Annotated in this window: 222 protein-coding genes, 2 pseudogenes and 1 riboswitch (1 of these 225 running past the window's edge); of the genes and pseudogenes, 131 read left to right on the top strand and 93 right to left on the bottom strand. The window is 63.1% G+C overall.

The features are described 5' to 3' along the window. Positions 1 to 296 carry the 5' portion of a hypothetical protein gene (locus AC1DXM_RS17975; protein WP_477234777.1) on the bottom strand. The gene continues 127 nt to the left of window position 1, outside the view, so 296 of the gene's 423 nt are visible here — the first part of the coding sequence; its start codon is at positions 294 to 296; the stop codon falls past the left edge of the window. Positions 297 to 429: 133 nt separating this feature from the next. Then, positions 430 to 981 (bottom strand): c-type cytochrome, encoded by a 552-nt coding sequence (locus tag AC1DXM_RS17970; RefSeq protein WP_477234775.1) that lies wholly within the window; start codon positions 979 to 981, stop codon positions 430 to 432. Between the two features lie 526 nt (positions 982 to 1,507). Between AC1DXM_RS17970 and AC1DXM_RS17965 the strand changes: the two genes are divergently transcribed. From AC1DXM_RS17965 to AC1DXM_RS17935, 7 genes are all read left to right on the top strand, one after another. Further along, on the top strand, positions 1,508 to 3,022 hold the full coding sequence (locus AC1DXM_RS17965; protein WP_477234773.1) for a DUF2778 domain-containing protein: 1,515 nt from the start codon (positions 1,508 to 1,510) through the stop codon (positions 3,020 to 3,022). Positions 3,023 to 3,210: 188 nt separating this feature from the next. Further along, positions 3,211 to 3,996: a ThuA domain-containing protein gene (locus AC1DXM_RS17960; RefSeq protein WP_477234771.1), complete on the top strand. Its 786-nt coding sequence runs from the start codon at positions 3,211 to 3,213 to the stop codon at positions 3,994 to 3,996. Positions 3,997 to 4,097: 101 nt separating this feature from the next. Then, entirely contained in the window at positions 4,098 to 5,156 is a 1,059-nt protein-coding gene (locus tag AC1DXM_RS17955) for a Gfo/Idh/MocA family protein (RefSeq protein WP_477235038.1), read from the top strand. Positions 5,157 to 5,182: 26 nt separating this feature from the next. Beyond that, positions 5,183 to 5,584, top strand: coding sequence for a GFA family protein (locus AC1DXM_RS17950; RefSeq protein WP_477234769.1), 402 nt, complete (start codon positions 5,183 to 5,185; stop codon positions 5,582 to 5,584). Positions 5,585 to 5,638: 54 nt separating this feature from the next. Beyond that, positions 5,639 to 6,454: an N-formylglutamate amidohydrolase gene (locus AC1DXM_RS17945; protein WP_477234767.1), complete on the top strand. Its 816-nt coding sequence runs from the start codon at positions 5,639 to 5,641 to the stop codon at positions 6,452 to 6,454. Then, positions 6,451 to 8,313 (top strand): flavohemoglobin expression-modulating QEGLA motif protein, encoded by a 1,863-nt coding sequence (locus tag AC1DXM_RS17940; RefSeq protein WP_477234765.1) that lies wholly within the window; start codon positions 6,451 to 6,453, stop codon positions 8,311 to 8,313. The genes AC1DXM_RS17945 and AC1DXM_RS17940 overlap by 4 nt, the downstream gene beginning before the upstream one ends. A gap of 11 nt (positions 8,314 to 8,324) precedes the next feature. Beyond that, a complete protein-coding gene (locus AC1DXM_RS17935; protein ID WP_477234763.1) occupies positions 8,325 to 9,371 on the top strand; it encodes a glutathione synthetase in 1,047 nt (348 codons plus the stop codon). Positions 9,372 to 9,416: 45 nt separating this feature from the next. Here AC1DXM_RS17935 and AC1DXM_RS17930 read toward each other — a convergent pair whose 3' ends face one another. Beyond that, positions 9,417 to 9,959, bottom strand: coding sequence for a class I SAM-dependent methyltransferase (locus tag AC1DXM_RS17930; RefSeq protein ID WP_477234761.1), 543 nt, complete (start codon positions 9,957 to 9,959; stop codon positions 9,417 to 9,419). A 294-nt stretch (positions 9,960 to 10,253) separates the two neighbouring features. Here AC1DXM_RS17930 and AC1DXM_RS17925 point away from each other — a divergent pair, with 294 nt between their 5' ends. From AC1DXM_RS17925 to AC1DXM_RS17910, 4 genes and pseudogenes are all read left to right on the top strand, one after another. Beyond that, positions 10,254 to 11,798 carry a bifunctional AfsR/SARP family transcriptional regulator/alpha/beta hydrolase gene (locus AC1DXM_RS17925; RefSeq protein ID WP_477234759.1) on the top strand — a complete coding sequence of 515 codons (1,545 nt, stop codon included), beginning with the start codon at positions 10,254 to 10,256 and terminating at the stop codon, positions 11,796 to 11,798. Between the two features lie 99 nt (positions 11,799 to 11,897). Next, positions 11,898 to 12,638 (top strand): alpha/beta fold hydrolase, encoded by a 741-nt coding sequence (locus AC1DXM_RS17920; RefSeq protein ID WP_477234757.1) that lies wholly within the window; start codon positions 11,898 to 11,900, stop codon positions 12,636 to 12,638. A 44-nt stretch (positions 12,639 to 12,682) separates the two neighbouring features. Continuing rightward, a pseudogene (locus AC1DXM_RS17915) lies at positions 12,683 to 12,919 on the top strand (ATP-grasp domain-containing protein); the annotation flags it as partial. A gap of 796 nt (positions 12,920 to 13,715) precedes the next feature. Continuing rightward, on the top strand, positions 13,716 to 15,596 hold the full coding sequence (locus AC1DXM_RS17910; RefSeq protein ID WP_477234754.1) for a polysaccharide biosynthesis protein: 1,881 nt from the start codon (positions 13,716 to 13,718) through the stop codon (positions 15,594 to 15,596). A 150-nt stretch (positions 15,597 to 15,746) separates the two neighbouring features. On the opposite strand, the gene AC1DXM_RS17905 is transcribed toward AC1DXM_RS17910, so the two are convergent. The 8 genes from AC1DXM_RS17905 to AC1DXM_RS17870 form a co-directional block, all read right to left on the bottom strand. Further along, on the bottom strand, positions 15,747 to 15,992 hold the full coding sequence (locus tag AC1DXM_RS17905) for a hypothetical protein (RefSeq protein WP_477234752.1): 246 nt from the start codon (positions 15,990 to 15,992) through the stop codon (positions 15,747 to 15,749). 106 nt (positions 15,993 to 16,098) lie between these two features. Further along, positions 16,099 to 16,857 (bottom strand): amino acid ABC transporter ATP-binding protein, encoded by a 759-nt coding sequence (locus AC1DXM_RS17900; RefSeq protein ID WP_477234750.1) that lies wholly within the window; start codon positions 16,855 to 16,857, stop codon positions 16,099 to 16,101. Between the two features lie 25 nt (positions 16,858 to 16,882). Further along, the gene (locus AC1DXM_RS17895) at positions 16,883 to 17,557 is read right to left on the bottom strand and encodes an amino acid ABC transporter permease (protein ID WP_477234748.1); all 675 of its coding nucleotides are present in this window, start codon (positions 17,555 to 17,557) and stop codon (positions 16,883 to 16,885) included. After that, the gene (locus AC1DXM_RS17890; RefSeq protein ID WP_477234746.1) at positions 17,554 to 18,231 is read right to left on the bottom strand and encodes an amino acid ABC transporter permease; all 678 of its coding nucleotides are present in this window, start codon (positions 18,229 to 18,231) and stop codon (positions 17,554 to 17,556) included. Before AC1DXM_RS17890 ends, AC1DXM_RS17895 begins: the two co-directional genes overlap by 4 nt. A 133-nt stretch (positions 18,232 to 18,364) precedes the next feature. Next, a complete protein-coding gene (locus AC1DXM_RS17885) occupies positions 18,365 to 19,153 on the bottom strand; it encodes an ABC transporter substrate-binding protein (RefSeq protein ID WP_477234744.1) in 789 nt (262 codons plus the stop codon). A 105-nt stretch (positions 19,154 to 19,258) separates the two neighbouring features. Further along, positions 19,259 to 20,422, bottom strand: a complete 1,164-nt coding sequence (locus AC1DXM_RS17880) for a saccharopine dehydrogenase family protein (RefSeq protein ID WP_477234742.1) — start codon at positions 20,420 to 20,422, stop codon at positions 19,259 to 19,261. Beyond that, the gene (locus AC1DXM_RS17875; protein ID WP_112560910.1) at positions 20,419 to 20,928 is read right to left on the bottom strand and encodes an Lrp/AsnC family transcriptional regulator; all 510 of its coding nucleotides are present in this window, start codon (positions 20,926 to 20,928) and stop codon (positions 20,419 to 20,421) included. Before AC1DXM_RS17875 ends, AC1DXM_RS17880 begins: the two co-directional genes overlap by 4 nt. 107 nt (positions 20,929 to 21,035) lie before the next feature. Beyond that, positions 21,036 to 21,773 carry an SDR family oxidoreductase gene (locus AC1DXM_RS17870; protein WP_477234740.1) on the bottom strand — a complete coding sequence of 246 codons (738 nt, stop codon included), beginning with the start codon at positions 21,771 to 21,773 and terminating at the stop codon, positions 21,036 to 21,038. A gap of 93 nt (positions 21,774 to 21,866) precedes the next feature. Between AC1DXM_RS17870 and AC1DXM_RS17865 the strand changes: the two genes are divergently transcribed. Next, entirely contained in the window at positions 21,867 to 22,778 is a 912-nt protein-coding gene (locus AC1DXM_RS17865) for an AraC family transcriptional regulator (RefSeq protein ID WP_477235036.1), read from the top strand. 45 nt (positions 22,779 to 22,823) lie between these two features. Here AC1DXM_RS17865 and AC1DXM_RS17860 read toward each other — a convergent pair whose 3' ends face one another. Next, the gene (locus AC1DXM_RS17860; protein WP_477234738.1) at positions 22,824 to 23,549 is read right to left on the bottom strand and encodes a 3-keto-5-aminohexanoate cleavage protein; all 726 of its coding nucleotides are present in this window, start codon (positions 23,547 to 23,549) and stop codon (positions 22,824 to 22,826) included. A 201-nt stretch (positions 23,550 to 23,750) separates the two neighbouring features. Next, positions 23,751 to 24,227, bottom strand: coding sequence for a MarR family winged helix-turn-helix transcriptional regulator (locus AC1DXM_RS17855; RefSeq protein WP_477234736.1), 477 nt, complete (start codon positions 24,225 to 24,227; stop codon positions 23,751 to 23,753). A gap of 154 nt (positions 24,228 to 24,381) precedes the next feature. Between AC1DXM_RS17855 and AC1DXM_RS17850 the strand changes: the two genes are divergently transcribed. Next, on the top strand, positions 24,382 to 25,197 hold the full coding sequence (locus tag AC1DXM_RS17850) for a p-hydroxycinnamoyl CoA hydratase/lyase (protein ID WP_436259212.1): 816 nt from the start codon (positions 24,382 to 24,384) through the stop codon (positions 25,195 to 25,197). A gap of 33 nt (positions 25,198 to 25,230) precedes the next feature. Then, the gene (locus AC1DXM_RS17845; RefSeq protein WP_477234734.1) at positions 25,231 to 26,733 is read left to right on the top strand and encodes an AMP-binding protein; all 1,503 of its coding nucleotides are present in this window, start codon (positions 25,231 to 25,233) and stop codon (positions 26,731 to 26,733) included. A 43-nt stretch (positions 26,734 to 26,776) separates the two neighbouring features. On the opposite strand, the gene AC1DXM_RS17840 is transcribed toward AC1DXM_RS17845, so the two are convergent. Beyond that, the gene (locus tag AC1DXM_RS17840) at positions 26,777 to 27,439 is read right to left on the bottom strand and encodes a phytochelatin synthase family protein (protein ID WP_477234732.1); all 663 of its coding nucleotides are present in this window, start codon (positions 27,437 to 27,439) and stop codon (positions 26,777 to 26,779) included. A 146-nt stretch (positions 27,440 to 27,585) separates the two neighbouring features. Here AC1DXM_RS17840 and AC1DXM_RS17835 point away from each other — a divergent pair, with 146 nt between their 5' ends. From AC1DXM_RS17835 to AC1DXM_RS17820, 4 genes are all read left to right on the top strand, one after another. After that, positions 27,586 to 28,011 carry an OsmC family protein gene (locus AC1DXM_RS17835; protein WP_477234730.1) on the top strand — a complete coding sequence of 142 codons (426 nt, stop codon included), beginning with the start codon at positions 27,586 to 27,588 and terminating at the stop codon, positions 28,009 to 28,011. Positions 28,012 to 28,024: 13 nt separating this feature from the next. Beyond that, entirely contained in the window at positions 28,025 to 28,549 is a 525-nt protein-coding gene (locus tag AC1DXM_RS17830; protein ID WP_477234728.1) for a carboxymuconolactone decarboxylase family protein, read from the top strand. A gap of 114 nt (positions 28,550 to 28,663) precedes the next feature. Next, complete coding sequence (locus AC1DXM_RS17825) at positions 28,664 to 29,407, top strand: 2OG-Fe(II) oxygenase (RefSeq protein WP_477234726.1); 744 nt, start codon at positions 28,664 to 28,666, stop codon at positions 29,405 to 29,407. Between the two features lie 176 nt (positions 29,408 to 29,583). Then, a complete protein-coding gene (locus tag AC1DXM_RS17820) occupies positions 29,584 to 31,206 on the top strand; it encodes an ABC-F family ATP-binding cassette domain-containing protein (protein WP_477234724.1) in 1,623 nt (540 codons plus the stop codon). Between the two features lie 54 nt (positions 31,207 to 31,260). Here AC1DXM_RS17820 and AC1DXM_RS17815 read toward each other — a convergent pair whose 3' ends face one another. Further along, on the bottom strand, positions 31,261 to 32,661 hold the full coding sequence (locus tag AC1DXM_RS17815; RefSeq protein ID WP_477234722.1) for a tetratricopeptide repeat protein: 1,401 nt from the start codon (positions 32,659 to 32,661) through the stop codon (positions 31,261 to 31,263). A gap of 8 nt (positions 32,662 to 32,669) precedes the next feature. Here AC1DXM_RS17815 and AC1DXM_RS17810 point away from each other — a divergent pair, with 8 nt between their 5' ends. After that, positions 32,670 to 33,080 carry a hypothetical protein gene (locus AC1DXM_RS17810; RefSeq protein WP_477234720.1) on the top strand — a complete coding sequence of 137 codons (411 nt, stop codon included), beginning with the start codon at positions 32,670 to 32,672 and terminating at the stop codon, positions 33,078 to 33,080. 114 nt (positions 33,081 to 33,194) lie between these two features. Here AC1DXM_RS17810 and AC1DXM_RS17805 read toward each other — a convergent pair whose 3' ends face one another. From AC1DXM_RS17805 to AC1DXM_RS17795, 3 genes are all read right to left on the bottom strand, one after another. Then, positions 33,195 to 35,798 carry a bifunctional diguanylate cyclase/phosphodiesterase gene (locus AC1DXM_RS17805; protein WP_477234718.1) on the bottom strand — a complete coding sequence of 868 codons (2,604 nt, stop codon included), beginning with the start codon at positions 35,796 to 35,798 and terminating at the stop codon, positions 33,195 to 33,197. A gap of 303 nt (positions 35,799 to 36,101) precedes the next feature. Beyond that, entirely contained in the window at positions 36,102 to 36,995 is an 894-nt protein-coding gene (locus AC1DXM_RS17800) for a hypothetical protein (protein ID WP_477234716.1), read from the bottom strand. A 247-nt stretch (positions 36,996 to 37,242) separates the two neighbouring features. Next, positions 37,243 to 38,892: an acyl-CoA synthetase gene (locus AC1DXM_RS17795; RefSeq protein ID WP_477234714.1), complete on the bottom strand. Its 1,650-nt coding sequence runs from the start codon at positions 38,890 to 38,892 to the stop codon at positions 37,243 to 37,245. Between the two features lie 273 nt (positions 38,893 to 39,165). Here AC1DXM_RS17795 and AC1DXM_RS17790 point away from each other — a divergent pair, with 273 nt between their 5' ends. The 9 genes from AC1DXM_RS17790 to AC1DXM_RS17750 all read left to right on the top strand — a co-directional run bounded on the left by AC1DXM_RS17790 (position 39,166) and on the right by AC1DXM_RS17750 (position 48,594). Further along, positions 39,166 to 40,266: a KamA family radical SAM protein gene (locus AC1DXM_RS17790; protein WP_477234712.1), complete on the top strand. Its 1,101-nt coding sequence runs from the start codon at positions 39,166 to 39,168 to the stop codon at positions 40,264 to 40,266. A gap of 135 nt (positions 40,267 to 40,401) precedes the next feature. Continuing rightward, positions 40,402 to 44,211: a methionine synthase gene (gene metH, locus AC1DXM_RS17785; RefSeq protein WP_477234710.1), complete on the top strand. Its 3,810-nt coding sequence runs from the start codon at positions 40,402 to 40,404 to the stop codon at positions 44,209 to 44,211. 91 nt (positions 44,212 to 44,302) lie between these two features. Next, positions 44,303 to 44,488, top strand: a complete 186-nt coding sequence (locus tag AC1DXM_RS17780; protein WP_477234708.1) for a transcriptional regulator — start codon at positions 44,303 to 44,305, stop codon at positions 44,486 to 44,488. 154 nt (positions 44,489 to 44,642) lie between these two features. Further along, positions 44,643 to 44,882, top strand: a complete 240-nt coding sequence (locus tag AC1DXM_RS17775) for a DUF680 domain-containing protein (RefSeq protein WP_477234706.1) — start codon at positions 44,643 to 44,645, stop codon at positions 44,880 to 44,882. Between the two features lie 118 nt (positions 44,883 to 45,000). Beyond that, positions 45,001 to 45,972 carry an MBL fold metallo-hydrolase gene (locus AC1DXM_RS17770; protein WP_477234704.1) on the top strand — a complete coding sequence of 324 codons (972 nt, stop codon included), beginning with the start codon at positions 45,001 to 45,003 and terminating at the stop codon, positions 45,970 to 45,972. A gap of 31 nt (positions 45,973 to 46,003) precedes the next feature. Further along, positions 46,004 to 46,483 (top strand): tetratricopeptide repeat protein, encoded by a 480-nt coding sequence (locus AC1DXM_RS17765; protein WP_477234702.1) that lies wholly within the window; start codon positions 46,004 to 46,006, stop codon positions 46,481 to 46,483. 417 nt (positions 46,484 to 46,900) lie between these two features. Next, positions 46,901 to 47,422: a DoxX family protein gene (locus tag AC1DXM_RS17760; protein WP_477234700.1), complete on the top strand. Its 522-nt coding sequence runs from the start codon at positions 46,901 to 46,903 to the stop codon at positions 47,420 to 47,422. A 123-nt stretch (positions 47,423 to 47,545) separates the two neighbouring features. Then, positions 47,546 to 48,160 (top strand): BA14K family protein, encoded by a 615-nt coding sequence (locus AC1DXM_RS17755; RefSeq protein WP_477234698.1) that lies wholly within the window; start codon positions 47,546 to 47,548, stop codon positions 48,158 to 48,160. Positions 48,161 to 48,270: 110 nt separating this feature from the next. Further along, positions 48,271 to 48,594 carry a DUF2934 domain-containing protein gene (locus AC1DXM_RS17750; RefSeq protein ID WP_477234696.1) on the top strand — a complete coding sequence of 108 codons (324 nt, stop codon included), beginning with the start codon at positions 48,271 to 48,273 and terminating at the stop codon, positions 48,592 to 48,594. A 69-nt stretch (positions 48,595 to 48,663) separates the two neighbouring features. On the opposite strand, the gene AC1DXM_RS17745 is transcribed toward AC1DXM_RS17750, so the two are convergent. Beyond that, positions 48,664 to 50,532, bottom strand: coding sequence for a CHASE2 domain-containing protein (locus tag AC1DXM_RS17745; RefSeq protein WP_477234694.1), 1,869 nt, complete (start codon positions 50,530 to 50,532; stop codon positions 48,664 to 48,666). Between the two features lie 20 nt (positions 50,533 to 50,552). After that, complete coding sequence (locus AC1DXM_RS17740) at positions 50,553 to 51,083, bottom strand: FecR domain-containing protein (RefSeq protein ID WP_477234692.1); 531 nt, start codon at positions 51,081 to 51,083, stop codon at positions 50,553 to 50,555. 373 nt (positions 51,084 to 51,456) lie between these two features. Between AC1DXM_RS17740 and minC the strand changes: the two genes are divergently transcribed. From minC to AC1DXM_RS17685, 11 genes are all read left to right on the top strand, one after another. Further along, positions 51,457 to 52,269, top strand: a complete 813-nt coding sequence (minC, locus tag AC1DXM_RS17735) for a septum site-determining protein MinC (protein WP_477234690.1) — start codon at positions 51,457 to 51,459, stop codon at positions 52,267 to 52,269. Between the two features lie 55 nt (positions 52,270 to 52,324). Next, positions 52,325 to 53,140 carry a septum site-determining protein MinD gene (minD, locus tag AC1DXM_RS17730; RefSeq protein ID WP_029869303.1) on the top strand — a complete coding sequence of 272 codons (816 nt, stop codon included), beginning with the start codon at positions 52,325 to 52,327 and terminating at the stop codon, positions 53,138 to 53,140. Next, positions 53,137 to 53,409 carry a cell division topological specificity factor MinE gene (gene minE, locus AC1DXM_RS17725; protein ID WP_112560940.1) on the top strand — a complete coding sequence of 91 codons (273 nt, stop codon included), beginning with the start codon at positions 53,137 to 53,139 and terminating at the stop codon, positions 53,407 to 53,409. The genes minD and minE overlap by 4 nt, the downstream gene beginning before the upstream one ends. 250 nt (positions 53,410 to 53,659) lie before the next feature. Continuing rightward, positions 53,660 to 54,109 (top strand): ArsR/SmtB family transcription factor, encoded by a 450-nt coding sequence (locus tag AC1DXM_RS17720; RefSeq protein ID WP_477235034.1) that lies wholly within the window; start codon positions 53,660 to 53,662, stop codon positions 54,107 to 54,109. Continuing rightward, positions 54,106 to 54,642 (top strand): SRPBCC family protein, encoded by a 537-nt coding sequence (locus AC1DXM_RS17715; protein ID WP_477234688.1) that lies wholly within the window; start codon positions 54,106 to 54,108, stop codon positions 54,640 to 54,642. Before AC1DXM_RS17720 ends, AC1DXM_RS17715 begins: the two co-directional genes overlap by 4 nt. A gap of 164 nt (positions 54,643 to 54,806) precedes the next feature. Then, a complete protein-coding gene (locus AC1DXM_RS17710; protein WP_477234686.1) occupies positions 54,807 to 55,388 on the top strand; it encodes a dihydrofolate reductase family protein in 582 nt (193 codons plus the stop codon). Between the two features lie 347 nt (positions 55,389 to 55,735). After that, positions 55,736 to 56,617 carry an EamA family transporter gene (locus AC1DXM_RS17705; protein ID WP_477234684.1) on the top strand — a complete coding sequence of 294 codons (882 nt, stop codon included), beginning with the start codon at positions 55,736 to 55,738 and terminating at the stop codon, positions 56,615 to 56,617. Positions 56,618 to 56,649: 32 nt separating this feature from the next. Next, a complete protein-coding gene (locus AC1DXM_RS17700) occupies positions 56,650 to 56,925 on the top strand; it encodes a hypothetical protein (RefSeq protein WP_477234682.1) in 276 nt (91 codons plus the stop codon). A gap of 653 nt (positions 56,926 to 57,578) precedes the next feature. Further along, entirely contained in the window at positions 57,579 to 58,112 is a 534-nt protein-coding gene (locus AC1DXM_RS17695; protein ID WP_477234680.1) for a YybH family protein, read from the top strand. A 53-nt stretch (positions 58,113 to 58,165) separates the two neighbouring features. Further along, entirely contained in the window at positions 58,166 to 59,110 is a 945-nt protein-coding gene (locus AC1DXM_RS17690; RefSeq protein ID WP_477234678.1) for a LysR family transcriptional regulator, read from the top strand. A 213-nt stretch (positions 59,111 to 59,323) separates the two neighbouring features. Beyond that, positions 59,324 to 59,752 carry a hypothetical protein gene (locus tag AC1DXM_RS17685; RefSeq protein WP_477234676.1) on the top strand — a complete coding sequence of 143 codons (429 nt, stop codon included), beginning with the start codon at positions 59,324 to 59,326 and terminating at the stop codon, positions 59,750 to 59,752. Positions 59,753 to 59,882: 130 nt separating this feature from the next. Here the strand turns inward: AC1DXM_RS17685 and AC1DXM_RS17680 are convergent, their stop codons facing one another. The 3 genes from AC1DXM_RS17680 to AC1DXM_RS17670 all read right to left on the bottom strand — a co-directional run bounded on the left by AC1DXM_RS17680 (position 59,883) and on the right by AC1DXM_RS17670 (position 62,819). After that, positions 59,883 to 60,530, bottom strand: coding sequence for a response regulator (locus tag AC1DXM_RS17680; protein WP_477234674.1), 648 nt, complete (start codon positions 60,528 to 60,530; stop codon positions 59,883 to 59,885). Next, positions 60,527 to 61,831: a sensor histidine kinase gene (locus tag AC1DXM_RS17675; RefSeq protein ID WP_477235032.1), complete on the bottom strand. Its 1,305-nt coding sequence runs from the start codon at positions 61,829 to 61,831 to the stop codon at positions 60,527 to 60,529. Before AC1DXM_RS17675 ends, AC1DXM_RS17680 begins: the two co-directional genes overlap by 4 nt. A gap of 292 nt (positions 61,832 to 62,123) precedes the next feature. Then, a complete protein-coding gene (locus AC1DXM_RS17670; protein ID WP_477234672.1) occupies positions 62,124 to 62,819 on the bottom strand; it encodes a response regulator in 696 nt (231 codons plus the stop codon). Positions 62,820 to 63,325: 506 nt separating this feature from the next. Between AC1DXM_RS17670 and AC1DXM_RS17665 the strand changes: the two genes are divergently transcribed. The 4 genes from AC1DXM_RS17665 (at position 63,326) to AC1DXM_RS17650 (ending at position 68,343) form a co-directional block, all read left to right on the top strand. Beyond that, complete coding sequence (locus AC1DXM_RS17665) at positions 63,326 to 64,618, top strand: Ig-like domain-containing protein (RefSeq protein WP_477234670.1); 1,293 nt, start codon at positions 63,326 to 63,328, stop codon at positions 64,616 to 64,618. A gap of 320 nt (positions 64,619 to 64,938) precedes the next feature. Next, positions 64,939 to 66,672 carry a type I secretion system permease/ATPase gene (locus AC1DXM_RS17660; RefSeq protein WP_477234668.1) on the top strand — a complete coding sequence of 578 codons (1,734 nt, stop codon included), beginning with the start codon at positions 64,939 to 64,941 and terminating at the stop codon, positions 66,670 to 66,672. Between the two features lie 11 nt (positions 66,673 to 66,683). Beyond that, positions 66,684 to 67,979 carry an HlyD family type I secretion periplasmic adaptor subunit gene (locus tag AC1DXM_RS17655; RefSeq protein ID WP_477234666.1) on the top strand — a complete coding sequence of 432 codons (1,296 nt, stop codon included), beginning with the start codon at positions 66,684 to 66,686 and terminating at the stop codon, positions 67,977 to 67,979. 94 nt (positions 67,980 to 68,073) lie between these two features. Next, positions 68,074 to 68,343, top strand: a complete 270-nt coding sequence (locus AC1DXM_RS17650) for an excalibur calcium-binding domain-containing protein (protein WP_477234664.1) — start codon at positions 68,074 to 68,076, stop codon at positions 68,341 to 68,343. 3 nt (positions 68,344 to 68,346) lie between these two features. Here the strand turns inward: AC1DXM_RS17650 and dinB are convergent, their stop codons facing one another. Then, a complete protein-coding gene (gene dinB / locus AC1DXM_RS17645) occupies positions 68,347 to 69,588 on the bottom strand; it encodes a DNA polymerase IV (RefSeq protein ID WP_477234662.1) in 1,242 nt (413 codons plus the stop codon). 228 nt (positions 69,589 to 69,816) lie between these two features. On the opposite strand from dinB, the gene AC1DXM_RS17640 reads away from it, so the two are divergent. The 4 genes from AC1DXM_RS17640 (at position 69,817) to AC1DXM_RS17625 (ending at position 72,344) form a co-directional block, all read left to right on the top strand. Next, positions 69,817 to 70,053 (top strand): hypothetical protein, encoded by a 237-nt coding sequence (locus AC1DXM_RS17640; RefSeq protein ID WP_477234660.1) that lies wholly within the window; start codon positions 69,817 to 69,819, stop codon positions 70,051 to 70,053. A 423-nt stretch (positions 70,054 to 70,476) separates the two neighbouring features. Beyond that, entirely contained in the window at positions 70,477 to 71,241 is a 765-nt protein-coding gene (locus AC1DXM_RS17635) for a hypothetical protein (protein ID WP_477234658.1), read from the top strand. 191 nt (positions 71,242 to 71,432) lie between these two features. Then, on the top strand, positions 71,433 to 71,840 hold the full coding sequence (locus AC1DXM_RS17630) for a hypothetical protein (protein WP_477235030.1): 408 nt from the start codon (positions 71,433 to 71,435) through the stop codon (positions 71,838 to 71,840). Positions 71,841 to 72,122: 282 nt separating this feature from the next. Then, positions 72,123 to 72,344 carry a hypothetical protein gene (locus tag AC1DXM_RS17625; RefSeq protein ID WP_477234656.1) on the top strand — a complete coding sequence of 74 codons (222 nt, stop codon included), beginning with the start codon at positions 72,123 to 72,125 and terminating at the stop codon, positions 72,342 to 72,344. A gap of 142 nt (positions 72,345 to 72,486) precedes the next feature. Here the strand turns inward: AC1DXM_RS17625 and AC1DXM_RS17620 are convergent, their stop codons facing one another. The 3 genes from AC1DXM_RS17620 to AC1DXM_RS17610 form a co-directional block, all read right to left on the bottom strand. After that, a complete protein-coding gene (locus AC1DXM_RS17620; protein ID WP_142870100.1) occupies positions 72,487 to 72,636 on the bottom strand; it encodes a hypothetical protein in 150 nt (49 codons plus the stop codon). Positions 72,637 to 72,696: 60 nt separating this feature from the next. Continuing rightward, on the bottom strand, positions 72,697 to 72,981 hold the full coding sequence (locus tag AC1DXM_RS17615) for a PRC-barrel domain containing protein (protein ID WP_477234654.1): 285 nt from the start codon (positions 72,979 to 72,981) through the stop codon (positions 72,697 to 72,699). A gap of 97 nt (positions 72,982 to 73,078) precedes the next feature. Beyond that, positions 73,079 to 73,348 carry a hypothetical protein gene (locus AC1DXM_RS17610; protein WP_477234652.1) on the bottom strand — a complete coding sequence of 90 codons (270 nt, stop codon included), beginning with the start codon at positions 73,346 to 73,348 and terminating at the stop codon, positions 73,079 to 73,081. Between the two features lie 183 nt (positions 73,349 to 73,531). Here AC1DXM_RS17610 and AC1DXM_RS17605 point away from each other — a divergent pair, with 183 nt between their 5' ends. Then, complete coding sequence (locus tag AC1DXM_RS17605) at positions 73,532 to 73,831, top strand: hypothetical protein (RefSeq protein WP_477234650.1); 300 nt, start codon at positions 73,532 to 73,534, stop codon at positions 73,829 to 73,831. Between the two features lie 15 nt (positions 73,832 to 73,846). Here AC1DXM_RS17605 and AC1DXM_RS17600 read toward each other — a convergent pair whose 3' ends face one another. Next, positions 73,847 to 74,155 (bottom strand): DUF982 domain-containing protein, encoded by a 309-nt coding sequence (locus AC1DXM_RS17600; RefSeq protein WP_477234648.1) that lies wholly within the window; start codon positions 74,153 to 74,155, stop codon positions 73,847 to 73,849. Positions 74,156 to 74,365: 210 nt separating this feature from the next. Between AC1DXM_RS17600 and AC1DXM_RS17595 the strand changes: the two genes are divergently transcribed. From AC1DXM_RS17595 to AC1DXM_RS17585, 3 genes are all read left to right on the top strand, one after another. Beyond that, on the top strand, positions 74,366 to 74,695 hold the full coding sequence (locus tag AC1DXM_RS17595; protein ID WP_477234646.1) for a DUF1236 domain-containing protein: 330 nt from the start codon (positions 74,366 to 74,368) through the stop codon (positions 74,693 to 74,695). Between the two features lie 91 nt (positions 74,696 to 74,786). After that, positions 74,787 to 74,990, top strand: coding sequence for a hypothetical protein (locus AC1DXM_RS17590; protein WP_477234644.1), 204 nt, complete (start codon positions 74,787 to 74,789; stop codon positions 74,988 to 74,990). 88 nt (positions 74,991 to 75,078) lie between these two features. Beyond that, complete coding sequence (locus AC1DXM_RS17585; protein WP_477234642.1) at positions 75,079 to 75,318, top strand: DUF2934 domain-containing protein; 240 nt, start codon at positions 75,079 to 75,081, stop codon at positions 75,316 to 75,318. Positions 75,319 to 75,440: 122 nt separating this feature from the next. Here AC1DXM_RS17585 and AC1DXM_RS17580 read toward each other — a convergent pair whose 3' ends face one another. Further along, positions 75,441 to 75,806, bottom strand: a complete 366-nt coding sequence (locus AC1DXM_RS17580) for a hypothetical protein (RefSeq protein ID WP_192248771.1) — start codon at positions 75,804 to 75,806, stop codon at positions 75,441 to 75,443. A gap of 193 nt (positions 75,807 to 75,999) precedes the next feature. Further along, positions 76,000 to 76,112, top strand: a riboswitch (TPP riboswitch). On the opposite strand from AC1DXM_RS17580, the gene AC1DXM_RS17575 reads away from it, so the two are divergent. The 4 genes from AC1DXM_RS17575 (at position 76,103) to AC1DXM_RS17560 (ending at position 79,601) form a co-directional block, all read left to right on the top strand. Next, a complete protein-coding gene (locus tag AC1DXM_RS17575; RefSeq protein WP_477234640.1) occupies positions 76,103 to 76,711 on the top strand; it encodes a YkoF family thiamine/hydroxymethylpyrimidine-binding protein in 609 nt (202 codons plus the stop codon). (Overlaps the previous riboswitch by 10 nt.) 255 nt (positions 76,712 to 76,966) lie before the next feature. Continuing rightward, on the top strand, positions 76,967 to 77,815 hold the full coding sequence (locus tag AC1DXM_RS17570; protein ID WP_477235028.1) for an ABC transporter permease: 849 nt from the start codon (positions 76,967 to 76,969) through the stop codon (positions 77,813 to 77,815). Continuing rightward, on the top strand, positions 77,812 to 78,600 hold the full coding sequence (locus AC1DXM_RS17565) for an ABC transporter ATP-binding protein (protein ID WP_477234638.1): 789 nt from the start codon (positions 77,812 to 77,814) through the stop codon (positions 78,598 to 78,600). Before AC1DXM_RS17570 ends, AC1DXM_RS17565 begins: the two co-directional genes overlap by 4 nt. Next, a complete protein-coding gene (locus AC1DXM_RS17560; protein ID WP_477234636.1) occupies positions 78,597 to 79,601 on the top strand; it encodes an ABC transporter substrate-binding protein in 1,005 nt (334 codons plus the stop codon). The genes AC1DXM_RS17565 and AC1DXM_RS17560 overlap by 4 nt, the downstream gene beginning before the upstream one ends. Before the next feature lie 91 nt (positions 79,602 to 79,692). On the opposite strand, the gene AC1DXM_RS17555 is transcribed toward AC1DXM_RS17560, so the two are convergent. Next, on the bottom strand, positions 79,693 to 80,742 hold the full coding sequence (locus AC1DXM_RS17555; protein ID WP_477234634.1) for a tetratricopeptide repeat protein: 1,050 nt from the start codon (positions 80,740 to 80,742) through the stop codon (positions 79,693 to 79,695). A 142-nt stretch (positions 80,743 to 80,884) separates the two neighbouring features. Next, positions 80,885 to 81,547, bottom strand: a complete 663-nt coding sequence (locus AC1DXM_RS17550) for a LexA family transcriptional regulator (protein WP_477234632.1) — start codon at positions 81,545 to 81,547, stop codon at positions 80,885 to 80,887. Positions 81,548 to 81,627: 80 nt separating this feature from the next. On the opposite strand from AC1DXM_RS17550, the gene AC1DXM_RS17545 reads away from it, so the two are divergent. The 3 genes from AC1DXM_RS17545 to AC1DXM_RS17535 all read left to right on the top strand — a co-directional run bounded on the left by AC1DXM_RS17545 (position 81,628) and on the right by AC1DXM_RS17535 (position 83,678). Beyond that, on the top strand, positions 81,628 to 81,996 hold the full coding sequence (locus AC1DXM_RS17545) for a hypothetical protein (protein WP_477234630.1): 369 nt from the start codon (positions 81,628 to 81,630) through the stop codon (positions 81,994 to 81,996). An 83-nt stretch (positions 81,997 to 82,079) separates the two neighbouring features. Then, complete coding sequence (locus tag AC1DXM_RS17540) at positions 82,080 to 82,790, top strand: GcrA cell cycle regulator (RefSeq protein WP_477234628.1); 711 nt, start codon at positions 82,080 to 82,082, stop codon at positions 82,788 to 82,790. A 288-nt stretch (positions 82,791 to 83,078) separates the two neighbouring features. After that, a complete protein-coding gene (locus AC1DXM_RS17535) occupies positions 83,079 to 83,678 on the top strand; it encodes a DUF6456 domain-containing protein (protein WP_477234626.1) in 600 nt (199 codons plus the stop codon). A gap of 72 nt (positions 83,679 to 83,750) precedes the next feature. Here AC1DXM_RS17535 and AC1DXM_RS17530 read toward each other — a convergent pair whose 3' ends face one another. Continuing rightward, complete coding sequence (locus AC1DXM_RS17530) at positions 83,751 to 84,071, bottom strand: hypothetical protein (protein ID WP_477234624.1); 321 nt, start codon at positions 84,069 to 84,071, stop codon at positions 83,751 to 83,753. A 254-nt stretch (positions 84,072 to 84,325) separates the two neighbouring features. Beyond that, on the bottom strand, positions 84,326 to 85,606 hold the full coding sequence (locus AC1DXM_RS17525) for a DUF763 domain-containing protein (protein WP_477235026.1): 1,281 nt from the start codon (positions 85,604 to 85,606) through the stop codon (positions 84,326 to 84,328). 182 nt (positions 85,607 to 85,788) lie between these two features. On the opposite strand from AC1DXM_RS17525, the gene AC1DXM_RS17520 reads away from it, so the two are divergent. The 3 genes from AC1DXM_RS17520 (at position 85,789) to AC1DXM_RS17510 (ending at position 88,558) form a co-directional block, all read left to right on the top strand. After that, positions 85,789 to 86,655 carry an ATP-grasp domain-containing protein gene (locus tag AC1DXM_RS17520; protein WP_477234622.1) on the top strand — a complete coding sequence of 289 codons (867 nt, stop codon included), beginning with the start codon at positions 85,789 to 85,791 and terminating at the stop codon, positions 86,653 to 86,655. Positions 86,656 to 86,862: 207 nt separating this feature from the next. Next, positions 86,863 to 87,504 carry a peroxiredoxin-like family protein gene (locus tag AC1DXM_RS17515; RefSeq protein ID WP_477234620.1) on the top strand — a complete coding sequence of 214 codons (642 nt, stop codon included), beginning with the start codon at positions 86,863 to 86,865 and terminating at the stop codon, positions 87,502 to 87,504. A gap of 172 nt (positions 87,505 to 87,676) precedes the next feature. Then, positions 87,677 to 88,558, top strand: coding sequence for a transglutaminase family protein (locus AC1DXM_RS17510; protein ID WP_477234618.1), 882 nt, complete (start codon positions 87,677 to 87,679; stop codon positions 88,556 to 88,558). Between the two features lie 302 nt (positions 88,559 to 88,860). Here the strand turns inward: AC1DXM_RS17510 and AC1DXM_RS17505 are convergent, their stop codons facing one another. After that, positions 88,861 to 90,801 (bottom strand): acyltransferase family protein, encoded by a 1,941-nt coding sequence (locus tag AC1DXM_RS17505; protein WP_477234616.1) that lies wholly within the window; start codon positions 90,799 to 90,801, stop codon positions 88,861 to 88,863. 331 nt (positions 90,802 to 91,132) lie between these two features. On the opposite strand from AC1DXM_RS17505, the gene AC1DXM_RS17500 reads away from it, so the two are divergent. Further along, positions 91,133 to 91,486 carry a cupin domain-containing protein gene (locus tag AC1DXM_RS17500; protein WP_477234614.1) on the top strand — a complete coding sequence of 118 codons (354 nt, stop codon included), beginning with the start codon at positions 91,133 to 91,135 and terminating at the stop codon, positions 91,484 to 91,486. Positions 91,487 to 91,594: 108 nt separating this feature from the next. Here AC1DXM_RS17500 and AC1DXM_RS17495 read toward each other — a convergent pair whose 3' ends face one another. Further along, positions 91,595 to 91,888, bottom strand: a complete 294-nt coding sequence (locus AC1DXM_RS17495) for a hypothetical protein (RefSeq protein WP_477234612.1) — start codon at positions 91,886 to 91,888, stop codon at positions 91,595 to 91,597. Positions 91,889 to 92,180: 292 nt separating this feature from the next. On the opposite strand from AC1DXM_RS17495, the gene AC1DXM_RS17490 reads away from it, so the two are divergent. Next, a complete protein-coding gene (locus AC1DXM_RS17490) occupies positions 92,181 to 92,354 on the top strand; it encodes a hypothetical protein (RefSeq protein ID WP_477234610.1) in 174 nt (57 codons plus the stop codon). Between the two features lie 42 nt (positions 92,355 to 92,396). Continuing rightward, positions 92,397 to 92,879, top strand: a complete 483-nt coding sequence (locus AC1DXM_RS17485; RefSeq protein WP_477234608.1) for a pyridoxamine 5'-phosphate oxidase family protein — start codon at positions 92,397 to 92,399, stop codon at positions 92,877 to 92,879. Positions 92,880 to 93,953: 1,074 nt separating this feature from the next. On the opposite strand, the gene AC1DXM_RS17480 is transcribed toward AC1DXM_RS17485, so the two are convergent. From AC1DXM_RS17480 to AC1DXM_RS17410, 15 genes are all read right to left on the bottom strand, one after another. Beyond that, positions 93,954 to 94,337, bottom strand: coding sequence for a response regulator (locus AC1DXM_RS17480; RefSeq protein ID WP_477234606.1), 384 nt, complete (start codon positions 94,335 to 94,337; stop codon positions 93,954 to 93,956). Then, positions 94,330 to 95,382: an HWE histidine kinase domain-containing protein gene (locus AC1DXM_RS17475; RefSeq protein WP_477234604.1), complete on the bottom strand. Its 1,053-nt coding sequence runs from the start codon at positions 95,380 to 95,382 to the stop codon at positions 94,330 to 94,332. The genes AC1DXM_RS17480 and AC1DXM_RS17475 overlap by 8 nt, the downstream gene beginning before the upstream one ends. Before the next feature lie 80 nt (positions 95,383 to 95,462). Further along, positions 95,463 to 96,533, bottom strand: a complete 1,071-nt coding sequence (locus AC1DXM_RS17470; RefSeq protein ID WP_477234602.1) for a sensor histidine kinase — start codon at positions 96,531 to 96,533, stop codon at positions 95,463 to 95,465. Positions 96,534 to 97,322: 789 nt separating this feature from the next. Next, positions 97,323 to 98,153 (bottom strand): metal ABC transporter permease, encoded by an 831-nt coding sequence (locus tag AC1DXM_RS17465; RefSeq protein WP_477234600.1) that lies wholly within the window; start codon positions 98,151 to 98,153, stop codon positions 97,323 to 97,325. After that, complete coding sequence (locus AC1DXM_RS17460; RefSeq protein WP_477234598.1) at positions 98,137 to 98,931, bottom strand: metal ABC transporter ATP-binding protein; 795 nt, start codon at positions 98,929 to 98,931, stop codon at positions 98,137 to 98,139. The genes AC1DXM_RS17465 and AC1DXM_RS17460 overlap by 17 nt, the downstream gene beginning before the upstream one ends. Before the next feature lie 21 nt (positions 98,932 to 98,952). Then, on the bottom strand, positions 98,953 to 99,834 hold the full coding sequence (locus AC1DXM_RS17455) for a metal ABC transporter solute-binding protein, Zn/Mn family (RefSeq protein ID WP_477234596.1): 882 nt from the start codon (positions 99,832 to 99,834) through the stop codon (positions 98,953 to 98,955). A gap of 423 nt (positions 99,835 to 100,257) precedes the next feature. Next, entirely contained in the window at positions 100,258 to 101,136 is an 879-nt protein-coding gene (locus AC1DXM_RS17450; RefSeq protein ID WP_477234594.1) for an intradiol ring-cleavage dioxygenase, read from the bottom strand. Positions 101,137 to 101,141: 5 nt separating this feature from the next. After that, positions 101,142 to 102,896: an FAD-dependent oxidoreductase gene (locus AC1DXM_RS17445; RefSeq protein WP_477234592.1), complete on the bottom strand. Its 1,755-nt coding sequence runs from the start codon at positions 102,894 to 102,896 to the stop codon at positions 101,142 to 101,144. Then, entirely contained in the window at positions 102,889 to 103,977 is a 1,089-nt protein-coding gene (locus AC1DXM_RS17440) for a branched-chain amino acid ABC transporter permease (RefSeq protein WP_477234590.1), read from the bottom strand. The genes AC1DXM_RS17445 and AC1DXM_RS17440 overlap by 8 nt, the downstream gene beginning before the upstream one ends. A gap of 4 nt (positions 103,978 to 103,981) precedes the next feature. Further along, positions 103,982 to 104,848 (bottom strand): branched-chain amino acid ABC transporter permease, encoded by an 867-nt coding sequence (locus tag AC1DXM_RS17435; protein WP_477234588.1) that lies wholly within the window; start codon positions 104,846 to 104,848, stop codon positions 103,982 to 103,984. Between the two features lie 238 nt (positions 104,849 to 105,086). Then, on the bottom strand, positions 105,087 to 105,788 hold the full coding sequence (locus AC1DXM_RS17430) for an ABC transporter ATP-binding protein (protein ID WP_477234586.1): 702 nt from the start codon (positions 105,786 to 105,788) through the stop codon (positions 105,087 to 105,089). Continuing rightward, a complete protein-coding gene (locus AC1DXM_RS17425; protein ID WP_477234584.1) occupies positions 105,788 to 106,507 on the bottom strand; it encodes an ABC transporter ATP-binding protein in 720 nt (239 codons plus the stop codon). The genes AC1DXM_RS17430 and AC1DXM_RS17425 overlap by 1 nt, the downstream gene beginning before the upstream one ends. Positions 106,508 to 106,510: 3 nt before the next feature. After that, the gene (locus tag AC1DXM_RS17420) at positions 106,511 to 107,785 is read right to left on the bottom strand and encodes an ABC transporter substrate-binding protein (protein ID WP_477234582.1); all 1,275 of its coding nucleotides are present in this window, start codon (positions 107,783 to 107,785) and stop codon (positions 106,511 to 106,513) included. Between the two features lie 23 nt (positions 107,786 to 107,808). Further along, on the bottom strand, positions 107,809 to 108,870 hold the full coding sequence (locus AC1DXM_RS17415; RefSeq protein WP_477234580.1) for a maleylacetate reductase: 1,062 nt from the start codon (positions 108,868 to 108,870) through the stop codon (positions 107,809 to 107,811). Further along, positions 108,867 to 109,724, bottom strand: coding sequence for a dioxygenase family protein (locus tag AC1DXM_RS17410; RefSeq protein ID WP_477234578.1), 858 nt, complete (start codon positions 109,722 to 109,724; stop codon positions 108,867 to 108,869). Before AC1DXM_RS17410 ends, AC1DXM_RS17415 begins: the two co-directional genes overlap by 4 nt. An 89-nt stretch (positions 109,725 to 109,813) precedes the next feature. Between AC1DXM_RS17410 and AC1DXM_RS17405 the strand changes: the two genes are divergently transcribed. The 3 genes from AC1DXM_RS17405 (at position 109,814) to AC1DXM_RS17395 (ending at position 113,265) form a co-directional block, all read left to right on the top strand. Continuing rightward, the gene (locus AC1DXM_RS17405; protein ID WP_477234576.1) at positions 109,814 to 110,764 is read left to right on the top strand and encodes a LysR family transcriptional regulator; all 951 of its coding nucleotides are present in this window, start codon (positions 109,814 to 109,816) and stop codon (positions 110,762 to 110,764) included. A 109-nt stretch (positions 110,765 to 110,873) separates the two neighbouring features. Further along, entirely contained in the window at positions 110,874 to 111,626 is a 753-nt protein-coding gene (locus tag AC1DXM_RS17400; protein ID WP_477234574.1) for a class I SAM-dependent methyltransferase, read from the top strand. A 100-nt stretch (positions 111,627 to 111,726) separates the two neighbouring features. Next, complete coding sequence (locus AC1DXM_RS17395; RefSeq protein ID WP_477234572.1) at positions 111,727 to 113,265, top strand: winged helix-turn-helix domain-containing tetratricopeptide repeat protein; 1,539 nt, start codon at positions 111,727 to 111,729, stop codon at positions 113,263 to 113,265. Positions 113,266 to 113,296: 31 nt separating this feature from the next. On the opposite strand, the gene AC1DXM_RS17390 is transcribed toward AC1DXM_RS17395, so the two are convergent. Then, on the bottom strand, positions 113,297 to 113,590 hold the full coding sequence (locus AC1DXM_RS17390) for a hypothetical protein (RefSeq protein ID WP_477234570.1): 294 nt from the start codon (positions 113,588 to 113,590) through the stop codon (positions 113,297 to 113,299). A 230-nt stretch (positions 113,591 to 113,820) separates the two neighbouring features. On the opposite strand from AC1DXM_RS17390, the gene AC1DXM_RS17385 reads away from it, so the two are divergent. The 7 genes from AC1DXM_RS17385 to AC1DXM_RS17355 all read left to right on the top strand — a co-directional run bounded on the left by AC1DXM_RS17385 (position 113,821) and on the right by AC1DXM_RS17355 (position 122,612). Next, on the top strand, positions 113,821 to 115,368 hold the full coding sequence (locus tag AC1DXM_RS17385; protein ID WP_477234568.1) for a winged helix-turn-helix domain-containing tetratricopeptide repeat protein: 1,548 nt from the start codon (positions 113,821 to 113,823) through the stop codon (positions 115,366 to 115,368). 286 nt (positions 115,369 to 115,654) lie between these two features. Next, positions 115,655 to 116,539, top strand: a complete 885-nt coding sequence (locus AC1DXM_RS17380; RefSeq protein WP_477234566.1) for an AraC family transcriptional regulator — start codon at positions 115,655 to 115,657, stop codon at positions 116,537 to 116,539. Between the two features lie 228 nt (positions 116,540 to 116,767). Continuing rightward, positions 116,768 to 117,826 (top strand): ABC transporter substrate-binding protein, encoded by a 1,059-nt coding sequence (locus tag AC1DXM_RS17375; RefSeq protein WP_192248849.1) that lies wholly within the window; start codon positions 116,768 to 116,770, stop codon positions 117,824 to 117,826. Between the two features lie 152 nt (positions 117,827 to 117,978). Continuing rightward, positions 117,979 to 118,803 (top strand): ATP-binding cassette domain-containing protein, encoded by an 825-nt coding sequence (locus AC1DXM_RS17370; RefSeq protein ID WP_352560714.1) that lies wholly within the window; start codon positions 117,979 to 117,981, stop codon positions 118,801 to 118,803. Beyond that, the gene (locus AC1DXM_RS17365; RefSeq protein ID WP_477234563.1) at positions 118,800 to 120,059 is read left to right on the top strand and encodes a sugar ABC transporter permease; all 1,260 of its coding nucleotides are present in this window, start codon (positions 118,800 to 118,802) and stop codon (positions 120,057 to 120,059) included. The genes AC1DXM_RS17370 and AC1DXM_RS17365 overlap by 4 nt, the downstream gene beginning before the upstream one ends. Positions 120,060 to 120,087: 28 nt before the next feature. Beyond that, positions 120,088 to 120,816 (top strand): SDR family oxidoreductase, encoded by a 729-nt coding sequence (locus tag AC1DXM_RS17360; protein WP_477234561.1) that lies wholly within the window; start codon positions 120,088 to 120,090, stop codon positions 120,814 to 120,816. A gap of 188 nt (positions 120,817 to 121,004) precedes the next feature. Beyond that, on the top strand, positions 121,005 to 122,612 hold the full coding sequence (locus AC1DXM_RS17355; protein WP_477234559.1) for an FGGY-family carbohydrate kinase: 1,608 nt from the start codon (positions 121,005 to 121,007) through the stop codon (positions 122,610 to 122,612). A gap of 16 nt (positions 122,613 to 122,628) precedes the next feature. Here the strand turns inward: AC1DXM_RS17355 and AC1DXM_RS17350 are convergent, their stop codons facing one another. The 6 genes from AC1DXM_RS17350 to AC1DXM_RS17325 form a co-directional block, all read right to left on the bottom strand. Continuing rightward, positions 122,629 to 123,561 (bottom strand): phosphatidate cytidylyltransferase, encoded by a 933-nt coding sequence (locus AC1DXM_RS17350; RefSeq protein ID WP_477235024.1) that lies wholly within the window; start codon positions 123,559 to 123,561, stop codon positions 122,629 to 122,631. 97 nt (positions 123,562 to 123,658) lie between these two features. After that, a complete protein-coding gene (locus AC1DXM_RS17345; RefSeq protein WP_477234557.1) occupies positions 123,659 to 124,327 on the bottom strand; it encodes a lysophospholipid acyltransferase family protein in 669 nt (222 codons plus the stop codon). A gap of 3 nt (positions 124,328 to 124,330) precedes the next feature. After that, the gene (locus AC1DXM_RS17340; protein WP_477234555.1) at positions 124,331 to 124,762 is read right to left on the bottom strand and encodes a hypothetical protein; all 432 of its coding nucleotides are present in this window, start codon (positions 124,760 to 124,762) and stop codon (positions 124,331 to 124,333) included. Then, positions 124,759 to 126,105: a phosphatase PAP2/dual specificity phosphatase family protein gene (locus AC1DXM_RS17335; protein WP_477234553.1), complete on the bottom strand. Its 1,347-nt coding sequence runs from the start codon at positions 126,103 to 126,105 to the stop codon at positions 124,759 to 124,761. The genes AC1DXM_RS17340 and AC1DXM_RS17335 overlap by 4 nt, the downstream gene beginning before the upstream one ends. A 4-nt stretch (positions 126,106 to 126,109) precedes the next feature. Then, positions 126,110 to 127,894, bottom strand: a complete 1,785-nt coding sequence (locus AC1DXM_RS17330; protein ID WP_477235022.1) for a bifunctional alpha/beta hydrolase/class I SAM-dependent methyltransferase — start codon at positions 127,892 to 127,894, stop codon at positions 126,110 to 126,112. Between the two features lie 38 nt (positions 127,895 to 127,932). Next, on the bottom strand, positions 127,933 to 128,535 hold the full coding sequence (locus tag AC1DXM_RS17325) for a CDP-alcohol phosphatidyltransferase family protein (RefSeq protein WP_477234551.1): 603 nt from the start codon (positions 128,533 to 128,535) through the stop codon (positions 127,933 to 127,935). Positions 128,536 to 128,662: 127 nt separating this feature from the next. On the opposite strand from AC1DXM_RS17325, the gene AC1DXM_RS17320 reads away from it, so the two are divergent. Further along, positions 128,663 to 129,265, top strand: coding sequence for an NADAR family protein (locus AC1DXM_RS17320; RefSeq protein WP_477234549.1), 603 nt, complete (start codon positions 128,663 to 128,665; stop codon positions 129,263 to 129,265). Between the two features lie 7 nt (positions 129,266 to 129,272). On the opposite strand, the gene AC1DXM_RS17315 is transcribed toward AC1DXM_RS17320, so the two are convergent. Both AC1DXM_RS17315 and AC1DXM_RS17310 read right to left on the bottom strand, forming a co-directional pair. Beyond that, complete coding sequence (locus AC1DXM_RS17315) at positions 129,273 to 129,773, bottom strand: hypothetical protein (RefSeq protein ID WP_477234547.1); 501 nt, start codon at positions 129,771 to 129,773, stop codon at positions 129,273 to 129,275. Positions 129,774 to 129,873: 100 nt separating this feature from the next. After that, positions 129,874 to 130,821: a LysR family transcriptional regulator gene (locus AC1DXM_RS17310; RefSeq protein WP_477234545.1), complete on the bottom strand. Its 948-nt coding sequence runs from the start codon at positions 130,819 to 130,821 to the stop codon at positions 129,874 to 129,876. A gap of 97 nt (positions 130,822 to 130,918) precedes the next feature. On the opposite strand from AC1DXM_RS17310, the gene AC1DXM_RS17305 reads away from it, so the two are divergent. From AC1DXM_RS17305 to AC1DXM_RS17280, 6 genes are all read left to right on the top strand, one after another. After that, positions 130,919 to 131,929, top strand: a complete 1,011-nt coding sequence (locus AC1DXM_RS17305; RefSeq protein ID WP_477234543.1) for a zinc-dependent alcohol dehydrogenase family protein — start codon at positions 130,919 to 130,921, stop codon at positions 131,927 to 131,929. A 343-nt stretch (positions 131,930 to 132,272) separates the two neighbouring features. Next, positions 132,273 to 133,232: an AraC family transcriptional regulator gene (locus AC1DXM_RS17300; RefSeq protein WP_477234541.1), complete on the top strand. Its 960-nt coding sequence runs from the start codon at positions 132,273 to 132,275 to the stop codon at positions 133,230 to 133,232. A gap of 227 nt (positions 133,233 to 133,459) precedes the next feature. Next, positions 133,460 to 134,164: an outer membrane protein gene (locus tag AC1DXM_RS17295; protein WP_477234539.1), complete on the top strand. Its 705-nt coding sequence runs from the start codon at positions 133,460 to 133,462 to the stop codon at positions 134,162 to 134,164. 73 nt (positions 134,165 to 134,237) lie between these two features. Further along, complete coding sequence (locus AC1DXM_RS17290; RefSeq protein WP_477234537.1) at positions 134,238 to 134,954, top strand: outer membrane protein; 717 nt, start codon at positions 134,238 to 134,240, stop codon at positions 134,952 to 134,954. Positions 134,955 to 135,256: 302 nt separating this feature from the next. After that, entirely contained in the window at positions 135,257 to 136,627 is a 1,371-nt protein-coding gene (locus AC1DXM_RS17285; protein WP_477234535.1) for an NfeD family protein, read from the top strand. Continuing rightward, positions 136,624 to 137,403: a slipin family protein gene (locus tag AC1DXM_RS17280; RefSeq protein WP_477234533.1), complete on the top strand. Its 780-nt coding sequence runs from the start codon at positions 136,624 to 136,626 to the stop codon at positions 137,401 to 137,403. Before AC1DXM_RS17285 ends, AC1DXM_RS17280 begins: the two co-directional genes overlap by 4 nt. A 193-nt stretch (positions 137,404 to 137,596) precedes the next feature. Here AC1DXM_RS17280 and AC1DXM_RS17275 read toward each other — a convergent pair whose 3' ends face one another. Next, positions 137,597 to 137,884, bottom strand: coding sequence for a hypothetical protein (locus AC1DXM_RS17275; RefSeq protein ID WP_477234531.1), 288 nt, complete (start codon positions 137,882 to 137,884; stop codon positions 137,597 to 137,599). Between AC1DXM_RS17275 and AC1DXM_RS17270 the strand changes: the two genes are divergently transcribed. After that, positions 137,783 to 138,283, top strand: coding sequence for a zinc-binding dehydrogenase (locus AC1DXM_RS17270; protein ID WP_477235020.1), 501 nt, complete (start codon positions 137,783 to 137,785; stop codon positions 138,281 to 138,283). The two genes, AC1DXM_RS17275 and AC1DXM_RS17270, sit on opposite strands and share 102 nt — an antisense overlap. A gap of 109 nt (positions 138,284 to 138,392) precedes the next feature. Here the strand turns inward: AC1DXM_RS17270 and AC1DXM_RS17265 are convergent, their stop codons facing one another. Continuing rightward, positions 138,393 to 139,082 carry a gamma-glutamylcyclotransferase gene (locus tag AC1DXM_RS17265; protein WP_477234529.1) on the bottom strand — a complete coding sequence of 230 codons (690 nt, stop codon included), beginning with the start codon at positions 139,080 to 139,082 and terminating at the stop codon, positions 138,393 to 138,395. Positions 139,083 to 139,375: 293 nt separating this feature from the next. Here AC1DXM_RS17265 and AC1DXM_RS17260 point away from each other — a divergent pair, with 293 nt between their 5' ends. After that, positions 139,376 to 139,756 carry a YybH family protein gene (locus tag AC1DXM_RS17260; protein ID WP_477234527.1) on the top strand — a complete coding sequence of 127 codons (381 nt, stop codon included), beginning with the start codon at positions 139,376 to 139,378 and terminating at the stop codon, positions 139,754 to 139,756. An 88-nt stretch (positions 139,757 to 139,844) separates the two neighbouring features. Here AC1DXM_RS17260 and AC1DXM_RS17255 read toward each other — a convergent pair whose 3' ends face one another. From AC1DXM_RS17255 to AC1DXM_RS17245, 3 genes are read right to left on the bottom strand one after another with little or no spacing between them, the layout of a single operon-like run. Further along, entirely contained in the window at positions 139,845 to 142,160 is a 2,316-nt protein-coding gene (locus tag AC1DXM_RS17255) for a xanthine dehydrogenase family protein molybdopterin-binding subunit (RefSeq protein ID WP_477234525.1), read from the bottom strand. Next, positions 142,157 to 143,140, bottom strand: a complete 984-nt coding sequence (locus AC1DXM_RS17250) for an FAD binding domain-containing protein (RefSeq protein WP_477234523.1) — start codon at positions 143,138 to 143,140, stop codon at positions 142,157 to 142,159. Before AC1DXM_RS17250 ends, AC1DXM_RS17255 begins: the two co-directional genes overlap by 4 nt. Continuing rightward, the gene (locus AC1DXM_RS17245) at positions 143,137 to 143,616 is read right to left on the bottom strand and encodes a (2Fe-2S)-binding protein (protein WP_477234521.1); all 480 of its coding nucleotides are present in this window, start codon (positions 143,614 to 143,616) and stop codon (positions 143,137 to 143,139) included. Before AC1DXM_RS17245 ends, AC1DXM_RS17250 begins: the two co-directional genes overlap by 4 nt. A 205-nt stretch (positions 143,617 to 143,821) precedes the next feature. Here AC1DXM_RS17245 and AC1DXM_RS17240 point away from each other — a divergent pair, with 205 nt between their 5' ends. Next, a complete protein-coding gene (locus AC1DXM_RS17240; protein WP_477234519.1) occupies positions 143,822 to 144,460 on the top strand; it encodes a TetR/AcrR family transcriptional regulator in 639 nt (212 codons plus the stop codon). A 62-nt stretch (positions 144,461 to 144,522) separates the two neighbouring features. Here AC1DXM_RS17240 and AC1DXM_RS17235 read toward each other — a convergent pair whose 3' ends face one another. From AC1DXM_RS17235 to AC1DXM_RS17210, 6 genes are all read right to left on the bottom strand, one after another. Further along, positions 144,523 to 144,795, bottom strand: a complete 273-nt coding sequence (locus AC1DXM_RS17235; protein WP_477234517.1) for a hypothetical protein — start codon at positions 144,793 to 144,795, stop codon at positions 144,523 to 144,525. Positions 144,796 to 144,954: 159 nt separating this feature from the next. Further along, on the bottom strand, positions 144,955 to 145,236 hold the full coding sequence (locus AC1DXM_RS17230) for a hypothetical protein (protein WP_477234515.1): 282 nt from the start codon (positions 145,234 to 145,236) through the stop codon (positions 144,955 to 144,957). Positions 145,237 to 145,248: 12 nt separating this feature from the next. Then, the gene (locus AC1DXM_RS17225) at positions 145,249 to 147,798 is read right to left on the bottom strand and encodes a caspase family protein (RefSeq protein ID WP_477234513.1); all 2,550 of its coding nucleotides are present in this window, start codon (positions 147,796 to 147,798) and stop codon (positions 145,249 to 145,251) included. 268 nt (positions 147,799 to 148,066) lie between these two features. Then, positions 148,067 to 149,071 carry a zinc-dependent alcohol dehydrogenase family protein gene (locus AC1DXM_RS17220; RefSeq protein WP_477234511.1) on the bottom strand — a complete coding sequence of 335 codons (1,005 nt, stop codon included), beginning with the start codon at positions 149,069 to 149,071 and terminating at the stop codon, positions 148,067 to 148,069. 37 nt (positions 149,072 to 149,108) lie between these two features. After that, positions 149,109 to 149,381, bottom strand: a complete 273-nt coding sequence (locus AC1DXM_RS17215; protein WP_477234509.1) for a hypothetical protein — start codon at positions 149,379 to 149,381, stop codon at positions 149,109 to 149,111. A 79-nt stretch (positions 149,382 to 149,460) separates the two neighbouring features. Continuing rightward, a complete protein-coding gene (locus AC1DXM_RS17210; protein WP_477234507.1) occupies positions 149,461 to 150,213 on the bottom strand; it encodes a DUF899 domain-containing protein in 753 nt (250 codons plus the stop codon). A gap of 380 nt (positions 150,214 to 150,593) precedes the next feature. Here AC1DXM_RS17210 and AC1DXM_RS17205 point away from each other — a divergent pair, with 380 nt between their 5' ends. Further along, positions 150,594 to 151,814 carry a helix-turn-helix domain-containing protein gene (locus tag AC1DXM_RS17205; protein WP_477234505.1) on the top strand — a complete coding sequence of 407 codons (1,221 nt, stop codon included), beginning with the start codon at positions 150,594 to 150,596 and terminating at the stop codon, positions 151,812 to 151,814. Positions 151,815 to 151,847: 33 nt separating this feature from the next. After that, entirely contained in the window at positions 151,848 to 152,480 is a 633-nt protein-coding gene (locus AC1DXM_RS17200) for a Vgb family protein (RefSeq protein WP_477235018.1), read from the top strand. Between the two features lie 40 nt (positions 152,481 to 152,520). Here the strand turns inward: AC1DXM_RS17200 and AC1DXM_RS17195 are convergent, their stop codons facing one another. Further along, positions 152,521 to 152,826: a hypothetical protein gene (locus AC1DXM_RS17195; RefSeq protein WP_112566614.1), complete on the bottom strand. Its 306-nt coding sequence runs from the start codon at positions 152,824 to 152,826 to the stop codon at positions 152,521 to 152,523. A 254-nt stretch (positions 152,827 to 153,080) separates the two neighbouring features. Between AC1DXM_RS17195 and AC1DXM_RS17190 the strand changes: the two genes are divergently transcribed. Then, positions 153,081 to 153,692, top strand: coding sequence for a sulfotransferase family protein (locus AC1DXM_RS17190; RefSeq protein WP_477234502.1), 612 nt, complete (start codon positions 153,081 to 153,083; stop codon positions 153,690 to 153,692). Between the two features lie 15 nt (positions 153,693 to 153,707). Here the strand turns inward: AC1DXM_RS17190 and AC1DXM_RS17185 are convergent, their stop codons facing one another. From AC1DXM_RS17185 to AC1DXM_RS17175, 3 genes are read right to left on the bottom strand one after another with little or no spacing between them, the layout of a single operon-like run. Beyond that, positions 153,708 to 154,448: an SDR family oxidoreductase gene (locus AC1DXM_RS17185; protein ID WP_477234500.1), complete on the bottom strand. Its 741-nt coding sequence runs from the start codon at positions 154,446 to 154,448 to the stop codon at positions 153,708 to 153,710. Between the two features lie 28 nt (positions 154,449 to 154,476). Continuing rightward, positions 154,477 to 155,466 carry an aldo/keto reductase gene (locus AC1DXM_RS17180; protein WP_477234498.1) on the bottom strand — a complete coding sequence of 330 codons (990 nt, stop codon included), beginning with the start codon at positions 155,464 to 155,466 and terminating at the stop codon, positions 154,477 to 154,479. Between the two features lie 2 nt (positions 155,467 to 155,468). Further along, positions 155,469 to 155,846, bottom strand: a complete 378-nt coding sequence (locus AC1DXM_RS17175; protein WP_477234496.1) for a carboxymuconolactone decarboxylase family protein — start codon at positions 155,844 to 155,846, stop codon at positions 155,469 to 155,471. A 149-nt stretch (positions 155,847 to 155,995) separates the two neighbouring features. Here AC1DXM_RS17175 and AC1DXM_RS17170 point away from each other — a divergent pair, with 149 nt between their 5' ends. Together AC1DXM_RS17170 and AC1DXM_RS17165 are read left to right on the top strand one after the other, a co-directional pair. Beyond that, positions 155,996 to 156,889 carry a LysR family transcriptional regulator gene (locus AC1DXM_RS17170; RefSeq protein ID WP_477234494.1) on the top strand — a complete coding sequence of 298 codons (894 nt, stop codon included), beginning with the start codon at positions 155,996 to 155,998 and terminating at the stop codon, positions 156,887 to 156,889. A 182-nt stretch (positions 156,890 to 157,071) separates the two neighbouring features. Then, positions 157,072 to 157,416, top strand: a complete 345-nt coding sequence (locus AC1DXM_RS17165; RefSeq protein WP_477234492.1) for a hypothetical protein — start codon at positions 157,072 to 157,074, stop codon at positions 157,414 to 157,416. A gap of 37 nt (positions 157,417 to 157,453) precedes the next feature. Here the strand turns inward: AC1DXM_RS17165 and AC1DXM_RS17160 are convergent, their stop codons facing one another. Next, entirely contained in the window at positions 157,454 to 158,185 is a 732-nt protein-coding gene (locus AC1DXM_RS17160; protein WP_477234490.1) for a DUF2270 domain-containing protein, read from the bottom strand. A 164-nt stretch (positions 158,186 to 158,349) separates the two neighbouring features. Here AC1DXM_RS17160 and AC1DXM_RS17155 point away from each other — a divergent pair, with 164 nt between their 5' ends. Beyond that, the gene (locus tag AC1DXM_RS17155; RefSeq protein ID WP_477234488.1) at positions 158,350 to 158,685 is read left to right on the top strand and encodes a hypothetical protein; all 336 of its coding nucleotides are present in this window, start codon (positions 158,350 to 158,352) and stop codon (positions 158,683 to 158,685) included. 2 nt (positions 158,686 to 158,687) lie between these two features. Here the strand turns inward: AC1DXM_RS17155 and AC1DXM_RS17150 are convergent, their stop codons facing one another. Continuing rightward, positions 158,688 to 158,990, bottom strand: a complete 303-nt coding sequence (locus AC1DXM_RS17150; RefSeq protein WP_477234486.1) for a hypothetical protein — start codon at positions 158,988 to 158,990, stop codon at positions 158,688 to 158,690. 303 nt (positions 158,991 to 159,293) lie between these two features. On the opposite strand from AC1DXM_RS17150, the gene AC1DXM_RS17145 reads away from it, so the two are divergent. The 8 genes from AC1DXM_RS17145 (at position 159,294) to AC1DXM_RS17110 (ending at position 168,713) form a co-directional block, all read left to right on the top strand. Continuing rightward, positions 159,294 to 160,436 carry a helix-turn-helix domain-containing protein gene (locus AC1DXM_RS17145; protein ID WP_477234484.1) on the top strand — a complete coding sequence of 381 codons (1,143 nt, stop codon included), beginning with the start codon at positions 159,294 to 159,296 and terminating at the stop codon, positions 160,434 to 160,436. Positions 160,437 to 160,748: 312 nt separating this feature from the next. Further along, positions 160,749 to 162,491 carry a putative bifunctional diguanylate cyclase/phosphodiesterase gene (locus AC1DXM_RS17140; RefSeq protein WP_477234482.1) on the top strand — a complete coding sequence of 581 codons (1,743 nt, stop codon included), beginning with the start codon at positions 160,749 to 160,751 and terminating at the stop codon, positions 162,489 to 162,491. A gap of 264 nt (positions 162,492 to 162,755) precedes the next feature. Continuing rightward, positions 162,756 to 163,277 (top strand): ubiquinone biosynthesis methyltransferase UbiE, encoded by a 522-nt coding sequence (locus tag AC1DXM_RS17135; protein ID WP_477234480.1) that lies wholly within the window; start codon positions 162,756 to 162,758, stop codon positions 163,275 to 163,277. After that, complete coding sequence (locus tag AC1DXM_RS17130; protein WP_477234478.1) at positions 163,274 to 164,452, top strand: methyltransferase domain-containing protein; 1,179 nt, start codon at positions 163,274 to 163,276, stop codon at positions 164,450 to 164,452. The genes AC1DXM_RS17135 and AC1DXM_RS17130 overlap by 4 nt, the downstream gene beginning before the upstream one ends. Continuing rightward, complete coding sequence (locus AC1DXM_RS17125) at positions 164,449 to 166,815, top strand: SpoIIE family protein phosphatase (protein WP_477234476.1); 2,367 nt, start codon at positions 164,449 to 164,451, stop codon at positions 166,813 to 166,815. The genes AC1DXM_RS17130 and AC1DXM_RS17125 overlap by 4 nt, the downstream gene beginning before the upstream one ends. Before the next feature lie 2 nt (positions 166,816 to 166,817). Further along, positions 166,818 to 167,378 (top strand): slr1658 superfamily regulator, encoded by a 561-nt coding sequence (locus AC1DXM_RS17120; protein ID WP_477234474.1) that lies wholly within the window; start codon positions 166,818 to 166,820, stop codon positions 167,376 to 167,378. An 18-nt stretch (positions 167,379 to 167,396) separates the two neighbouring features. After that, positions 167,397 to 167,735 carry a slr1659 superfamily regulator gene (locus AC1DXM_RS17115; RefSeq protein ID WP_477234472.1) on the top strand — a complete coding sequence of 113 codons (339 nt, stop codon included), beginning with the start codon at positions 167,397 to 167,399 and terminating at the stop codon, positions 167,733 to 167,735. Between the two features lie 309 nt (positions 167,736 to 168,044). After that, complete coding sequence (locus tag AC1DXM_RS17110; RefSeq protein ID WP_477234470.1) at positions 168,045 to 168,713, top strand: ATP-dependent DNA ligase; 669 nt, start codon at positions 168,045 to 168,047, stop codon at positions 168,711 to 168,713. Positions 168,714 to 168,763: 50 nt separating this feature from the next. On the opposite strand, the gene AC1DXM_RS17105 is transcribed toward AC1DXM_RS17110, so the two are convergent. Then, on the bottom strand, positions 168,764 to 170,986 hold the full coding sequence (locus tag AC1DXM_RS17105; protein ID WP_477234468.1) for a sensor domain-containing diguanylate cyclase: 2,223 nt from the start codon (positions 170,984 to 170,986) through the stop codon (positions 168,764 to 168,766). 198 nt (positions 170,987 to 171,184) lie between these two features. Further along, positions 171,185 to 171,373: a hypothetical protein gene (locus tag AC1DXM_RS17100; protein ID WP_477234466.1), complete on the bottom strand. Its 189-nt coding sequence runs from the start codon at positions 171,371 to 171,373 to the stop codon at positions 171,185 to 171,187. A gap of 241 nt (positions 171,374 to 171,614) precedes the next feature. On the opposite strand from AC1DXM_RS17100, the gene AC1DXM_RS17095 reads away from it, so the two are divergent. Together AC1DXM_RS17095 and AC1DXM_RS17090 are read left to right on the top strand one after the other, a co-directional pair. After that, a complete protein-coding gene (locus AC1DXM_RS17095) occupies positions 171,615 to 172,181 on the top strand; it encodes a hypothetical protein (protein WP_477234464.1) in 567 nt (188 codons plus the stop codon). Between the two features lie 168 nt (positions 172,182 to 172,349). Beyond that, positions 172,350 to 172,652, top strand: a complete 303-nt coding sequence (locus tag AC1DXM_RS17090; protein WP_454577306.1) for a DUF1330 domain-containing protein — start codon at positions 172,350 to 172,352, stop codon at positions 172,650 to 172,652. A gap of 49 nt (positions 172,653 to 172,701) precedes the next feature. Here the strand turns inward: AC1DXM_RS17090 and AC1DXM_RS17085 are convergent, their stop codons facing one another. Together AC1DXM_RS17085 and AC1DXM_RS17080 are read right to left on the bottom strand one after the other, a co-directional pair. After that, the gene (locus AC1DXM_RS17085) at positions 172,702 to 173,331 is read right to left on the bottom strand and encodes an ankyrin repeat domain-containing protein (protein WP_477234461.1); all 630 of its coding nucleotides are present in this window, start codon (positions 173,329 to 173,331) and stop codon (positions 172,702 to 172,704) included. A 139-nt stretch (positions 173,332 to 173,470) separates the two neighbouring features. Next, positions 173,471 to 174,634 carry an MFS transporter gene (locus AC1DXM_RS17080; protein WP_477234459.1) on the bottom strand — a complete coding sequence of 388 codons (1,164 nt, stop codon included), beginning with the start codon at positions 174,632 to 174,634 and terminating at the stop codon, positions 173,471 to 173,473. Between the two features lie 311 nt (positions 174,635 to 174,945). Here AC1DXM_RS17080 and AC1DXM_RS17075 point away from each other — a divergent pair, with 311 nt between their 5' ends. Continuing rightward, a complete protein-coding gene (locus AC1DXM_RS17075) occupies positions 174,946 to 175,374 on the top strand; it encodes a VOC family protein (RefSeq protein WP_477235016.1) in 429 nt (142 codons plus the stop codon). Positions 175,375 to 175,467: 93 nt separating this feature from the next. Here the strand turns inward: AC1DXM_RS17075 and AC1DXM_RS17070 are convergent, their stop codons facing one another. Next, a complete protein-coding gene (locus AC1DXM_RS17070) occupies positions 175,468 to 176,052 on the bottom strand; it encodes a dihydrofolate reductase family protein (RefSeq protein ID WP_477234457.1) in 585 nt (194 codons plus the stop codon). A gap of 120 nt (positions 176,053 to 176,172) precedes the next feature. On the opposite strand from AC1DXM_RS17070, the gene AC1DXM_RS17065 reads away from it, so the two are divergent. The 3 genes from AC1DXM_RS17065 to AC1DXM_RS17055 all read left to right on the top strand — a co-directional run bounded on the left by AC1DXM_RS17065 (position 176,173) and on the right by AC1DXM_RS17055 (position 178,840). Then, positions 176,173 to 176,589 carry a winged helix-turn-helix transcriptional regulator gene (locus AC1DXM_RS17065; protein ID WP_477234455.1) on the top strand — a complete coding sequence of 139 codons (417 nt, stop codon included), beginning with the start codon at positions 176,173 to 176,175 and terminating at the stop codon, positions 176,587 to 176,589. Between the two features lie 425 nt (positions 176,590 to 177,014). Beyond that, entirely contained in the window at positions 177,015 to 177,677 is a 663-nt protein-coding gene (locus tag AC1DXM_RS17060) for a GntR family transcriptional regulator (RefSeq protein WP_477234453.1), read from the top strand. A 59-nt stretch (positions 177,678 to 177,736) separates the two neighbouring features. After that, on the top strand, positions 177,737 to 178,840 hold the full coding sequence (locus AC1DXM_RS17055) for a flavin-containing monooxygenase (protein ID WP_477234451.1): 1,104 nt from the start codon (positions 177,737 to 177,739) through the stop codon (positions 178,838 to 178,840). 26 nt (positions 178,841 to 178,866) lie between these two features. On the opposite strand, the gene gcvA is transcribed toward AC1DXM_RS17055, so the two are convergent. After that, positions 178,867 to 179,772, bottom strand: a complete 906-nt coding sequence (gcvA, locus tag AC1DXM_RS17050) for a transcriptional regulator GcvA (protein ID WP_477234449.1) — start codon at positions 179,770 to 179,772, stop codon at positions 178,867 to 178,869. A gap of 131 nt (positions 179,773 to 179,903) precedes the next feature. Between gcvA and AC1DXM_RS17045 the strand changes: the two genes are divergently transcribed. Next, positions 179,904 to 180,608, top strand: coding sequence for an SDR family oxidoreductase (locus AC1DXM_RS17045; RefSeq protein WP_477234447.1), 705 nt, complete (start codon positions 179,904 to 179,906; stop codon positions 180,606 to 180,608). A gap of 34 nt (positions 180,609 to 180,642) precedes the next feature. Here the strand turns inward: AC1DXM_RS17045 and AC1DXM_RS17040 are convergent, their stop codons facing one another. From AC1DXM_RS17040 to AC1DXM_RS17005, 8 genes are all read right to left on the bottom strand, one after another. Beyond that, positions 180,643 to 181,545 carry a carbohydrate ABC transporter permease gene (locus AC1DXM_RS17040; protein ID WP_477234445.1) on the bottom strand — a complete coding sequence of 301 codons (903 nt, stop codon included), beginning with the start codon at positions 181,543 to 181,545 and terminating at the stop codon, positions 180,643 to 180,645. Positions 181,546 to 181,550: 5 nt separating this feature from the next. After that, a complete protein-coding gene (locus AC1DXM_RS17035) occupies positions 181,551 to 182,402 on the bottom strand; it encodes a carbohydrate ABC transporter permease (RefSeq protein ID WP_477235014.1) in 852 nt (283 codons plus the stop codon). A gap of 193 nt (positions 182,403 to 182,595) precedes the next feature. Continuing rightward, positions 182,596 to 183,921: an ABC transporter substrate-binding protein gene (locus AC1DXM_RS17030; protein WP_477234443.1), complete on the bottom strand. Its 1,326-nt coding sequence runs from the start codon at positions 183,919 to 183,921 to the stop codon at positions 182,596 to 182,598. A gap of 38 nt (positions 183,922 to 183,959) precedes the next feature. After that, positions 183,960 to 185,045: an ABC transporter ATP-binding protein gene (locus tag AC1DXM_RS17025; protein WP_477234441.1), complete on the bottom strand. Its 1,086-nt coding sequence runs from the start codon at positions 185,043 to 185,045 to the stop codon at positions 183,960 to 183,962. Positions 185,046 to 185,240: 195 nt separating this feature from the next. Next, positions 185,241 to 185,831, bottom strand: coding sequence for a DUF922 domain-containing Zn-dependent protease (locus AC1DXM_RS17020; protein ID WP_477234439.1), 591 nt, complete (start codon positions 185,829 to 185,831; stop codon positions 185,241 to 185,243). Positions 185,832 to 185,901: 70 nt separating this feature from the next. After that, a complete protein-coding gene (locus AC1DXM_RS17015; protein ID WP_477234437.1) occupies positions 185,902 to 187,179 on the bottom strand; it encodes a D-tagatose-bisphosphate aldolase, class II, non-catalytic subunit in 1,278 nt (425 codons plus the stop codon). Beyond that, positions 187,176 to 188,162 carry a tagatose kinase gene (locus tag AC1DXM_RS17010; RefSeq protein WP_477234435.1) on the bottom strand — a complete coding sequence of 329 codons (987 nt, stop codon included), beginning with the start codon at positions 188,160 to 188,162 and terminating at the stop codon, positions 187,176 to 187,178. Before AC1DXM_RS17010 ends, AC1DXM_RS17015 begins: the two co-directional genes overlap by 4 nt. Before the next feature lie 235 nt (positions 188,163 to 188,397). Continuing rightward, positions 188,398 to 188,655: a DUF1127 domain-containing protein gene (locus AC1DXM_RS17005; protein WP_477234433.1), complete on the bottom strand. Its 258-nt coding sequence runs from the start codon at positions 188,653 to 188,655 to the stop codon at positions 188,398 to 188,400. Between the two features lie 168 nt (positions 188,656 to 188,823). On the opposite strand from AC1DXM_RS17005, the gene AC1DXM_RS17000 reads away from it, so the two are divergent. The 3 genes from AC1DXM_RS17000 to AC1DXM_RS16990 all read left to right on the top strand — a co-directional run bounded on the left by AC1DXM_RS17000 (position 188,824) and on the right by AC1DXM_RS16990 (position 191,397). Next, the gene (locus AC1DXM_RS17000) at positions 188,824 to 190,245 is read left to right on the top strand and encodes a LuxR C-terminal-related transcriptional regulator (protein WP_477234431.1); all 1,422 of its coding nucleotides are present in this window, start codon (positions 188,824 to 188,826) and stop codon (positions 190,243 to 190,245) included. Between the two features lie 131 nt (positions 190,246 to 190,376). Further along, on the top strand, positions 190,377 to 191,006 hold the full coding sequence (locus AC1DXM_RS16995; protein WP_477234429.1) for a glutathione S-transferase family protein: 630 nt from the start codon (positions 190,377 to 190,379) through the stop codon (positions 191,004 to 191,006). A 148-nt stretch (positions 191,007 to 191,154) separates the two neighbouring features. After that, the gene (locus tag AC1DXM_RS16990) at positions 191,155 to 191,397 is read left to right on the top strand and encodes a hypothetical protein (RefSeq protein ID WP_477234427.1); all 243 of its coding nucleotides are present in this window, start codon (positions 191,155 to 191,157) and stop codon (positions 191,395 to 191,397) included. A gap of 10 nt (positions 191,398 to 191,407) precedes the next feature. Here the strand turns inward: AC1DXM_RS16990 and AC1DXM_RS16985 are convergent, their stop codons facing one another. Further along, the gene (locus AC1DXM_RS16985; RefSeq protein WP_477234425.1) at positions 191,408 to 191,905 is read right to left on the bottom strand and encodes an N-acetyltransferase family protein; all 498 of its coding nucleotides are present in this window, start codon (positions 191,903 to 191,905) and stop codon (positions 191,408 to 191,410) included. A 65-nt stretch (positions 191,906 to 191,970) separates the two neighbouring features. After that, positions 191,971 to 192,978: an aldo/keto reductase gene (locus AC1DXM_RS16980; protein ID WP_477234423.1), complete on the bottom strand. Its 1,008-nt coding sequence runs from the start codon at positions 192,976 to 192,978 to the stop codon at positions 191,971 to 191,973. A 94-nt stretch (positions 192,979 to 193,072) separates the two neighbouring features. Between AC1DXM_RS16980 and AC1DXM_RS16975 the strand changes: the two genes are divergently transcribed. The 21 genes and pseudogenes from AC1DXM_RS16975 to AC1DXM_RS16875 form a co-directional block, all read left to right on the top strand. Further along, positions 193,073 to 193,387: a helix-turn-helix transcriptional regulator gene (locus AC1DXM_RS16975; RefSeq protein WP_477235012.1), complete on the top strand. Its 315-nt coding sequence runs from the start codon at positions 193,073 to 193,075 to the stop codon at positions 193,385 to 193,387. A gap of 383 nt (positions 193,388 to 193,770) precedes the next feature. Then, entirely contained in the window at positions 193,771 to 193,995 is a 225-nt protein-coding gene (locus AC1DXM_RS16970) for a hypothetical protein (RefSeq protein WP_112566525.1), read from the top strand. Positions 193,996 to 194,042: 47 nt separating this feature from the next. After that, the gene (gene ligD, locus AC1DXM_RS16965) at positions 194,043 to 196,523 is read left to right on the top strand and encodes a DNA ligase D (RefSeq protein WP_477234421.1); all 2,481 of its coding nucleotides are present in this window, start codon (positions 194,043 to 194,045) and stop codon (positions 196,521 to 196,523) included. A gap of 414 nt (positions 196,524 to 196,937) precedes the next feature. Further along, positions 196,938 to 197,840 carry a non-homologous end joining protein Ku gene (ku, locus tag AC1DXM_RS16960; protein WP_477234419.1) on the top strand — a complete coding sequence of 301 codons (903 nt, stop codon included), beginning with the start codon at positions 196,938 to 196,940 and terminating at the stop codon, positions 197,838 to 197,840. Then, a complete protein-coding gene (locus AC1DXM_RS16955) occupies positions 197,837 to 198,964 on the top strand; it encodes a tetratricopeptide repeat protein (protein WP_477234417.1) in 1,128 nt (375 codons plus the stop codon). Before ku ends, AC1DXM_RS16955 begins: the two co-directional genes overlap by 4 nt. Positions 198,965 to 199,141: 177 nt before the next feature. After that, positions 199,142 to 199,786 carry an alpha/beta hydrolase family protein gene (locus AC1DXM_RS16950; RefSeq protein WP_477234415.1) on the top strand — a complete coding sequence of 215 codons (645 nt, stop codon included), beginning with the start codon at positions 199,142 to 199,144 and terminating at the stop codon, positions 199,784 to 199,786. 173 nt (positions 199,787 to 199,959) lie between these two features. Further along, a complete protein-coding gene (locus tag AC1DXM_RS16945) occupies positions 199,960 to 200,730 on the top strand; it encodes an exodeoxyribonuclease III (RefSeq protein WP_477234413.1) in 771 nt (256 codons plus the stop codon). A 106-nt stretch (positions 200,731 to 200,836) separates the two neighbouring features. Continuing rightward, the gene (locus AC1DXM_RS16940) at positions 200,837 to 202,363 is read left to right on the top strand and encodes a WD40 repeat domain-containing protein (RefSeq protein ID WP_477234411.1); all 1,527 of its coding nucleotides are present in this window, start codon (positions 200,837 to 200,839) and stop codon (positions 202,361 to 202,363) included. A gap of 187 nt (positions 202,364 to 202,550) precedes the next feature. Then, positions 202,551 to 204,293 (top strand): alkaline phosphatase, encoded by a 1,743-nt coding sequence (locus tag AC1DXM_RS16935; protein WP_477234409.1) that lies wholly within the window; start codon positions 202,551 to 202,553, stop codon positions 204,291 to 204,293. Between the two features lie 116 nt (positions 204,294 to 204,409). Further along, positions 204,410 to 204,868, top strand: a complete 459-nt coding sequence (locus AC1DXM_RS16930) for a hypothetical protein (protein WP_477234407.1) — start codon at positions 204,410 to 204,412, stop codon at positions 204,866 to 204,868. Positions 204,869 to 204,873: 5 nt separating this feature from the next. After that, positions 204,874 to 205,578, top strand: a complete 705-nt coding sequence (locus AC1DXM_RS16925; protein ID WP_477234405.1) for an ABC transporter ATP-binding protein — start codon at positions 204,874 to 204,876, stop codon at positions 205,576 to 205,578. A gap of 18 nt (positions 205,579 to 205,596) precedes the next feature. Continuing rightward, the gene (locus tag AC1DXM_RS16920) at positions 205,597 to 206,844 is read left to right on the top strand and encodes an FtsX-like permease family protein (RefSeq protein WP_477234403.1); all 1,248 of its coding nucleotides are present in this window, start codon (positions 205,597 to 205,599) and stop codon (positions 206,842 to 206,844) included. A 257-nt stretch (positions 206,845 to 207,101) separates the two neighbouring features. Then, positions 207,102 to 209,120: an amidase gene (locus AC1DXM_RS16915; protein ID WP_477234401.1), complete on the top strand. Its 2,019-nt coding sequence runs from the start codon at positions 207,102 to 207,104 to the stop codon at positions 209,118 to 209,120. Between the two features lie 259 nt (positions 209,121 to 209,379). After that, the gene (locus AC1DXM_RS16910; RefSeq protein ID WP_477234399.1) at positions 209,380 to 209,916 is read left to right on the top strand and encodes an isochorismatase family protein; all 537 of its coding nucleotides are present in this window, start codon (positions 209,380 to 209,382) and stop codon (positions 209,914 to 209,916) included. 197 nt (positions 209,917 to 210,113) lie between these two features. Then, positions 210,114 to 211,112, top strand: coding sequence for a LacI family DNA-binding transcriptional regulator (locus tag AC1DXM_RS16905; RefSeq protein ID WP_477234397.1), 999 nt, complete (start codon positions 210,114 to 210,116; stop codon positions 211,110 to 211,112). Then, positions 211,109 to 212,626 carry a sugar ABC transporter ATP-binding protein gene (locus tag AC1DXM_RS16900; RefSeq protein ID WP_477234395.1) on the top strand — a complete coding sequence of 506 codons (1,518 nt, stop codon included), beginning with the start codon at positions 211,109 to 211,111 and terminating at the stop codon, positions 212,624 to 212,626. The genes AC1DXM_RS16905 and AC1DXM_RS16900 overlap by 4 nt, the downstream gene beginning before the upstream one ends. Continuing rightward, positions 212,626 to 213,678 carry an ABC transporter permease gene (locus AC1DXM_RS16895; protein ID WP_203281102.1) on the top strand — a complete coding sequence of 351 codons (1,053 nt, stop codon included), beginning with the start codon at positions 212,626 to 212,628 and terminating at the stop codon, positions 213,676 to 213,678. Before AC1DXM_RS16900 ends, AC1DXM_RS16895 begins: the two co-directional genes overlap by 1 nt. Positions 213,679 to 213,747: 69 nt before the next feature. Beyond that, entirely contained in the window at positions 213,748 to 214,731 is a 984-nt protein-coding gene (locus tag AC1DXM_RS16890; RefSeq protein ID WP_477234393.1) for a substrate-binding domain-containing protein, read from the top strand. A gap of 621 nt (positions 214,732 to 215,352) precedes the next feature. After that, positions 215,353 to 217,266, top strand: a complete 1,914-nt coding sequence (locus AC1DXM_RS16885; RefSeq protein ID WP_477234391.1) for a DUF1036 domain-containing protein — start codon at positions 215,353 to 215,355, stop codon at positions 217,264 to 217,266. A 651-nt stretch (positions 217,267 to 217,917) separates the two neighbouring features. Further along, positions 217,918 to 219,792 (top strand): cation:dicarboxylase symporter family transporter, encoded by a 1,875-nt coding sequence (locus AC1DXM_RS16880; RefSeq protein ID WP_477234389.1) that lies wholly within the window; start codon positions 217,918 to 217,920, stop codon positions 219,790 to 219,792. Between the two features lie 90 nt (positions 219,793 to 219,882). Beyond that, positions 219,883 to 220,455, top strand: a pseudogene (locus AC1DXM_RS16875) (substrate-binding domain-containing protein); the annotation flags it as partial. A 74-nt stretch (positions 220,456 to 220,529) separates the two neighbouring features. Here AC1DXM_RS16875 and AC1DXM_RS16870 read toward each other — a convergent pair. After that, positions 220,530 to 222,278, bottom strand: a complete 1,749-nt coding sequence (locus tag AC1DXM_RS16870) for a retron Ec67 family RNA-directed DNA polymerase/endonuclease (RefSeq protein WP_477234387.1) — start codon at positions 222,276 to 222,278, stop codon at positions 220,530 to 220,532. A gap of 178 nt (positions 222,279 to 222,456) precedes the next feature. On the opposite strand from AC1DXM_RS16870, the gene AC1DXM_RS16865 reads away from it, so the two are divergent. Beyond that, the gene (locus tag AC1DXM_RS16865; RefSeq protein ID WP_477234385.1) at positions 222,457 to 222,603 is read left to right on the top strand and encodes a hypothetical protein; all 147 of its coding nucleotides are present in this window, start codon (positions 222,457 to 222,459) and stop codon (positions 222,601 to 222,603) included. A 250-nt stretch (positions 222,604 to 222,853) separates the two neighbouring features. Continuing rightward, positions 222,854 to 223,430: DUF1963 domain-containing protein (locus AC1DXM_RS16860; RefSeq protein ID WP_477234383.1), on the top strand; the 577-nt coding region annotated here is incomplete at its 3' end.

Raw genomic sequence — 223,430 nt, 5'->3', positions numbered from 1 at the left:
TTCTTGATGGTGAACGCACCGGAAGTAATCGTGCAGACCATGTCGTTGTCCATCACAGTTTGAGGCGCGTGTGCACCGGGTTGGAAGACCACGTCGACGATCGCGATGCTCTTGTAGGCGGGAATGTCGGCATTGCCGGTGCCGACCTCGACCACCCTGACACCGGGCGCAATCTCCTTGCCCTCTTTCGGGCCGTATTTCTTGATTTTTGCGGATGCCGCCAGGGTGAACAAAGGCGTTACTGCGGCGGTCGTCAGACCGAGGGCAATTGCAGACCTGCGATTCATGGTTTTCATCGCATCCTCCCGATGCTCGTCGTGCATGGATATGCACGACCGGGAATATATTAGCACAAACGAATTTACTTGTATGCAAAGCGGCTGTGGCGCGGATCCGCAAAGGGGGGTCGCTCCGCCGGGTAAGGTTGTCTCACTGCACCTTTTGCCGGAACTTCGAATGACAGTTCGAGCAATCCTGCAGGATGAGATGCAGGATATGCTCCGCCGGCAGTTTGGCCGGATCGGCTTCCGCCGGGATCGCGCGCTTGCCGAGCAGGCTGCCACCGCCCATTGCCAGACCGGTGCCCATGCGCATGTCGTCGGTGATGCTTTCAGGCGCGTGCTCGGCCTTGGCGGCGAGAGCGTCGGCCAGCGTCCCGATGTGATTTGCCAGCGCCTCGAAGTCCGCCCGCGACTGATCGATCTCCAGCCTGGCCTGCGAAGGCGGCCCCAACGAGGCGCTCGGAAACTCGGCAATCAGGGCAGGGCCGGTGCGCGCGCGAAGGGATTGCGCCGCTGCCTTGAACGTCGCGGCGTCATAGGCTTGTCTGCCGTCGAACATGCCGGCGATGGTTTTCGCGGCCACCGCCATCTCCTTCATCGATGCCTGCCGTGCCGTCACGATCGGTCCGCCGCCGGCAGAGGCGGCCACCGCAAAGGCACAGACCAGCAACAGCAGCGCCGCTCGCGCCGTCCATCTCATGGCGCAACGTCCATGCCGGCCAATCTGTCGATGACCGGGCAGCGGGACTTCGCCGGCAGGTCGAATTCTTCGGTCACGATGCCGCTGCTCATGGGCCGATGTCCATCATGGAGGGTGCTTACTTGGCGACGCATAGACCTTCCAGCTACTGGAAGGTCAACGGCATAAAGCAGCCGATTAACGGGTAATCGGCTTGGACTTGCAGCAAGCTGACGCTGCGTTTCCTTGACTTGGCAGCCAAAAACGGGCAGCAAAGGCGGGTTAGGGAGAGCATTTCTACCGTGGCGCAGACCATGGAGGGCTCTTTTTTCGTATCGACCGCCGCACAATGTGCGACCGGTGGAGGGATTGGTTAACCAACTTTGTCCATCTTTTGATTCAATCGGCAACAGACGCGAAAGGTGCAGGGGGCACCAGCGAACTGTGGATGTCACGGATGCGAGGGTCGCAAGCCTGCATGCCGATTGAGAGTGGTTGTATGGCGTTTTTGCGTTTGAAAAGCCGGGGCGACAATCCTGAACGGGGTTTGACTTCGAAGAGATCCGGCCAGCGCTGGATGGTGGTGCCGGTTGTCGGCGCGGCCCTTGCGCTGTGGTCGGTGGCGACCATGGCCGGCCTTTATTCGCTGGGCACCTCGCTCACCGCCGCTTCCAACAACCTTCCGCAAAGCCTGCTGTTGCCGCGCACCGATTCGCGCCGCAGCCTCGCCAATTCCCGGGCGCCGCAGCTATCGGCACAAAAGTTCCAGGCATCGCTGCTCAGCCAATGCGACGCCGGCTGCAGGCGCACCGCGGCCAGCTTTGCACATGACGGCAAGACCGCGCGGTTGCACCTCGCCGCGCACGATCCAGTGCCGGCCGCCACACACACGATCACTGCAAACACCGGCACCGCGCCAAACACCAGTATCGCACTTGTCACCCCGCGCGATGCGCGTTTCGACGGCGTGGTGGCCAAGGCAAAGCTGTCGCCGCAAAAGCTGGCTGCCGCCTTCGCCAAGGCCTCTAATGCGCCCTTCATGCTTGCCAGCCTTCCGGCCGCTGCCCGTTTCGCCGAAGTCCGCATGCCCGACCAGCATGGCCCGGCCTCGGAGCGCTTTGGGCCGGAAGTGGCCGAGATCGAACGCTCGTCCCGCCTGGCGCTGGCGCTGGCCAACACCTTGCCGGATCAGGGCGCCGACATGCTGGCGCCGCCGCCGGCCGTCGCGGCAATCGTCGAAGCGCAAAATCCTGAGCAGGCTGAGGTCCAGGTCGCCTCGCTGCCGCCGCAGGACGATCTGCCCGACAACATTGCACTGCCGGGTCGGCGTCCGCGCGCCGAAACCGCTCAGCCTGCCGAGGTGCAGCAAGCCCGCAAGCCCAAGGCTGCCAAGCCTCAGGCGGACAGGGCGGCCGAGACCGCGGCACCCCGGTCGCCGGGCATCGTGTCGCCACGCTCGCCGCGCAATTCCCAGGATGTCGCCGCACTGCCGGGCGTCCCAGGCAGCGAGACCATCCGCACCAAGCCGGGCAAGCGGGTGAAGGCGCAAGCCGGCGAGATGCTGGCCTATGCCAAACCTGATGTCCCGGCTGGCGGTGTCGGCCGCGCGTTCAAGGATCTGTTCGCCACGCCCGGAATGGGCGGCGGCGTCGCCGTCTACGACATCTCGGCCAAGACCGTCTACATGCCGGACGGCTCCCGGCTCGAGGCCCATTCGGGGCTGGGCTCGATGGTCGACCAGCCGCGTTTCGTCCACAAGAAGAATGTCGGCCCGACGCCGCCCGACACCTATGATCTGAAGCTGCGTGAATCCCGCTTCCACGGCGTCGAGGCGCTTCGTCTCACCCCGATCGACGGCCGCAACAAATACGGTCGCGACGGCCTGCTCGCCCACACCTACATGCTGCGAGGCGGCCGTGCCGAATCCAATGGCTGCGTCGTCTTCAAGGACTACGCCCGCTTCCTCTCCGCCTACAAGAAGGGCAAGATCAAGCGCCTCGTCGTCGTGCCGCGGCTCTCTAAGCCGCTAACGCAGGTCGCCCAGGATGGGCGGGGAGCGTAGGCAGTAGGGCAGTAGGGCAGTAGGGCAGTAGGGCAGTAGGGCAGTAGGGCAGTAGGGCCTCAGGCTCTCGCTGCCCTTTCCTTTTTCTTCCCCTATTCCCTTACTGCCTTACTCCCCAAAATCGTTTCCATTCCGCTCCGAGCAGACTATGACTGACCGCGGCGGGTCGGCTTCACCACGAGGACATCATGACAATACGCGCTGTCGTTTGGGGCGAGAACATCCATGAGCGGACCAATGAAGTGGTCGCTGCCCTCTATCCCGAGGGTATGCACACGACCATCGCCAAGGCGCTGAACACCGACAAGGCGATCTCCGCCTCGACCGCCACACTCGAACAGCCCGAGCATGGCCTGCCGGCCGATCGTCTGGCTGAGACCGACGTGCTGGTCTGGTGGGGTCACAAGGACCATGGCGCCGTTGCCGACGAAGTGGTCGAACGCGTCGCCCGCCGCGTCTTTGAAGGCATGGGGCTGATCGTTCTGCATTCCGGTCATTTCTCGAAAATCTTCAAGCGGCTGATGGGCACCCCGTGCACGCTGAAATGGCGCGAGGCGGGCGAGCGCGAGCGGCTCTGGGTGACCAGCCCCAGCCATCCGATCGCCGAAGGCGTCGGCGAATATTTCGAGCTCGAGAACGAAGAAATGTACGGCGAGCAGTTCGCCGTGCCGGAGCCGCTGGAGACTGTCTTCATCTCCTGGTTCCAGGGCGGCGAGGTGTTCCGTTCCGGGCTGACCTACCGGCGCGGCGCCGGCAATGTCTTCTACTTCCGCCCCGGACACGAAACCTATCCGACCTATCACGACGCCACTGTGCACAAGGTGCTGCGCAACGCGGTGAAATGGGCGCACAACCCGCAAGGCACCAAATCGGCCATTCTCGATGCACCGAATGTGCCGGTCGACAAGGCGCTGGAGCCGATCGTCGAGCGCGGCGGCAAGCTCCATGCCTCGGGCGAGGCGGGTTTCCGCTAAAACAAAATCCAAGAAAGGCGTGGCGGCTCCCCTACAGAGTCGCCTGGACCGCATTCGTCCCATATGATTGAATCGAACCAATTTCGCTCGGAGTGCAAATGATGCGGCTTTTGATATTGGGTACCGGCTGGATGGCGCAGGAGCATGCCCGCCGCTTTGGCGCCATCGACGGCGTCGAGATCGTCGGCGCTGTCGATGTCGATGAAAAGCGCGTCGGCGAATTTGCCGACGGCTTCAAGATCCCGAAGCGCTTCACCTCGCTGGAGGCGGCGCTCGACTGGGGTGGCTTCGATGCCGTGGCCAATGTCACACCCGACCGTATCCACCATCCGACGACCATGGCGCTGATCGCGGCCGGCAAGCCGGTGCTCTGCGAAAAACCACTCGCGGAAAATTTCGGCAAGGCGAGCGAGATGGCAGACGCGGCGCAAGCCGCTGGCATCGTCAACATGGTCAACCTCACCTATCGCAATGTCGCTCCCTTGCAGAAGGCGCGGCAGATGGTGCTGGCTGGCGAGATCGGCACCGTCCGCCATGTCGAAGCCTCCTATCTGCAGAGCTGGCTGGTGTCGAAATTCTGGGGCGACTGGCGCGCCGATCCGAAATGGCTGTGGCGGCTGTCGCGCGGCCACGGCTCCAATGGTGTGCTCGGCGATGTCGGCATCCACATCCTCGATTTCGCCAGCTATGGCGCGGCGCTCGACATCGACCATGTCTTCTGCCGGCTGCGCGCCTTCGACAAGGCGCCGGGCAACCGCATCGGCGAATACGACCTCGACGCCAATGACAGTTTTGCCATGACGCTGGATTTTTCCAACGGCGCCTTCGGCGTCGTCCATGCCAGCCGCTGGGCGACCGGCCATATGAACGAACTGCGCCTGCGCATCTATGGCGACAAGGGTGGGATCGAGGTCGTGCACAATCTGGAGGGCTCGGAGTTGAAAGCTTGCTTGGGCGAGAACATCGAAACCGCCAAATGGCGGGTGATCGACGCCGGCACGGTGCCGACCAACTACCAGCGCTTCGTCGATGCGGTCGCAAGCGGCGTGCAGGCCGAACCGTCGTTCCACCATGCCGCCGAACTGCAAAAGGTGCTGGATCTGGCTGTCGTGTCGGACGAGAAGCGTACGGAGTTGAGGGCCAGCGCCGACACGCAGTAATCTGTCTCGAAGGGGAGGAACCCGTCATGGTCACACGCCGCGCGCAATGTCTCTGCGGCCAGTTGTCAGCAATCTGTACGGGCGAGCCGGTGCGCATCTCGGTCTGCCATTGCCTGGACTGCAAGCGCCGCACCGGCAGTGCCTTCAGCTACAACGTCCGGTTTGCGGAAGGCGACGTGTCGATCGCTGGACGGGCGAAGCAGTTCACCCGCATCGGCGACGAGGGCGGCCGCGTCATTTATAACTTCTGCCCAGAATGCGGCACCAGCGTCCACTATCGCATAGACACGCAGCCCGGTGTCATCGCCATTCCCGTCGGCGCCTTCGCCGACCCGTCGTTCCCGCCACCGTTCCAGTCCTTCTACCACAACAGCCGGCGCTGCGACTGGGTCGAGATCAAAGCTGAGCCGCTGGCGACGTTCGACTGAAGGCCGCTTTCGGCATGAAGCGGAACCGTCCGCACGCTCCGCGCATTTCGGAGCATGAACAAGACGATTTCCAACATCGACCAAGCCGGGTCAGGCTGGACGATCAAGCGCGGAGACGGTCCTATCGTCGGGACGGCCATCCACAGCGGCACCGACGTTAGCAGCGCTTCTCGATCGCTCATGTGTCTCTCCGATCCAGACCGGCTTCGAGAAGAAGACCCGTTTACCGAACGCTTCATCGCCGATTTTCCGACCCAGATCATCGTTCATCGATCGCGCTTCCAGGTCGATCTGAACCGCGCGCGCGACGCTGCCGTCTACCTGTCGCCGGACCAGTCCTGGGGAGTGAAAGTCTGGCGGGAGCCGCCGGCCGAGGACGTCATACGGGAGTCTTTGTCCTTTCATGACGCCTTCTACAGCGAGCTGAACCGTGTCCTCGCCGATATCGAGAAGCGCTATGGCCGGTTCGTGCTCATCGACGTCCACAGTTACAATCACCGGCGCGATGGACCGCAGGCTCAGCCGACGGCTCGCGATCTCGCGCCCGACATCAACATCGGGACGTCTTCCATGGACCGCGAGCGCTGGGCGCCTATCGTCGAAGCGTTCATCGAGACGCTTCGCGGCCAGCATCTCAATGGCGAGCCGATCGACGTGCGTGAGAACGTGTCCTTCCAGGGCAAGGGCGAACAGACCCGTTTCGTCCATGCCAATTTTCCAGAGACCGGCTGTGCGATCGCGGTGGAGTTCAAGAAGATTTTCATGGACGAATGGAGCGGCGAGCCCGATTGGGCAACAATCGAGCAGCTGCGGGCTGCTCTGACTTCGACGCTGCCCGTTCTCGAGTCGGCGCTGCGGGCCATGCGATGAAGCCCAAGCTTGTCGAGCCCACCTCTCCACTGGCGCAAATCGATGCGGATCTGGACGCGCTTTTCCGCTACGGCAAGCCGATCCGCCGCGAGTTCGGCAACGGCAATCGATTGCACATGGATCGGCCGCTGCCCTTTCTGTGTGTCCATGTCGGGTCGCATCAGGATGCCGCATTCCATGCCGTCTCCGCCAACGCCTCCTATCTGATCGCCGCCGACATCGAGCTCGCCGGCGAGGTCGCGCGGCTGGTGGCGGGCCGGCTACACGATCACTGCGGCGCATTCCTCCTTCTGGACATCGGCGAATTGGCCGAGGACCGGTTCCTGACCGAGGATGTTCCGTTTTTGCCGCCTTTCGAGATTGCGCTGGCTAGCGGCGATTCAGCGGCGGAGAAGGCGGCACGCAAGCGCTTCGCTGATGCTGCATCCGCGCGCGAAGCCAAATACCGCACGCCCCGCGTCGACGAGCTCAGTCCCACCACACGTGCCGAAGCACGGCTCTGGGACGATCCCGGTGATGTGGCGTGGCTGACGGTGCGCTTCGCACCGATCTACAGGGTGCCGGGCACCAAGCGCGTCTACCCCGAACTCCACGATCTCGTCGTCGCCAACATGGTCGATTCCGCGCTTCAGGCCGTCAGCGCCTTCCTCAAGGCATCGAGCCTGGAACAACCGGCGACCCATCGTTCCCTCGGCCGCCGCGCCTATATCGATGCCGTCGCGCGCGCTGACCGTGCGATCGACAATGTCGCTTCGACCTTCGATTTTCTGCTGGCCGTCACGCCGATCAATGCTGAACCCGCTTGGCGGGAATTCCAGGCAGGCGCGTTCGATCGTGTGCCAGCACTGCTTTACCGGCCGCTCGAGCTTGAGGTCGCCGATCAGAAGCGCAAGCTCTATTCGATCTCGCTCGATCATCTGGAAGATACGCTCCTGACCAGGCTGCTCTCCGAAAAGCAGCAGGAGCTCGATCTACAGCTGTCGATGCTCGCGGCACGTGAGACGCCGCGCTTCGTCGAACTCGGACGAGCCCTCTATGGCAGCGTCGAGCCGAGCCTGGCGGCGAGGGCGCGCGCCATTCTCGAAAAGCTCCCGCGCGTTGCCTCGGCCGCCCGGCAAAAGGGCCTCGATGCCGACGTCGTCGCCGCCGCCGCGCGCGACATGATCGCCGGGTACCGCGGCGCCTATCCCGATTTCGAGGCTTCGGTGGAGATCCGCGGCGACCTGCCGGCCGGCCTGCTGGTCTCGCGAAACCGGTTGCTGGTGTCGCGCGATACCAACCTTCCGCCGGAACGTCTGACGGCGCTGCTGAGCCACGAGATCGGTGTTCATCTGCTGACCTATTTCAACGGCGCCGCGCAGGGGCTCGCTATCTTCTGCAGCGGCCTCGCCGGCTATGAAGGCATGCAGGAGGGACTGGCCGTGCTGGCTGAGTATCTGGTCGGCGGCATGACCGCAGCGCGTTTGCGGCTGATCGCAGCGAGAGTGATCGCCTGTCAGGCGATGCTCGAGGGGGCAACATTCGAGGAAGCCTTCCGCAGTCTGCGAAGGGATCTCGACGATCGCGAGGCCTTCAACGTCGTTCTGCGCGTCTACAGAGGCGGCGGTCTTGCAAAGGACGCCATCTATCTGCGCGGCCTGTTGCAGATCCTCGATCACTTGAGGAATGGCGGCAGCTTGACGCCGTTCTGGATCGGCAAGATCGCCGCCGCGCATTTCGGCGCGATCCAGGAACTCAACGCGCGCGGCCTGCTGCGGGCGCCGCGCCTTGAACCTGCGTTCCTCTCTTCCGAGGCGGCCCGGCCGCGCCTCAGGAACGCGATGGCGGGAATCGATCCGATCGATATGGTTGAAACCTGAGGGGCTCCACAATGCGTATTGCGTTCTTCGTCAATTCCATTGAAACCGAGACGCCGGGATACACGACGACGGCGTTGGCGCTGGCGGCCGTCCAGCGCGGTCATTCCGTCGTCTATGTGGAGCCGGGCGATTTCATCCTGCGTCCTAATGATGATCTGGCCGTCAGCGTGACGGCTCTGCCCGATGCTGCCTACAAGACATCAGGCAAGCTTCATGCTGCCCTGCAGGATGCCGCGAAGCAGAAGAAGACCGTCGCCATGAGCGACATCGACATATTGTTTCTGCGTAACGACCCGTCGCTGGATGGCACCGGTCGGCCATGGGCGGCCAATGCCGGCATCATGTTCGGTCGGCTCGCAGCCGAACGTGGCACCATCGTCGTCAACGATCCGGGCGGTCTGGCGCAGGCACAGAGCAAGCTCTATTTGCAGTCTTTCCCCGAAGCGGTCAGGCCGGCGAGCCTGATATCGCGCAGCATTGCCGAGATCCGCACCTTCATCGACAAACAGCCGAAGGGCTGTATCGTCAAACCGCTGCAAGGGTCGGGCGGCAAGAACGTCTTCCATATTGCCAAGCCCACCGATTCCAACCTCAACCAGATTTTCGAGGCGGCCAGCGGTGACGGCTATCTCATCGCGCAGGTCTATCTTCCGGAAGCCAAGGCCGGCGATGTGCGTCTGTTCCTGATGAACGGCCTGCCGCTCGTGCGCGACGGCAAATACGCAGCCTTTCGCCGGGTTCCGGCCAAGGGCGACGTGCGCTCCAACATCCATGCCGCCGGAACGGCTCGCAAGGTCAAGGTAACGGCCAAGATGCTGGGCATTGCCGAAATGGTGCGTCCCAAATTGATCGGCGACGGCATGTTCCTGGTCGGGCTCGACATCGTCGGCGACAAACTTCTGGAGATCAACGTCTTCACGCCAGGCGGGCTGACCCGGCTGGCCGACATGTACGCGACGGATTTTGCCGCAAGCGTCATCGCTGCGCTGGAGGAGAAGCAAACGCTGCGGCAAGCCTATGGAAAGGCCATGACCAATTCGCGGCTGGCGACGCTGTGAGGAATGCGAGGCAGGATGCGAATTGATCTTCTGCGCGAAAGTCCGTCAACTTGGTGGTGGGACCGCGACCCCGGCGTGGTGACCTCCCAGATGCCAGAGGGACAGCGGAAATCGTCCGCGCTCATCATGGACGAGCCGAAAGCCCGCCCCGCTGATCAGGCGCAATGGATTGCGATTAAGCTGGCAGCCGCCGGCGATTCCTCCCCACGTCCGGTTCAGGCGCTCCTGCCACCTGCGGCAACGCGGCCCCTCTGCTTGGCCGTGCTCGATGAAGATCAGCCGGCCCGTGGACTTCAAGATGCGCCGGATTTCACTTAGCGCCGCCTCAGGGTCCGGAATGGTGCAGAAAGCGTAGGTGACGACGACGGTGTCGGCAAAGTCATCGGCCAACGGCAGGGTTTCGCCTCTGGCGCGGAGGCATTCGACATCGAAAGGCATGGAACGGCTCTTCGGTCCGGCCAACCCGAGCATCGTGCCGTCGGGATCGACGCCCACCAGCCGCTGCACCCTGGCCGGGTCGTAGTAGGGAAGGTTCAGGCCGGACCCGAAGCCGACCTCCACAACAATGCCCTCTGCCTGCGGGATCATTCGCTTTCGCATGTGCGCGAATGCGTTGGCCGAACAGCCCGCGTGGACGAAGTAGGGAGCAACGCAGCGTGCGTACCAGGAGAGGCAGGATTGGCACATGTCTCAGCCTCCCTGCTCGGTGTTCGAGGCGCCGATGGGGCCGCCAGCCTCGGGCATGCGCTGAAAGGTGAGAGTATTGACCAGTGACATTTATCGCTCCAAGGGTGTCTTCAGACGGGCCAAATGGCCCAACGTCGTGGGGATAGGTAGAAGGCCTGCGTCCCCTCAACGTCCCCGCTCGGCGCATAGGGATCGATGGAGCGATTGCAGTTCCGACTTCTGGGTTTTCCGGAGTTCCGTCTGAACGGGCGGCGGGTGGAGCTTGCCTTGCGCAAGGCAGCCGCGCTCCTCATCTACCTCGCCGAGGCCGATAGGCCCGTGGCGCGCGAGGTTGCCGCTACGCTTTTGTGGCCCGAAACCGACGAGGACGCCGCACGGGCGCGCCTTCGGCGCACGCTGTATAAAATCCGCATCGCGTTCGGCAGCGAGGTTATCGCCGCCAGCGGAACATCCCTCAGCCTGCATCCGGCGCTGTCTGTCGAGGTCGACTCCAGGGTTTTCGAGCATGCCTGTGATGTCGGTCCTCTCGAAGAGGCCGCTGATATCCACAAGGGCGACTATCTCGCCGGCTTCTCACTGCCGGACTGTCTGGAATTCGAGGAATGGGTCTTCTTCAGGCGCGAGGCCCTGCGCGGCCGGCTGGTGCAGGCGCTGGAGCGGCTCGTCGAAGCGAAGATCGCCGGCGGCGAGCCTCGCAGCGCGGTCGTGCATGCGACGCGCCTTGCGGCACTGGACCCCTTGAGCGAAAGCGCACACCGTCACCTGATCCGCGCCCACCTGGCGGCCGGGGACAGGGCGGCAGCCGAGCGCCAGGCCGAGACCTGTGTTCGGTTATTGCGGGACGAACTCGGCATAGCGCCAGACTCCGCCACGCTTGCCCTGCTGCGTGAACCAACGCGCGATATTGGCTCGGACGTGCCCAGAACGCGCTATGTCGACGTGGACGGCGTCCATATTGCCTACCAGATCGTCGGCAGCGGCCCGATGGATATCGTGCTTGTTCCGGGGTTCATTTCGCATGTCGAGCGGGTTTGGGAAGACAGAAGCTGCCGCTCCTGGATCACCGCGGTTTCGCGTCTCGGTCGTCTGATCCTTTTCGACCGGCGCGGCATGGGACTTTCCGACCGCGTTGGCGACCGCCCAACCGTTGAAGCGACGGCGCAGGATATTCTGGCGGTCATGAACGCGGCCGGCAGCCGTAGGGCCTTGCTCATCGGTGCATCGGAGGGTGGGCCGGGTTGTATTCGTTTTGCCGTGAACCATCCTGATCGCCTGATCGGCCTCGTTCTCTGGGCTTCCCTGGCGAAAGGCAGCCGCGCGCCCGACTATCCTTTTGCCCTGACCGTTGCCCAATACGACCTGTGGAAGCAACGCCTGCTCGCCGGCTGGGGTGGTCCCGCGGAAATCCAGACCTTCGCCCCGAGCCTGGCCGCAGACCGCCAGGCGCAGAGCTGGTGGGCCGGATTGCTCAGGGCAGCCTCCAGTCCCGGCGCGGTCGCAGGTCTGCTCGAAGCGCTGCGTGATACCGACGTCCGCCACCTCCTGGCAAAAGTTTCGACCAGGACGATGGTTCTGCACCGCTCCGGCGACCGTGCCGTGCGCGTCGAGGCCGGGCGGTTCCTCGCAGCCAAAATCCCGGACGCGCGTTTCATCGAGGTCGCCGGTGACGACCACTGGTTCTGGGTCGGCGATCAGCAGCCGCTGCTCGACAGCATCAGCGCGTTTGCACGAGGCAGCTGATCGCAGCCGGAGACGATCAGGGGACACCCCCTGTGTAGGGCGACGCTCACAACTCTTGATGTCGGTTGTGAAGTTTTGCGCCCTGCAGAAGGAACGATCATGTTCGTCGTATCGGAAGACGGAACCCGCATTGCCTATGAGGTGGTCGGGACGGGAAAGCCGCTCGTGCTGCTGCACGGCTTTACAGCAGATCACACGATTTGGCGTGAAGTGGGCTACGTCGAGCGGTTGGCGGGGCGGCAACTGATACTGATCGACGCTCGCGGTCACGGCAGAAGCGACAAGCCGCATGTGCCCGAAGCGTATGATGCCGGGCGATGCGCGACAGATGTCGCGGCGGTTCTGAATGATATCGGCGCAGTCAACGCCGACATCTGTGGGCATTCCTTGGGCGGCACGATTGCCCTGGCGTTTGCCGCCCACTACCCGAACCGGGTGCGCTCGCTTGTCGTCAACGGGGCGCATCCCTTCGGTCAGGATCTGAGCCTGCTCAGGGCGGCCGTGAGCGTCGACATAGAACCCTGGATCTCGTATCTGCGCACCGAGAACTGGCCGTTGACAGACGGGAACGTCAGGCAACTCAGAAGCAATGATCTTGAGGCCCTGCGGGCATGCGCTGCACTGGACCGGTCCGATCGGTCGGCACCGTTTGTCGGCTTTGATCGACCGATCCTTGCGATTAGCGGAGAGGCCGATCCGTTGTGTCCGAAGGTCCGTGATTTTGCAGCCCTTGCCGGCGCCAACTATCTCGAACTCATCGGATGCAATCATTTCCAGGCGTTCTTGGCGGTCGACCCGATATGCGCGCGCATGGAGAAGTTTTTTGTCGACTGCCGCTAGTGCGTGAGGGCCCGCAAGGTCAAGTGACGGCCAAGATGCCGGGCATTGCCGAAATGGTGCGTCCCAAATTGATCGGCGACGGAATGTTCTTGGTCGGGCTCGACATCGTCGGCGACAAACTTCTGGAGATCAACGTCTTCACACCGGGCGGGCTGAGCCGGCTGGCCGACATGTACGCAACGGATTTTGCCGCAAGCGTCATCGCTGCGCTGGAGGAGAAGCAAACGCTGCGGCAAGCCTATGGAAAGGCCATGACCAATTCGCGGCTGGCGACGCTGTGAGGAATGCGGGAAAGACGCGATCTGAGCCGAAGCAGACATCACAGGGGAGGCGTGCATGACTGCTTTGCGCCGCATCTCGGCCATTGAAGTTAGCTCGGCCACCGCCTTAAGGCGGACATTACCGGCGACCGCGCTGGAGGTCGCGGTTGCGCCATTAGCGGCATAGCGAGAAGCGATCGGTTACGTCTGCTTAGCGTCGATAGTGTTCTCTAATGGGTCAAGGGGCGGCCACTCGATTTTGAGCGCTGTCGACGCTTTCGGATACCTGCGTTCTCTGCGAGGTCAAGGCACTTGATGGAGTCAGCTGGGTATGGAGCGGCTTGGTTGAAAATCGCAGTCTGGCTGAAGATGGACCCCGTTGTCCCGTTTGGCGACATTGCGATCTTTGAAAGGTCGAGTTCCTCCATGAAGTCTTCGGCGCCCTGCCAGACAGTGTGGCCTCCGACATCGACAAGATCCCATCGCACCGGCTCGACCATCGCCTTGAACTTGGGCGTCCTCCCTCGGGGAAGTGTTGATAATCGCCGCGTGGACGATTCACATTTTCAGACGTTACTGGCACATGTCAGCGCCAAGGCCCTATACTGCGACTCCGAGCGACCGAACCTCGGCTGTTCGGACATTGGATGTCGGCGGATCGAGTTGATCGCCGCCTTTCTCGAAAGGTCTAAAACTAGTGTCTCCAGAAGAATGGAAACAGAGAAAGCATGTTTATGCTGGAGACAAAACGACTCGGTCCTGGCGAGTTTCTCGACTGATAGTATTGCGGGGCCTGGCACTGGTGCACGATGGCACAATGGGTGCTGCCGCAATGTTTCTTTCGATCGCGTTGAGGTTTGATTTTGATATAGTTGTCAAAAACTTGACGAATTTCCTTGGCGCGGCGGCGCTATTTGGGATTATTGTCGGCGGCGCAGGTTTTTTGCTCGGACTGAACCGTGGTATTTGGCGCTATGCCTCGCTGTCGGATCTCCTGGCAATCACCTATGCAGCTACTGCGTCCGTCGCTAGTTTCACAGTTGCCCAGTTCCTGCTGGATCGACTGACCTTGATTCCCCGTTCTTCGATCCTTATCGCGTGGGCCTTCGTGATCGTGCTGCTAGCCGGGCCGCGTGCCGCGTATCGGCTCTATCGCAATCGCCACGACACCGGTCGCTTGTTCGATCGCAGCACCTGTAAGTTCGTGCTGCTGGTTGGAGCCACCGACAACGCCGACGCCTTCGTGAGGACCATTAAGGAGAGAAACACTGCCTTGTCATTCGTGGTCCTTGCGATAATCGACGAACGGGATCGCAGGACCGGGCGTTCTATTCGCGGGGTTCCAGTGTTGGGTCCGCTGGAAAGACTGCCGCAGATCTTCGATCAATTCGAGGCCCAGGGGCGCCGGCCCGAGGCGCTCATCCTGACACGTTCGCGCGAGGATTATCAGCGGCACGCCAGCATCGAGGCGCTGGTTGAGATCGCGGCACAGCAGAAAGTCGAGATCCTGAGGCTCCCGAACCTCCTCGACATGCAAAGCATCGACGCTGAAATCGAACTCCGTCCGATCAAGTTGGAAGATCTCCTGCAACGTCCGCCCCTTAGGCTTGATGTGCCCAAGATCGCCTCGATGATCGAGGGCAGGACCGTCATGATCACCGGCGCGGGCGGTTCGATTGGATCCGAGCTGGCACGTCAGGTCGCGGCCCTGAACCCACGGACCCTCGTTCTTTTGGATGCCAGCGAGCACCTTCTCTACTCTATCGCGACTGAACTCACTGGCACCCGCCCGAGCCTCGAACTGCATGCTGCCCTTTGCAACGTGCGTGAAAAAGACGCTGTCAACACCATTGTCCAGGCCCACAGACCCCAGGTGCTCTTCCACGCCGCGGCACTAAAGCACGTACCGATCGTTGAGGCTCAACCGCTTGAAGGCCTTTTCACCAACGCGATCGGGACGCGCAATGTTGCCGAGGCCGCGCTTCATGCCAACGTCTCCACGATGGTTCTGGTGTCGACCGACAAGGCTGTGAATCCCGCTAACGTAATGGGCGCGACTAAACGGATGGCGGAGATGTTCTGCCAGGCGATGGATATCGACTCGCAGGTCAACGGCACACGTTTCGTCACCGTTCGGTTCGGCAACGTCCTAGGGTCGGCCGGATCCGTGGTCCCGCTGTTCGAGAAGCAGATCAGGGCCGGCGGGCCTGTGACAGTTACCCATCCGGACATGGAACGCTTTTTCATGACAATTTCGGAAGCCTGCCTCCTCGTCCTGCAGGCGGCGGCGCATAGCCACGCACGACAGGAGGAGCGCGGCCGAATTTACGTTCTCGACATGGGCTCGCCGGTGAAGATCGTGGATCTTGCTCGAAATCTCATCCGTCTCTCGGGGCGCCGCCCGGACACCGACATTCAGATAGTCTACACCGGGCTTCGGCCTGGGGAAAAACTCTACGAGGAACTTTTCGACAACAAGGAAACCTTGAGCGGGACCGGTGCGTCGGGGATCCTGGCCGCATCTCCACGGTCGATTGAGAGAGCGCTGATCGTGCGCATCTTCGACGAAATGAAGCGGAGGATCGACGCCCAAGATTTGCCCGGTGCCCTACGGCTTCTGAAATCGACCGTCGGGGAGTTTACTCCGGGGAGCGAGATTCACCTGCTGATGAGCGGGAAGGACTCGAGCAAGCACTGAACCTCATCGCGGTGCCCACCGACTGCCGCCCGCAAGCTGACAATCGGAAGACCCTCATTCTGACCATTCGTGTATGTTCACCGTGGCGGCCATGGGTTGATACCCGATTTCCGGGCAGCGTCGGTATTCAGCACTGCTGCTCCTACTTCTTCAACCAACCGATCCACCAGTTCCTGCCCATTCGGCTCGTCTGGCTTCGCGCAATGCCAACGGGGCCTCGGCGACCTTCGAAAGCGCAAACTCTGCATCGGCGAGTTCCTGGCAGATGTCGCGAAAGCTCTCACTTCGGTCCATCAGCCGATGGATCGTCAATTCAAACCGACTTAAACGTCTGCTTTCGTAGGGTAGTTCTTGAAAAGCTGCCTGACCGGAATCGGCCCAAAACAGGACGCTCATTGGCTGTCGCTGAGTGCGGCAGTTAGCGCGCAGCGGCCATTCGGACGACCGGCTTCGAATGTCCAATTCCCACCACCGGAGGCAGCCTGCCGTTCGAGTCCCGACCCTAGTGCCTTAAAATCTTGCTCAGAAAAGCGCGGCTGCGGTCCGTCTTCGGGGCGGAGAAAAACTCCTCCGGCGTGCCGCTTTCGACGATGGCGCCGGCGTCCATGAAGACGACGCGCTGAGCAACCTTGCGGGCGAAGCCCATTTCGTGCGTCACCACCATCATCGTCATGCCTTCCTCGGCCACCGCGACCATAACGTCGAGCACTTCGGAAATCATCTCGGGGTCGAGTGCCGAGGTCGGCTCGTCGAACAACATGATCTTCGGCCGCATGCCGAGGCAGCGCGCGATCGCCACGCGCTGCTGCTGGCCGCCGGATAGCTGTGAGGGATAGGCATTGACCTTGTCGGCGAGGCCGACCTTGGCCAGCAAGTCGCGACCGGCCTGCTCGGCCTCGGCGCGCGGGATCTTGCGGACATGGATCGGCGCCAGCGTGACGTTTTCCAGTGCGGTCTTGTGCGGGTAGAGATTGAACGACTGGAAGACGAAGCCGATCTCGGTGCGCAGCAGCGTCATGTTGGTGGCGGGGTCGCCGAGGCGCTGGCCGTCGACGACCAGGTCGCCGCCCTTGATCGTCTCCAAGCCGTTGATGCAGCGGATCAACGTGCTCTTGCCCGAGCCGCTGGGGCCGCAGACGACGACGACCTCGCGCGGCTCGACGCTGAGTGTGATGTCTTTCAGCACATTGAGCGCGCCGAACCATTTGTTGACGCCGCGAAAGTCGATCATGCCGGTTTTGGTCGGGCTTGGGTTGGTCATGGCGGTCGGCCCTTTGGGTTCGAAGTCACAGCTGCACCTCGCCATGCGCCGCACCCATGCGGCGCTCCAGCCGGCGGGCGAGCATGATCAGCGGATAGCAGACGATGAAATAGCCGACGCCGACGAGGAAGAAGACCAGCAGGCCGTTGGGCACACGCTGCACCACCAGCCAGCCGACGCGGGTGAGGTCGGTCAACCCGATGGCCGAGACGACGGAGGAATCCTTGATCAGCAGCACATATTGCCCGACCAGCGGCGGCAGCACGATGCGCATCGCTTGCGGCAGCACCACCTGGCGCATGCGCTGCCAGCGCGACAGGCCGGACGCCAGCGCCGCCTCGACCTGGCCGGTCGGCACCGAACGGATGCCGGCGGCGACGATTTCGCAGATAAAGCAGGCGGCCAGATTGGTCAGTGCGATGATGCCGGCGGTGAAGGCGTCGAGCTCGACGCCGAACTCCGGCAGGATGAAGAAGATCAGGAAGATCTGCACCAGGAACGGCGTGCCGCGGATCAGGTCGACCCAGGCGCCGATCACATTCGAGATCAGCCGGTTGCCGCCGGTGCGCAAGATGCCGAGGCCGAAGCCGAGCGCCGTGCCAAGCACCAGGCTGATCAGCGACAGCATCACGGTCATGCCGAGGCCGCGCAAGGCGAGGGGATAGCTGCCGGCGAGGCTTTGCAGCTGCTGCCAGATCATGTGCTGCTCCTTGCCGGCTGCAGGCCGAGCCAGCGACTGGACAGCCCCGCCAGTCCTTTGAGGCAATAGTAGAGCAGCAGATAAAACGCGGCGATGGTGAGAAAACCTTCCGCCGGCATGAAGCGGTCGGACGCCAGCAATTGGCCGGCCCGTGTCAGTTCGGAAACCGAGATCAACGACAACAACGCCGAATCCTTGACCAGCACGATTGCCTGGCCGAGCAGCGGCGGGATCGTCACCTTGAACGCCTGCGGCAGGATGACAAGGCGCATGCGCTGGATATAGGTCATGCCCGAGGCGACGCCGGCTTCCACCTGGCCGCGCGGGATCGACAGGATGCCGGCGCGAATGATTTCAGCGATATAGGCGCCACTGTTCAGCGACAAAGCGAGGATGCCGACGACGAGCTCGGGCAGCACAAAGCCGAGCCGCGGCAGGCCGAAATAGAGGAAGTAGAGCTGTGCCAGCAAGGGCGTTGCGCGCACCGCGTCGATATAGGCCTTGGCCGGCACGCGAAACAGCTGGCCACGCTGCAGGTTCATGGCGGCGAGCACGATGCCGACCGCGAGCGCTCCGGCAAAGGACAGCGCCGACAGCCAGACGGTCGTGATCAGACCCTGCCCGAACAGCGGCAGATATTCGATGATGGTGCGAAAGCTGAAGTTTTCGAGCATCGGGCGAGCGGCGGTGATGAGGGAAGGGCGAATAGCGAGTAGCGAATAGCGAGTAGGGAGGTAGGGAGCAGCGAAGCATGGCCGGAACGGCCATTCCCTATTCGCTACTCCCTATTCGCTACTCGCCAATTCTTCAGTGATCCTTCTTCCAGGCGTCGGAATTGACCCAGTAGTCGAGGTTCTTCTGCAGGCGGCCGTCGATGCTGACCTGGTTGAGGAACAGGTTCATCCAGACCAGCAGATCCGGCTCGTCATAGCGGGTGGCGAAGGCAAGCGGTTCCTTAGACAACAAGTCCGGCATGATGGTGAAGGTGCCGGCGGGATAAGCGGTCGACTGACCTTTGACCGCGGAGACGTCGTTGACGCCGCAATCAGCCTGGCCGTTGTTGACCGCGTCGAGCAGCAACGGACCGCCGCCCTTGTAGCTCTTGATGTCGGCATCGGGGAAAGCGGTCTTGGCTTCCTTCTCGCCGGTGGCGCCCAAAAGCACGGCGATCTTGGTGCCCTTGGCCTTGCAGTCCTCGGTGGTCTTGAACTTGCTGTCGGCCTTGGTGAAGACGGTGCTGCCCGTGTACATATAGGGCGTCGTGAAGGCGACCTTCATGCCGCGCGCCAGCGTCGGCGTCATGTCGGCGACCAGAAGGTCCGCCTTGCCCGACAACAGCGCCGGGATCAGCCCGTCCCAGTCATAGTCGAGGAAGGTGATCTTGACGCCCATCTCCTTGGCCATCAACTCGGCGAGTTCGACCGAACTGCCGGTGCGCTCGCCATTGGCGCCGACCAGCGAGAAGGGCGGTCCTTGTGTCTGCACCGCGACGCGCAGTTCGCCGCGCTTGGTGATGTCGTCGAGCGTTCCGGCACTGGCAGCGGTGGTAAGACCCGCAAGCGCAAGTCCGGCAATGAAAAGCTTGGCAATCTTCATGTGGCATTCCTCCCTGTTTTGGTTGTCAATTTTTGCCCGCGGATCCCCGTGGGCTGTTTTTGAGCGGCAGCGCCGTTTGCCGGCGGCGCCACCGTTCGAAAATCCTCAGTCCCAGGCCACCGTCTCGGCAACCCTGATGCCGCGCCTGGCCAGCTCGTCGAAGAAAGGTTCGTCCGGAACATGCTGCAGCGGGTTCAAAAGGCCTGGTGTCGCGATCTCGCGCCGCGCCAGCATCTGCGCCACGATGCTGGCGGGATAGCCGACGCCGAGGCTCATGCCGAACAGGCCGGAGGCGAGGTCGCGTTCGATGATCAGGTCCGATGTCACCGTCTTGCGGCGACCGCCTTCAAGGCCGGAAAAGACATTGCGCATGACGCAAAGGTCCTTCTCGTCGGCGCCGTACTGGAGTTGCGGGCCGAGCAGCCTGCCCAGAAACTCGCGTGGGCTGGCGCTTGTGCCGGGCACCTTGTCTTCGGAGAGGAAGCCAAGTTCCTTCAGCGGCGCCCAGAAGGCTGACCAGCCCGGCCAGCGCAGCGTATAGCGGCCCGAGCGTTGCAACCCCTTGGCGGCAGAAAGCATCTCGACATAGTGCAGCGCGTCGCCATTGGGGAAAGCTTCCAGCCGGCCGAGGCCGGCGACCTCGATCTCATGGATGAAGCGGTTGTCGTGCTGCTGGCCCGCCGACACTTCGACGCGTTTGCCGTCCTCGATCATCACGCTGTCGCGGTTCTGGCTGACCAGGACCATGTCGAAGTTCCAGCTCACCTTGTAGCAGAGCGGCTTGGCCATAGCCTTCGGTTCCGGGATGCCGCCGCAATAGGAATCGATTGAGGAGATGGTAGAGAACTGCTTTGCGGCGCGCGCGTAGAGCACGAGGTCGATACCGGGGTCGAGCCCGCATTCGGTCATGATCGAAACGCCGGCCTGTTCAGCCTCTGGCGCCAGATCGGCGATGGCCTTGCCGTAATTGGTGGTGACCAGCGGCGTGCGCGTTGCGATCGAGGCCTGCACCGCCTCGCGCATCAAAGGTTGCGGCAGGAGATCGATGACGGCGTCGACATCGGCCAGTACGGTCGCCAATGCTGGACCGATGGCGCCTTCGGGCACCACAAAACGCACGCGAGAAAGATCGGTCAGGCCGGCAAGCCGGGCAGGGCCGTCGGCTGCCGTATCGACGCAGACGATTTCCTCGACACCGGCGCTGGCGACGAGATCGGCGATGGCCGCGCGGCCCTGCAGGCCGAGGCCGCCGAGAACTGCGATCTTCATGCCGGCTCCTTGCGGGCCGGTGTTTCTTCCGACCAGCATCCCTCAGGAAGGCTGACCCATTTGTTGCACGACGCCATGACGACGAAGGTCTCGCTGCGCACCACTTCGCCGGGAATGCCGGCGCCGGGGATCAGCTCGCTGGTGATGCGGTAGAGGTCGGCGACATCGCCGGCGACAGTGACGTCGACGATGATGTCGAAGCGCCCGGTGACCACCGAGGCCGAGTTGACGAAAGGCAGTTCCGAGATTCGCTGCGCCAGTTCGCGGGCGCGTCCGCGGCCTTGCGCATTGATGCCGACAATGGCCGAGATCAGCTCGGGGCGCTCGGTCAAATTGAGCAGCCCGACGATTTTCAGCAGGTTGCGGTCAAGCAGATTGCGCAGCCTCGAGCGCACCGTCGGCACCGAAATCGCCATCGTCTCGGCGAGCCGGTTGATGCCGGGTTGGGCATCCTGCGACAACAGCTTGACCAGCCGTCGATCAGTTTGATCGAGATGTTCACGCAAAAGGCAAGGCTTTCATAAAGGAGAAAAATAGAAGGAAATTTCTTCCAGATATGAAAAATAGCTTATGGGAAATTTTTACCAACAGCAAGAGCCGCTGGAAAGCACGATCAAGCCTGCGCTGTGGGCCGAATGACGATCTCGCTCACATCGACCTCGGCCGGTTGCTCGATCGCGAAGGCGATGGCGCGGCTGATCGCATCGGGGGTGATGGCGATTTCGCCCATGCGCTTTTCGATCTCCGCCTTGATCTCAGGATTGGTCATCGAGTCCGCGAAGTTCGTCTGGACGAAGCCCGGCGATATGTTTGTCACGCGCAGCTTTGGGCCAGCTTCAAGTCGCAAGCCTTCGGCGATCGCCCGAACCGCGTTCTTTGTTCCTGCATAGACCGCCATTGTCGGCTTGATGATCGGTCCCGCCGTCGAGAGGATGTTGACGAAGTGGCCAAAGCCCTGGCTGCGGAACACCGGCAAGGCTGCGGCGATGCCGTAGAGCGGTCCCTTTATGTTGATGTCGATCATCTCCTCCCAGTCCTCGACGCGCAGTTCATCGAGCAGGGAGTTCGGGCCGATGCCGGCATTGTTGATCAGGACATCGATCTTGCCGAACCTGTCGCGGGCAAGAGCTACGAGCTTCGTGAGATCCTCACGGTTCTTCACGTCCATCCCCAGAAAGGCTGCCTCACCGCCCGCGCTCTCAATGCGTTTGACGAGTGCCTCAAGACGATCAGTGCGCCGTGCTCCGAGCACCATCTTGGCCCCACGCTCGGCCAGCAGGAGCGCTGTTGCCGCTCCAATGCCGCTGCTTGCACCCGTAATCGCGATGACTTTTCCTGTTGTTCCAGACATGATTGTCTCCTTTCACGATCTAATATTGTGAAAGGCGGGTGGATTATCTATGCTCAAAACTCCATTGTTTCGTCGCGATCGTCCAATCCTGCCATGATCGATCCCCTATCCGATGTGCTTTCGCTTCTCGACATCGGGAGCGCGCGTTGCACGCGTCTCGAAGCGGGCGGGCGATGGTCGTTCCGTTTTCCGGCAAAGCCCGCACTGAAGTTCGCGGCCGTTCTTCGTGGTGAATGCTGGATCATATTGCCGGACGAGCAACCTTTTCCACTCGGCCCGGGTGACACTTTTCTGCTGGCCAACGCCCCCGCCTACGTGCTCGCCAACGATCTTTCCATGGAGCCCGAAGACGGGATCTCGTTTTTCGACTGGGAGCATTCGAATGTTGCCCGGCATGGGGGCGATGAAACAGCGCTGGTCGCGGGAAGCTTCGTCTTCGAGGGCGGCAACGCACAACTTCTGCTCAATGCCCTTCCCAGGTTCATGCACATCCCCGGAAGCGATCGGGCAGCGACGATCCTGCGCGGCTCGCTGGCGGTGCTCGACGAAGAACTCGATGCGGCGTCTATGGGCTCGACACTGATGACACGTCGCATGGGCGATATCCTGCTCGTACAGACCTTGCGGGCTTACGTCGCCAAGGAAGGCATAAGTAGCATGGGCTGGGTCGGTGCCTTGACCGACCGACGCACCGGCGCCGCCCTCAGCCTGATCCACGCTGATCCGGGCCATGGCTGGACGGTCAATGAGCTCGCCACCGGCGTCGGCATGTCACGCTCAGGCTTTGCGCGCCGCTTCAAGGAACTGGTCGGCGTGGCACCGCTCGACTATCTGACGCGTTGGCGGATGCATCTGGCTCGAGACGCTATGCGTCGATCGGGGGCTCCGGTTGGTGGTCTGGCGCAATCGCTTGGCTACGCCTCCGAAAGCGCTTTCGGCAATGCGTTCAAACGTGTGTTCGGGCGTTCTCCGAAGCGGCTCCTGCAAAGTGAGAACGCCGAGTAACTCGCCCTGTGCCTTACTATGCCTTGGCGTGCTGCTTGTATGCCGCTATCGCCCGGCCCGGAAGATCGCCACCGCTGCCGCCACTAGCGCCGCATTGCCTGCCGCCACGGTGCCATCCGGCAGATGCTTCCCATCCTCCAGCCCGACGCGGGTTGACCAGTTGCGCTGCGCTGCGCGGCGCACGAAAGGCCAGACCGTGGCGTCAGACCCATGCAGCAGGATGGCGCGCCGAATGCCGGCGCGCTCCAGCACCTGTTCAATGCCGTCGGCGACCGCAAAGGCCTCGTCCAGCGTCTGCTCCGAAATCTCGATCAGGATGCGCAGCACGCGGCCGCCATGGTCGAGGCTGACGAGACGCTCGGCGTCGGTGATCGACGCCAGACCCGCCTCGATGGCAATGCCGCGCTGGCGCAGGCTCTCCATGACGATGGGTGCCGCTGTCTCACTGAGATTGACCGAGGCATAGTCCGGCAATTCGCGCCAGCCCGCGATGGCGACCAGTGTGCCGATATCGTCGTTCTCGATCCAGGCGCCGGTGGAGACGCCGATCAGCGTGCCGGGGCAAGCGCGTCGCAGCGCCGCGATCGTCGGGTCCATCGCTGCCGGCGACAGGCTCTCGCGGCGGTCCGCTCCGCGCGCATGGACATGCAACTCGGCCGCACCGGCGGCAATCGAAGCCGCACCATCGCGCGCCATGGCTTCGGCGTCGAGCGGGAGGGCAGGGTGGAAATCGGCAGCGCGGGCGCCATTGATGCAGGCCTGGACGATCATGGTTCTCGCGATCCTGTTGGAATGGCGCGAGCCTAGCGCAGGGCGGAGAAAATCGGAATTCGGGGCAAAGGAGTCTCCTGACAGACGAGTAGATGCCTTGAAGCGCCGCGATCCTTCGCGCCCCCCTCTGTCCTGCCGGACAGAGGGGGGCGCCGTAGAGCGCCAGCTTGGCAATCGGTGATGGCGCCGCTTGGGCTGCCTTCAATCGATTTCGTCGGTCCAGATCAGGCGCAGCAGGCGCAGCAGCGTTGCCCGTTCCTTTTTCGTCAGCCGCTGCAGGAACCGGTCCTCGTGCCGGCGCACCTGCCGGCGCCATGCCGGCATGGCCGCTTTGGCTGCCTTGGTCAAAGCGAGCACCTGCACGCGTCTGTCCTGCGCATGGTCGTCGCGTTCGACCAGGCCGCGTTCCTCGAGTTCGGCAAGCAGTGGCGCCATGTTGGCGCTCTTCATGCCGAGCAGGCGGCAGAGTTCGGCGGCGCGGATACCGGGCCTTTCGTCGATCAACGCCAGCATGCCGTAGGTCACCGGGCGCAACGAGGCACCGGCCATCTCGACGGCGAAATCATTGAGCGCCAGGGCCGAAGCGCGCCGCAGATTGTAGCCGATCTGCGCGTCGAGCGTGTCTTCCGGCGCTATCCTTGCCTTGCGGGGTTTGCTGCGGATTGTGGCCTCGTCCATGCTGCAAGCGATCACCGCGATCAAGGCCCTTGTCAAGCAGAAAATACTATGCGACATAGCAATTATGAAAGCTATGTAGCATAGCGATTAATGCAAGGCAGGTTTGGAGCGCGGCTCTTCGCTTGCCATGCACGCAAGCAGGAGGAGAATTGCCATGACCGAAGAGACCGTGGCCTTCGACGTCGAGAACGGCATCGCCTGGGTGCGCTTCAACAGACCCGAAAAACGCAACTGCATGAACCCGGCGCTAAACCGGCGCATGATGGAAGTGCTGGATGGGCTGGAATACCGCGACGATGTCGGAGTGCTGGTACTGTCGGGCGAGGGCAGCGCCTGGTCGGCGGGCATGGACCTCAAGGAGTATTTTCGCGAGACCGAGGCCAAGGGGCTGGGCGCCGTTCGCAAGGCGCAGGGCGAAGCCTATGGCTGGTGGCGGCGGTTGCGCTGGTACCGCAAGCCGACCATCGCCATGGTCAATGGCTGGTGCTTTGGAGGCGGCTATGGCCCGCTGTTTGCCTGCGATCTTGCTTTCGCGGCCGACGAGGCGCAGTTCGCGCTGTCCGAGATCAACTGGGGCATCCTGCCCGGCGGTGGCGCCACCAAGGTGGTGGTCGACCTCTTGTCGATGCGCGACGCCATGTATCATGCGCTGACCGGCGAACTCATCGACGGCAGGAAGGCGGCGGCCTGGAAGCTGGTCAATGAAAGCCTGCCATTGGAAAATCTGAAGGCTCGTGTCACCGAGGTGGCGAACATCTTGCTGAAGAAAAACCCGGTCGCGCTGAAGGCGACCAAGGACGCCATCCGCCGCGTCGCCGAGATGACCTATGACAATGCCGAGGACTATCTGGTGCGCGCGCAAGAGGCGGCCAACTCCTACGACAATGACGGCCGCAAGGAAGGCATCCGCCAGTTCATTGATGAGAAGAGCTACAAGCCCGGCCTCGGCGCCTACGACAAGGCAAGGTGATCAGCCAAGATCCGATCGGGGAGGAGATGCGAGATGCCGGCCTGGACGACGCCAGATCCCGTGGCCTTGCATGCCGCGACGCAACCTGAGCGCCTCGCTTGCGTCGACCTCGCTTCCGGGCGGCGCTGGACATACAGCAGGCTCGACGAAGCCATCCAGCGCGCCGTTGCCGTGCTTGAGGGCGGCTACGGCATCGAGCCGGGGCAGCGCATCGCCAGCGTCGCCCGCAACAGCGCCGACCTGCTGATCCTGCAGCAGGCCGCCATGCGCCTCGGCGCCATTTTCGTGCCGGTCAACTGGCGCCTCGCTGCGCCTGAGCAACAAGCAATCCTCGCCGATTGCGATCCCGCACTGCTGCTGCACGATGCCGCGTTTGATAGAGCGCCGCCCAAGGACTGCATGACGGTCGAGGTCGCTGACTTTGCGGCGGCGATGGAAGCGCAGGCGCCGGCGACGCGCCGGCCCTTGCCGCCGGCCGATCAGCCGTCGATCATCCTCTACACCTCCGGCACGTCGGGTCGCCCCAAGGGCGTCATCATCACCGAGGCCAACGCCTTTGCCACCGCGGTCAATTTCGGCGTGCTGGGTCGCGTCGGCAATTCAAGCGTCTTCCTGTGCGACGCGCCGATGTTCCATGTCATCGGCCTCATCACCAGCCTGCGTCCGCCCTTGCTGCAAGGCGGCACCGTGCTGATCTCGCCCGGCTTCGAGGCCGGTCTCACCAACCGCCGGCTGGCCGATGCCGAGCTCGGCGTCACCCACTATTTCTGCGTGCCGCAAATGGCAAAAATGCTGCGCGACGGCGTGGGTTTCGATCCGGCGAACTGGACAACGCTCACCGCTATCTTCACCGGCGGCGCACCCAATCCCGCCGCCGACATCCGCTGGTGGCTGGAGCAGGGCGTGCGCATGGTCGACGGCTTCGGCATGACCGAGGCCGGCACCGTGCTCGGCATGCCGCTCGAGGCCGGCCAGATCGCCCGCAAGGCAGGTTCCGCCGGCCTGCCGGGACCTTCGGTTTGCCTGCGCATCGTCGATGATGACGGCAACGACGTCGCCCCGGGCGAGGCCGGTGAGATCTGGCTCACCGGCCCCAACATCATGCCCGGCTACTGGAACCGGCCGGACGAGACGGCGCAGGCCTTCACATCCGATGGCTGGTTCCGCACCGGCGACATTGCGCGCCGGGATGCTGAGGGTTTTGTCACCCTGGTCGACCGCCGCAAAGACATGTTCATCTCCGGCGGCGAAAACGTCTATCCGGCCGAAGTCGAGCTCGTGCTGCTCGACCATCCCGACATTGCCGAAGCGGCCGTCATTGGCATCGCCGATGAACGCTGGGGCGAGGTCGGACGGGCTTTCGTTGTGCTGAAGGCCGGCTGCATCCTCGACCCGGCAGTGCTCGCGGCCCACTGCGCGGACCGTATCGCCCGCTACAAGGTCCCGAAGGAGTTTCGGCCCATAGAGGCGTTGCCGCGCACCGCCTCCGGCAAGATCCAGAAACATATATTGCGCGGCTGGCCGGCGCCGGGTTGAGGTAGCGAGTGCATCGTTGCTGCGAAACCGCTTAGCGCCCCTGCTACTCGATCAGCAGCAAGCCGCGCTTCTTGTCGCCATCGCTGTCGATGGTGTCCATGGCCGAGAACAGGCGTTCACGCTCGATCAGCCAAGGCTTGTAGCGCTCGTTGACGTCGAGAACGAAAACCAAGTCCTCGGCCTCCAGATAGCCACCGATCGGTGAAAAATGACCACTGCCGGCGCCGAATATCGTCTCTCGGGTAAAGTTGATGATGTAGCGGCGGCCGGGGTCGTTGGCGTGCTTCATGTGCTCGCGGAACTCGTCGGCGCTTAGATTCCGAAGCACGGAGACTTTGCGCCCGGTTTTCGCCTGAGCGACGTCGGCAAGCTCGTCCAGCGTCAGACCGACGATGCAAAAGCCGGTCCAGCACTTTCCGGTTCCCGCGAGCACTTCGGCTTCGGTCGTCTCCTCTTCGCCGATCGAGCGGAATGTGTTTGCAATACTTGCCGGACCGCAGCGTGACGCGTTCGATTGCCAGTCAAGGTTGGCATTGAAGGTAGCAGCCACGGGCAACTTCCAGGCGCTGTCGATCAATGCCGGGGTACGAACAACCGACGACTGGATGGCGTCTGGCGAGACTGGGGACGGACCGACAATCAAAAATGCGGCACCGCAGAGCAGGCCAACGCCGGCAATCACAGCCAAAATGAAACTGCGCTTCATTGCTGAACCTCGAAGCAGACGATTTGTTCGTCGGTCGATGTTGCGATGTCGGCCCCGAGACTACCATATACCGGCATTGCGTGGCAGGGCACGCCGCCAGGGCGGCTGCGCCTTGCATTTTGCCCGGCCCCGAAAGGATAGTTGAAATGGCAGAACTCAAGGTCAGGACCCGAGAGACCGGCGCGCTGGCCGTGATGCCGCCGGGCGGCTTGCCGGTCGTGACAACACCGACCGGCGGCAGCGTCGATGTGGTGACCGGGGTCAACGCTCCGGGCTTCAATCCGCTCGACCTGCTCTATGCCTCCGTCGCCGCCTGCATGGTGCTGAGCGCCCGCATTGCCGCCACGCGCCTCGGGGTTGCCGCCGAGCTTGGCGAGGTGCGAGCCGATGTGAGGGGCGAGAAGGCAGAAGGCGATGTCTCCCGCGTCGGCCGGTTCATGATCGTGCTCGACGTCCAGGGCGATCTCGACGAAGCGACGAAAAGGCGGATTGTCGAGGACGCCGAAACGATCTGCACGGTGAGCAACACACTGCGCACGCCGCCCGAGCTTCACACCACGCTCGCCGGGTAACCAGGACCATCCCATGGCACGCATTTCCCCTGTTGATTACGACACGGCTTCGCCCGAAATCCGCGCCGAGCATGACAGGGAGCTCAGCCTGCGCGGCCGGATGACCAACATGAAGCGCATCCTGCTGCATTCGCCCGTGGCGCACCGCATCTATGCCGAATGGTTCACGCTGCGCGATCTGCTAAGGCCGACGCTCGACGACCGCGCCATCTGGCTGTTGTCGCTGGCGATCTCGCAAGTCTGCCGCGCGGAGATTCCGGTCACCTTCTTCCGCCGCGCGCTGATCGATGGCGGCCTTGATCCAGAGGCAGTCCAGCCAACTTCCGACGAGGCGTTACTGATCGAGTTCGGCAAGGCAGTCGCCGCCGACGCCAATGCCATTCCCAACGACATCTGGGCAGCACTGAAGGCCCGCTACGACGACACGCTGCTGGTCAACCTCGTCGCCTTCGCCGGCATCATGGTGGCGACCTGCGTGTTCACCAACGCGGTGCGGGTCGATCTTGATCCGGAGCTGGAGGGGTATCGCAAGCGGTGAAACCGCCGATCTCCCCCACGAGGGGGGAGATCGGCAGCTTCGTCCACCTCCGCAGGAATCGGGTGGTTCGCACCTCTCATCCGCCCCACTTTGATCGTATCAAAGGAGGCATCCATGACCATCCATTCGATAACCGCCAAACGCGCAACCCGTTCGGCCGAAGCGCGCGTCGCCGCGCAGGACTGGAGCGCCTTGGTCGGCGACCTGAACAGCTATGGCAGCGCTATCATGCCCGCGCTGCTCTCACCCGAGGAATGCGCCGAAATCGCCGCGCTCTATCCGCATGAGGAACATTTCCGCAGCCATGTGGTGATGGCGCGCCATGGCTTCGGCAAGGGCGAGTATCGCTATTTTCGCTACCCGTTGCCGGATCTCATCGGCGGCCTGCGCACCGCGCTCTACCCCAGGCTGGCCGGCGTCGCCAACGACTGGAACGAGCGCATGGGCGCAGCACAGCGTTATCCCGCCGATCACGCCGCCTTCCTCCAGCTTTGCCACGAAAACGGCCAAACGCGACCGACGCCGCTGCTCCTCCAATATGGTCCCGGCGACTTTAACTGCCTGCATCAGGATCTCTATGGCGATCTCGCCTTTCCCCTGCAGGTGGCGATCCTGCTGTCGCAGCCGGGTGAGGATTTCACCGGCGGCGAATTCGTGCTGACCGAGCAGCGCCCACGCATGCAGAGCCGCGCCGAGGTGGTGCCGCTGACCCAGGGCGACGCGGTGATTTTTGCTGTCCACAACCGCCCGGTGCAGGGAACGAAAGGGCATTACCGGGTCAACCTGAGGCACGGTGTCAGTCGCTTGCGTTCGGGACAGCGGCATACTGTGGGGATTATCTTCCACGACGCGAAGTAAAGGTGCGGCGCTGAAGCTGCCAATCTCCCCCCAAGTGGGGGAGATCGGCTGTCACCGTCGCCATCGCCAATTTTCACTGTCGACGCTGCGGCGTTTGCGCTCTTCCCTCGTCGCCTTCATTCGGGTAAGCGCTCGGGCAATCCCGCACATCCCCTTTTACCTTCCCGGACCGCCCCATGATCCGTCTTGAAAGCATCGGCAAGCAGAACGGCCGCCAGATCGTCTTCATCGAGGCCTCGGCCGCCTTGCAGAAGGGCGAGAAGGTTGGCCTTGTCGGGCCGAACGGCGCCGGCAAGACGACGCTGTTTCGCATGATCACCGGCCAGGAGCAGCCCGACGAGGGCCAGGTGCAGGTCGATCGCGGCGTCACCATCGGCTATTTCAGCCAGGATGTCGGCGACATGGCGGGCCATAGCGCGGTGGCCGAAGTGATGAACGGCGCCGGGCCGGTCAGCGACGTGGCGGCCGAAATGGCCGAACTCGAGGCGGCCATGGCCGATCCCGAGCAGGCCGACCGGATGGACGAGATCATCGAACAATATGGCGAGGCGCAGCACCGCTTCGAGGAGCTCGACGGCTATGCGCTCGACGGCCGCGCCCGCGAAGTGCTCGACGGCCTTGGCTTTTCGCAGGAGATGATGGACGGCGATGTCGGCAAGCTGTCCGGCGGCTGGAAGATGCGCGTGGCGCTCGCCCGCATCCTGTTGATGCGGCCCGACGTGATGCTGCTCGACGAGCCGTCGAACCATCTCGATCTCGAAAGCCTGATCTGGCTGGAGCAGTTTTTGAAAGGCTATGACGGTGCGCTGCTGATGACCTCGCACGATCGCGAGTTCATGAACCGCATCGTCAACAAGGTGGTCGAGATCGACGCCGGTTCGCTCACCGCCTATTCCGGCAATTACGAATTCTACCAGCAGCAGCGGGCGATCGCCGACAAGCAGCAGCAGGCGCAGTTCGAGCGCCAGCAGGCGATGCTGGCCAAGGAGATCGCCTTCATCGAGCGCTTCAAGGCGCGGGCGTCCCATGCCGCCCAGGTGCAGAGCCGGGTGAAGAAGCTCGACAAGATCGACCGCGTCGAGCCGCCCAAGCGCCGCCAGATCGTGAATTTCGATTTCCAGCCGGCGCCGCGCTGCGGCGAGGACGTGGTCACGTTGAAGAACGTCCACAAGGGTTATGGCAGCCGCTCGATCTATGAGGGGCTCGACTTCCAGGTCCGCCGCCGCGAACGCTGGTGCATCATGGGCGTCAACGGCGCCGGCAAGTCGACGCTGCTGAAGCTGGTCGCCGGCGCCGCCGACCCCGATGCCGGCACGGTGGCGCGTGGGCCGAGTGTGAAAATGGGCTATTTCGCCCAGCACGCCATGGAGGTGCTGGAAGGTGAGCGCACCGTGTTCCAGACGCTGGAGGACGCGTTTCCGCAGGCCGGCCAGGCGCCGCTCAGGGCGCTCGCCGGCTGTTTCGGTTTTTCCGGCGACGAGATCGAGAAGAAATGCCGCGTGCTGTCAGGCGGCGAGAAGGCGCGGCTGGTGATGGCGCTGATGCTGTTCGACCCGCCCAATCTTCTGGTGCTGGACGAGCCGACCAACCATCTCGACATCGCCACCAAGGAGATGCTGATCACGGCGCTGTCGCAATATGAAGGCACCATGCTGTTCGTCTCGCACGACCGCCATTTCCTGGCCGCACTCTCCAACCGCGTGCTGGAACTGACGCCGGAAGGCATCCACACCTATGGCGGCGGCTATACTGAATATGTCGAGCGGACCGGGCAGGAAGCGCCGGGGTTGCGGGCGTAACCCCGCCCGGCAGACGGACGCCTCGGCTCTCGTCCAAAGCGAAGACAGCACCCCCTAGGGCTTCTCCTCATACGCAGCAAGTGCTTTGGCGACGCCGGCAACGAGATGTTCAACATCACTTGCATGTTCATACGCAATCCCGGTTTGCGCAAACTGCATCGGCGAAAAGTCAGGCGCTATCCGCTTGATCTCTGCCATAATGCGCTGAGCTTCCTTCAGTTCGCCGAGTTGCGCGTGGCACCCCGCCAGCCTTGTCAGTCGCCAGGGAGACTTCGAGGGGACCTTGGACATGCTGACAAGCGCGGCCTTGTAGTCTCCAGCCGAGTACAGTGCGATGGCGCGATCATAGTGGTACCAGTCAGGATGGATCGGGTTGATCCGTATCGCACTGTCAATCGCCGCGAGTGCTTCAAGAGGCCTGCCTCTCATCGAGAGCAAGAACCCCATTTGCGCAATCGTATCGGCATCATAGGGATTGAGGTCGAGCGCGCGCTGAAGGTGATGTTCGGCCGCGTCGAACTGGCGGGCAGAGATCAGGGCCTGGGCGAGCACGCGGTGGCAGCGCGGCTCTTCCGGCGCCAGGGTGACCGCACACTCCGCGCGCTCGATCAGTGAAGCAAGCAATTCCGGGGACGCTTCGGCATAGCCACCGATAATGAGATCGGCGAGCGCGATGTAGGAATGCGCCAGGGCATAGGTCGGCTCCTTTTCGACCGCAGCCTGGAAAAGATCGCGCGCAGCCTCATTGTCATCATCGCCATAACCGCGCAGCCGGGCCAGTCCACGCAGGAGAAGCTCATATGCGGCCAGGCTGTCGGGAGGCTTTGGGGTTGCCTGCTTGACACCTGCGTCGTCCAGCCGGGCGACGAGCCGGTTCACTACACGGCGGGCGATTTCTTCCTGCATGTCGAAGATCTGGCCACCGGAAGCAGAAAAAGTATCGCTCCAGAGGACTCCACCCGTCGAAGCAGCAATGAGACTGACGGTGACCCGCATGCCGTCTGGGCGAGTCGCCGCCCTGCCGCGAACCAGATAGGTTGCGCCAAGGCTGTCGCCAACCGCACGCCAATCGGAAGCGGAATCCGAGACAAATGCAAATCCGGAATTGCGTGCCAGCACGACGACCCTTCCGAAGCGAGCCAGCGCATTGACAATGTCCTCGGCGAAACCGTCGATCAAAGGGGTGTCCTCCGGCGCACCCTCATTGCTGAAACGCAATACCGCGACGCTCGGCTGTCCGGAGCGCTCTTGCTTTGGCGCCTCGAGAAGAGACAGGACGTAGCCGCGTTTGGCGACCGTACGGATGATGGTTTGGCTTTCGTCCTGCAGTGCCTTTCGCAACTCCCTGACCGCTTGCGTCAGCGAGTCCTCGGTCACGAAGACATCAGGCCACACCGCCGACATCAGTTCCGATTTGGTCGCGACGCGTCCAACATTCCTGCTCAGATAGGTCAACAGATCAAATGCCTTGGAGCGCAGAGCAACAGGTTTTCCGTCGCGGAGAAGCTGCCCGCGCGCAAGATCAAGCTCGCAACTGCCAAGTGCCAGTGGTACGTGCCCTGGGTTTTCTCGCGACATTGAATGCCGATCTGACCAGCTCGACCAAACGCTGCCTGATTGGGGTCCCAATCGGCGCGGACGTCAAGGGATCAGGAGAATTTGATCCGACTTCACCTTGGCTGGAAGCCATCCGCCTCTCCACGGCGATGATCTCGAGCATTTCGAACATTGTTCCAGGCATGGGCGCACAAGGGGACGCAGCCATGACGGTGGATGCATATTCCAGCAGTTCCTGCCGGGCGGCTTGGCGCGTGCTCTCATTCACTGACATGTTCGACCTCATCCGGTTCGTCCATGAGAACAGTGAGGCCTAAGAACGGGCGCGTACCGGCAGATTTCTGAAATTCTGCTGAATCTTTCTGTCGATCCATGTCGAGCGGACCGGCAGGAAGCGCCGTGGTTACGGGGCTGGCGCTTTCCTTGGGACGTCAGCTCGCCGCCAGCCATTTGCGGGACTGGGCGAATGTCTTGAAGGCTTTTGCGTCCATCGGGTAGCCGAACAGGAAGCCTTGCAGGATATCGCAGCCAAGCTCTTTCAGGATCTGCGCGTGCTCCATGGTCTCGACGCCCTCGGCGATCACTTCGATACCGAGCGACTTGCCGATGTCGATGATGGACGACACCAGCTGCCGCTGCGCGGTTGAGCTGGTGATGGGTGTGACCAACTGGCGATCGATCTTGAGGCGACGCGGCCGCAACTTCAGGAGGGAGACGATCGAGGCATGTCCGGTGCCGAAATCGTCGATCTCGATGTCGATACCGAGCCCCTTTATGTGCTCGATGTTCCAGGTGACCAGTTCATCGTTTTCGTCGAGGAAAATGGACTCCACCAGCTCGAACGACACGGTCCCTTTCTTGATGGCAAGCTTGCGCAAACCCTTGATCAGGTCCTTGTCCTCCAGGCGCCTGGCGGAGACGTTGACCGACACGCGCGGGATGTTGAGGTGGCTGCGCGACCAGCGCTCGAAATCATCAAGCGCCTGCGTCAGGACAGTGCGGTCGATAAGCGCCACGACATTGAGTTCTTCAGCCACCTTGATGTAGGCGTCGGGGGTCAGCATGCCGCGTTGCGGATGGTCCCAACGCGACAGCGCCTCGACGCCGACGATCTCCAGCGTCCTGGCGTCGAACTGCGGCTGGTAGTAGACGACGAATTCGTTCCGCTCGAGTCCGCCCAGAATCTCGTCGGCGGTTTGCTTGGTCCGAACGATCTCGCTCTGCAGCTCTTCGTTGAAAAACTCGTAGCGGTTGCGGCCACGGCCTTTCGCCCGGTACAGGGCGAGATCGGTATTGACGAGCAACTGCTTGGCGTCGACGCCGCTGTTGGCTGCAATGCCGATGCTTACGCCGAACCGGCACTGGTGACCCAGATAGTCGACCGGCTGGCGCATGGCGTCGATGATGTGGTCGGCAAGCGCGGCGAGCTCCTTGTCGTCGCGTCCATGGCTCAGCACGACAAACTCGTCGCCGCCGATGCGCGCAACGAAATCGGCACCGCCGACGCTGGCCTGGATGACTTTCGAAGCATGCACCAACAATGCATCGCCGGCTGCGTGGCCGAGCGTGTCGTTGATCTGCTTGAAGCGGTCAAGGTCAAGATGCAGCAATGCTGCGCGGCCCTCGGCTTCGTGGTTTTCGGCAAGCATCTCATCCAGATATCGACGGTTGGGCAGGCCGGTCAGCGAATCGTGCAGCGCGACATGCTCGATGCGGGCCTTGGCCATATTGAGTTCGGCATTCTTCGTTTCTGAAAGGCGACGTTCGCGCACGAGATTCTCGTTGAGCAGCACATCCCAGGTCACATCCCATTCGGCGCCGATCATTTTTGATCCGCCGTTGATGTCCTGGAAGAAACTGGCGCGTGTGCGGACATGGCGAATGGTGCCGTCCGGGCGCAGGAGCCGATACTGTGAAGAGTAGGGGCCTTTTGTCGCCGCAGCCGAATCGAAGTCCGCTTTCGCTCGCTCGAAGTCTTCAGGGTGAATTGCCCGCGCCCAGTCGTCATAGCCGCGGGTCTTTCCGTCGGCGGGCTTGCCATAGATTTCGTTGATGCGGTCGTCCCATACGAGCTCGTTGCTGACGAGGTCGTGCTCCCACACGCCTATCCCCGAGGCCTCCAATGCCAGTTCCAGACGCCTGGACAGGCGCCTCAACTCGGCGTCATTTTTCTGTCGTTCACCGAAAAGACGTCCGGCCACGAGGATCGGCAGCACCACCAGCGCGCCGGCGAGCCCCATGAGCGTCCACACCAGCCACTCATTTTTCGGAGCGGTCGGCCAGCCGCCCCTCGGTATGGCCGAAATCTGCCAGGAGCCTGAAGGCAGTTGCACCTCCGCCGTCACCGGATTGCCGGCCACGACATTGTCGCCGCCGAAGAACAGTTCGCCGCCGCCCCCCAGCGCATCCTTGCCGATGAGCGCCACATCGATATCCAGGTCAGGGTCGGTCAGTCCGCTCGCGCTGTAGAGCCGATCGATATCGATCACGGCCGAGACAATCCCCCAAAAACGGTCGCCGCCACCCGCCGTCGGCACGAAGACCGGGATACGGCCGATGAATCCACGCCCGCCTTGCGCCAGTTTGACCGGCCCGGCGAGCACCAGTGCGCGCTGGTCACGGGCCCGAAGCGCAGCCATGCGTTGCGCCTCGGTCTTGCGGTAGTCCAGCCCGATGGCTTTTTCATTGCCTTCCAGCGGATATATCAGCGCGATGACGAGGTCGGGCGCGCCGGCAACGTCGCGCAACTGCGATTTTTGCTCGAACAGATTGCGGGCGAGCGCCGCAAATCTCTGCTGGCCCATATAGGGCTCGGTAACGATCGTCGAAACGAGACCCTGAACCAGCTGGAGGTTGCCGGCAATGTTGCCTTCGAGCTTGGCACGTATGATGTTGACCTTGGCAAGGACGTCAGCGCGCGCCAGCTGATCGGAGACCTCTCTGTTCCTCTGGTCGGCAACCAGGGCACAGACGAGAAGCACAACAAAGGCAATCGCCGCCGGCAAGTTGGCGGAAGAAAAAATGGCCCGTTTCAACCGGCCGGGATTAAACTTCGCTCCTGCCAATTCGATCCGAATACCTTTCCAGGACAGTAGTCCGTCGATCGACCATAGTAGCTAAAGTTTAAATTTGAACTTCAAGGCGATCCTGAGAATAAACGTTGAGATCTTGGTTGTCAGCATAGGGGCGAAAGCTGAGTGCCTTGCGACGAGAACGAAGGTCCAGAGCGGTTCCCTGAACAATGAATTGCGCAAGCGGCATCGGGCGGCCGCTCGGAACCTTCGCATCCGAAATCGGGAAAAGCCGACTGACCTCGCCGCGAGGCTCTTCCGCGCGCCTTACTTTCCCGCCATCTGATCGGCCAGCGCCTGCGCCTGGGCGAGCAGCGCCGGGAAAGCCGGGTCTGCCGGCAGATGCTGGCCCATGCAGGCGCGATAGTCGCTGTCGCCTTTGTCCCAGGCGGCGTTGGAGGATTCGAACGCTTTTTCGTCCTTGAGGTCCGAAGCCTGGTAGGCTTCCTGGAATTTCTGCGCGGCGGCATCCGCAGCAGCCCAGACGGCGTCGCAGGCGGCGATCTTCGGAACGGCAGGGGCCGCCGGCGCCGCTGTGATCATGACGCTCTTGCCTTTGACGAGCGTAACGACGACTTCCTGCTCGTAGATCGGTCCGACGTCCTGCGTCCAGCCGCCGAGCCGTGCGAAGGCAATGTCGGCGCCTTGAGGCGTCTTCAGCGGAAAGTCGAGCGTCCCTTCAAAGGCGGCGTCGCTGTTGATCGCCTGGGTATAGAAAGCATCGAGCTTCAGCGCTGCATCGATACTGTCAGGCAGTTTGAAACTCTCGTCGGTCTCAGTGGCTTTGGCCTGGAGCCAGCGCTCCAGCAGCCCTCGCGTCGTTGCCACCAGGGTGGGGCCGTCGTCGCCTTTGGTGTATCGCAGCCCATCGAGCATGCCGTAGCCGATGTCGGAGTCGCTGAGGCTTTCGATATTGATCGTGCCGGTTGCCGGAAAATCCTTGACCGCCAAGGGGCCGATGATGCCGGAAAGACGCTGTTGCAGGTCGGCCAGCGCCTTCTCGTTCTGGGCGTCGATGGTTTCGATCGCCGTGTTCGCGTCGTTCAGCGCCGCGATGGCCGCAATCGCCTTGTCGCGCGCGGCGATATAGTCATCCTCCGGCGAGGCCGCGAAAGCAGTACTACTCGCCAGCGCGAACACAATCGTCCAGACCATCCGCATGATTAAAAACCCGCTCTACGTCCCACCCGGGGATATACACGACGAGGTTGGGCCGAAAAAAGACGGCGCCGAAGCTGCTTATCTCCCCCCTTGAGGGGGAGATGTCGCCGAAGGCGACAGAGGGGGTCGGCACGACCGGACGCGACACCCTTCGCCGGCAGAGGAGGCTGGCGCTTCATGCGTGGCGACCCCCTCTGGCCTGCCGGCCATCTCCCCCTCAAGGGGGGAGATGAGCAGCTTCAGCGCCTCAGCCTGCCTTGCGCTTCTCCACCTCCGCCCTCCTCAGCAGGAAGCGCTGGATCTTGCCGCTCGGCGTCTTTGGCAGTTCTGTGACGAATTCGACCTCGCGCGGGTAGGAGTGCGCGGAGAGCCGCTTCTTGACGTGTTGGGCAAGCTCTTCGGCGAGGTCTGGATTGCCCTTGTAGGCCGGCGCCAGCACCACGAAGGCCTTGACGATCTCGGTGCGCCGCGGATCGGGCACGCCGACGACGGCCGCCTCGTTGACCGCCGGATGCTCGATCAGCGCGCTTTCGACGTCGAAGGGGCCGATGCGGTAGCCGGCCGATGTGATGACGTCGTCGGCGCGGCCGATGAAGGATACCGAACCGTCCGGCTCATACTCCACCGTGTCGCCGGTGCGGTAATAGCCGCCCGCGATCGCCGGCGTCTCGGCCTGGTGATAACCCTCGAACCAGCGCAGCGGCGATTTTTCGATGTCGACGGCGAGGATGCCGGGCTGGTTGGGGCCGAGCTCGTTGCCGGCATCGTCCAGCACCACCATACGGTAGCCCGGCATCGGGAAACCCGCCGAACCTTGGCGCACCGGGTGCGAGAGGCCGTGATGGTTGTTGACCATCATGCCGTTTTCGGTCTGGCCGTAATGGTCGTGGATCGGGGCGGCGAGATGAGCGTCGAACCAGCGGATCACTTCCGGATTGAGCGGCTCGCCGGCGCTGCTCACCACGCGCAGCCTGCCTTTGACACGGGCGGCCGCGTCAGGCCCTTCCGCCATCAGCAGGCGATAGGCTGTGGGTGAGCCGGCGAGGCTGGTGACGCCGAGCCGCTCGATGATGTCGTAGGTGCTTTTGGCGTTGAAGGCGCCTTCATAGAATGTGGTGGCGATGCCGAGCTGCAACGGACCGGTGATGGCATAATAGAGGCCGTAGGCCCAGCCGGGATCGGCGATGTTCCAGAAGATATCGTCGGGCAGCAAGCCGATCGCGTCGCGCATATAGGCGCCGAAGGAGAGCAGGGCGTTGAGCGGCACCGGCACGCCTTTCGGGTGCCCTGTCGTGCCGGAGGTCGACATCATCATAAACAGATCGTCGCCCTTACGCATCACCGGGTCGCAGTTTGGCGAGACGGCGGCGAGCGCGGCGCGGAAATCGATGTCGCCGGCGGGCAGGGGATCGCCGGCGCCGAGGATGGTCGCGATGCGTGGATGGTTCTCGACCTCGTCGAGCTTGCCGCGATTGGCCATATTGGTCACCACGACCTTGGCGCCGCTATAGCCGAGACGGTGCTCGATCGCCTTCGGGCCGAAGGCGGTGAACAGCGGCTGGTAGACCGCGCCAATGCGCCATGTGCCGAGAATCAGCGTCACCAGTTCGGGGACGCGCGGCAGCATGCCGGCGACGACATCGCCGTCACCGACGCCAGCAGCCTTGAGCACTTTGGCGGCGCGACCCGACATGTCGGCGAGATCGTCGAAGCTGAATTCTCGCAATTCGCCGCTGGCCGAGATCGCGCGCAGCGCCAGCCGGTTTTCACCGGTGTAGCGGCCGCAGCATTCGACATAGGCATTGATGCCGGTTGCAGGGTTGCCATGCAACCGGGCGATCTCGTCTTCGATGCGAAAGCGCTGAACGGCATCCTCATAGCGCGGTCTTTTGCTCATGGCAGTCCCTCCCTGTCAGCGCCCATCTCCCCCTGGGAGCGCCTTGTCCGTCAGATTGCCTGAAATAATGGCGATGGTCGATTGCGGCGAAAGTCGGGGATCAGCCACTTTCACCCCGTTTACGGGGAGAAATGCCCGGCAGGGCAATGAGGGGCGGCTCCTGCCTCCGAGATGGGGGGACTCTGCGGATCAAAGTGGGAGGGGCAACAGACGGTTGACCAACTGCGCCATCCGGCCGATAGCTCCGCCCAAATTGCTGCTCCGAGACCTCCAATGACCACAGACACCAATCTCAAAGCCGCCGATGCCGACAGCGCCTGGCAGGACGACGTCCGCGCCGGCGTCCGCCACGTCCGCGATCTCGCTTCGCTGCCGCTGTCGCCGGCCGAGCGCGCGGCGGCGCAGGAAGCCGCCGTGCGGCACAAGGTGCGTGCCCCAAAAACCTATCTCGACCTGATCGACTGGAACGATCCCACCGACCCGATCCGCGCGCAAATCATTCCGTCGCCGGATGAGCTGGTGGAAACCGAGGGCGAACTCGACGATCCGATCGCCGACCATGCCTTCAGCCCGGTGCCGCGACTGACGCACCGCCATGCCGACCGCGTGCTGTTGTTCCCGACCTATCAATGCGCGGTCTATTGCCGCTTCTGCTTCCGCAAGGAGTCCCTGACCTCGATCGGCCGCGGTTACACGCGCGAGGCTCTCGAAGAGGCTTTTGCCTATATCGAAGCCCGCACCGAAATCCGCGAGGTGATCCTGACCGGTGGCGATCCGCTGTCGCTGCCGGACAAGGCGCTGGCCGAAATCCGTGCCCGCATCGAGGCGATCGCGCATGTGCGGCTGCTGCGCATCCACACCCGTGTGCCTGTCGTGCTGCCCGCGCGGATCACGCCGGGGCTGGTTGGCGCCTTGCAGGGCCGGCTGATGGTCACAATCGTCACCCATTTCAACCACGCGCGCGAAATCACGCCGGCCACCGAATTGGCCTGTCGCACCATGCGCCAGACAGGCTTCGTGCTGCTCAACCAGAGCGTCCTGCTCAAGGGCGTCAACGACACGGTGGAAGTGCTGGAGGAACTCTGCCGCGAGCTGATGTATCGTCTGGGGGTAAAGCCCTATTACCTGCACCATGGCGATCTCGCGCGCGGCATGGCGCATCGGCGCACCACCATTGCCGAGGGACAGGCGCTGGCCGGCGCGCTGCGCGCCCGCCTGTCGGGCATCTGCAACCCCGTCTATGTGCTGGACCTGCCGGAAGGCGGCGGCAAGGTGCCGCTGGGGCCGTGCCATATCGAGGCCCGGGACGGGCAGGACTGGCGCATTCGCGGCCAGGATGGCGGGGTGAGAGTATATCGCGACGTGGTGGGATAGGCACGGCGGTTCGCCAATGACCGCTGGCGACCCGCTGTGATCATGTTGATTGACCGGCCCTGACACGTTCGTCGGCATCTCGTATATTGACATAAAGATATCCTTATGTGATGGTTGTCGCCCCGAGGATAAAAAATGTCGCAGAATTCTGCATCGCTGGATGCGTTGTTCGGCCCCGTCGCGGTAAAGCCCGACGGTTCCGAAGTGCTTGCGGCACTCACCGCGGCGGCGCGCGAGCGCATCCTCATCCTTGACGGCGCCATGGGGACGCAGATCCAGGGTCTCGGTTTCGACGAGGAGCATTTTCGCGGCGAGGCTTTCGCCGGCTGCGCCTGCCACCAGCAGGGCAACAACGACCTCCTGATCCTGACGCAGCCAGCGGCGATCGAGGAGATCCACTATCAATACGCCATCGCCGGCGCCGACATCCTTGAGACCAACACCTTTTCCTCGACTTCGATCGCCCAGGCCGACTATGGCATGGAGGATGCCGTCTATGCGCTGAATCGCGACGGTGCGCGGCTGGTGCGGCGCGCCGCCATTCGCGCCGAGCAGGAAGACGGCAAGCGCCGCTTCGTCGCCGGCGCGCTGGGGCCGACCAACCGCACCGCCTCGATGTCACCCGACGTCAACAATCCCGGCTATCGCGCCGTGACCTTCGACGATCTGCGCCTGGCCTATGGCGAGCAGTTGCGCGGGCTGATCGACGGCGGCGCCGATATTATCCTGATCGAGACCATCTTCGACACGCTGAACGCCAAGGCGGCGATCTTCGCCTGCAACGAGATTTTCCTCGAGAAGGGCGTGCATCTGCCGGTGATGATTTCCGGCACCATCACCGATCTCTCCGGCCGCACCCTGTCGGGTCAGACGCCGACAGCCTTCTGGCATTCGGTGCGCCATGCCAGCCCGTTCACCATCGGCCTCAACTGCGCGCTCGGCGCCAACGCCATGCGCGCGCATCTGGCCGAAATATCGGGCGCCGCCGACACCTTCGTCTGCGCCTATCCGAATGCCGGCCTGCCGAATGAATTCGGTCGCTATGACGAGAGCCCGGACTTCATGGCCGCGCAGATCGAGGATTTTGCCAGGGAAGGGCTGGTCAATGTTGTCGGCGGTTGCTGCGGCTCGACGCCGGACCACATCCGGGCGATTGCCGAAGCGGTCAAAAAATATCCGCCGCGCGCCATCCCCGAGATCACGCGCAAGATGCGCCTGTCCGGGCTGGAGCCGTTCACGCTGACCGACGAGATTCCCTTCGTCAATGTCGGCGAGCGCACCAACGTCACCGGCTCGGCCAAGTTCAGGAAGCTGATCACGGCGGGCGATTATGTCCTCGCGCTCGACGTGGCGCGCGACCAGGTCGCCAATGGCGCGCAGATCATCGACATCAACATGGACGAAGGCCTGATCGATTCGAAGAAGGCGATGGTCGAGTATCTCAACCTCATCGCCGCCGAGCCGGACATCGCCCGTGTCCCGGTCATGGTCGACTCCTCGAAATGGGAGATCATCGAGGCCGGCCTCAAATGCGTGCAGGGCAAGCCGCTGGTCAATTCCATCTCGATGAAGGAAGGCGAGGAAGCGTTCCTCCATCATGCCAGGCTGGTGCGCGCCTATGGCGCGGCGGTGGTCGTCATGGCCTTCGACGAGGCCGGCCAGGCCGACACCAAGGCGCGCAAGGTCGAGATTTGCACCCGCGCCTACAAGCTGCTCACCGAACAGGCCGGCTTCCCGCCTGAGGATATCGTCTTCGACCCCAATGTCTTCGCGGTCGCCACCGGCATCGAGGAGCATGACAATTACGGCGTCGACTTCATCGAGGCCACCGGCGAGATCACCGGTACGCTGCCGCATGTCCATATCTCGGGCGGCGTCTCGAACCTGTCCTTCTCGTTCCGCGGCAACGAGCCGGTGCGCGAGGCCATGCACGCCGTGTTCCTCTACCACGCCATCCAGCGCGGCATGGATATGGGCATCGTCAATGCCGGCCAATTGGCCGTCTACGATACGATCGAGCCGGAGCTGCGCGAGGCCTGCGAGGATGTCGTGCTCAACCGCGCACCCAGGGCCGGCGGCACCGCCACCGAGCGCATGCTGGAGATCGCCGAGCGCTTCAAGGGCGCCGCCGGCAAGGAGGGCAAGGAGCGCGATCTCGCCTGGCGCGAGCTGCCGGTCGAAGGGCGCATTTCGCATGCGCTGGTCAACGGCATCACTGAATTCATCGACGCCGACACCGAGGAAGCGCGGCTTGCCGCCGAGCGCCCATTGCATGTCATCGAAGGCCCGCTGATGGCCGGTATGAATGTCGTCGGCGACCTGTTTGGCGCCGGAAAAATGTTCCTGCCGCAAGTGGTGAAGTCGGCGCGGGTGATGAAGCAGGCGGTGGCCGGATTGCTGCCGCATATGGAGGCCGAAAAACTGACCAACGCCGCCAACGGCATCGACAATGGCGAGCGCCAGACGGCGGGCAAAATCCTGATGGCGACGGTGAAGGGCGATGTCCACGACATCGGCAAGAACATCGTCGGCGTTGTGCTTGCCTGCAACAATTACGAGATCATCGATCTCGGCGTCATGGTGCCGGCGGCGAAGATCCTGCAGACGGCGCGCGAGCAAAATGTCGACATCATCGGCCTCTCCGGCCTGATCACGCCGTCGCTGGACGAGATGGTGCACATGGCCGCCGAGATGGAGCGCGAAGGCTTTGACATCCCGCTGCTGATCGGCGGCGCGACGACCAGCCGCGTGCACACGGCGGTGAAGATCCACCCGCGCTATTCCAAGGGGCAGACGGTCTATGTCACCGACGCCAGCCGGGCGGTCGGCGTGGTCTCATCGCTGCTGTCCAACGACGGCAAGGCGGACTATGTCGACACGGTGCGGGCCGAGTACAAGAAGGTCGCCGACGCGCATGCCCGCTCCGAGGCCGACAAGCAGCGGCTGCCGCTGGCCAGAGCGAGGGCCAATGCGCACAAGGTCGACTGGTCTGCCTACCAGCCGCCGAAGCCGTCCTTCACCGGCGTGAAGGTGTTCGAGAACTGGGACCTTGCGGAACTCGCGCGCTACATCGACTGGACGCCGTTCTTCCAGACCTGGGAGTTGAAGGGGCGTTATCCCAAGATCCTCGAGGATGAAGCGCAGGGACCTGCAGCGCGCCAGCTGTTCGAGGATGCACAGGCGATGCTGAAGAAAATCATCGCCGAAAAGTGGTTTGCGCCGCGCGGCGTCATCGGTTTCTGGCCGGCCAACACCGTCGGCGACGACATAAGGCTGTTCACGGATGAGGAACGCTCGCAGGAGCTGGCGACCTTCTTCACGCTGCGCCAGCAACTGACCAAGCGCGACGGCAAGGCCAATGTCGCGCTGTCGGATTTCGTCGCCCCGGCCGAGAGCGGCACGCACGATTACATCGGTGGTTTCATCGTCACCGCCGGCATCGAGGAGGTGGCGATCGCTGAGCGTTTCGAACGGGCCAATGACGACTATTCGTCGATCATGGTCAAGGCGCTGGCCGACCGTTTCGCCGAAGCCTTCGCCGAGCGCATGCACGAGAAGGTGCGCAAGGACTTCTGGGGCTACGCGGCCGACGAGGCGCTCGCGCCGGACGATCTGATCGGCGAGCCCTATCGCGGCATCCGCCCGGCGCCCGGCTATCCCGCGCAACCCGACCATACCGAGAAGGCCACGCTGTTCCGGTTGCTCGACGGCGAGCGCAATGCCGGCGTCAGCCTGACAGAGAGCTACGCGATGTGGCCGGGATCGTCGGTGTCCGGCCTCTATCTCGCGCATCCCGAAAGCTATTATTTCGGCGTCGCCAAGGTCGAGCGGGACCAGGTCGAGGATTACGCCCGCCGCAAGGCCATGCCCTTGGCTGAGGCCGAGCGCTGGCTCGGCCCGATCCTCAACTATGTGCCCGTGGATTATGCAGAGGCGGCCGAGTAGGCGCGGCCCCTGCGCGTCGGTAAAATCACTCTTGATCAAATTCGTCGAGACGCGCAAAGGACTCCGGCAAGATTGATCCGGAGAAGGTGGGATGGAAAACATTCGACCCATTGAAACCGAAGCCGAGTACGGCCGGGCGATTGCGGAGATCGCCAAATATTTTGAGAATGAGCCTGAGTTCGGCTCTGTTAAAGCTGACCGCTTCCACGTCCTCGAAACGCTGATCGCAGCCTATGAGGACAAGCACTATCCAATTCAAGCGCGCAACCGCGCCTGATCCGACCCAGCGTCTGCTCGACCGCCCCTTGATTTCTCCCCCTCCAAAAAAATCTCACCGCACCGGGGAATAAAGCGCAGCCCTTCCGGGTCTTGTTATCAGCGGGGCCATTCCGGCCCGCGACCCCGAAGAAACAAAACAAGGAATTTTGGACATGACCAAGCTCGCTTTCAGCGTGGGTGCGATGCTGCTTGCCTCGAGCGCTGCCTTTGCCGGCAGCGACCACTTCACCAACAAGGCCAACCAGCCTGCCGTCGACACCAATGCCACCGCGTCAATTCCCTACACAGCGCACCAGGACGGCGTCGATGCCAAGGTGACGACGGGGCCGAACCAGGACTCGGTGCAGGACATCATTGCCCGGCACAATCGCGACAGCATCTGGGGCCGCTGAGTGATGGGCGCCGGCGCCGGATCCGCGCCGCCGCCTCAACCGGTCAGGACGGGGAGCTAGCGCTCTCCGTCATCTCTCTTCCGCGACTTCGGACACCACTCACAAGAGGAGATCACCCATGTTCACAATGACACGTCGCACATTGCTTGGAACCACGCTCGCTGCAACCGCCTTCGGCCTTGCCGGCAAGCTCGAATTCACTCAAGCCGCCTTCGCCGAAACGCCGGTCGAGCCGTCGATCGGCTTCTACAAATACAAGGTCGGCGATATCGAGGTCACCGCCATCTATGACGGCATTTGGCGCAAGCCCCATGACCCGGCCTTCATCAAGGATGTCTCGGTCGACGACACCAAGGCCGCACTCGCCAAGGCAGGGCTGACCACCGACTTCATGCCCATCCCGCTCACCGTCGTCGTGCTCGAGATGAACGGCAAGCTGATCATGATGGATGCCGGCTCGGGCGTCGGCCAGTGGCAGACCAACGCCACGCATCTGCCGGCCAACATGGCCGCTGCCGGCATCGACTACAAGGCGATCGACACCATCATGATCTCGCATTTCCACCCCGACCATGTCTGGGGCCTGATGGAGAAGGGCACCAATGCGCCGGTGTTCCCCAATGCCGAGCTGATCGTCAACGCCACCGAATACGTCTGGTGGACCGACCCCAGTCGGCTGGCGAAGCTGCCTGAGGGACGCAAGCCCGCTGGCAAGCGCATCGCCGAAAATTTCCCGAAATGGAAGAACTGGAAGCTGGTTCAGGACGGCGCCGAAGTCGTGCCCGGCATCCAGATCATCGCCGCCCCGGGCCACACGCCGGGCCACTCGGTCTACCTCGCCAACTCCGGCAAGGAACAGCTGATGATCTCGGCCGATACAATGTATGTGCCGGCCCTGCTGGCGCCGCATCCGGAGTGGCAGGGCAGCTACGACCAGGACGGACCGACGGCGATCACTACTCGCCACAAGATCATCGACCGGGTGATCGCGGACAACATCCGCATTTCCGGTTCGCACTTCCCGTTCCCCGGCACCGGCGTCTTCGTCAAGGACGGCAATGCCTATGGCTTCACTCCCGTTCAACTTTGAACGGGCAACTCAAACTGAAGCGAGAAAGACAATGAGAAAATCCCATCTGGGCAAGAACGCCCTGTTCGGCCTGCTCGGCGCCATCGCCGTGCTGACCGTGATTCCCGCGGCGACCGTCATGCCGGCCTTCGCCGTCGACGACATCGAGGGCACTGACGCGCCCGACCTCACCGCCGTCCAGGCCAAGATCGCGGCCAAGGACTACAAGGGCGCGCTGGCAGACCTGCGCGATCTCGCGCAGGACAACCAGCAGGCCGACGTCTACAACCTGCTCGGCTTCACGCTGCGCAAGACCGGCGATTTCACCACCGCGCTGACCTATTACAACAAGGCGCTGGAGCTGAAGCCCGACCACAAGGCCGCCCGCGAATATCTGGGCGAGCTCTATGTCGAGACCGGCGACATGGCCAAGGCCAACGAGCAGCTGGCCTCGCTGCAGAAGCTGTGCCCCGCCGGCTGCGAGGAACTCGAGGATTTGCAAAAGGCCATCGCCACCAAGGTGACGCAGTAAGGCTCGGCACCTTTCAGCGGGCAACCGCATATGATGGCACCCTCCCCACAAGGGGGAGGGAGACTAGGGTAGGCGCTGATCGCCACAAACCGCCTGGGCTCGACGCCAACGAGGTTGGCATGCGGCAGCGTTCCCTCCCCCTTGTGGGGAGGGTTAGGGTGGGGGTCCTCTTCGTAGGGACTCATATGCGATCGCCCTGCGGCAAAGCGGGGGAAAGATGGGGCGAAGCCGCCGGGGCCTTGGCCGACGCCAACCCAACATCCCGGTTTGGGCGCCTATGGCCGGCGCCCAAACGCCGGAGCCGGCAATGATCCCTCACGCCGGCTCGGGCCCCTAAACCAGCAAACCACCAGCGCCATCCACGTGCGCCCAGCCGGCGCGCCGCGCCTGCCCATTGCTAAATTCCGGAGCCTCACCATGAACCTGACGGACCAAACCGCGAAGCTTCACACGCTAGCCACCAAATATCACCTCAAGGACATCACCCTGCTGGCCGCCCGCCTGCTCTTGTCCGTGCTCTTCCTGCACGAAGGCCTGACGCTCGCCACCCATTTCGACGCCGCCGCCAAGGCGATGGCCGCCCAAGGCATCGGCCTGCCGCTGTTCATCGCCACGCTTGCGCTACAGCTGGCCGCTGGGCTCTCCATCGCATCCGGCCTGCTCACCCGCCTCGGCGCCATCGGCCTTGCCCTGTTCTGCCTGGCAACCGCCACCCTGTTCCACACCAACCTCGCCAGCCAGAACGAACTGCTGCATTTCGAAAAGGACCTGGCGATATCAGGCGGCATGTTCGTGCTGGCCATTGCAGGCGCCGGCGCGTTCTCGCTGGACCGGCTGGTGACGCTCTACCTGCAGCAGCGCGAGCGCGACAAGGAGATGGTGGCCGCACTTCTGGCGGCGGAGAACGACGTGACGATGAGGGTGACGCTGCCGGTTTGAGGCACCTGGGCCTGCTCTTTTGCGCATCGTCTGGCCCTCCAGTTGCCGGCCCTTGCCAAATGCTTGCTTGCTGGAACCAGTCCCGATGCTCCGCATTCTATTAGCGGGGCCTCAAGGGAGTGTGTGATGAAAGCGGTTTTGGCACTGATAGCAGGCTTCGTCCTGACTCTTGCGGTCTTTGCCAGCGGGCTGGCTTTCGCCGCCTGGCTGATTGTCGCCAAGCCCGTGCATCAGGCCGGGCCAGCCGACAGTGTCTCGCAATTGTGGACCAAGGACGCACAGAAGGTGGACAAGGCCGCGCCGGGGCTGGAGCGCGTGGCCGCCGCGCAACCCGCGGCACCCGACGCCTCCGCCAGGATGCAGTCGTCGGACCCGGCCAGCACAGGCGCTGTGGCGCCCGATGCGGGCGAGCAGCAGGCCAGGCTGCCGGCTGCCCATGTCAGCTGGTGCGCGGACCGCTACCGCTCCTACAATCCTGACGACAACAGCTACATGTCCTACAGCGGACAGCAGCGCCCCTGCGTCTCGCCCTATCTTGAAACCAGTGCCGCCGCCGACCAGGCCGCGCAGCAACCCGCCGAAGTCAGCTATATCGGGGACGGCGCCGCCCCTGTGGTGGCAACAGCGGACCTTTCGGACGATCACGTCGAATCCTGCTTCAGCCGCTACCGCTCCTACCGTCCCGAGGACAACAGCTACCAGCCCTATTCCGGCGGGCCGCGGCGCCAGTGCGAGTAGGGCGCGGGCTGCTCGAATCCCGTGCGATCCCTGGCCATTTCGATCACGCAAATTTTTTGGATCGTTCGCACTGGCGCCGCGTTCTTCCCTGACACCAAGGAGGAACGACGATGGGTGACGAACGGCACGACAAGATCCAGAAGCGCGCGTACCAGATCTGGGAGCGCGAAGGAGGTGGTGATCCCGAGCATCACTGGCACCGGGCCGAGGCCGAAATAGACCGGGAAGCCGCACTGCCGCTGACGGCCGACGACGCACTGCCGCAAACCCGTGAGATCGCCAGCGCCGACATCCTGACGGTCGAGGAACTGGCTGTGCGCACCGGCATATCCGGCGACGAAGCGCAGGAGTTGATCGACAGGCTTGGCGCCGACCGGGCTGCGGTTGAGCAGGCGGCGCGGAGCCTCAAGGGGAAAGGGCGGCGCACGTCTTGATCGGGGGCCTCACGGCGCCAGAGACTTGGCGAAGGGATGGATGGCGCGCCACTGATCACGGGGCCGGATCTACTGCGGCGCCCGCGCACTCCGCCAAAACCAGATTGCGAGCGAGCCGGATCGCCCACGGATCTGTGTCTCCACAGGTCCTCTTAAAGCACCGGATTTGAACAACGCGCAGTCGCGACCGGCGACATGAAGCATTTCGTCACTCACCGCAACTTCGGCATTCTGGCCGGCAGCGATCTCCATCAAGCGACTTGCAACGTTGACGGTGTCGCCGATGGCCGCGATGTGCTGACGCCCTTCGCCGCCGAGTCGAGAGGCCACGATTGTTCCATGATGCGCTCCAATCTTGAAGCCGATCCGGGATGCGGTCGACGCAGGCAACGAGGCGAGCCAATCGTTGGTGCGGCCGGAGAGCCCGACACAACAGCGGGCAGCATTGAAGGCGTCGTCTGTCGCCGGTTCCGGCAGGCCGAACAGGATCATGGCGCCGTCACCCATGAAACTCGTGACAACGCCACCGCAGCTTGTCACTTCTTCGTCCACCAACGCGTGAAAATTGTTCAGGAGTTCGCGTGTGGCGCTCGGTCCCAATGTTTCACTCAGTCCGGTGAAGCCGGACAGGTCGATGAACAGGATGGCGGCTTCTGTCCGGACGGGTTCCGAAAGGAAGTCGCCATGCTTGGCGAGCCATGCCCCCAGCCCTGGGGCTTCAACGCGTTGAAGCAATTGGCTCTGCGTGGCGAAATATTGGGCACGGCTTCTGCCCAGCCAAAGCTGTGCGGCCCCAAACAGGATTGCCGGCGGAACGGCAGCGGTCATCGGCAGTGCGGCGCTCAGCCAGATATGGTGCATGAAAGCGGTCATGTTGACCACCAACCAGATCAGGACCACGCCGGCGACCGCCGCGAGGCCGATGGCGTTTCGGCGCCACGCCAACAGGCCGACAAGAAGCATGGGCAGCGCCACTGCAAAGCCCGCATCTGCAAGGCGAACCTTCTGGTCGCGCACGATTCCGTCGCCGGTCATCAGATGGGCAATCGCCGTCGACATGACCTCGACCCCCGGCAGTATGGGATCGAACGGTGTCGGGAAGACATCGCCGGTGCCGGTTGCGGTCGCTCCTATCAAGACAATTCGGCCCCGGATAGCGCCGGGATCGAACTGGCCCTCCAGCACGGTCGCGGCGCTGATCGTGCGGATCGTGCCGCGCGGGCCATAAAATGTCAGAGGCAGGATGTGACCAATGTCCGTACGGATCGACCGTCCGTCCAGCGATAGATCATCGGGCGCAATTCCAGGGTCCTCTCCCGCCGCCATGGTGGCGACACGCAAGGAGAAGGACGCTTGCAACTGCTCTCCGGCCCGAAACAGCAATGGCACGAACCGGGGCGTTCCTGTCCTGTCGGTGACCACGTTCACGACGCCGACAGCGGCGGCGTCCGAAAACGCTTTCAGGGGCCATAAAAACCGCTCGGCATTCGGCACGCGGGCGAGGGGTCCTTCGCCCACGGCCAGCGCCCATTGTTTGCCTCCGGGGTAGATCGCCGCTGCAGCGATTACGCTTCTACTCCTGCTCAGCGACCGCGCGAGCGCCTCGTCAGCGTCTTTTGCCCCGGGGTCGACCAGCAGCAGGTCGAGCGCGATGGCTTTCGGCCCGAGCGGCTCTATCGTATCGATGATCCGGGCAAGCGTGGCGCGGTTGAGGGGATAGCTGCCCTCGCGCCGCACCGTTTCGTCGTCTATTGCGACAATGGTGATCAGCTCCGGCGGCTTTGCCGTTCCTCGAACAAGCGTTCGAAGATCGGTCATCGTTGCCTCGACGCGATCGAGAAACCAGAAATTGCCGTGCCAGTGCGCGAAGCCCAGGCCGGCGCCCCAAAGACCCGCCAGAATGATCCCGATCAGCGTCGGGAGCCCTCGTCGGCTCATTACCGGCTCACTGGGCAAGCTCACTGACCAAAACGGGCCAGCAATGCGGAAACGCGCTTGGCGGGCCAGCGCTTGACGATGAGTTTGCCTGTCCCGGCCTCGACGTCCACGCCATCGCCCGGTGCGAGGACCACGACGGCGGTGGATGCCGGTCTTTGCACGGCGACGCGACCTCTAAGGACGAAAACAGACGTCTTGCCATTGCCAACGTCGACTGCCCATTTCGTGCCTCGCACCGCGGCGATCGCCGGCGGGGTGATAACCGCGAAGCCACCCTGGACCGCGCCGGCCGGAGCATCGAGCAGCAGCGCTTTGCGCCGCAACCTGACCGCGTCGGGACTGCCGTTTCGATCGCGATCCTCCAGCGTAAAACGAGCGCCACCTTCCACAATGACGGCAAGGCCTTCCCGACATCTCAGAATCTGACGGGACGTACCGGCCACCGGCTCGAACGTGCACCCTGCATCCTGCGCATGGGCGGCATGCACCCAGAAGACACCGGCAAACAGGACAGCCACCAGGCTACGGAAAAATCGGCCCCTTGCGCTCATCAACGTCTCCTCGCTTTGCGAAACTCTGCCGCAGGAAAATTTTCTGCAGTCAGCTTGCCCGCATGTCTGGTACGCGAGCCGGCACTTGCAGCCACGTTGGCTTGAGGAATGCCGACCGGCAATCGTAACACGACAAGCTGCTCCTGCGTTAAGCATGTGCGGCATGGCGGGTAGCGTTCGCCGGGCAGGCAGGGAGGCCTTGAACCAGGTTCTGGAGGCTACTCGGCCACTATCGTGGAACTGCGAAGCTGGTAGAAAGACGGCGCCGGCTGTCAGGAAAGACGCTCCCGCAGCTCGCGAATTCCCCCCCCCGTTAACCTTTCATTAACCATACCACCGCTAGCGTTTACCTCTCAGTAAGGAATCGCCCGCCGTGACCTTTGCCGCTCCCCTCGAGGCCAAATCCATTCGCTTTCGCGCCCGCTCCTTCGTCGCTTTCACGCTGACGCCGGAGGCGCCTTTGCATGTTTGGCTGGAGAGCCTGGATCGCTGGATCGGCAATTCGCCCGGCTATTTTGCCGGCCGCCCGGTGGTGCTCGATCTGAATGTGCTGAAGCCCGATGTCGTCGCCATCGAAGCGTTGATCGGCGTGCTCGGCCAGCGCGGCATCCGCGTCTATGCCATGGAGCTCGACGGCGGCGGCGACCTTGGCGCGCATCTGCCGCCGGTGCTGGTTGGCGCCAAGGAGGCGACCACCGACGGGCTGTTGCAGCCGAGCCGCAAGGCGGGCAGGGCGGAGGAGGCGTCAGGCGACAAGCCGGCCGCTGATCTCAAGGCAGCAAGTGATTTGAAGGCAGGCGATTTGAAGCCGGCGGGCGATGCCAGGCCGTTGCCGCAGGACGCCAAGGCCCCGGACGCTGGCACCTTGATGATCCGCTCGCCGATCCGCTCGGGTCAGCTCATTTTCCATCCGCATGGCGATGTCATTGTGCTCGGCTCGGTTGCTTCCGGCTCCGAGATCGTCGCCACCGGCTCGATCCATGTCTACGGCACGCTGCGCGGCCGCGCTTCGGCGGGCGCTCAAGGGAACACGGCCGCCCGCGTCTTCTGTCGCAGGAACGAGGCCGAGCTTCTGTCGGTGGACGGCTGGTATTGCACCGCCGAGGAAATGGACCCGTCAGTCCGGGGCAAGCCTGTGCAGGCATTCCTCGACAACGGCATGCTGCGCATCGCCCCTTTCAGCTAATGCGGCGGGCTCGCGCCCGTCCAACGAATAACGAACAACAACGGAGGCTTTATTGATGGGCAAGGTAGTGGTGGTCACCTCGGGCAAGGGGGGCGTCGGCAAGACGACCTCGACCGCGGCTCTGGGGGCGGCGGTCGCCAAGACCGGCAAAAAGGTGGCGCTGGTCGATTTCGACGTCGGCCTGCGCAACCTCGACCTGATCATGGGCGCCGAACGGCGCGTGGTGTTCGACCTCGTCAATGTCATCCAGGGCTCGGCAAAGCTGTCGCAGGCGCTGATCCGCGACAAGCGGGTCGAGACTTTGTTCCTGCTGCCGGCCTCGCAGACGCGCGACAAGGATGCGCTGACCGAGGAGGGCGTGGCCGAGGTCATCGGCAAGCTGCGCTCGGTCTTCGACTATGTCTTCTGCGACAGCCCGGCCGGCATTGAGCGCGGCGCGCAGCTCGCCATGCGCTTTGCCGACGAGGCGGTCATCGTCACCAATCCCGAGGTGTCGTCGGTGCGCGATTCCGATCGCATCATCGGCCTGCTCGACGCCCGCACCTTGCGCGCCGAGCAGGGCGAGCAGATCGCCAAGCATGTGCTTGTGACGCGTTATGATGCCGCCCGCGCGGCTCGCGGTGAAATGCTGTCGATCGACGACGTGCTGGAAATTCTCTCGACGCCGCTCTTGGGCATCATTCCGGAAAGCCAGGATGTGCTGAGGGCCTCCAACCTCGGTTCGCCGGTGACATTGTCGGAGCCGCTCAATGCCGCCGCCAAGGCTTACATCGACGCCGCAAAGCGGCTCGAGGGAGAACAGCTGCCGGTCATTGTGCCTTTCGAACGCAAGGGCTTCCTCGACCGTCTTTTGGGAAGGAGGGCGGCATGAACCTGCTCGACATCTTCAAGCGGCGCACCAGCGCGCCGGTGGCGCGCGAACGGCTGCAAGTGCTGCTCGCCTATGAGCGCCGCAACCGCAGCCAGCCCGACCTCGTCTCCATCCTGCGCGAGGAGATCATGGCGGTCATCGCCAAGCATGTGCAGATCGACCAGGATTATCTGCAGGTCTCGATGGACCGCGGCGAGACCATGTCGACGCTGGAGATCGACATCCAGATTCCGAACAAGAGTCCGGTGCCGCTCGCGATGGCTGGGTGACTGGTCCGAAGGACGGGCGAGACCCGCGGCTCGCCCCGGTAAGTCGATCCGCAAAGCGGATCGGGGTGGGGGTCTGCGCGACCTCCGCCGTCTTGCGCGTTGAATATCCTGCAACGCTTGCGCCAAGCACCCCCACCCGGACCTGCGGTCCGACCTCCCCACAAGGGGGAGGTAGGGGCCGGCGCTTATTCCCAAAAAACATTCAACCAAACGGTTGACTATCCAAAAGCGTGGCTCTATATTCAACTACATGGTTGAATTAGAGACGCCCCAGATGGATCAGGTTTTTCACGCCCTTAGCGACTCCACGCGCCGCAACATGCTCAACAGCCTCGCCGGCGGCGAGCGCACGGTGAGCCAGCTGGCCGAACCCTTTGCCATGTCGCTGGCCGCCGCCTCCAAGCACATCAAGGCGCTGGAGCATGCCGGGCTGATCCGGCGCGAAGTGCGCGGCCGCACCCATGTCTGCCGCCTCGAGGCCCGCCCGCTGGCCACTGCCTATGAGTGGCTCGCCCAATACTCGCGTTTCTGGAACAGCCGCCTCGATGTCCTCGAACAGCTTTTGCGCGAGGAGCGCAAAACGCCGGCAGCGCAGACGACGCCGGCAAAGCCAGAGTCATCCAAGCCTGAATCGCTCAAACCAGAATCATCCAGGCCAACATCACCCAGGCCAACATCATCCGCGGGAGACGACCAATGAACCAGATGAACAGCTTCGACGGCTACGCTGAGCTGATCCAGCCGGCCACGTTGAGGATCGAACGGCTTTTGCCTGGAACCAGGGAGCGCGTCTGGGAATATCTGACGCAGAGCGACCTGCGCCGCCAGTGGCTGGCGGCCGGCGACATGGATATGGAGGAAGGCTCTTCCTTCGAGCTGATCTGGCGCAACGACGAACTCACCGACCCACCCGGCCAGAGGCCGGCCAGCTTCGCTGGCGCCGAGCAGAGGATGCACAACCAGATCGTCGAATGCGATCCACCGCGCAAGCTCACCATCACCTGGAACGGCAGCGGCAATGTTACGTTCGAATTGGCGCAGCGCGGCGACGACGTCCTGCTCACTTTGGTCCACCGCCGCCTGCCCAACCGCTCGAGTCTGATGATGCATGCCGCCGGCTGGCACATGCATCTCGACATCCTGGCCGCCCGCGTGACGGGCGAAAAGCCGGAACCGTTCTGGGACGGCTGGAGCCGTCTCATGACGGAATACGACCAGCGCCTGCCGGCCTGACCTGACCTAACGCATCGTCCGGTCTAACCGGGTCATCTACCCCTTGCGCCGAACGCCGGCGCAAGGGCCGGCGAAACACGCGCCTTCGCCAGCCATTGAGGCGCACTCACCACCGATGAAACCAAGCAACATGCTTGCATCCCGCAAGCCTGAAGGAGGAAGTCATGCGTAAATTGATCACCGGAATGAAGATCTCCATCGACGGCAAGATGGAAGGACCCGAAGGCTTCGCCGACTGGGTCGACAACTGGTCGGAGGAATACGGCCTGATGCCCGGGATCGACGCCTGCCTGCTCGGCGGCGTCATGTATGCCGGCTATGAGCGCTACTGGAGCGCGATCCTTGAGAACGAGCCGGACCAGCCGTTGCCGATGACCGGCAAGCTGGTCGACCCGGCCGAACTCGAATGGGCCCGCTTTGCCGCGAAAACCCCGCACTATGTGTTGTCCAACACCATGACGTCGGCAACCTGGCCGTCGACGCGCTTCCTGCGCAGTCTTGACGACATCGCCGCGCTGAAGCGCGAGCCCGGCAAGGACATCTACCTCATGGGCGGCGCCCGCATCACCGCCAGCCTCATCGAGGCCGGGCTGGTCGATGAAATGCGGCTGATCGTCTATCCACTGCTTGCCGGCGACGGCAAGGCGCTGTTTGGCACAGTGCACGCCCGGCACAAGCTGGACCTGCGCAAGGTCGAGGCGCTTTCGGACGGACGGGTGAGTTTGGTGTATGGGATAGCGAACTAGCCGCTTTTCCTCTCCCTCCGGAGGGGGGAGAGGTGGCGCCGCGAAGCGGCGACGGAGTGGGGGAAGGCGCTCATCAAACCCACGGTCGCCGCAAAACAGGAACGACGAAGCGAGCGCGAAATCTCAGGCAAGCAGGCAAGCAGGCAATCAGGCAATCAGGCGGATGTGGTGAACGGTCGACCCCCACTCCGTCGAGCTTCGCTCGACACCTCTCCCCCGATCGACGGGGGAGAGGAAATAGCGTTGTGCCCCATCAACACGCGACCCGTGCCACACGACAGCCAGCCCCGTTGCCCCTATCTCGGGCCTGCGCCGCAGCGAGCTGGTCGCGCGGGGAGGGAACAAGATTGACGTCAACGCCGATTGCCGCCGCCGAAGCGAGAGCCTTGCCGATTGGCGCACTGCTCGGAGCCATGGTGTCGATCCAGATCGGCGCCACCTTCGCCAAGAGCCTGTTTCCGCTGATCGGCGCCAATGGCACCACGGCGCTTCGGCTGGCCGTGGGCGCGCTGATGCTGGCGGCGGTGCTGAGACCCTGGCGGGTGTGGCCGTCGCGCGCCGTATTGCCCTGGCTCATCGCCTACGGCGTGAACCTCGCGGCGCTGAACCTCTTGTTTTATGCAGCACTTGCCAGAATCCCGCTCGGCATTGCCGTGGCGCTTGAATTCTCCGGTCCGCTTTTGGTGGCGACGCTGTCGTCGCGACGTGCCACTGATTTCGTGTGGGTAGCGCTGGCCGTCGCCGGCATCGTCCTGTTGTCGCCCTTCATTCATTCGAGCAGCGCGCTCGACCCGATGGGCGTGATGCTGGCGCTTGCCGCCGGCGGCTGCTGGGCCCTCTACATCGTCTTTGCGCAAAAGGCGGGCGCCGAGCTCGGCAGCCAGACAACCGCTTACGGGCTGGTCATCGCCGCCGCTATCGCCCTGCCGTTCGGCATCGCCGAGGCGGGTTCCGGCCTGGTCGCGCCCGCGATCCTGGTCAGCGCGCTGCTGGTGGGGCTGTTCTCCAGCGCCTTGCCGTTCTGGCTGGAGATGGTGGCGCTGACCCGCATGCCGGCCAGGCTCTACGGCACGCTGACCTGCCTGGAGCCGGCGCTCGGCGCGCTGGCCGGCTTCCTGTTCCTGCGTGAAATCCTGAGCCCGCTGCAATGCGCGGGCATCGCCGCCGTCGTCGTCGCCGCCTTCGGCGCCGCGGTGACGACGAAGCCGCCTGTGCCGTCGCCGGAATAGTTGCCGACAGCCCGGTCGGCGCAAGTGAACAGATGGGATCGAGCAGCGGACATCCGGCGGAATTCTCAAGCGAAAAACCGTTCGGCTTCCATTCCGTAATGCTGACCGCGGCGTGGCTGAAGTCCGAAGGCGAAACCGCGCTGGTGGAGAGCTGGCTCGGCGACAAGCTGATCGCCAGCGACACGATCATCCTGTCGGCGCTGGCGCCCGTGCACTACGCGCCGATGCTGGCGGCGGTCACGCGCGTGCGCCTTTCCACGAGCCATTATTGGCAGCTCGTGCTCGATGATCTGGTGGTTGCACACTGAATGGTCCGTCACCTGCGGGAAAAGATCATGCTCTGGAAAGGATCAGGCGTCCGACTCTGTCAGGGTGGTGGCCGCGATCAATCGGGGTGAAAGGGTCTATCGAGGGTTGGAAGCGCCGTTCGCGGTGATCTGCGAGAGCTTGCCCTTTTTGACCAGCACCGGCTTGGAATAGGTCTTCTTCATGCCGCATCTCCAATGTCAGGCGAGGACGCCAGGGTCAGGCCACGGCCCAACGGAACGATTTTACTCGACCGGGGCGGAACCGGCGCCATTGGTGACGGCCGTAACCCGCGAGAGCTTGCCTTTTTGACAAGTACCGGCTTCGAATAGCTTTTCTTCACAGTGCATCCTCCAGGATGATGCGATAATGCCTCACAGATCGACACTGTCAACCTTTGCAGTACCGTCATCCCGTCCCGGTTTTTCTTGGGATCTATGCGCCAACCGGCAAATCCATCTTCGTCAAGAAACCGTTGTTCTTCGGGCGACCTCGTCGGCGGCGATCCTGAGATCGACCCAGCCAATGATCAATTTCATTCAGTATATTGCTGAAATCATATCTCTGGATTCATCAGAATCGAAATGCGATCTCGCGGGACGTGCCCTGACCGAACTGCAGCGGCCCACCAGAGATCACGACAGGAGAAACCCTTATGCCCACTTCACGACGTTCAATTCTCGCCGCAGCGGGCAGCGCGGGCCTTGCATCGCTTGCAATCGGCGTTTCCGCCTCGGCGCACGAGGATCCCGCCATCGACCGGACGATCGCGGAGCTCGTCCAGCGATCCAGGGACGCAAACGCGGCGCTCATGCGCGGTGACATCGACTTCTATCGCTCTTTGGTCCCGCACGACGACGACTACACGCTGATGGCTCCATTCGGCGGAACGCCCACGCGCGGCTCGAATATGACGGAAGAGAATTGGGAAGCGGTTGGTCGCTTCTTTAGAAACGGTACGTTCGAGCAGGAGGTGGTCCAGACATATGGCTCGGCTGACATGGTGGTTCTTGCGACCCTGGAAAGATGCCACGTCGAAGCCGGCGGTCTGCCGGCCCAGGAGTGGCCGCTGCGTGTCACCCAGGTCTATCGCCGCGACGGGGCCGAATGGCGGCTCGCCCATCGCCATGCCGATCCTCTCGCCAAGGGCATCAGCCTGGAACAGGCGGCTGCTATCGCCCGGGGCTGACAACGCCATCCGAAACTTTACTGCCCTGAATCCAGTGATATGGTTTCAGGAATATGCTGAACAAGATCGATCTCGCCCGTGCCGACCTCAATTTGCTGGTCCTGTTCCAGACCATCATGGAAGAGCGGCATGTCGGCCGCTCGGCGGAGCGGCTCAACCTGTCAGCTTCGGCCGTCAGCCATGGGCTCGGCCGGCTGCGCAAGTTGCTTGGCGATCCGCTGTTTCTGAAGACACCGCGCGGCGTCGTGCCCACCGATCGGGCAACAGAGCTTGCCGAGCCGGTGGCCGAGATTCTGGCGCGGGTGCGCCGGGTGATCGCAAGCGCCGAGCCGTTCGATCCCGCCCGCTCGACGCGCCGCTTCACCATCGGCGCGCCGGATGCCGTGTCATCCGTGCTCCTGCCGCCGCTGCTCGAAAAAGTGCGCCGAACGGCCCCGGCCGTCGACATCTCCATCCGGCACCTGCTGCCGCGCCAAGGCGAACCGTCGCCCGTTGCGGCCTGGAGCGACTGCGTCGCCGAGCTCGAAGCGCGCGCCATGGATGTCGCCGTGATTCCGTTCGACGGCCTGCCGTTGCGCTTTGCCGTCGACACGCTTTATGAGGAGGATTTCATCGTCGCCATGCGCGCCGGCCATCCTTTCGCGAACGAGCCGGGCCTCGAAAGCTACTGCGCCATGCAACATATGGTCGTCTCGAACAGCGGCGATCCAAATGGTTTTGTCGACAGGGTGCTGGCCGAACACCGCCTGTCGCGCCGCGTCGCGCTGACGGTCCCCAACTTCATGTTCGGACTGGCGGTGCTTGCGCAAACCGACCTGATCTCGGCCTATCCGCGCCGGTTCCTCGCCATGCATGGCGGCCGGTTCGGCGTCGTCGGCATCGATGCGCCCATCCGGTTCGGCCATTTCAACATCAACAGCATCGTGCCGAAAGTCGCGTTGATGGATGCGGGCCTGGCCTGGCTGGTCGGCCTGCTCAAACAGACCGGATGCAGCTAAAGGTTGCAAGACATAGGACTTAAGTCGGAAAATTTTACAAAAAAGGTCTGTATTTGCCGAGACAAGGGTCGTAAGCCGCTTTCGCAAGGACGTCGATTTGTGGATGCTGTTCTGGTAACAACGCCATTCCGGTTGTGGACAGATCGGATTGGTCTTCGCTGACCATCAGGGGAAGAACAGATTACGCGGTTTCGCCAACTCTGCTGGTTTGCCTTGCGGGCGTCCACGACGCTCGCCCTGATCCTTACGCCCTATCACCTCAGCTTTGACGGCGCCGCCAAGCTTGCCGCCAGCAATGCCTTCGCCAAGGATGGCGGCCATGGGGGCGGCGGCGGCAATGGCGGCGGCGGAAATGGGGGTGGCGGCGGCAACAGTGGCGGCAACGGCAACAGTGGTGGAAACGGTAACAGCGGCGGTAACGGCAAGGGCAAGGGCAATTCCGGCGCCGGCAAGGCCAGCCATGTGAATTCTGCAACCGGCGACCAGGTCGAGGTCGACGCCACCGGCATCACGGTCACCCATCCCAACGGCATGAAGGAACGGATCCAAAATGGTCGGTTCACGATGAAGGATGCGCTCGACCGTACCATTATCGAGCGACCGGCGACCGCCGCCGATATGGCACGTTTGAAAAGTTTGTGAGGCTAGAGCAATTCCAGGAAAAGTGTGAGCGGTTTTCCCGGGAAAAGCGCGTAGCGCTCTAGCCGCTTTCGCGCGGATGTGTTTTTGCCTCAGTGCCTGGCGCGGATGGGTGTCGTCCGTGCGCCGCGTGTCAACTCGCGCGCTCCCGCGCCTCGCGCATCAGCAGCGCCGCCTCGGTGCGGTTGCGGACATTGAGCTTGGCCAGAACCCGCGTCATGTGATGCTTGACTGTCTTCTCCTGCAGCGAAAGCCGTGCGGCGACTTCCTTGTTGCTCAAGCCTTCCGCCACCAGGCGCAGGATATCGGTCTCGCGGCCGGTGAGCTGCTGGAGGGGTTCGGCCTTGCGGTTCGCCGGCTGCAACAGGTCCGACAGAAGCCGGGCCGACAGTGTTGGCGAGACATAGCTTTCGCCAGCCGCGACATTGCTGAGGATTTCAGCCAGCGCCTTCGAACCGACGCCTTTCAGCACATAGCCGCGCGCGCCGGCATTGAGCGCCTGGGCAACGTCGGCATTGGCTTCCGACACGGTCAGCATGACGACCTTCTGGCCGGGGTGCCCGGCCATGATGTTTGCCGCGGCGGCGAGCCCGCCGCCCGGCATGCTGATGTCGAGCAGCACGATGTCGGGCCGCATGGCCGCGACCAGCCTTTCGGCATCCTCGGCGCTGGCGCCTTCGCCGACCACTTCGAAACCGCCGATCTCGCCGAGGCTGCGCGCTACGCCCTCGCGAAACAACGGATGGTCGTCGACAATGGCAATGCGGATGGCTTGGGTCACGATTGCTCCTCAATGGACAATGTTATCACCAGTCGTGTGCCTTGTGGGCCAGATACAGTTTCAAACTGGCCGCCGATGCTCTCGATACGCTCCCTGAGACCGGCAAGCCCAAGGCCCTCGCTTCTTGCCGGGTCGAATCCGGGACCGCCGTCGAGGACCTCGACGAACAGCTTGCCGCCTTTCATTGCCGCTTTCACCGCCTGATCCCTGCCTTTCCCGTGGCGATAGGCGTTGTTCAAGCCTTCCTGGACAAAACGATAGATGCTGATCTTCTCGGAAGGGCCGGGTTCGCGCAAGCGCTTTGGCAGCGTCAGCGAAACCGAGGTTCCGGTCCGCCGTTGGTGTTCGGCGACCGCCAGCCGCAATATGTCGAGCACCGCCGCAGTCTCGATCTGCGGCAGGACGAGACCGTTGCAGATGCCGCGTATCTCGCGGATCGCTTCATCAAGCGTTTTGTGGATGTCGGCAATCTCGGCTTCGCGTAGCGCGGTGGGGGCGCCGGGATCAAGCAAGATCGGGCTGTCCATCCTGAGTGCCGCCAGCGCCACGAGTTGGGCCGGCCCGTCGTGAAGATCGGCGCCGATGCGCCTGAGATAGCGTTCGTTGAGCGCGGTGGCGCGGCGCGAGGCGTGCTGCACGCGCTGGCGCAGCGATGAATTCTGTGACAGCAGCGCCCGCAATTCGGCGATCTTGGCCTCAAGTGCCGCCCGCTGGGTTTGGATAGTGCGGCTGCCGCGAAGGACGATGCCCGACAAAAGCGCCAATGCCGCCGCCGTGGCGCCGGCCACGACCAGCCAGCTTTGCCACAGGGCGACGTTTAGCGTCGACTCGAAGCCGTCGGCAACCTCGTAGAACTCCGAAACGGCGACGACTTCGCCCGACCAGGGTTCGCGTACCGGATTGTAGATTTCCAGCAGCGGTCCAGCCACAGTCTTTTTCTCGTATTGGCTCTCGGCATCGTCCTCGAGGTCGTTGTACTCGGCAACGACATTGCCGCTGAAGGCGGCGACCAGGTTGGCGTTCGGCTCGAACACCTTGCCGATCAGCGTCGTATCCTTGGCGTAGAGGATCGTGCCGTCGCGCCGCCACAGCTTGAACGACGCTAGCCGCTTGCCGAGTGCACCCTGGTCGAGCGTCTCGTCGAGCGCCCGCTTGACAGTATCGTCGAGCTCGCGGCTTTTGCGCATGTCTGGCAACAGCGGCGCGATCACGCTGTCGACATAGAGCGCCGTGGTCGCAGCGGAATTGCGCATGACGCCTTGCCGGATTTGCGAGGTCACCCACAGGCCGACCACCAGCATCACCACCAGCAGCCCGATACCGCCGGCAATGAGGAACTGCAGGGCCAGCGACAATCTGCCCCAACGTTGCAAGAACTCTCCCAGGAAAACCCCCAGCAATCGCACGATCCACCCTTCCCACCCGTGCCCTGTTATAGAGGCCCCGCGGCGTTTGCGACATTGCCTGTGCCAGATTTTGGCCTGTGCGAGATTCTGGCCGCCGCGGTTCGGCATCGGCAGCACCGCAGCACCGGGGATCTTACAGGGCCGGCGAAGCCGGACAGGCAGGCTGTCGCACACATCTGAACGGGTTTCATTGCCGGGTTGTCCGGGCGTCGTGCGAGATTTGACCGGCCACCAGCTGAAAAAGCTCGCCTCGCGACGAGACCTGCAATTTGCGGTAGATATTGTTCATATGGATTTTCAGCGTGCCTTTCGAAATGCCGAGATCGAGCGCGATCTGCCCGTTCGGCCTGTTGGCGGCGGCGAGCTGGGCGATTTCCATCTCGCGAATGGTCAGCAGCGACGAAAGCTTTCGCCATCTGATCCGCCGGGAAGCCTCGCTTTCGACAGCGTCGCCGACGATCTCGGCGGGCAACCAACGTCCGCCCGCGGCCACCTGATGGATACATTTGGCCAGCGTCTCGACCGTGGCTTCCTTGAACACGATACCGGCGACGCCCGCCATCACGGCATCATAAAGCTCGGCGTTGGAAGCGGTTGCGGTCAGAAGCACGCAGCGCGTGGCGAGCCCCAGCCTGCCGATTTCCGCGGCGATTTCGGGCCCGCTCAGCTCCGGCATGCGCACGTCGAGCACCGCGACATCCGGCACCTGCTGCTGGATCATCGCCAGCGCTCTCTTTCCGTCCAGCGCCGACCCGACAACCAGGAAGCCGGGATCGCGGGCAATCAGGTCGGCCAGTCCGTGCAGCAGGAGCGGATGGTCATCGGCGATGAACACCGTGGTGACCATGTTCAGCCCGCCGAAAGCTGCCACGTGTCCAGTCATGACGTCTCCTCCCTGCGCTCCCAACCGCCGGAAGCGGATATGGCAACCGCGCTTGGTATGGAAGGGAGCCATGCTGACAGAAGCAGCACGACTGTGCAAAACATTAGCAGCTAGTTAGTTAACCGCCGCGCGAGACTCATAGCAAGATTGGTAGCGGCGAACTGAAAAAACGCGCTAGACAGACGCATCAATTCTGTCGTTCATCTTCATGAAAGGGGCAGAGTGACCCAAAGAAATTCGCTGTGTTTGGTAAATTTATCAATTCAAGAAAAGAATTCGAGCCGGATGACAATACTATATTATAACAAAGAAGATTTTTGCTGTCGTTAATTTTACGAAAGCGCCTATAACCGAGGTTATATGGACAGGTTCATCACGGAAATGCAAGAATTCGTTAACAAAGGGTGAAGGGCGGCAACATTCCTTTGTGGGCAGAAAATTGGGGCGCGCCTCAGGGCGCAAAGGGCGCGGTTGTGTGTAAGCGCGCCATGTTGGGGAGTGAAAAAATGTCAACCTATGAGTGGGATTTCGGCAGCGTGGCCGAAGGGCTACAATTCAAAGTCGTCTATGACTCGGTCGCGGGAACATTTACGACCACGGTCCTTTTCGGGTCGATGAATGTGAACGCGCTCTATTGGTCGGACGGCAATACCGTCGATTCTGCGTTGACCGGTTTGACCGGCTTTACCGGCGCCAAGTCGGAAAGCAGCTTGAATATGAACGGTAGTGGCGAGGTCTGGGACGGCGGATTGAAGATCTCGGATGCCGGGCTAGGCAAGGTACCGCCGAGCAGCTACATCACCGCCGATCCCAACGATCTTTATGGTTCGTCTTTCTCGATCGCCGCGCCGAGTGACTTCGATCCGACAAAATTCGGCACTCTTGGCGTCCGCGCCACAAGCACGACGAGCGCCGGTGGCAGCATCAAATGGACTGACGACACACCGGATACCCCGCCCACCAATCATCCGCCGGTTGCCGTCGACGACGATCCGGCGTGCGGCACCGAGCACACGCCTGTCACCGGCAACGTCCTTGCCAACGATAGCGATCCTGACGGCGACGCTCTGGCCGTTACGGCTGTGAATGGCGTGGCTCTTTCCACGCTGATCCCGGACGGGGACGGCTGGTACACGATCGTCCTCGCGCACGGCACGCTGATGATACAGACCGACGGCGACTTCCAGTATCAATACACTGGCGCCGATATTCCCGTGGGCGGACATGCCGATCCTGTCGATACGTTCAGCTACGACATCTCCGACGGGAAGGGTGGCACTGATAGCGCCGATGTCGATCTCTGCATCTACGCCGATGCCGGTTCGCCCGGATATTGGAAGGGGCATGACGGAAGCGGGCCGCAAGCGAATGACTGGGACATCCCACAGGATACGTCGTTCGAAACCTACTTCACCGTCAATGGCCCGTATGCGGGGGGGCAATGGGACGTTAGTTCTCCTGTCAACGGCAGCGGTGCTTTGGTCAATGACTTTACGTTCCACGACGCTCTTTCGCTCCCCAACGGCGACGGCGGCCAGAACCTGCTGGCGAAGGAGGCGGTCAACGCGGTTCTCAATCTTCTCGATGAAGATACAAACCCCGGCTTCATGGCGGCGTACATCTATCAACGTGAGCATCACGCGTCGGCTGACCCCGACGCTGCCAACAACCTGACCGGGCTCACGGCCGACCAAATCAAGGCCGATCTGATAGCGCAGGTGCAGGATGCGTACAGCGGGGCTCCGGACGCCTATTCCATCGCCGAGCTTACCGACCTTCTCATCCACACGCACGAATAACATAGCAAACTCAAGGGCCGTGCTTTGCGCGGCCCTTGACTGCAGCAAATATGTTCAAACCAATGCGCATTATGGTCAAGTTGCTTGGCATGGGTCTCGCGGCCTGCGCCTTCTTGTTCGCCGGTGCGATTCCGGTTCCAGCCAATTTGACGGGTTCGGTCGGGATGCTTATCGCGTCGGCCGTGATCCTTCTCGGCATCGTGTTCCGGTTTGTCGATAGCAACCACCGCCGCACCGCGAAAAACCCAGCCCCTGGAGCCGTTGCGGGTCGCGCCTCTCGCAAGCGAGCAGGTGCTTCGCCCCCGCGTGCGGAACTTGCCGTGGCGCTACGCTCCTGCCGTTCGGCCTTTGTCGCCATCGCGCTTTTCAGCGGCGTGATCAACATCCTGATGCTCTCAGGCTCAATCTACATGCTGGAAGTTTACGATCGGGTGTTGCCGAGCCGCAGCTTGCCGACCCTATTGGGCCTAAGCGTCCTCCTCGTCATTCTTTACGGCGGCCAGGGCCTGCTCGATTTCATTCGCGGTCGCATCCTCGTGCGGATCGGCGGCGCTCTCGACGAGTCCCTTGGCCCCCGCATCTATGCCAGCGTACTCAGGCTGCCGCTGAAGATCGGCCATGCAGGTGATGGCAATCAGCCGCTCCGCGATCTCGACAACGTTCGCGGATTCCTCTCCGGCGCTGGCCCGACGGCCCTGTTCGATCTGCCGTGGATACCGCTTTACTTGATCGTCATCTTTGCTTTCCACATGGTTCTCGGCGCAGTCGCCCTGCTGGGCGCCACGGTCTTGGTGTTGCTGACCATCGTCGCCGGACGCCTGACACGCGAGCCGGTCCGCTCCGCAACCAGGATCGGCGCGGCCCGCAACGGTCTTGCCGATGCGGGCTACCGCAATGCAGAGGTCATCGCGGCCATGGGCATGGAGGGCGCACTTGCGGAAAAATGGCAGGATGCCAACCTCGATTATCTCGCAGAGCAGCGCAGGGTGAGCGACATTGCCGGCGGCTTTGGCGCGATGTCCAAGGTGCTGCGAATGCTCCTGCAGTCGGCAATGCTCGGCATCGGTGCCTGGCTGGTGATCGAGCAGCAGGCGACGGCCGGCATTATGATCACGGCCTCGATCCTCAGCGGCAGGGCGCTGGCTCCGGTCGATCTGGCCATCGGCAACTGGAAGGGTTTCGTATCGGCGCGCCAGGGCTGGCAACGCCTGAACAAGATCCTGATGCTGTTGCCCGCTGAGGCCGAGCGCATGCCACTGCCGCAACCCAATGCCCATGTCACGATGTTGAATGTCAGTGTTGCCGCACCCGGCACGCAGCGGCTCCTGGTGCAGGAGGCGAGCTTTGGCCTCGAAGCGGGCCACGCCGTCGGCATCATTGGATCGAGCGGCTCGGGCAAGTCCTCGCTGGTTCGTGCACTCGCGGGCGTTTGGCAACCTGTTGTTGGACGCGTCAAGCTCGACGGCGCCGACCTCGACCAGTGGTCTCCGCAGGATCGCGGCCGCTTCATCGGTTATCTGCCGCAGGATGTGGAGCTGTTTGCCGGCACGGTCGCCGAGAACATCGCGCGTTTCGAGCCCGATGCCGATCCCGCATCGATCATTGCCGCGGCCAATGCCGCCGGCGCGCATGATCTCATCGTCGGTTTCCGTGACGGTTACGAAACGCAGATCGGCGAGCTCGGCGAAGCCGTGTCGGCCGGCCAGCGCCAGCGCATCGCGCTGGCCCGCGCGCTCTATCGCGATCCTTTCCTGGTCGTGCTCGATGAGCCGAATTCAAACCTCGATGCCGAGGGTGAGAAGGCGCTGCTACAGGCGATCATGGGGGTGCGGGAGCGCGGCGGCATCGTCGTGCTGGTGGCGCACCGGCCGAGCGCGCTCGCCACGGTCGATTTCATCCTCGCCATGAACCAGGGCCGTGTCCAGGCTTTCGGCCTCAAGGACGACGTTTTGGCCAAGCTGTTCCCACGGCCGCAGCCAACGGTGGTCGCCGTGCCGCGTCTCAGGCTCGCCACCGAAGAGCCGACGCCCGGAGCGGTGGCCGCAGGCGAATGAAGGCAGGAACGATGCTGAGCTCCTCCCACCAATCCATTCGACGCTATATGCGTTTCGGCCTCGTCGCGGTCGCGCTGCTGGTGGGCGGTGTCGGTGGCTGGGCATCGCTGACCCGCATTTCCGGAGCGGTCATCGCCACCGGGGTCCTCGTCGTCGATTCCCACGTCAAGGACGTGCAGCATTCGACCGGAGGCATCGTCGGCGAGATCGCCGTGCGCGACGGCGACCGCGTCAAGCGCGGTGCGCTGCTCGTGCGCCTCGATCCCACCATGCCGGCAGCCAACCTTGCCGTGGTGACCAAGGCACTCGACCAGCTGTCGGCACGCGAGGCGCGCCTCGAAGCCGAGCGCCAGGGCGCCGACGGCATCGCCTTTCCAAAGGACCTGCTCGATCGCCGTGATGATCCGGCGATCGCCGAGATCATGGCCGGCGAGCTACAGGTTTTCGAGACAAGGCGCGCAGGCCGTTCCGGCCAGAAGAGCCAGTTGCAGGAGCGCATCCTCCAACTGCAGAAGGAGATCGTGGGGAACACGGGCCAGGCAGCGGCCAAGTCGAAAGAAATCACGCTCGTCGAGGAGGAATTGGCCAGCATACGGGAGCTGTGGAAAAAACGGCTGATTTCCATCGACCGCCTGACGGCCATGGAGCGCGAGTCGGCACGGCTCGACGGCGAGCGCAGCCAGCTGATCGCGGCCCAGGCGCAAGCCCAGGGCAAGATTGCCGAGATCAATTTGCAGATACTCCAGATCGATCTCGAACTCGGCACCGAGGTCAACAAGGATTTGCGCGAGATCGACGCCAAGGTCGGCGAACTGACGGAGCGCAAGATCGCCGCCGAGGACCAGCTCAGACGCATCGACATCCGAGCGCCGCAGGACGGCGTCGTGCAGCAGTCCATTGCCCACACAATCGGCGGCGTCATCACCCCTGGCCAGACGATCATGCAGATCGTGCCCGACAGCGACAGCCTGGCCGTCGAGGCCAGGATCGCGCCGAGCGACATCGACCAGCTATGGGTCGGCCAGCCGGCCGCACTGCGCTTCTCGGCCTTCAACCAGCGCACCACGCCGCAGATCAACGGCACGGTCGAGCGCACCTCGCCGGACACGACCACCGACCAGCGCACCGGCATCAGCTACTACACCGTGCGCATCGCGACCACGAGCGCGGAAGTGGCTCGCCTTGGCGAGATCAAGCTGGTTCCGGGCATGCCGGTCGAATCCTTCATCAAGACCGCCGACCGGACCGTGATTTCCTACCTCGTCAAGCCGCTGCAAGACCAGATCAACCGCGCCTTCAGGGAGTGAGGCCAACGGGGTGCCAAGGATGATGCTCCTGCCGTTCCTGCGTTGGCCAATGCGTCGCCGCCACGGCAGGTCGGGCAGGTTGAGATGGCTGGCCATGCTGGCCCCATTCATCCTGTTGTTCGGCTACATCGTTTCCGGCTTCCTGGGCGTTCGGTTCGACTCGCCCTGGGCCGTGCTCAGGCACCTTGCGGCATTTCCGAACTGTAGCACTGCCCGCGCCGTCGGCCTGGCCCCTGCGCGTTTGGGAGAACCGGGCTACTGGCCGACGCACGACGCCGACCATGACGGCATAGCTTGCGAGCCCTGGAATGGGGCAAGCGCAAGCGGCGTCAAGGTGCATCGCTATTGGCGCACCGGCCGATAGTTTTCACAGCTCCTTTTCCGCCAGTTCGCGGAAGGCGTCGGGGACCGAGCGCCGGGCCTCCAGCGCCACCGCGCCATAGCCGACCGCCTCTCTGCCAAAGCGCTGGCGGATCTTGTCGATGGCACGGTCGGCGCCAAAGCGCGCCAGGCCCTTTTTGCTGCCGGGCCGCTGCTTCTCGTCATCGAGGCCGAGCGGTAGCTCGAGCTGCAGCTCGGCACTGTCTTCCAACTGCGACACCGAGATCGCTAGCAGCGAGATGGTCTTTTCCCGAGGGTTGGCGGCCAGCACGCCGCGTACCAGCTCCTCGGCGATTTCGGCCAGCATCGCGGTCGCCGAAACCGGCTGATCAAGCGTCACCGAGCGCGTGACCGCGTGCAGATCGGCGAAACGCACCCGCACCGTCACCGTGCGGCCGGGTCGCGATTTTGCCCTGAGCCGGCTGGCGACCCGGTCTGCCAGATGCAGAAGAACAGGTCCGAACACATGGGCCTCGGCCGGCCGCTTGCCGAGCGCCGACTGCGCGCCGGCCGAATGCGCCCGCCGGTGCGTCTCGAGTTTTCGCGGATCTCGGTTCCACGCCAGCGATGCCAGCTTCTCGCCGGCGGCGGGGCCGAGCAGCCGGCGCAACGCGCCGCTGTGGGTCTTGGCCAACTGGCCGATGGTCTCGATGCCGATCTCGGCCAGCCGCGCTTTGGTCGCCGGGCCGACGCCCCACATCAACCCGACCGGCAGGTCGTGCAGGAAGGCGAGCTCCGTTGCCGGATCGACCACCACCAGCCCGTCGGGTTTCGCCACTTGCGAGGCGATCTTGGCCAGGTGCTTGGTGCGCGCCACGCCGATCGAGATCGGCAGGCCGAGTTCAGCCCGCACACGCCGCCGCACCCTGGCGGCGATCTCGGCCGGCGACCCGAACAGATGCGTGCAGCCGGCGACATCGGCAAAGGCCTCGTCGATCGAGATGCGCTCGACCAGCGGCGTGAAATCGTCGAGCACTTTGATCGCGGCGTCGCCCAGCCTCTGGTATTCGCCGAAATTTCCGCCGACAAAGATCAACTGCGGGCAAAGCTCCCGCGCGCGCCGCCCCGGCATCCCGCCGCGCACGCCAAAAACCCTGGCCTCGTAGGATGCGGCCAGCACGACACCGCCGCCGACGGCAATCGGCTTGCCCCTGAGCGACGGGTCGAGCAGCTGCTCGACCGAGGCATAGAAGGCATCGAGATCCGCATGCAGGATGGTGGCTTCCATCCCGGCCGTTCCTTTGGGCGTTGCAGCATTAGCCGCGTCTGTTGCTAGGGGTGGTTTTAGCGAACAAATAGAGAACAAACAGGGTCCGCTGTCAAGCGAGCGCCTACCTCCAGTGAATTCGCTGGAGAACCGGCCGTCGATTGAGCCGCCTTCCGCCGGGCGCTGGGAACATTGTCCCTCGTCGCCGCGTTCATTGTCTCGATGGGACATTGTTTCGTGGAGGCCGGTATGGGCCAGTTCGAAATGATCGACCTCGTCAGCGTCGTTGACGCCTGCGCGAGCGATCGCGTTGCCGGGCACTGCGTGTCTATGGCCAAGGCCGTGGAGGAGTTGCGGGTGCTGACCGGTGATTTCGTGTCGCCGGACGAGGCAGTCGCCAACGCACTGTCGGCGGTGGCGCTGGGACGCGGCTGCGCGGTGCTGTTCGACGAACAGCCGGGCGCCGATATCTTGCTGATGCCCTAGGCTCAAATGCCGCAAGGCGCTTGAATGGGTCGTCCTCCCCGGGCGGCCTCGGCGGCTCTGCCGGAAGCTCGATCATCACGTTGGTGGCTGCCCGGTGATGTCGTATCTAGCATTCGACGCCTGCTCGATAAGTTACGCCACGACGGTCATGGCTCCGCTGGTCGCGACCTAAGTATCACAGCCAATAGGGCCTAAGGTCTGATCAGTATAGGGCGTCAGTCGCGCAAAGGGCTGATCCGCTCTGTGATTTTCATATTTATCTTACATTTCAATCAGTTACAAAAATGTCTCCAGCCTTTTGCAAGCCGATTGTCGCGCATCGCAACCACATTTATCTAAAGTTTACTCCATCGAATTAGCAAATTCTCATACGGCGCTGCTATAGCGAGTCGGCGGAGATGGGCTATCCCCCGAGGAGGTATCATGACATCCCGAAAAACTCTTTTGGCGGCGCTTGCCGCGTTTGCGCTCCTGGCCTCTCCGGCCCTGGCTGGTGCTGGTGGTAACGGTAACGGTGGTGGTCACGGCCATGGCGGTGGCAACGGCGGCGGCAACGGCCATGGCGGCGGCAACGGCAGTAGCGGCAAATCCGGCAACAGCGCCTCGCATGGCAAATCGGCATCGGCTCATGCCGGCAAGAAGGCCTCGACCGACGACCAGGCTGTCGATGACGTCGAAGTCGCCGCGACGCCCAAGGAAAAGAACATCCACGCCAAGCTTGGCCGGCTGAACTCGCTGCAACGCAACATCAACGCCTATTTGAACTCCAAGAGCAAGAAGTTCGCTGGCGTTCAGGCTTATGTGACGGCGTCGGCAGTTGCCAAGAACGCCCAAGCCGCGGTTGACGAGGCAAATGCGGCGGTGACGGCGGCTGAGGAGGCGGTGGCCGCCCAGCAGGCGGCCTTCGATGCGGCGCATGTGGATACGCCGCCAACGGCCGAGGAGCAGGCGGCCCAGGACGCAACGATGGCGGATCTGGAGGCTGCGGTCACGGATGCTGAAGAAGCGGCTGCGAAGGCGCAGGAGGCTGCGGCCGACGCTGCTGCCAATATCCCGTCGCTCGATGATGCACTCGCCGATATGGCCAACAAGCCGGTCGACCCCGAGGTCACCGAATGGGCCAACGGCGTGCTTGCCGAGAAGATCGACCAGATGGCCGCCACGCTGACTCCTCCGGCAACGCCGTAAAGCCGATCGCGGCTAAAACGGCCAGTCGAATGACCAAGCCGCCGGGGTTCGCCCCGGCGGCTTTTTTGACGGCACGGGGGAGCGCCAATATCAAGGGAAAACCGTTACTAACCCCAAGTACGGTATGGAAAATCTTCACTCCCGAGTGTAGCCTTCGCAATGCCGGGGTAACGGCATCGGGGGAGAACGACATGCCTAAGGTTTCAGAGCTCTTTTTCAAAACCGCCATCGTGTTCCTCATATTGGGGATCGCGGCCGGCTTGCAGATGGCCATTTCCGGCGAGCACAGCGCTTTTCCGGCGCATGCGCACATCAACCTGCTGGGCTGGGTGACCAGCGCCATCTTCGGCGGCTACTACGCGCTCAATCCGCAAAAGGCGGCACGCCGCATCGCCATGGTCCACTACTGGCTCTATACGGTTGGCGTGGTGATCATGCTGCCGGCCCTCTACGTGATGTTGCAGGGAAACCCGGCGCTTGAGCCCGTCGTTGCCGGAGGCTCGCTGATCGTCGCCGCTGCCGTTCTGATCTTTGCTTTCGTGGTTTTCTCGCCTGAAACGGCGCGCTCGGTCTCAGGCGTGCCGTCGCCCTCTCGCTAGACTTTCAGGCGTGCGGAGCACTTGGCGGCCGGGCCGGTGCCCGGGCCGTCTGCAGCCGATGGTTGCGGCGCCTGTCGGCGCCCGCCTCCGGCTCCTGGCCGTCGGCGGTTTCCAGGCCCGGTGCGAATTACTTTGTGACCGTTTGGCGCCGGAACCTTCCATTGGATAGCGCGTTGCGGCGTGGGTATTCGCTCTGCCTCATATACAGGCGTGGAGCAAGCGAAGCCGGCGAGGGGCAGACGGGCAGAGGGCAAAATCAAGCATGGGTTGGAGCACGATACAATGTCGAAAAGAGAAATCGGAACGTCCGCCTCATTGGGCAGACGCATTGCCGATCTGAAAGCCAGGATGCGAAACGCCAGGATTACCGAATACGAGATGCAGGCCTTCCAGAAGGTCGCTGCCATCATGGGGGGTAGCGAAGGGTCCCTACGCATCGATGCCGACGACCTGATGGCGGCGTCCTTCGTCACCGAGGCGCTGGGCGATTCCGCATCGAACTGAAGGTCCGGTCGCGCGCCCGTCGGCTCTCAAGCGCCGACGTTGCCCGGCGCCGGCGCGCAGGTCGCCGTCGGAGCGTGTACGCAGCACACGCTCAGCGTCGGGCGATTGCCTGTGCGCGCTGTGAAGAGCTCGGGGAGCGATCTCAATGGCGCTTGAAATACTGTACTTCGCGTTCGTGTTTCTCGGCCGCCTCACGGCTGTCGAAGGTGCCGAGGTTGCGTCGCCGTCCGGTCTTTTCATCGACCTTGCGCGAATAGAGGCGGTATTTTCCTGATTTGAGTTTTCTGATCATCGGTCTCTCCCTGGTCACCAGGGCGCCGCAGAAGCCAAGCCGCCAGGGCGCGCCGGCGTATCAGTCGCGATGCTCCGGCATCGCCTTGAGCTGATCCTTGGTCCAGCTGGTGACGGCGTGGACGTCGCCATCCTCGTCGCGCATGAAATCAAGCTGGCTGGTGGTGACCGCCACCGGCTTGGCGCCGATGCCAAGAAAGCCGCCGACGTCGATGACAACCTGACTGCCATGCAGATGATCGACAGAACCGATCTTCTCGTCCTCAGGGCCATAGATGGTCGCGCCTTCGAGTATGTCGGGCGTCAGTTCCGTGCTGGCGAGTCGTGCGTGATTGGTGTGATCCATGACCGGTCTCCTCTGGGTTGGACAATTTCCTAACCAGCGAACAGACGAAGAGTTCCGGTAAAACGCCACGAAAGTCCGGCGCGAATTGCTTCGAGCCTCACACTTCGTCGAAAGGGCCACCGCGCCGCGCGGGGTCGCGACCAATGGCGGCTTCCTCGGCATCGTCGGGCAAGGCATCGTCACTGTCCTGATAGGGGTTGTCGTCGTCTTCCTCGGGCAGGTCGCCTTCCTTCTCGACACCGGTGTCCGGCAGGCTTTCTTCATCTGCCCCGTCGGGCAGGATCCTTGCGCCACGCAACGCATCCCAGTCCTGCTGGCGCGGCGTCGGGGCTTCCACTTCGTCGCTTGGTTTTCTACGCGGGTCCATGATTTTCTCCTTGGTCAGTGCTTGCATCGAGTAGGTGGAACTCGCCGCCGGCAGGCAGGTTCCCCGAAACCGGTCCAGCTTGCTTGGGGACCACTTAGGAACCAGTGGGGGAACCACTTGGGGAACCAATTGCCGCTGGGCTGCATTTGCCAAAAGAAGACGATTCCAGACGGAGACCGGACAATGAAGATCTTTGTTTTCTTGCCGTGTGCGCTGCTGGCACTTGCCGGCCCTGCCGCCGCGCAAGACAGCGGCGAGGGCACTCCTCCCGTGCCTTGCCAGGCCCAGCCCCAGGATGGCGGCCAGCAGCCGCCCCTGGCCGATGACGGCAATGGCAATTCGACCGCCAATCTTGGTTCTTGCGGCGGCGTGCTGCAGCCGCCGCCCAGCGGTGACCAGGGCATGACGCAGCCACCGCCGGACCAGGGCAAAACACCGGTGATCAAGCCCGGCGAGGTGCCTGTGCAGCCACCGAAACAATGATCTCGCTTGAGGTCTCTACAGTGTGGACCGGGGCCGGCCAATTCCAGCCTTGGCCAGGCGCAGCGCGGTCACCGGATCAATGCCGGTCCAGGCAATGCCGGCCGTCTCCGTAAAGGCTGTGAAAGCCTGCCGCGCCTGGTCTTTGGTCACGTGTCCAGCCCTTGCCATTTCGCAGGCCCTCAGCGCCGTTTCGTAAATCTTGCCGCGCCTGGCGTGCGGCCATTCCTGAAGAAAATTCTGCATCTCGGCCAGCGTCGTGATGTCGCGTCGGAAGCCGGCGCCGACGGCAATTGCCACCGGATTTTGCAGCGGCATATCGTCCATTTCGAAGATCTCCTGAGGATCATCCTTCAATGCGAATCATGCCTGTGCGGTTCCAGCAGCAATAGCGGATGGGACCAATCAATTAGTCTCCACTTACGGAACTAGACCGTACCGGAGGCGTTTGCCTCCAGGAGCCCGCCAATTTGATCCGTAATGTTTTCGCTTCGTGCGGGAGCTCGGCGGAGCTCGCAACAACGACAGGAGACGAAGATGAAAACCGTCCTTATTCCAGCAGTCGCCGGGCTCGCCATGATGGCAGGTCTCGGTGTTGCCGTGGCCGACGAGGTCATTGTCACGCAGCCGGCGCAGCAGCAGGTGATCATCACCCCTGAACAGCGCACGGTCGTGCACCAATACGTAAAAAAACATCCGCTGGCCTCGGTTAGTCTTCTCGGCGTTGAGTTGAATGTCGGCTCCGCCTTGCCCGACACTGTCGAACTGCAGGAGGTTCCTGACGTTCAGTACAGATATGCTGTGGTCGACAACCATACAGTGTTGGTCGATCCCAGCACGCGCAGGATCGTTGAGGTGGTCGAATAGCGCTGACCATAACTGACCGAACCACCAATACGGCCCTGTCGTTCATCCCAAAAGGGGCGGCAGGGCCGAATGATGAAAGGAGCATTACCCCATGTTGCCGCATGTCGAGACCAACGTGGCGGCGTGTTGCGACAAGCTGTTGGCTGAGCGCAGCACCGCGCTGTTGTCGATGAGGGAAGCGATTGAGCTGCTGCGGGAGCGCACCGGCACGGATCGGTCGGATGCCGACCTCGCCGGGCTGATCACCAAGAAAGCGGCGCTGCTCGGTGTTGCGATCGTTTCCGATCCGCATTGAAAGCACACTCAAGACGCCGGCTCAAATTTCGGCTAATGTTTTCGTGGAATCTGGACCCAACCGATCGGACCCAACCACGGAGGCTTAAGTGACGGACGACAGACAGGACCGCATTCGCCAGCGGGCACATGAGATTTGGGAACAGGCCGGCCGACCAGAAGGCGCGCATCAGGAGCACTGGGAACAGGCCACGGCCGAAATAGATGGTGCGGCCGCCAAACCGAAGAAGGCGGCGAAGAAGGCTGCTGCGAAGCCCGTCAAGGCCGACGCCAAGCCCAAGGCTGCAAAGCCGGCGGCCGCAAAGTCCGGCAAAGCCAAGTCGAAATAGGCAAGGGCAGAATTCGCCCGGGCGGCCTCGTTCTGGATGTCGCCGTTCGGCGCACCCGGGTCCGACGAATTGCGCCCCCAACGGGGAGCGCAATTCATTGTGCATGAAGATCGCGTTATACCCTATGCCTCCCAGGCATAACTCGACAGGGCAAAGCGGATACCGGCAGCTGTCATGACCAGTTCGCATTCGGTGATCTGGCGCAGGTGGCGCAGATAGCGCGCCACCGTCTGCGGCAGCCAGCCGGCGCAGGCTTCGACATAGGCGCGGCTGTGAACGAGCGTGCCGGTCGACAGCCTCTCGTCCTTCTCGGCAATCACTTTCAAATATTGGCGGATGAAACGAATATCGTCGGCGATGTCCTGGCTGGCCATTCGCCATGCTCCGGCAACGCGTTCGCGCTGGTCAAGCGACAGGGGCGGCAGCAGCGGAAGTGACAACAGCGGGCGGGAGAGGTCGGCGAAGGCGCCATGGTTCGCTGTGCTCACGGAATTCCCCTTGTTGAAAGGAAATATCGTACTTTATGTACGATATTTCGTCAAGGATGACGCGTACAATTTGAACGAATTCAACTTTCGAAATGATGCGGATTTTCCTGAAGCCAAGAAACCTGGCCCAACACACTTCGCGATGACAGTCGAAAAATACTCTTCCCCAATGCCTCGAACAGTGCTTTAACCCGCCCATCCACAGGGGTGCTCCGTATGGTCGGGGCTGAGATGAGGGCGGCAAGCCTTCGGACCCTAAAGCTGATCTGGATAATACCAGCGGAGCGAGGCGGGCGATGTTTTCCGGTGCACAGATTTCCCTTTATCCCATGACCGACGATTTCGTCGGCGTCATCCTTGGCGCGCTCGGCGCGCTCGATCCCTGGCGCGACCGGCTGCGGATCGAGACCGACGACATCTCGACGCTTCTGGTCGGGCCGCCCGAGGTGTTGTTTCCAGCCATGCGCGACCTGTTCGTGGCGGCCGCCAAAAGCGGCAAGCACTGCGTGCTTTCGGCTGCGGTTTCGCGTGGCTGTCCAGGTGAGCCCGACGATCCGATCTGCCGCTCCGACGAGACCGGCGGACCCGCCATTGCGCTGGACGAGCGCAAGCTCGCCGCGATCCGCGCCGTCCAGGCTACGCCATCGACCGACCAGCCGGTGGCAGCGCAGTTCTCGCTCTATGTGATGGGCACGGGCGACCATATGGACGAGATCTATGGCTGCATCGATTTCCTGAAGCAGTCCGGCGTCTTTGAACGCTCGAAGAACTTCTGCACCAAACTGTGTGGCGATGCCGGCGCGGTGTTTGCAACGCTCACTGAGGCCTTCTGCCGCTTCGGCCCGGGCGCCGGCCACGTCACCCTCGACATCACGATTTCGGCGAACAGCCCGAGCGCCGTCTGAGCCGCGTCTTTGCGCGCGCCGTTGAGGGAAATTGTCGTGGCTGTTTTGTCCAACCCATTGCGTGGGGGAGATGCCTCCGCTTCTGATCAGCGAGGCGGAGTGGAATCTTCTGCGATTGACGAAGGCCGCGATGCCAGCGAATCTCCCCCCTCGAGGGGGAGATGGCCGGCAGGCCAGAGGGGGTCCGAGCGCGTGGAGCGCCGACGTCCTCTTCGCGTCGGTAGGGCGTGGGCGCTCTATGCGAGACGACCCCCTCTGTCGCCTTCGGCGACATCTCCCCCTCAAGGGGGGAGATCAGCCGCCGCCATCGCCAAGGCCATCCCCGCAGCCATCTCCTTCGCCCTGCTCCTTGCGGCCTGGGAGCTCTACGCCCGCTATGGCGGCGTCACGCATGGCATGCTGCCGGGCATGCTGCCGGCGCCGTCGCGCGTGCTGCTGCAGGCCTGGGAAAACCGCGGCGCCCTTGCCGACAACACGCTTCCCACCATCCGCGCCACATCAGCGGGCTTCGCCTGCTCGTTGATTGCCGCCTTCGTGCTTTCGGCGCTGGTGGATTTTCTGGCCCCGCTGCGCCGAGCGCTCTTCCCGCTGCTGATCGTCAGCCAGACCTTGCCGCTGGTCGCCATCGCGCCGCTCATCGTGCTGTGGTTCGGCTTCGGGCTGATGCCGAAAATCCTGCTCGTCGCACTGGTCACTTTCTTCCCGATGATGGTGGCGCTGGTCGAAGGCTACGCTGCAACGAGCAAGGAGATTGCCCAGATGCTCGCCGCCATGGGGGCAGGGCGCTGGCGCATCTTCTGGCTGACGCGGCTGCCTTCGGCGCTGCCCTATTTCTTCGCCGGGCTGCGCATCTCCATCACCTATGCCGTGGTCGGCGCGATCTTCGCCGAATATGCCGGCGCGGCGAAAGGGCTGGGCATCTACATGCTCAACGCCAAGAACAATTTCCGCCCCGATCTGGTGCTCGCCGCGGTCGCCGTCAGCGCGGCGCTCACGCTTGCATTGTTCGGCCTCGCTGTGCTCATCCAGCGTCTCGCCATGCCTTGGGAACATGCAGGGAGCGAGAGCCGTGACGGCAAGGCTTCGGGAGAGAGCTCCCAATGACACGGCTCGAACTCCGCGATATCAGCAAAAGCTTCGGCGCGCTGGAGGTGCTTGCCGGCATTTCGCTTCATGTCGCGGCCGGCGAGTTCGTCTCCATTCTCGGGCCCTCCGGCGCCGGCAAGTCGACACTGTTCCAACTGCTCACCGGTGCGCTGAAAGGCGAGGGCGACATGCGCTTCGATGGTGCGCCACTCGACAACCATGGCCGCCATTTCGCCTTCATGCCGCAGCGCGACGCGCTGATGCCGTGGCGGCGCGTCATCGACAATGTGACGCTGGGGCTGGAGGTGCAGGGCATGAAGCGCCGCGAGGCGCGCGAGCAAGTCGCGCCGCTGTTCGCTGATTTCGGCCTGGCCGGTTTCGAGCGCGCCTGGCCGGCAGAACTCTCCGGCGGCATGCGCCAGCGCGCCGCGCTTTTGCGCACCGTGGTGCAGCAACGCGACATGCTGCTGCTCGACGAGCCCTTCGGCGCGCTGGATGCGCTGACACGCGCGGCCATGCAGCGCTGGCTGGAAGGCATGTGGCGGCGTCATCGCTGGACGGCGCTGCTGATCACCCATGACGTGCGTGAAGCGGTGTACCTGTCGGACCGCATCTACCTCCTGTCGGCGCGGCCGGCCCGCATCATCAGCGAGATCGCCGTGCCGCTGCCGCGCCCGCGCGCCGCCGGCGGCGATGCCGCGCGCCAGGCCGCTGTGCTTGAAGCCGAAATCCTCGACACGCTGCTCAATCCCGGGGCTGACCGAGCCTCGTTCCCGCAAACCGCTCAAAGGAGATCATCATGACCGAATTCACCCGCCGGCAAGCGCTGCTGTTGACGCTGGCTGCCGGACTGCCGCTGGCCTCGCGCGCTCAAGCTGCCGCGCAAAAAGCCACCGTCGCGCTCGACTGGACGGTCAACACCAACCACATCGGCCTGTTCGTTGCCCGCGACAAAGGCTTTTACGACGAGGCCGGACTCATCGTCGACATCCTGCCTTATGGCGATACCGGCGCCGGCACGCTGGTCGCCAACCGCATCGCCGATTTCGGCATTGCCGGCGTTGGCCTGTTCACCCAGCGCGCCGCCGGCGCCGACCTCAAGGCGGTCTACGCCGTGGTGCAGCAGGAGACCGGCCGGCTGGTCTTCAACGCGGATCGCGGCGAGATCAAGAGCCCGAAGAATCTCGACGGCCTGACCTATGGCGGCTTCGGCAGCGCCTGGGAAAACACGCTGATCTCGACCATTATCCGCCACGATGGCGGCAGGGGCAGTTTCGAGACGGTGACGCTCGGCACCTCGGCCTATGAGGCGCTGGCCAACGGCTCGGTCGACTTCACGCTGGAAGTCTCGACCTGGGAAGGCGTCGATGCCGAGTTGAAGGGTATCAGGCAGCGCGGCTTCCGCTACGCCGATTATGGTGTGCCGGACGAGCACACCACTGTCATCGCCTCCAGCGATGCCTATCTCCAGGCAAACCCGAAAGCGGCGTCGGCCTTCGTCGAGGCTACGCGGCGCGGCTATCAGTTTGCCGTCGATCATCCCCAAGATGCTGGCGACCTGCTGATCGCTTCCAACAAGGACGCTCTGACCGACCCGGCCCTGATCCACGCCTCGCTGAAGATGCTGGTCGACGGGCACTTCCTCAAGAGCGAGGCCGGCGTCATCGGCACCATTGACAAGGCCAAGGTCGAGGCGATGGGAGATTACCTCTTCAACGCCGGCATATTGCTCGACGCCGACGGCAAGGCGCTGAAGGAGCGACCGGATTTTGGAGCGTATTTCACGAACGAGTTTCTGGCGTAAGGGCTCGAACTGCTGATCTCCCCCCTTGCGGGGGAGATGGCCGGTAGGCCAGAGGGGGGTGCGAAGGAACGCGACCTTCCTTTCTGGCAACCTACTTCCCGCCGAGGCTTGCCGCCGTCTTCCGGTCGGCCTCGGCGCGTTCGCGGTTCCCCTTCGCCTTCCAGGAGGCGCTTCGGGCGTTGTAGAAATCGGCGGATTTCTGATTGAGCGCGATTGCCTGGTCGTAGTCGACGATGGCCTGGTCGTGGTCGCCCTTGTGCGCCCAGGCGAGGCCCAGCGCGTAGTAGGCATCGGCCAACTTCGGGTCGAGGTCCACGGCCTTGTCGTAGTCGGCGATGGCGCGGTCGTCGTCGCCCTTGTTTGACCAGGCTAGACCCCGGCCGTAGTAGGCGTAGGCGCGTTTCGGATCGAGGCCGATAGCCACGTTGAAATCGGCGATGGCGCGGTTGTAGTCGCCTTTGCCGCCCCAGCTCAGGCCACGGTTTTCATAGACCCCGATGAGTGTCGGATCGAGGGCAATGGCCCGGTTGTAGTCGGCGATGGCGTGATCGAAGGCGCCCTCCGCCGCCCACGCGCCGCCCCGGTTGAGGTATGCGGATGCGTTCTTGGGATCGGCGATGATCGCCAGGTTGTAATCCGCGATGGCCCGGTCATTGTCGCCCTTGTACGACCAGGCAAGGCCTCGGTTGTTGTAAGCAGCGCTGCTTTTCGGGTCGAAGGCGATCGCCTGACCATAATCGGCAATGGCCCGGTCGTAATCGCCTTTCGTGGCCCAGTCGTAGCCTCGGTTGTAGTAAGCAGATGCGTATTCAGGATTGAGGCCTATCGCCTGGTCGCTATCGGCGATGGCGCGGTCGAGATCACCTTCCATGGACCAGGCGTAGGCGCGCTTGAAGTAGGCTGTCGCACGCCTGTCAGGAGCGTCGGCCTGGTTATCAATGATTTGCGTGCAGGCTTCGATCCGCCGGCTGGGGTTGGCCGCATTGCCGATGCAGGCCGCATAGGTGAGATTGGCGGCGATCCACATCGCGCCGCGGACGTCCACCGCGACGAGGCCGGTCAGCAGCAGCAACAGCGGCAGGCGCCATTTTCGCACCAGCCGTATCAGCCGGCTTTCGCCCACGCCTTCCCGGTTCGTCATTTCGCCGGTTCTCCCCCCGAAAACCATTGACCTCGGCCGACACCGACGGCTGCTTGCCATGCAAGCAGAAATTGCGGCGTCGAGAAAGAGCAACGTTCAGATTTCGAGGCCGAAGGCAAAGCGGTGCCGCGGCTGTAGCCCCTCACATATCGATCATCGAGCGCTTCACCCGGCCGATGATGGTGATGGCGCCTTCCAGGGCCGGCGGCGGGATGTCCATGTAGGAGGCCGGCTGGAAGGGCGGGTTCTCGTTGGGGCGATAGCGCTTGTAGGTGGCTTGGCCGCTTTCGTCCGAAATGACGTAGCAGCCATTGGTCACCAGCCGCTTGTCGCGCAGATTGACGAAGATGATCGAATCCGGCGGCGAGATCTTGTTCATCGACGGACCGTCGACGCGCAGCGCAATCCACTGGCCCTGCTCGAGATCGGTGGTGGGGATGGTCGGATAATCGCTGAGATTGACCACCATGTCCTGGCTGCCGAGTTCGCCGGCGCTGATCCACGAGACAATGGGCACGTCGACCGTGGCCAGCGACGGCATCGGGATCTGCCGGCCCGCCTCGTCAAAACCGAAATGGCCGCCCGAATGGCTGCTGCTCTCGCCATTGAACAAGAGCCAGCCGGGGTCGACGCCGAACAGGCGGCCATATTTCTCCGCCGCCTTGCGCGACAGCGGCCGGTTGCCGTTCTCGTGGCTGATCAGCGTGTTCTTGTTGATGTCGCGCAATGCCCGCGCGGCGTCGCTCGGCGAGGCATAACCCGCCTCCGCCCGTGCCTGCTGCAATCTGTGCCTCGGTTCCTGCATCGTACAAATTGCCTGAAATTTATCGTCCAATACGTACGATTTCGCTTGCGTACGTTTCGTACATATCGTACGCTTAGCGCATGATCAAACGAACCGCAAGCGTTTCCGCAGGCATCGTCAGCTTTCTCCAATCGTCCGGGCCGTCCTCCTCCCCGGTTCGGACGCCAACCGGGGCTTTTGCCCCGGATCCGGTCGGCCTCCCCCTGTCGATCGGAACGGCCGGAGCCGCTCCTCTCTCGGCTCCGGCCACCTTTTTGCCTGATGGCGCCGCCGGTGCGCCAAGGGCTGCTTCCGGCGGGCAGGGCATCTCCTGTATCCGCACGGAAGACGGCACTGTCATCCTGTTTGACCGGCTGACGGGGAGGGCGGTTTCCGCCCTCACCAAAGCGGCAGCGGAAGCTGCATTGCGGCATCTCGCTGGCTCCCTGCCGGCCGCCAGCACCGCCTGACGACACCAAACCCGACGTTCTGAACCTTTGCCTTGGCCCTCAGGCTGAGCGCCTGCCTTTGCGCGCAAATCAATGGATCCGACATGACTGCCTATACCGAGACCGAATTGCAGGAGATTGCCGTCTGGCTCAGGGATGGCCTGTCGGCCACCCGTATCGCCGTCCGCTTCACGGCGCTGCGCGGCAGCCCGGTCTCGCGCAACGCCATCATCGGCATCGTCCACCGCAACAGCGCGCTGAAGACCATCGGTTTTGCTAATCCCAAGGGCGGCCGGTCCGGCGGCCGGCCCAGGAAGAATGCGACGGGGAAGAGCGCAGCAAGACCACTCGCGGCCAATGAAAATGTAGCCCATGACACGGCCGCGAAGAATCCGCCGAGCAAGCTCGCAAGGCACGCCGAGGTTTCAACGCAGCTCGAACCGGTCAGGCCGGCCGCCAAACCGGCCCGTCAGCCACTGGCCAAGCCTTTGTCACCAGCCCAGCCGGCGCGTTCGATCCCGGGCGAGGGGCGGCTGGTGGTGGATGGCGAGATCTACCGCTTCAACATCCCGGCGCCCCGCCCTGCCGCCATCGGGCGCCAGCCGCATGTCGCCGCCATGCGCTTCATCGACTGCCTGTTCAACCGCTGCCGCGCGCCGCTCGACCTGACGCTGGAGGAGGACCCCGAAAACGATGAGCCAGGCAGCCGGCCGGGACCGGAGATGCTGTGCTGCGGCCTGCGCACAAGGGCGCTGAAAAGCTACTGCGCCTACCACCAGGCGCGCTTCCACCGGCCTGTGGTGGAGGTGGTGTGACCGGCTGGGCTCGGTTCCTCGCCCCCGCTAAGCGGGAGAGGGATGACTCCACCAATGATCGAAAGGCCGGCGGGTCAGCGCCCCCCTCTGTCCTGCCGGACATCTCCCCCACTTGGGGGGAGATCGGATGTCGCTGCCGCTTTCGCTAATCGCCAACGTTGCAAAAAGGCGCCGCCGCGGAAACTGCCAATCTCCCCCCTCGTGGGGGAGATGCCCGGCAGGACAGAGGGGGGCGCGAAGGAACGCCAACCTTTCCAGCTCAACAATCCACCCCACAAGGATCATTCGATGAGCAAAAAGACCGCGCAGAAAGCAAAGCCGCCAAAACTGCCCAAAGACGAGGCCGAGCAGGTGCGCATTCGTCGCGAGATCGGCCATGATTTCGCGCTGAAGGATGATCGATTCGGCCGCAAGCGGCTCAGCGTCGGTACCGAGGAGGCGCGGCGCGTCTACGAGGTTTCCAATGGCGGTTACACCGCGACCGGTGGTGTCGTGCGGCTGCGCAATGTCGATCCGCTTGTCGGCATCACCTCGCTGACGCGCCAGCAGCGCGAGGCAGGCCAGCGCTTTCGCGATGATTTCGAGCGCGCCTCACGCGAGGGGCTGCGGCCGATGCCGTGGGAAGAGCGCGTCGACGGCGGGCGCATCAATGGCGGCATTCCCGACCGCGTGCTCAATGCCGGCCGCGCCCATGCCGGCGCCAGTGCCGCATTGGCGCATTGGGAACTGGCCGACGCCGTCCGCAACATCTGCCTCGAAGGCCAGTCGGTGAAGGCGCTTGCCGAGCGTACCGGCGAGGGACGCGATGTGGTGGTGAAGCTGCTGAAGGTCGGGCTGGATCTGCTGGCGGTGCATTACGGGATGATGCTGATGCGCAAGCCGCGATAAGGCCGGCGGTCGGCTAAGAGGCAAAAGCGGCCGGCCGGCAAATGCCGGCCGGACCGGTTTACGCTATCGGGATCACCACTCGCAAACGCGGACTTCCTCAACGATCCTGTGATGATGGCGCCAATGCTTGACCAACTCTATGTGGCAGCGGTGATGATGCCTGTGGTACCTGTGGTATCTGTGATATCTGAAGCCGTTATCGTAGGTATCATACTGATAGTAGGGGCGAGGAGCGTAGCGATCGCCGTAGTAGTCGCGGTATCCGTCATTGTAATAATCGTCATAGTAGCCATTACCGATGCCGATCACGACGCGCCCGCCGGCATTCGCCGGGGCAATCATCGCCGCCGCTGCGGAGATGGCGACAATCGAAGCAAGCAGGAGCTTTCTCATGGCTGCCTCCTGTTCAAGGTTGACCTAATATAACCCCCGGGGCGCGACCTCGTTCCATAGTTTTTACGAGATGTGACAACCCCTGCGCGCGGTGCATACGGAATAAGGGTAGCCACCGTCGCCACCTGTCGGCATCATCCCTCGATTTTTGAACCCTTCGCCACCCCAGCCGCCAACCCGGCATGTGAACCAGCAGGGGAACGTATAGAAACAGGCAGTTGGGGCGGTTCAGTGAATCAATCTCTGAAACTGCTCTACCCGCCTTTCTTCTCTAACTTCGCCGCCTCGCCAACCTCCGGCGCCTTCTCCCACCCGAACACACTGCGCCCGCCAAGCAGATGCGACTGGTCGAACTCGCCGGCGACGATCTCCTTCAGGCTTGGCCCGGTGACGTAGCGCTCCAGCCGCCGCGCTTCGCCATCCAGCCGCTTCAGCGCGCCGAGCTCTTCCTCGCGGCCGAGCTTGGCCTTGCCGACGGCTGATTTCAGCACCGCGATCGTCTCGTCATAGACTTTCAGCGGCACCGGGAAGGGGTGCCGGTCCTTGCCGCCATGGGCGAGCGAGAAGCGCGCCGGGTCGGAGAAGCGGCAGGGTGCGCCATGCACCACCTCCGCCACCATGGCCAGCGCCCGCACCGTGCGCGCACCGACGCCTGGCACCAGCAGCAGTTCGGGAAAATCCGCCGGCCCGCTTTCGATCGCGGCGGAAATGTTGCCGTGCAGCCGGTGCATGACGATGTCGCTCTCGCGCACGTCGTGATGCGCCGGCATTATGAGGTTGGGCAGCATCGGCTGCGCGGCTGGTTTCGCAGGCGGTGCTTTCGACGGCGGCTCCAGCACGGCAAGCTCGTCCAGAATCCGCTCCGGGCTCATGGTCCTCAACAGGTCGAGCTGCCCGGTTCGCGACGGCTCGGCGCGATGGTCGGTCAGATTGACGATCTCGCCCTGGGCCTCGCCCTCGATCGCCGCATGCGGCTGGTCGACGAAGCTGGTCAGCCCTTCCGACAGCCAGTGGTAGCGGCGCGCCTGGCGGCTGTCGCCATTCATGCCTTGCTGCACCACCACCCAGCGGCTGTCGTCGGTGACGATGAAACCGTGCAGATAGAGGTCGAAACCGTCCTGCACGGCCGCGCTGTCCACCTTGGCGACGAGGCGGCTGGCGGTGGCGAGTGCGGCGCCATCGATGCCGACGCGCTCGCCGATCGCGGTCAGTTCCTGCGGCGTCTTGCGCGAATGCGCGCCGCGCCCGCCGCAGACATGGATGCCGAGCTCGCGCGACATCGGATTCAACCCGCGCTTCAGCGCGCCGACGACCGAAGTGGTGATGCCTGAGGAGTGCCAGTCCATGCCCATGACGGCGCCGAAGGACTGGAACCAGAAGGGATGCGCCAGCCGCCGCAACAGCTCGTCGCGGCCATAGTGATGGATGATCGCCTCGCACAGCACAGCGCCCAGCCGCGTCATGCGATCGCCCAGCCATTTCGGAACCCGCCCGCCATGCAGCGGCAGGTCCGCACTGCCGCTTCGCTGCGTCAAAGTCTTGTTCTCCGTGGTCAGGATGCGCACCGGCTGGGCGCCTGAGATCTAGATGGCATCTGGGCGGAGATTTGCAAGCGTGGTGGTGCAGCGCCTTTCGCTCGGCTGTCGCCCGCCTGCGGCATCCTTGCGATACCAACAAAACCGTTTGAATATGCGCGTCGCCGCTTGGGGGAGCACACGTGGCGCACATCGCTGTGGTCACGCATGAATATGACCGGTTCCAGACGCCGTGGCACCCGCTGCGCCGGCGCGACAGCCCCTACATGCTGTTCGACATCCTGGCCGAGCTCGAGCGGCGCGGCCACCGAGTGAGGCGGCTTTGCGGCCTGTCGCAACCGCCCGATGCCGATCTCGCCATCCTGCATGTCGACGCCACCATCGTGCCGCAAGCCTATGTCGACTATGCCGCCCGCTTTCCGTTCTGTCTGAACCTTGCGGTCTCAGACATTTCCAAGCGCCGCATCAGCCAGGCGCTGCTGCGCGAGGGCGACGGCTGGAGCGGGCCGGTGATCGTCAAGAGCAACCTCAACCACCACGGCCTGCCCGAAGCCCGCTTCAATCTGCGCGCCGCGCGCCACGGCCGCCCGACACCTTTTCCAGCCGCGCGCGAAATGCCCCGCTACGAGGTTTTCGCCGCGGGTGGCGACGTGCCTCCAGAGCTTCTCGAAAGGCCCGATCTGGTGGTGGAAAAATTCATCCCGGAAATCGTCGCCGATGGTTTCGGCACCCGCATCTGGGTGTTCTGCGGGACGCGCGAACGCTGCGCGCGCTATGTCTCGCCCAACGCCGTGGTGAAAGCCTCCGAGACGATAAGGCGCGAGCCCGTGCCGGTGCCCGACGAGATGCGCCTTCTGCGCCAAAAACTCGGCTTCGACTACGGCAAGTTCGATTTCGTCATCCACCGTGGCCAGCCAGTGCTGCTCGACGCCAACCCGACGCCCGGCCGCCCGAAAAGCGTGCGCTCGATGCTGGTGGAGGCGGCGGCGAATTTGGCGGATGGGTTCGAAGGGATGATGGGGCGTTGTGTTGTCCCATGGCGCGGATGAGACGACCCGCCGTTTACCGCAGCACTCGAGACGGCTTGCGAAACGGGCGACCCGCAGATGCTTTTTTGTGTTATGATGCGCTTGCAGTGCACGCAAGCTCGACCTCGGCAAAATGGCAGAGGTCGAAAGCTATTTTTGTCTTGGCGCCCCGGCACGGGCTCAACTCCGAAACGCTGGGTGTGCTTATCCGGGGCGAGGAGGTTGTCCATGTCCACGAGTAGTGTCGACCGCCCACTGCAGCCGGGCGACCGGGCGCCGAATATTGTGCTCGATGCGATCTCCCGCGAAGGCAAAATCGCGCTGGACGATTTTCGAGGCCGAAGCCCGTTGTTGATCGGTTTGTTTCGAGGCCTGCACTGTGCCTTCTGTCGGCGCAATGTCGCGGCAATGGCGCAACTCGAGCCGGCCCTGCGTGAGAGAGGCGTCGAATGCCTGGCGGTGGTCAATACGCCGGTCGAGCGGGCGCGGCTCTATTTCCGTTACCATCCGGCACCCGACCTTCTCGCCGCATCCGACCCGGAGCGGGCCTCACACCGTGCTTTCGGATTGCGCGAGCTCGGGATGGACAAGGTCATGGGGATCCGGATCCATCTCCCGGGCGAGTTGCCCGAGCCTATGGACCCCATGGCAATGGACGAGTTTCTCAACAAGAAGGAGGGGTATGAGATTATGGAAGCCGATCAGCAAATGATGGCTTCCGCCAAGGAGCTGCTTGTCGGTCAGTTCCTTATCGACCGAGGGGGCGTTGTACGCTGGAGCTTCACTGAAGTTCTGGAGGATGGCCTCAATACGTTCAGGGCACCGAATCCCGAGGAATTGATGTCGGCAGCTTCCCAGGTTGCACATTAACAGGCTGTCAGAGGCCGACGTTCGCGCCTTAGGAACGGCGCCAGCGCCATCCGATCGCGCGAGGGTCGCCTGCGCGAAAACACTCCGCGCATGCCCCCCAAACCCGCCCCATCGGCTGCACCCCCAAAACACTATATGATCGCGCCGCAATTGAATTTGCCGACGGATGCCGATGCCGATTTTTTCAGTCAAGCACACGACCGTCTATCGCTATCGCCAGCCCGTGAGCTTTGGCGAGCATCGGGTGATGTGTCGGCCGCGCGACAGTTTCGATCAGCGGCTGCTGGACCATGCTTTGTCCGTGGACCCCGAACCGAAGGCGGTTGGCTGGATCCATGACGTTTTTGGCAATTGCGTTGCGGTGATCGATTTCGAGGGTTCGGCCAAGGAACTCCGTTTCGCCACAGACATCCGGCTCGGTCACACGCCGCAGCATGCGCCCGATTTCCGCATCGATGAGGCCGCGCTGAATTATCCATTCTCCTACGATCCCGACGAGGCGGCCGACCTCGCTCAGACCATGGAGCGCCATCATCTCGACGACGGCGACGAGGTCGGCAAATGGGCGCGCCAGTTTGTCAGTGCCACGGGACACACCGAGACCGGCAAATTGCTGATGACGCTCTGCTACGCCATCCACGAGAGCTTCGTCTATTCCCGGCGGGTCGAAACCGGGACGCAGCCGCCGCTGATGACCTTGCATCTGCGCAAAGGCACATGTCGGGACTTTGCGCTTTTCATGATGGAGGCGGTTCGCTCGCTCGGCTTTGCTGCCCGCTTCGTGACCGGCTACGTCTATGTGCCGAGCCGCGACAGTACCGAAATCCGCGGCGGAGGCTCGACGCATGCCTGGTGCCAGGTCTACCTGCCTGGCGCCGGTTGGGTCGAGTTCGATCCCACCAATGGCATTGTCGGCAACCGGGATCTGATCAGGGTGGCCGTCGCCAGGCATCCCGGGCAAGCCATACCGCTTTCTGGAAGCTACTCCGGCAGTGCCTCGAGTTTCCTGGGGATGACCGTTGAGGTGAAGGTGACGAAGGAAACCGGCGCATAGGCTCCCTCCGGCGTGGCCAGCCTGGCGTTCGGATATTGGCCGCCGACAACGCTGGAGCCGGGTGAGAGGTGTTCCAGCCTGGAGAGCACCTCCCACCCGCATTGCCCGATCCGGGAGGGGACGGATCGGAGCAATGTGACCTCTCCCTCGAGCAGAAAGGTCAGGCCGCCAGCGCCCCCGCTGTTCTCATCTAACGCCTTAAAGCCCGCCGCACTGAACGGTTTCAGTCGACGCCCTTTAAGTCTTTGTTTCCATGCATGTCGTTGTCCCAAAAACCGCTGCACACTTTTGGGCGACATGCATCAGAACAGCGCCTTCTCCACCACCGGCTCCAGCGATTCCGCAAACGGCGTCGCCAGATGGTGGCGGTCGCGGTACGCGAGTTTGCCGTTGATGAAGGCGTGGCAGGTGTTCTGGTCGCAGAACTGGCTGGTCAGGTCGATGTAGCTGGCGCCGGGAATGGCGCGCACGATGTCGCGCTCCATCGCCGCGCCGGCGTCGTTGGCGGCCTCAGTCCGCTTCTGGTCGCACATGGACGGCGTCTGCCCGCGCCACAGCGCACGCGCCACGCAGGTGTCGACATGGTCGTCGTTGAACGGCACGTCGCGGATGAAGGCGACCTTCAGCCCGGCCTTGCTGAACGCTTCCAGCGTCGCGCGCAGGCCAGCCCGCGCGTCGGCATCCCGGCTTTCGGGCATCTGCATGCCGACCGACATCTTGCGCAAACTCGTCTGCGCGATCTCCGAAATCACCACCAGGCTCGGCCGTGCCGCGATGATCTGCCTGATCGATCGCTCGCGCCACTGATCGCACTCGGTGTAGTCGCGTTTCAGCTTGCTCACCCAGACCGTCATCCGCGAGGCCCGGCAGGACGATTTGAGCCAGGTGACGACCTTGGTGTCGTTCTTCTCAGCCGCCTCGATCAGCGGCGTCGACCAGTGGTCGGCATGCGAGTCGCCAAACAGCGCAATCGTGCGCCCGGCGGTTTGGGTCCCGAACATGCAGGCTTTTGGCGTCACCGTCTCATAGCTGAGAACGCAGCCGGCCTCTCGGGCAGTGGAGGGGCGCGCCGCACTGGCGGCGATGCTGCGCTGCTGCGGATCGAGATCGTGGACGACAAGCCTGGCATTGGCATAGGCGGCTGCGACGCCGGTGCCGGTGAGGAGGACGGCCGGCACCAGCGCCCGCGCCGCATTGGCCATCAGCCAGCCGTTGCGGCGGATCGGGTTTTCGATGAAGTGGTAGGTAAACAGCGACAGCACCAGCGTCAGCGCCATGCAGCCGAGCCGCTGCAGCGGCGAAAGCTCGGGCACCAGCGTCGCGGCAAAGACGATCACCGGCCAATGCCAGAGATAGAGCGAGTAGGAGAGCTTGCCGACCCACTGCAGGGGCGGCAGCGCCAGGACGGCACTGGGGCCATTCCTGACGCCGGCCGCTCCCGCCAGCAGCAACAGCACGGTTCCAGCCACCGGCATCAGCGCCATGAAGCCGGGGAAGGGGGCGTCCTCGGTAAAGGAGAGATAGGCGCCGGCGATGAGCGCCAGGCCGAGCCATGCCAGCGGCGCGGCGAGAAGCGGGCGGTCCTGCCAGAATTTTTGCGGCAGCATGGTCGCCAACCCGCCGGCGGCGAACTCCCAGGCGCGCAGCGGCGAGAAATAGAAGGCCCAGGGCTGCGCCATGGTGGTGAGCCAGGCACAGACGGCGAACGAGATGAGGCCGGCAATGCCGATCACCAGGATCGCGCCGCGCTTGCCGGGGCGCAGCCATGCCGCCAGCACAAGCAGCGCCGGCCAGGCGAGATAGAACTGTTCCTCCACCGACAGCGACCAGAAATGGATGAACGGGTTGCTGGTCGCATCCGCCGCGAAGTAGTCGAACGACCAGCGGATCAGCCACAGATTGATCATGTAGGCCGAGGCGTACATGGCGCCCTTGGAATAGAGCGACTGTTCCTCCGGCGACAGGATGAAGGCGCCGGCCACCAGCGTGGCGAGGATGACGAACAGCGACGCCGGCAAAAGCCGCCTGGCGCGCCTGGCATAGAAGCGCCACAGGTTCAGCCGGCCGGTCTCGGTGATCTCGGCGAGCAGATGACGGGTGATCAGATAACCCGAGATGACGAAGAAGATATCGACGCCGACAAAGCCGCCGGGCAGGCCGGTGAGGCCGAAATGGAAGGCGATGACACCGGCAACCGCCAGTGCGCGCAATCCTTCGATATCGGGCCGGAACGATGCTGGCACGGTGACACCTCGTCCTGTCGCATGATCCCGGACCGAAGTCCGCTTGGCCGAGATGCCGTAACATCTCGCCGGGATCACACGTGCTGCGACGTCCCTGCGCGCCGGAATGGACGCGTGGGGCCGTAGCCGTTGACAGCCCGCCCGATGCAAAGACTCGACCCTGCAGGCCGATATCGCAATGCAACAAATCTATCGCGGTGCAACATTGAGGGAGATTGGCCCATCGCCACCTTCGCCAATCTCCGACATTTGCGGTCGGCCCTTGCGTTGCCCCTGTCATGCGCATCGGCTATCCAACCGGCAGCCAATGCCGGCGGAACGGAGCCCTCCCATGACCAACACCACCATCCTCAAATTCGGCGCTGTCGAGCATGCCGAGGGCGGCGACTTGCCGGGCTGGATCGTTGTCGAGGGCAGGCCGACCATGCAGACCGCCGTGCAGCACACCACCGCCGACGGCAAGGTGATGTCGGGCACCTGGCGGGCCTCGCCCGGCACCTACCACGCGACCTACACCGACTATGAGTTCGTGCACATGATCGCCGGCCGCATCATCATCACGCCGGATGGCGGCACGCCGGTAGAGGTTGGCCCCGGCGATGCATTCGTGGTCGAAGCCGATTTCAAGGGAACCTGGAAGATCCTCGAGCCGGTGACCAAGCATTTCGTCGTCAAGCTTGCTTGATCGACGTCGTCAAGCTTGCCTGATCGACGTCGTCAGGCTCGCCTGAAGACCGCGCATAAAAATGGCGGGCATTTCTGCCCGCCATCTGAATCTTCGCGTTGGCCACGCCTAGTTGGCGCCGCCGAGCTGCTTGGTCATCTTGCAGAAATCGTCATGCGACTTGGCGATCGCCTTGTCGCCGCATTCCTTGGTCATCCCGGCGCGGTCTTCTTCCTTCATCGCCAGCCAGGCGGTCTTGAACTCTTCCGCGGGCCGCATGGTCTTCATGCCGGCATCGGTGAAGAAGGGTGACATCTTCGCCGGATCGTCGAGCGCCGAGGTGCCGGTGCTGGTGCCGGCGAATGCTGCGCCGGTCATCATCGTAAGCGCCATCGCGCCCATGCAAAGCTTCTTGATGTTCATGATATTTCTCCTGATTGCTTTTCGGATGGTCCAAGCAGCGATCGGAGGGAAAACGGAACCGCCTGTGACAAGGTTCCATGAATTCGCAAAAATTTGGAATCATATTGCTCATATGGCAATAGCGATAAAATATTTTTTCTAATCTGAAACCTTCGGCCGCTGATGGACAGGCGCCCGAGACATGGCCGGCGACCCTGCTTTTATACGCCCTGTCGCGACATTGGCCGAGTCATTGCGCTCGCGGCGGAACCGATCGCCTTCCCCGGCGGTTGTGTCCACAGGAAGGCGGCCCATGGCCCTCACGGTTCGAACCACACTCTGCGAAATCCGCGACGACCTCCATGCCTTGCGCAGGACGGTGGCGGCGCGCGGCCAAATCGAGACCATCCAGGCCATCGATGCGCTGATCGGCGTCGCCGAGTCGGAGGCGGTCCGCGCCATTCGGCGCATCGATCTCGCAGCCTGATTTTTCAACGCAAACACTCAACGAGTATCGACGGGAGGAACAATGGACATCAGGGAGATGACGCAGCAGGAATGCACCACCATGCTGAAGTCGGCCAGGCTCGGTCGGCTGGCCTGCGTCCGCGACAACAGGCCTTACGTGGTGCCGATCCATTTTGCCTTCGGCGACAATTTCATCTTCAGTTTCTCGCTGCCTGGCCAGAAGGTCGAATGGATGCGAGAGAACCCGCATGTCTGCCTGCAGGTCGACGATGTCGGCACCGTTCATGGCTGGAAGAGCGTTGTCGTCGACGGGCTGTTCGAGGATCTGCCCAAACCGCCCGCGCTCGACAGCACGATTCCGGCCAGGGATCAGCAGATCCCTGCGTCCAATCATGACCGGGAATTTGCCTGGTCGCTGCTGCAGAAGCACGCCAATTGGTGGGAGCCGGGAGCATTGAAACCCGGTCAGCAGGCCGGTTCGGGCAGCCATCTGTTCTACCACATCAGGATCGAGACGATGTCGGGGCGGCAGGCATATCGCTAGGCCACTGCCCGGGAGGACGATGGGGCACCAGTCGCGGCGAGACGATCGCAGGATCTGGAACGTCTTGGCGCTCGAACGCGTTTATGTCCATCAGGGAGTATCAAAAAAATGGCCGTTCACACGGATTACCGAACGAATAGAGCCGACTATGCGATTGCAGCAAAGCCGAAGCTGACTGGCGCCGCTGTTGAGGCTGAGGCGAAAAAGAAGGCAGTGCGACTTAACGATCAGCGCTCCGCCAGGCTATCAGCAAATCCGTCGGATACATCGGACAAGCCCAAGCCCCGATCGCGGGGTTAATTTTCGGCGCCCAACGCCGCCGCCTGCTTCCCAGGCGCAAAAAAACCCGCTTCCGGAGGGGGGAGGGAGGCGGGTTCTTTAACGACCGAGCGCTTTGGGACGCCCGATGTATCCAATGAACGCATCAGCAAGGCGTTTGTTCCACGTTGATCGTATGAAGTTCGACGGTATCGGGCAGGGCCGTTGCTCATCGGGCAGAGCCGTCGCCTAAACGCGGCGTCGCCACCGATCGGCAATTTCGAGATGCCAGGAGGACACAAAAAAGCCCACGCCTCCGGCGGAGGACGCGGGCCGATCGAGCGGCGTGCGGGAACCAAAGCCTCCGAACTGGGCGATGATCTCTGTTGTCAGTACCAGCGCCCACGGCCGTAAAAGCCACCGCCGCCAAGTAGTAGAACAATAAGAACGATGACGAGAATTGTGGTGATATCCATATTCGTCTCCTATGCGCGGCGCCACCGTTCGGCGTATGCCGCTCTTGCCTGACCAGTGACTTGTGTCTGCCGTAAACCGGGTGGCCTAACGAAAACCAAAAAAGCTCATTATCGCCAGCACAATAACGACGGCTCCGACCAACCAAATAATGCTGTTCATGACGGCCCGCCTTTTTCTTGAGCTGCGGCAAAACGATTGCCACTCAATACAAACGGCCGCGCGGCGTTCTTGTTCCAGCCAGAGGCGCTCGCGGCAGAAATACTTGCCTTCCTGCGGTCCACCTGGCTCTATCCGCCAGGCGCAATGGCCTGACAGCCGGCAAAACAATTGCTCCCATAGTCAGGGAGCAAGAAGGTGGTCGAGTTTTGCGGTCAATTCGTCAAAGCTGAACGGCTTGCGAAGCACGCCACGATTGCTGAAGCCTTCGCGCATGTCACGATCGTTGTTGCCGGTCGAGTAGATGAACGGCACGCCATGCTTGGCAAGCGCGTCGGCCACAGTGTGGCTGTCGTCGCCATCCAGATTCATGTCCAGCATGGCGGCGTCGAAGACCTGCGCCTCGATCAGCGCGATTGCCTTGTCGATCGTGGCGGCTGAGGTCACGGATTCGCAGCCAAGGTCGCCCAGCATGTCCTCGATCATCATCAGGACCAGAATTTCATCCTCGACAACGAGGAGGCGACGGCCAGAAAGAAGTCTATCTCCAGACAGGAGTTTATCCATCGCGTGATCCCGGTACCGGAATGTTCATCGTGCAAATCAACCCGTCCGGACGATAGTCGAGTTGCACAGTGCCTTCGAGTTCGTGGGTCAGGCCGCGCTCGATCACACGCGAGCCGAACCCTTTTCGCAGCGGCTGCGCAACCGGCGGCCCGTCCTTCTCTCGCCAGGAAAGGACCAGCAATCGGCCATCGGGTGTCGGCTCGATCGTCCAGTCGATCTGGATCGAACCCTTGTCATTGGAAAACGCGCCGTATTTCACCGCGTTGGTTGCGAGTTCGTTGAAGGCGATGCCAAGCGCCAGGGCCGCCTTGGTCGAGAGGCGAATGTTCTCGCCTGAAATCACCAGGCGCTCCGCCTGCCCGTCACTGACCCCGAACGGTTCCAGGGCATCTTGCAGCACGTCAAGCAGCCCGGCGCTGTGCCAATTTTCACGGGTCAGCAAATTATGCGACCGGGAGAGCGCAAACAGCCTGGACTCAACGGCTTCGCGGATCGCCCGCGGGTCAGAATTGACGCGCGACGCCTGCCAGACGATCGACTGAACCGTTGCGAGCGTGTTCTTGACGCGGTGGTTCAGTTCTTCGATCAGCATTTTGGACTGCGCCTGCTCCTCCTTGTGTTTGGTCAGATCGACGAAGGAGGTAAAATACTGGACGATGGCGCCGCTCTGGTCCCGCACAGGACTGGCGAAAAGGCCCGCCCAGAATTCGCTGCCATCCTTGCGCCGGTAAAGGATTTCCGTACCCGACTGCGCGTTGGCTTCGAACTCGAGCTTGATGCGTTTCAGCGCCCCGGTGTCGGTGGCGTCCGCCATCAGGAAATTGAAGGGCTGGCCGAGGACCTCTTCCCTGGCGTACCCGGTCAAGGCGAGGAAGGCGTCATTGGCAAAAATGATCCGATTGCCGGGTTCCTTCGCATCGGTGAAAACCATCGCCATTCGTGTCGTCTCGGCGGCAACCACGAACGGGCCGAGGTCGTCGTGAAAGCCCTCGACCTCGGCTTCGGCATCCTTCTGCTCTTCGGACTTGGCAACTATCTGCGACATATCGGCTATCGATCCCGCCTTTGGTGGAATTGAATCAGATGCGAAGCTGAGCCAAGGCTCCCGCTACCGGGTGGACCACGCTATGCCGCGCGCGGCACCCGCGAGATGAACGTCGCCCTGGTCACCGACACGCTGGTGCCGTTGTTGTCGCTGATGACCTCGATCTTGGCCTCGAGTTGCTTGACCAGCGCCTCGACGATGGCCGTTCCCAGGCCCGCACTGGCGACAATGGTGGCGGGCTTGCCGGCGCCGTTGTCCGACACCGTCAGCTTCCAGTCGCTGCCGTCCGTCTCATAGGTGACCTGGATCAGCGCCTTGGCCTTCTCCATCGGGAAGGCATATTTGATCGCATTGAGAACGAGCTCGGTGACGATCAGGCCGAGGCTCACTGCCTTTTGCGAATCGATCCTGCCGCCTTGCGCCGTGACGTTGACCTCGATCGGCTGGGCGTCGCCGACCATCGACGCGGCTAGGCTGCTGCACAGCTTCGACAGATAGGACACGACATCGATCTCTTCGAGCCCGGCCTCGGTGTGGAGGTGGCGCTGCACTTCGGCCACCGACAGCACCCGCTGATGCGCATCCCTCAGATGCTGGCGGGTTTCCTCCGAGGTGACCGAGCGCGCCTTCAGCAAAAGGATGCTGGCGATGATCTGCAGACTGTTGGCGACCCGGTGCTCCATCTCGCGCAGCAGCACATCCTTTTGCCGCAGCAATTCTTCGGTGCGGGCAAGCAGCTCCTCCTTTTCCTTCTCGATGGAACGGCGGGCCGTGATGTCGTTGAAGGCAAGCAGGATGGTGATGGCTGAACTGTGATCGTAGAGCACCTTGCGCGCGTTCAGCAGCATGGTGCGGTGGCCGATGGTGGGGAAATCATGGGAAACCTCGAAGCCGTCCATGGCGGTCTTCTCGGGGATGATCGTCTCCAGGAGCACGCGCAGTGCCGGAATATCCCATTGGCCGTCGCCGAGCGCATAGAGCAGGGCGCCGTGCGTCTGTTCCGGGTCGACCTTGAAGGTCTGATAGAAGGAGCGGCTGGCCGCCAGCACATGAAACTGCTCGTCGAGCACGAGGAACGGTTCGACAATCGTATTGACGATCGCCTGCGCAAGCGTCTGCGCGTCCTCGATATTCGCGATGGGATGGAACAAGGCTCAAAGCCGATCTGGAGGCACTTTCGCCTCCGTTCAACCTCTTCTGTTACACCATCGCCGGGCCGGAGTCGCGAATTGAATCGATCCCGGCCGGTGCCGACGCGATGTTGTGATCTCCTTGCGCAGTCGGCAGCGTCCCCCTCATCCCATCGGGAAGAGGAGGACGTAGCAAAGCGAATATCGGTTAAAGGGGGCGTCACCTCGTTCGCTTCGAACCGATGCGGATCGAAAAGCTGAGACGATGGCGTTCTGCGGTGCCTTGTCGATGAGGTCGCCTGCCAGGATCGCCGCACCGCTGCCGGGCGACCTTGCCGATGGTTAGCCAAGAGCGAGCGGCGCACTCTTTTGAGTGCATGCCGCCCGTCCGGCGCCGGGCCGTCAATGCTGTTGTAACGAAACCCCCCAGCCCCGTCTCAACCGCCACGGCCATGGCGTGACCCATGGCTTGGTATACGCATGCATCCCCGCGGTCTGTCAACGGCCGCCCAGAGGGATGCCGGGAGGTCGCTTTGTGCCTCCCGGCTGGCTTTCCGGGCAACTGCATGGAGGCCATCTGTCACGATAAAAATCGTTGTAAGTGGCGGTTTTCCGGGCTTTCCCGCGGCTCGGGAGCGGCGCCGCCGGCGTCACTTCCGTCGCGATCTAGGCGCTTGAATCGATTTGCCTTTCCGGGCTGAAACGTTTCAGGAGGCTGGTTTTCAACCTGACTTTTTTTGGGTGTAATTCCCCAACGTCCGTTTTGGACTTTGCGGGCCGGTCTGGCCGGTCCGCCACCCGGCATTGCAATCAGGGATTGCCGTCGGCCAATCGCGCCTCCGGGACAGGCGCCGAGCGTCGGGCCATGCCGCTGATGACATAGGCGGCAGCGCCCAGCGCCGTGATCCAGAAGCTCGTCGGCCAGTCGGTCAGGAAGGCGAGCGACAGGCTGATCCAGGCGATGAAGACAGCGATCGCGATCGAGGCCAGCACGCCGGCGGCGACGCCGCTGGTCAGCCTGAGCGCGGTGGCGGCCGGCGCCACCATCAGCGCGAAGACCAGCAACACGCCGACGATCTGCACTGCCTCGGAGGTGGCGACGGCGACCAGCACCATGAACAGGGTCGAGACCAGGTTGATCGGCACGCCGCGCGCTTCGGCGAGTTCCGGCTGCAGGCTGGCGAACAGCAGCGGCCGGGCGATCAGCACCAAAGCGGCGAGGATCGCCACCGCCAGCACCGCGAGCACGATGACGGTGCGCAAGCTGATGCCCAGCACATTGCCGAACAGCACATTGGTCGCCTGCGAAGCGAAGGCGGTGTAAAAATGCAGGAACAAGAGGCCAAGGCCGAGCGACAGCGTCAAAACGATGCCGATGGCGACGTCGCGATGCGCGCGTTCGCCGAGCAGGCCGATGCCGATGCCGGCGATGATGGTGAACACGGTGAGGCCGAAGAACGGCGACAGCCCGATCAGGCCGGCGCCGGTGGCGCCGGGAAAGCCGACATGGGCAAGCGCATGGCCGGCGAAGGTTTGGCCCCGGAGCACAAGGAAATAGCCGACTGCGCCCGAAACGATGCCGACAATGGTGCAGGCATAGAAGGCGTTGCGCATGAATTCATAGTCAAAGATCGTGGACATGCGCCCCGCTCTCCAGTTCGATATTGTCGGCCATGACGAAGATGCGGCCGGCGACGCGCACGACATTGATGTGCGTGCCATAAAGTTTCGACAGCACCGGGCCGCTGATAACCTCGTCGACGGAGCCGATCGCGGCCTTGCCGTTGCCGAGATAGAGCACGCGGTCGACAGCGCGCAGCAGCGGGTTGATCTCGTGCGAGCAGAACAGCACGGCGATGCCAAGCCGCTCGCCGATCTCATGCACCAGGTCGATGATCGCGCGCTGATGCGCGGCGTCCAGGCTGATCAGCGGCTCGTCGAGCAGGAGCAGTTGCGGATCGCCGATCAGCGATTGCGCAATCAGGATGCGCTGGCGCTCGCCGCCCGAAAGCTCGGCCAGCGGCCGCCGGGCGAGGTCGGTGGCGCCGATTTCTTCCAGCGCCTTCCAGGCAGCTTCTTTCTCCGCCGCCGACGGGACCGGCCAGCCCCAGCGATGCCCGCCGGCAGCACTCAGTACGAAGTCGAGGCCGCTGATGCCGACATCGTTGAGCGCGCGCCGCGCCTGCGGCATGTAGCCGATTGCGGCATTGCCGCGCGTCGGCGGTTTGCCGAGCACCGAGATGGCACCGCCGGCCGGCTTTATCAGGCCGAGTATGGCGCGCAGCATCGTTGTCTTGCCGGCGCCATTGGCGCCGAGCAGGCCGATAAAAGCGCCTTGCGGAATCGAAAAGGAGACGTCGGATAAAACCCGGCGCCCCCCATAGGTCAGCGTGACCTTGTCGAATTCAATTGCGTTCATTTAGTCACGTTCATTGGCAGGTCATTGTGTACGGGCTGCGAGCGCCCTTTGGACCGCGTCGATCTGGCCGCCGAACCAGGTCTGGATCGTCTGTCCAGCCGGTTCGGTCTCGGTGACGCCGATGACCGTGACCTTGTTTTGCTTGGCGATGTCGAGCAGCCTTGTCGTTGCCTCGTCGGTCACCTGCGAATTGTAGAACAGGATCTTGGCCGAGCCGTCCTTCAGGCTGTTCTCGAACGCCGCCACCTGGGTGGCGCTCGGCTCCGCGTCGTTCATCAAAGCCACCTGGAAATCGTAGTTCAGCATCTTGAGGCCGAGCGCTTCCGCCATGTAGCCGAACACCGGCTCGGTGGCGGTCACCTCGGTGCCGGCATAGGTCTTCTTGACGTCGGCGATTTCCTTGTCAATGGCCTGGAGCGAGGTCTGGAATGCCTTCAGGTTCGCCTCGTAATGCACGGCATTGGCCGGATCGCGCTTGGCAAGATCGGCGCTCAGCGCCTTGGCGATAGCCGGCAGCGTCGCCGGGTCGTACCACAGATGCGGATTGTCGCCTGACTTCTTGCCGATCAGGTCGGCGGCAATGATGGTGGTGCGATCCTTGGCTGTCGAGGCTGACAGCAGCTTGTCCATCCATGGATCGTAGTCGGCGCCGTTGTAGATGATGATCTTGGCGTCGGCGATGGTGCGCGCCGTCGACGGGCTGGTCTCGAACAGATGCGGATCGTCATCGGGATTGGCCAGGATGCTGGTGACCGTGACATTGCTGCCGCCGATCTGGCGGGCGAGGTCGCCATAAAAATTCTCGGCCGCCACGATGGTCAGCTTGTCTTCGGCGCGGGCGGCCGTGCCGCTCAAAAGCGGCACCGCAACCAGCAGCGCGGCGAGAAAGGGAATGGAACGCATCCTTGGTCTCCTTGCAGTCTGGAAGGCACGTCGCCGGAGGCCGTGCCGTGTAACTGTATAACGGTAACAATATAACGTTTGCGTCGGAAATACGGCCAATGTCAATGGGCTTTTTGAGCGGCGCACTTTTTCGCGCGCACAAAAGCGTGAGCGGCCCGCGCCGATCAATCGATGCGCTGAACATCGATGTCGGAGCAATCGCATATCACTGGCGGAGCTTTGAGCTTTACGAGTACCCCCACCCTTGATCCCTCCCCACAAGGGGGAGGGAGACTCCCGCAGGCGCCGAATTCAGCAAATCGGAGAAGTTCAGTATTCGAATATGGCCAAAGAAGGCGCGCGGCAGCATTCCCTCCCCCTGGTGGGGAGGGTTAGGGTGGGGGTCCTCTTCGCAAGAATCTTTTATGCGATTGCCTTGGGAGGCTAGCCCCGCGCCAGCACGAAATCGTGCTCGACCTCCCAGAACGGGCCGGCGAATTCGAGGTCCTTGGCGCGCTTCGGATCGTCGATGCGCTTGAATTCCGCCAGCAGGCTTTCCTTCACGCCGAAAACCGCATCCGAATTGATGTAGGGATCGTCGGGGTCGAAGATGTGGGTGGTCAGCGTCTCGAACCCGTCGGCCTTGAGGATGTAGTGCAGATGCGCCGGGCGGAAGGGATGACGTCCCAGCGCTTCGAGCAATTTGCCGACCGTGCCATCGGCCGGGATCGGGTAGAATTTCGGCTTTACGGCGCGGAACCAGTAGCGACCGTCGGCGCCGGTGCGGAAGACGCCGCGCAGGTTGAAGTCGGGCTGGATGCCCTTCTGCTGCACGTCATAAAAACCTTCGTCATTGGCTTGCCAGACATCGAGCACGGCGTCAGCGATCGGTCTGCCCTCGGTGTCGAGGATGCGGCCATGGATGAACATGTCCTCGCCCTTCTGGTCGAGGCAAATGTTGGCGCCCATCGGCAGTTCCGGCGCATCGGCAATGTGGAAGGGACCAAGCACTGTCGACTCGGAAGCGCCTGACGGTTTGCGGTTGTTGATGGCGTCGACCAGCATCGACACACCGAGCATGTCGGAGAGCAGGATGAACTCCTGCCGCCATTCGGTGGAGAGCTGACCGGTTTTCGTCAGGAACATGATCGCCTCGAACCATTCCTCCTGCGTCGGCTCGATCTCCTTCACCGCCTCATGCAGCTTGCGCGTGATGACCTCCATCACCGCCTTCAGCCGTTCGTCCTTGGCGTTCTTGTTGCGGCCGGTGACGACCTCGACCGAGTTTGCTTCGGTGAAGAAGCCTTTTTCGTGCGCTTCCATATCTCTCACCTGTCCAGAATTGATGTCAGGGCTTTGCGCAGATCGGTCGTCGGATCGCTGCTGATAGCATCCTTGCGCCAGCCGACATGCTGATCCGGGCGGACCAGCAGCACGCCGCTGTCGCGGATCTCGCGGGCGCGCGCCCAGTCGCCGGAAAAATCCTGCCAGGGCTGGCGCGGGCCGACGAGGTGGCCGGTGATGTCGATGCCCAGTTCCTTGCCCACCGCCTTGGCAGCGTCGAGCCAGCCCTGGCCGCCAATGCCGGTCAGCACGGTGAATTTGCCGTGGCCGGTCAGGTCGAGCGTCGAGGCCTTGTCACCTTTGTCGGAATGCACCCAGACATGCGGCAGCCGCGCGCCGGGCCAGGAGGTCGGCTGGTAGTGTAACTCCGCGTCCTTTTCGAAGGCCGGTTCCTTCTGACCGTCGCTGACGATGGCGTTCGACTTGTACCGCTGGTTCATTTCGACACCATGAGCGTCGAACTCGTAGACCTTGGCGGCGATGGTCTCGCGGATTTTTTCCCGCTGCGCTTCGGCTGCCGGCGTGTTGTCGCAGCGCGCATCCATGTTGGACTGCATCTTCACCGGGTCGATGGAATCGAGCAGGCCGAGCGCCTTGAAGATCGGGCCGAATTCCTCGATCGACTTGTTGGCGCGGGTGACGATCTGCTTGGCGACCGGCGCGCGCTCCTGCGAATAGCTGTCGAGCAGTTTTGGGCCGGCCTTGCCCTTGATGACATAAGCAAGCTTCCAGGCGAGATTGAAGCCGTCCTGGATCGAGGTGTTGGAGCCCAGCCCGTTCGACGGCGGATGACGATGGATGGCATCGCCCATGCAGAACACGCGGCCCTTGGAGGTCTGCGTGGCGTACATGTTGTTGACCGTCCAGGTCGACACCGACTGGATTTCGATCTCGAGATCGGGATCGCCGACCAGATCGCGCGCGACCTTCTTGGCGAAGGCGTCGTCGACCTTGGGCGCCGGCTGGTTGATGTCGTAGCCCCAGACGATCAGCCACTCGTTCCACGGCCGGATCATGCGCACCAGGCCCATGCCGATGCCGCCGACATCGGCGCCCGGCTGCACCACCCAGTAGAGCACCGACGGGCGGTGGGCGACGTATTTCGACAGGTCCGCCTTGAACAGGATGTTCATCGACCCGCCGACGCCCATCTTGCCTTCGAACGGCAGGCCGGCATGTTCGGCGACCAGCGAATTGCCGCCATCGGCGCCGACCAGATATTTTGAGCGGATGGTGATGTCCTTGCCGGTCAGCCGGTCGCGGCAGGTGGTGGTGACGCCGTCGGCATCCTGCACATGCGAGAGATACTCCATCGACATGCGCGCTTGCGTGCCGCGCGAGCAGGCGGTCTTGAACAGCAGCGGCTCCATAAAAGTCTGCGGCAAATCGTTCATATGCGCGGGCGAGGACAAGAGATGTTCGGCGCGGGAAAGCGGATGCTTGCCCCAGCTCCGCATGCGGCCGATCTCTTCGCCGGCAAGCGAAGTGCAGAACACGTTCTCGCCCATCAGATCCTGCTCGGTGGCGTGCATATAGGCCTCGCCCTCCACGTCCTTGCCGAGGTCGCGCAGCACTTCCATGGTGCGCTGGTTGGTGATGTGCGCGCGTGGCGTCGCGGCCAGCCAGCGATAACGGTTGATGACCATGTTCTCGACGCCATAGGTCGAAAGCAGCGCCGCGGTGGCCGAGCCTGCAGGCCCGGTGCCGATGGTCAGCACGTCGGTAGAAATGTCAGCCATGCGGCCCTCCCTTTTTGCTTGACGGTACAGATCCGCCGGTCAATCGGCGGCGGACCGGAAAAAGCTGGATGCCGGTGCGCTCGGCGACCAGGCCCCAAAGGCCGCGCGGCGCAAACAGCATGATGACGATGCCGATCAGCCCGAGGATCAAGAGATACCAGGAGCCGTAATCGGCAAGCAGGTGTTGCAGGATGTAGAAGACGATGACGCCGATGATCGGCCCCTCGATGGTGCCGATGCCGCCAATGACGACAATGAAGATGACATAGGCCGTCCAGTCGACGACGGAGAAGGCGGCGTCGGGCGAAATGCGAGCCTTCTGTACATAAATCAGCGCGCCTGCCAGCCCGGTGCCGAACGCGGCTGCGAGATAGACCAGCGTCTTCATGCGGCGCGCGTCGACGCCGACCGAGCGCGCCGCTTCCTGATTGTCGCGCACGGCGGCAAGCCCCAGTCCCTGTTTCGAGCGCAGCAGGCGGTAGACGAGGCCGATCGTGGCGATGGCAAGCAGCAGCGCCAGCCAGTAGGTCAGGATGTCGCCGGCACCTGAGGATTTGACGCCGAACAGTTCGCCGACGAACCTGAGCGCCGGCATGTCGCGGGTTGCTTCGCGCGGCAAAGAGGTGCCGGTGCCGCCGCCCAGAGTCTTCCATTGCGCCAGTGCCAGCCGCACCACTTCGGCGATGACCCAGCTGCCGATGGCGAAATAAGCGCCTTGCAATCGAAACAGGAAGAAGGCGGTGGGAATGGCGAGCAGGGCGCTGGCAATGCCGGCGAGCAGGATCGCGATCAGCGGGTCCAGGCCGGCAAGGATGACCAGGGCGAACATGGCATAGGCGCCGAAGCCGACAAAGGCCTGCTGTCCCACCGAGACCAGCCCGGCATAGCCGGCAAGCAGGTTCCAGTTCTGCGCCAGCACCAGCATGGTGAGGATGAAGAACAGGTCCTGCAACACACCGCGCGAGGCGAAGAGCGGCGCGGCGAAAGCGACGACGATGACGAGCGCGGCAACGAGGACGAAGGTCGAAGACGCTTTCGTTCGGGTCTCGATTTTCCACGGTGTGAGCGAAGTGTCTGCCATCCGCTCAATCCAACGCACGCGGAAACAGCCCGCGCGGCCTGACCAGCAGCACCAGCAGGAAAGCCAGATGGCCGGCGAGAATCTGCCATTCCGGGTTGATGGCGGCGCCAAAGGTCTGGGCGATGCCGATGACGATGCCGCCGGCGAGTGTCCCCCATAGCGAGCCGAGGCCGCCGATGATGACCGCCTCGAAGGCATAGATCAGCCGCGCCGGGCCGATGGTCGGGTCGAAATTGGCGCGTGTGCCGAGATAGAGCGCGGCGATCGTCACCACCACCATGGCGATGCCGGTGGCGGTGGCAAAGATCCGCTTCGGCTGGATGCCCATCAGCCCGGCGGTGACCGGATCGTCCGAGGTGGCGCGAAAGGCGCGGCCGAGCGAGGTGCGGTAGAACAGCTGGTTGAGGCCGACAATCACTGCGACGGCCGAAGCCAGGGTTAGCAGCGGCATGACGCCGACATTGATCGGGCCGAGCGCCACCGATGCTGATTCCAAGCCACCAATGGAGATGCGGCGGCTGTCAGCGGAAAAACCTTCGAGCAGTCCGTTCTGGATAACGATCGACAGGCCGAAGGTGACCAGCAGCGGCGGCAGGATATCGGTTCCCAACGTGCGGTTGAGCAGGAAGAATTGCAGCGCCCAGCCGATGGCGAACATCACAGGCATCGCCACCAACGCCGCAACGAACGGATTGAGGCCAAGCGCCGAGACCAGCACCAGGATCAGGAAGGCGGCGAGCACGATAAGGTCGCCATGCGCCAGATTGACCAGCCGCATGATGCCGAAGACGAGGCTGAGGCCAGCAGCGAAAAGCGCGTAGAGGCCACCAAGCAAAATGCCCTGGACGATGGTGTCGAGCGCGCTGGTCATGGGATTTGACCCGATCGCTGATTGGCAAGCCCGAGTTCCCGCCCACCCCCCTCTGTCCTGCCGGACATCTCCCCCGCAAGGGGGGAGATCAGCAGCTTCAGCCGTGCCGCACATCTTGCAACGTAGGAGATTGGCGAAGGCCGCAGCGAAGTCCGATCTCCCCCCTTGCGGGGGAGATGGCCGGCAGGCCAGAGGGGGGTGGCTGGTCTCGACATAAACGATCTATCCATCACCGCCCTCAATGCCCAAAATACGCGGCGTGAATATCCTCACGCGTCAGCTCAACTGGCACCCCAGACAGCGTGATCCGCCCTTCCATCATGCAGTAGACGCGGTCGGCGACTTTCAGCGCCTGGCCGATATCCTGCTCGACCACGACGATCGAAGCGCCGGCTTGGCGGATGCGCGGGAAGGCGGCGTAGATGTCCTTGATCACCACCGGTGCCAGGCCAAGGCTGATCTCGTCGCACAGAAGCACGCGCGGGTTAGACATCAGCGCGCGGCCGATGGCCACCATCTGCTGCTGGCCACCGGACAGCGCCGTGCCCGGGTTGGCGCGTCGTTCCTTCAGGATCGGGAACAGCTCGTAGACGGTGTCGAGGTTCCAGTGTCCCTCGATCGCGCGGCCATAGCGGCCGATGAGAAGGTTCTCCTCGACGCTGAGCGAAGGAAACAGCTTTCGCCCCTCCGGCACCATGGCGATGCCGAGCGCGACGACATCGGGCGCGGGCAGGGCGCCTATCTTCTCGCCTTCAAACACCACCGCTTCAGGCTGGTTCGCCAATATGCCCGAGATCGAACGCATCAGCGTCGTCTTGCCGGCGCCGTTTGCGCCGATGATGGCGATCGTCTCACCCTGGTCGAGCGCGATGTCGACGCCGAACAGCGCCTGGAAATCACCATAGCGCGCGGTGAGGTTTTTGGTCTCCAGCAGCGCCATCAGACTTCGATCCCGAGATAGATCTCGCGGACCTCGCGCGACGCCATGACGGTGTCCGGCGCGCCCATGCCGATGATCTTGCCGAAGTTCAGCACCAGCAGCCGCTCGACCACCGAGTTCAGCGCGTGCAGCACATGCTCGATCCAGATGATCGACATGCCGCCCTTGTGGATGCCTCTGATCGTGTCGACCAGCATGCCGCATTCGCCCTCGGTCAGGCCACCGGCGATCTCGTCCAGCAGCAACAGTCTTGGCTCGGTCGCCAATACGCGGGCAAGCTCCAACCGCTTGCGCTGCAGGAGGCTCAAGCCTCCGGCCGGATGGTTGGCGCGATCGATCAGTCCGGTCTCGACCAGGATCTCGGCGCAGCGCTCGCTGACCTCGGCTTCGGTCTTGCCCGCCCCGAAGGCGCCGGCAACCAGCAGGTTCTCGAACACGGTCAGTTTCTCGAAAGGCTGCGGGATCTGGAACGAGCGGCCCACGCCGGCAAAGCAACGCTGCATCGGCGGCAGCTTCGTCACGTCGCGACCATCGAAGGCGATGGTTCCGGCATCGGCCGAAATGTTGCCGGTGACCAGGTTGAACAGCGTCGACTTGCCGGCGCCGTTCGGGCCGATAATGCCAAGCGCCTCACCCTCGCCAAGCTCGAACGAAACCGCGTCGGCGACCGTGAGGGCGCCGAAGCGTTTCGAGACATTGGCAAGCGCGAGGATGGCCATGGCCTAGGCAATCGCTTCCATCTTGCCGCCGGTGGGGATGTTGGGCGCGGTCTTGTTGTCGGTGATGACGAGATCGTAACCGCCGCCATCCTTCAGCCGCCACTGCCCGCCGACCAGCGGCGTCTTGGCAATGTTCTTGGCGGCAAAGGGCGGCAGATTGGCGCCGTCCCAGGCGATAGGCCCAACCAGCGTGTCGAGCTTGGTCGCTGCGATCGCTGCGGCCACCTTGTCGGCGTCATCGGGCGCGCCTGCCCTCTTCATCACATCGACGGCAATCTCGAACAGGGCATGGACAAAACCGATCGGCTGCGTCCATTGGCGGCCGGTGGCCTTGGTGAAACCTTCGGCGACCTGCGCCGAGCTTTCGCCGGTCAGCGACGATTTGAACGGATGGTTCGGCGTCCACCAGACTTCCGACGACAGATTGTGGCCGGACTTGCCGAGCGCCTCGACCGATTGCGGGAACAGGATCGCCTTGCCGATCGACGCCACCTTGGGCGTAAAGCCTTGTTGCTTGGCCTGGTTCCAGAAGGTGGTGAAATCGGGCGGGATCATCACGCCCGTGATGATTTCGCAGGAGGCGCCCTTGAAGGCGTTGATCTGCGCCGAGAAGTCATCGGTCAGGTTCTGGTAGCGGCCGGTGTCGGTCAGGCCGTAGCCGCCCTTGGCGAGCACTGGCGGGAAGCCGACCGTGCCATCGCCCCACGCGTTGCCGTCGCCATCGTTGGGGAACAGGCCGCCGACTTTCTTGTTGGTCCCGACCTGCGCCCACATGTTGGTGAAGACGGCAATGACATCCTCCAGCCCCCAGAAGAAATGATAGGCATAGTTGAACGGCTTCCATGAGGCCGGGTCGCCGGGATTGCCTTGCTGGCCGATGAACCAGGGCTGCCAGGGCGCCACGGTCGACAGGCACGGCACCTCTTCGGCCTCGCAAGTGGTGGCGACCGGGTTGGTGGTCTCCGGCGTCGAGGCGACAAGCATCAGATTGACCTTGTCGTTGACGATCAATTCCTTGGCGACTTCCGCCGCGCGGTTCGGGTTCGACTGACTGTCCTTGACCACGACCTCATAGTTGAGGCCGGAGGCCTTGGCGGCGGCGAGAAAGCCGTCAATGATGAATTTGTCGGCCTCGGCAAAGGCTGCCAGCGGGCCGGATTGCGGGCTGACATAGCCGAGCTTGATCGGCGCGTTCTGGGCGATCGCCGGCATCGGCAAGCCGCCGGCAAGCAGGCCGGTGGCGGCCGTGTTGCGGATGAATTCGCGTCTGGTAATCATGTCCTGTTCCTCCCTTGTTGCCGTCAGTTCTGCGGACGTCTTCCCTCCCACGCGTCCTGCAACAGGGCGCGGATTGCGGCGCGATCAAAAGGCCGCGGATTCCAGTATGGATTCTTCGTCGCGATCTCGGCGGCGCGGTCCAGATCGTCCTGTTTGAGGCCGAGTTCCCGGAGCGTCAGCGGCGCGCCGACCGCCTTCGCGAAATCATGCAAGCCGCCACCGGCGCTGCCGCCAAAAATGTCGGCGACTGGCTTTAGCAGGTCGGGCACTGCAACAGCGTTGAAGCCGATCGTCTGCGGCAGCATCACCGCATGGGTCTCGGCATGCGGCATGTCGAAGGAGCCGCCCAGCGTGTGGCAGATCTTGTGATGCAGCGCCATGCCAACGGTGCCAAGCACCGTGCCGCACAGCCATGCGCCATAGAGCGCGTCGCCACGTGCGTCGAGATTTTTCGGCTCCTTGATCAGCACCGGCAGCGCCGTCTTCAGCGCACGCAGTCCTTCAGTCGCCATCAAGGTCGAGATCGGATTGCGGTCCTGTGCGTAGAGCGCTTCCGCCGCATGCGCCATGGCGTTGAGGCCGGAGGTGACGCTCATCGCCACCGGCAGCCCGACCGTCAGTTCCGGATCGTAGATCACCACTTCCGGCAGGATCTTTGCATCGCGCACCGTGGTCTTTTCGCCGTTCTCGGTCTGGCCGAGGATCGGCGTCACCTCGGAGCCGGCATAGGTGGTCGGGATGACGATCTGCGGCAGGTCGGTACGGTAGGCGATCGCCTTGCCGAGGCCCGTGGTCGAGCCGCCGCCAAGGGCGACGACGCAGTCGGCCTTGGTCTCCTGTGCCTTCGCCATCGCCGCCTCGGTCACCTCGACCGGTGTGTGCATGGCCGCGCCCGAGAAGACGCCTGCGGCTAGTGATCCGATTTGCTTCGCCACCGCCTCGCCATCCGCGGCTTGATGCGGCGTCGACAGCACCAGTGCGCGTTTGCAGCCGAGCTTCTCGATCCATGTCCCGACCTGCGAGGAGGCGCCGTTGCCGAAGACGATGTGCGCCGGACTGCCGGAATAGGTGAAGGAACGTGTCATGCCGCCCGGCTCCCCTTGCGCGCCATCGCCAGAACGAAATCGAAATCGAGTGACCAGCTTTCGCCGGCACGTTTGAAATCGCCGACCAGTTCCGGCTTGACGCCAAACAATGCGTCTTCACCCAGATGCGGATCGCCGCCCTCGAACACTTGCGTGGTCAATGTCTCGAAGCCGTCGGCGCGGATGAGGAAATGGATATGCGCCGGGCGGTTGAGCGGATAGTTCAACTGCCCGAGCATCTGTCCGACCGGTCCGTCATCCGGCACGCCATAGCCGGCGGGCTTGACCGTGCGGTAGTGGAAGCGGCCTTCCTTGTCGGTGGTGAAGACGCCGCGCAGGTTGTTTTCCGGCTGCAAATCGGGCTGCTGGTTCTCGTAAAAGCCTTGTGCGTTGGCTTGCCATGTCTCCACCGTCGCGCCGGCGATGGGCAGGCCATCGAGATCAGTCACTCGTCCCGTCACGGTCAGTGGTTTGCCGACACCGTCGAGCGAAATGTCAGCGCCGAGCGCCAGCCTTGGCGCATCGGCGCGATAGAAGGGGCCGCGGCCGGTGTTGGGCGTCGCGCCGTTCGGGCGGCGGGAGTTGATGTCCTCGACCAGTGCTGTGACGCCGAGCAGGTCTGACAGCAGCACCCATTCCTGGCGCTTGTCGTCGCTGGCATGGCCGACCTCGGTGAGGAAGGCGATGGCTTGGCGCCAATCGGCCGCGCTCGGCTGGGTTTCCCGGACGATCTGGTGGAGATGGTCGACAACGGTGGCGAGAAAACGCGGCAACGGCCCGGCCTTCGCCTTGAGCAGGCGCTGGGCAACCATCTCGGCCGAATTGGCCTCGCTGAACGACGGTATGCCGGACATGTTCCTCCCCGGTTTCATCTCAGGAGGACATTAACGCAGGCCAAAGACAAAGATGATGATTTCTTCCTGATTTAATATACCATATCGTTATGAAGCTCGATGAGAGGCATTTGATCCAACTGGCCGCCGTGGTGCAGGCGGGCGGCGTCACCGAGGGCGCGGCGCTCATCGGCCTGTCGCAGCCGGCTGTCTCGCGCACGCTGTCGATGCTGGAGAAGCGGCTGGGCGAGCCGCTGTTCCTCAAGGGCCGCCGTCCCTTGCAGCCGACGCCGCTCGGCCGCGCGCTCGCCGATCATGGCCAGGTGATGCTGACGGCATCGCGCAAGGCCTCCGACATCGCCGCCAATTTCAGCCAGGGGCGTTCCGGCGTGGTGCGGGTCGGCGGCACGCCGTTCTTCATGGATGCACTGATCTCCGGCATGATCGCCGATTTCCAGAACGCCTATCCGGACGTGCGCGTCGACCAGAGCTACGGCTATCTCTCGGACCTGCGCGCCGCCATCAATGCCGACCGCATCGACCTTGCCGTCTGTCCGATCGACATTCTCGAAGAGGGCTCAGGCATGGAGTTCCGCGAGATCCTGCCGGGACGCAACGTCGTCGCCTGTCGCGCCACCCATCCGCTGTTGCTGCGGCGCAAGCTGAAAACCGGCGACCTGCTCGACTATCCCTGGATCGCGCCGCCGCCCGGCAGCCCACTGCTGGAAGACTTGCGCAGCCTGCTTCTGTCGCTCGGCGCCACCGAGATCAAGATCCGCTATTCCGGCGGATCGCTGACCAGCGCCATCAACTACATGAAAGAGACCGATGCGCTGACGGTTTTGCCGCACAGCGTCGTCTTCGCCTTTCGCAAGGAAAAGTCGATCACCGCACTTCCGGTCGCCATCCCGCATCCCGAGCGCGCACTCGGCCTGCTGAGGCGCGCCGACACCCCGCGCGCGCCTGCCGTCGATGCCTTTGCCAAGCACATCCGCCAGAGCTTCGACAACCTTAAGCACCTGATCAAGCGCCATGAGCAGGCGGTGATCTGGGGGGCTTAGGCGCGGCTGGCTCTCACGCCAATTTCAGCCGGATTTCAGCCTGCGGTCAGGACGGTTGACCGGGATCCAGGCACCATGGCTGCATTCCACGTGGCTGAAGGATCACGTCATGACGCCCGCCGAAATCATGGCAGACGCGCACATCAAACACTGGGACGAGAACCATTCCCGCGGCTTCCTGGACAACGGGCGCTATTTCGTGCCGGAACGCGAGCGCCAGATCGAGATCATCGTCGACCTCATTCCGCAACCCGCGCTGGGGGGCCTGCTGGTGGAGCTGTGCTCGGGCGAAGGGCTGCTCAGCCTCGCGCTGCTGGAGCGCTTTGCCGACTGCCATGTCCTGGCGCTCGACGGCTCGGCCGAAATGCTGGAGCAGACGCGGCAAACCTGCCGCGACCATGCCGGCCGCCTGACCGCGGCCGCGTTCGAGCTGGCGGAGCGCGACTGGCGAGGTTTTGCCGAGCCGCCGCATGCCATCGTCTCCTCGCTCGCCATCCATCATCTCGACGGCCGCGAGAAGCGGACATTGTTTGCCGACCTTGCGGCGGCGCTTAGCCCCGGCGGGGTACTTATTGTGGCCGACATCGTGCGCCCGGCAAGCGCCAGCGGCCTCGCCATCGCCGCGCGGCAATGGGACGAGGCGGTGCGCGCCCGGGCGCTGGCGATCGACGGCGATCTCGCCGCCTTCGCCGAGTTCAATCGGCTGGGCTGGAATTACTTCCGCAACCCCGACGGCGAACCGATCGACAAGCCGTCCTCGCTGGCCGAGCAACTCACCTGGCTGGCGCAAGCGGGGTTCACTGAAGTCGACTGCGCCTGGCTGTTCGCCGGCCACGCCATCTTCAGCGGGCGAAAGCCTTGATGTCTTGGGGCGGGCGTGATGTCTTCGAGCATGCGAGGGCCGTGACAGACTCCTAGCCGTCGCGCGGATCGAATTGGTTGACGTCTCCTCGAGGGGCGACATGACGACGTTCGAATTCTCCGGCCACAGGCTCGATCTGCACAGGGGCAGGCTGCAGAGGGGCGGGCACGACGTCGACCTGCGCGCCAAGTCGCTCTCGCTGCTCGTCTACCTCCTGGAAAATGCCGGCCGCGTCATCGGCAAGGACGAATTGGTCAATGCGATCTGGCCGAACATCGCCGTTTCCGACGATTCGCTTACCCAATGCATGAAGGACATCCGCAAGGCGCTCGGCGCCGAGGCCGATGGCCTGATCCGCACCGTGCTGCGGCGGGGCTATGTGATCGACGAGGAGCGTGTGCGCCGCCTCGAGGATCGGGTCGCGACCGGGAGCGGGGAGGGCAGCGCCGACGACAGGCCGTCGATCGCGGTGCTGCCCTTTGAGAATCTCAGCGGCGACCCGGCGCAGGACTATTTCGCTGACGGCATGGTCGACGAGATCACCACGGCGCTGTCGCGCATGCGCTGGCTGTTCGTCATCGCCCGCAATTCGAGCTTCGCCTACAAGGGCGAGGCCGACGGCGTGAAACGGGCCGGAGCCGAACTCGGTGTGCGCTACGTGCTGACCGGCAGCGTCCGCAAGGCCGGCGATCACATCCGCCTCACCGGACAGCTCATCGACTCCGCTTCCGGCAAGACGATCTGGGCCGACCGCTACGACGGCATCATGGCCGATGTGTTCGACCTGCAGGACCGGCTTGCGGAGAGTGTCGTCGGCGCCATCCAGCCGTCCATCCTGTCGGCCGAGATCGAGCGTTCGCGGCGCAAGCGGCCGGAAAGCCTCGCCGCCTACGACTACGTGCTGCGCGCCTTTCCGCTCACCTGGTCGCTCGAGCGCGCGCAGAACGAGGAGGCCGGGAAGCTGCTTGAACGTGCGATCGCGATCGAGCCGGATTATCCGTTGGCACTTTCGCTGCTGGCCTGGTGCCATCTGCAGCGCGCGGGCTACCGCTGGACCGAAACGCCGGCCGCTTCCCGGGAGGAGGGCCTGCGCCTGGCGCAGAAGGGCGCGGCGCTCTCCGGCGACGACCCGATGGTGCTTGCCGTGCTCGGCGCGGCGCATTCCTTTGCCCGCGACTACGATATCGCCGACATATATCTGGCGCGGGCGCGCGCGCTCGATCCGAATTCCGCCTGGGCCTGGCTGCGCAGCGCCTGGCTCGATGTCTATCGCGAGCGGCCCGAGGCGGCGATCGAGAAGTTCGAGCATTTCGAACGGCTGAGCCCGCGCGACCCGATGGCCTACATGGCCGAGATCGGCATCGGCGCCGCGCATTTCGTCGCCGCGCGCTATGACGAGGCGGTGGCGCTGACGCAGCGCGGCCTTAGCCAGCAGCCAGGCGCCTGGTGGGGACTGCGCCTGCTGGTCACGGCGCTGGTTCATGCCGGTCGCAAGGACGAGGCACGGCACGCTTGCCGCAGGCTCATGGAAACCTACCCGGGCCTCACCATTGCCAGGGTTGGCGACGCCTCGCCCTTCGACACGGGCACGAGCGAACGCATCGCCGCCGGCCTGCGCGAGGCCGGCCTGCCGGAATGACCATGATCCGGAACCAGATCCGGTGCGGGGCTCAGCATTCGCGGCAATGGCGGCGATCATCGACTATCTGCGCAAGCACCTCGGTGGGGTCGCGTTCGACCGGCAGGGTGAGCGCGTTTCCAATGTCGAAGGCGGTCAGGCCGATGTCGCGGCGCTCGCATTCACTCATGGCGGCAAGCACGGCCAGCTCGCCGCGCGCCTTCCAGAAGCGCGGCAGCCACAACAGCGTCCATTTCGCCGCCGCGTACAGCCGGAAAAACAGGGAGAAGGAAGGGCGCCGCCCGTAGCCGGTTTCGGCACCGATGAAATGATCGATCGTCGTCATGGGGTTTGTCTCCGTGCTGGACATGGTTGCCTCCTGTTGTGATCTCCGGCATTCGGCGCAGCCTTGACCTGTGCGTCGGTTGCAGTGATCTCGCCCACGCGTTGCGGCTTCGGTTTCTTGCCACCTTCATCGTTGAGTGCGAGATTGCGCTCGTCCGAGATGCATGTCCGGAAAGCGGCCTGAAAGAATGCTGACGTAGTCCTGAAAATTGCGGAGAGCAGACAGTCGCGATGAACGCTGAGCCGCAGCCGATCTACCGCTTCGCAGGCTTCAGCCTCGACACGCGCGCCGGAGTCTTGCGCGACGGTTCGGGCGAGATCGCACTGCGGCCGAAATCGCTCGATCTGCTAACTTTTCTTATCCGCAACGCCGGCCGGCTGGTGTCGAAGGACGAGCTTCTGCATGCGGTGTGGAGCGACGTGATCGTCACCGAAGATTCGCTCACCCAATGCATCAGCGACATTCGCCGCGCGCTCGGCGACAAAGCGCAGACGCTGATCCGCACCATGCCACGCCGCGGCTACATGTTCCCCGGCGAAGTGCTGGAGCGACCGCCAGCTGTCGATGCGCGTCCGTCGCCTCAGCTCCCCGACAAGCCGTCGCTCGTCGTGCTTCCGTTCGAGAACCTGTCGTCGGACCCGGAGCAATCCTACCTCGCCGACGGCACGGTAGAGGAGATCACGGCGGCGCTGGCGCGCATTCGCGGCCTGTTCGTCATGTCGCGCAACTCGGCCTTGGCCTACCGCGGCCAGGCGCTCGACCTGCCGCGCATCGGCCGCGAGCTCGGTGTCCGCTATGTGCTGGAAGGAAGCGTGCGTCGGCATCTCGATCAGCTCCGCATCTCGGCCAGGCTGATCGAGGCCGAGACCGGCAGCCTGATCTGGGCGGAAGGCTTCAAGGGTGACATCGCGGATACGTTTGCGCTGCAGGACAATGTGACGGCGGGTGTCGCAGGCGCCATCCTGCCCTCGATCCAGATGGCGGAAATCGAGCGTGCGCGCCGCAAGCGGCCGGGCGACCTGCAAACCTACGATCTGGTGATGCGCAGTCTGCCGCATGTCTGGGCGCTCGGCCGCCAGGACAACGCGATCGCCATCGAGACGCTGGAGAAGGCTTTGCTGGGCGATCCCGACTATCCGCTGGCCCTGTCGCTGCTGTCCTGGTGCCATGCGCAGCGCAGCGTCTACAATTGGTCGACCTCGCCTGAGGCCGACCGGCGCCGTGCGCTGGGGCTGGCGGAGCGATCTGCCGAACTCAACGGTGACGATCCATTTTCCCTGGCCGTGCTCGGCGCTGCCCACACCGTGTCGAGCAATTTCGTCACTGCAGCCGCGTTGCTTGAAAAGGCGTGTTCGATCGATCCCAATTCGGCCTTCGCCTGGAACAGGAGCGGCTGGGTTGCAGCCTACAGAGACGAGGTCGAGCGGGCGGTCGAATGCTTCGAGCGGTCGTTGCGACTGGGGCCGTTCGATCCCATGGTTTATACCTGTCATTTGGGTCTGGCTGTCGTGCATTTCAGCGCCGGGCGGCCCGGCCAGGCGGCGGATCTGTATCTGCGTGTCCTGGCGGAGCATCCGAACGCCTTGTGGATCCTGCGTACGCTGATCCCGGCCCTTGTCGAAGCGGGACGCCTCGACGAGGCCCGGCAGCATATGGCGCGTTGTCACCGCGAGTATCCGGAGCTCACCTTGCGGGCGGTTCGCGACTCGATGCCCTTTAGAGTTGAAATTCTCGACCGACACGAAAACGCGCTGAGAAGCCTTGGAGTGCCGGAGTAAAGGACCATTTGCCGGATTGGCATTCGGACATGGATTCGGCGACCGGAGCCTCGCCTTCCGTTCCAAAGACGATCCATCGCTAGCAGGCAACCGGATTGCCACACCCGCAACCGCTCTGCATCGACCACAAAACGTCAAAAAAGTATCAGTCAGGTGGACACACCGTGGTGGCGGCTGCAACAATTGCCGCCTAAGCTTTGATCACTGCAGAGAGCGGCATACGCGGCCTGCGGGAGAGGGCACTGCAACTGGTCGCATGACCGGACCGGCGCCGGGAGGAACTGACATGAATCCGGACTTGGAAGTCGTCCAGATCAGACGTGGCGAGTCGTTCAAGGCCTGGGCCCACGGCTACCCCTTCCACACCGTGCGCTGGCACTTCCATCCCGAATACGAAATCCATCATGTCGTCGCGACGTCAGGCCACTATTTCGTCGGCGACTTCATCGGCGAGTTCGAGCCCGGCAACCTCGTGCTCACCGGCCCGAACCTGCCGCACAATTGGGTCAGCGACGTTCCGGCTGGTACCAGCGTGCCGCTGCGCGGCCGCGTCGTGCAATTCTCGCAAGAGTTCATTGCCGATGCCACGACGGCGCTGCCGGAGCTTGCCGGCTGCGCGCCCATCCTCGAGCTCAGCCGCCGCGGCGCTTTGTTCTCCGCTGCCACCGCTAAGCTTGCCGCACCTGTGCTGGCGGAACTTGTGGAGGCGCAAGGCGTGCGCCGCATCGCGCTGTTCATGGAGCTCATCGACATCTTGAGCCGCGCCGCCGATGTGCGGACGCTGACCAGCGCCAGCTATCTGCCCGATCCCTCCGGCTTCATGTCGGCGGGCGTCAACAAGGCGCTTGCCTATATCAACGCCAACCTGACTGAGCCGTTCAGCGAAAGCGATTTGGCGGCGATTGCCGAGCGCAGCCCGAGCGCGTTTTCGCGCAGCTTCCGCCGCCACACCGGCATGGCGCTGGTGCAGTACGTCAACCGGCTGCGCATCAACCTCGCCTGCCAGTTGCTCATGAGCGAGGCCGACATGCCGATCACCGAGATCTGCTACGCCGCCGGCTACAACAACATCTCGAATTTCAACCGCCAGTTCCTGACGCAGAAAGGCATGTCGCCTTCGCGCTTCAGGGCCTTGCTGGCGGAAAACATCAGTGCGGAGATTGCCGCCTAACAGGGAGGACCGGGAGGAGCTTTAGACATTTTGGGAAGAAAGGACGCGGGGTGCGTTGGAGGCGCCCCGTGCGGGAGATCGCTTGTCCTGAAATCCAGCGATATCAAGAGGATACGGTGCACGGATCAAGTGTGTCGTCATTCCTCGCAACAGTTCGACTTGCAGTCAAGGCCCGGCGCGCCATGTGGTGACAGGGCTTCGTGAAACAATTGAAACGGAGATATCAGAATGACCAGATTTGCTTCGACGGGAGCCATTGCGCTCACGCTTTCTCTCCTCAGCGGCACCGCCGCCTTTGCAGCCCCTGTTACCGATGCCACAGTCGCCTTCCTGATGCCCGACCAGGCCTCGACGCGCTACGAGCAGCACGACTATCCCGGCTTTGCCGCCGAGATGAAAAAGCTCTGCCCCGGCTGCAAGGTGATCTACCAGAACGCCGATGCCGACGCCTCGCGCCAGCAGCAGCAGTTCAACTCGGTGATCTCGCAGGGCGCCAAGGCGATCGTGCTCGACCCGGTCGACTCGACCGCCGCCGCCTCGCTGGTCAAGCTGGCGCAGAGCCAGGGCGTCAAGGTCATTGCCTATGACCGGCCGATCCCGACAGCGCCGGCCGACTTCTACGTCTCGTTCAACAATGAAGGCATCGGCAAGGCCATCGCCGACTCGCTGGTCGAACATCTCAAGGCGCTGAAGGTCGATCCGGCCAGCGGCGGCCTCTTGCAGATCAACGGTTCGCCGACCGACGCGGCAGCCGGCCTGATCAAGAAGGGCATTCATTCCAGCCTCGACAACAGCGGCTACAAGATCCTGGCTGAATACGACACGCCGGAATGGGCGCCGCCGAAGGCGCAGCAATGGGCAAGCGGCCAGATCACCCGCTTCTCCACGCAGATCGTCGGCGTTGTCGCCGCCAATGACGGCACCGGTGGCGGCGCCATCGCTGCCTTCAAGGCAGCCGGCGTCGATCCGGTGCCGCCGGTCACCGGCAACGATGCGACCATCGCCGCATTGCAGCTGATCATCGCCGGCGATCAGTACAACACCATCTCCAAGCCCAGCGAGATCGTGGCCGCAGCTGCCGCCAACGTCGCCGTCCAGCTCCTGTCGGGCGAGACGCCGAAGGCCGAAATGACCCTCTACGACACCCCCTCGCAGCTGTTCACGCCGGCGGTGGTGACGCAGGAAAACCTCAAGGCCGAGATCATCGACAAGAAGATCAACACCGCCGAAGAGCTCTGCGTCGACCGCTATGCCGAAGGCTGCAAGAAGCTCGGCATCACCAACTGACAATGCATGTCGCCCAAAAGTGCCCAGCGGTTTTGGGATAACGACATGCATAAAAGGAAGACGTAGAATCCTGATCCTGACTTCCGGCTGCCTTTGCGGCGGCCGGAAGTCCGCAGTCACTCTTGACCGGTCATCCGGAAAGGTTTGCCACTATGTCTGACATCTCTGACGGACCGGTTTCGGCGGGTGAGCTGGTGCTCAGCCTGCGCGGCATTTCGAAGAATTTCGGCGCTGTATCAGCGCTCACCGATATCGATCTCGACGTCCATGCCGGCGAGGTGGTGGCGCTGGTCGGCGACAATGGCGCCGGCAAGTCGACGCTGGTCAAGATCCTGGCCGGTGTCCATCAGCCGACCTCGGGCACCATCAATTTCCGCGGCAAGCAGGTGACCATGCCCGACCCGAGCGCTGCCTTGACGCTCGGCATCGCCACCGTCTTCCAGGATCTGGCGCTATGCGAAAACCTCGACGTCGTCGCCAATATTTTTCTCGGCAAGGAGCTCAACCCGCTGCGGCTGGACGAGGTGGCGATGGAAATCCGCGCCTGGACGCTGCTCAACGAATTGTCGGCGCGTATTCCCAGCGTGCGCGAAGCGGTCGCGTCGCTGTCCGGCGGCCAGCGCCAGACCGTGGCGATTGCCCGCTCGCTGCTGCTCGACCCCAAGGTCATTTTGCTCGACGAGCCGACCGCCGCCCTTGGCGTCGCCCAGACGGCGGAGGTGCTGAACCTCATCGATCGGGTGCGTGAACGAGGCCTCGGCGTGCTGATGATCAGCCACAATATGGAAGACGTTCGGGCCGTCGCCGACCGCATCGTCGTACTCAGGCTCGGCCGCAACAACGGCGTCTTCGAACCCGACGCCTCCAACCAGGAACTGGTCAGCGCCATCACCGGCGCCGCCAACAATGCGGTGTCGCGCCGCGCTGAACGGCGAAAGGCAGCCGAACAAGCGCACAATCAGGAGCAGCGGCCATGAGTGCGGAGCCCAAGCAGGACATCTCCTCGTCAACGGCGCTCGACCGCAGCGACGTGCGTGTCAAGCACCAGGCCGGCGTCGGTGGCGCGATCAGCGCCTTCTTCGACCGCGTCCGCTCCGGCGACCTCGGCTCACTGCCGGTGATCGTGGGCCTGGTCATCATCTGGAGCGTGTTCACCGCTCTCAACCCGGTGTTCGTGTCCTCCAGCAACCTGGTCAATCTCTTGTTCGATTGCTCGACCGTCGGCGTCATCGCGCTCGGCATCGTCTGCGTGCTGATGGTCGGCGAGATCGACCTCTCGGTTGGTTCGATCAGCGGCTTTGCTTCGGCCATGGTCGGCACGCTGTGGGTCAACCAGGGCTGGCCGGTGGCGCTCGCGATTGTCGCTGCACTCGCTGTCGGCGGCTTCATCGGCGCGCTCTATGCTCTGCTGTTCAACCGGCTCGGCATGCCGAGCTTCGTCTCGACGCTGGCCGGCCTGCTCGCGGTCCTCGGCTTGCAGCTCTACATCCTGGGCTCCACCGGCTCGATCAATCTGCCCTATGGCTCGAACCTGGTGAATTTCGGCCAGTTGCTGGTCATGCCGGATTGGCTCTCCTATGCGCTGGCGGCCGTTCCCGGCATCGTCATCCTCATCACCGGCCTGCGCACCGTCAGCCGCCGCCGCGCCGTGAATTTGTCGGCGCCGTCGGTCGGCGGCCTGATTGTGCGCGTCGCCGCCTTGACCATCCTGCTCGAGCTGATTGTCGGTTACCTCAACCAGGCGCGCGGCATACCGTGGATGTTCGGACTGTTCGTCGGCCTGGTGGTGGCGATGAACTATGCGCTGACCCGCACCCAATGGGGCCGCTCGATGACCGCCGTCGGCGGCAACCGAGAAGCCGCGCGCCGCGCCGGCATCAAGGTGCGCTCCATCTATCTCAGCGCCTTCGTCATGTGTTCGATGTTTGCCGCCCTTGGCGGCGTGCTCTCGGCGGCGCGGCTGGCCTCGGCCAGCCAGCAGGCCGGCACCGGCGACGTCAACCTCAACGCCATTGCAGCAGCCGTCATCGGCGGCACCAGCCTGTTCGGCGGCCGCGGCAGCGCCTATTCCGCGCTGCTCGGCATCATCGTCATCCAGTCGATCGCCAGCGGGCTGACCTTGCTCGATCTGTCGTCGTCGCTTCGCTACATGATCACCGGCGCCGTCCTGGCGATCGCGGTCATCGTCGACTCCCTGGCACGCCGCTCGCGGGTTTCCCACGGCCGCGCCTGAACCAACAGACAATACGAGGGTAGCAAGAATGGCTCAGGATTTGAGTGGAAAAGTCGCGGCGATCACCGGCGCCGCGTCGGGCATAGGGCTGGAATGCGCTCGAGCGCTGATTGCCGCCGGCGTCCGCGTCGTGCTCGTCGATCGCGCCGAGGACGCCTTGAAAAGCGTCTGCGCCGAACTCGGTCCCAACGCGATCCCGCTGGTGATCGATCTGATGAAGCCGGCCAGCGTCGCGACGATGATGCCGCAGATCCTGGAGAAAGCCGCCCGGCTCGACATCTTCCACGCCAATGCCGGCGCCTATGTCGGCGGCCCGGTGCTCGACGGCGATCCCGATACGTGGGACCGGGTGCTGAACCTCAACATCAATGCGGTGTTCCGTTCCATCCATGCCGTGCTGCCGCACATGGTCGAACGCAAGACCGGCGACATCATCGTCACCTCTTCGATCGCCGGGCTGGTGCCGGTCGTCTGGGAGCCGATCTACACCGCCTCCAAACACGCCGTGCAGGCCTTCGTCCACACGGTGCGCCGGCAGGTCGCCCCGCACGGCCTGCGCGTCGGCGCGGTGCAGCCGGGGCCAGTGGTGACGGCGCTGATCAGCGACTGGCCGAAGGATAAGCTTGACGATGAACTGGCCAAGGGCGGCCTGATTCAACCCGTCGAGGTCGCCGAAGCCGTGATGTTCATGCTGACGCGGCCAAAGAACGTCACCATTCGGGATCTGGTGATCCTGCCGCAGAGCAATGATCTTTGAGGGAGTAAGGCAGTAAGGCAGTAGGGCAGTAAGGCAGTAAGGCGGTAGGTGAGGGATCTTTGCCCTTGCGGCCGACCGTTCACGACTGACAATCTCCCTACTGCCCTACTGCCCTACTGCCCTACTGCCCTACTGCCCTACTGCCCTACTGCCCTACTGCCCTACTGCCCTACTCACTCGAGGTCCCCATGTCCCACTTCCTCGGCATCGACGTCGGCACCGGCAGCGCCAGGGCAGGGGTGTTCGACGCTGAAGGCACAATGCTCGCCTCGGCGAAGCGCGACATCGCGTTGTTCATCGAGCCTGGCGAAATCGCCGAACAGTCGAGCGAGGACATCTGGCGCGCGGTGTGTGCCAGCGTGCGCGAGGCCGTGACGAAGTCGGGGCTCGCCGGGCGTGACATTGCCGGCATCGGTTTCGACGCCACCTGTTCGCTGGTCGTGGTCGGCAAGGGCGGCGCGCCGTTGCCGGTTGGTCGGTCCGGCGATAAAGAACGCAACATCATTGTCTGGATGGATCACCGCGCGCTCGACCAGGCGCAGCGCATCAATGCCGGCAAGCACGCCGTGCTCGACTATGTCGGCGGCACCATTTCGCCGGAGATGGAAACGCCGAAGCTGTTGTGGCTGCGGGAAAACCTGCCCGCCACCTTCGATGCAGCGGAGCATTTCTTCGACCTGACCGACTATCTGACCTGGCGCTCGACCGGCAGCCTGGCGCGCTCGATCTGCACGCTGACCTGCAAATGGACGTATCTTGGCCATGAGGGGCGCTGGGACGACGCCTATTTCCGCGCCATTGGCCTGGGCGCGCTGGCCGATGAGGGCTTTGCCCGGATCGGCACCGAAATCGTCGAAGGTGGTACAGCACTAGCTCACGGCCTGACCGGAGCTGCCGCGGCCGATCTCGGCCTGCTGCCGGGAACGCCGGTTGCTGCCGGGCTGATCGATGCCCATGCCGGCGGTGTCGGCACCGTCGGCGGGCAGGGCTCCGTCGGTACGCTGCAGTCGCGCATGGCCTATGTTTTCGGCACGTCGGCCTGCACCATGGCCAGCACCCGCGAACCGGCTTTCGTGCCGGGCGTCTGGGGGCCGTATTTCTCCTCGATGGTGCCGGGCCTGTGGCTCAACGAAGGCGGACAGTCGGCGGCGGGTGCGGCGATCGATCATCTCGTCGCTTTCCATCCGGCTTCGGCTGAAGCATCTGCAAAAGCCAGGGCGGAAGATCTCGGCCTGACGGCCTGGCTTGGCCGGCAGGCGGCAACGCAGTCGACCGACCTATCAGCAGTCGCGCATCTTGCCGAAGGGCTGCATGTCGTGCCGGAATTCCTCGGCAACCGCTCACCCTTCGCCGATCCTGAATCCAAGGCGCTGATTGCCGGGCTCGGTATGGATACGTCTCTCGACAGCCTGGTCGCGCTCTATGTCGCCGGCCTGCTGGGCATCGGCTATGGCGTGCGCCAGATCGTGGCGGCGATGGCCAACAAGGGCATCGCCATCGACACCATCGTCGTCAGCGGCGGCGCCGCGCAGAGCGACCTGGTGCGCCAGCTGCTGGCCGACACGACAGGGCTGACGGTGGCCGGATCGACCTCGCCGGAGCCCGTGCTGCTCGGCTCGGCCATACTGGCTGCGGTGGCGGCGCAAAAATATCCCGACGTGATTGTAGCGATGACCGGCATGTCGCGCATCGGCGACATCTATCGCCCGACCGGCGGCGATCTCGTGCCCTGGCACGACAAGCGCTTCGCCGCTTTCGAACTGCTGCAGCAGGCGGGCCGCGCGATCCGCGAGTGAAGGAGCGCGCTTCCGCTCACTCCGTCCAGAAATAGCGGACGATGTGGAAGAACACCGGCGCGGCGAAGACCAGGCTGTCGGCACGGTCCATCATGCCGCCATGGCCTTCGATGAGGTGGCCCCAGTCCTTGACCCCCTGGTCGCGCTTGATGGCCGACGCCACAAGCCCGCCGAGAAATCCCATCAGGCAGGCAATGAAGGCGACGCCTGCCGCCGCCAGCGGCGAGAACGGCGTGAGGAACGACAACAGCGCGCCGAGCAGGCTCGACGCCACTAGCCCGCCGACCAGCCCTTCCCAGGTCTTTGACGGCGAGACGGAGGGCGACAGCAGATGCCGGCCGAACAGCTTGCCAAAGATGTACTGCAGCACGTCGCTGCCTTGCACGGTGATGATCAGGAAGGCGATGAGCAACAGGTTGCGGCCTTCGAAGCCGGGTACGTTCAGCGTCAGCAGCGCCGGCACGTGGCTGACGCAGTAGACCGAGATCATGACCGCCCATTGCTGCGCGGACACGCGCTCGAGGAAGCGCTCGGTGTCGCCGTTGAGCGCGGTGATCGCCGGCATCAAGAGGAAGCAGTAGACCGGGATGAAGATGGTGAAGAGCCCGTACCAGGCGGTCCACACCAGCCAGTACTGGTAGGGGATGATGATGCCGAACATGCCGAGCAGCACCCAGTGGTCGCTGCGCCGGCTGTGCGTCAACGTCACGAATTCGCGCAGCGCCGCAAACGAGATCAGTGCAAACAGGATGGTCATGCCGGTGCGGCCGAAGAAGAAGGCAACCGTGATCGCCACCACCATCACCCACCAGGCGTTGATGCGCTGGTTGAGGTTGACGAGCGTCGACGGCAGCGGCTTCGGCGCCCGCCACGACAGGATGCCGGCAACGATGCTGGCCGTGGTCAGCACACCGACCAGGCCGACCAGCAGGATGACGGTTTCATGCATCGGCGGCAGTGTCATGCGACGTCTCTGATCATGATCTAATCTTTTCCTGGAGCATGATCTTTTCCAAAAACCGGTACCCACTTTTTGGGATCATGCTCTAGTCGTCCCGATCGGGGCGCGGGTCGAGCGATAGCAGCGTCTGGCGCGCGCGCTCGAGGAAGGCGCGGCGTTCCTCGCCGGGTTCGATCGCCACCGGTGGACCGAAGACGACGCGGCACAGAAGCGGCACCGGCAGGAACTGGCCCTTGGGAAGCACGCGCGACATGTTCTCGATCCAGCACGGGATGAGTTCGACGTCGGGCCGGGCCATCGACAGATTGTAGAGGCCGGAGCGGAACGGCAGCAGATCTTCTTCCGATGTGTTGCGGGTGCCCTCGGGAAACAGGATCAGCGAATGTCCCTGGTCGAGCACCGACAGCATGATCGAGATCGGATGCTGCGTTTCGTCGGTCCATTGCCGGTGGATGAGCACGGACGACAACATGTCCTCGGCAATGAAGCGGCGCAGCCGCGACTTGCCCCAATATTCGGCCGCCGCCACGGCATGCGTGCGGGCGCGCACCTTTTCGCTGAGGCAGGCCGACAAAAGGATGAAGTCGCCATGGCTGGCATGGTTGGCGAAGTAGATACGTTGGCGCTCCGACGGCTGGCTGCCGTTCCAGATTGGCCGCACACCGGTCACCACCCAGGCCAGCGCCGACAGGCCGACCGAGGTCATCGTCTGCAGCAAGGTGAAAGTGTTGGCGCGAAGGTGAAGCTTGGTCATGGCTCAAACAAACGCCGCAACGAGGCATGCCGCCGCAAACACCGCGAGCGCCATGCGCTGTCTTGTCAGCAGGCGTTGCGTGCCTGCCATGCGATGATCGAGCGAGCGGCCGCCGGCAGCGGTGGGTTTCAGGCGCATGCGCGCCAGCACATCGTCGACCACGGCGCCGCCGGCGGCCTCGGTGGCGTGGCTCGCCATCAGCCGAAACAGCAGAGCGTCGAACAAAAGCAAGGCCGACAAAGCGAGAGTGGCTACCGCACCCGCCGCCGCGATCAACCAGGCCGCTGCCGATAGCGGTGTCGTCTGCGGAGCGGCCACCAGGCCGATGACCGGCGCGGCCATCAAGGCGGCCACCACCAGCAGGATCGGCCACACCGCCTGCACCATCAGCCCACTGGCGAACGCCTCGGCCTTCTCGGGATACTCGCCATTCATGCCGGTTCGTCCGCCTCGCTGTGGAGATGCACGGGCCGGCCTGATGCGGCGAGTTTCTTGCGCGCCTGTGCGGCTGTGTGCGAGCGCCCTGTCACCACCAGCCAGTCGGCGATGATGGTGGCGCTGCGCTGGAAGCCGAGGGCGCAGCAGACCAGCACGGTGCCACGCCGTCGCGCCAGCTCGATCGCGGCCACCGCCCGCTCCAGCCTGTCGTGCGGCGGTTCCACGAGGTCGAGCATGCCATAGCTGATCCAGCGGCAAGCCACCCCACGCGGCCGTTCCAGCTCGCCGGCAAGGTCGATCACCGTGCCGAAGCGATTGGCCTCCACTGCGGTCGGAAACCTGCCGAAGAAAACGCCGTCGGTAATCTCGGCCTGCGGTGCCAGCTCGCGGGTCCATGCCCAGACATTGACTTTTGCGCCGAGCCGGTAGGGCAGGAGGAGAATCCGGCTGGCCAGCGAGACAGTGCCGTCGGCCGCCTTCTGGAACACTTTCGCGCCTGCTCCGGCATAGGCAAAGGCAACGATGGCCAGCGCCAGCGCTGGCCACAGCAGGATGAGAAAATCGGCGGAGACAAATGCGCCCGCAGCCGCGGCGGCCAGGGCAATGGCCGAACCGAGCGCATAGTATCCCGCCAGCCGCCGCGCCTTCGGGTCGGCGGTCAGCCGAAAACCCCGGAAAGGCAGTTCACCCTTGGCCGGAAACAGCCACAGCGCAAACAGGCCGAGCAGCGCTCCGGTCGGAATGTCGATGAAATGATGCTGCCAGGTCGTCAGCACCGAGGCGCCGATGAGAAAGCACCAGGCGTACCAGACCGGTCTCAGAATGGCGCCGAGACGGTGGCGCATCAGAGCGTGGCGCCAGTGATCCCAGATGATCACTAGGAGTGCGATGTGCAGGGAGGGCGCCTGGTTGAACGGTTTGTCGAAACCGCCGAGCACCGCAAACAGGAAGCCCGGCAGGCCGGTAGTCGCGGGCCGCACGAAAGTCGCCGTCAGCGGGAACAGGATGAAGCAGGAAACGGCGACGACCTGCGCCGTCAGATAGCGGCCGGCGAGCCGGTCGACGCCGCGTCTGGTCGTGTTGAGCAAGAGCGACAGGCCGTAGAACAGATTGATCGACCAGTAGGGCACGATCGTCCAGGCGAGGAAGGGAATGGCGTGTTCCCAGGCAAACACGATGCTGCCGACATGGTCGCGCCGCGACGCCAGCCAATTGGCAAAGCCATAGGTCGAGTAGAACAACGGGGCGAGCAGCGCCAGCCAAAGGGCAGCCCTCAGCACGATGCCAAAATAGGGTTCCCGCACCGGGGCGGGAGCAGGGTCGGTCAGAGGCACGGCCATGGTCTCAGACGCGCCGAGCGACTGAAACGGTGAAGATGCCCCATTGGTCGATGCGCTGGTCGATCTTCTCGAAACCGGCCGCCGTCACCAGCTGGTCCATCTCGCCTTGCGTGCGCCGCCGCATCACCCAGGCCTGGCCGCCGCGATGCGAGGTCAGGCTGCGCGCGATCATCTCCAGCTGCGGATGCCAGGGCTGGTTGGTGTAGATGAGCAGGCTGCCGGGCTGCATGGCGCTGGCCAGCCCACCGAGCGAGCGGGAAATCATCGTATTGTCGGCGAACAGTTCGTAGAGCCCGGAGACGATGGCGAGATCCGGCGCCGGCTTCAGGGAAGCCAGCATTTTTGCGTCGAAGGCGTCGGCCTTGCGGAAAGAGACGCTGGTCGGCAAATCCCGGTCGGCGATCAGTTTCGAGCCCAGCCCGACATTAATGTCGGAATAGTCCTGCAGCCGCACGCTTGCCGGCGGTTCGGCGCATTTGGCGACGGCATCGAGCACGTAGCGGCCATGGCCGGCGGCGATGTCGACGATGTTGACGGGACGCCCGGCCGCCTTGAGCGCAGCGACAGCGTTGCCGATCAATTCTTCCAGATGCAGCTTGCGCTGGCGGATGCCGCGCCAGCCGATGGCGTCGAGGAAGGTGCGGTCGATCATGCGGCCGATGAAGCCGGTGCCGCGCGCCTCGTTCTCGTAGACATAGTCCAGCGTCGAGCCGGAATCGAAGCCGGTGGCGATGCCCGTTTTCATGCCGGGTGACAGCCAGGCGCCCATGCGGATCGAGGCGCGGCTCATGGCCCAGTAGAGGCCTTTCGGCGACAGCAGCGCCAGCGGCGAGGCCAGCCGGTCGGCCTCATCGCGGGTGTAGCCGACGCGATCGGCCGAGGTCAGGTCGATTGTCTTTTCCGGCGCGGAAAACTGCCTTTCGAGGAACGGTCGGATAAGGTCGAGCGCCTGGCTGCGGTCGCGTTCGCCCAGCGTATCGTGGAAGAAGCCGGGCAGCACATGCCGTTCCTTGGCGCTGCTGCCGAGATTGACGAAGAACTCGTGCTGCGGTCCGTGCCGCACCACCCAGTCGCTGCCCGAGATCAGCAATTGCGTCGGCACGGTGATGGCGCGGGCATCCGAGACGATGCGGGAGGCGTGGTCGTAAAGTTCGACCAGGATGTTGGAAGCGATCGGCCGCGTGATCAGCGGGTCGGCATCGAAGGAAGCGATACGCTCGGCATCATGCGTCAGGAACTTCGCCTTGACGTAGGAATTGACGAAGAAGCGGCCCTTGAGCTTCTGCCACAGCGCTATGCCCTCCTTGGCGAAGGGCACGTAGAGCTTGACCGAAAAGGCCGGCGAGGCAACCACCAGTGCACGGATGTCGGGCGCATAGTCATGCACCCAGGCGGCAGCGAGCACCGCGCCGAAGGATTGCGCGATCAGCGCGATGTCGCGCTGACCAAAACCGTCCCGGCCGATCTCGCGCACCAGGCAGTCGATGTCACGCACCAGCGCGGCAAAGGACGGCGCATAGCCGCGCTCGCCGGCCGAGCGGCCATTGCCGCGCGCGTCCCAGGCATAGAAGGCATGGTCGGGCATGGCCAGTTCGTCGACCAGATGCGCCATGCGGCCGCCATGCTCATGGCCGCGATGGAACAAAAGGATCGCGCCTTTGGGCGTCGGCCCTACCGCCGGCCAGTAGCGGTAAAAAATCTCGGTGCCGTCATGGCTCTTGAAGGTGCGCTCGTGCGCCACGCGCGCAAGACTTGCCGGTGCTGCAGCAGCGATGGTCTGGTGGATCATGGTTTCCCTCTGGCGGCCGGGTCCCTGACGCTTCGGCATCAGGCGTCGCCCGCTCTAAGGCCGCTGCGTATCCGGTTGATGGCGGTTACGAGAGACAGTGTAGCCATGACCGGAAACACAAAGGGCGTGATCGTCTCGACCCACAGGCCGCAGGCGATGAAGAAGCCGATGACGCCAAGCGCCAGCGCCCGGTCGCTCTTGCCGAACGGCCCGGAATAGTTGCGCCCGCTGCCGGCAGCGACGCCGAGCACGCCGGCGAACTCGACAAGCACGGCGGCGATGGCGAAGGCCACGACGCCCCAGGCCGGGAACAAAGTGGCGAAGGCCAGGATCAGCGCCAGGTCGGAGACGACGTCGCAGAGTTCGTTGAGATACATGCCGAGTTTCGAGGCCTGCCCGTGTTCCCTGGCCAGCATCCCGTCGATGGCGTTGAGTGCCATGCGCACGAACAGCACCACCGGCATCAACAGGAAAACCAAGGGATAGCCGGCAAGGGCGGCAACCACCAGGCCGGCGGCGATTGAAAGCGCGGCAGCGAGAAGCGTGATCTGGTTGGCGGAGACGCCGGCGTCGGCCAGCCGGTCGGCGAGCGGCCGCAGCCTGGCCTGAAAAGCCGGTTTCAGTGCATAGAGCGTAGGCATATGCGATCCCCCCGACCGCGGCTCATGACAGTGTCGACAAGATTGGTCAATCGCGGGGCGAGACGCAAGGGGAGTTCTGCCAGGCATAGCCGGCAAAAGAGAATGGCGGGCAGGACATTGTTCGTACGTGTCACCGGCGTTGACAAGCATTCCGCCGTTCCGCTTCATCCCCGCCATGACCTACGACCGTTCGTGGCTCGAAGCAGCCTTCCGCGCAAAATCCCGGGCGAAGCTGCTGTTCTTCCGGGGACACCAGCCGTCGAAGGACGGACGCATCACCACGTCCTGCCTCAGCCAGTGGTGGCCGGCGCCGTTCAGCGTCGGTGGGCTGACCTATCCGACAGCCGAACACTGGATGATGGCCGGCAAGGCGCGCCTGTTCGGCGACGACCAGACGGCAACGCAGATACTGAGCGCAGGCAGCCCAAGGCAGGCCAAGCAGCTCGGACGACAGGTCAGCGGCTTCGATGCGGCGCGATGGGACGCGGAGAAATACCGCATCGTCACCGAGGGGAGTTTTGAGAAATTTCGGCAGCACAAGGCGCTCGGCGCGTTTCTGCTGTCGACCGGCGATCAGGTCCTGGTCGAGGCGAGCCCCGTCGACCGGATCTGGGGCATTGGCCTGGCCGCCGATGACGAGCGTGCCGGCAACCCGCTGTTGTGGCGCGGCGAAAACCTGCTCGGCTTTGCCCTAATGGAGGCACGCGACCGGTTGCGTGGTCGAAAGTAGGGCAGCCTCAGTCGGCGTCGCCGGCTGAACCTTTGCCGCACTGCGCCAGCACCTTGCCTATTGCCGCACTCGACCCCGTCAGCGGAAAGCTGTTCTCGCCATATTTGTCGGCCGAAACCGTGATGTCACCCTTGCCGCGCAGCAGGCCGAGCAGTGGATCGTCTTTGCTCAGCTCAGCCGTGAAGTAATTATACATGGCCTCGAGATCGAGCTTCTTGGTCACGGTCTCGTCACCGCCCTTGAAGATGAAGGAAGCGCTGTTGCCCGGCTCCAGTTGCTGGCCGGCGGTGCCGAGATCGTAGCTCAGCACCGGCTTGTCGAAACAGACCAGCATCAGATGCGCGTCGGCTTTCGGCCCGCCACAGACCGAGGCCGTCAGCACGCTGCCGCCTTCGTCTTCCTCCATCTTGGCGGTCCATTTGCAGGATGCGGCAAAGGCCGGCTGCAAGGTCTGCAGCACGGCCAGAACGGAACTTGCCATGATGAACTTCGCCAATGCGCTTTGCATGATCCCCTCCCACCCCATCGCGACATTCAAGAGGACCATACAGCACAAAAGGCCTGGTGACAGCGGCTTGTCATCGTAGCTCCCCGGCGCGCTCGACTGATCAGGCCTTGGAGACTGGCCTCGACGTCCATGGCGGGTTGGGGGCAAAGCACCTGCCGATCCAGTCGGCGAAGGCGCGAACCTTGGCCGCCTGTCCCTTGGCTGAGGGCATGACGACATACACCGCGCCTTCATCGGCAAGCGTCCAGTCCGCCAGCACCGGCACCAGCCGTCCATCGGCGAGTTCGCGTCCGACCAGCCAGTCGGTGCTCATCATCAGGCCGAGGCCTTGTACGGCGGCTTCGACCAGCACCTCGGCATCGTCGCAAACCATCGGCCCCGAGACTTCGACGCTGACGCGGCGTCCCGAGCTGTCGGTCATTTCCCAGGTCGGAAAGGATTGGAAGCCGGTGAAGCCGAGGCAGGCGTGCTCGGTCAGAACTTCGGGCGCCGCCGGCGTGCCCCTGCGGGCGAGGTAGGAAGGGGCGGCGCAGAGCAGCCGGCGCCGCGTCGCGACCTTGCGCGCCACCAGGCGCGAATCCTCCAGCGCGCCGAGCCGCACGGCGACGTCGAAATTCTCGGTGACGAGATCGGCGAAGCGGTTGGAGAACTCGGCCTCGATGCGCACATCGGGAAATTCGGCGAGGAATTGCGGCAACAGTGGCCCGATCCACATGCGCCCGAACGTACCGGGCAGCGCCAGCCTGAGCAGGCCGCGCGGCCCGCCGCCGGCATGCGCGGAAGCGGCCGCCTCCGCCTCGTCGACCGAGGCGAGGATGGCGCGCACGCGCAACAGGAACTCCGCGCCCGCCTCGGTCAGCGACACGCTGCGCGTCGTGCGGTGAAGCAGCCTGACACCGAGCCGCTCCTCCAGCGATTGCAGGCGGCGCGACAGGATGGTGGCGTCGCGCCCAACCCGTACCGCCGCCCTGGAGAAGGAGCGCGCCTCGGCGATGGCCACGAAGGCCGCCATTTCGGCAAGCGCGGCCGGCTCATAGGATTGCGGCATAATACGCAATACTCAAATGTAAAAACCAAGGATTATCCAGGAATAGCGCAGCAGCTAGCTTCACTCAACCCATCAATCGTCTCACCGGAGTGAAACCATGAAAGCCATCGAACTCAGCCAGCCCAGGCTGGACGCCTTCCGCGCCGCCTCTGTCGCCACCCCCGAGCCGCAGCGCGGCGAGGTGCTGATCCGCCAGCGCGCGGCGAGCCTGAACTTCGTCGATGTCGCGGTGGCGAGCGGCAACTATCCCGGCCCGAGCTTCCCGCTCATTCCCATCGCCGACGGCGCCGGCGAGATCGTCGCGCTCGGCGAGGGCGTCACCAAATACGCCGTCGGCGACCGCGTCGTCGCCCATGCCAAGCCGCGCTGGATCGGCGGCCGGCCGCGTCCTTACGAGATGACGCAGATGCGTGGCGTCTCGCTGCCCGGATCGCTCGCCGAATATGTCGCGCTGCCGGCCAATTCGATCGTGCCGATCCCGGCGTATCTCTCCTTCGAGGCAGCCTCGACGCTGCCGATCGCCGGCACCACCGCATGGAACGCCATCCGCGCCGCCGATATCGGGCCGGGCTCGGTGGTCGTGCTGCTCGGCACCGGCGGTGTCTCGATCGTCACCCTGCAGCTTGCCAAGGCGGCCGGCGCCACCGTCATCATCACCTCCTCGTCGGACGAGAAGCTGGAGCGCGCCAAGGCGCTCGGCGCCGATCACCTGATCAACTACCGCGCGACCCCCGATTGGGACGGCAAGGTGCTGGAACTGACCGACGGCCTCGGCGCCGACCTCGTCGTCGAGACCGGCGGCACCGCCACCTTCGCCCGCGCCGTCAACGCCACGGCGCCTGGCGGCACGCTGTTCACCATCGGCTTCGTCACCGGCGCCGAGGCGACCGTCAACCTGCTGCCGATCATCATCAAGGCGCTGAAGGTGATCGGCAACAACACCGGATCGGTGTCGGACCTCAAGGATGCCACCCGCGCCATCGGCGCCGCCGGGATCGAGCCGGTCGTCGACAAGGTGTTTTCACAGCATGAAGCGTCCGAAGCCTACACCCACATGGCCGCCGGCGGCCTGCACTTCGGCAAGCTGGTGTTTGGCTTGGAGTGGTGAGGGAAGGGAAGGGTGAGGTTTGCGCCTGGCCGCCCCTGCCAGCAGGCCGGGGCGGAGCGGCTGCGGCGCGCCAGGGAGGAGCCGAGGGTGGCGTTTTGTGAGGGAAATTGGCAGTCCTACCCCATCCCAGGCGCGGTCCACCGCGCTGATTCCCACTGGTATTTTCGAGTATTTTGGAAATTCTGCTGGGCATACCAATAAAGTTCGGGCGAATTATTGTCTAGAACAGCAGTGAAATTGCCGCACGCGGCATAAATATTGCTCGCTCTGGACAAGCGGCGGACTGGTAAAATACATAGAACTGCCAAGTGAAGACGCGCGCGCAGAAAAGGCCCAGTTGCCCTTGAAAAAGAACGTCTTCTCATCGGTCGACCTGCCGTCGCATCTGGATCACCGCGCGCGGTTTGCGCTCTGGCAGGACATCCACGTCGCCGAGATATGGTCGGTTGAATATACGATTTCCGAGCGGCTGTCGTTCGAAGCCGCGATCGAAGCCATGCCCGTCGGGCAACTGGTGCTCGGGCAGATGGCTGGCACCATCAGGCATGCCAGCCGCAAGGCGAGCAATATTGCCTCCGACGGCCGTGACGGCTACCTCCTCCTGATCAACAATGGCGATACGATACTCAGCGGCGCCCAGATCGGCCGCGACTATCATGTGGGCAAAGGCGAGGCCGCATTGGTTTCGGCTTCCGAAGCGCTGCAAATGACCGGCGGCGACAAGAATATCTGGGCGAATGTGGTGGTTCCCCGCACCATGCTGGAGAATGCCTTCACGCATGTCGAGGACCGGTTGGCGTTGACCATCGGCGCCGACAATGAGGCCCTCGATATGCTCAAGGGCTATTGCCGGTTTCTGGAAGCAGGTCCCGCCTTGGTCTCGCCCGATCTTGTCACCCATGCCACCGAAACGATCGTCGATCTGATCGGCCTGGCGACCGGTGCGAAAGGCGAAAGCGCCGAGCTGGCTGGGTTGCGTGGCCTGCGCGCTGCAAGACTCCAGGCCATCCTGCAAAAAATGCGGGACAATTTCGCCGATCCCGCCATTTCGGCCCAGAGCGTTGCCCGGCAACTGCGGCTCTCCGTGCGCTACGTCCATGATCTCCTGCAGGAAACCGGGATGAGTTTTGCCGAGCGCATTCTCGAATCGCGCTTGCAGAGAGCCCATAGAATGCTCTCCAACAGGCGCAACGACCAGATGCGGATCAGCGAGATCGCATTGCTCAGCGGCTTCTCCGATGTCTCCTATTTCAATCGCTGCTTCCGCCGCCGCTTCGGCTCGACGCCGAGCGGCGCCAGGTAGTTTCACCGGCCACGAGTCCTGCCAAATGCACGGCGCGAAAATCGACTGCGGCTGAATGGCCACACCGGCCGGGAAAGTGCCGGGGCGCGCTCCACGACAATTCGGGTGCGGTTCAGCCCAAGACGCGGCCCGCGGACAATGCAACACCGGTGTCTCGACAACACTTGGATCGCCGCGGCGCATTTTCCGCGGCGGGGAACGCAACATTTGTGGGGCAGCAACAAACTATGAAAACGATTCTTCTCGCGACAGCCTTCATTCTCGCGCCGGTCGGCATGGCATCCGCTGCGGACCTCAATGAGGCCTTGCCTGTTGCCGCTTACGACTGGTCCGGCCTCTATGCCGGCGTTCACTTCGGTTACGCGGCCGGGAGATCGAATTTCTTTATCGCCGGCGGTGGCTTCGGTGGGGCCACCGACCTCAACCTTCCCCTAGATCCAGACGGTTTTATTGGCGGCGTCCATATCGGCACAAATTACCAAATGGCAAACCGCTTCGTCATCGGCGCCGAGGCTGACCTTACGTATAATAAAGCAGATGCGGTGATACCCCTCGATGCTAACGGCGGTGGTTTCAGTACATTGCTTAGGAGCGAACTCAAATGGTCGGGTGCGGCGCGGCTGCGGGTGGGCTACGCCTTCGATAGGACTTTGCCCTACATCGCTGGCGGCGTGGCCGCGGCAAAGTATGAAGTGACTGCGATCGGCGGCAGCGGCGCCATTCAAATACCATTCCACGATGAGACCCATGTCGGCTGGACGGTTGGAGCCGGCGTCGAGCACGCCTTCACCGACAGATGGATCGCGCGGGTCGAATATCGCTACTCCGACTTCGGCAGCAAGGATCTCTCGATAGCAGCCGGTCTTAACACGGCGACGAGCGTCGATCTCCAGACGCATGATGTCCGGGCCGGCCTTAGCTACAAGTTCTGATCTGACGGCCGAACAATACCCCGCGCCAGCCTTTTGCGCCCGGAACGCAACTCTTCGGGACAGCAGACAGACGATGAAAACCATCCTTCTTGTTACGGCGTTTGTCCTGGCACCTGTCACCATGGCGTCCGCTGCGGACGCCATGGTGGGTCTGCCGGCTGCCGCCACCTACAACTGGTCCGGCGCCTACATTGGCGCGCAGGCCGGATACGCCTGGGGGGATGCAAGGGTCGGGCAGACCTTTGCCCCGGGCAGCTTCGACGACTACGGATGGGGCTACAGTCCGTCGGGTGGCTTCGGCGGCCTGTATGCCGGCTTCAACCATCAGTTCGACGGCGGGTTGGTGCTCGGCATCGAGGGCGACTACAGCTTCGCCAGCGTGAGGGACACCACACTCTACCGAGCGCTCGGCGTCGATGACCCCGCCTTTGGCGGCGAACTCAAGCTGGACTCGGTTGGCTCCATTCGCCTGCGGGCCGGCTACGCGATGGATCGCTGGCTTCCTTTCGTCACCGGCGGTCTGGCAGTGGGGTCGTACAAGCACACCACTGTGGACATTCCGGGCGGTCCTTACGCCGACGTCAAGGACACGATCACGGGATACACGCTGGGCGCCGGCGCCGAGTATGCCGTCACCGACAACTGGATGGTTCGCGGCGAATACCGCTTCGCCGATTTCGGCCGCCACCCGTCCAGGCGTCACTTTATCTCCGATGGCGCCCCGCTCGGCCCCGAAGAGATCGAACTGACGACGCACGATCTTCGCATCGGCATCGCCTATAAATTCTGACGGGAAGTGTCGCCTGGACAGAACCCGCCGCGCCGGGGTGCTTGTCGGCCCGGCCATTCGCCGGCTCAAGCGTTCGAAGCTTGAAAAGCCAACCAATTGGCTTTCGTCCGCTGCGCGGACATCAGCTTTGAGGGCGAGGAACCCTGGACTAATGCCGCGATCCTTCGCGCCCCCTCTCGGGGGAAAATTGGCGGCTGTGTCTTCGACGCGTCTCCTGCAACGCTGACGGACTCCACGTCGCCACACCCCCTCCTTGGACTTCACCAAAATCGCTCCCATATCTTCTTCATGGAGCTTTGAGCGTGACCTTCGCGCGGATGGCCCTTCTTGCCGCAGCCTTCGTCGCCGCGGCCGTGCTTTCTCCCTCCTCATCGGCCGGGAGCGAGAGGGTCGCACTGAGCGTCGCCATCGACGGCGCCATCGGGCCGGCAAGCACCAGGCAGCTCGAGGAAGCGCTTGACGTCGCCGCCAAACGAGACGCCGAAGTCCTCATCCTTCAGCTCGACACGCCGGGCGGTCTGGTCACCTCGATGCGCGAGATGATCGCCGACATCCTGGCTTCTCCGGTACCCGTCATTGGCTATGTCGCGCCGGCCGGCGGTCATGCGGCGAGCGCCGGCACCTACATTCTCTATGCCACCCATGTCGCGGCAATGGCGCCCGGCACCAATCTGGGGGCGGCGACGCCGGTCGAGATGGGCGGGCTGCCGTCGCTTCCGGGCGGCGACAAGGAGAAGGACCAGAAGGACGCCACCGGCCGGCCGGCCGGCGACGCGATGATGGCCAAGGTGACCAATGACGCAGTCGCGCTCATCCGCTCGCTTGCCGAACTGCGCGGGCGCAACGGCGACTGGGGCGAGAAGGCGGTGCGCGAGGCGGCTAGCCTGTCGGCCAACGCGGCGCTGCAGGAGCATGTCATCGACTTCGTCGCCCGCGACACGACCGAACTGCTGCAAAAGGCCGACGGGCGCACCGTCGATGTGGCCGGCAAGAAACAGGTGCTGGCGACCAAGGGCCTGCCGGTCGAGACGCTGGAGCCCGGCTGGTTCATCCGGCTTCTCTCCGTCATCACAGATCCGAACGTCGCCATCATCCTGATGCTGGTCGGCGTCTACGGCATCATCTTCGAGTTCACCAGCCCCGGTGCGGTCGCGCCCGGCGTCGTCGGCACCATCTGCCTCGTGCTCGGCCTCTATGCGCTCAATCTCCTGCCGATCAACTATACCGGCCTTGCCCTGATGCTGCTCGGTGTCGCCTTCCTCGCCGTCGAGGCCTTCAACCCCACCGTGGTTCTTGGGCTCGGCGGCGTGGCCGCCTTCCTGCTCGGCTCCGCCATGCTGCTCAAGGTCGAGGGTCCGGGCTTTGCCATGTCGTGGGCGGTCATCGGCCCGGCCGCCGCGCTGACGCTGGGGCTGGCGCTGCTCACCGGCACCTATGTCTGGGCGGCACGCAGGAACCCGCCGCGCGTTGGCGGCGAGGCCATGCGCGGCCTTCCCGTAGAGATCCTCGACTGGCAGGGCGGCGAGGGCCATGTGCTGGCCCTGGGCGAACGCTGGCGGGCGAGGGCAGACGAATCCGTCGCACCCGGCGACAGCGCAGAGGTGACCGACGTCAGCGACCTCGTGCTGACGGTGCGGCGTCGCGATGCGAGCAACAATGGAGCAATAAAATGATGGTCGGTTACGTGGCCTATCTCATCGTTGCGGTGGCCGTGCTCATCTTCCTGTCGGCGGCCATCCGCATCCTCAGGGAATATCAGCGCGGCGTGGTCTTCACGCTCGGCCGCTTCACGGCGGTCAAGGGTCCCGGCCTCATCATCCTCATCCCCTTCGTCCAGCAGATGGTGCGGGTCGATTTGCGCGTCGTGGTGCAAGACGTGCCGCCGCAGGACGTGATCTCGCGCGACAACGTCTCGGTGAAGGTCAATGCGGTGCTTTATTTCCGCATCGTCGACGCCGAGCGCGCGATCATCCAGGTCGAGGATTTCATGGCCGCCACCAGCCAGCTGGCGCAGACCACGCTGCGCTCGGTGCTCGGCAAGCACGAACTCGACGAGATGCTGGCCGAGCGCGACAAGCTCAACAGCGACATCCAGGAGATCCTCGACCAGCGCACCGACGCCTGGGGCATCAAGGTCTCCAATGTCGAGATCAAGCATGTCGACCTCAACGAGAGCATGATCCGCGCCATCGCCAAGCAGGCCGAGGCCGAACGCCTGCGCCGCGCCAAGGTGATCAACGCCGATGGCGAGCAGCAGGCGGCGGCGAAGCTGGTCGAGGCCGGCCGCATGCTGGCGGCCGAGCCGCAAGCCATGCAGCTGCGCTATTTCGAGGCCCTGCACGACATAGCCGGCGAGCGCTCCTCCACGGTGGTGTTCCCGCTACCGGTGGATTTGCTCGGGCAGTTTTTGAAGGGGCAGGTCGGGGGCGGCGGAGGCGCAGGCCGCTGAGCGCGTAATCCCCGGAAATGGAAGGGATTGTTAGGCACGGCGACGATAGAGGCGGCTTAGGGCGCGGATCGCGTGGACGGATACAGTTGCTTTCCGAAATCCGGATCGGGCAGTTCCATGCAATGCGACTTTGCCGATGTCGGAGAGGCTGATGCCATGTCCTTGAGCACGAAGCCGGAGCGGTGCTTTGTGATCAGCCGGTAGCGGAGAATTCCATCGGCGCTTCTGTTGAGGCCGCTCCGTCGGCTTTAGTTTCGTCACGTGAGATCCCAAGAAGTGCTTTCGCAATTGACTCGATCTCTTCTCGACCTTCGCCATCCGCGCCGCCGACGTTGGACCGGGCTCGGTCGTCGCCCTGCTCGGCACCGGCGGTGTCTCGATCGTCACCCTGCAGCTTGCCAAGGCGGCCGGCGCCACCGTCATCATCACCTCCTCGTCGGACGAGAAGCTGGAGCGCGCCAAGGCGCTCGGCGCCGATCACCTGATCAACTACCGCGCGACCCCGGATTGGGACGGCAAGGTGCTGGAACTGACCGACGGCCTCGGCGCCGACCTCGTCGTCGAGACCGGCGGCACCGCCACCTTCGCCCGCGCCGTCAACGCCACGGCGCCTGACGGCACGCTGTTCACCATCGGCTTCGTCACCGGCGCCGAGGCGACCGTCAACCTGCTGCCGATCATCATCAAGGCGCTGAAGGTGATCGGCAACAACACCGGATCGGTGTCGGACCTCAAGGACTCCACCCGCGCCATCGGCGCCGCCGGGATCGAGCCGGTCGTCGACAAGGTGTTTTCACAGAACGAAGCGGCCGAAGCCTACACCCACATGGCCGCCGGCGGCCGGCATTTCGGCAAGCTGGTGTTCGGGCTGCAGTGGTAGGCGGCTGCTGGAGATTGGCGAACCGGGGCGGGATTCATTTGAGAGACGCCGTCGGGACAGCACCCAATTTGCGCTCCCGCTACCTCAGCGCGCGGGATGCCGCACCCGGTCACGGATGCGACGAAGTAAGCTTGTCTGCGACAAGCGACTGCAAGCGCCACAAGTTGCGATCCCGAATGCCCAAGGCCTCCAATTGCAAGATTGTGTTGTGAAGATATTCGGCGCACGATCCTCCATGGCCACATGCTCTGGCCAAAATGCCCGCCGTCTCATCCAGGGTAAGGCCTCCCATATAGTTGCCTCCCTTTCGGTTGACGACGAAGGCAAGGGCTCGAACGAGCCCTTGAGCTGTCTGAACCTGCACCCAACGGTGAGCGTGGGTGAACGGCTTGCTGGACGGCCGCACCGGCATTTCGCGCCGGACAAGTTTTCCGAGTTGGGCTTCAACCGTATCTTCCGCCATCCGTAGGGCCATTCCCCTGCATTGGCCTCCCCGGTCGAGCCCCATCATCAAGCCTGGCTGGTCGACAGTTCCGCGCCAATCTCGCATGCGAATACAGAACGAACGGTGCCACCCCGGCACTACGCCCGCACGCTCCTCCACGTGCTCCACGGCCGGGTTCCAGAGAAGGGAGCCATAGGCGAAAATCCACACATCCCGTCCATCAGGACGCGTTGCCAACATTTCCCGAACGATGGCGTTCCACTCGGTTTCGGTATTGCGAACCAGATCCGGAGGCGGACCGGTATTCTCAATCGCGCGAATTGTACGCGCGACCAAATCAGCTGTTAGTGCCATCTGGCGTCGCGCTCGCGGCATACCTCTCGAACCCCACGTGAAGTTCAACAAACCTGTGCAGCAATATTACTGCTGCTGCCCATGTTGGAAAACCACTCTTTGGCGAGTCGTCGCGAGCCACCGGGGCCAACCACTCTTGGGCAGAGCTGACTGGCAGTCGGCCCGTCACGGCTCCCAAGCCAATCCGTGACCTAGCGTCGGCGCTTCCGCAGGCGCATATTGCCAGCGGCGACGTTTGCCCCACCTATTTCACCGATGATCCGCCCGCCACGCGATTGCAGGGAGGCAAACCAATGACCGAAGACGAAAGCGCGATCCGGCAGGTGGTCGATGCCTGGATAGCGGCGAGCCGGAAGGGCGATCTGGAGACCGTGCTCTCGCTGATGACCGACGACGTGGTCTTCATGGTTCCCGGCAAGGAACCGTTCGGCAAGGAGGCCTTCGCCGCCGCCTCAAGGGCCATGGGCGAGACGAAGATCGATAGCTCGAGCGAGATCGTCGAACTCAAGCTGCTCGGCGACTGGGCCTATATCCGCAACCGCATCGACATGACGGCAACGCCGCTGGGCGGCGGGCCGGCGCGGCGGTCCGGCTACACGCTCACGCTGCTGCGCAAGGAAGGCGATGGGCGCTGGCGGTTGGCACGGGATGCGAACTTGCTGGCGAGTGTCTGATCTCCCTATGTGAAGGTGTGATTTGCTGAGACGCCGGCGGGACAGCAGCCCCTCTGGCCTGCCGGCCAGAGGGGGCCTCGCGCCTGCCTTAGATCAGCTTCTCCAAGGTAATCGGCAGGTCCCTGATCCGCTTCCCCGTCGCATGGAACACCGCATTGGCGATCGCCGGCGCGATGCCGACGATCGCGAGTTCGCCCACGCCCTTGCCGCCGAGCACCGAGGAATGCAGGTCGGGAATGCCGACCGAGATCACTTCGATATCGGGGATGTCGGCATTGGTCGGCACCAGATAGTCGGCGAGGTTGTTGTTGACGATGCGGCCATGCCTGCGGTCGACGATGCCTTCTTCGAGCAGTGCCTGGCCGATGCCCATGATGATGCCGCCCTTCCACTGGCTTTCGGCCAGTTTCGGGTTGTAGAGCCGGCCCGAATCCAGCGCCGACACCACGCGCGCCACGCGCACCGTGCCGAAATCCTCGTCGACGCGCACTTCGATGAAATGCGCGCACCAGGAGTGGCGCGAATAGTCCCCCTCGGTGTGCGGCACCGAGGTGGCGATGGTGGTGTAGTTCTTGTAGCGATCCTCGGCGCTCGAATTCGCCGGCATGGTGTCGCCGGTGGCTTCGATATGGTTGCGGCCGACGCTCGCCAGCAGTTCCGCAATGGAGACATCGGGACCATCGCCGCGCGGCGACCTGATGCGGCCATTGGCGACGACCAGCGTGTTGGCCTGCAGCGCGTGGAAGGGCGAGCGCGGATCGCTGATCGCCAGCCCGACCAATTGGTCAAGCGCCGATGTCGCCGCCTTGTAGACCGCGCCGGTCATCACGCCGGCCAGCCGCGACCCGCCGGCGACGCCGGCGCGGGGAAAGCGCGAGTCGCCGAGCTTGACCACGACATCGTCGGCCGGCACACCGACCGTTTCGGCCGCTGTCTGCGCCAGGATCGTGTAGGTGCCCTGACCCATGTCGATCGACGAGCTTTCGACCTCGACGGAGCCATCTGCGAGAATGCGCACGATGGCCTCGCCATAGGCGCGCCGCACCGGATAGGTGCCGGCGGCGACGCCCCAGCCGATCAGCTGGTGGCCGTCGCGCATCGAACGCGGCTTCGGCGTGCGCTTCGACCAGCCGAAGCGTTCCGCACCGGCGGCAAAAGCCTCGCGCAACTGCCGGGTCGACCAGGCTTTTTTCGCTTCCGGATCTTGTTCGGCATAGTTCCTGAGCCGGATCTCCAGCGGGTCGATGCCGACCTCATAGGCGAGCTCGTCGATGGCGCATTCGATGCCGAAGGCGCTGGGGTTTTCGCCGGGCGCCCGCTTGGCGCCGGGCACCACCGTGTTCACCCGCACAACATTCTGCTTCGAGGAGAAGCTGGGCGTGGCGTACATGATCGAGGTGACCGAAGCCAGCGGCTCGACCCACATGCCGTCGACCGCGGTCTCGTTGACGCCGCGATGCACGATCGACTGGATCTTGCCGTCACGGCCGGCGCCGATCGTCACCGTCTGGCGGGTCGCGGCGCGGCCGCCATAGGAGGTGAAGTTCTGCGGCCTTGTCAGCACCAGCTTCACCGGCCGTCCGAGCATTTTCGCCGAGGCCGCCGCCACCGCGCTGTGAGCCAGTGCCAGCGCCTTCGAGCCGAAGCCGCCGCCAATATAGGGCGAGACCAGCCGCACATTCTCGAACGGCACGCCGAACCATTCGGCATAGGTGCGCGCCATGCCGTCCAGCCACTGGCTGGGCTCCCAGATGGTGAGCTCTTCGCCCTGCCAGCGCGCGATCAGCCCATGCGGCTCCATCGCCGCCTGGTATTCGCGCTGCGTGTTGTAGGCGGCGCAGATGCGCACCGGTGCGGCGGCGAACGCCGCTTCAGCGTCGCCCCATTCCTTGGTCATGGCATCGATCGGGATGCCGTCGCCGGCCTTGGCATCGCTGAGGTCGACGATGGCCGGCGTCTCGTCATAGCTGACCTCGACCAGGGCCGCCGCGGCGACCGCCTGCTCGAAGGTCTCGGCCACGACGGCAGCTATATGCTGGCCGGAATAGGTGACCGTGCGGGCGAGCGGTGCGTATGTCTTCTGCGTTGGCGGATTGCCCAGCCAGTCCGACGCGCCTTTGATCTCCATGATGGTGTCGGGCGTCAGCACCAGAAGCACGCCCGGCGCGGTCTCAGCGGCCCGTGTGTCGATCGCGCGCACCGTGCCGGCGGCGATGGTGGCCTCGACCATCACCGCATGCGCCAGCCCGTCTAGCTGCTGCTCGAAGGCGTATTTGGCAGCACCGGTGATCTTGGCCGGGCCATCGACGCGCGACAGCCGTCCGCCGACCGCGCCGTCGGAGGCGTCGCCATGTCTCGAATCGGCATGTCTTGTATTGGCATGTCTGATGTTGTGAACGGTCATGCCGTCTCTCCCAGTTTGAGGATGGCGCGCGCGACCACGCGCGGCGCGAGCTCGATCTTGTAGTGGTTGGCGCCATGGTCGACGGCGCCTTCCATGGCGAGCCCGCTCGCCTTGCGCACGGTGTCTTCGTCCAGGACCTTGCCTTTCAGCGCCTCTTCCACGGCGCGCGCCCGCCACGGTTTTGTGGCGACGCCGCCGAGCGCGACGCGCAGGTCGCGGATCGTGCGGCCATCGGCTTCCAGCTCCAGCCCGACCGCGGCACTTGCCGCGGCGAACTCGTAGGACTGGCGGTCACGCACCTTGAGATAGGTCGAGCGCCGCGCGGCGGCCGAACCGGGGATCTCGATGGCGGTGATCATCTCGCTCGGACCAATGTCATGCTCGCGCTCAGGCGTGTCGCCCGGCAGCAGGAAGAAATCGTCGACCTTGAGCACGCGCTGGCCGAGATGAACCGTCGCATCGAAGGCGACAAGCGCGGTGGCGAGGTCGCCGGGATACATGGCGATGCAGGCCTGGCTGGTGCCGAGCACGGCGTGGCCCCGCGTCACGCCACCGATCGCCGAGCAGCCGCTGCCTGGCTCACGCTTGTTGCAGGCGGAAAAGTTCGAGGGATCGCGGAAATAAGGACAGCGCGTGCGCTGCATCAGATTGCCGCCGACGGTCGCCATGTTGCGCAGCTGCGCCGAGGCGGCCTGCCACAGCGCTTCCGAGACGGCGGGAAAATGGCTCTTGATCCCGGCATGGTCGGCGACATGGCTCATTTTCGCCAGCGCGCCGAGCGTGGCGTGAGTTGCATCGACGTTGATCGTGTCCAGCCCCTTGAGATGGGTGATGTCGACGACGGTCTCAGGCTGGGCGACGCCGCATTTGGCGAGGTCGACCAGCGTCGTGCCGCCGGCAAGCAGCATGGCGCCGGGAAGCGCCGCTGCCTTGCGCGCGGCCTCGATGCTGTCGGCGCGAACGTAGGAAAAATCCCTCATGATGCCACCTCCAGGGCCGCCTGGCGCACGGCGGCGACGATGTTCGGATAGGCGCCGCAGCGGCAGAGATTGCCGGCCATGTATTCGCGGATCTCGTCGTCGGAACCGGCATGGCCCTCGCGGATGCAGGCTACCGCCGACATGATCTGTCCGGGCGTGCAATAGCCGCACTGGAAGGCGTCCTGGTCGAGGAAGGCCGCCTGCACGGCACTGAGCGCGCCGTCCTCGCCGGCGAGCCCCTCGATGGTGGTGATTTCGCGGCCTTCGACCTGCGCGGCCAGGGTCAGGCAGGCAAGCACGCGCTCGCCGTCGACATGCACAGTGCAGGCACCACACTGGCCGTGGTCGCAGCCCTTCTTGGTGCCAGTCAGGTCGAGGCGATCACGCAGCGCGTCGAGCAGCGTGACGCGCGGCTCGACCTCGAGTGAGTGATCGCGGCCGTTGATGGTGAGGTGGATGGTGGTCTGGCGGGTCATGGGCGTCTGGCTCCAGTTGCTTGACGCGAGAGGAATGAAGTGGGGCTTGGGCGGCGGAGGGCAAGGGCAGGGGATGCCTCAGTCTTCACACTCTCAGCACGTGACATACCGGCTCCCTTGATTATATGATAAGACTGCTCCACTAAAACGGAGGCGCCTCCGTTTACCTAGGTGGGGGCTTACCCCACGGGGTTCAAGCCCCCATATGTCGACAGTGGAGAAAAAATTGGACGACCAGCAGACAGCGACCGCCCAAGGTGCGCGCGAAGCCGCAGCGCCAAAGCCGCTGCGCGCCGACGCGCAGCGCAACCGCGACCGGCTGGTCGAGGTGGCGGCGACGGCTTTTGCCGAGCAGGGCGTCGATGCTTCGCTGGAGGAGATCGCGCGCCAGGCGGGTGTCGGCATCGGCACGCTCTACCGGCATTTTCCGACCCGCGAGCATCTGGTCGAGGTGGTCTATCGGCGCGAAGTCGAAGCACTCTGCGCGGCCGCCGACGACCTCGCCAGCCACCATCCGGCCGACATGGCGCTTGAACAGTGGATGCAGCGCTTCGTCGACTACATCGCCACCAAGCGCGGCCTGGCGGCCAGTCTGCGCATCCTGTTCAACACCAATTCCGCCGTGTTTTCCGACTTGTCGGGCCGGGTGTCGCTGGCCTTGCGGCAGCTGGTCGAGGCGGCCGCGGCCGAAGGCTCGATCCGCGGCGACGTCGACGCCTCCGACGTGCTGCATGCGCTCGGCGGTATCTACTCGGCCCCCGACACCAAGGACTGGCGCGACCGCTCGCGCCGGCTGGTCAAGCTGCTGATGGACGGATTGCGCTTTGGGGCGGGGAAGAGGTGAGGGGCAGTCCCCTCGGTTTCACGAAACCAGTTTCAGCCCGATCACACCGGCCAGGTGGCCGGTTATCCCTTCGTCTCCACCAGGATCACCAGCGACTCCGGCACCACGCCATCATGAGCCATCGCTTCCGCGGCAGCCTTGCTTTGCATCATGGCCGCGAGCTTATCCATGTCCGGAACGTCCATCATGATCGCCACCCGTTTCGGGTTCTGCGGATCGACGAAGGTGCGGATGTTGGTGATCCCGAGCGAACCGAAAAGCTCCTTGCGCTTGGGTGACGAGAGCCAGTGCTTGGTGTCTTTCGAGATGTTGTGATGGCCAATTACAGTCGGCATGGCATCCTCCCAAGGTGCCGCTGCGGTCGCAATCGCCCGCTTGCTGCGGTCTACCTGCACGAGCCAGTGAGCGCCGTTTCTCCTGGGCTGTCAATTAGCCACTTCTGATGTGTGATGTGCAGTCTCGGGTCGATGGCTTGCCTTTGCTCAGGCCTGCTCTCATCCGCTCCAACCGCCGCCGCCTCCACCTCCGCTACCGCCGAGAGTGGGAATCACAGGCGGCTTTTGTGGTGTCTCCTCGGCCGGCTTCACCACTTTGCTGGTGGTCGCCTTCTTGTATCGGACCACCTTCGGCTGGGGCGCTACGCGAACCACCTTGCGATGTTCCACCGGCGGCGCCGGCTCAAACATCGGCGACACCGAGGTGCAGCCTATGAGCCCGGCCAGAACGCCGGAGAAAATTGTCCCGATGAATGCCTGCTTCAATGCCTTGCCCACCATAGCCTCCATTGTTCAAAACAAGTCCCGACGCGGATTGGCCTCTTCCCAGACCCCCCGGGCCGCTTTGACCAGTTGCATGTCCAGCGAACCGGACGGTAGGGTCTTCGACTTCAGCTCTTGACGCAGCGCGTCCAGGGCCGCCGTTTTTGGCTTCGTGCCGAACTGCGCCAAGCCTTTTTTGGCGTCCGGAAGCTCCTTGCGCAGATCGAGTGCAACTGCGAATGCCAGGAAACGCACAGCAACGGCCTGATCGGCCTTGTCGCCTCTCGCCATCTCCAAGGCCGCGCGATCATAGGCGCCCGAGTAATCACCGCGCGCGGTCGCCAGTTCAAACAGTCTTTGTGCTTCCTCGAGATTTCGCTCCACCCCTACGCCGTCGCGATACATGCGCCCAAGGCTTGCCGGAGCGTAGGGTTGGCCAAGATCGGTGGCCTGCTGGAACAGCGCTTGCGCCGCTTTCGGATCCTTGTCGATGCCCTGGCCGGCGAGGTAATTGCGGCCGAGCAGGTTCATCGAATACATGTCCTGGCGCTGCACGCCCGCTTGCAGGAAGGCGACGGCGCGGGCCGGATCGGCAGGCACCCCATTGCGGCCCTCGGTGAAGATCGCGGCAAGATCGTTCATGGCATAGGTGTGCCCCATGGCCGCCGCCTTGAGCAGCAGGTCGAGGCCCTTGGCCGTATCGCGGTTAACGCCGTAGCCGTTGAACAGAGCGCGGCCCCACGAGGTCATTCCGTAGGGATCGCCCTTGTCGGCGGCAGCCTTGTAGAGAGCGTTGGCCTGGGTGCGGTCGATGGCCGTTCCGGTTCCCGTTGCGTTGAGATAGCCGAGTTCGAAGACAGCGCGCACATGCCCCTTCTTGGCGGCGTCCTCGATCGCTGTCTTGGCCTCGGCGACCTTGCCGGCCGCAAGCAGCGCGCGGCCGAGCTCGTAGCGGAAGCGGGCGACATCGGGATAGGTTTTCACCGCGGCCTCGCAGGCCGCAACCGCACCGGCGCCGATCTCGTTCGGCAGCAGGCCGGGCACCACCCCTTGCAGGTCGAGAGGCTCGCCGGCGGCGGTATCGCAAGCATCGACCGTCGGCGACAGTTTCATCGTCGCGGGCTTCGACGAAGTGCTGTCGGCGCGGATTTCAAAACCGACCACGATCGGCGCGGTGGTGCCGATCTGCGGCTCGTAGCGAAGATGGTCGACCTCGCCGGCCAACAGGCTCGATTGCGGCGAAAGCGTCCGATCCGGCAGTGACAGCGTTCCTGTTGCCGGATATCCGGAAACCTTCAGGCTGACCGCCGGATCGTCGGTCGGGAAATCCAGGTTGAGCGCGACCGGTCCGACGCCGACGGGAATATCGAGCTTGCGGTTCTCGATCGCTTCGGCGGCGCCGGTGATGTGGATGCCGCGCTCCAGCACCTTTTGTTTCTGCTCGGCCTCGAGCGAAGCCATGATCTGCTGGCCGGCGGCGCCTTCGCCGCTCTTGACGCGAAACACCAATATGCCTTGGCTGCCGCCGCCCCAATTGTCATGCGTGGCATAGGCGAGCATATCCACCTCGTCCTGCGTGGCGGCCCCTTTGGGTACATCCATCTGCAGGCGCGGCAGGTCCTTGCCCGCAATCGGTTCGCCCACCGCGACGTCCTTGCCGTCCAGCATCAGGCGGCCCATTGCGGGCGGCCTTTCGATGCTGACGGTTATAGCGCCGCCATCGACATCGACCGGCTCCGGCAGGCCGAGAGCGACAGGGCCGACCCCCGACAGCACCACCTTCTCCAGCACTGGCGGCAGCGAAGGCCGGTTGCTGCGGCGCACCAGCACAACGTCGTCGATCAGCGAGGAATTTTCCCAAGGCACCTGCATGCCGTTGGTGGCCTGCACGACATCGCGGCGCACCGCCGACATGACCGTGCGGATCTCCTGGTTCGGCGCCAGCGCGCGCCGTGAAAAGGCCGATGAAAACGGGCTGAGATCGCCGCTGCCGTCATAGGCGACGGCGCCCGGTTCGGTGGCAAAGGCAATCAGCGTGTTGAGCGAGCTGCGCACCTGCGCCAGCCCGGTGTTGCCGGCGGTGACGAGCTGGTCACGCAGCCAGTAATTGTTGCGCGGGAAGGGGTTGTTGCGACAGGCATCGAGGATGATCACCTGGATCTTAGACTTCGAGCGCATCTGCTCCAGTACATCGTTGAGCTTGATGGCCTGGACCTCGATATCGGCCGCTTTCTTCAGCGAGGCGTCGACCGGTATCAGGAAATTTTCGCCGCCGATCTGAAAGCCGTGCCCGGAATAGTAGACGACGGCGAGATCGGCGCCGTCGATAGCGGCCAGATAGTCCCGGAACTGGCCTTCGAATTGCTGCTTGGTGAGGTTCTCGGCGACGAAAACCTCGAAGCCCGCCAGCCGGAACGTGGCCGACACGTCCTCGGCATCCTTCGCCGGGTTCTTGAGTGCCGGGATGTCACGATATTCGGAATTGCCGATGACGAGGGCGACCCTTCGATCAGCGCAGGCCTCAAAGGTCGTGAGGCTGACGAGGATGAAGGCCGCGATGAATCCGCAAAGTCGGAGCATGGCAAAACCCCTGGCCGCTGCCTGACGCCGACGAGAACACACCGCTTGCGGCATCAAGGCCCGTTGATCGTATGCAACCTGCCACAGGATAAAGTGAAAGGCCCGTCACCGCCAGACCATGGCAGGCGATTTCTTTCGGCGCTGACTGACCGTGGTGGCAGTAGCACGCGCTTCAAGAGCGGGTATGTGACAAGTCTCACAGTCACATCAACGTGGTGAATGCGCCGTCCGACACCAGGGATTGGTGAGCTGCGGCAGGATGCGATGGTCAAACTTCGAGGCAAACCTTGCCGAAATGCTTTTGCGCTTCGTAGTGCCTGAAGGCAGCGGCGATGTCCTGCAGTGGAAAGCTGCTGTCTATGACGGGCTTCAGGCGGTTGACCTCTATCGCCCGGATCATGTCTTCCTGGTCGGCCCTGCTGCCGATGGAAATCCCGCTGATGCGGATCTGGTTGGAAAACAGCGCCGGGATCGAAACCTCGGCCGCAAAGCCGGTCAGCACGCCGATGAGAGCGATGTGGCCGGCTGTCCGGCAGGCCGCTATCGACTGCGCCAGTGTCTCGGGTCCGCCGACCTCGATCACCTGGTCGACACCGCGTCCGTCCGTCAAATCCCTCGCCTTGCCGCCCCAGTCGGGCACAGCCTTGTAGTTGATGACGTTGTCGGCGCCGAGGCGTCTCAGCTTCTCCAGCTTCTCTTCGTCGGACGAGGTGGCGATGACCCGGGCGCCGGCAGCCTTGGCAAATTGCAGCGCGAACAGCGACACGCTGCCGGTGCCAAGGATCAGCACCGTGTCGCCGGGTTTCACCTTGCCGCACGTCACCAGGCCTCGCCAGGCGGTGACGCAGGTGCAGGTGAGCGTTGCCGCCTCGGCATGCGTATAGCCCGCCGGCGCCTTGGTGAAGGCCTGCGCCGGCATGCACACATATTCGCTGGCGAAGCCGTCGAAACTGTCTCCCGGAATGTCGCGCCTTGTGTCTGATGTCATGTCGCCGCCCAGCCACCCGGGATAGAAGGTGCTGACGACGTGGTCTCCGGGCTTGAACGCATTGACGTCGTCGCCGACGGAAATCACTTCGCCGGCGCCGTCCGACAGCGGCACGCGGCCGTCTGCGAGCGGCACCTTGCCTTGCACGGCGAAATCGTCGCGCATATTGAGCGAGCAGGCGCGGATCCTGACCAGCATTTCGCCCGGCCCAGGCCGAGGCTGATCCTCCTCGACCAGGTCGAGCTTGTCCAACCCGCCCGGCGCTCTCAGCCTGACCAGCTTCATTGTCTTTCTCCGACGTGCGGGGCGTTAGAATGCGGTGCTATTGCCGGACCGGCCGGCCGGAAATCACGCGCAGCCAAGGCGCCAGATGAAAGGCGCTCATCAAGAGATACATCACCGGCATGCTGGTGAGCAGGGAGGCATTGGCGCCCAGGCACGACATCACGCCGTCGCCAGTGTGAATGTAGGTAAGCAACGCCATCGCAGCGAAAGTCGGCGCCGCGGCGAGGCACAGCCAGTCGGCGATGCCGAGCGGCGCCGCGCCAGTGGATTGAGGGATCTCGCTGCCAGCGCCAATGCCGATGTCGCTCATGGGTCTCATCCTCTATGATCAATGGCTGGGACTTGGCTCCTCGCCCTGCGGAGGCGAGGAAATCCAAGCTGGATAGCCCTTACTTGCCGTCCTTGTCGCGGAACGCGGCTTCGCCGGCGGCGGCCACCGCTTCCCATGTCTTGTCGGGCGCGGCGTCGTAATTGTCGTGCCAGTTCCACCAGCTGTAGAGCTCGGTCTGGGGATAGCCTTCGGGCGAGTCTTCCCAGACTTCCTGGCGGCCGAGCGGCGTGGCGTCGAGATAGCTCCAGACGGTTCCCATCTGCTCGTCGCCGCGGCTGTTGATGAAATAGGTGCGATACACCTTCTTGCCGTCCTGGATGAAGACGTTGTGGCCGTGCCATTCGTCGACGCCGAAATCCTTGTCGAAGCTGTCGGTGATTGTGTACCAGGGCATCTCCCAGCCCATCCGCTGCTTCAGGCTGGCAATGTCGGCCTGCGGCGCGCGCGAGGCATAGGCCAGCGTGGTGTTGCGGGCGTTGAGATGGGCGAGATGGCCAACCTGGTCGGCGCCGAGCGAACAGCCGCGGCAGGCATGTTCGGGCCAGCCATAGACGCCGGGCTCATAGAAGGCGCGGTAGACGATCAACTGCCGGCGGCCCTCGAACAGGTCGAGCAGGCTTGCCTTGCCGTTGGGGCCTTCGAAGACATAGGCCTTATCCACTTCCATCCACGGCATGCGCCGACGCTCGGCCGAGAGCGCATCCCTGGCGCGCATCGTCGCCTTTTCCTTCACCAGCATCTTTTCGCGCTCGGCTTCCCATTCCTGCCGTGAAACGATTGGCGGGGTCTTCATTGCCACATGCTTGGTCATTGCTCGTCTCCATTGTCTGTCATTGAGCCGTTGCGGCGTGTCTGCTGATCGTGAGGTAGGGTAGGGCCGCGAGGCGGCGAGGGCGGAGTTACAAATGTGACGGGATTTGACGGAGGCCCACCGCAGCAGGGATGGCGGGGCCGCGCAGTGTGCTCAAGGTCCTCGGAAGCAGGCATTGTCAGTTATCTCCAATGAGAAGCTTAAAAATACCATCTGAGATGCTCAGGCTAGCGACTGCCGATATTGGCGTCAACGCCGGCCGCAGTGTCTCCTGCCAGCCCAGATGGCCAGGTTGCCGCCCCGGCTTGCTGCTTGGCGGCGGTGACTTAAGTTAGGGCCATGACCAGCGGGGTGGGAGTTACAAGTGTGACGGGATTTGAATGGACTCGCTGATCACCGCGGCAGGGCTGGCGCTGGCCGCGGGTGATCCGCTTGCCGCACTCGACCGCGTCGCCTTGCGCGAGGATGCTCCGGCGCTGGCGCTGCGCGGCATCGCCATGGCGCAGCTCGGCGATCTCGATCGCGCCAAGCTGTTGCTGCGGCGGGCCGGCCGCGCCTTCGGCCCGAAAGAGGCGGTGGCGCGCGCCAGATGCGTCGTCGCCGAAGCCGAGATCGCGCTGGTCTCACGCGACCTCGGCTGGCCGGCCAAAGCGCTCGATGCGGCGCGGGCGACATTGGAAAAGCATGGCGACCGGCTGAACGCCGCGCATGCCGGCCATCTCAAGGTGCGCCGCCTGCTGCTGATCGGTCGCCTCGACGAGGCTGAAGACGTGCTGGCCGGGCTCGATCCGGCGCCGCTTCCGCCGGCCTCACGCGCCGCGCATGAACTCGCCGTTGCCGGCATCGCCATGCGCCGTCTCAAGACGAAAGCCGCGCGCGCAGCCCTTGAATGGGCGCGCCACGCCGCCCGCCGGGCCGGCATTCCGGGTCTTATGGCGGAGGTCGACAGCGCCTTCCTGTCACTCGACACGCCGGCGGCCCGGCTGATCGCCAATGGCGAAGAGCGCCCGCTGCTGCTCGAGGAGGTCGAGGCGCTGCAGGCGTCGTCGGCGCTGGTCGTCGATACGTTCCGCTATGTCGTGCGCAAGCAGGAAACCACGGTCTCGCTGGCAACGCGCCCGGTGCTGTTTGCACTGGTGCGAACACTTGCCGAAGCCTGGCCGGCGGATGTGTCGAGGGCAACGCTGATTGCACGCGCCTTTGGCGGCAGGCACGTCGATGAATCGCATCGTGCCAGGCTGCGGGTCGAGATCGGCCGGCTGCGCGCCGAATTGCGGCCGCTGGCCGGCATCGAGGCGACGAGCGAAGGTTTTGCGCTGGCGCCGCGCCAGGCAGGCGTGGTGGCGGTGCTGGCGCGGCCGATCGAGGAGCGGCACGCGGTGGTGCTGGCCTTCCTGGCCGATGGTGAAGCCTGGGCAAGCTCGGCGCTGGCGCTGGCGCTCGGCGCCGGCCAGCGCAGCGTACAGCGAGCGCTTGAGCAGCTGGCCGAGGCCGGCAAGGTGCAGTCGTTCGGTCATGGTCGCGCGCGCCGCTGGATGACGCCGCCGGTGGCGGGTTTCACGACCACCTTGTTACTCCCGGCACCGCTGCCAAACGGCTAGGAAGGTTCCGTGACCGTGATCGAGGACCAGGACATGAAACATTCAACCGCCGAAATCCTGCGCGAATACGGGCCCTTTCCTGATGTCGACATCGTGCATGGCGTGAGCTTTGACGGGCAAAATGTCTGGTTTGCCACGGGAGAGAAGCTGACCGCCTTCGATCCGGCAAACGGTGAAACAAAACGCTCGATCGATGTCGCGGCCCATGCCGGCACCGCCTATGACGGCCGGCATCTGTTCCAGCTCGCCGGAGATCGCATCCAGAAGATCGACCCCGACACTGGCAAGGTGTTGGCCACCATTCCGGCGCCCGGCGGCGGTCGCGATTCCGGAATGACCTGGGCCGAGGGCACGCTGTGGGTCGGGCAGAACCGGGAGCGCAAGATCCATCAGATCGATCCCGAGACCGGGAAAATCCTGCGCACCATCGAATCCAACCGCTTCGTCACCGGGGTGACCTGGGTGGATGGCGAACTGTGGCACGGCACCTGGGAGGGTGACCACAGCGACGTGCGCCGCGTCGACCCGCAAACCGGAAAGGTGCTGGAACGGCTCGACATGCCGGCCGGCGTGGGCGTGTCGGGGCTCGAATCCGACGGCGGCGACCGCTTCTTCTGCGGCGGCGGCCCCGGCGGCATGGTGCGAGCGGTGCGCCGGCCGAGATAGGCAGGCAGCTTGTCCTATGCTGCGGAACGTTCAGCCGAGATCAAATCCCGGAGCCGTCGAGTTGCTGGGCGTCTTCGCCGGCCCAGGGGGCCGGCATGGAAGCCCGGCTGAGATTGGCCGTCGGAAGCGGCATCCAGCATTTCAATTCGGGTTCAGGATATTCGATCACGCGTCCCGGAGACGAATCTGACGAGCGCCAACCTTCTGAACCGAACTGGTCGGCGCGCGACCAGTAGGCGAGGTCGACCTCGGCCGGCCCCTGTTCAGACGGCCTCACGGTGACCAGGATGCGGCTGCCGTCCTTGGGCGCGCTCGCCATATGCCGCCAGCGATCGGGTTCGTCCATTTCATGTCCTCCTGCGGTCTGCAATCAGGCTGAATAGTCGCTTCGTGGCCGAGGCCGGTCAACCGATCTTTGTGTGGGACAGATCTATCGTTGGCGGCTAATCTGGCCCGGGCGCAGTCCTGATATATGCGATGAAGAGTGAAGAGTTGCTGCCCACGCGGCGCTTCCTGCGGAGAGGCTGCTACCGTGCAGCCGCTGAGCGATGCCAACCTGCCAGCTGATCGACCTCGGCGGTTCGAGCCAGGGAGGAAAATATGTCGATCAAGGTGATCGGGACGGGCTTTGGCCGCACCGGAACGGATTCGATGCGCGAAGCGCTGACTATCCTCGGCCTGGGCCCCTGCCATCACATGTCCGAAGTCATCGCCAAGGAGGAGCAGAAGCGGCTCTGGCGCGCACTGGCGAAGGGTGCTGCGCCTGACTGGAGCGAGCTGTTTGCCGGCTATGCCTCCTGCATGGACTGGCCATCGGCGCATTATTGGCGCCAGCTGATCGAAGTCTATCCCGACGCCTCGGTCATCCTCACCTGGCGCTCGCCGGACAGCTGGTGGCAGAGTTTCGAGAAGACCATCCTGGCCGGCATCAGCCAGCTCCAGGATCAGGAGGCGCTGGGCATTTCCCTGATCGCCAAGCAGGTCTTCGGCGGCAAGGCGCATGATCGCGCGACCGCGATCGCCCTCTATGAAGCCAACGTCGCCGCGGTCATGGCGACAGTTCCGCCGGAGCGGCTGCTGGTCCATAAACTGGGCGACGGCTGGGAGACCCTGTGCGCGCATCTGCGCGTTCCAGTGCCCGACCGGCCCTATCCCAACCGCAACGACACCAGGGAATTTCAGGCGCAATTTGGGCTGAACCGGCGGTGCTGAGCAAGGTCGGCGGCTCTAATATTCCTGAGCCGTCGGCCGAAACAGAATCTCGTTGATGTCGACCTCGTCGGGCTGGCTCATCGCGAATACCACCGTTCGGGCGAAGGAATCGGCCGGTATGGCCACCCGGTCGTAGAGCGCGCGCACGCCTTGGGCGACATCGGCTTCGGTGACGCTGTCCGGCAATTCCGTCGCCACGGCACCAGGCGATATGATGGTGGTGCGGATGTTGTAGGGCTTGACCTCCTGGCGCAGTCCTTCCGAGATGACGCGCACCGCATGCTTGGTGGCGGCATAGACCGCGCCGCCCGGCCCGACTTTGTGGCCGGCGACCGACGAGACGTTGATGATGTGGCCGCTCTTCTGCGTCTTCATGTGCGGCAGGGCAGCGGCGATGCCATAGAGGACGCCCTTGATGTTGACGTCGATCATCCGGTCCCAGTCCTCGACCTTGCCGCGCTCCAGCGGTGAATGCGGCATCAGGCCGGCATTGTTGATGATGACGTCGATGCGGCCATGCGTCTTGACCGCATGGTCGACGAGACGACGGACCTGACCGACATCGGTTACGTCGGTCTGCAGGATGCCGTCCTTGCCGAGCGAAAGCTCACCTGCCAGCGCCTGTAGGCGGTCGATCCGTCGGGCGCCCAGCACCAGTTTCGCGCCTTCATTGGCCAGCAGCCGCGCGGCGGCTTCGCCCAGACCGCTGCTGGCGCCGGTGATGACGACGACCTTGTTCTCGATACCTTGCGTCATGACTTTGCCCTTCTGATTTTCGTCGCGATCAGCGATCGATCCTTGCCGCCTGTTGCGGGGAATAGCGCTCTCCCTGCACGGTAATCGACGAGACCGCGCTTGCGATGTTGGCAAGATCATCCGTCGTCAGCCCAACTGCTGCCGATCCGATGTTCTCTTCGAGGCGGTTGAGCTTCGTCGTGCCGGGGATCGGGACGATCCAGGGCTTTTGCGCCAGCAGCCAGGCGAGCGCGACCTGCGCCGGGGTCACCTTCTTCTTGGCCGCGATGACGCCGATGGCATCGACCAGAGCCTGGTTCGCCAGCCTGGCCTCCGCCGAAAAGCGCGGCACGGTGTTGCGGAAGTCGCTGCTGTCGAACGTCGTGTCGGCGCTGATGGCGCCGGTGAGAAAGCCCTTGCCCAGCGGGCTGAACGGCACGAAGCCGATACCCAGTTCTTCGAGGACAGGCAGGATCGCCTCCTCGGGTTCTCGCCACCACAGCGAGTATTCGCTTTGAAGGGCGGCGACCGGCTGCACCGCATGCGCGCGTCGGATGTTGCGCACGCCGGCCTCCGACAGGCCGAAATGCTTGACCTTGCCCTGTTGGATCAGGTTCTTCACCGCGCCCGCCACATCTTCGATTGGCACGGCGGGATCGACGCGGTGCTGGTAGAGGAGGTCGATATGATCGGTGCGCAGCCGCTTGAGCGAGGCCTCGACGACGTCGCGTATATGCTCCGGCCTGCTGTCCATGCCGCTATGTCCGGCAGTGCCTGCAATGTCGATGCCGAATTTGGTGGCGATCACCACCTGGTCGCGGATCGGCTGCAGCGCCTCGCCGACTACCTCTTCGTTCTTGAACGGTCCATAGACTTCGGCTGTGTCGAAGAAGGTGATGCCGCGCTCGAACGCCGCGCGGATCAGGCGAACCGCATCCGCCGTCTCCATCGGCGCCCCGTAGGACTGGCTCATTCCCATGCAGCCCAATCCGATGGCTGAGACTTCGAGGCCGTTTGTTCCAAGTGTGCGCTTTTGCATTGTCATTGTCCTTGTTTCTCGGCGTCGGCCTGCTCGAAGACGTTCCGGGCAATGCCGATCGCAGTGGCTGCCGTCGGCCATCCGGAGTAGAAGGCGAGATGGGTGATGGCTTCGATGAGTTCGTCGCGGGTCACGCCGTTGTCGAGCGCCCGCTTCATGTGCCCCGGCATTTCATTGATCCGGTAACCTGAGATCAGGCTGGCGACGGCGATGAGGCTGCGGTCACGCGGCGAAAGGCCGGGGCGCTTCCAGACATCGCCGAACAGCACCTCGTCGGTGTATCTGCCGAGGGCAGGGGCGATGTCGGAGAATGGGTTCTTGGGAGATGCGCCGGTTATGATGGATTGACCTCGCTGCGAGCCGCTTCGCTTGATGTCCATGGATTTGTTCCTTCTCGATGCCGGCGGGAGATGGCCGCCGTCTTTGCCCCGCCTTGGACTGCCCGATTTGTGATGGAGCCTATTTAGGGCCTGCGATTATCCACGATTAGGTGCAATATCCGGCATGTACCTATGAGGAGAGCTCATCAATGCCGCGCGACAATCTGAATGAGCTCACCGCCTTCCTCGCCGTCGCGCGCGAGCGGAGTTTCACCAAGGCTGCGGCCAAGCTCGGAGTCTCGCAATCGGCGCTCAGCCACACGTTGCGCGCACTGGAGGAGCGGCTTGGCGTGCGGCTTCTGACCCGCACCACGCGCAGTGTGTCGCCGACCGAGGCCGGCGAGCGCCTGGTCAGCACGATAGGCCCGAGGCTGGACGAGATCGAAGCCGAACTCGCGGCGCTCGGCGAACTGCGCGAAAGACCCGGCGGCACCATCCGCATCACCGCCGGCGAGCATTCGGCGGATGCGATCCTTTGGCCGGCCTTGGCGAAGTTCCTGCCCGATTATCCCGACATCAGGGTCGAAATCATCGTTGACTATGGCCTGACCGATATCGTTGCCGAGCGCTATGATGCCGGTGTGCGGCTTGGCGAACAGGTGGCGCGCGACATGATCGCCGTGCGCATCGGCCCCGACATGTGCATGGCGGTGGTGGGGTCGCCAGCTTACTTCGCCACGCGGCCGAAGCCGCGCACGCCGCAGGACCTGACGACCCACAATTGCATCAATCTGCGCCTGCCGACCTATGGCGGACTCTACGCCTGGGAATTCGAAAAGGCCGGACGCGAATTGAAGGTGCGCGTTGAGGGCCAGTTGGTCTTCAACACGGCGGCACTGCGCCTGAATGCCGTGCTGGCGGGGCTTGGCCTTGCCTATCTGCCGGAGGATCAGGTGACGGCTCAACTGGCCGACGGTCGGCTGATGCGGGTACTGTCCGACTGGTGCCCGCCCTTTCCCGGCTACCATCTCTATTACCCCAGCCGCCGCCAGGCGACGCCTGCCTTCTCGCTGCTTGTCGATGCGCTGCGCCATCGCGGCTGAGCCACACGCGTCGGCATGCCTTCGGCGAAACAATCGCATCCTTCTCGGACGCTGCAGCCAAGCCGGTGCGTTAGCGCGGGGTGCCGGGCCGCAACAGGAATTCGAACCCGGCATGTGAACGGGCTCACATGCCGCGCTTGCAAGGAACGGTATGGGACGTCCGGCCTTACAGGGGGATTCGGATGACGCTAGCCGATCTGTCTTTCTATCTGTTCACCATTTTCAACGGCTTGCGCGTGGTTTCTTACCTGCCGCAGATCGTGCGGGTTGCGCAGGACAAGCATGGCGCGACGGCGATTTCCTACGCGACCTGGCTGTTGTGGACAGCCGCCAACGCCACGACCGGGCTCTATGCCCATATCAATCTCAACGATCCCGCGCTGGCGGCGATCAACTGGCTGAACGCCGCCTGCTACGCCCTGGTCATCGCACTCACGGCACACAAACGTCATCGCGCACGCCCTCGGGTTGAGGAGTCCGCAACCCGGCCGGAATCGTCCGCAATGATGGTAGACAATGCCTGCTGAAGATCAGCGCAGCCGGATTGCGCTTTCGCGACTATGTTCAGACATGCACGGTGCCATGCGACAGCTCGCCCTCGTCGCTCGAGATGAGGAAAGCGGCGGCAAGCATGCCGACATAGAGCAACCCGACCATGCACACCACATAGATGCCCGGAACAGGGCCGAGCTGCGCCACGCGCGCGGCATCGAGAAATGACGCACCGAATCCGATCGGCGATCCTTCGCGCTGCAGGCTGGGCGTCGTGATTTTCAGCACCCAGGCCAGCGTCAGGATCGTGTACATAAAAATGTAGTTGCGGCGCAGCCGGCGTACCAAAGCCGCGCGCTGCGAGATCAGAAAGCGTGGCGAACGCAGGCCTTCGCCGACGATGGCCAGCCAATTGGAGGCGTAGTCAGGCTGCGGCGAGAAGATCTGCGCGAAATAATAGCGCTCGAATTGGCGCACCCTGGCCCGGTAGACGTCGAAGAAGCGATAGCGCCGCGCCTCGATCCACAGAAGCAGCGTTATCAACAGCATGGCGAACAGCAGCACGCCGTGATGGGCGCTCGGTGTCGACAGCGAGACAGAGAGCATGGCCGCGACGACGGTGATCGCCCAGTTGCTGGTGCGGTCCAGACGGTCGCGCCAGCCGGCCATGCGGGCGATTTCGGCGCGGTGGAAATGTGACATGGTGGTCGCGAGTTCCGATGAGGTGAGCTTCAGCGCGAACGCATCGGAGGCCCGCGGCGCTGCTGCCGCTTCGGCTGGCTTCACAGTCTGGACCTGGGACATCCCTTTGCCATGCGCCTCCCAACGCCATGGCCGGCCGAAACGACGCCGGCCACTCCCCGAAAACCACAACGCGCGGTCGGCTGAAACGTTCCAGCCTCTTTCCTTGGAGGGGTTTATGCGCTCAGCCATACCCGCTCGGCTACGCGATCGAATGTGGCGCGCTAATGCCCGCTTCCCGCGACCTTTTGTCGGCGAGACCTGACAGCTTCCCGCAGTTCGTGCTCGCCGGTGTGAGCATTTCGAAAAATGGCCACAACCATCACCGCCAGGATTTCGGCGTCCGGGTCCAAGGGGTTGAGATGTTCATCCGCGCAGACCTGATCGAACACGCGTTCGCAAATAGCCAGATCGTGAGGGCTGAGGCAGGTGCGATTGAAACGCCGACGCAGCATTTGTGCGAATCTTTCAGGGCCCGCCGCGCTGCGGCGGGCTTTTACCGACGAATCGCTGAGGCGATGGAATGCTCCAGCGATAATACCGTCGAAGGTATATTGCGGTGAGTTTACTCGTTTCCTGACGATTGAATTGTCAGCAATCCCAAAATTTCTGCGCACTCGCGAGCTTTATACTGACCGATGTTCATCAACTGGTAGTAATCCTGCCGCTTGTTTTCCGGGATATGAAAGCCGCGCCTGAAATCGGCCGCCTCCTTCGGAGTTCGAGTGCAGCCGATTTTACTGGCTGTTACTTTCAAACTTGCCAGTGAGCATCCGATCCTGGCCGCAATATCCTTCAACGGCTCGTTGTTGACGTATCCGTCAAGAATTATCTTGCGACGGGCTTCGCTGTTGAGCTTTGCGTTCATCTACAGGGTCTCCCCAACTACGCTTCCACAATGCTCAATTCTATATGCAGCGGGCTGAAGAGTGTCGTTAGCGTCGCATCCAGAAACTTATCTCGGAATGCATTTCTTGCTGTTACTCACCGCGATCGCCGGCTCTGTCGACGCGAGTTCCGCCGTAGTTGGCAGGGTTGCGGCTGTGGTCATCGACGGCTGGATCTGGCTGGTCTGTCGATATCGGCCTCAAAGTCTTGCCAGATGCCCGAGGTACACCACATGATTGAAAAGGGGCATGGGGCATACCCGAATCGGATATGGTACCACGCGATGGACGCTAAAAAGCCAGACGAGGCACCTGCGAGGCAGCCGCCGGAGCGTGATCGACGTCGTTGGCCGCGCGAAGCTCAACCTCACAACGAGTCAGCTTCGCCACTCGCGCCGGCGCTCGAGCCTTTGTCCTTTTCAACGCTCGAACTGGCGCCAGAGGATCAATTCGCCGCCTGGCAAGCGCATATGGCGCCGCTTGTCGAGGTCAAGTTGCCGGATGACAAATCGCCGGACGATGGCTTTCCCGCCGACCACACGGTCTGGAACCTCGGTGGCATGCTGATCGTTCAGCAGCGCGCAGCGGCACACAGTTACACGCGTTCTGCCGCAAAACTCCGGTCCAGTTCGATCGATCACTGGTGCATCGTCTTGCCCCATACTGGCCGGTCATGGACGGAGGTCGATCGCCGCGTTGCAGAAAGCCAGCCGGGCAAATTGGAGATCAGATCGCTCGGCTACCCGTTTCGCGGGAGGGCAACGGACTCTGAAAGTCTCCTTCTCTATATGCCGCGTGATTTGTTCGCCGATGCGGCGGCAAGCCTCGACGCGAAGAACAATTCAATTCTGTCCGGCAACTTTGCCAACCTCCTGGTCGGCTACATCAATAGCATAGAGGCAAGACTGCGCAGCCTCACGGCTGACGATCTGCCTCGCATCGTACACGCAACGCGCAGCATGATCATCGCCTGCCTCGGGCCTGCGGCGGAACATGCTGCCGCCGCCGAACAACTGGCGAATGTTGCGCTGATGGAGCGGGCGCGCAGATACGTCCACCAGAATCTGGATGCGGCTCATCTGACGCCGGATTCAATGTGCCGGGCGCTCGGCGTCTCGCGTTCCCGTCTCTATCAGTTGTTCGAACCAAGCGGTGGTGTTCTCCATTACATCCAAAGCCGCCGGCTTCTGGCAGCGCATATTGCGCTCAGCAATCCGCTGGACAGCCGGCGAATTGTTGAAATTGCCGAGGCCTTCGGGTTTAGTTCAGCGGCCAATTTCAGCCGGGCATTCAGCAAGGAATTCGGTTACAGCCCCCGCGAAGGCCGCAGCACGGTGGTGTTGCCGCGCCCGGCCCACTCTGCTTCGCATGCCGAACACCAGAAGGCCTCTTCCTTTGAAGGTTGGCTCAAAGCGCTCGGAAATTGAAACAGGATCGGCGATGTTGAGATGGGCAGGTTCAGGCAGGCTCGCCGGGGGCGGCCAGGCCACGCCGCCTCATGGACCAGAATATTCGTGTCGCGTCGACCGCGCATCATCATACAGCCAATTGCGATTTATTAACCAACTGTGACTGTTCGTCGTTATCGACAGTTTGCCGCCAATCACGGCGGAGCATACATTGCAGCTACGCAGCATGTGGAACTTGTTAAGACTTCGAGTTGAAAGTTTGCCAAGCTTGGCAGTTATGCTATTTCTGGACTGGGGGACGCGAATTTGCACCGCCTATGGAGGTGGCACTTGCACCCAGAGGCATCAGGCGTCGGGACGGATAGTGAGGGGCCTTCCTCAAGCGATGCTCCACGTGCCGGCGAAGCGCTTCTTGCTGACCTTTTGGCAAACACGACCGAACTTTTGTCGTTCTATGACCGCGACTTCTGTCTGACGCACTACGCAACCAAGCTCAAAGGCGTGTACGGAGGCGTGGTAGCGCCGGGTGCCGCCGTTTGGGAGATCTACCCGAGCTTCCTCGATGCGAGGTATCGCGACGAATTTCTTCGTGTGTTCCACGGCGGTACCCCGGCAAACATCGACTTGCCGCGATCATCGGACGAAGTGCCCCGTTCCGTTTTCGTCTTCGCCACCGCGAATGGTGTGGGAATCATCGAGACAAGGGGGCACGGGGAGCGGAGCGCGGCGGAGGAGCAGGAGCATGTAACTCTGCTCCATCACGCGACGCACGACGTGCTGACAGGACTGCAGAATCGGCGGCGATTCGGCGAGCGGCTACAGCAGGCGCTGGCGGCCATCGGCGAAGCAAAGCCGAAAGCCGCCCTGCTGCAAATCGACCTCGACGATTTCAAAGCGGTCAACGACACGCTCGGTCATGGAGCAGGCGACACGCTTCTTCAACTCGCGGCGGGTCGAATCCGCGACGCACTGCAGGACGGCGAATCCGCATACCGGTATGCCGGCGATGAGTTCGCCGTCATCCAATTGGGAAAGGATCAGCCAGCGGAAGCCGAGCGCCTAGCAGGATCGCTGGTCGACGCGTTCAAGGAGCCGTTCGTCATCAACGGCATTCCCGTCTTCGTCGGCTCGAGTATCGGAATTGCTTTCGGGCCGGAGCACGGGACCGATGGCGAGCAGTTGATGAAAGCCGCGGACATTGCTCTTTACGCGGCCAAGACGGACGGACGCGGTTGCGCTCGAACGTTCAACCGTTCGATGCTGCTCTTGCTCGAGCAACGCGAGAATCTGAGGCGCAACCTTAGAACCGCGCTGGAGCGGGGCGAGCTTTATCTGGAGTATCAGCCCCTCATTCGGTCTCCCGCGTCGGTGATCGGTTTCGAAGCGCTACTGCGGTGGCGGCACCCCGAGATCGGAATCATTCCACCCGGCGTGTTCATACCGATCGCCGAGTCGGACGGTCTGATGGACGAGATTGGACGATGGGTGCTCGAGGAAGCCTGTCGCCAGGCATTGACGTGGCCCTCCTCGCTGACGATCGCAGTGAACCTGTCGCCGGCTCAGTTCCTCAGCGGTTCGCTGACGGATACTGTCGCTCAGGTCATTGACGCAGTTGGAATCCGAGCCGACCGACTTGAACTTGAGATAACCGAGACGGTTCTTCTCGAGAAGACGATCGACAATATCGACACGTTAAACACTCTGAACGTCTTGGGAATACGAATATCGCTCGACGATTTTGGAACGTACTACTCATCGTTGAGCTACCTTAAGAACTTTCCCTTCGACACGTTGAAGATAGATCAGTACTTCATTGCGGACCTGGAGACCGATCTCAAAAGCCAGACCATCGTGCGATCGATTATAAATCTGGCACACGGCCTGGGAATAAGCGTCACCGCCGAGGGGGTCGAGACGTCGGCACAGGCGCTGTGGCTGATCAAGGAGAATTGTGATTGCCTGCAAGGCAATTTCCTGGGACGCCCGCTCGGAGCCGAGGCAACCAGAAATTTCATCAGACGGTCCCCGCTGAGGGTGGTGCGAGCGATGGAGGAATCAAATCGGGCGGTTTAGAGTGATTTGATAGAACACGGACCCTAAGTATTTGTTTTTACACAAATCTGGACGGAAAGCCGCTACGCACGTTCCTGGAATTGCTTTGCACCTTGCACCCTTTGTTAACGGTGAAGTGGAGATTTGTAGAAACGATCGAGGCAGATACCGCTCAACTCTTCGAGTCGGTGCAAGAGTGGCTCGTCACGGCGCGCGGCGAAATTTTCGTTGCGGAGGCCATCGCCCAACCAGGGCTCAATGCTGATGGAATAAGGGAGGATGCCTATGGGACCTGTTCATCATGAGCTGGCTGGCGAGCCGACTTTTGCGCCCATGATCCAGATCGACATGGAAATCAAGGCTTTCGTCTCAGCCTGGAGACACTGCGATTATGTCTCGTCATACATGGCCCGGATGATCAGTCAAAACAGATCAGACTCGGTCCGGCATTCAAATCTCTTTTCCTCTGCCCTCAATGAATTGCTGGAAGTCGCCTTTCGTACGCGCCATGCCGGTGGTGAACTGGCATGCAGGGTGTCCCGCCACGGCGCGACGGACAGGATCGAACTGACGTTCCCATGCGTGCCAGAGGAGCGCCAATTCTATGAAGAAGCCGTGTCACGCGTCGCAGGAACAGAGGCCAGGGAGCGATACCTCAATTCGGTGTCTGGGGATGTCGCGCCCAGCCGGGAGGTCGTGCTCCTGGAACTGGCTGTCGACTACATCGCGGCACTCAGGGTGGAGGAAGCCGATGGTGATGCAATCAAGCTTGTCGTGGATCTCCCGCTTGAGGGCCTGCAACATTGAGCCCTTACGACCTCCTCCCGCGCTTCAAGGCGCAATATGACGCCAACAACCAGGAGTTCTCCATATCCGGGGTGGTCCGGCCGCAGGCAATCGATGAGCTTGGGCCCAGCATAGCATTGCTCCGCGATGCGATCGGCCGTGTGCGCGGCGTTCTCTACGTCAATGTCAGACGCCTGACGCAGATGAACAACGCCGCGTTTCACGCCTTTTCGAGGATCCTCATCGACGCCTGTCGCGCTCGGCCCGATCTCAAATTCGTCGTCATCACGTCAAGCGTCGTCGGATGGACCTCGCGAAAATTCGGTCGCTTGAGCGGAATCGAGCCGAACATCACGGTCGAGGAGTATGACAGCGAATTCTATCCGGGACAGGGCTTCCTCGAGGAAGGCGGGTTCGTTCCGATCCTGCGTTCACAGACGAAGATGACCTGGCGCCACGAGCGCGCAATCTTGCCGCGACACGGCATGAGGCAGGGGATCGTCATGGCCGACATCTGTTGCGGGATCGGCGATTTCGCCGTGCTCGTGCAGAAGGAGTTCCAGCCATCGCGGATCGTCGCCCTCGACCACTCCATATCGAGCCTGAACTATGCTCGACAGGTGATGCGGGAGTTCGATATCCGGGGCATCGAATATACCTATGGCGATGCGTCGGAGATGCTGCTCGACGAGGCGCAGTTCGACCTGGTGACCTGCCGGCATTCCCTTCAGATATTCAATCGGCCTGAACTCATCCTCAAAGAACTCTACCGCATATGCAAGCCGGGCGGGCGGGTCTACATCACCAACGAGAAGAATTCGCATTGCCTCGGCGAGCCGCGCGCCGAAAGCATCCGTTGGACCTACAACGAGGTGGCGAAGCTGTTCGGGCATTTCGAGATGGACGTCGAGCTTGGGCCGAAGAGCCGGCGATACCTGATGGAAGCAGGATTCGAAGACATCCGTGTGGAGACCTTCATGGTCACTAACCTGGACGGCGATCCGCAGGATTTCGCCGATGTCATTGCGGCATGGGCGGATGTCTATGCGGGCGATATGGCGACCAGGCGCGGCGATGGACCGGAGTTCGTCGCACAGTTCCGGCAGGGTTTCGAGGACCACATTTTCGCTGCGCTCCACCCCAAAGGTTATGCGGGTTGGCCGATCTGGGTCGCATCGGGGCTACGGCCGCAATGAAAGCCGACAATGAGCCTACACCGCGCTTCGGCCTGCGCTCCTTTCGAGCGAAATTCGTGTTGGTCGTTGGCGGCGCCGTCCTGTTCGACCTCCTGCTGAGCGGTGGCCTGGCCCTTTGGAACGTTCAGAAGCTGTCGCGCGACGCAACATCGGAAGTCGGTGAGGGCCTGACGACCGCAAACCAGGAATACATTCGTTCCTATGCCGAATCGACAGCGTTGAGCGTCGATCTGCTGCTCGATCGGGTTCACGGCGACGTCAAGGCGCTGGCTGGCGTACTGCAGGCCCAGATCAACGAACCGACGAGGCAGCAAGAGGTCGGAGCGACGCTTTCGCATGAAGCGCCCGGCTCCGTGAAGGTGGTCTACGACGCGCAGGGCGATTGGGCGCAGAACCTGCCGGGCGCGCCTTCCGTGGTCAGTGTCTGGGGCTACCTGCTGGGCGCCGACCACGCTCCGCTGCCGGGCGTTCAGAAGGAAATAGATGACAGTACCGTGATCGATCTCGTCGCGCCGACTCTCATGGCCAGCGGGTCGTCCAAACTGCAAATGTACTATATTGGTCCAAAAGAACGGCCGATCTTCAGGACGGTGCCGTATACGAACCAGGCGCAGACCTTCGACAAGCTTTATCCAGGCCACAACAAGGCGGAGTTCTGGGAGTTCTTTTTTCCGGGAATCTATGGTTCATGGCAGCAATGGGCCAGGGATCCGGCCTCGCGTCCGGTCCCTGACGATATCACCCAGACAGCGCCTTACACCGATGCAATCACGGGAAAGCTGATCGTCAGCTTTTTCCACCCGCTGTGGACGCGCGATCACACCGGTATCGCCGGTACGGCCGGGGCAGACATCACTCTCGATCAGCTCGCGGAAGTCGTCGAAAGGGTGAAGATCGCTGAAACCGGGTTCGGCTTCCTCACCATGTCGACTGGCAATGTGGTGGCGATCAATCCGTCGGGCCAGGCGATCATCGGCCTGACTTCATCAAGCGACGCGGGCACGCAGGGCGTCACCGGCCTGGAGCGGTCCCTGCGGGGAAGTACGCAGCCGGCGATCGCGTCGCTGCCTCTTGGCCAGAACAATGACGGTGTCATTCAGCATATCATGCTCGACAACAAGGGCGAACGCGTACCCTACATTGTTGTCCTCAAGCGACTGAAGCCGACCAATCTGTGGAGTTCGGGACCGATCAAGTCCGAAACGATGTCGGTCGGGATCGTCGTTCCCGAACGGGAGATCTACGCGTCCCTGTTTGCCGCGCAGAAGAGCATTTCGCGCGCAACCAATCGTATCCTGCTCTTTCAGATCGGTGCGATCATCGTTTCGCTTCTGATTGTTTTCGCGGCCGTGCTCGGAATTTCGAAGCGGATCACCGCGGGCCTCAGGGCGCTTGCCAGTGCCGCCCAGCGGCTCCAGACCAAGGACTATTCAGTCCGCGTCAGCATTCCGACGCGCGACGAGGTTGGAGCCGCTGGCATCGCTTTCAACCGCATGGCCGAGCAGATCAGCTTCCACACGGAAAACCTCGAGCAACTCGTCGACGAACGAACCAGAGAGCTCGGCGACGCCAATCAGGAGATCTCCGCTCTCAACGAAAAGCTGCAGGACGAGAACGTCCGCCTCGGCGCCGAGCTCGCGGTTGCCAAGCAGATCCAGTTGATGGTCCTGCCGAAACCATTCGAACTCGAAGCGATTCCGGGGCTGGAGATCGCAGCCTACATGCGGCCGGCCGACGAGGTCGGCGGTGACTATTACGACGTCCTGCAGAACGGATCACGGATCAAGATTGGCATCGGCGACGTGACCGGTCATGGTCTCGAGAGCGGCGTGCTGATGCTGATGGTCCAATCCGTTGCACGCGCGCTGCAGGAGACCGACGAAGCGGATCCGCACCAGTTTCTGGACCGGCTGAACAGAGCGATCTACAAGAACATCGAGCGGACGGACACCGGCAAGCATCTCTCGCTGGCCTTTCTTGACTTCGAGGACGAGCGGGTAACGCTATCCGGCCAGCATGAGGACGTTCTCGTCGTGCGTGCGCACGGGGAGGTCGAACGCATCGATACGCTTGATCTGGGTATGCCGGTTGGTCTGGAGAATGACATCTCGAAGTTCATCGACACGCGTGACATCCAGTTCGAGAGTGGCGACGTGATCGTGCTGCACACCGACGGCGTGACCGAGGCGGAGGATCAGGACAAAAGGCTATTCGGGTTCGAGCGCCTCTGCCAGAGCGCAAAAAAACGTTACGGCGGGAGCGCCGAGGACATCAAGACCGGGATCATCGAGGATCTGATGGCCCATATCGGAGTCCAGAAGATCCATGACGACATCACCCTCGTGATCATAAGGCACACATAGCAATGACAACGCTGTTCGGGACCCCTGACATTGCAATCGGGATGAAGGAGAGCGTCAGTCGCGTTCGGCTGTTCGACGGACCTCTCGACTTGAGTTGGCGTCATTGTGCCACCACCTCGGACTTCATCGCCGATCTTTTCGCGTTGCGCTTCCGGTCGTCCCGCAATGACTACATCGAAGTGCGGCACAGCATCGGATATCTGGTCAACGAGTTAATCGAGAACGCCGTCAAGTTTCGCGCACCGGGCGAGATCGTGATCGAGGCGTCGATGGACTCGGAGTGCTTCAGGCTCAAGGTGTCGAATGACGTCGATGGTAAAAACGCCTCGGAGTTCAGAAACCTCCTGGCGGACATCACGGTTGGCGACCCCAGAGACCTGCTGATACAGCGAATTGAAGCGAATGCCGCGAGCCCCGACGTGTCACGCTCCGGACTCGGATTGCTGACGTTGATGAGCGACTATGGCGCACGCCTGGCCTGGATATTCAGCTCCGCCGACGAAAGCGATCGGATTTGCCTGGAAACCTATGCTTCCATCCCGATCTCGCAAACGCACAACTAGAAGAAACGAAGCCAGGTCATGGAAATCAAGACAGACGACTACCGCGTGTGGAACGAAGGAAGCGATATCTTCTTCGACGGCGCAATGCGGCTTGCCAGTGCCGAGGCCGGTGCGCCCATCACGGCTTTGGCGACCAGTGTTCTTGCCTCAAACCCCGCTTCCATTACACTCAATCTGAAGGACCTTCACTTTCTCAACTCTTCCGGCATCAACCTGCTGGCGAAATTTACCATCGAGGTACGCAAGCATCCCGATGTTCGACTCGTCGTGCGTGGAACGCCCGACATACCCTGGCAATCGAAATCACTGCCGAACCTGAAGAAGCTGCATCCCGCCCTGGTGCTGTTGATGGACTAAGGTCTGTTGGTCTTCAGGCCTGAAGACCAACAGACCTTAACTGGGTCGCCCGAATTTGGCCAAGCGACCGCATGAGCCAGCGGCAATCCTGGGCAGCATCGGCCAGTCGGTGCGAGAGCGCCGCACGGAGGGCGAGATATGTACGCCAGGACAAGTATCTGGATGCGAAGCTAACGACATTCCGGCCTCGTCCGTAGATGTTCGCGATCGTCCGGCGGGGGCTCGGCACAGGCGGCAGACGTCCAGATAGCTGGGGTGTCGCTGCCTGTGCCGACAACGCCCCCCGCTACGCGGTCAAAGGTGTCCGTCTTGAGTAAGCGTAGCAAGGTCAGCGGCCGCCGGCTGGAGTTCATTCCGCCGCAGATCCCGACTCTGGTCAAGCAACCGCCCGAAGATGAGGGATGGGTTCACGAGGTCAAGTTCGACGGCTACAGGACGCAGCTCATCATCGATCAAGGCGGCGTGCGTCTTTTCAGTAAGAACGGCCATGACTGGACGGCAAAATACTGGCCCATCGCGTTGGCAGTCGAGCTGCCATGCAGGGCTGCCATTCTCGACGGCGAGGTCATTGTAGCCGGTGGGCAGGGCGCTCCCGATTACCCTGCGCTGGAAGCCGCGATCTGGAATGAGCCGAGCCGGCTGGTGTTCGTGGCGTTCGACATCCTCCATCTCGATGGTCGCAATCTTGCCCCCTTGCCCCTGCTGCAGCGCAAGCACGCGCTGTGGCAACTGGTTGAGCCTGGCGCCGGCAAGATCCGGTACAGCGAGCATTTCGACGGCGATGCGCTGGCGATCCTTCGCGCCATCGACAAGATGGGGCTTGAGGGCATCATCTCGAAGCGCGCCGACAGCCGCTACCGGAGCGGACCGTCGACCACATGGCTGAAGGCCAGATATTTCGAGGAAGGCGATTTCCGAATTGCCGAGCGTCATTCGCCAGCCTGGCACGGCTCCAATGGCCCTGATGGCCACGCTTGACGGCGAGAGACGGTAAATCGGCAGCGCTGATCGCAGCTCGGGACCGCCAGTTAGCTCTTGTTGTCCACACCCGCTTTCGCGGCGGCCGATACCAGCTGGATCGCGGGCCGCTCGCTGGGAGCTCCGCTCTTGGCGACGACGACGCGGTCGCGTCCTTCGCCTTTGGCAGCGTAGAGCGCGTGGTCGGCGGCATTGGTGATTTCTGCCCAACCCGACCCATGCTCGGGGTAGGCGGCGACACCGAACGAGACCGTCACGGTGCCCAGCGTGCGGCCGCGATGCGTCAGGTGAAGCTGCCTGATTGCCTGGCGCAGTGCTTCCGCTCGCTCGGCGCCTTCCTCGAGCGAGCATCCCGGCATGACGATGGCGAATTCCTCCCCGCCGTAGCGCGACACCACGTCGCTTTCGCGCGCGTGCTCGATCAATGTGGCGGCGACTTGTTTCAGCACGAGGTCGCCGGCTTCGTGACCGAACGTGTCGTTGAACTGTTTGAAATGATCGACGTCCAGCATGAGGATCGTCAGCGGCTGGGCCGAGCGCTCCATCCGGCGCAGTTCGCGGCTGCTCGTTTCCTCGAGATAGCGCCGGTTGAACAGGCCGGTGTTCGGATCGCGGATCGATTGCTGCCGCAACGTCTCACGCAGGCGCAGATTGGCCAGCGCCAATGCCAGCGTGTCGACGACGCCGCGCAGGATCTGCTGCCTTTCAGCCAGCCACTGCGGCTTCTCGGCTGCGTTCGGTTCGCACAGATGCAGGATGCCGAGCGTCTCGCCTTGCGCCGCCAGCGGCATGCAGACGTAGCCCTTCTTGCCATTCTCGGTGATATGGGCGCAGCGCGGCGTCAGCATGCCCGGGCCGGCGACATGCTCCTGGCCGCGCCGCAGCGCCCAGCAGTCTTCCGGCGCAAATTGCGTGGCGCTCGACCGGACGTCGCCCCAATGCGCCATCTCCTCGACCAGATTGCGCGAGGCGCTGGTCAAATGCACGGTTCCGCTCAAGCCGCCGAGGAACTCGGTCATGGCCGTCCCGACCACTGAAAAAGCCTCGGGGAAGGTCACGCAGGCCTGCAGCAGCTCGCCAAGTTTGACCAGGCGGGTGGTGGTTTCCGACTTCTCGTGCAGTTCGCGGTTAAGCACCGCCAGCTGATCGGCACGCTCGTTGACGACCCCTTCGGCGCGGCGCAACTCGCTGATGTCGTTGAGGGTGAGGACCAGACCGCCGTCGGATCGGCTGAGTGGGCTGCAGCTGGCGATAACCGGCAGATCAGATCCATCGGATTTGGTCAAGCGCACCTCGCGCTGGTGCTGGCGGCCGGTGGCCAAGGCCTGCTCGACAGGCGACGCGCCGCCGGCGAACTCACCACCTCTCGAATCACGCATTGTCATCACCGAGGCCCAATCCTGCCCGACGATCTTGTCGGCGCGCCGTCCGATCATCGTCGCCGCCGCCGGATTGACGCTGGCGACGCGGCCATCGGCGTCCAGCACGGCAATGCCTTCGGCCGCCGTCTCGACGATATCCTCGATGTGAGCCTTTGCGGAGGCAAGCTGGTCGGCCATCGTGTTGAAGCCAAGCGCCAACTGCCCGAACTCATCCTTGCGGGTGTGATCTATGCGCGTCATGGCATCGCCTTTTGCCAGCGATTGCATGCCTCGCATCATGTCGGAAAGGCCGGCGCCGAAACGGCTGAGCAGCATCCATGCAAATCCGGCCGCGATCAGCATGGCGGCCGCCGCGCTGAGCCCGACCAGCCAGAGCATGGCGTTGGTGCGCTGTTCGGCGGCATGCAGGACGGGATCATATTCCAGCAGCACGGCGCCGATGATCGTATCCTCGGGATATTCGATCGGCACCGCGAGTATGGCGTTGACTTCCTCCGGGTCGACGAATTTGCGCGGGACGCCGTCTTCCAGCGTCTGGCCAATTTCATTACCGGGATCGTGTTCGAACTTTTCGCCGATCTTGTGCTCTTCGTCGGCGGCATGGGCGACGACAATCTTGTTGCGATCGAGGATCAGGAAGTCCCGACGCATGCGGCGATGCTGGTGCTCCATGAATTGCTTGAGTGCGTCAGGCCGCTCGAACAGCGAAGGCGTCCCGTCGGACGGCTTGAAGACAATGGTATCGGCCAGTTCACGCGCGACATTTGTCGCTTCGGTCAGTCCCAGATATTTGGCCGCCGCGATCTGCGTGAAGATGGCGACGCCGCCGACCAGCCCGATCAAGGCCGCGGCGCTCACCATGCTGAGGATGATCTGGCTTCTAATGCGCATGACACGAATCCGCCGCGGATACCGGCGTCCTATGCGCGGGATCGAGCCTGTATTTCATTGTCTGTGTTTATTACCAAATGCTTATCAACGTGCTAACGGCGAGCCCCCCGTCGAACGCGATCAAAGACGGGCGATTGCCGGCTTGTCAGCCGATGGCATGCCGAGGCCGCTCCTACCCGAAGCGGCCTCTTCGTGGGACTACCGCAGCCTTGCCGACCGTGGAAAATCCACCACCTCCGCCACCGGCCGTGTGTACTGGGCCGCAACGATCGCCTCGATCAACAGGTCGAGCGCCGCAAGGACCTCGCTGCTCGTTTCATCGTCGCCGCGCAGATAGTGGCCGGCCCGCTCCAGATGCAGCCGGGCGGCGGCAAAGTCGCTTTTCATTAGCTTCTCCTTATTGCCCGCCGTGCGCCGACCATGTGCGACTCGCTTTACCCGAAAGCAAACATCCACAGCCCCATTTGAATCGAATTGTCGTGACCTCGCCGGATGTGCTGGATGGGGAGAAACCTGTACGACTTATGTCGGTTGCTGCCGTTGTTCCGACAGGAAGAGATCGCAGCCTCCGCCGCCTTGCTTCAAAGTTTTTCCAGATCGGTTATTCTTCGTCGCTCACGAGGTCACGATGAGCTTCAGCGCAAAACCCCTCGACGAAAGCACCTGGCCGCATTTCGCCGCCCTGGTCGAACGGCACAATGGCGTCTGGGGCGGCTGCTGGTGCATGGCCTTCCACGCCAAAGGCGTCGGCGCTGCCGGGAACCGCGCTGAGAAGGAGGCCCGGGTCCGCGAGGGCCATGCACATGCGGCGCTCGTTTTCGACGGCGCGGCGTGTGTGGGCTGGTGCCAGTTCGGCCCGACGCAGGAGCTGCCGCGCATAAAGCACCGGCGCGCCTATGAGGAAGGGCTGACGAGCCTACCGGACTGGCGCATCACCTGCTTCTTCTCCGACAAGGCCTATCGCGGCAAGGGGGTGGCTGCGGCAGCACTTGCCGGCGCGCTCGCCGAGATCGCCCGCCTCGGCGGCGGCACTGTGGAAAGCTATCCCGAAGACGCGGAGGGGCGCTCGGTCGCTGGCGCCTTCCTGCACAATGGCACGCTGGCGATGTTTGAACGCCAAGGTTTTCAGCGCGCCCGCAAGATCGGCAAGCATCGTTGGGTGGTCGCACGGACGGTGGAGGCCGGCGGCGCCTGATAGCTTGATTCACCAAGCCGTCTCCTCGGATGCGCTTAATATGATTTGATACTAATATGATTGCCGCATCAGCAGATTTCGACGACTTCGGCGGGCGCCGATGCCATTGCTGATGATGTGCAAGGCAATTTGAGAAGGGACGATTGGCAAACAGGGAGGACACATGGGATGGCGGCCTATCTTATTGCCGATGTCGATGTCACCGACGCGGCCGTATTCGATCAATACAGGCGTGAGGTTCCGGCCACCGAGGAGCGCTACGGCGGCCGCTATCTCGCGCGCGGCGGCGCGACCAAGGTGTTCGAGGGCGACTGGCACCCGCACCGCCTCGTCATCATCGAATTTCCCGACATGGCATCGCTTTCGGCCTGGTATGACTCGCCGGAATACGAGCGTTTGAAGGAGATCCGCTTTCGCAGCGCCAGGACACGCATCCTGGCAGTCGAAGGGATCGCGTTGTCGCCGACCTAGGCCGTGATCTGTCGCGCTGGGAGGAATGTGGCGGAGCGATCTGCCGCGCTTACTTGCCGTCGAAGAACGCGTGGATTGCTGCTTCCAGCGTCTCGATGAGGTCGGCATTGCGGGTGCTGCCGGCCCAGATCAAGGCATTGAGCCGCATGTCCTTGTTGAGGAAGTTCACCTTCCTCGTTTCCAGCAGATATTGCACCACATCATAGTGCCGCCCCTTGATCGCCTCGATGAGCGCGCTATTGCGGCCGGTCTTGTCGGCCGCATTGACATCGGCGCCGTGTTCGACGAGCAGCTTTACGATCTCCAGATGCCCGGTCCTTGCCGCCTCGATCAGCGCCGTCCGGCCATAGTAGTCGGCGCGCGCGTCGATATCGATGTCGGGGTGCTTGATCAGCGCCGTTACGGCGGCGTGGTGTCCCTTGGCCGCGGCGAGGCTGAGCGGCGTGCTCTTCCATTTGTTCCTGGAATTCACGTCGATCTGCGGATGCGAAATCAGCGCTTCGAGCACCGGGCCGCGGGCGTTGTGGGCCGCCAGATGCAACGCCGACCAGCCGCCTTCATCCGTCTGGTTGATGTCAGCTCCCGCCGCCAGCTCGGCGCGGAGGGTCTCGATGTCGCCTTTCTCCGCGGCCCCCAACAGGGTCGACCAGCCTCTCGCGTCCTCGGCTTCCAGGCCCACTGCAACTGCCTCCGTGAACAGACTTGGCAAGGAAGCACGCCGGCCTGGCCGGCGTGCGGTATCTTCGGCCAGAAGCCTTTCATAATCGCATGCATGGGGCAAACAGATTCCCGCGCTGCCAGGGCAGAAACCGGGGACTTCAAGCCGGCTGCAGCCGCTCCCGGCCGGGCTGCGGCGGGAAGGCGATGGCGATGCCAGCGGCACCCAGGCCAACTAGCGCCGAGCCGATGAACAGCCAGGAATAGCTGGCATAGGCGTCGAAGATCATGCCGCCGGCGAGCGGCCCGAACGACATGCCGAGGCTGGACAGCAGGGTGGCGGCGCCAAGCACCGTACCGATGATGCGCGGCCCGAAATAGTCGCGCGCCAGCACGGCATAGAGCGGCATGACGCCGCCATAGGTGGCGCCGAAGATGGTGGCCAGGAGATAGAACTGTTCGAGATTGCCGACGGCGAGGTAGGCGGCGATCACCACCGCCTGGATGGCGAGGCCCACGATCAGCACCGGCTTGGCGCCCAGCCTGTCGCCGAGCACGCCGTAGAGCACGCGCCCGCCAAGGCCGGCAAGGCCCTCGACGCTGTAGATCGACACGGCGGCCATGGGCGCTACGCCGCACGACATGGCATAGCTCACCATGTGGAAGATCGGCCCGGAATGCGCCGCGCAGCAGGCGAAGAAGGTCATGCCCAGCACCAGGAATTGCGGCGAACGCAACGCTTGGCCGACGCTCATTCCGGGATCGGCGGCAGGTGCCGGCGCACTGCCATCCGCTGCCGCGACCGCCACCGACGGCTGTCGCACCAGGAAAACGGCCGGCAGCAAAAGCACCCAGGCCATGATGCCGATGTCGAACATCGCGGTGCGCCAGTCATAGGCCGTGATCAGCCAGCGCGCGAAGGGCGAGATGGTCATCGGCGCCACGCCCATGCCGGCGGAGACCAGCGACACGGCAAGGCTGCGGTGGGTGTCGAACCAGGCGGTGGTCAACGCGATCATCGGCGCGAAGAAGGCGCTGGCCGCCAGCCCGACGATGACGCCGTAGCTCAGCTGGAAGACCAGCAGTGACGTCGCCCGGCTCGCCACCACCAGCGAAAGGCCAAGCAGCATCGCGCCGGCAAAGACGACGGGGCGGGCGCCGACGCGATCATAGATGGCGCCCCAGGCAAAGCCGCCGGCGCCCATCACCAGAAAGTTCAGCGTCATGGCGCTCGAAATACCGGTGCGCGACCAGTTGGTGTCGAGCGCCATCGGCTCGAGAAAGATCGCCAGCGAAAACATCGCGCCGAGCGCAACACAGGTCATCAACGCGCCCGCCGCGACGATGACCCAACGATAGGAATTTGTTCATGGTCTTCTCCCGAAATCGGTTCGATGCGGCACGACTTTTTCCAGCTCCGTTGCGCCGCTTGCGTCCGAAGGACGTTGGTGGGATTTCGAATCCGACAATCCGGTTGCATTTTTTATCCGGTTTGCGCGGAAGTCCATCCGGATGTCGTGAAAGCAGGCGGCGCGGGGCAAAGCCGTCTGACAGGATCAGGTCGCGATGCAACAAAAATGCCATGCCGAATTGACGAGGCGCTTCTCGACTATAGTTTGCGATCTTCAAACAGGAGATATCGCTCATGGAGTTGCATCGCGGCCGCCTCATCGACCATATCCAGCTGGTGGTCAGGGACCTCAAGGCGAGCCGGCGCTTCTACGAAGCGGTGTTCAAGGTGCTCGGTGTTCCGATCGGCGGCGAGGCCGAGGACTATTTCTGGGCCGACGAATTGTTTATCTCCAGCCTCGACAGCCGGGCGGCGAGGGGGCAACTGACCGGGCGCCATCATTTGGCGTTCCAGGCCAGGGACAACGCCATGGTCGATGCTTTCTACAAGGCGGGCTTGGCTGTCGGCGGCACCGACAATGGCGCGCCGGGCGAGCGGCCCTACCATCCCGGCTACTACGCCGCCTTCTTGCTCGACCCCGACGGCAACAACATCGAGGCGGTGTTCCACGGCCCCGCGAAGCGCAGCGCTGCTTCGGTCGAGATCAATTTCTAGAGCAGTTCCAGGAAAGCTCCCAGCGGGTCTCGCCCGGAATTCTCTTGAAAACAAGGAGTTGCAGCGGTTCACCGATTCAATCGTTGAATCAGATCAAGCCGGGGCGTAACGGTTCACCACCATGCCACAGGCATAGGCTTTCGAGCCGACGAGGCGCAGTTTTCTGAAGCCGCCCTGATCAAATATCCGCTCGCCGTCGCCGAGCGCCGCCGGATTGATGAACAGCTGGAACTCATCGACCAGCCCCGCCGCAATCAGCGCCGAGGCAAAGCCGGCACCGCCGAACACCGCCATGTCGCCGCCGCCCTCGGCTTTCAGCGCCTTGACTTCACGCGGCAGGTCGCCGCTGGCAAGCGTCGTGCGCTCCCACCGGGATGCCGCGAGCTTGTCGCTCAGCACCACCTTGCGTGCCTCGACGATGCGTTGCGCAAAGGCGTAGAAGGGATCGCGCGGATAGTTTTTCGCCGCATTGCCCCAATGGGTGAGGTAACCCTCTTCGGCCATCTTGCGGCTGAGCAGGATGGTGTCGATGCCGGCGAACGCGGCGTTGAAATCGTGCTTCAATTCGTCGTCCCACGGTGAATTGCCGCCCCATTCCCAGAGCTGCCAGTGCTCGTCGCCGGCCGCACCGACAAAACCGTCGACCGACATCTGCATTTGCAGGATCAGCTTTCTCATCGTCGTTCTCCTCATTCGACCTAAGTGGCGTCCAGGTGGAAAGTGGTTTACTTTTGAAATCATTGACGCAAGAGGAAAATGGTGTCAATAGTAAAGTGATTTAAAAATGGAACCATAGAAATGTCGACCAGAGAAAGATCCGGTTGCCCCATCAGCCTCTCGCTCGAACTGCTTGGCGACCGCTGGACGCTGCTGATCGTCCGCGACATGGTTTTCGCCGGGAAGACGCACTTCCGGGAGTTCCTGCTATCCGACGAGGGTATCTCGTCGCGCACGCTGGCCGAGAGGCTGCAGACCTTGCAGGATGAGGGCATTGTCACCAAAAGCGACGACCCCACCCACAAGCTCAAGGCGATCTACCGGCTGACCGAGGCCGGCATCGACCTGCTGCCCGTGCTGGCGACGCTCGGCGCCTGGGGCAGCAAATACCGCAACGCCGATAACGAGCTGGCCAGGATCGCCGACGAACTGGCCGCAGGCGGGGAGGTTGCCCTTGAGCAGATGAAGAAGAAGCTGCGCGCCGAGCATCTCGGCTAGGGCGCAACGCTAGCGTCCTCTTCGCAATGCCCCGGCTACATCGATTGACGTCCCCGGGTGACGCTATCATCATGCGTCACCAGCTTATCCTTCCATCCCGCAAATCGCTGTGGCCTCAGCCCTGCCTGCCAGTGGCGGAAGCGGTTTGCGGCACGATCTCCTCCCCATATATTCGCGCAAGCTGATGTTTGTTGTGTAAGGTGGTCGTTGTGGTCGGCGTTGCCGTTTACCTCCCACGAAGAACCGGGGAGGAGCGCCGGGACAGGAGCTTTGGCCTTCTCTCCGTCACAATCTGGGAGTGTGCGCGTACGGGTGAAATGCCAATGGCCTGGCGCTCGGACGTCTAGCGCCGGCAGGCGGATGAAGGGCAGCGCCCAGGACGTTGGCGGCAGGAGCCGCTGAAGCAGTTAGCAGGAGGGGATCGTATGGGTGGATTTGCCCAAGTGCAGCGGCCGCAGACGGTGGCCGAACAGGTCGCCAATGTGCTGCGCGAGGCGATCGCCGACGGCAGCTTGGCGGACGGCACGGCGCTGCGCCAGGACGATCTTGCGCTGCGCTTCGGCTTCAGCCGCATGCCGATCCGCGACGCGTTGCGCCAGCTCGAGGCCGAAGGAATCGTCCAGATACACCCGACCAAGGGCGCGCATGTCGCCCGTATGGACGCCACCGAGATCAGGGAGATTTTTGCGTTGCGCGACCTGCTTGAAAGCGAGGCGCTCAACCTGTCTGTCCCAAAGCTTGGCAGTGAAAAGCTCGACGAAGCCGCGCAGGTGCTCGCCCGCATCGACGCCGAGCCCGATGTCGCCCGTTGGGGTGTGCTGAACCGGACCTTCCATCTGGCGCTCTACAGCGCCTGCGGCAACGCCCGGCTGCTCGGCCTGATCGAGGCGCACCACAATGCCGCCGACCGTTATGTCCGCATGCTCCTGTCCAGCCTCGACTATCGCGGCGTCTCGCAGGCCGAACACCGCGAACTGCTCGCCGCCTGCCGCAAGCGCGATGCGGCGGAAGCCGTGCGCGTGCTGAAGAAACATCTCTGCGATGGCATGGAGACGCTGGCCAAGGCCGGGATGCTGCGCAAAGGGTGACTTGTCCCGCCTGCGCCTCTGCGCATAACCTCAGCCAGCCCCGGCGGGAGGAGAATCGCTTGGACACGACTGTCGTGATTGTCGGTGCCGGCCCCGCCGGTCTAGCGGTCGGCGCCTGCCTGAAGCGGGCAGGGGTGGATTTCGTTATCCTCGAAAAGGCCGCGGAGGTGGCACCCGCCTGGCGGCGTCACTATCGGCGGCTGCATCTGCATACGGTCAAGTCGTTCTCCTCGCTGCCGTTCCTGCCATTTCCCAGGGACTATCCGCGCTACGTGCCACGCGAACTGGTGGTCCGTTACCTCGACGACTACACCGATAAATTCGACCTCCGCCCGCGCTTCGGCGTGACGGTGAAAGCCATTCGTCGCGGCGACAGTGGTTTTCTGGTCGAGACGGGATCGAAAACCCTGATGGCGCGTCATGTCGTCGTCGCCAGCGGCAACAATGCCGAGCCGATCATCCCTCGGCTCCCCGCCATCGAGGCCTTCAAGGGCAACGTTCTGCACAGCGCCGACTATACCGAGGCCGCGCCCTTTGCCGGCCGCTCGGTGCTGATCGTCGGCATGGGCAACACCGGCGCCGAGATCGCACTGGACCTTGCCGAAGGTGGCGCCAAGCCCACCATTTCGGTGCGCAAGGGCGTCCATATCGTGCCGCGCCAGCTGTTCGGCGTGCCGATTCAGATGGTCGGCATCGCCAGTCGGCCAATGCCGCAGGCGCTGAACGACTGGATGTTCCCGATCATTCTCGATTTCGCCCTGGGCAAGCTCGGAAAGTACGGCATCGTTCGGCCCAAGCAAGGCATCTTGCAGCAGATCGACGAGGTTGGCCGCATCCCGGTGATCGATGTCGGCACGGTGGACGCGATTACCAAAGGCGCGATCAAGATCGCGCCCGACATAGCGCGCTTCACCGAACACGGCGCTGTGTTCACCGACGGCAGGCAGCAAGCGTTCGACGCCGTCATCCTCGCCACCGGCTACCGCCCGGGCTACGAGAAATTCATTCCGGCGGAGCTGCAACCGGAGCGCAGCGGCGTCAACGCCCGCTCCTCGCAACTCGGCCTCTATCTCGTTGGCTTCTATAATCCGGTCACCGGCCTGCTCCGGGAAATTGGACGCGAGGCTAAGGCGGTGGCGACTGACATTGCGCGCAGAGGCTGAACGCTGGGGCGCTCGGTGTGCGGCGCTCACAGCGGAGGCGGCAAAACATCTCCCTCATCCAGCAGCCATTGCCGCACGGCTTGAGTCGGTTCGGGGTGGCGCTGCTTGCGCGGCATCACGACATAGAAATCCTGCGTGCCGCGCATCTCCGCGTGGATCGGCTGCACCAGCCGGCCGGCGGCGATGTCGGCGGCGACGAGAAACCGGCTGGCCAGCGCGATGCCCTGGCCGGCGATGGCGGCGTCGATCGCCAGGCCGGTCTGGTTGAAGCGCATGCGCTTAGCCTCAGTGGCCATCTTCAGGCCGAGCGCATTCTCCATGAACTCCGGCCACAGATTGTGCGCGTCGTGCAGCAGCACGTGATGCTGAATATCGGTCCGCGCGATCTCATTCGCGCCGGTCGGCAGCAGGGAAGGGCTGCAGATGGCGACGATCTGCTGTGGGAACAACAGGTCCACAATCAGTCCGGCGCCGAAGGGCGGGCGGCCTTGCCTGACCGCAATGTCGACGCCGTCGGCCTGGAAACTCGACAGGCTTTCGCTGGCCAGAATCCTGAGGTCGACCAGCGGATTGTGCGCCACGAACTCCGGCAGTTTCGGGATCAGCCATTTGGTGGCAAAGCTCGGCGTCACGCTGATCGTCAGCCGCGCGGGTTCGGGCCGCAACAGCAAGGTGGCCTCCGAGATCAGGTCGAAGGCGCGGCGGATGTTGGGCACATAGGCGCGGCCTTCGTCGGTCAGCGCCAGGCCGCGCGGCAGCCGCTCGAACAGTTTTGCGCCGAGATCGGCTTCCAGCCCGCGTATATGCTGCGCCACCGCCCCTTGCGTCACGTTCAGTTCCTCCGCGGCGATGCGGAAGTTGAGGTGGCGCGCGGCGGCCTCGAAGGCGCGCAGCGCATTCAACGGCGGCAGGCTCAGAAAGGCTTCGGGCATACAGTAGTTTTTCTACAGCTTGATTTCAGGCTTTCTGGTTCGAACCAGAGGGGAAAACCGGTTATAGCATTGCTCGAACGTCGGAAACATGGGCTTTCCGAGTCCCGCCAACCCACGCAAGGGAAATCAACATGAGTGTAGAAAAAGTGGCAGTTGTCGTTGCCGGTGGCAGCGGCATGGGCGCGGCAGCGGCCAAGCGCCTGGCGGCGGACGGTTTCAAGGTTGCGATCATGTCGTCCTCAGGCAAGGGCGAGGCGCTGGCTAAGGAACTTGGCGGCCTCGGCGTGACCGGCTCCAACCAGTCGAATGACGATCTGCAGCGGCTCGCCGACCTGACGCTCGAGCGCTACGGCCGCATCGACGTGCTGGTCAACAGCGGCGGCCACGGGCCGCGCGCGCCGATCCTCGAAATATCAGACGAGCAGTGGCACACCGGTATGGACGTCTATTTGCTCAACGTCATCCGGCCGGTGCGCATCGTGGCGCCGCAGATGGTCAAGCAGAAGGCCGGCGCCATCATCAACATCTCGACAGCCTGGGTGGTTGAGCCGAGTCCGATGTTCCCGACGTCCGCCGTGTTCCGCGCCGGCCTTGCCGCCTACACCAAGATCTTCGCCAACACCTACGCCGCCGACAATGTGCGCATGAACAACGTGCTGCCCGGCTGGATCGACAGCCTGCCGGCCACCGAGGAGCGCCGCGACAGCGTACCGATGCAGCGCTACGGCACCTCGGAGGAAATTGCCGCCACCATCGCCTTCCTTGCTTCGGAAGGCGCCGGCTACATCACCGGCCAGAACATCCGCGTCGACGGCGGCATCATCCGTGCCATCTAACGCATCGGCTTACCTGCCAATGGACCCCGGCGCGTTATTCCTTCACCGCGCCGGTCATCGAGGAAACATAGTGCTCGACGAAGAATGAATAGAGCACGACGACCGGCAGCGAGCCGATCAGCGCGCCCGCCATCAGCGCCCCCCATTCGTAGACGTCGGAGCGCACAAGCTCCGTCAGCACGCCCACCGGTACCGTCTTGTTTTCGGACGACTGGATGAACGTCAAGGCATAGATGAATTCGTTCCATGACAGGGTGAACGCGAATATGCCGGCTGAGATCAGGCCGGGCACCGACAGCGGCAGCACGATCTTGGTGAGAATCTGCCACCGGCTCGCCCCGTCTATCAGCGCGCATTCTTCCAGCTCGAACGGGATGGAGCGGAAGTAGCCCATCAAAAGCCATGTGCAGAAGGGGACCAGGAAGGTCGGGTAGGTAAGGATGAGTGCGAAGGGCGTGTCGTAAAGTCCAAGGTTGAACACCATCACCGACAGCGGAATGAACAGGATCGAGGGCGGTACGAGATAGGCGAGGAAGATGGCGAGGCCGACCTGCCGCGCCCCGGAAAATCGCAGCCGCTCGATCGCATAGGCAGCGAAGATCGACGCCAGCAGCGACAGGAACGTAGCGGCGGTCGAGATGATGATCGTGTTGAGCAGCCAGCCCGGATAGGATGTCTCGAACAAGAGATAGCGGATGTGCTCGAGTGTCGGATGGACCACCCAGAACGGATTGAACTGGGCATAGTCGGTCATTTCGAGATTGGGCTTAACCGCCGTGATCGTCATCCAGTAAAACGGAAACAGCAGCACGATCATGAACACCAGCAACGGCAGATAGACCGTCACCACGCGCCGCGGCACGCTTTGCAGGTAGCCCATGCCGCCTTCGTCGATGTTCGAACGTTGCGTCGTCTTGGTCGTGGCTGTCTTGGTCATGACCATCAGTCTCTTCCTCCCTGCTGCCATTTGCGGCGTTGCAGGCCGAAATAGCTGAACAGGATCGCCGCCAGCAGGAACGGGATCATGGCAACCGCGATTGCCGCGCCCTCGCCAAGCTGGCCGCCGGAAATGCCGCGCTGGAAGGACAATGTCGCCATCAGATGCGTGGCATTCACTGGCCCACCACGGGTCAGCACATAGATCAGCTGGAAATCGGTGAAGGTGAACAGCACCGAGAACGTCATGGTGATGGCGATGATCGGCGTCAGCAGCGGCAAAGTCACATAGCGAAACAATTGCCAGCGCGTGGCGCCGTCGAGCGTGGCGGCCTCGTAAAGCGACTGCGGGATCGTCTGCAGGCCGGCAAGCAGTGTGATGGCGACGAAAGGAATACCGCGCCAGACATTGGCAGCGATGACCGAGGCTCGCGCGTTTGTCGGATCGCCGAGGAAATTGATGCGATGGTCGATCAGCCCCATCTGCTGCAGCGCCCAGGACAGGATGGAGAACTGCGAATCGTAGATCCACCAGAAGGCGATGGCCGACAGGACGGTCGGCACCACCCATGGCAGCAGGACTATCGCGCGGAAGAACGATTTGAATGGCAGGTTTTCGTTGAGGATAAGAGCCAGCCAGAGGCCGAGCACGAACTTCAGGATCGAGGCGCTGATCGTGTAGAGCAAGGTGTTGAAGACGGAGAGCCAGAAGACGTTGTCATTCCACAGATATTGGTAGTTCTCGGTGCCGATGAAGATGCCAGGGCGGCCGATGCGGGCGTCGGTGAAGCCGAGCCAGACGCCGAGCCCGAGCGGATAGGTCAAGAAAACCAGGAGCAGCGCCGCGGCCGGCAGCATGAAGCCGAAGCCAAGGGCATTGCGGCTTTCGGACAGGCGCGAAAAGATCGACGGACGCGGCTGGGCGGCAACAGACGGCACTGCCATGGACGGCTTCCTCAGGAGGTCTCCTTGGTCGGTCCGGGCGGCCGCCAAGCGATTTCAGGAACCGGGCCGGGCAGGCCGATGGCGGCTGCCCGGCTCGGTTGTGCTCTCAGACGCGGTAGTAGCGGTTGGCGCGCTTCTCCGCCTCTTCCATCGCCTCCTGCGGCGTCGCCTGGCCGGTTACGGCCTTGGCAAACATGTCAACCAGGACATAGTCGGCCATGGTCGCCGCCGAGGCGTAGCCGAGCGGCCCGGCAAAGCCGTTGGGACGCAGCGTCGCCGAGGCTTTCGCGTAAGCGGCATTGTTCGGGTCGGCGGTCCACACAGGGTTGCTGTCGAAGGCCTTGAGCGTCTGGCAGCAATAGCCGGCCGAGGAGGTGATCCAGTCCGTCATTTGCGGATCCTCGAACATGAACTGCAGGTAGGCCTTGGCCGCATTGGGGTAGGGCGTGTAGTTGAAGATGACGGCCGTTGTCACCTGGAACAGTTCGACGGATTTTCCCACAGGACCGATAGGCAGGTTGGTCGTGCGGATGTCCTTGGCGATTTCTGCCAGTTTCGGATCGTTGTCCTTGTTGGTCTTGGCCGTGTAGTAGGCCGAAATGCCGTTGGCGATGACACCCAGTTCGCCGGCCAGGAAGGCACGGTTGTTGTTCACGTCGAGCCAGCTCTCAGTCCCGGGAATGAAGGTCTTGTAGAGCGCTTGCGCGTACTCGATCGCCTTTAGCGTCTCGGGGCTGTTGATGACCACCTTGCCGCTCTCGTCGACCATCTGGCCGCCATGACTCCACAACAGCCAGTGAGCGTAGTTGTTGCCGTCGCCGACGCCGTGACCGTGTGTGAAGCCGGCCGGATGTCCCTTTGCCTGCAACGCCTTGCAAAGCTCGAGGAAGCCTGCCGTGTCCTTCGGAAACTCCGAGAAGCCAGCCTCCTTCACCCAGCTTTCGCGATAGACGATGGCATTGCCGATCGTGGCCAGAGGCAGGCCGATAAATTTGCCGTCCCGTGTCGCATATTGCTTGGGCCCGTCGTGCCAGCCGCCGTATTTCGAACCCAGATACTCACCCAATTCCGTCACGTCGTGCAGCTTGTCGGGATACTGGTGCGGGTCGTCGAACCAGACGAGCATGAGGTCCGGGCCGGAGCCGACATTGGCGGCAACCGCCGCCTTGGGGCGAATGTCCTCCCAGCTTTCCTTGTCGACGCGAACCTCGACACCTGTCGCCTCGGTGAACCGCTTGGTGTTGGCCAGCCATTGAGTCTCATCGCCCGAGACGAAAGGCGACCAGCGAAGCAGCCGCAGCTTCGCGCCGTCCTCAGGCTTGTATTTCAGCCCCTCCTGGGCAAAAGCGGGCGAGCCGACGAAGCGGCTTCCCAAGGCTCCCGCCGCAACACCTGCGGTCGTACGGATTACATCGCGTCTCGTGAATTTCATGGTCGTCTCCTCCGGTTTATTTCCTTGCAGCGCGGTCCTTACCATCCAGTACGTGTTTCAAAACGTGTTCCGGTTTTGCCGTCGAACAGATGAATCAAGCCGGGCGCAGCGGCGAGCCGTATGGTCTCGCCCGGCGTGAAGTCATGGCGTTCCCGGAAATTCGCGACGATCTCGTCACCGCCGGCGGTCCGGCCGATGAGTTGCACTTCCGACCCGGTCGGCTCGACCACCACGACGGTGACCGGAATGCCCTGATCGGATGACAGGCGCAGATGCTCGGGTCGTATTCCCAGCACCACCGGATGACCATTGGCGACGGCCGGCGCGGCGGTCAACGGCAGGGAAATTCCCCCGGCGCCGCGAAAGGACGGGGAGCCGTCGGTTGCGATTTCACCCTTGATCAGGTTCATGGCCGGCGAGCCGATGAAGCTGGCTACGAAGAGATTGTTGGGCCTGTCGTAGAGTTCCAGCGGCGGCCCGATCTGCTCGACGATGCCGTCGTGCATGACGACGATCTTGTCGGCCATGGTCATGGCCTCGATCTGGTCGTGAGTGACATAGACCGTCGTGGTCTTGAGACGCTGGTGCAATTCCTTGATCTCGGCGCGCATCTGCACCCTGAGCTTGGCGTCGAGATTGGACAGTGGTTCGTCGAACAGGAAAACCTGCGGATCGCGTACGATCGCCCGGCCCATGGCGACGCGCTGGCGCTGGCCGCCGGAAAGCTGACGTGGATAGCGCGTCAGCAATGGCAGCAGCCCCAGAATTTCGGCCGCGCGCTGAACGCCGGCATCGCTCTCTGCTTTCGAAACACCCTTGAGCATGAGCGAGAACGCCATGTTCTCGGCCACGGTCATATGCGGGTAGAGCGCATAGTTCTGGAAGACCATGGCGACGTCGCGCTCTTTTGGCGCAACGTTGTTGACGACACGCTCGCCAATGGCGATCTGGCCGCGCGAAATCTTTTCCAGGCCGGCGATCATCCTGAGAAGGGTCGATTTCCCGCAACCCGACGGCCCCACCAGTGTGACGAACTCGCCGTCATTAATGTTCACACTGACGCCATGCAGAACCTCGACGGTCCCGAACGATTTGTAAACGTCGCCGATCGCGACAGACGCCATCGATTTCCTCCCGAACAGCTTCTTGCGACGCCCCGAAGGAAACCGCTCCTCTCCCGCCTCGCGACCGTCTCCCATTCCCCCAATAGGTCGCGCTGCAAGCAGACGGTAGCGCTACCAAGCCTGCCTGTAAAGCGGCCACGCGGCCGGTGCTCTTATCGTTCGAAGGCTCGGCGCAACGACTGGCAGTTCGGCTAACTACCCTCCATTCACAAAAGCCAGCACCAGCTTCTGCAAATTGCCACCAGGACCGAATTCGACCTTGTCGAAGTCGCGGCTGGCCTGCCGCTGCGCCAGTGAGATCTGGGCAAGCCGCCGGGTCAACTCGGTCCTGATCTTTGTGCAGCCGGGGTCGTCGGCGACGGTCATGCCGACGCTTATCGCCTCGATCTTGCGCACCATCTCGACGATGGCTGCGCCATGCACCTTTTCATGGGCGGCGAGCCCGGCGGCGAAAATCTCCCAGCTCTTCTGCACGGCGGGAGACAGCGGCGCGGCCGGCTTTGGCAAAGTGTAGGTTATGATGAGTTTCGGCCGCGCCGATTTGAGCACGCAGGCGCCGCCTTGCGGCTTGTAGTCCCTGGTCCAGGTCAGCTTGAAATTGGTGTGCGCAATGACGCGGCCCTTGCCCAGCAAAGGGCCCGCTTCGCCGATCGACGCGTAGAGTTCGGGCCCGGTCTGGCCTGATATGGCGTAGCTCTCGATCTTCTCGACCGGCTTCCAGTCGGCGCAGGCGGGCGAGGCGAGCAGCGAAGCCGCCAGCAGGACGAACATAACGACTGGTTTCATGCTGATGTCAAAGGGCTGCCAAGGTTTATGCCCTTCGCTCTAGCATCGCGCGCGCCGGCTGACAAAGCAGCTAATCGCTGCCGCCTCGGCAGGCGGCGTCGTAGTCCGCCAGAACCTGGCCGACCGCCGCATGAAAAATCGCTTCGGGATTGCCAGCGGGTCCGAGCCCGGACGGCAGCGTCGGCAGGAACTGCCGCATCAGCGTTTCGGGGATGGCGACGCCGTCAAGTGCTTTGCACAGCCGGTCGACAGCGGCGACGGCGGCGGGGTTGCTCCAATAGTAGCGGATGCGGTCGCTGTAGCTGTAGTGCCGCTGCAGATGGAGGTCCGCTTCGCTGCCATGATAGTGGCCGTGCCAATGGCCGGGTGCTGCCAGCATCACGTGCTCCATGGTGCGGGCGAGTGGCCTGTCGCCATAGTCCGCGACCATTTCGGAGGCGATCAGGTCGAGCCCGTAAAACGCCTCGCGCAAGGCGAATGTCAGGCCCGGGCCGACCTTGAGGATCGGAAAGCCGTTTGCGACAAGTGCCGTCAGCGCCGTGCGGCTCTGATAGTCGGTGGAATGCGCCTCGTAGACCAGCGACGGCTGCTCATCGAGCAATCCGGTCAGGCCTTTCGATTTTTCCGGCACATAGGCGACGACATTCTGGCTGCCGAACTCCACGCCTGGCTGTACCACCACAGCGATAACACGGCCAAAGGCTTCCGTGAGGCCTTCGCGGGCAAAGATGTCGCGATGAATCTCGATCGTGCGCCGCGCCGCCGCCGCATCGGTCGGCTTCAGCTCGCTGATCGTGTGGTCGACACCGCCGGGGGCGGGGACTTCAGTCCCGATGATGTAGTCCGGCAAGGTGCGGCCGGTGGCACGCGCCGCCGTCTCGGCCGCCTTGGCCAGCCGCGCCGCCCTGATAGCGATGGTTTCGTCGTCGAGTGCAGTCGGCTCGCCGGCGCATCCCATCGAGGCGTCGAGATGGATCTTGCTGAAGCCGGCTTTGACATAGGCACTGACCATGGTTTCGGCCTTGTCCATCGCCTGTGCTGCCGGCTCGGCGCGCCACGGGTTCGGTCCCAGATGATCGCCACCGAAGAGGATGCGCGAGGCGTCCAGTCCCTCCTCGCCGGCAATCTTCAGCACGAAGGCCACGAACATCTCCGGCGTCATCCCGGTGTAGCCCCCGAACTGGTTGACCTGATTGCAGGTCGCCTCGATCAGCAGGGTGGCTTCCTTGTCCGCGACGGCGCGCCGTATCGCCGTCTGGATCACGACAGGATGGGCCGAGCAGATCGAGGTGATGCCGTAGGGCGATCCGTTTCTGCGCGCGGCGGCGAGACCTGCAAGCGGGCTCATGTCCGCCTCGCAGTGCCTGCGATGAATTGGTCAAGCACGTCGAAGCCCGCAACGCCTTCCATCGGGCCTTGCCGCGTGACGTTGCGGGCGCCGGCGGCGTTGGCATAGAGCAGTGCTTTGCCCGGCTCCATCCCCTGGCGTCGGCAGGTCAGGTACGTGGCGCCAAAGCAATCGCCGGCGCCGGTCGGGTCGACTTCTTCGACGTGGAAACCCGCGCAGTCGATCCGGGTACCATCGGCGCCGAACCAGGACGAGCCGTCGGCGCCGCGCTTCAGCACGATCTCGCCGACGCCTCTGGCAAACAGCGCCGTCACCGCCTGTTGCTCGTCATCGACGCCGGCCGCGGCCAGCAATTCGCCGCCGGACGGCAGCAGCAGGTCGGCATCATCGGCCAGTGCTGAAAACAGCGCGCCGTCGGCACCGTCAATCAACTCCTTGCGCATGTTCGGGTCGAAGGAGGTCGAACCGCCGCGGGCGCGCACTGCCTGCGCGGCGTAAGTGACGATTTCCCTCAGCCCGGCCACCGACAACGTCGACCCCATAATGTGCAGATGGCCGGCTCTATCCGCCAGCAGACGTGCAGCGGGGGTGAGGCGGATTTGGCCGGCGGCGGATTCGGCGATGTTGTAGACAAAGTCGCGGCTGCCATCGGGCCGGTAGCGCACGAACGCGCTTCCGGTGGGGTAGCGGTCGCTGACATCAACAGCCGAAACATCGACGCCGTCGCGCTTCAGCCTCTCCAGATTGAGCGTGCCGAAATCGTCACGCCCGATGCAGCCGATAATGCCGGCGCCGCCGCCCAGTTGTGCGACCTGATCGATGAAGATTGCTGGCGCGCCGCTAGGGAATGGCCCTGTCAGTGTCTGCGGCTTGAGGAAGCCAAAACCCCGTTCGGTCGCCATGATCTCGACCAGGATTTCGCCGGCCACAATCGTCGGCCCCACGGCCTCGGCGGCGATCTCGCTGCGGCGCGAAAGGCTCATGCTTCCTCCTCATTCCACCCGACTGCCCGTGGGCATGGTCGCCCAAGCCTGTTGCCGGGGTAAATCGCAGCGATGGCGAAGTCAACGAAACTTTACGCGCGTATATTTTATTCTTTCAGCGCGCTGATATCGCAGGATTCGGGTGGCTGCTGTTAGGCCACATGCAAAGCAGGCGGCGACCGCAGCGAAAGGAAAGACCATGCGCACGCTTCATGGGGCAAGTCTGCTCCAGATGTCATCGCCGCCAGAACGGCTTGGCAAGCTCGATCTCGACCTGCTCCATGGTCAGGCCGATGTCGTCGATCAATTCGGGCGTGTCCCTCGCCATCAGCGCCAGCTCCTCGCGAAACAGGGCACGCTCGGACCATGTGGTAATCAGGCCGATCAGGCCCAGCCGGCGCTCAGAGCGGCTGGTCGCGCTGGCCGGCGGTTGGCGAAGGTCGAACTGCACGGCATCGTAAAGCTCGGATACGGTGGTCAGCATGGTTTTCATCGCTTTGCTCCTCGGCATGAATGGCCCTGTTCGGAGGGCATGCGAGAAGCTTCGGCCACAGACGGCGATCTCACCATCGGTCAGATGCGGTGTTTGGGGTCCTGCATTTGTAGTATTTTGCTGCAGCTGCAGTTGAAATCGTGCCGATCCGATGACAGGAAAATTGCCATGAACCGCATTGCGACGTCTTCACCGGCTGGCGCGCTATCGGACCGCGAGCGTGCGGTGGCGGAAAAATTTGCCTCGGGCCTGACCTATCGCGAGATCGGCGAGGCGCTGTTCATCGCCCCTTCGACGGTCCGCACCCATCTCGCCGCGATCTATGACAAGCTCGGCGTCAACAACAAGATCGCGCTTGCGTCGCACATCAATGGCGCCGCCGTGCTTGCGCCTTCGCCGGCCGAGGCTCTGCCGGTGCTCGCCATGTTTCCGATCGAATGCCTGAACGCCGAGGAGCGCTGGCGTCGCTTTGCCGATGGCCTGTCATCGGACATCGCCATCGACCTGGCGCGCTACGCCGATCTGCCGGTCATCGCTTTCCACACCATGAAAGCGTTGGGCAGCACCCCCGCCGATTTCATTGCCGACGGCAAGGCGCTCGGCGCTACCTATGTCGTCTCCGGTCAACTGCGCGCGGACGACCGGCGTGTCCGGCTGACGATCGAACTGGCTGACGCTCAGAACGGCGTCAGCCTGTGGAGCGATCGCTTCGATCGCCCGCTGGAGGATGTGTTCGCCTTGCAGGATAGCCTGACCGAAAGCGTCATCAACGTGCTGGCTGGATGTGGTGGAGCGATTGCTACCGTCGGCCGCAACGCCATTCGCCGCAAGCCGCCCGCCAGCCTGCGCGCCTATGACCTCTATCTGCTTGGTGTCGAGCAGCACAACACCTTCAGCCGCGAAGGCAATGCGGCGGCGATCCGGCTGCTGTCACGTGCGCTCGAGCTCGATCCCGGCCTGGTCAGGGGCTGGATTGAGCTCGCTTACGCCTATTCGATCCAGTCCTGCCACGGCTTCGGCGGCGATCTGAAAGGGGCGATCGAAAGGTGGCGGGGGGCGGTCGAAAATGCGCTCCGACTCGACCCTATGGACTGCAGCGCTCAAACCTGCCTGGGCGACCTCATGGGATGCCTTGGCGATCTCGATGCGGCGGAGCGCGCCTACCAGCGCGCTTTCGAATACGGTGCCAACCATGCCGACACGCTGGCGCTGCTGGCCGGCAGCAGGGCCCTGGTCACTGGCGATCCGGCCGAGGCGATCCCGCTGATGGAACGCGCCATGCGCCTCAACCCGCTGGCGCCGTCCTGGTATTTCGGCATGCAGGGCCGCATCCTGTTCGCCGCCGGCAGGCATCGCGAGGCCATCGCATCGCTGCGCAGGGGCGCGCCGGATTCCCCCAACATACTGATGTTCCTGACGCTGGCGCACACGGCGGTCGGGGATGGCTCGGAGGCAGCCGTGTTTGCCGCTCGGCTCCACGCAGAATTCCCCGAGTTTTCGGTCGACCGCTTCATCGCCGGCTATCCCGTGACCAACCCTGATGCCGCGCAGGCCATCCGTCACGCCGCAAAGCTGGCGAAGCTCGGCTGAGACCGGGTCAGAGGGGCGCTGTCCCGCCGGCTTCGAAGCGCGTGGCTTGACCCGCGACCCCGTCGCGGGAAACGGGTGGCCACTACGCGGCCGGCGTGCAAACTTATGCTGGTCGCACGAAAGGGACAGCCATGCTCACGCTTCATGATTACCTGCCATCGCAAAACGGCTGGAAGGCGAGGGTCGTGCTCGGGCTGCTCGACATTCCCTACAAGAGCCGCCTGGTGTCGATCTTCGAGGGCGAGAGCCATACTGACGCCTTTCTGAAACTCAACCCGGCCGGCGCCGTCCCCGTGCTCGAGCTAGAGGATGGCCGCGCGATTGCTGAATCGAATGCGATCCTCATTTACCTCGCCGAAGGCACGTCGCTTCTGCCGGCCGACCGCTATGTCAATGCCAAGATCATGCAATGGCTGTTCTTCGAACAGTACCATGTCGAGCCGGTCATCGGCTCGCTACGTTTCTGGACGCTGACCGGAAGGCTGGAGCGCAACCAGGCTATGGTCACGGCCAAGCGCGAGGCCGGCGCCCGCACGCTCGCCGCGCTGGAGCGCAGCCTGACCGGCACGCCGTTCCTTGTCGGCGACACGCTCACCATCGCCGACATCGCCGTCTATGCTTACGGCCATTTGGCCGAAGATTGCGGCTATGCGTTGGCGGATTTTCCGGTGGTCCTCGCCTGGATGGGTCGGGTGGCGGATGCCATCGGTCCCGGCTATCCCGTGCATGTCTACGGCATCGATCCGCATTCGGGTGCCTGACGGCAAAAGCCGCGCGTTCACCTTGTCTGGTCGAAAACAAGACCCAGATTCTGCTTTGTCGGCGGTTTTCGAGCTCGCAATCCGCCGGCTGGATGCCGGATCCCGGCGTCATCTCGACGACAGGCCGGCACCTTGCATGGAGGTGACCATGACACGCGACGACATCATTTCGGTGTTGGGGCCGGTAGACGAGGCGGTCATTGCCGACATCGCGTTGACCGACGCCAGCCTTGAAGAACTGCGCGAAGCGTTCGCCTGGCTCAGTGCCGACGAGGCACTGGTCAACGAGGGCCGCCCCTTGCCGGGAACGAAGGTGGCGCGGCTGATCGAAATTCTCGATATGCCGGACGACGAGGACGGGCCGGTGGTGCCGGCGATGGGGTTTCAGTAGGGCCTCATTTCTACGCCCTCGACAGCAGCCTGCGCATGATCACTGAGGCATGGCCGCCTACGCCGTGCGCGGCCGGCCGGTGCTCGACCGCTTCGAAGCCGTGCTTGCGGTAGAAGGCGATCGCCCGGTCGTTGCCTTCGATCACTTCCAGCGCAATGCTGGGAATCCCAGCATGGGCGGCGAGCACCGCGTGCAGCAGGTCGGTGGCGAGCCCGCTGCCGAATTCGGTCTTGTCGATATGCAGCCGGTCGAGCATGACGTCGCCGCGATCGTCCATCGCCGCCATCGCATAGCCGGCGATCGACCCGTCCGGCCGTTCGGCGACGAAGGACATCTTGTTGTCATCCAGCAATTCAGCGGCCAGCCTCGCGGGCGCATGCTTGTCGTCCGAGAGCCGCGCGGTGGTCTCGGGCCCCATGATCGGTGAATAGGTGCGGCGCCAGGATTCGCCCAACAACCGTGATACCGACGGTACGTCTCTTGCGGTGATGGTTCTTATCTGGGTCATTGCGATGATCATGCCAAGATCGCGCCGGCAATCAAGAGCCGCGCAGGGGTGCGAAAGAAGGCGCCCTAGCGGTCGATCGTCGTCATCACCCGCTCATTGTAGCGCGGGCCCGAGACCTTGCCGGGTGCCAGCGCCGCGTCGAGAGCGGCCATCTCGGCCGCGTCGAGCGTGATCGCCGCCGCGGCGACATTTTCTTCGAGATACTTCCTCCGCTTGGTGCCTGGGATTGGAACGATGTCGATGCCGAAACCGTCGCCCTTGGCGAGCACCCAGGCCAGCGCGATCTGCGCAGGCTTTACCCGCTTGGCGCTGGCCACCTCCTGCACAGCGGCGGCGGCTGCGACATTGGCGTCGAAATTGGCGCCCTGGTAGCGCGGGTCGCCGCGCCGGAAATCGCCTTCGGGATACTCCTCGGCGCGCTTGACGTCGCCGGCGAGGAAGCCGCGGCCGAGCGGCGCGAATGGCACCAGGCCGATGCCAAGCTTCTTAAGCAGCGGGATGATTTCCGGCTCCAGGTTGCGCTCCCACAGCGAATATTCGCTCTGCAGCGCCGACACCGGATGCACGGCATGCGCGCGGGCGATGTTGGCCGCACCTGCCTCCGACAGGCCGAAGAACCGCACCTTGCCCTCGGCGACCAGCCGGCCGATCGTGCCGGCGACGTCTTCCATCGGCACCGCAGGATCGACGCGGTGCTGGTAGTAGAGGTCGACATGGTCGGTGCCGAGCCGCTTAAGCGAGCCTTCCAGCGCCTCGCGGATATGCTCAGGTCGGCTGTCGCGCTCGGTGCCGACCTGTCTGCCGTTTTCGATGCGGAAGCCGAATTTGGTGGCCAGTGTCACCTCATTGCGCCGGCCCTTCAGCGCTCGCCCGAGCAATTCTTCATTGGCATAGGAGCCGTAGACTTCCGCCGTGTCGAGGAAGGTACAGCCGAGTTCGATGGCGCGGTGCAAGGTGGCGATCGATTCCGCCTCGTCGGCCGGCCCGTAGGACTGGCTCATGCCCATGCAGCCGAGGCCAATCACGGAGACCTGCAGCCCTTGGCTGCCGAGTTTGCGTGTTCTCAATGTCATTGTCTGTGATCTCCGGGAGGGTAGATGGAGTTATAGGAGCCGCTCGCCCAACTTCCAGAGACGCTCGGCGAATTCCGCATCGATCGCATAGGGCATTCACGCCAGGGAGCCCGGCCGCGCCTGGCAGCTTAGCGAACTGGCTGCCGCCGCCGCCATGTCGCGCACCAGCTTCGCGCTGCATTTCAAGGCGGTGGCTGGTGTGGCGCCGCTCGCCTATCTCACGCAATGGCGCATGCGGCTCGCCGAACGGGCGCTGCGCGAGGACGACATTGCCGTCTCCGGCATCGCCCGGCGGCTCGGCTATTCCTCCGACAGCGCCTTCTGCAACGCCTTCAAGCACATCACTGGCAGCGCACCGAAGATCTATCGCGGTAGGGTGAGAGCGCGGCGCGAGTTGGCGGCCGAATAAAGGTAGTGTCTCAGGTTGAAATCAGGGCAAACGCCCTAATTCCTTGGTCGAGTTGCGCAAAAGCCCTATATGCGTGGCGGAAAGCATAGGAGACGACATGATCGCCAATCGCACAACCGCCGAAGATATGGCTCGAACTGTAGGTGTTGACCCGGACGCATTCCGCGCAGCGTTGCGGAGCGTGAAGCACCCTCGGAAACGCAACACAGATTGGGAAGTGAAGATTGGCGGCCCATCGTATTCGGGAATGCGCACCGTTCTGGCCAGTCTGATACAGCGGAAGGCTGCCTGACGCCGACAAGCAGTCAAAATTGACAGAGCACCTGATCTCCGGCATCCTTAGGTAGCCGTTATATCCTGCGGCTGTTGTGGGTGAGCGTCGCATGGTCAGTCCTACTTCCAGCCAGAATTCCAAGCGCGCCGCGGTGCGCAAGGCGCTCGATCGCCACAAGGTGTACGTCACCGCACAAAGCTTTTCCGGCGGCGTCTACTCGGCCCGCGTGCTGGTCGATGGTGAGGCCTACTGGGTCGACGAGTTCCGGCTGAGCCAGCTTCAGGGCGGTCTTTCCCCGGCCGAGCTCGACCTGACTCCGGCCACCGACGATTGAGCTGCCATTTGATTGAGCAGCCGCCGCATCCCGCCTAGCATGCGGACATGACCGCCAAGCTCAAAGCCTATCGCGCCAAGCGCGAATTTTCGAAGACGCCGGAACCGGCGGGCGGGCTGGTTTCAGGCGACGGCAACCGCTTCGTCGTCCACAAGCATCACGCCACCGCCGACCATTACGATTTGCGCCTGCAGGTTGGCGGCGTGCTGAAAAGCTGGGCGGTGCCGCGCGGGCCTTCGCTCAACCCGGCCGACAAAAGGCTCGCCATCGAGACCGAGGACCATCCGCTCGAATATATCGACTTCGAAGGCGTCATTCCCGAAGGCGAATATGGCGGCGGGCCGATGATCGTCTGGGACACCGGCACCTGGGCGCCGATGGACGATGTCTACAAGAGTTTGAGGACCGGCGCCTTCAAGTTCCGGTTGGCGGGCGAAAAGCTCAATGGTGGCTGGATGCTGACCCGGCTGAAGCCCAAGCCCGGCGAGGACGAGAACAAGAAGAACTGGTTGCTGTTCAAGGAGCGCGATCTCGCATCCGATACCAGCCTCGACATCCTGGAAGCGCGGCCGGAAAGCGTGAAATCCGGCAAGCGCATCGAGGAACTGGTGGCGCCGCCGAAAAAGCCGGCCCGCCTGCCGCCGAAACCCGGCGCGCTGAAACCTGGTGCATTGCCCGGCGCGGTGAAAGGCGATCCGCCGTCGCGCATCGAGCCGCAACTCGCAACCCAGGTGCCGAAGCCACCGGGCGGTCCGTTGGAGGACACGGGCGAGCTCTGGCTGCACGAAATAAAATTCGACGGCTATCGCACCATGGCGCATATCGTCGATGGCGAGGTGCGCCTGATCACCCGCGGCGGCATCGACTGGACGAAGCGCTATGGCGACCTGCCGCAGGCCTTTTCGCGCCTGCCTCTCAGCCAGGCGATCATCGACGGCGAGATCATGGTGCTCGACGAGAAAGGCATTTCGCGTTTCGCCCTGCTGCAGGATGCGCTGTCGGCGGGTGCGGGCTCCAAATTGCATTTCTATGCCTTCGACCTGCTGCATCTCGACGGCTGGGACCTGCGCAAGACTCCGCTGATAAAGCGCAAGACCTTACTCGCCGAACTGCTCGCCGGTCTCGGCGCCAACTCCGCCATCCAGTTGAGCGATCATGTCGAGGGTGACGGGCAGGGGCTTTACGACCAGGCGACCGAACACGGGCTGGAAGGTATCGTCTCCAAGCGCGCCAACGCGACCTACCAGAGCGGCCGCACCAAGAGCTGGACCAAGGTCAAGGCGCTGCTGAAGGATGACTTCGTCATCGCCGGCTACACCGTCTCCGACGCCGCTGAAGGGTTGGCCGCGCTCGGCATGGCCGAATTCGAGGATGGCGAACTGCACTATCGCGGCAAGGTCGGCACCGGCTTCGACGCCGCGACGGCAGCGGAATTGCTGGCGAGGCTGGAGCCGCTGCGCGATGGCGCGACGCCACCCGAGGGCGTGCCGCGCGAAATCATGCGCGAGATGAAATGGGTGCGGCCGCTGCTGTCGGCCCGCATCCACTATGCCAACCGCACGGCGGACAATTCGCTGCGCCACGGCGTGTTTCGCGGTCTGCGCGATGTCGGGCTGTCGACACCGGTGTCGCCGAAGCGCAAGCGGCTGATCGCCGAGGCCGATCTGGCCACCATCTGGGTGACCAATCCCGAGCGGCGGCTGTTCGGCAAGACAGGGCCGACCAAGCTCGACATCGCTGTCTATTACGCGCTGGTCGGCGATTTCATGCTGCCGCACATTATGGGTCGCCCGGTGTCGCTGGTGCGCTGCCCGACCGGCCTGCCGAAGGACTGCTTCTTCCAGCGCCATGCCTTCACCGGAATGCCGCCCTCGGTGGTGACGTTCGATACTGTCAATTCCGAAGGCGAGACCAAATCCTTCCTGTCGGTCGAGGGCGCCAAGGGCTATCTGGCGCTGGCGCAGTTCGGCGTCGTCGAGTTCCACACCTGGGGCACGCACCGCACCAGCCTCGACAAGCCCGATTTGATCGTCTTCGACCTCGATCCCGGCGAAGGCATCGCCTGGCGCGAAGTGGTCGAGGCTGCCGTCCACATCAAGGGCGAGCTGGAGCGGATCGGCCTTGTGCCGTTCGCCAAGACATCCGGCGGCAGTGGCATCCACATCACGGTCCCGGTGACGCAAAAGCAGAACTGGAAGAAGCTGCATCAGGCGACCAGCGCCATCTCCACCCATCTGGCGGCCAGCGCGCCCGACACTTTCACCACCACAATGGGCAAGGAGAACCGCAAGCGGCGTATCTTCATCGACTATCACCGCAACGCGCGCGGCCACACCTCCGCCGCTCCTTATTCGCTGCGCGCCCGTACCAACCTGCCGGCCTCGACGCCGGTGAGCTGGAGCGACCTGGAGACGATCGATGCGCCGCAGGATCTGAACTATTCCTCGCTGCCGGGGCTGTTGGCGACGTCGGGCGACCCCTGGGCGGACATGGAGGATTTCGCAAGGGATTTGCCGGTGTTTAAGTAAGCTTAGGTTCCTCGCCCCCGTGAAACGGGGGAGAGGTGTCCGCGAAGCGGACGGAGAGGGGGCCAGCGCTGTCGTAGCGGATTGGCCACTCAAGAACATCAGTCCGAGCATTCCCCCTCTCCGTCTCGGCTTCGCCGAGCCACCTCCCCCCCGCCAAAGCGGGGGCGAGGAACCCAAGTCCATCGACGCTTCGGACAATTTGAATTATTCTCGACCTTGGACCTCCAAGGCGACTGGAAGATTTCGCTAGGGATTTGCCTGTATCGTGTGGGGTCGGTGTAGGATTTCCTCGGCGCCAATCGTCCTACGGACGAAAAGCGCTGCACAGAGCATGATCCGGAAAAGTGGGAACCGGTTTTCGGACAAGGTCATGCTCAAGCAAAATGTCAGTGCATGGCCGCGTAGGAGTAAATCATGGCGCCCAGGGCAAGTTGGAAAGGTTACCTCAAGCTCAGCCTCGTCAGCTGTCCGGTCCGGCTCTATCCGGCAACGACGACCAGCGAGCGCATCACGTTCAATCAGCTGCACAAAAAGACACACAACCGCATCAACATGAAGCCGGTCGACCCTGAACTCGGCTTGGTCGAGCGTTCGGATCTGGTCAAGGGCTACGAGTACGAGGACAAGCAGTACATCATCATCGATGATGCCGACCTCGAAGCAGTGCGTATCGAATCCAACCACACGATGAACATCGAGGCCTTCGTCGATGAAGACGAGGTCGACGTCATCTACCAGGACGCGCCCTATTATATGGCGCCGGATGGCGCCATGGCGGAAGAGACCTTCGCCGTGCTGCGCGAAGCCATGCGCAAATCCGGCAAGCTGGCGATCGCCCGCCTGGTCCTGTCCAGCCGCGAGCGCGTGGTGACGATCGGTCCGCGCGAGAACGGCATGTTCGTCTGCACCTTGAGGAACCCGAACGAAGTGCGTGGCACGGCTGAATATTTCGGCAACATCCCGGCCGGCAAGCCCGACCCCGAAATGCTGCAATTGGCCGAAGCGCTGATCAAGCAGAAGGAAACCACCTTCGACCCGAAGAACTACGAGGACCGCTACGAGATCGCCCTGATGACGATGATCCGCGAGAAGCTCAAAGGCCACAAGCCGATCATTGCGGCGGCCCCTGAGCGCGGCAATGTCATCAACCTGATGGATGCGCTGAAGGCGAGCCTGTCGCAGTCGGCCAAGCCGCCGGCCAAGTCGAAGAGCAAGGCCGACGAGGCTGAAAAGCCAGGCGCCAAGGCAAAGGCCGGTGCCAAGGAAAACCCGTTGAAGGCCAATCTGCTCAAGGCCGTCGGCAAGAGCAAGGGGTGACGGCGCCGACCGGTATAATCCCGGGCGCCGTCTTCGGCACCATCGGCGCGCTGGCGGCGTTTCCGCTGCGGCTCGCCGCGCGCGAGGTCGAGCGCCGGCACGGCCAGTTGCGGCGCGGCGTCACCAGGCGCACCAGCCATGTCGTGTTCGGGCGCACGCAGCTCGCCAAGGCGGGTATGGCAAAGGGTGGCGATGTCGAGATAGAGCGCCGTGTCGCAGCCGAGCGCGCCGCCGGCCGCACACTCCTCAGCGAAAACGGCTTTCTGCGGCTGCTCGGCTTGATGAAGGCGCCGGAGGCGTCTTCGCTGTCCAGGCAATCGCTCATCGACCAGTCGAAACTGTCGGGCGCCGATCTCGACCTGCTCAGCCTGTTCGACGCTTTCGAGCATGATTCAGAACCGTACTCCTTCCGCGACCTGATCCTGGCCCGCAAATATGCCGGGTTGGTCGCCGGCGGCGCATCATGGGGCGCCATCGCGCGCTCGGTGCATCGTTCCGGCCCGGTCGCCTCGCTCACCGCCAAATCGCTCAATGTCGGCTCGCAGCATGGCCGGCCCGATGCGATCTATCTCGAAGGCGGCCAGAGCGAGCTTGACGGCCAGCTGCTGTTCGATCTCGGCAGCGCGAGTGCAGCCGGCGACGACACGTTGGAGGACTTGTTCGCCGAGGCTGAAAGCTCGGAAGAACAGGGTGACCACGAGCAGGCGGCAGCCCTTTACCAGCGCTGCCTCAGCATCGATCCGAGCGACGCCATCGCCGCCTTCAACCGCGCCAACTGCCTGCGCGGCGCCGGCCGTGTCAACGAGGCGGCACATGACTATGCAAGGGCGATTAAACTCGATCCGGCCTTCGTCGAGGCGTGGTTCAACCTCGCCGGCCTGATGAGCGACGAGGGCAAGGTAGCGTCGGCGCGCCGGCATTTGCAGAAGGCGATCGCGCTCGACAAGACTTACGCTGATCCGGTGTTCAATCTGGCGCGGCTTGAATTCGACGCCGGCAATCTGGCAGAGGCACGGCGGAACTGGGCGCGCTACCTCGAACTCGATGCTGACTCCGAATGGGCGCGCACGGCGCAAAAGGGGATACAGTTCGTGGATCTGCAGACGGCGCGGACGGCGGGGTGAGTTCTTGCCTTCTCCCCTTGTGGGAGAAGGTGGATCGGCGCGCTAGCGCCGAGACGGATGAGGGGTGTCGGACGGAATGAGACGCTGGCCTTCTCTGGAGCACCCCTCATCCGACCGAGCTGCGCTCGGCCACCTTCTCCCACAAGGGGAGAAGGGGTCACCAACGCTGGAGCTCGTATGACCACCTTCCTCTTCGACGGCTACGACACCGCCCCCGTCACCATCTTGCTGGCGCACGGCGCCGGCGCGTCGATGGATTCGCCTTCGATGACCGCCACGGCCAAGGCACTGGCCGCCGCCGGCTTCCAGGTCGCGCGCTTCGAATTCCACTATATGGCGGCGCGCCGCTACGGTCAGCGCAAGCCGCCGCCGCGCGCCGAGACGGTGAACCCGGAATACATCAAGGCAATCGCCGACCTCAGGGCCAAGGGCGTCACCGGGAAGCTCATCATCGGCGGCAAGTCGATGGGCGGACGCGTCGCCTCGATGGTCGCCGACGAAATGTTTGCCAAGGGCGAGATTTCGGGCCTCATTTGCCTCGGCTATCCCTTCCATCCGCCGGCCAAGCCCGAGCAACTCAGGACAAAACATCTCGCCGCTCTCAAGACGCCGACGCTGATCTTTCAGGGCACGCGCGACGAATTCGGCACCAGGGAAGAGGTCGCAAGCTACGGTCTCTCCGACAAGATCGAAGTGGTCTGGCTGGAGGACGGCGACCACGATCTGAAGCCGCGCAAGGCGATTTCCGGTTTTTCGACGGCGGATCATCTGAAGACGCTGGCCGAGACGGTGAAGGCCTGGCCATCGGCTTCGTCATCCTAGGGCGAAGCAAGGAGCGAAGCGACGCGCGCAGACCCTAGGATCCATGCCGTGACTTTTGAGAGCAGCAACGGTCAAGAATTCTGCCCTGCCGAGTTCCACGGCAGAGGGCACGGCATGGATGCCCGGGTCAAGCCCGAGGATGACGAAGCGAGGGGCGCCTTCGGCGTCAGAAAATGAAACTGGCCTCGTTCAACATCAACAACATCAACAGCCGGCTTCAAAACCTGCTGGCATGGCTGGCGTCAGCCAAGCCCGATGTCGTCTGCCTGCAGGAGCTGAAGGCGCGCGACATGCAGTTTCCGCGCACGGCGTTGGCAGACGCCGGCTATGGCGCGGTGTGGAAGGGCGAGCCGACCTGGAACGGGGTTGCCATACTGGCGCGAGGATCCGAGCCGGTGCTGACCGCGGACGCCTTGCCCGGCGACGATGCCGACAAGCAGAGCCGCTACATCGAGGCGGCCGTCAATGGTGTCGTCATCGCTTGCCTCTACGCGCCCAACGGCAACCCGCAGCCGGGGCCGAAATTCCAGTACAAGCTTGCCTGGCACAGAAGGCTGGAGGCGCATGCCGAGCAGCTGTTCGATACCGGCCTGCCGGTGGCGCTGGTCGGCGACTACAACATCGTGCCCGAGCCGCGCGACATCTACGCCACCCGCTCCTATGACGACAACGCGCTGGTGCAGCCCGAAAGCCGCGCATCCTTCCAGCGCCTGCTCGAGCAGGGCTGGACCGATGCGCTGCGCAAGAAGCATCCTAAGGAGACGCTCTACACATTCTGGGACTATCGCCGCAACCGCTGGCCGCGCGACGCCGGCCTCAGGCTCGACCACATTTTACTGTCGAAGAAACTGGCGCGCCGCCTCACTGCCGCCGGCATCGACCGCGATGTTCGCGGGCAGGACGGCGCCAGCGACCACGCGCCGGTGTGGGTGGAATTGAAGTAGCAGCGTGATGTCAGCCACTTTCATAGTTGGCATTTTGCGTTACGCGTTTCGTTGCTAGTTTCGTGACAGGGCGGCCGCAGAGCACGCGGCCTGGGGAAGAGAGCCAATGAACAGGGGTGCCGACAGGCTGCTCGCGCTGGTCTTGCTGGTTATCGGCGCAGTCTGTTTCGCCATGCAGCGTCTGGCACAGGCTGATGCGAGCATCGCGGCATCCTTTGCCTCCGTGCGCCTGGTTGCCTTTTTCGCGGCCGGCGCGGTGTGCGTGATCGGCGCGCTGTTGTTCTTTGCCGGCCTGTTGCCGCGCGGCTCGAACCACCTGTCCGGAGCCCCATTGTTTGGTCGGGCGGCGGAGGTGCAAGACCCCGGCAGGCCACGGTTGCGGCGAGCCTTCCTGGTTCTGCCGGCGCTTGTCGTTCTGGCGCTGTTGGCCGACCAGTTCGGCCCGTGGCGCGCAGCCGGCCCGGGCGCTGAGGTAACCGCCCCGAACGAACCCAAAGCCGAGCCGAAGGGCCAGGATGTCGCGGGCGTCCCGCCGGATCTGGCGACGCCGCCAGCTCCGCCGAATTCGCCGCCGGTTGCCGCGCCGCCTGAGCAAGCTCCGCCGGTGCAGGAAGCCAAACCTCCGGCAGCGCCGCCGCCGCCGGCTCCGGCCTCGCCGCCGCAAGCCGCACTTCCTTCGCCGCCGGAAACCGTGGCGCCATTGCCGCCGGCCGAACCACCACTGCCGACCGAGCCCGACGGTCACCGCGACGCCGTCGTCTGGCTCGCCGTGTCAGCCGATGGCCGCGACATCATGAGCGCCAGCACCGACCACATGATCAAGCTCTGGGACATTGCCGGCAAGCGGCTGATCCGCAATCTCGGCGAACACAAGGACATGGCGCGCACGGCCCTGTTCATGCCCGACGGCGCCACCGCGCTGACCGCCGGCGATGACGGCGAAATCGTGCTGCGAAAACTCACCGACGGCACGGTGCTGCACGTCTTCTCGTCGGGCGAGAATGGCGGTGTCCGCAAGCTGGCGATCAGCCAGAACGGCAAGCGTGCCGTCAGCGGCCACGACACCGGCAACGTCATCGTCTGGGACCTCGTCAACAAATCCGCGCTGCATGTGATGACCGGGCACGACTGGCCGATCAGCACGGTCGCCATCTCGCTCGAGGGCACACGCGCGCTGAGCGGCTCCATCGACGGCACGCTGAAACTCTGGGACGTCGAAAGCGGCAAGCAATTGCGCAGCTGGCACGGCCACGAGCAAGGCACCTACGGCGCCGACTTCACCGCCGACGGCCATCACGTCATCACCGGCAGCGGCGATTACACGATCAAGCTCTGGGACCTCGACACGTTCAAGGAGGTGCGTCGCTTCGAAGGCCACGAAGGCACAGTCTACACGCTGGCGCTGTCGGCCGACGGCAAGCGACTGGCCTCCGGCTCGCTCGACGGCACGGCGCGGCTGTGGGACGTCGACACCGGCAACCAGATCGCCATGTTCGACAGCCGCACCGGCCCGATCTATGCGGTCGCCTTCGCGCCCGACGGTACGCTGCTCACCGGCGGCGACGACCGCACCATCAGGGACTGGCCGGCGACAGGGGATGGCGAAATCCTGTTCGCCGGCGCACCGCAGTGAGGGTGCTGATTGGGTCGTGGCCGGCAGGCCAGCGATGCGCCCATCGACAGCTTCGTTCAATCCCGATTCTCAACCGGCTCCGGACCGCCCGGAATGTGAGCGCCCCGGGCGAGGTTTTGTCATATAACGGACATCGGCAACGACTACCAAAAAACTGCCTTTTATCAGTCAATTTTGGAGGTCACTTATGCTTCGCCCTCTCATCGCGCTTGCCGTTACGACAAGTCTTGCCAGCGCTGCTGGTGCTGCCACGATCTATCCTCTCGACCGCGCCACCATCCTCGCTCAATCGCCGTTCGACCTGAAGGTCGAATTCGACAAGGTCGTCACCCCCGACCAGGTCACGGTGACGATCAACGGCAAGCCGGCCGAGGAGGTTCTCGGCAAGAAGGTCGAGTTCGTGGAGAAGGAAGAGGGGGTCGATGCCTCCGCCATTTTGGTCCGCGCCGCCAGCATCGCCCAGCCCGGCACCTATGAGATCGAAGCCAAGGCTGGCGACGAGACCAAGTCCGTCAAATGGGAGGTGTTCGGAACCTCGGCGACCCCGCGCGCCAAGAACGTCATCTTCCTGCTTGGCGACGGCCTCTCCGTTGCGCATCGCACCGGCGCGCGGATCATGTCCAAGGGCATGACCGAAGGCAAGGCGAACGGCCGGCTCAACATGGACGATCTCGACCATATGGCCTTTATCGGCACGTCGTCGACCAACGCCATCGCCACCGACAGCGCCAACACCATGTCGGCCTACATGACCGGCCACAAGACGGCGGTGAACGCGCTCGGCGTCTATGCCGACCGCACCAAGCCGAGCCAGGATGACCCGAAGGTCGAGACCATCGCCGAGGCTCTGCGGCGCACCGGCAAGAAGTCGATCGGCGTCGTCTCGACGGCCGAGATCGAGGACGCCACCCCGGCAGCCGTCGTCTCCCATACCCGCAGCCGCAGTGACAAGGCCGACATCGTCGGCATGTTCTACCAGACGCAGCCCGACGTCATCCTCGGCGGCGGCTCCGCCTATTTCCTGCCGCAGAGCACGGCCGGCTCCAAGCGCAAGGACGACACTGACTACATCGCGAAATTCCGCGATGCCGGATACGCCCTTGCCACCGACAAGACCGAACTCGAGGCTGCAGCCAAGACCAACACCGGCAAGATCCTCGGCCTGTTCCATACCGGCAACATGGACGTCACGCTGGATCGCGACTTCCTCAAGAAGGGCACCGTGGAAACCTTCCCCAATCAGCCGGGCCTCGTCGAAATGACCAATGTTGCACTTGGCGAACTGTCGAAGAACCCCGAAGGCTTCTTCCTGATGGTCGAGGGCGCCTCGGTCGACAAGATGTCGCATCCGATGGACTGGGAGCGCTCCATGGTCGAGGTCATCGAATTCGACAAGGCGGTCGGCGTTGCGATGGAATTCGCCAAGACCCATCCCGACACGATGATCGTGATGACCGGCGACCACACCCATAGCGTTTCAATCGTCGGCACCATCGACGACAGCAAGCCGGGCCCCGAGATGCGCGACAAGGTCGGTGTCTATGCCGATGCCGGCTTCCCGAACTACCAGGACAAGAACAACGACGGTTACCCCGACAGCGTCGATGTCTCGCGTCGTCTGGCGATCTTCGGCGCCAGCTTCCCCGACTATTACGAGACGTTCCGCCCCAAGCTTGACGGCCCGTTCGTGCCGGCGGTGCAGAACGAGAGCAAGCAGTATGTCGCCAACGAGAAGTACAAGGACGTGCCCGGCGCGGTGCTGCGCATCGGCAATCTGCCGAAGTCGGCCGATACAGCGGTCCATGCCGTCGACGACGTCGTGCTGCAGGCCACCGGCCCAGGCGCGGAAGGCTTCAAGGGCTACATGGAGGAGAGCGACGTCTATAAAGTCCTCGCCGATGCGCTCGGACTGGCGCCGGCGACGAACTGAGCCGCGCAGTCTATGATGATCCCGGCCGCTCCATCCGGTGCTTGCGGATGGAGCGGCCAGGGACGATGGTTCGGGCGCTGACGGCGCCCGCGCCAATCGACAAGGGAATAGCAATCATGGAGTGCAGACCGATCACCCGTCGCGGCATGCTGCTCGGTTCGGCTACGGTCTGTCTTTCCCAGGCTTTGCGCCGCGCGTCGGCCGCGCCCGCGCCGCTCACCTTCGATGACCTCTACGCCAAGATCGGCGTGCTCGGCATGAGCTTCTCCGACAAGGTCAAGACGCTTGCCGGCCAGGATGTGACCATGCGGGGTTTCATGGCGCCGCCGCTCAAGGCCGAGGCGAAATTCTTCGTCCTGACCGAGATTCCGATGGCGCTGTGTCCCTTCTGCTCATCCGATGCCGATTGGCCAGACAACATCGTCGTCGTCTATCTCGACCAGGCGCAAACCTTCGAACAGGCCAACGCCCTCATTGAGGTGGCCGGCCGGCTGGAAACCGGCTCCTGGACCGACCCGGAAACCGGCTTCGTCAGCCTCCTGCGCATCGTCGACGCGCATTTTCGCCGGGCGTAGCGATCATGCTCGGCCTGTCCGTGCGGGATTTGCGGGTTTCCTTCCGCGACCTCGAGAAGCCGGCGCTCGCTGTGCCTGCGCTGGAGATCCGACCTGGCGAGAAAGTCGCCGTGACCGGGCCTTCGGGATCGGGCAAGACGACGTTCATCAACATCGTGACGGGGCTGGAAAGGATACGGCAGGGATCGGTGCGCTGGAGCGATACCGAGCTTTCCAGCCTCTCCGAAGCCAGGCGCGATCGCTGGCGTTCCGCCCATGTCGGCCTGGTCATGCAGGAGTTCTACCTCTGCCCCGGCCTGTCGGCGCTCGAAAACGTGCTGCTGCCCGGCAGACTGTCGAGGGTCCGCCCCGTGGCCGAACTGAAGGCGGAAGGACTGCGGCTGCTGGAACGGGTCGAAATCTCGCGCCCGGGACAGCCGGTCGAAACCATGTCGCGCGGACAGATGCAAAGGGTCGCCGTTGCCAGGGCGCTGGTGACAAGGCCGGCCATTGTCGTCGCCGACGAGCCGACCGCCAGCCTCGATTCCGATGCCGGTATCGCCGTGGCGAACCTGTTGCTGCAATTGGCCGGCGAGGCGGGAACCACCCTCATCGTCGCAAGTCACGAGAAACGGCTGATAGAAAGGCTTGACCGGACCATCCGCCTGGAGGCCGGTCAGGTGACGCGCGACACACCGACATTGCAGGACATCCGCGATGAAGCGTTTTGAGCTGGAAAGGAATAGCCGATGCTCCGCTTCATCGCCGCGGATCTGAGGCGGCACTGGATCGGCGTGGCTGCCGTGGCGCTGCTGATCGCCCTTGCGACGGCCCTCGGGGTTGCTGTGACCCTCAGCGAGCGGGCACTGCGTCTGGGCAGCGCGCAAGCGGCTGACGCCTTCGACCTTGTGATCGGCGCTCCGGGCAGCGAAACCCAACTGGTGCTGTCCTCGGTATTTCTGCAGGCGGCACCCCTGTCGCTGATGCCGGGCGATGTGCTTGCCGGCCTCATCAGGGACAAGCGGGTGGCCTGGGCAGCGCCGGTCGGTTTCGGTGATTTTGTCGAAGACTTCCCGATCGTCGGAACCACGCAAGCGCTGGTCGACGGACTGGGCGGCGTCTCCGAAGGCCGCACATTTGCGCTGCTTGGCGATGCGCTGGTCGGCGCTGCCGTGCCCAAAAGCGTCGGCGCCCGCTTTCACCCCGCGCACGGACAGCTGCATGCGGCGACCGAGATCCACAATGATTTCACCTATACGATTGTCGGGCGCCTCAGCCCCACCGGCACCGCCTGGGACCGGGCGATCATCGTGCCGATCGAGGCGGTGTGGCATGTTCACAGGCACGAGAACGGACGAGCCGGAATTGCCGCACTGGTCGAGCAGGTTGACGCAAAAGACGGTGCCGAGCCGCACGGTTTCGATGCGCGGATCAACCCCGATGCCGTTCTCGATCCCTCGGCGCCCGGCCTGCCGGCTGTCCTGGTAAAACCGCACACCATCGCCGACGCCTACAAGCTGCGCCAGCAATATCGCAGCGACCGCACGCTGGCGGTCTTCCCCGGCGAAGTGCTGACCCGGCTTTACGGGACCCTAGGCGATGCAAGGCGCATCCTTTCCGTGGTGGCCGCCGGCGCGCAATTCCTCGTCGCGGCGGCAATTCTTCTGGTCGTCATCGTCCATGTTTTGCAGCGACGGCACCAGATCGGCGCCCTGCGCGCCTTCGGAGCGCCCCGCGCGGTGGTGTTCGGGATCGTCTGGGTGGAAACCTTTGTCATCGTCGGCGCCGGTGTCCTGCTCGGTTTCCTCTTCGGCTATCTCGCCGCCCGAACGATCGCGCACACGATGGCCGAGGCGAGCGGTTTTTCCATGCCGGTAACATTCCGCGTCGAGGATATGCGCTCGGCGCTGCTCCTGCTCGTCGTGGCGGGCGTGGCGGCGGTGGTGCCGTCGATCCTCGCCTACCGTCAGTCGCCGGCACAGGCCCTGAGGAACTGAGGGCAACAGCCAATCTCCCCCCTCGTGGGGGAGATGTCCGGCAGGACAGAGGGGGTCGGTTCGACTAGGCTCGGCCCCTTGTCGCAGACGCAAGGAGGTTAGCGCTTCACGCGCGGCGACCCCCTCTGTCGCCTTCGGCGACATCTCCCCCTCAAGGGGGGAGATCAGCAGCGTCACCGACCATGCCCATCGTTTGAGGCGTGACACTTGCGTCGCCCGATGCCAAGACTCCTTTGCTGCTGCATCTTGAGAATCCCATGCCCAATCTCCACCTCGTCGAAGCCTCGATCGCCGACCTGCGCCGTGCCCTGGAGGACGGCACCGTCACCAGCGTCGAACTGGTCGGCGCCTACCTCCGGCGCATCGCGCACTACGACCGCCATGGCATCACGCTGAATGCGGTGCCGGTGCTCAACCTCGCAATGTTCGAGGAGGCAGCGGCCTCCGATCTGCGGCGCCGCAATGACGCCACGCTCGGGCCGCTCGACGGCATCCCCTACACCGCCAAGGACAGCTACAAGGTGGAAGGGCTGACGGTGGCTGCGGGCTCGCCTGCCTTCGAGCATCTCGTCGCCAATGAGGACGCCTTCACCATCGCGCGGCTCAGGGCCGGCGGCGCGGTGCTGATCGGGCTGACCAACATGCCGCCCATGGCCAATGGCGGCATGCAGCGCGGCGTCTATGGCCGCGCCGAAAGCCCTTACAATGGCGACTACCTGACCGCCGCTTTTGCTTCGGGCTCGTCCAACGGTTCCGGCACCGCCACCGCCGCCAGCTTCGCCGCTTTCGGGCTGGGCGAGGAGACATGGTCGTCTGGCCGCGCGCCGGCGTCCAACAATGCGCTGGTCGCCTACACGCCGTCGCGCGGCGTCATTTCGGTCAGGGGCAACTGGCCGCTGGTGCCGACCATGGATGTGGTGGTGCCGCACACGCGCGGCATCGCCGACATGCTGGAACTGCTCGACGTGATCGTCACCGACGATCAGGAGACGCGCGGCGATTTCTGGCGCGTGCAGCCTTGGGTGCCCATCCCGGAGCCTTCGACACTCAGGCCGCCAAGCTATACCGGTCTGGCGCTGGAAGGCGCCCTCAAGGGCAAGCGCCTCGGCGTGCCGAAAATGTATATCGGCAGCGATGGCGAAGCGACAAAGCCCATCGAGGTCAGAGCCTCGGTGGTCGACCTCTGGCGGCAGGCGGCAAGCGATCTGGAAAAGCTCGGCGCGGAAGTAGTCGAGGTCGATTTCCCCGTGGTCTCCAACCACGAGCGTGACCGTCCGGGCGCGCGAACCATGGTCGAGCGCGGACTGGTCCCGGAAGCCTTCGCCGAGCGCGAAATCTGGGATCTCTGCATCTGGGGCTGGGACGACTTTCTGCGCGCCAATGCCGACCCGGCCATCCCCGATCTGGCTTCGGTCGACGGCCCCAAAATCTTCCCGCAGCCGCCGGGCACGCTGCCCGACCGCTATGGGGATGACGGCTTTGATCTGGCCGACTATGTCACCCGCGCCAGGCAGGGCGTGACGCCGTTCCGCGACATTCCCACGTTGGCGGAAGGGCTCAAGGGGCTTGAGGCGACGCGGCGCATTGATTTCGAGGACTGGCTGGATGCGAACAGGCTCGACGCCGTGATGCTGCCGGCGGTCGCCGATGTCGGGCCGGCCGATGCCGATATCAACGAAGCCTCGGCAGACCTTGCCTGGCGCAACGGCACCTGGGTCGCCAACGGCAATCTGGTCTGGCGCCATCTCGGCATCCCGACCGTCACCGTGCCGATGGGCACGATGGCCGATATCGGCATGCCGGTCGGGCTGACATTTGCGGGCAAGGCCTACGGCGATGTGGATCTGCTGCGCCTGGCCGGCGATTTCGAGCGCGCTACCCGACGCCGCACCGCGCCGCCGCGCACGCCGGCGCTGGCGGATGATGTGTTTGCAGCGCGCAATGGATTGAGGGCCAACGATGCGTCGCCGCTGACGCTCACGATTGCTGCCGAGACGAGAAATCTGGGAGATCAGGCAGAGATCGCCGTTACGGCCGAACTCGAAGCTGCCATCGGCGTGGAAAGCGCCAGCGTCAAGGTTCATGTCAATGGCGAGCCCGTCGCCATGCAGCGAAGCGGCGCAAGTTTCCATGGTCGCATCGTGGTGCCAGCTGTTGAGCATGAGCGGACGCACAGTGTGTGGCGCGGCGCTTACGGTTCGATCGTCACAGCGATCGTGCGGCTCGAAGACGGACGCACCGCCGGCGCTTATGTGGTGACGGGCGGAATCGGGTGAGGGTACAGCTAATCTCGCCCCTTGTGGGGGTTGAGGAGCGGTCCGCGAAGCGGACGGAAAGCCAATTGCTTGGCTTTCCGAGTGACGAAAGCGGGCAGGCCAGGGGGGGCGGTCCGACCGGGCTCAGCCTCCCTGCGGCCGATGCAGGTTTGCGCTTCACGCGCGGCGACCCCCTCTGTCGCCTTCGGCGACATCTCCCCCTCAAGGGGGGAGATTAAGCGCCGCTTGACCCTCCCACCTCCCGCGCTATCTTCGCGCCATGTCAAAACTCGCCCCCCTCATCGTCATCGATCTCCAGACCAACATGTTCGACGGGCGCGTCGAGCCGCCGATCCATGATGCGCCGGGCATTGCCGCGCGCACCCGTTCGCTGATCGACTGGGCACGGCGCAGCGGGCGCAAAGTCGCTTTCGTCCGGCATGATGGGCCGGCCGGCGATCCGTTGGCGCCGGGCGAGCCGGGCTGGCCGGTATGGCCGGAACTCGGCCAGGCCAAGGACGAACCGACATTCTCCAAGAGTGTCCGCAACGCCTTCTCCAATCCCGAACTTGGCGCCTGGGTGGCCGGGCAGGGTGCTGATGAAGTCGTGCTCGCCGGCGCGCAGACCGATTTCTGCATCGCCGGTACCGTCAGGGGCGCTTTGGCCGAAGGCCTTGCCGTCACCGTCGTGTCCGATGCGCACTCGACGCTGGACACGGAAGGCGAAACCGCTGCCGAGATCATCGCCCGGTACAATGCGGACTTCACCGAAGAGGGCGTCACGCTGGTGACGACCAAGGCGCTGACCGAAGGTTGACGCGCGTCGTCGCATCGAAGACTCGAGGCTGCGCGGAAGCTGCTGATCTCCCCCCTCAAGGGGGGAGATGAGCTCCGCCAAAAAAATCCATCGAATCGATTGCGCAAACGTTTCGATCGCCCTAAGCTTCTTCGAAATCCGCCAACAGAGCGGACGGGAAACGCATAGGGAGGAGCGCTTGCAGGCGCTGAGTTTCATTGCCGACAATGGCTGAAGTGGCGCGGCGCGCCGGCGTGTCGGTGTCGACCGTCTCGCATGTCGTCAACAACACGCGCTTCGTTTCGCTGGAGAAGGCGAAGCTGATCAACGACGCCATCGCCGCCATGGGCTATCAGCCCAACGAGCTGGCGCGCTCGCTGAAGGCCTCGACCACCAACAGCGTCGGCCTGGCGATCTCGGCGATCTCCAATCCCTATTTCACCGACATCATCTGCGCGGTCGAGGCCGAATGCGCGCGGCTCGGGCTGATGGTCTTCCTTTCCGACACGCAGGAAGATCCCGACCGCGAACTGCAGGTGGTCCGCGCCTTTCACCAGCGCCGCGTCGACGGCGTCATCCTGGCACCGTCGGGCTCGCCGCAGCGCGCCATCGACTATCTCGCCGACAAGAAAGTGCCCTGCGTTTTGATCGACCGTTTCGCCGACGACCGCTTCGACCAGATCGGCGTCGAGAACGACACGGCAATGCGGGCGCTGATCGACCATGTCGCTTCCTTCGGCCACAAGCGCATCGGCTACATCGCCGGACAGCCGGGGCTGGCGACGACGCGCGAGCGCATCGAGGCATTCCAGGCGTCGCTCGCCGCCAATGGACTTGAAAGCATGCCGCACTATGTCTCGCCGGAGAATGTCGACACGGCGGCGGCGACCGCATCGACGCATGCGATCCTGTCGCTGCCCACGCCGCCCACCGCATTGGTTACCGGCAACAACATGACGACGATCGGGGCAGTCCGCGCCATCCGCGAAAAGGGTCTTTCCATCCCGCGCGACCTGTCGCTGGTCGGCTTCGACGATTTCGAATGGGCCGACTGTTTCGAGCCCAGGCTGACGCTGATCGAGCAGCCTTGTACCGAGATCGGTCGGCAGGCGGCGGCGCTGCTCAGCGCCCGCATCGCGTCGACCGCGTCCGCGCCGCGTTCGGTGCGGCTGCAGGCGACGCTGCAAACCCGCCAATCCTGCGGGAGGCCGAAATGACCGCGCCGCTGCTGGTGATGACAGGCGCGGTAAAACGCTTCGGCGGCGTGCAGGCGCTGCGCGGCGTCGACTTCGACCTCAAGTCGGGCGAGATCCACGCGCTGCTCGGCGAGAACGGCGCCGGCAAGTCGACGCTGATGAACCTTCTCTCAGGCGTCTACACGCCGGACGAAGGCACGATCGAGATCGACGGCAAGCAGGTAGCCTTCAACAACCCGCGCGAGGCGCAAGCGGCAGGCATCGCCACCATCTTCCAGGAGCTCGACTTGGTGCCGTCGCTCGATGTGGCGGCCAATCTGTTCCTCGGCCGCGAACTGATGCGTCCTGGCGGCTTCCTCGACGTGCCGGCGATGCGCCGCGAGGCAAAGAAGCGTCTGGAAGCGATCGAGATCGCCATCGATCCAGGGGCGATGGTGGCGGATTTGTCGATCGGCCAGCGGCAGGTGGTGGCGATCGTCAAGGCGCTGTCCTATGCCTCGCGCGTGCTGATCATGGACGAGCCGACGGCCGCGCTCACCGTGGGCGAAGTCGAGCGGCTGTTCGACATCATGAGGAAGCTCGCCGCCACCGGCGTCGGCATCGTCTATATCTCGCACCGGCTGGAGGAAGTGCCAGGCATTGCCGACCGTGTGACGGTGATGCGCGACGGCCGTGTCGCCGGGATTACCGAGCCACACGCGCCGCAGGCCGAGCTGGTGCGGCTGCTGGTCGGGCGTCCGCTCGACGAGCTTTATCCGCAGCGTGCCAAAGGCGCGGGAAAACCGCTGCTCAGCCTGCGCGATGCAAGCTTCAAGCTCGCCCGCGACAGCGCCGGCTGGCAGGCGCCGCAGGGCGTGTCGCTCGATGTCCATGAAGGCGAGATCGTCGGCCTCGCCGGCATCATGGGGGCAGGGCGCACTGAGCTCTTGTCCGCGCTCTATGGCACCGGCCTGTCCGGCCGCTGGGAGGGCGAGGTCGCCATATCGGGCAAGCCGGTAAAGCTGGATTCGATCAGCGCCGCCCGCGCAGCCGGCATTGCCTTCGTCACCGATGATCGCAGGGGCTCGGGCCTGATGCTGCGCATGGCGGTCGGCCTCAACCTGGTGATGTCGGTCATATCCAGAATCTCGCCGAACTGGCTGGTCTCGCCAAGCCGTCAGGCCGAGGCGGTCAAACAATCGTTCGGTCAGTTCGACATCCGCCCGAAGAACCCTGATATCGCCGTCGGCGCGCTGTCGGGCGGCAACCAGCAGAAGGTGGTGCTGGCCAAGGAGATCCTCGGCAATCCCAGGCTTCTGCTGCTCGACGAGCCGACGCGCGGCGTCGATGTCGGCGCCAAGGGCGAGATTTATGCGCGGCTCAGGGCACTCGCGGCGCAAGGCCTCGGCATACTGGTCGCCTCCAGCGAGATGCCGGAGCTGATCGGTCTGTGCGACCGCATCGTGGTGCTGCGCCAGGGGCGCAATGTGGCGGAATTCATGGGCGGCGTCGACGAGCACACGGTGCTGGCCGCGGCAAATGGCAGGGAGGCCTGATGTCTGACGAGAAGATTTCAGCGGCAGGCGCACCCGTGACGGCGGCGCCTCAAAAACATCGCGACCCGCTGGCGCTGATCGTGCGCTTCCAGAGCCTGATCGGCCTGGTGCTGGTGGCGATCGGCGGCATCATCTTTTCGCCGCGCCGCCACGGCGAGATCCTGTTCCTCAACCCAGACAACATTGCCAACATCGTGCGCGCCGTGTCGGAGACCGGCATCATCGCCATCGGCATGACCTTCGTCATCATCACCGCCGGCATCGACCTGTCGGTCGGCGCGGTGCTCGGCCTGTCCAGCGTCGTCACCGCCTCGATGATGATCTCCGGCGGCTTCGGGCTGATCCCCACCATCCTCGCCGTGCTGGTCATGGGCATCGTCTTCGGCGCCATCCAGGGCACCATCTCCACCCGTTTCCGGCTCGAACCCTTCATCGTCACGCTGGCCGGCCTGCAGGCCGCGCGCGGTCTCGCGCTGGTCGTCTCCGGCAATCAGTACATCAACATCTCCTATGGCGACGGGCCGGGCCTGGCGCCGCCTGTCTTCGCCGTGCTGGGCGAGCGCCTGTTCAACAACACCGTGCCGGTGGCAACGCTTGTCTTCATCGTCTTTGCGGCCATCGCCACCATCGTCCTCAACACCACGCGCTTCGGCCGCTACGTCTTTGCCGTCGGCGGCAATGAGCGCGCCGCGCGCATTTCCGGCGTGCCGGTGTCGATGGTGAAAATCTCGGTCTACGCCATCACCGGTTTTGCCGCCGCCCTTGCCGGCATCGTGCACGCCGGCCAGTTCAATTTCGGCAGCGCCAATGACGGCATGGGCTATGAGCTCACAGCCATCGCCGCCGTGGTCATCGGCGGCACCAGCCTGTTCGGCGGCGCCGGCTCCATGGTCGGTACCGTTGCCGGCACCATCATGCTGGGCGCACTCGCCAACATCCTGCAGCTCAACAACATCACCCCCGCCATGCAGCTGCTCGCGACCGCCGCGATCATCGTGCTGGCGGCAGTGCTTCAATCCCTCGTTCGCCGCCGCGAGGGTTTGGGTCGTTAGGAGGAGACGGCAACACGTGGACGTCAACCAAGGTCTGGCCCCCCGGCCCGACGAGGAGGAGAGTGAGTTATGAGAACCATTACAAGAGCATCGACCCTCAAGGCCATGCTTCTGGCCGGCGCCGGCCTGTGCATTGCCGGCACCGCCTACGCCGCCGAGCCGCTGGTGAAAGCCTGCGCCAAGGACGGCCAGTTCATCATCGGCTTTTCGCAGGCCAACAACGCCGAGCCCTACCGCCAGCACGTCAATGACGAGCTGGAGGCGGCGGCCAAGGAAGTGCCTGGCTTCACGCTGCAGATCGCCGACGGCGCCGGCAACGTCAACACGCAGACCTCGCAGGTCGACAATTTCATCACCCAGAAGGTCGACATCCTGCTGATCTCGCCCTTCGAGGCGGCACCGCTGACGCCAGCGGTGAAGCGTGCCATGGATGCCGGCATCCCGGTCATCGAGCTCGACCGCAAGACAGTCGGCGACCCCGGCAAGGACTACACCGCCTTCATCGGCGGCGATAACTACAAGATCGCGCTCGAGGCCGGCAAATACACCGCCAAGACGCTGCTGCCCGATGGCGGCGAGGCAGCGGTGCTGGAAGGCCTGCCGAGCTCGACGCCGGCGGTCGAACGCCTGAACGGCTTCAAGGACGGCGTCAAGGAAAACGCCAAGATCCAGGTGGTGGCCGAGCAGGCTGCCGACTGGGTGCCGGATAAAGCGCAAGTCGCCTTCGCCGCCATGCTGCAGGCGCACCCCGACATCAAGGTGCTCTACGCCTCCAACGACATGATGGCCGCCGGCGCGCTGCTCGCCGCCAAGGGCGCGGGCAAGGACGTCAAGATCATCGGCACAGACGGCCTGCCGGGCCCGGCAGGCGGCATCGAAGCGGTGGCCAAAGGCGACTGGGCCGCAACCTTCACCTACCCGACGGGCGCCAAGGAAGCGATCGAGATGTCGAAAAAGATCCTGCTGGATTGCGCGACCGAGGTGGACAAGACGGTGACGGTGGAGACGACGGCGATCACGGCTGAGAATGCCAAGCAGATGATGGGGAAGTAGGGGGGTAGAGCCCAGTGCTGAGGTTGATGCGCAAGGCCCCGGAAGGGGCCTTGTTTTGTTTTCGGGCCGGGCGCTATTCACTGATCGTCTCGGCGGTATCGGTGGAGCCGTGAATCTGTGCTTAGCGCGCGCCCGCAAACACTTTTGTCATAAATCAATAACCGTCCAGGTCTGAGCACCCTGGGCGGAAGATGCGAACGAAGGACCGGATCACCGGCCCCCACGCGATCATTCCTATTGGAGGTGACGAAGGAATTGATCGGTCGCTTCACACGATGTTGAACGCAAGTATAGATCAGTGTGTTTCACTATAATCGCCGATGGATTGCGAGCCCATGATGTCGAAGCACGACTTTCTAGCACCCCACTTTACCTTAGAGCCAATCAAGAGAGATCGTGCGTCGCCGGTGTGCGGCCTCCCGCAATAGATTCGACAGCTCGAAGCGCGGAATGCTCAGTCACAGATTGAAATAATCGACAAAGCGCTATAAATCTGCCACAGATATGGCACGCCCCAGCCGCCATTGGGAAACCGTTTACGTGTAGCCATAAGTGGCCTCGGACGTCGGAGCTGAGCTGTAAGCAACCAGGCCAATACTTGTTTTGTGGCGACCTCCCTCAATGACCCAACGTGATCCTCAATCCAAATCTTTTTCATTGTTCATTGCGTGTTTTATACCGCTCACTAGCTTGTTACTGGTTTCAATGGCGCCCTCCGCGGCGATTGCAGCATACGTAGATATCATTCCGGAAAATATTGATTATCTCAATAATCCCCTAGAGGACATGCAGTTCGAGCCACGCTGCAATCTCATGCTGTCAGGTGAAATCGACGGCAATACCGTATCTGCATTCGAAAACGCAGTCCGCGAGCTCAATGCACGAAGCCATCTGAAATCGGCCGGCTTTTTTGAGGCAGAACTTGAGAAGCAGCCAGGATTCCGTGCGCTATGTATGTCGAGTTCAGGGGGCAAGCTCCACGATGCACTTGACCTAATACCGCACCTAGATAATTGGATCGCAGTGGTGCCCGAAGGAGCAGTTTGCGAGTCCGCGTGCGCCATTGCTTTCATGGGAGCGGGTCTGTCTGCGGGCCCTTATGGCGACGTCGGTGTGTCCTCCACAAATCGACGGCAAGCTAGATTTCTTCATTATACGGGCATACTGGCATTTCACGCCCCAACATTAGACGACTTATCAGACCGGCCATACACGAAAGAACAGGTACTTGAGGAATATGAGCGAGGCCGTTTGACGATGGGCCGCATCCTCTACCTTGATAGCTGGGACGCTCTTGTGCAGAAGAAAGGGGGCGGCGCCGACACCCCGGACTTGTCTACCAATGCTGCTATCGAGCAGATGCTTAGCAGCGCAGACACAGATCCCTTTTTGCCGGCCTCTTTGTTTTTTACGTTCCTAGTGACACCCAACAAATCCACCTTTCGTGTTGAGACAGTTGAACAGGCGCTTGTATGGGGAATACAGATCTACGGCCTGTCAAGAATGGACTTCTCGGGCAACCTGCCGGAGTTTTGGGCCTGGCGAGCATGTGACAACCTCGGTTGGATGATGTGTCACAATCCCTACCAGCTATCTGCTGGATGCAACACAATCGGCGTGAACCGCAAGACATTTGTCGATGATAGCACGCTACCCTACATTGTTGAGAACAGGCAGCTCGCGGGTGTCGAGCGCTTCTCGGTTTCTCTATCACGGAATTCCGTGGCGAAAATTGAGAGGATAGCGCTCGGAAATGACTACTGGCACTCTCACCATGCTTATGGGGGAACAGGCGAGGCCGCGGAATGCGGGATTTCAGTCTACCGCAATAAGCGTCTTATTGGCATCAGGGCGGAGTATCATCCGGTTGAGTCTTCATGGGAGTATGGGAGGCTTGGATCGTCCGTTATTTCTGACGACGAGAAAAAATGGGTGGACGCATCTCGGATACCCCCAGAGGGGGAAAGGGAAAAAATCGTGCGCCCATGGATGTGGCTATCCATGGACACACGTTTACCTGACATCGAAAAAAAATGGATTGCACTCCACGAACTCGCGACAAGGGAGGCCGAAAAGCTCGACGGCAATCACTATCACATCGCAGAGATATGCAATTTCGGTAAGGTTTCTCTAACAATCGCCCTCGGATACCAAGCAGATGGGAGAACCCTGGCAAAAGGATGGTATCATTTAGATAATGGAGATTGCTTTATCCCGCTGAGTGTTGATACTGGCAATATCCTTTATGTACATGCTCACGACGCCGCTGGCCACAACGTCTCGGCACCGGGAGTGTTGAGACACAGAGTTCTTTGCGTCAAGAAGGGTCCAAGCTTCGTCATCGCAAACGCAGCTGAAGGCAACGCGACTTGCCACGATACGGACACGAATGTCGGCGGTCTCACCAACCTCGACTTTTTCAGCGTTGCAACGCACGACTTCGTCACGCCGATCTTCTTCGGATTTCTTCCTAAAGGAACTGCACTTGCGCCTGCTAGGCGGAGCTTGTTTCGAGACATTGAAGGAGGAAACTAAGCATGGTGAAGCAATCGCATCTTTGGGTGCCCAGTCGATGTGTTACTATGGGTCGTGTCGCGCTGATTGCGCTTCTAGCGGGCTCACTATTCCTCGTCTCATCTATAGTCGAGAACAATAGAGGCGCCGCCAGTACGGCCGAGACCGACCAAGCCCTCCGTCAATGCGAGGAGGACTACGCTATTTGCCGTCAGAAATGCAATGATGACCGGTCCTGCTCGGACAAATGCCTGCAAACCTACAACGCCTGTCTCCGAAACGGACAATCCGACAGATGAGAAGGATATCGTGATTTCGCGGTCTGCACCCATCATCGAGCGTGTTCTCGCTGTAGTTGGCACATTCTTTAGTGCGGCTAGGGTCATTAGGGTGCCTCTTGCCCTGACTGCGATAGGGGCGGCCCTGCTGGCGGGACCTCCGCAGACTCGCGAGGTCTATCGTGTTATCGCCCAGGATTGGTGGTACGGTTACACTTTCCGATGTGGCGGAAGTTTACTTAGTATGGAATGCCCTCATTTTATTTTGTTTAGAGAGATGCTGTTTTCATATTTAGGAATACTTGGAACTGCCCTGGCAATATGGTACTCCGCGTGTCGCGCGGGTTCGACATTCTGGCCTAGATCTCCCGAAGCCCACGTGGAACGAACGATCTTGCGTTCTGCGCCAACAATATTGGCGTTTTCTGTAATCATAGCGGCTGCCTGGGGAGTGTTTGCGTCAATACCCTTTGAGCCTGACAGTCATAATGCTTCAACCCTCAAAGCGATTGCCGAGCACAAGTGGGTCGCCAAATACGGGACTCAACCGGACGCGGCCGAAGTCAACTTGATGATGGACATCATCAAGTTCCTTATCTTGCCAGCAGGAGTCATGCAGGCCATGGCGGGATCGCTCGTGATCACTGCGATTTGCCTCCTAATATTCTTGGGTCGTCTGCTTCATCCGAGGGACTTATGGCCTGCAACGCGCTGGGAGAATAGTGGCCCGATACTTGCGTTCGTTGGCTTGGTAATAGTCTTTCTGGCGGTTCCGGTCGCGATGCCGAGGTGGATTGGCCCTATCGGAGTGCTCGGATTATTTTTGATATGCGCGACGTCAATCCTAACTCAGCTTTCTATGCAATCATCACGTCTAAAAATTCCTTTTATCTTTGTACTTTTTTGCTGGATAATATTTCTTTCATGGACCGGAGTTAATAATAATCACGTGGTAAACTTGGGCGCTCCGCCGCCTTCGGAGGGAGGCGCCCAGATAGATGGTAGGCGTGCGCTTAGGGATATTGTGAAAGAATGGTACGATAGTCGACCAGACAAGAATAAGTATGAGAGCGCCGGAACACCTTACCCCGTCTATATAGTTGCGGCGCAGGGCGGCGGTATATACGCCGCGTATAACACGGCCAGTCTTCTTGGGAGTCTCGAGGATAGATGTCCCACCTTCGCTTGGCATAACTTCGCTATCAGCGGCGTCTCTGGGGGTAGCGTCGGGGCTTCGGTGTTTGTCTCGTTGCTGAAGCGAAAGCAAGTTGAGCCTAACCCATGCAAACCAGATATGGTGACTAACAGTCAGCTGCTCCTAAAAGACTCAATGGTGGATCAATCGGGAAGAATTCTAGACCAGGATTATTTGTCTCCCTTGCTATCGGGTCTTCTATTCGGGGATTTGCTGCAGGCCGTCCTGCCTGTACCGATACCAATTCTCGACCGGGCGCGCGCACTAGATAGCTCACTTGAGGTGTCCTTCGAAAATCCGACCTTTATTGGAGGAGATGGATCACGCCAGGGATCTAATTTCGCGAACCCCCTACTGCAGGCATTCACAGATCACTGGAACCCGCGTGCGGGCTGGCCGGCTCTTATCTTAAACACCACTGACGTACAGACTGGTCAGCGCAGAGTTATGGCGCCATTCCAGGTTGGAGATAATGGAGACCAATTCCTGCCGGTGTGGCCTGGAGAAGTGCTTGCCGGCGTGAAACTGAGCACCGGTGCTTTCCTTAGTGCTCGCTTTCCATGGGTTACGCCTTCGGGTTGGTACAAGAGCGCATCAGGAGGTGTGACCTATTTGGTAGACGGCGGCTATTACGACAACTCAGGATTGGCCACAGCACGGGAAGTCATGGAGGCGATCGATCAGGCGGGTCTGGGCGGCAGGATAGTGACTAAACTCATTATCCTGACGGGAGCTCCTGGTGAGCCCGGCCCGATGCGCGGGCTGAATGACGTCCTGGATCCAATACGAGCGATGTTGAACACTTGGGGTGTCCGGCCCATCGAGGCCATTCGTTCGGCTGACCAAACACTGAACAATTCGTCTAATTCGCGATATAGAGCACGTATCGTGCATCTCCGGGGCCTACTATATGGGCTGCCGCTAGGATGGAGGTTGTCCGGCGGAACAGCCTACATCATTGATGCCGAAGACCCTGTCCCAGGCTTATGCAAGAATGACACGAAAGAGGACTCTGCAAACAAACTGTTTGAGGCAGATTGTCTCCTGCAAGATCTGGAGAGGGAGCTCCAGTGAAGTCCTTGTGGTCAGAACAAGAGCCGTTCGAAATCATCCATGACCTTTATCAACCAAAAGACGGGCAGCGCACAGCGGTCGGCGACCCCCGGCAAGGACTACACCGCCTTCATCGGCGGCGACAATTTCAAGATCGCCGAGGAAGCGGGAAAATACACCGCCAAGACGCTGCTGCCCGATGGCGGCGAGGCAGCGGTGCTGGAAGGCCTGCCGAGCTCGACGCCCGCGGTGGAGCGGCTGAACGGCTTCAAGGAAGGCGTGAAGGGCAATGCGAAGATCCAGATCGTGGCCGAGCAGGCCGCCGACTGGGTGCCGGATAAAGCCCAAGTCGCCTTCGCCGCCATGCTGCAGGCGCATCCCGACATCAAGGTGCTCTACGCCTCCAACGACATGATGGCCGCAGGCGCGCTGCTCGCCGCCAAGGGCGCCGGCAAGGACGTCAAGATCATCGGCACCGACGGCCTGCCAGGCCCGGCCGGCGGCATCGAGGCCGTCGCCAAGGGCGACTGGGTCGCAACCTTCACCTACCCGACGGGTGCGAAGGAAGCGATCGAGATGTCGAAAAAGATCCTGCTGGATTGCGCGACCGAGGTTGAGCCGACGGTGACGGTGGAAACGACCGCGATCACGGCTGAGAATGCCAAGCAGTTGATGGGGAAGTGAGGGCGGGCGGAGAGAGCCTGCCGTTGAGGTTGATATGCACAAAGTACACCGCTAGTAGCCTTCGGGGTCGCTTTTTATGAGCCAGTAGCTGCCAAAGGCGGAACTGCGGCTCCAGGTTTGGCTGCGAGGATTGCCGCAAAGTGATCCATGACATCGCATATGGCCTGCAGCATCGGTTCGAACTTGGTGAAATCGATAGTGTTGCGCTCGGGCGCGACGATCGTCGTTGCAAATTCGTTTTTGCCGTAGTGTTTTGTAAGATCGAATTTCTTGTTGCTATCGCTAAACGTTCTGCCGTTGATCGGCCTTTTCACCGATGGGTCGAACAGATCCTCGATAATTGCGGTAACGTCAGCCGTTGTTGGTACAGGAACGACGTAGAGATTTTCATAGACGTAATAAAATGGCTCCAAGCCGCTGACTGGCCCAGTCCCGTGAACTGTGCCGATGTAGCTGAAGATACCTTTTGACGCCTTGTCGTTGTCGACAACCATGATCACGGGTTGAGACGGACCATGTTTGAAGAATTTTAAGCGCTCCTTGAATTCCTTCATAAGCTTGTACATCTCATCGCCCCCTCCAGAGAGGCTCTGAAACAGCGCGCTTTGGTTGGAGTAGTTGAAAAATTGTACTTTCATCGGCACCTTTTGAGTGGGGTCGATAAGCCTAGGGAATTTTGGGGCGAGTTTTTTAATCGCAGCCAGAAGGTAAATGTTGTCCGTCTTGCCTTCGCAAATGATGGTGGGCTTAATCATGCCGTAGAACGACCGATAGTTGAGGAACCGACCATAAAGCTCAGTAAAACCCGCCTGGTCCCTTTTGAAGAACGTATTGCGCTCAATCTCGTCTTCAACAACGATTGAGAGGCTCCTGAGTCTCCGGATCTGGTAGATAAAACTCAGCATTCCTTCGAGGGTGTGGTTACTCACTGGAATCCTGCTGGGCCCCGAGTACGCAAAGCCCTCTTTAAACAGGTGATGGCACATTGCTCGCACTTGCTTGTAATACTCATGCCGCACATTCAGCTTCTGGTTAACTATGAGACCAGTGGTGTCCTGCCTAGAGTCGCGGCGCTGCATGCGCGTCTTATCGTGATTTATCTGAAATCCAGCACGGTAAAGCAGGTGGAGCAGGCCGTCGCCGACAACCCATTTGTCGTCGCTGCCCCGAACCAATCTGGCGATACGCTCGGGGAACTCTTTTTCATTAGTTGAGAACGTTATGTCGTCGGCGTAGCGCGTGTAGGTACAGTGCAGATCGTTCGCCAATCTGTTCAGCTTGATGTCGAGGATGTGAGTGATGAGGTTCGAAATGACCGGCGAACAGGGGCTGCCCTGAGGAAGTTGGTTTTGATAGCAGGCGATTTGCGCGATGATCGTCGCAATCTTTGGATGGAGCTTGAAATTATTGTCCTTTAGGAAGAAGCCATAGACGCGGCCGAAATTGATGGATGGAAAGAAGTCCTTGATATCAGCGTTGAACACCCACCGGCGATTGCGATGCTGACTGGAGTTGGTAATGATGGAGAAGGTTTTCTTGAAGCCATGCGACAGGACTCTGGAGCGCGTGGTGCGCTTTAGCTCCATTTCAGACTCAATGCGGCCCAAGAGATCGGCAAGCCTGCCCTGGACGAACTTCAGCTTCGCATTGGGCGCCGCTATGAGGCGGCGACCGCCGTTTTTTTTCGCAATGGTGAAGTGATGATAGGGTCGCCTGCGTCGATGCCAATAAAGTGCAAATGAGAGGTTCTCGGCTGGAAAGTCCAATAGTCTGGCAAGTTGGGGGAGTGTTGTAACATCTCGGAGGTTGCTTAACTCTGACATGAAAGGCTTGCGGATACTCTTTTGCCAAGGCAGCGGACAATATGGTCAGTCCGTAAGGAATGGTCAGGCAGTGGGCCCTGCATTGATATCAACTATCGCCGAAACAACAACAGCAGAATCTATCCGCAAGCTGCATTCTACAAATCAGATCGGATGCTCATTTACAAGGGGCAATGGCTTGTATCCCTGCACAATTCACTGCATCGTGTCGTTCGTCGGCCGCACACTGCTCGACTACTTCAAATCGCGCCACACCAACGAGGCCCAGGCGTTTCATAAGCGTCGCACCGATCTTCAGGCGTTCTTCGAGGAAGAGGCTGGCTGAAGGCCAACCGGCCGCTCCAGATTGCGATACTTGGTCCACAAGGCATCGATTCTGATCGGGCGTGCCTGATGTGTATCGGACACCGAACAAGTATTCCACTCGATCGCCTCGATCGCTGTGAGCTGCGCCCGCCAATGCCGCGAATCGCGGATCGGTTGGCCCCTTGCTTGCGCAGCGCCTCATATGACGGCAATAATTTGGTTGCGGGACGGAGTGACTTAGCTGGGGACGGGGTTGGGGGGTAAGCGTCATGGAAATGCTGATGCCGCTGCTTGTGGTCGGGGCGATGCTCTTGCTCGTTGGCAGCCTGATCTACAGCGGGGCAAAAGGCATTGCCGGGCTGTTTTCCGGTTCGTCTTCAAAAGAAAAAGACAAGCCAAGCCGTGCGCGAACCTCTGACGCGGCCCACGCTATATCGCCCAAACCCAACTCTGCGGCAGAAAAGCTGATCGCCGATATGCAGCAGCAGGCCAAGACCAGCGACGACCAGCGCAAGGCGGCGTTCAAAGCGCATGTCGAGCGCAAGATCCCGCCGATTTCCGCCGATGGCCGCGAAGCGATCGAACGTGGGCAAGCCGCGCGCATTGCCATCAAGCACGTCTTTCCGCCGCGTCTTCCCCAACGAAGCATGAGCTATTTTGGTGGGCTGCCGATTGTCCCCGATGAATTCGACTTGCCAACGGTTCACAATCGGCAGGGATTGCTCGAGCGTCTCAATTTCATGGCGCAAATTGACTGTTCGGATCTGCCGCCGGGACCGGGACGGAATCTGCTGCCCGAAAAGGGCTATCTCTATTTCTTCGCGCCGATGTCCGACACGTTTGGGG

The organism is Mesorhizobium sp. P3_A2, from assembly GCF_056403115.1.
This window is presented reverse-complemented; position numbering and strand designations above follow the sequence as displayed.

Coding starts and splice junctions, on each gene's coding strand:
- AC1DXM_RS17715 (WP_477234688.1), top strand. CDS start 54,106: ATGAACCAGATGAACAGCTTCGACGGCTACGCTGAGCTGATCCAGCCG.
- AC1DXM_RS17135 (WP_477234480.1), top strand. CDS start 162,756: ATGGGACCTGTTCATCATGAGCTGGCTGGCGAGCCGACTTTTGCGCCC.
- AC1DXM_RS17090 (WP_454577306.1), top strand. CDS start 172,350: ATGGCGGCCTATCTTATTGCCGATGTCGATGTCACCGACGCGGCCGTA.
- AC1DXM_RS17770 (WP_477234704.1), top strand. CDS start 45,001: ATGTTCACAATGACACGTCGCACATTGCTTGGAACCACGCTCGCTGCA.
- AC1DXM_RS17410 (WP_477234578.1), bottom strand. CDS start 109,724: ATGTCCGGCATACCGTCGTTCAGCGAGGCCAATTCGGCCGAGATGGTT.
- AC1DXM_RS17795 (WP_477234714.1), bottom strand. CDS start 38,892: ATGAGCAAAAGACCGCGCTATGAGGATGCCGTTCAGCGCTTTCGCATC.
- AC1DXM_RS17820 (WP_477234724.1), top strand. CDS start 29,584: ATGATCCGTCTTGAAAGCATCGGCAAGCAGAACGGCCGCCAGATCGTC.
- AC1DXM_RS17690 (WP_477234678.1), top strand. CDS start 58,166: ATGCTGAACAAGATCGATCTCGCCCGTGCCGACCTCAATTTGCTGGTC.
- AC1DXM_RS16940 (WP_477234411.1), top strand. CDS start 200,837: ATGAACAGGGGTGCCGACAGGCTGCTCGCGCTGGTCTTGCTGGTTATC.
- AC1DXM_RS17210 (WP_477234507.1), bottom strand. CDS start 150,213: ATGACCAAGCATGTGGCAATGAAGACCCCGCCAATCGTTTCACGGCAG.
- AC1DXM_RS17830 (WP_477234728.1), top strand. CDS start 28,025: ATGGCACGCATTTCCCCTGTTGATTACGACACGGCTTCGCCCGAAATC.
- AC1DXM_RS17245 (WP_477234521.1), bottom strand. CDS start 143,616: ATGACCCGCCAGACCACCATCCACCTCACCATCAACGGCCGCGATCAC.
- AC1DXM_RS16985 (WP_477234425.1), bottom strand. CDS start 191,905: ATGACCCAGATAAGAACCATCACCGCAAGAGACGTACCGTCGGTATCA.
- AC1DXM_RS17545 (WP_477234630.1), top strand. CDS start 81,628: ATGATCAAACGAACCGCAAGCGTTTCCGCAGGCATCGTCAGCTTTCTC.
- AC1DXM_RS17180 (WP_477234498.1), bottom strand. CDS start 155,466: ATGCAAAAGCGCACACTTGGAACAAACGGCCTCGAAGTCTCAGCCATC.
- AC1DXM_RS17675 (WP_477235032.1), bottom strand. CDS start 61,831: ATGCTGGTGGTCGGCCTGTGGGTGACCTCGCAAATCCGGCAAGGCGTC.
- AC1DXM_RS16930 (WP_477234407.1), top strand. CDS start 204,410: ATGGAGTGCAGACCGATCACCCGTCGCGGCATGCTGCTCGGTTCGGCT.
- AC1DXM_RS17400 (WP_477234574.1), top strand. CDS start 110,874: ATGACGCCCGCCGAAATCATGGCAGACGCGCACATCAAACACTGGGAC.
- AC1DXM_RS17385 (WP_477234568.1), top strand. CDS start 113,821: ATGAACGCTGAGCCGCAGCCGATCTACCGCTTCGCAGGCTTCAGCCTC.
- AC1DXM_RS17365 (WP_477234563.1), top strand. CDS start 118,800: ATGAGTGCGGAGCCCAAGCAGGACATCTCCTCGTCAACGGCGCTCGAC.
- AC1DXM_RS17190 (WP_477234502.1), top strand. CDS start 153,081: ATGTCGATCAAGGTGATCGGGACGGGCTTTGGCCGCACCGGAACGGAT.
- AC1DXM_RS17855 (WP_477234736.1), bottom strand. CDS start 24,227: ATGGACGAGGCCACAATCCGCAGCAAACCCCGCAAGGCAAGGATAGCG.
- AC1DXM_RS17035 (WP_477235014.1), bottom strand. CDS start 182,402: ATGCTGCCGGCCGCGGCGCTGCTCCTGGTTTTCTTGACCTATCCGCTC.
- AC1DXM_RS17790 (WP_477234712.1), top strand. CDS start 39,166: ATGACCACAGACACCAATCTCAAAGCCGCCGATGCCGACAGCGCCTGG.
- AC1DXM_RS16935 (WP_477234409.1), top strand. CDS start 202,551: ATGCTTCGCCCTCTCATCGCGCTTGCCGTTACGACAAGTCTTGCCAGC.
- AC1DXM_RS17025 (WP_477234441.1), bottom strand. CDS start 185,045: ATGGCGTCTGTCGCGATCGGCGACGTTTACAAATCGTTCGGGACCGTC.
- AC1DXM_RS17840 (WP_477234732.1), bottom strand. CDS start 27,439: ATGAAGCGCAGTTTCATTTTGGCTGTGATTGCCGGCGTTGGCCTGCTC.
- AC1DXM_RS17380 (WP_477234566.1), top strand. CDS start 115,655: ATGAATCCGGACTTGGAAGTCGTCCAGATCAGACGTGGCGAGTCGTTC.
- AC1DXM_RS17910 (WP_477234754.1), top strand. CDS start 13,716: ATGGGTGCTGCCGCAATGTTTCTTTCGATCGCGTTGAGGTTTGATTTT.
- AC1DXM_RS17395 (WP_477234572.1), top strand. CDS start 111,727: ATGACGACGTTCGAATTCTCCGGCCACAGGCTCGATCTGCACAGGGGC.
- AC1DXM_RS17005 (WP_477234433.1), bottom strand. CDS start 188,655: ATGAAAACCATGCTGACCACCGTATCCGAGCTTTACGATGCCGTGCAG.
- AC1DXM_RS17515 (WP_477234620.1), top strand. CDS start 86,863: ATGTCCACGAGTAGTGTCGACCGCCCACTGCAGCCGGGCGACCGGGCG.
- AC1DXM_RS17065 (WP_477234455.1), top strand. CDS start 176,173: ATGTCGACCAGAGAAAGATCCGGTTGCCCCATCAGCCTCTCGCTCGAA.
- AC1DXM_RS17760 (WP_477234700.1), top strand. CDS start 46,901: ATGAACCTGACGGACCAAACCGCGAAGCTTCACACGCTAGCCACCAAA.
- AC1DXM_RS16900 (WP_477234395.1), top strand. CDS start 211,109: ATGACCGCGCCGCTGCTGGTGATGACAGGCGCGGTAAAACGCTTCGGC.
- AC1DXM_RS17120 (WP_477234474.1), top strand. CDS start 166,818: ATGACAACGCTGTTCGGGACCCCTGACATTGCAATCGGGATGAAGGAG.
- AC1DXM_RS17405 (WP_477234576.1), top strand. CDS start 109,814: ATGAAGCTCGATGAGAGGCATTTGATCCAACTGGCCGCCGTGGTGCAG.
- AC1DXM_RS16950 (WP_477234415.1), top strand. CDS start 199,142: ATGACCACCTTCCTCTTCGACGGCTACGACACCGCCCCCGTCACCATC.
- ligD (WP_477234421.1), top strand. CDS start 194,043: ATGACCGCCAAGCTCAAAGCCTATCGCGCCAAGCGCGAATTTTCGAAG.
- AC1DXM_RS17040 (WP_477234445.1), bottom strand. CDS start 181,545: ATGACCAAGACAGCCACGACCAAGACGACGCAACGTTCGAACATCGAC.
- AC1DXM_RS17905 (WP_477234752.1), bottom strand. CDS start 15,992: ATGAGCGTCCTGTTTTGGGCCGATTCCGGTCAGGCAGCTTTTCAAGAA.
- AC1DXM_RS17170 (WP_477234494.1), top strand. CDS start 155,996: ATGCCGCGCGACAATCTGAATGAGCTCACCGCCTTCCTCGCCGTCGCG.
- AC1DXM_RS17155 (WP_477234488.1), top strand. CDS start 158,350: ATGCCCGCTTCCCGCGACCTTTTGTCGGCGAGACCTGACAGCTTCCCG.
- AC1DXM_RS17640 (WP_477234660.1), top strand. CDS start 69,817: ATGGGCCAGTTCGAAATGATCGACCTCGTCAGCGTCGTTGACGCCTGC.
- AC1DXM_RS17195 (WP_112566614.1), bottom strand. CDS start 152,826: ATGGACGAACCCGATCGCTGGCGGCATATGGCGAGCGCGCCCAAGGAC.
- AC1DXM_RS17220 (WP_477234511.1), bottom strand. CDS start 149,071: ATGAAGCTGGTCAGGCTGAGAGCGCCGGGCGGGTTGGACAAGCTCGAC.
- AC1DXM_RS17460 (WP_477234598.1), bottom strand. CDS start 98,931: ATGAACGCAATTGAATTCGACAAGGTCACGCTGACCTATGGGGGGCGC.
- AC1DXM_RS17575 (WP_477234640.1), top strand. CDS start 76,103: ATGTTTTCCGGTGCACAGATTTCCCTTTATCCCATGACCGACGATTTC.
- AC1DXM_RS17850 (WP_436259212.1), top strand. CDS start 24,382: ATGACCGAAGAGACCGTGGCCTTCGACGTCGAGAACGGCATCGCCTGG.
- AC1DXM_RS16970 (WP_112566525.1), top strand. CDS start 193,771: ATGGTCAGTCCTACTTCCAGCCAGAATTCCAAGCGCGCCGCGGTGCGC.
- AC1DXM_RS17425 (WP_477234584.1), bottom strand. CDS start 106,507: ATGGCCATCCTCGCGCTTGCCAATGTCTCGAAACGCTTCGGCGCCCTC.
- AC1DXM_RS17655 (WP_477234666.1), top strand. CDS start 66,684: ATGCTGAGCTCCTCCCACCAATCCATTCGACGCTATATGCGTTTCGGC.
- AC1DXM_RS17825 (WP_477234726.1), top strand. CDS start 28,664: ATGACCATCCATTCGATAACCGCCAAACGCGCAACCCGTTCGGCCGAA.
- AC1DXM_RS16945 (WP_477234413.1), top strand. CDS start 199,960: ATGAAACTGGCCTCGTTCAACATCAACAACATCAACAGCCGGCTTCAA.
- AC1DXM_RS17235 (WP_477234517.1), bottom strand. CDS start 144,795: ATGCCGACTGTAATTGGCCATCACAACATCTCGAAAGACACCAAGCAC.
- AC1DXM_RS17115 (WP_477234472.1), top strand. CDS start 167,397: ATGGAAATCAAGACAGACGACTACCGCGTGTGGAACGAAGGAAGCGAT.
- AC1DXM_RS17925 (WP_477234759.1), top strand. CDS start 10,254: ATGGAGCGATTGCAGTTCCGACTTCTGGGTTTTCCGGAGTTCCGTCTG.
- AC1DXM_RS17345 (WP_477234557.1), bottom strand. CDS start 124,327: ATGACCAAGCTTCACCTTCGCGCCAACACTTTCACCTTGCTGCAGACG.
- AC1DXM_RS17535 (WP_477234626.1), top strand. CDS start 83,079: ATGAGCAAAAAGACCGCGCAGAAAGCAAAGCCGCCAAAACTGCCCAAA.
- AC1DXM_RS17800 (WP_477234716.1), bottom strand. CDS start 36,995: ATGCGGATGGTCTGGACGATTGTGTTCGCGCTGGCGAGTAGTACTGCT.
- AC1DXM_RS17600 (WP_477234648.1), bottom strand. CDS start 74,155: ATGGACGATATGCCGCTGCAAAATCCGGTGGCAATTGCCGTCGGCGCC.
- AC1DXM_RS17485 (WP_477234608.1), top strand. CDS start 92,397: ATGGACATCAGGGAGATGACGCAGCAGGAATGCACCACCATGCTGAAG.
- AC1DXM_RS17160 (WP_477234490.1), bottom strand. CDS start 158,185: ATGTCCCAGGTCCAGACTGTGAAGCCAGCCGAAGCGGCAGCAGCGCCG.
- AC1DXM_RS17145 (WP_477234484.1), top strand. CDS start 159,294: ATGGACGCTAAAAAGCCAGACGAGGCACCTGCGAGGCAGCCGCCGGAG.
- AC1DXM_RS17325 (WP_477234551.1), bottom strand. CDS start 128,535: ATGCCTACGCTCTATGCACTGAAACCGGCTTTTCAGGCCAGGCTGCGG.
- AC1DXM_RS17000 (WP_477234431.1), top strand. CDS start 188,824: ATGAACCGCATTGCGACGTCTTCACCGGCTGGCGCGCTATCGGACCGC.
- AC1DXM_RS17610 (WP_477234652.1), bottom strand. CDS start 73,348: ATGGACCCGCGTAGAAAACCAAGCGACGAAGTGGAAGCCCCGACGCCG.
- AC1DXM_RS16990 (WP_477234427.1), top strand. CDS start 191,155: ATGACACGCGACGACATCATTTCGGTGTTGGGGCCGGTAGACGAGGCG.
- minD (WP_029869303.1), top strand. CDS start 52,325: ATGGGCAAGGTAGTGGTGGTCACCTCGGGCAAGGGGGGCGTCGGCAAG.
- AC1DXM_RS17030 (WP_477234443.1), bottom strand. CDS start 183,921: ATGAAATTCACGAGACGCGATGTAATCCGTACGACCGCAGGTGTTGCG.
- AC1DXM_RS17780 (WP_477234708.1), top strand. CDS start 44,303: ATGGAAAACATTCGACCCATTGAAACCGAAGCCGAGTACGGCCGGGCG.
- AC1DXM_RS17215 (WP_477234509.1), bottom strand. CDS start 149,381: ATGAGCGACATCGGCATTGGCGCTGGCAGCGAGATCCCTCAATCCACT.
- AC1DXM_RS17045 (WP_477234447.1), top strand. CDS start 179,904: ATGAGTGTAGAAAAAGTGGCAGTTGTCGTTGCCGGTGGCAGCGGCATG.
- AC1DXM_RS17775 (WP_477234706.1), top strand. CDS start 44,643: ATGACCAAGCTCGCTTTCAGCGTGGGTGCGATGCTGCTTGCCTCGAGC.
- AC1DXM_RS17510 (WP_477234618.1), top strand. CDS start 87,677: ATGCCGATTTTTTCAGTCAAGCACACGACCGTCTATCGCTATCGCCAG.
- AC1DXM_RS17845 (WP_477234734.1), top strand. CDS start 25,231: ATGCCGGCCTGGACGACGCCAGATCCCGTGGCCTTGCATGCCGCGACG.
- AC1DXM_RS17165 (WP_477234492.1), top strand. CDS start 157,072: ATGACGCTAGCCGATCTGTCTTTCTATCTGTTCACCATTTTCAACGGC.
- AC1DXM_RS16980 (WP_477234423.1), bottom strand. CDS start 192,978: ATGACATTGAGAACACGCAAACTCGGCAGCCAAGGGCTGCAGGTCTCC.
- AC1DXM_RS17330 (WP_477235022.1), bottom strand. CDS start 127,894: ATGATCCACCAGACCATCGCTGCTGCAGCACCGGCAAGTCTTGCGCGC.
- AC1DXM_RS17590 (WP_477234644.1), top strand. CDS start 74,787: ATGTTGCCGCATGTCGAGACCAACGTGGCGGCGTGTTGCGACAAGCTG.
- AC1DXM_RS17340 (WP_477234555.1), bottom strand. CDS start 124,762: ATGAATGGCGAGTATCCCGAGAAGGCCGAGGCGTTCGCCAGTGGGCTG.
- AC1DXM_RS17890 (WP_477234746.1), bottom strand. CDS start 18,231: ATGCTCGAAAACTTCAGCTTTCGCACCATCATCGAATATCTGCCGCTG.
- AC1DXM_RS17900 (WP_477234750.1), bottom strand. CDS start 16,857: ATGACCAACCCAAGCCCGACCAAAACCGGCATGATCGACTTTCGCGGC.
- AC1DXM_RS17415 (WP_477234580.1), bottom strand. CDS start 108,870: ATGACACGTTCCTTCACCTATTCCGGCAGTCCGGCGCACATCGTCTTC.
- AC1DXM_RS17810 (WP_477234720.1), top strand. CDS start 32,670: ATGCCTTGGAGCGCAGAGCAACAGGTTTTCCGTCGCGGAGAAGCTGCC.
- AC1DXM_RS17945 (WP_477234767.1), top strand. CDS start 5,639: ATGAACAAGACGATTTCCAACATCGACCAAGCCGGGTCAGGCTGGACG.
- AC1DXM_RS16910 (WP_477234399.1), top strand. CDS start 209,380: ATGTCAAAACTCGCCCCCCTCATCGTCATCGATCTCCAGACCAACATG.
- AC1DXM_RS16995 (WP_477234429.1), top strand. CDS start 190,377: ATGCTCACGCTTCATGATTACCTGCCATCGCAAAACGGCTGGAAGGCG.
- AC1DXM_RS17255 (WP_477234525.1), bottom strand. CDS start 142,160: ATGACCGTTCACAACATCAGACATGCCAATACAAGACATGCCGATTCG.
- AC1DXM_RS17700 (WP_477234682.1), top strand. CDS start 56,650: ATGGGATCGAGCAGCGGACATCCGGCGGAATTCTCAAGCGAAAAACCG.
- AC1DXM_RS17885 (WP_477234744.1), bottom strand. CDS start 19,153: ATGAAGATTGCCAAGCTTTTCATTGCCGGACTTGCGCTTGCGGGTCTT.
- AC1DXM_RS17440 (WP_477234590.1), bottom strand. CDS start 103,977: ATGGCAGACACTTCGCTCACACCGTGGAAAATCGAGACCCGAACGAAA.
- AC1DXM_RS17200 (WP_477235018.1), top strand. CDS start 151,848: ATGAAACATTCAACCGCCGAAATCCTGCGCGAATACGGGCCCTTTCCT.
- AC1DXM_RS17450 (WP_477234594.1), bottom strand. CDS start 101,136: ATGGAAGCGCACGAAAAAGGCTTCTTCACCGAAGCAAACTCGGTCGAG.
- AC1DXM_RS17695 (WP_477234680.1), top strand. CDS start 57,579: ATGCCCACTTCACGACGTTCAATTCTCGCCGCAGCGGGCAGCGCGGGC.
- AC1DXM_RS17445 (WP_477234592.1), bottom strand. CDS start 102,896: ATGGCTGACATTTCTACCGACGTGCTGACCATCGGCACCGGGCCTGCA.
- AC1DXM_RS17835 (WP_477234730.1), top strand. CDS start 27,586: ATGGCAGAACTCAAGGTCAGGACCCGAGAGACCGGCGCGCTGGCCGTG.
- AC1DXM_RS17020 (WP_477234439.1), bottom strand. CDS start 185,831: ATGAAACCAGTCGTTATGTTCGTCCTGCTGGCGGCTTCGCTGCTCGCC.
- AC1DXM_RS17095 (WP_477234464.1), top strand. CDS start 171,615: ATGAGCTTCAGCGCAAAACCCCTCGACGAAAGCACCTGGCCGCATTTC.
- AC1DXM_RS17290 (WP_477234537.1), top strand. CDS start 134,238: ATGAAAACCATCCTTCTTGTTACGGCGTTTGTCCTGGCACCTGTCACC.
- AC1DXM_RS17955 (WP_477235038.1), top strand. CDS start 4,098: ATGCGGCTTTTGATATTGGGTACCGGCTGGATGGCGCAGGAGCATGCC.
- AC1DXM_RS17635 (WP_477234658.1), top strand. CDS start 70,477: ATGACATCCCGAAAAACTCTTTTGGCGGCGCTTGCCGCGTTTGCGCTC.
- AC1DXM_RS17765 (WP_477234702.1), top strand. CDS start 46,004: ATGAGAAAATCCCATCTGGGCAAGAACGCCCTGTTCGGCCTGCTCGGC.
- AC1DXM_RS17750 (WP_477234696.1), top strand. CDS start 48,271: ATGGGTGACGAACGGCACGACAAGATCCAGAAGCGCGCGTACCAGATC.
- AC1DXM_RS17540 (WP_477234628.1), top strand. CDS start 82,080: ATGACTGCCTATACCGAGACCGAATTGCAGGAGATTGCCGTCTGGCTC.
- AC1DXM_RS17650 (WP_477234664.1), top strand. CDS start 68,074: ATGCTGGCCCCATTCATCCTGTTGTTCGGCTACATCGTTTCCGGCTTC.
- AC1DXM_RS17350 (WP_477235024.1), bottom strand. CDS start 123,561: ATGCATGAAACCGTCATCCTGCTGGTCGGCCTGGTCGGTGTGCTGACC.
- AC1DXM_RS17480 (WP_477234606.1), bottom strand. CDS start 94,337: ATGGATAAACTCCTGTCTGGAGATAGACTTCTTTCTGGCCGTCGCCTC.
- AC1DXM_RS17625 (WP_477234656.1), top strand. CDS start 72,123: ATGTCGAAAAGAGAAATCGGAACGTCCGCCTCATTGGGCAGACGCATT.
- AC1DXM_RS17265 (WP_477234529.1), bottom strand. CDS start 139,082: ATGGCACTAACAGCTGATTTGGTCGCGCGTACAATTCGCGCGATTGAG.
- AC1DXM_RS17670 (WP_477234672.1), bottom strand. CDS start 62,819: ATGACTGGACACGTGGCAGCTTTCGGCGGGCTGAACATGGTCACCACG.
- AC1DXM_RS17490 (WP_477234610.1), top strand. CDS start 92,181: ATGGCCCTCACGGTTCGAACCACACTCTGCGAAATCCGCGACGACCTC.
- AC1DXM_RS17250 (WP_477234523.1), bottom strand. CDS start 143,140: ATGAGGGATTTTTCCTACGTTCGCGCCGACAGCATCGAGGCCGCGCGC.
- AC1DXM_RS17475 (WP_477234604.1), bottom strand. CDS start 95,382: ATGTCGCAGATAGTTGCCAAGTCCGAAGAGCAGAAGGATGCCGAAGCC.
- dinB (WP_477234662.1), bottom strand. CDS start 69,588: ATGGAAGCCACCATCCTGCATGCGGATCTCGATGCCTTCTATGCCTCG.
- AC1DXM_RS17960 (WP_477234771.1), top strand. CDS start 3,211: ATGACAATACGCGCTGTCGTTTGGGGCGAGAACATCCATGAGCGGACC.
- metH (WP_477234710.1), top strand. CDS start 40,402: ATGTCGCAGAATTCTGCATCGCTGGATGCGTTGTTCGGCCCCGTCGCG.
- AC1DXM_RS17310 (WP_477234545.1), bottom strand. CDS start 130,821: ATGCCGCAATCCTATGAGCCGGCCGCGCTTGCCGAAATGGCGGCCTTC.
- AC1DXM_RS17870 (WP_477234740.1), bottom strand. CDS start 21,773: ATGTCTGGAACAACAGGAAAAGTCATCGCGATTACGGGTGCAAGCAGC.
- AC1DXM_RS17375 (WP_192248849.1), top strand. CDS start 116,768: ATGACCAGATTTGCTTCGACGGGAGCCATTGCGCTCACGCTTTCTCTC.
- AC1DXM_RS16870 (WP_477234387.1), bottom strand. CDS start 222,278: ATGTCAGAGTTAAGCAACCTCCGAGATGTTACAACACTCCCCCAACTT.
- AC1DXM_RS17550 (WP_477234632.1), bottom strand. CDS start 81,547: ATGCAGGAACCGAGGCACAGATTGCAGCAGGCACGGGCGGAGGCGGGT.
- AC1DXM_RS16920 (WP_477234403.1), top strand. CDS start 205,597: ATGCTCCGCTTCATCGCCGCGGATCTGAGGCGGCACTGGATCGGCGTG.
- AC1DXM_RS17185 (WP_477234500.1), bottom strand. CDS start 154,448: ATGACGCAAGGTATCGAGAACAAGGTCGTCGTCATCACCGGCGCCAGC.
- AC1DXM_RS17865 (WP_477235036.1), top strand. CDS start 21,867: ATGATCGATCCCCTATCCGATGTGCTTTCGCTTCTCGACATCGGGAGC.
- AC1DXM_RS17230 (WP_477234515.1), bottom strand. CDS start 145,236: ATGGTGGGCAAGGCATTGAAGCAGGCATTCATCGGGACAATTTTCTCC.
- AC1DXM_RS17390 (WP_477234570.1), bottom strand. CDS start 113,590: ATGACGACGATCGATCATTTCATCGGTGCCGAAACCGGCTACGGGCGG.
- AC1DXM_RS17420 (WP_477234582.1), bottom strand. CDS start 107,785: ATGATTACCAGACGCGAATTCATCCGCAACACGGCCGCCACCGGCCTG.
- AC1DXM_RS17920 (WP_477234757.1), top strand. CDS start 11,898: ATGTTCGTCGTATCGGAAGACGGAACCCGCATTGCCTATGAGGTGGTC.
- AC1DXM_RS17280 (WP_477234533.1), top strand. CDS start 136,624: ATGATGGTCGGTTACGTGGCCTATCTCATCGTTGCGGTGGCCGTGCTC.
- AC1DXM_RS17100 (WP_477234466.1), bottom strand. CDS start 171,373: ATGAAAAGCGACTTTGCCGCCGCCCGGCTGCATCTGGAGCGGGCCGGC.
- AC1DXM_RS17950 (WP_477234769.1), top strand. CDS start 5,183: ATGGTCACACGCCGCGCGCAATGTCTCTGCGGCCAGTTGTCAGCAATC.
- AC1DXM_RS17080 (WP_477234459.1), bottom strand. CDS start 174,634: ATGACCTGTGTTGCGCTCGGCGCGATGTTTTCGCTGGCGATCTTTCTC.
- AC1DXM_RS16885 (WP_477234391.1), top strand. CDS start 215,353: ATGACCCAACGTGATCCTCAATCCAAATCTTTTTCATTGTTCATTGCG.
- AC1DXM_RS17305 (WP_477234543.1), top strand. CDS start 130,919: ATGAAAGCCATCGAACTCAGCCAGCCCAGGCTGGACGCCTTCCGCGCC.
- AC1DXM_RS17970 (WP_477234775.1), bottom strand. CDS start 981: ATGAGATGGACGGCGCGAGCGGCGCTGCTGTTGCTGGTCTGTGCCTTT.
- AC1DXM_RS17615 (WP_477234654.1), bottom strand. CDS start 72,981: ATGGATCACACCAATCACGCACGACTCGCCAGCACGGAACTGACGCCC.
- AC1DXM_RS16915 (WP_477234401.1), top strand. CDS start 207,102: ATGCCCAATCTCCACCTCGTCGAAGCCTCGATCGCCGACCTGCGCCGT.
- AC1DXM_RS17175 (WP_477234496.1), bottom strand. CDS start 155,846: ATGGACATCAAGCGAAGCGGCTCGCAGCGAGGTCAATCCATCATAACC.
- AC1DXM_RS17335 (WP_477234553.1), bottom strand. CDS start 126,105: ATGGCCGTGCCTCTGACCGACCCTGCTCCCGCCCCGGTGCGGGAACCC.
- AC1DXM_RS17930 (WP_477234761.1), bottom strand. CDS start 9,959: ATGATCCCGCAGGCAGAGGGCATTGTTGTGGAGGTCGGCTTCGGGTCC.
- minE (WP_112560940.1), top strand. CDS start 53,137: ATGAACCTGCTCGACATCTTCAAGCGGCGCACCAGCGCGCCGGTGGCG.
- AC1DXM_RS17455 (WP_477234596.1), bottom strand. CDS start 99,834: ATGCGTTCCATTCCCTTTCTCGCCGCGCTGCTGGTTGCGGTGCCGCTT.
- AC1DXM_RS17315 (WP_477234547.1), bottom strand. CDS start 129,773: ATGCAAAGCGCATTGGCGAAGTTCATCATGGCAAGTTCCGTTCTGGCC.
- AC1DXM_RS17070 (WP_477234457.1), bottom strand. CDS start 176,052: ATGAGAAAGCTGATCCTGCAAATGCAGATGTCGGTCGACGGTTTTGTC.
- AC1DXM_RS17295 (WP_477234539.1), top strand. CDS start 133,460: ATGAAAACGATTCTTCTCGCGACAGCCTTCATTCTCGCGCCGGTCGGC.
- AC1DXM_RS17435 (WP_477234588.1), bottom strand. CDS start 104,848: ATGACCAGCGCGCTCGACACCATCGTCCAGGGCATTTTGCTTGGTGGC.
- AC1DXM_RS17060 (WP_477234453.1), top strand. CDS start 177,015: ATGGGTGGATTTGCCCAAGTGCAGCGGCCGCAGACGGTGGCCGAACAG.
- AC1DXM_RS17935 (WP_477234763.1), top strand. CDS start 8,325: ATGCGTATTGCGTTCTTCGTCAATTCCATTGAAACCGAGACGCCGGGA.
- AC1DXM_RS17015 (WP_477234437.1), bottom strand. CDS start 187,179: ATGAGCCCGCTTGCAGGTCTCGCCGCCGCGCGCAGAAACGGATCGCCC.
- AC1DXM_RS17355 (WP_477234559.1), top strand. CDS start 121,005: ATGTCCCACTTCCTCGGCATCGACGTCGGCACCGGCAGCGCCAGGGCA.
- AC1DXM_RS17860 (WP_477234738.1), bottom strand. CDS start 23,549: ATGATCGTCCAGGCCTGCATCAATGGCGCCCGCGCTGCCGATTTCCAC.
- AC1DXM_RS17125 (WP_477234476.1), top strand. CDS start 164,449: ATGAAAGCCGACAATGAGCCTACACCGCGCTTCGGCCTGCGCTCCTTT.
- AC1DXM_RS16890 (WP_477234393.1), top strand. CDS start 213,748: ATGAGAACCATTACAAGAGCATCGACCCTCAAGGCCATGCTTCTGGCC.
- AC1DXM_RS17105 (WP_477234468.1), bottom strand. CDS start 170,986: ATGCGCATTAGAAGCCAGATCATCCTCAGCATGGTGAGCGCCGCGGCC.
- AC1DXM_RS17225 (WP_477234513.1), bottom strand. CDS start 147,798: ATGCTCCGACTTTGCGGATTCATCGCGGCCTTCATCCTCGTCAGCCTC.
- AC1DXM_RS17150 (WP_477234486.1), bottom strand. CDS start 158,990: ATGAACGCAAAGCTCAACAGCGAAGCCCGTCGCAAGATAATTCTTGAC.
- AC1DXM_RS17370 (WP_352560714.1), top strand. CDS start 117,979: ATGTCTGACATCTCTGACGGACCGGTTTCGGCGGGTGAGCTGGTGCTC.
- AC1DXM_RS17940 (WP_477234765.1), top strand. CDS start 6,451: ATGAAGCCCAAGCTTGTCGAGCCCACCTCTCCACTGGCGCAAATCGAT.
- AC1DXM_RS17240 (WP_477234519.1), top strand. CDS start 143,822: ATGTCGACAGTGGAGAAAAAATTGGACGACCAGCAGACAGCGACCGCC.
- AC1DXM_RS17360 (WP_477234561.1), top strand. CDS start 120,088: ATGGCTCAGGATTTGAGTGGAAAAGTCGCGGCGATCACCGGCGCCGCG.
- AC1DXM_RS17260 (WP_477234527.1), top strand. CDS start 139,376: ATGACCGAAGACGAAAGCGCGATCCGGCAGGTGGTCGATGCCTGGATA.
- ku (WP_477234419.1), top strand. CDS start 196,938: ATGGCGCCCAGGGCAAGTTGGAAAGGTTACCTCAAGCTCAGCCTCGTC.
- gcvA (WP_477234449.1), bottom strand. CDS start 179,772: ATGCCCGAAGCCTTTCTGAGCCTGCCGCCGTTGAATGCGCTGCGCGCC.
- AC1DXM_RS17555 (WP_477234634.1), bottom strand. CDS start 80,742: ATGACGAACCGGGAAGGCGTGGGCGAAAGCCGGCTGATACGGCTGGTG.
- AC1DXM_RS17465 (WP_477234600.1), bottom strand. CDS start 98,153: ATGTCCACGATCTTTGACTATGAATTCATGCGCAACGCCTTCTATGCC.
- AC1DXM_RS17500 (WP_477234614.1), top strand. CDS start 91,133: ATGACCAACACCACCATCCTCAAATTCGGCGCTGTCGAGCATGCCGAG.
- AC1DXM_RS17665 (WP_477234670.1), top strand. CDS start 63,326: ATGTCAACCTATGAGTGGGATTTCGGCAGCGTGGCCGAAGGGCTACAA.
- AC1DXM_RS17605 (WP_477234650.1), top strand. CDS start 73,532: ATGAAGATCTTTGTTTTCTTGCCGTGTGCGCTGCTGGCACTTGCCGGC.
- AC1DXM_RS17495 (WP_477234612.1), bottom strand. CDS start 91,888: ATGAACATCAAGAAGCTTTGCATGGGCGCGATGGCGCTTACGATGATG.
- AC1DXM_RS17880 (WP_477234742.1), bottom strand. CDS start 20,422: ATGAAGATCGCAGTTCTCGGCGGCCTCGGCCTGCAGGGCCGCGCGGCC.
- AC1DXM_RS16925 (WP_477234405.1), top strand. CDS start 204,874: ATGCTCGGCCTGTCCGTGCGGGATTTGCGGGTTTCCTTCCGCGACCTC.
- AC1DXM_RS17595 (WP_477234646.1), top strand. CDS start 74,366: ATGAAAACCGTCCTTATTCCAGCAGTCGCCGGGCTCGCCATGATGGCA.
- AC1DXM_RS17740 (WP_477234692.1), bottom strand. CDS start 51,083: ATGAGCGCAAGGGGCCGATTTTTCCGTAGCCTGGTGGCTGTCCTGTTT.
- AC1DXM_RS17565 (WP_477234638.1), top strand. CDS start 77,812: ATGACACGGCTCGAACTCCGCGATATCAGCAAAAGCTTCGGCGCGCTG.
- AC1DXM_RS17710 (WP_477234686.1), top strand. CDS start 54,807: ATGCGTAAATTGATCACCGGAATGAAGATCTCCATCGACGGCAAGATG.
- AC1DXM_RS17895 (WP_477234748.1), bottom strand. CDS start 17,557: ATGATCTGGCAGCAGCTGCAAAGCCTCGCCGGCAGCTATCCCCTCGCC.
- AC1DXM_RS17620 (WP_142870100.1), bottom strand. CDS start 72,636: ATGATCAGAAAACTCAAATCAGGAAAATACCGCCTCTATTCGCGCAAG.
- AC1DXM_RS17530 (WP_477234624.1), bottom strand. CDS start 84,071: ATGAGAAAGCTCCTGCTTGCTTCGATTGTCGCCATCTCCGCAGCGGCG.
- AC1DXM_RS17205 (WP_477234505.1), top strand. CDS start 150,594: ATGGACTCGCTGATCACCGCGGCAGGGCTGGCGCTGGCCGCGGGTGAT.
- AC1DXM_RS17560 (WP_477234636.1), top strand. CDS start 78,597: ATGACCGAATTCACCCGCCGGCAAGCGCTGCTGTTGACGCTGGCTGCC.
- AC1DXM_RS17430 (WP_477234586.1), bottom strand. CDS start 105,788: ATGGCGCTGCTGGAGACCAAAAACCTCACCGCGCGCTATGGTGATTTC.
- AC1DXM_RS16895 (WP_203281102.1), top strand. CDS start 212,626: ATGTCTGACGAGAAGATTTCAGCGGCAGGCGCACCCGTGACGGCGGCG.
- AC1DXM_RS17720 (WP_477235034.1), top strand. CDS start 53,660: ATGGTTGAATTAGAGACGCCCCAGATGGATCAGGTTTTTCACGCCCTT.
- AC1DXM_RS17630 (WP_477235030.1), top strand. CDS start 71,433: ATGCCTAAGGTTTCAGAGCTCTTTTTCAAAACCGCCATCGTGTTCCTC.
- AC1DXM_RS17745 (WP_477234694.1), bottom strand. CDS start 50,532: ATGAGCCGACGAGGGCTCCCGACGCTGATCGGGATCATTCTGGCGGGT.
- AC1DXM_RS17010 (WP_477234435.1), bottom strand. CDS start 188,162: ATGAGCCTTTCGCGCCGCAGCGAGATCGCCGCCGAGGCCGTGGGGCCG.